Source organism: Oleidesulfovibrio vietnamensis, from assembly GCF_055388115.1.
The window spans coordinates 2259711-2490396 of the sequence record NZ_AP042419.1 but is presented as its reverse complement, the minus strand read 5'-3'; the positions used below and the strand labels follow the sequence as shown (position 1 = coordinate 2490396).

The 230686-nt window shown below is 56.7% G+C and carries 196 protein-coding genes, 3 tRNA genes and 2 riboswitches (2 of these 201 only partly in view); of the genes, 117 read left to right on the top strand and 82 right to left on the bottom strand.

Annotated elements, in window-relative coordinates:
* Both ACZ5D1_RS11135 and yjgA read left to right on the top strand, forming a co-directional pair.
* A protein-coding gene (locus ACZ5D1_RS11135) for a hypothetical protein (protein ID WP_148204121.1) crosses the window boundary here: on the top strand, positions 1-222 show its 3' portion. 195 nt of this gene lie to the left of the window's left edge; the window shows 222 of its 417 coding nt (coding positions 196-417); its start codon lies off the left edge, out of view; the stop codon is at positions 220-222.
* Between the two features lie 82 nt (positions 223-304).
* A complete protein-coding gene (gene yjgA, locus ACZ5D1_RS11130; RefSeq protein ID WP_011367369.1) occupies positions 305-808 on the top strand; it encodes a ribosome biogenesis factor YjgA in 504 nt (167 codons plus the stop codon).
* An 83-nt stretch (positions 809-891) separates the two neighbouring features.
* Here the strand turns inward: yjgA and ACZ5D1_RS11125 are convergent, their stop codons facing one another.
* Positions 892-2538: a sigma-54-dependent Fis family transcriptional regulator gene (locus ACZ5D1_RS11125; RefSeq protein ID WP_034618625.1), complete on the bottom strand. Its 1647-nt coding sequence runs from the start codon at positions 2536-2538 to the stop codon at positions 892-894.
* A gap of 348 nt (positions 2539-2886) precedes the next feature.
* Here ACZ5D1_RS11125 and ACZ5D1_RS11120 point away from each other — a divergent pair, with 348 nt between their 5' ends.
* Positions 2887-3954 carry an HDOD domain-containing protein gene (locus tag ACZ5D1_RS11120; RefSeq protein ID WP_011367371.1) on the top strand — a complete coding sequence of 356 codons (1068 nt, stop codon included), beginning with the start codon at positions 2887-2889 and terminating at the stop codon, positions 3952-3954.
* Positions 3955-4084: 130 nt separating this feature from the next.
* On the opposite strand, the gene ACZ5D1_RS11115 is transcribed toward ACZ5D1_RS11120, so the two are convergent.
* The 4 genes from ACZ5D1_RS11115 to larB are packed head-to-tail and all read right to left on the bottom strand — an operon-like array spanning position 4085 to position 8199.
* Complete coding sequence (locus tag ACZ5D1_RS11115) at positions 4085-5218, bottom strand: pyridoxal phosphate-dependent aminotransferase (protein ID WP_464554908.1); 1134 nt, start codon at positions 5216-5218, stop codon at positions 4085-4087.
* Between the two features lie 22 nt (positions 5219-5240).
* Entirely contained in the window at positions 5241-6326 is a 1086-nt protein-coding gene (locus ACZ5D1_RS11110) for a glycosyltransferase family 4 protein (protein ID WP_273191859.1), read from the bottom strand.
* Positions 6311-7408 (bottom strand): glycosyltransferase, encoded by a 1098-nt coding sequence (locus ACZ5D1_RS11105; protein ID WP_464554907.1) that lies wholly within the window; start codon positions 7406-7408, stop codon positions 6311-6313. The genes ACZ5D1_RS11110 and ACZ5D1_RS11105 overlap by 16 nt, the downstream gene beginning before the upstream one ends.
* The gene (larB, locus tag ACZ5D1_RS11100) at positions 7399-8199 is read right to left on the bottom strand and encodes a nickel pincer cofactor biosynthesis protein LarB (protein ID WP_464554905.1); all 801 of its coding nucleotides are present in this window, start codon (positions 8197-8199) and stop codon (positions 7399-7401) included. Before larB ends, ACZ5D1_RS11105 begins: the two co-directional genes overlap by 10 nt.
* A 211-nt stretch (positions 8200-8410) precedes the next feature.
* Between larB and ACZ5D1_RS11095 the strand changes: the two genes are divergently transcribed.
* The 4 genes from ACZ5D1_RS11095 to ACZ5D1_RS11080 all read left to right on the top strand — a co-directional run bounded on the left by ACZ5D1_RS11095 (position 8411) and on the right by ACZ5D1_RS11080 (position 14738).
* Positions 8411-9844, top strand: coding sequence for a sigma-54-dependent transcriptional regulator (locus ACZ5D1_RS11095; RefSeq protein ID WP_027181451.1), 1434 nt, complete (start codon positions 8411-8413; stop codon positions 9842-9844).
* A gap of 351 nt (positions 9845-10195) precedes the next feature.
* Positions 10196-12127, top strand: a complete 1932-nt coding sequence (locus ACZ5D1_RS11090; protein WP_464554904.1) for an aconitate hydratase — start codon at positions 10196-10198, stop codon at positions 12125-12127.
* A gap of 35 nt (positions 12128-12162) precedes the next feature.
* The gene (locus tag ACZ5D1_RS11085; protein WP_464554903.1) at positions 12163-14052 is read left to right on the top strand and encodes a peptidylprolyl isomerase; all 1890 of its coding nucleotides are present in this window, start codon (positions 12163-12165) and stop codon (positions 14050-14052) included.
* 179 nt (positions 14053-14231) lie between these two features.
* Complete coding sequence (locus tag ACZ5D1_RS11080) at positions 14232-14738, top strand: hypothetical protein (RefSeq protein WP_011367379.1); 507 nt, start codon at positions 14232-14234, stop codon at positions 14736-14738.
* 64 nt (positions 14739-14802) lie between these two features.
* Here ACZ5D1_RS11080 and dnaB read toward each other — a convergent pair whose 3' ends face one another.
* The 4 genes from dnaB to rpsF are packed head-to-tail and all read right to left on the bottom strand — an operon-like array spanning position 14803 to position 17328.
* Positions 14803-16284 carry a replicative DNA helicase gene (gene dnaB / locus ACZ5D1_RS11075; RefSeq protein WP_011367380.1) on the bottom strand — a complete coding sequence of 494 codons (1482 nt, stop codon included), beginning with the start codon at positions 16282-16284 and terminating at the stop codon, positions 14803-14805.
* Positions 16232-16744, bottom strand: coding sequence for a 50S ribosomal protein L9 (gene rplI, locus ACZ5D1_RS11070; protein WP_027181447.1), 513 nt, complete (start codon positions 16742-16744; stop codon positions 16232-16234). The genes dnaB and rplI overlap by 53 nt, the downstream gene beginning before the upstream one ends.
* 13 nt (positions 16745-16757) lie before the next feature.
* Positions 16758-17021, bottom strand: a complete 264-nt coding sequence (gene rpsR, locus ACZ5D1_RS11065) for a 30S ribosomal protein S18 (protein WP_011367382.1) — start codon at positions 17019-17021, stop codon at positions 16758-16760.
* 1 nt (position 17022) lies between these two features.
* Positions 17023-17328 carry a 30S ribosomal protein S6 gene (rpsF, locus tag ACZ5D1_RS11060; RefSeq protein ID WP_011367383.1) on the bottom strand — a complete coding sequence of 102 codons (306 nt, stop codon included), beginning with the start codon at positions 17326-17328 and terminating at the stop codon, positions 17023-17025.
* Positions 17329-17636: 308 nt separating this feature from the next.
* On the opposite strand from rpsF, the gene ACZ5D1_RS11055 reads away from it, so the two are divergent.
* The gene (locus ACZ5D1_RS11055; protein WP_011367384.1) at positions 17637-19970 is read left to right on the top strand and encodes an LPS-assembly protein LptD; all 2334 of its coding nucleotides are present in this window, start codon (positions 17637-17639) and stop codon (positions 19968-19970) included.
* Between the two features lie 718 nt (positions 19971-20688).
* On the opposite strand, the gene ACZ5D1_RS11050 is transcribed toward ACZ5D1_RS11055, so the two are convergent.
* Together ACZ5D1_RS11050 and ACZ5D1_RS11045 are read right to left on the bottom strand one after the other, a co-directional pair.
* Positions 20689-21975: a TolC family outer membrane protein gene (locus ACZ5D1_RS11050; RefSeq protein WP_049753789.1), complete on the bottom strand. Its 1287-nt coding sequence runs from the start codon at positions 21973-21975 to the stop codon at positions 20689-20691.
* A 195-nt stretch (positions 21976-22170) separates the two neighbouring features.
* Positions 22171-27309 (bottom strand): type I secretion C-terminal target domain-containing protein, encoded by a 5139-nt coding sequence (locus tag ACZ5D1_RS11045; protein ID WP_464554901.1) that lies wholly within the window; start codon positions 27307-27309, stop codon positions 22171-22173.
* 399 nt (positions 27310-27708) lie between these two features.
* Between ACZ5D1_RS11045 and ACZ5D1_RS11040 the strand changes: the two genes are divergently transcribed.
* The 4 genes from ACZ5D1_RS11040 (at position 27709) to ACZ5D1_RS11025 (ending at position 34615) form a co-directional block, all read left to right on the top strand.
* Positions 27709-29979 (top strand): type I secretion system permease/ATPase, encoded by a 2271-nt coding sequence (locus ACZ5D1_RS11040; protein WP_081428092.1) that lies wholly within the window; start codon positions 27709-27711, stop codon positions 29977-29979.
* Positions 29980-30011: 32 nt separating this feature from the next.
* Positions 30012-31352 carry an HlyD family type I secretion periplasmic adaptor subunit gene (locus tag ACZ5D1_RS11035; RefSeq protein WP_464554899.1) on the top strand — a complete coding sequence of 447 codons (1341 nt, stop codon included), beginning with the start codon at positions 30012-30014 and terminating at the stop codon, positions 31350-31352.
* 584 nt (positions 31353-31936) lie between these two features.
* A complete protein-coding gene (locus ACZ5D1_RS11030) occupies positions 31937-32536 on the top strand; it encodes a transglutaminase-like cysteine peptidase (RefSeq protein ID WP_464554898.1) in 600 nt (199 codons plus the stop codon).
* Positions 32537-32551: 15 nt separating this feature from the next.
* Positions 32552-34615, top strand: coding sequence for an HD-GYP domain-containing protein (locus tag ACZ5D1_RS11025; RefSeq protein WP_011367390.1), 2064 nt, complete (start codon positions 32552-32554; stop codon positions 34613-34615).
* Between the two features lie 107 nt (positions 34616-34722).
* Here ACZ5D1_RS11025 and trmFO read toward each other — a convergent pair whose 3' ends face one another.
* The 3 genes from trmFO to glgP all read right to left on the bottom strand — a co-directional run bounded on the left by trmFO (position 34723) and on the right by glgP (position 39539).
* On the bottom strand, positions 34723-36063 hold the full coding sequence (trmFO, locus tag ACZ5D1_RS11020) for a methylenetetrahydrofolate--tRNA-(uracil(54)-C(5))-methyltransferase (FADH(2)-oxidizing) TrmFO (RefSeq protein ID WP_011367391.1): 1341 nt from the start codon (positions 36061-36063) through the stop codon (positions 34723-34725).
* 85 nt (positions 36064-36148) lie between these two features.
* Positions 36149-36913: a substrate-binding periplasmic protein gene (locus ACZ5D1_RS11015; RefSeq protein ID WP_464554896.1), complete on the bottom strand. Its 765-nt coding sequence runs from the start codon at positions 36911-36913 to the stop codon at positions 36149-36151.
* Between the two features lie 61 nt (positions 36914-36974).
* Positions 36975-39539: an alpha-glucan family phosphorylase gene (gene glgP, locus ACZ5D1_RS11010; RefSeq protein ID WP_011367393.1), complete on the bottom strand. Its 2565-nt coding sequence runs from the start codon at positions 39537-39539 to the stop codon at positions 36975-36977.
* Between the two features lie 290 nt (positions 39540-39829).
* Between glgP and dut the strand changes: the two genes are divergently transcribed.
* The 8 genes from dut (at position 39830) to ACZ5D1_RS10970 (ending at position 46316) form a co-directional block, all read left to right on the top strand.
* Positions 39830-40279, top strand: coding sequence for a dUTP diphosphatase (gene dut, locus ACZ5D1_RS11005; RefSeq protein ID WP_049753943.1), 450 nt, complete (start codon positions 39830-39832; stop codon positions 40277-40279).
* A gap of 45 nt (positions 40280-40324) precedes the next feature.
* Positions 40325-41527 (top strand): aspartate aminotransferase family protein, encoded by a 1203-nt coding sequence (locus tag ACZ5D1_RS11000; protein WP_027181440.1) that lies wholly within the window; start codon positions 40325-40327, stop codon positions 41525-41527.
* A 187-nt stretch (positions 41528-41714) separates the two neighbouring features.
* Positions 41715-42011 carry a hypothetical protein gene (locus ACZ5D1_RS10995; RefSeq protein ID WP_011367396.1) on the top strand — a complete coding sequence of 99 codons (297 nt, stop codon included), beginning with the start codon at positions 41715-41717 and terminating at the stop codon, positions 42009-42011.
* Positions 42012-42366: 355 nt separating this feature from the next.
* Positions 42367-43095, top strand: a complete 729-nt coding sequence (locus ACZ5D1_RS10990; RefSeq protein WP_464554895.1) for an amino acid ABC transporter ATP-binding protein — start codon at positions 42367-42369, stop codon at positions 43093-43095.
* 65 nt (positions 43096-43160) lie between these two features.
* On the top strand, positions 43161-43976 hold the full coding sequence (locus tag ACZ5D1_RS10985; protein WP_011367398.1) for an ABC transporter substrate-binding protein: 816 nt from the start codon (positions 43161-43163) through the stop codon (positions 43974-43976).
* Between the two features lie 83 nt (positions 43977-44059).
* The gene (locus tag ACZ5D1_RS10980; RefSeq protein WP_011367399.1) at positions 44060-44761 is read left to right on the top strand and encodes an amino acid ABC transporter permease; all 702 of its coding nucleotides are present in this window, start codon (positions 44060-44062) and stop codon (positions 44759-44761) included.
* Positions 44762-44770: 9 nt separating this feature from the next.
* On the top strand, positions 44771-45463 hold the full coding sequence (locus ACZ5D1_RS10975) for an amino acid ABC transporter permease (protein WP_011367400.1): 693 nt from the start codon (positions 44771-44773) through the stop codon (positions 45461-45463).
* Position 45464: 1 nt separating this feature from the next.
* Positions 45465-46316, top strand: a complete 852-nt coding sequence (locus ACZ5D1_RS10970) for a 50S ribosomal protein L11 methyltransferase (RefSeq protein ID WP_027181439.1) — start codon at positions 45465-45467, stop codon at positions 46314-46316.
* Positions 46317-46380: 64 nt separating this feature from the next.
* Here the strand turns inward: ACZ5D1_RS10970 and ACZ5D1_RS10965 are convergent.
* Positions 46381-47618 (bottom strand): IS3-like element ISDde2 family transposase gene (locus tag ACZ5D1_RS10965; RefSeq protein WP_455697283.1). Its coding sequence is split into 2 segments (ribosomal slippage): positions 46381-47264 and positions 47264-47618, totalling 1239 coding nucleotides; the frame shifts between segments, so codons are not numbered across the junction.
* Positions 47619-47723: 105 nt separating this feature from the next.
* Positions 47724-48842: a glycosyltransferase family 9 protein gene (locus ACZ5D1_RS10960; protein ID WP_011367402.1), complete on the bottom strand. Its 1119-nt coding sequence runs from the start codon at positions 48840-48842 to the stop codon at positions 47724-47726.
* Positions 48843-48985: 143 nt separating this feature from the next.
* Here ACZ5D1_RS10960 and ACZ5D1_RS10955 point away from each other — a divergent pair, with 143 nt between their 5' ends.
* The 6 genes from ACZ5D1_RS10955 (at position 48986) to proC (ending at position 54945) form a co-directional block, all read left to right on the top strand.
* Positions 48986-49651, top strand: coding sequence for an endonuclease III domain-containing protein (locus ACZ5D1_RS10955; protein WP_011367403.1), 666 nt, complete (start codon positions 48986-48988; stop codon positions 49649-49651).
* The gene (locus ACZ5D1_RS10950) at positions 49651-50760 is read left to right on the top strand and encodes a murein hydrolase activator EnvC family protein (protein WP_011367404.1); all 1110 of its coding nucleotides are present in this window, start codon (positions 49651-49653) and stop codon (positions 50758-50760) included. The genes ACZ5D1_RS10955 and ACZ5D1_RS10950 overlap by 1 nt, the downstream gene beginning before the upstream one ends.
* Positions 50761-50789: 29 nt before the next feature.
* On the top strand, positions 50790-52079 hold the full coding sequence (locus tag ACZ5D1_RS10945; RefSeq protein ID WP_464554892.1) for a S41 family peptidase: 1290 nt from the start codon (positions 50790-50792) through the stop codon (positions 52077-52079).
* A gap of 96 nt (positions 52080-52175) precedes the next feature.
* Positions 52176-53642 carry a divergent polysaccharide deacetylase family protein gene (locus tag ACZ5D1_RS10940; protein ID WP_464554891.1) on the top strand — a complete coding sequence of 489 codons (1467 nt, stop codon included), beginning with the start codon at positions 52176-52178 and terminating at the stop codon, positions 53640-53642.
* Positions 53643-53722: 80 nt separating this feature from the next.
* A complete protein-coding gene (ndk, locus tag ACZ5D1_RS10935) occupies positions 53723-54142 on the top strand; it encodes a nucleoside-diphosphate kinase (protein ID WP_011367407.1) in 420 nt (139 codons plus the stop codon).
* Positions 54142-54945: a pyrroline-5-carboxylate reductase gene (gene proC / locus ACZ5D1_RS10930; RefSeq protein WP_027181438.1), complete on the top strand. Its 804-nt coding sequence runs from the start codon at positions 54142-54144 to the stop codon at positions 54943-54945. Before ndk ends, proC begins: the two co-directional genes overlap by 1 nt.
* A 155-nt stretch (positions 54946-55100) precedes the next feature.
* Here proC and ACZ5D1_RS10925 read toward each other — a convergent pair whose 3' ends face one another.
* A complete protein-coding gene (locus tag ACZ5D1_RS10925; RefSeq protein ID WP_464554890.1) occupies positions 55101-56042 on the bottom strand; it encodes a Smr/MutS family protein in 942 nt (313 codons plus the stop codon).
* A gap of 99 nt (positions 56043-56141) precedes the next feature.
* Between ACZ5D1_RS10925 and sppA the strand changes: the two genes are divergently transcribed.
* The gene (gene sppA, locus ACZ5D1_RS10920; RefSeq protein WP_011367410.1) at positions 56142-57104 is read left to right on the top strand and encodes a signal peptide peptidase SppA; all 963 of its coding nucleotides are present in this window, start codon (positions 56142-56144) and stop codon (positions 57102-57104) included.
* A gap of 90 nt (positions 57105-57194) precedes the next feature.
* On the opposite strand, the gene ACZ5D1_RS10915 is transcribed toward sppA, so the two are convergent.
* From ACZ5D1_RS10915 to coaE, 5 genes are all read right to left on the bottom strand, one after another.
* Positions 57195-57644 (bottom strand): TraX family protein, encoded by a 450-nt coding sequence (locus tag ACZ5D1_RS10915; RefSeq protein WP_027181435.1) that lies wholly within the window; start codon positions 57642-57644, stop codon positions 57195-57197.
* A 165-nt stretch (positions 57645-57809) separates the two neighbouring features.
* On the bottom strand, positions 57810-58970 hold the full coding sequence (locus tag ACZ5D1_RS10910; protein WP_011367412.1) for a SufB/SufD family protein: 1161 nt from the start codon (positions 58968-58970) through the stop codon (positions 57810-57812).
* Between the two features lie 3 nt (positions 58971-58973).
* Entirely contained in the window at positions 58974-59756 is a 783-nt protein-coding gene (locus tag ACZ5D1_RS10905; RefSeq protein WP_011367413.1) for an ABC transporter ATP-binding protein, read from the bottom strand.
* A 281-nt stretch (positions 59757-60037) separates the two neighbouring features.
* Complete coding sequence (locus ACZ5D1_RS10900) at positions 60038-60784, bottom strand: rhomboid family intramembrane serine protease (RefSeq protein ID WP_011367414.1); 747 nt, start codon at positions 60782-60784, stop codon at positions 60038-60040.
* Positions 60785-60844: 60 nt separating this feature from the next.
* On the bottom strand, positions 60845-62509 hold the full coding sequence (gene coaE, locus ACZ5D1_RS10895; protein ID WP_464554888.1) for a dephospho-CoA kinase: 1665 nt from the start codon (positions 62507-62509) through the stop codon (positions 60845-60847).
* A gap of 106 nt (positions 62510-62615) precedes the next feature.
* On the opposite strand from coaE, the gene upp reads away from it, so the two are divergent.
* Together upp and ACZ5D1_RS10885 are read left to right on the top strand one after the other, a co-directional pair.
* On the top strand, positions 62616-63242 hold the full coding sequence (gene upp, locus ACZ5D1_RS10890) for a uracil phosphoribosyltransferase (RefSeq protein WP_011367416.1): 627 nt from the start codon (positions 62616-62618) through the stop codon (positions 63240-63242).
* Positions 63243-63413: 171 nt separating this feature from the next.
* Positions 63414-64661, top strand: a complete 1248-nt coding sequence (locus tag ACZ5D1_RS10885) for a uracil-xanthine permease family protein (RefSeq protein ID WP_011367417.1) — start codon at positions 63414-63416, stop codon at positions 64659-64661.
* A gap of 163 nt (positions 64662-64824) precedes the next feature.
* Here ACZ5D1_RS10885 and ACZ5D1_RS10880 read toward each other — a convergent pair whose 3' ends face one another.
* The 4 genes from ACZ5D1_RS10880 to ACZ5D1_RS10865 all read right to left on the bottom strand — a co-directional run bounded on the left by ACZ5D1_RS10880 (position 64825) and on the right by ACZ5D1_RS10865 (position 67749).
* Entirely contained in the window at positions 64825-65238 is a 414-nt protein-coding gene (locus ACZ5D1_RS10880; RefSeq protein WP_011367418.1) for a hypothetical protein, read from the bottom strand.
* Positions 65239-65386: 148 nt separating this feature from the next.
* Positions 65387-66046, bottom strand: a complete 660-nt coding sequence (gene cmk / locus ACZ5D1_RS10875; RefSeq protein WP_464554886.1) for a (d)CMP kinase — start codon at positions 66044-66046, stop codon at positions 65387-65389.
* Positions 66039-67190: a histidinol-phosphate transaminase gene (gene hisC / locus ACZ5D1_RS10870; protein WP_464554885.1), complete on the bottom strand. Its 1152-nt coding sequence runs from the start codon at positions 67188-67190 to the stop codon at positions 66039-66041. The genes cmk and hisC overlap by 8 nt, the downstream gene beginning before the upstream one ends.
* Positions 67191-67299: 109 nt before the next feature.
* Positions 67300-67749, bottom strand: a complete 450-nt coding sequence (locus ACZ5D1_RS10865) for a universal stress protein (RefSeq protein ID WP_011367421.1) — start codon at positions 67747-67749, stop codon at positions 67300-67302.
* Positions 67750-68012: 263 nt separating this feature from the next.
* Here ACZ5D1_RS10865 and ACZ5D1_RS10860 point away from each other — a divergent pair, with 263 nt between their 5' ends.
* On the top strand, positions 68013-68498 hold the full coding sequence (locus ACZ5D1_RS10860; RefSeq protein ID WP_011367422.1) for a hypothetical protein: 486 nt from the start codon (positions 68013-68015) through the stop codon (positions 68496-68498).
* A gap of 205 nt (positions 68499-68703) precedes the next feature.
* On the top strand, positions 68704-69453 hold the full coding sequence (locus tag ACZ5D1_RS10855) for a class I SAM-dependent methyltransferase (protein WP_464554883.1): 750 nt from the start codon (positions 68704-68706) through the stop codon (positions 69451-69453).
* A 117-nt stretch (positions 69454-69570) separates the two neighbouring features.
* Here the strand turns inward: ACZ5D1_RS10855 and ACZ5D1_RS10850 are convergent, their stop codons facing one another.
* Positions 69571-70056, bottom strand: a complete 486-nt coding sequence (locus ACZ5D1_RS10850) for a CinA family protein (RefSeq protein WP_027181428.1) — start codon at positions 70054-70056, stop codon at positions 69571-69573.
* A 223-nt stretch (positions 70057-70279) separates the two neighbouring features.
* Between ACZ5D1_RS10850 and ACZ5D1_RS10845 the strand changes: the two genes are divergently transcribed.
* The 5 genes from ACZ5D1_RS10845 (at position 70280) to ACZ5D1_RS10825 (ending at position 75183) form a co-directional block, all read left to right on the top strand.
* Complete coding sequence (locus ACZ5D1_RS10845; protein WP_464554881.1) at positions 70280-71470, top strand: cytidine deaminase; 1191 nt, start codon at positions 70280-70282, stop codon at positions 71468-71470.
* Positions 71471-71495: 25 nt separating this feature from the next.
* Positions 71496-71843 (top strand): PilZ domain-containing protein, encoded by a 348-nt coding sequence (locus ACZ5D1_RS10840; RefSeq protein ID WP_011367426.1) that lies wholly within the window; start codon positions 71496-71498, stop codon positions 71841-71843.
* A gap of 145 nt (positions 71844-71988) precedes the next feature.
* Positions 71989-72978 carry a glucokinase gene (locus ACZ5D1_RS10835; protein ID WP_464554880.1) on the top strand — a complete coding sequence of 330 codons (990 nt, stop codon included), beginning with the start codon at positions 71989-71991 and terminating at the stop codon, positions 72976-72978.
* A 43-nt stretch (positions 72979-73021) separates the two neighbouring features.
* Entirely contained in the window at positions 73022-73723 is a 702-nt protein-coding gene (locus ACZ5D1_RS10830; RefSeq protein WP_011367428.1) for a TVP38/TMEM64 family protein, read from the top strand.
* A 2-nt stretch (positions 73724-73725) separates the two neighbouring features.
* A complete protein-coding gene (locus ACZ5D1_RS10825) occupies positions 73726-75183 on the top strand; it encodes a dihydrolipoyl dehydrogenase family protein (RefSeq protein WP_464556546.1) in 1458 nt (485 codons plus the stop codon).
* Positions 75184-75192: 9 nt separating this feature from the next.
* Here the strand turns inward: ACZ5D1_RS10825 and ACZ5D1_RS10820 are convergent, their stop codons facing one another.
* The 16 genes from ACZ5D1_RS10820 to ACZ5D1_RS10745 all read right to left on the bottom strand — a co-directional run bounded on the left by ACZ5D1_RS10820 (position 75193) and on the right by ACZ5D1_RS10745 (position 89312).
* Positions 75193-75648 (bottom strand): hypothetical protein, encoded by a 456-nt coding sequence (locus ACZ5D1_RS10820; RefSeq protein ID WP_011367430.1) that lies wholly within the window; start codon positions 75646-75648, stop codon positions 75193-75195.
* Positions 75649-75908: 260 nt separating this feature from the next.
* On the bottom strand, positions 75909-76646 hold the full coding sequence (gene hisA, locus ACZ5D1_RS10815; RefSeq protein ID WP_273191939.1) for a 1-(5-phosphoribosyl)-5-[(5-phosphoribosylamino)methylideneamino]imidazole-4-carboxamide isomerase: 738 nt from the start codon (positions 76644-76646) through the stop codon (positions 75909-75911).
* Complete coding sequence (locus tag ACZ5D1_RS10810; protein WP_464554878.1) at positions 76643-77293, bottom strand: hypothetical protein; 651 nt, start codon at positions 77291-77293, stop codon at positions 76643-76645. The genes hisA and ACZ5D1_RS10810 overlap by 4 nt, the downstream gene beginning before the upstream one ends.
* Complete coding sequence (gene hisB / locus ACZ5D1_RS10805) at positions 77293-77883, bottom strand: imidazoleglycerol-phosphate dehydratase HisB (RefSeq protein WP_011367433.1); 591 nt, start codon at positions 77881-77883, stop codon at positions 77293-77295. Before hisB ends, ACZ5D1_RS10810 begins: the two co-directional genes overlap by 1 nt.
* 30 nt (positions 77884-77913) lie before the next feature.
* Positions 77914-78669 (bottom strand): twin-arginine translocase subunit TatC, encoded by a 756-nt coding sequence (gene tatC / locus ACZ5D1_RS10800; RefSeq protein WP_034618605.1) that lies wholly within the window; start codon positions 78667-78669, stop codon positions 77914-77916.
* Positions 78670-79016: 347 nt separating this feature from the next.
* Positions 79017-79397, bottom strand: a complete 381-nt coding sequence (tatB, locus tag ACZ5D1_RS10795; protein WP_011367435.1) for a Sec-independent protein translocase protein TatB — start codon at positions 79395-79397, stop codon at positions 79017-79019.
* Positions 79398-79433: 36 nt separating this feature from the next.
* The gene (gene guaA, locus ACZ5D1_RS10790; RefSeq protein ID WP_011367436.1) at positions 79434-80984 is read right to left on the bottom strand and encodes a glutamine-hydrolyzing GMP synthase; all 1551 of its coding nucleotides are present in this window, start codon (positions 80982-80984) and stop codon (positions 79434-79436) included.
* 47 nt (positions 80985-81031) lie between these two features.
* A complete protein-coding gene (gene guaB / locus ACZ5D1_RS10785) occupies positions 81032-82489 on the bottom strand; it encodes an IMP dehydrogenase (RefSeq protein WP_027181424.1) in 1458 nt (485 codons plus the stop codon).
* A 376-nt stretch (positions 82490-82865) separates the two neighbouring features.
* Positions 82866-83483, bottom strand: coding sequence for a tetratricopeptide repeat protein (locus tag ACZ5D1_RS10780; RefSeq protein WP_027181423.1), 618 nt, complete (start codon positions 83481-83483; stop codon positions 82866-82868).
* Complete coding sequence (locus ACZ5D1_RS10775) at positions 83476-83613, bottom strand: CcmD family protein (protein WP_011367439.1); 138 nt, start codon at positions 83611-83613, stop codon at positions 83476-83478. Before ACZ5D1_RS10775 ends, ACZ5D1_RS10780 begins: the two co-directional genes overlap by 8 nt.
* A gap of 10 nt (positions 83614-83623) precedes the next feature.
* A complete protein-coding gene (gene ccsA / locus ACZ5D1_RS10770) occupies positions 83624-84316 on the bottom strand; it encodes a cytochrome c biogenesis protein CcsA (protein ID WP_011367440.1) in 693 nt (230 codons plus the stop codon).
* 54 nt (positions 84317-84370) lie between these two features.
* Complete coding sequence (locus ACZ5D1_RS10765; protein ID WP_027181422.1) at positions 84371-85048, bottom strand: heme exporter protein CcmB; 678 nt, start codon at positions 85046-85048, stop codon at positions 84371-84373.
* Positions 85042-85689 (bottom strand): ABC transporter ATP-binding protein, encoded by a 648-nt coding sequence (locus ACZ5D1_RS10760; RefSeq protein ID WP_011367442.1) that lies wholly within the window; start codon positions 85687-85689, stop codon positions 85042-85044. Before ACZ5D1_RS10760 ends, ACZ5D1_RS10765 begins: the two co-directional genes overlap by 7 nt.
* The gene (locus ACZ5D1_RS10755) at positions 85679-87604 is read right to left on the bottom strand and encodes a heme lyase CcmF/NrfE family subunit (protein ID WP_464554876.1); all 1926 of its coding nucleotides are present in this window, start codon (positions 87602-87604) and stop codon (positions 85679-85681) included. Before ACZ5D1_RS10755 ends, ACZ5D1_RS10760 begins: the two co-directional genes overlap by 11 nt.
* 127 nt (positions 87605-87731) lie before the next feature.
* The gene (locus ACZ5D1_RS10750) at positions 87732-88145 is read right to left on the bottom strand and encodes a cytochrome c maturation protein CcmE (RefSeq protein WP_011367444.1); all 414 of its coding nucleotides are present in this window, start codon (positions 88143-88145) and stop codon (positions 87732-87734) included.
* A 129-nt stretch (positions 88146-88274) separates the two neighbouring features.
* On the bottom strand, positions 88275-89312 hold the full coding sequence (locus tag ACZ5D1_RS10745; protein WP_027181420.1) for a hemolysin family protein: 1038 nt from the start codon (positions 89310-89312) through the stop codon (positions 88275-88277).
* A gap of 335 nt (positions 89313-89647) precedes the next feature.
* Here ACZ5D1_RS10745 and ACZ5D1_RS10740 point away from each other — a divergent pair, with 335 nt between their 5' ends.
* Together ACZ5D1_RS10740 and ACZ5D1_RS10735 are read left to right on the top strand one after the other, a co-directional pair.
* Positions 89648-90268 (top strand): D-glycero-alpha-D-manno-heptose-1,7-bisphosphate 7-phosphatase, encoded by a 621-nt coding sequence (locus ACZ5D1_RS10740; RefSeq protein WP_464554874.1) that lies wholly within the window; start codon positions 89648-89650, stop codon positions 90266-90268.
* Positions 90268-91302 (top strand): glycosyltransferase family 9 protein, encoded by a 1035-nt coding sequence (locus ACZ5D1_RS10735; protein ID WP_011367447.1) that lies wholly within the window; start codon positions 90268-90270, stop codon positions 91300-91302. The genes ACZ5D1_RS10740 and ACZ5D1_RS10735 overlap by 1 nt, the downstream gene beginning before the upstream one ends.
* Before the next feature lie 515 nt (positions 91303-91817).
* Here ACZ5D1_RS10735 and ACZ5D1_RS10730 read toward each other — a convergent pair.
* Positions 91818-93230: a sodium:proton antiporter gene (locus ACZ5D1_RS10730; protein ID WP_041276856.1), complete on the bottom strand. Its 1413-nt coding sequence runs from the start codon at positions 93228-93230 to the stop codon at positions 91818-91820.
* 460 nt (positions 93231-93690) lie between these two features.
* Between ACZ5D1_RS10730 and ACZ5D1_RS10725 the strand changes: the two genes are divergently transcribed.
* A complete protein-coding gene (locus ACZ5D1_RS10725) occupies positions 93691-94281 on the top strand; it encodes a TrmH family RNA methyltransferase (RefSeq protein WP_464554872.1) in 591 nt (196 codons plus the stop codon).
* 157 nt (positions 94282-94438) lie between these two features.
* On the opposite strand, the gene ACZ5D1_RS10720 is transcribed toward ACZ5D1_RS10725, so the two are convergent.
* Positions 94439-95701, bottom strand: a complete 1263-nt coding sequence (locus ACZ5D1_RS10720) for a glycosyltransferase family 2 protein (protein WP_464554871.1) — start codon at positions 95699-95701, stop codon at positions 94439-94441.
* Positions 95698-97422 (bottom strand): glycosyltransferase family 2 protein, encoded by a 1725-nt coding sequence (locus ACZ5D1_RS10715; RefSeq protein ID WP_464554869.1) that lies wholly within the window; start codon positions 97420-97422, stop codon positions 95698-95700. The genes ACZ5D1_RS10720 and ACZ5D1_RS10715 overlap by 4 nt, the downstream gene beginning before the upstream one ends.
* Before the next feature lie 163 nt (positions 97423-97585).
* On the opposite strand from ACZ5D1_RS10715, the gene ACZ5D1_RS10710 reads away from it, so the two are divergent.
* Together ACZ5D1_RS10710 and ACZ5D1_RS10705 are read left to right on the top strand one after the other, a co-directional pair.
* Positions 97586-99265: a glycosyltransferase gene (locus ACZ5D1_RS10710; RefSeq protein ID WP_464554868.1), complete on the top strand. Its 1680-nt coding sequence runs from the start codon at positions 97586-97588 to the stop codon at positions 99263-99265.
* 30 nt (positions 99266-99295) lie between these two features.
* Entirely contained in the window at positions 99296-100477 is a 1182-nt protein-coding gene (locus ACZ5D1_RS10705) for a THUMP domain-containing class I SAM-dependent RNA methyltransferase (RefSeq protein WP_464554866.1), read from the top strand.
* Between the two features lie 89 nt (positions 100478-100566).
* Here ACZ5D1_RS10705 and ACZ5D1_RS10700 read toward each other — a convergent pair whose 3' ends face one another.
* Together ACZ5D1_RS10700 and cutA are read right to left on the bottom strand one after the other, a co-directional pair.
* Complete coding sequence (locus ACZ5D1_RS10700; protein WP_464554865.1) at positions 100567-101493, bottom strand: carbohydrate kinase family protein; 927 nt, start codon at positions 101491-101493, stop codon at positions 100567-100569.
* Positions 101494-101497: 4 nt separating this feature from the next.
* Positions 101498-101818, bottom strand: a complete 321-nt coding sequence (gene cutA, locus ACZ5D1_RS10695) for a divalent-cation tolerance protein CutA (RefSeq protein ID WP_011367455.1) — start codon at positions 101816-101818, stop codon at positions 101498-101500.
* 173 nt (positions 101819-101991) lie between these two features.
* On the opposite strand from cutA, the gene nth reads away from it, so the two are divergent.
* From nth to ACZ5D1_RS10670, 5 genes are all read left to right on the top strand, one after another.
* On the top strand, positions 101992-102672 hold the full coding sequence (gene nth, locus ACZ5D1_RS10690; protein WP_011367456.1) for an endonuclease III: 681 nt from the start codon (positions 101992-101994) through the stop codon (positions 102670-102672).
* Positions 102672-103505, top strand: coding sequence for a ribonuclease H-like domain-containing protein (locus ACZ5D1_RS10685; RefSeq protein ID WP_273191977.1), 834 nt, complete (start codon positions 102672-102674; stop codon positions 103503-103505). The genes nth and ACZ5D1_RS10685 overlap by 1 nt, the downstream gene beginning before the upstream one ends.
* Positions 103506-103582: 77 nt before the next feature.
* Positions 103583-104539, top strand: coding sequence for a chemotaxis protein (locus ACZ5D1_RS10680; protein ID WP_011367458.1), 957 nt, complete (start codon positions 103583-103585; stop codon positions 104537-104539).
* A gap of 36 nt (positions 104540-104575) precedes the next feature.
* Complete coding sequence (gene catB / locus ACZ5D1_RS10675; RefSeq protein ID WP_011367459.1) at positions 104576-105232, top strand: type B chloramphenicol O-acetyltransferase; 657 nt, start codon at positions 104576-104578, stop codon at positions 105230-105232.
* A 71-nt stretch (positions 105233-105303) separates the two neighbouring features.
* On the top strand, positions 105304-105633 hold the full coding sequence (locus ACZ5D1_RS10670) for a DUF6693 family protein (RefSeq protein WP_011367460.1): 330 nt from the start codon (positions 105304-105306) through the stop codon (positions 105631-105633).
* Positions 105634-105774: 141 nt separating this feature from the next.
* Here the strand turns inward: ACZ5D1_RS10670 and metK are convergent, their stop codons facing one another.
* The 3 genes from metK to panC are packed head-to-tail and all read right to left on the bottom strand — an operon-like array spanning position 105775 to position 108515.
* Positions 105775-106950, bottom strand: coding sequence for a methionine adenosyltransferase (gene metK, locus ACZ5D1_RS10665; protein WP_011367461.1), 1176 nt, complete (start codon positions 106948-106950; stop codon positions 105775-105777).
* Positions 106937-107653: a DUF502 domain-containing protein gene (locus tag ACZ5D1_RS10660; protein WP_027181412.1), complete on the bottom strand. Its 717-nt coding sequence runs from the start codon at positions 107651-107653 to the stop codon at positions 106937-106939. The genes metK and ACZ5D1_RS10660 overlap by 14 nt, the downstream gene beginning before the upstream one ends.
* A 16-nt stretch (positions 107654-107669) precedes the next feature.
* Positions 107670-108515, bottom strand: coding sequence for a pantoate--beta-alanine ligase (gene panC / locus ACZ5D1_RS10655; RefSeq protein WP_011367463.1), 846 nt, complete (start codon positions 108513-108515; stop codon positions 107670-107672).
* A gap of 137 nt (positions 108516-108652) precedes the next feature.
* Here panC and ACZ5D1_RS10650 point away from each other — a divergent pair, with 137 nt between their 5' ends.
* A complete protein-coding gene (locus ACZ5D1_RS10650) occupies positions 108653-109264 on the top strand; it encodes a hypothetical protein (RefSeq protein ID WP_011367464.1) in 612 nt (203 codons plus the stop codon).
* On the opposite strand, the gene panB is transcribed toward ACZ5D1_RS10650, so the two are convergent.
* Positions 109245-110114 (bottom strand): 3-methyl-2-oxobutanoate hydroxymethyltransferase, encoded by an 870-nt coding sequence (gene panB, locus ACZ5D1_RS10645; protein WP_011367465.1) that lies wholly within the window; start codon positions 110112-110114, stop codon positions 109245-109247. The two genes, ACZ5D1_RS10650 and panB, sit on opposite strands and share 20 nt — an antisense overlap.
* A 217-nt stretch (positions 110115-110331) precedes the next feature.
* Between panB and ACZ5D1_RS10640 the strand changes: the two genes are divergently transcribed.
* The 10 genes from ACZ5D1_RS10640 (at position 110332) to ACZ5D1_RS10595 (ending at position 120523) form a co-directional block, all read left to right on the top strand.
* The gene (locus ACZ5D1_RS10640; RefSeq protein ID WP_011367466.1) at positions 110332-111225 is read left to right on the top strand and encodes a flagellin N-terminal helical domain-containing protein; all 894 of its coding nucleotides are present in this window, start codon (positions 110332-110334) and stop codon (positions 111223-111225) included.
* 230 nt (positions 111226-111455) lie between these two features.
* Positions 111456-112349, top strand: a complete 894-nt coding sequence (locus ACZ5D1_RS10635) for a flagellin N-terminal helical domain-containing protein (RefSeq protein ID WP_011367467.1) — start codon at positions 111456-111458, stop codon at positions 112347-112349.
* A 140-nt stretch (positions 112350-112489) separates the two neighbouring features.
* A complete protein-coding gene (locus ACZ5D1_RS10630) occupies positions 112490-113101 on the top strand; it encodes a DUF2238 domain-containing protein (protein ID WP_011367468.1) in 612 nt (203 codons plus the stop codon).
* A gap of 138 nt (positions 113102-113239) precedes the next feature.
* Positions 113240-113869, top strand: coding sequence for an HD domain-containing protein (locus ACZ5D1_RS10625; RefSeq protein WP_011367469.1), 630 nt, complete (start codon positions 113240-113242; stop codon positions 113867-113869).
* Between the two features lie 149 nt (positions 113870-114018).
* Positions 114019-114480 (top strand): xanthine phosphoribosyltransferase, encoded by a 462-nt coding sequence (gene gpt, locus ACZ5D1_RS10620; RefSeq protein WP_148204223.1) that lies wholly within the window; start codon positions 114019-114021, stop codon positions 114478-114480.
* A gap of 112 nt (positions 114481-114592) precedes the next feature.
* On the top strand, positions 114593-115741 hold the full coding sequence (locus ACZ5D1_RS10615) for a BMP family ABC transporter substrate-binding protein (protein WP_011367471.1): 1149 nt from the start codon (positions 114593-114595) through the stop codon (positions 115739-115741).
* A 27-nt stretch (positions 115742-115768) separates the two neighbouring features.
* Positions 115769-116836, top strand: a complete 1068-nt coding sequence (locus ACZ5D1_RS10610) for an ABC transporter permease (RefSeq protein WP_011367472.1) — start codon at positions 115769-115771, stop codon at positions 116834-116836.
* A gap of 2 nt (positions 116837-116838) precedes the next feature.
* Positions 116839-117759 carry an ABC transporter permease gene (locus tag ACZ5D1_RS10605; RefSeq protein ID WP_011367473.1) on the top strand — a complete coding sequence of 307 codons (921 nt, stop codon included), beginning with the start codon at positions 116839-116841 and terminating at the stop codon, positions 117757-117759.
* A gap of 9 nt (positions 117760-117768) precedes the next feature.
* Positions 117769-119310 (top strand): ABC transporter ATP-binding protein, encoded by a 1542-nt coding sequence (locus ACZ5D1_RS10600; RefSeq protein ID WP_455696102.1) that lies wholly within the window; start codon positions 117769-117771, stop codon positions 119308-119310.
* 268 nt (positions 119311-119578) lie between these two features.
* Entirely contained in the window at positions 119579-120523 is a 945-nt protein-coding gene (locus ACZ5D1_RS10595; RefSeq protein WP_464554861.1) for a cation diffusion facilitator family transporter, read from the top strand.
* Between the two features lie 207 nt (positions 120524-120730).
* Here the strand turns inward: ACZ5D1_RS10595 and ACZ5D1_RS10590 are convergent, their stop codons facing one another.
* Both ACZ5D1_RS10590 and ACZ5D1_RS10585 read right to left on the bottom strand, forming a co-directional pair.
* The gene (locus tag ACZ5D1_RS10590; RefSeq protein ID WP_011367476.1) at positions 120731-121015 is read right to left on the bottom strand and encodes an FmdB family zinc ribbon protein; all 285 of its coding nucleotides are present in this window, start codon (positions 121013-121015) and stop codon (positions 120731-120733) included.
* 151 nt (positions 121016-121166) lie between these two features.
* Positions 121167-121260, bottom strand: a tRNA-Sec gene (locus ACZ5D1_RS10585).
* A gap of 247 nt (positions 121261-121507) precedes the next feature.
* Here ACZ5D1_RS10585 and ftsH point away from each other — a divergent pair.
* From ftsH to cbiB, 13 genes are all read left to right on the top strand, one after another.
* Complete coding sequence (gene ftsH / locus ACZ5D1_RS10580) at positions 121508-123505, top strand: ATP-dependent zinc metalloprotease FtsH (RefSeq protein WP_027181410.1); 1998 nt, start codon at positions 121508-121510, stop codon at positions 123503-123505.
* 2 nt (positions 123506-123507) lie between these two features.
* Complete coding sequence (folP, locus tag ACZ5D1_RS10575; RefSeq protein ID WP_011367478.1) at positions 123508-124368, top strand: dihydropteroate synthase; 861 nt, start codon at positions 123508-123510, stop codon at positions 124366-124368.
* A 9-nt stretch (positions 124369-124377) separates the two neighbouring features.
* Entirely contained in the window at positions 124378-125127 is a 750-nt protein-coding gene (gene cdaA / locus ACZ5D1_RS10570) for a diadenylate cyclase CdaA (RefSeq protein WP_011367479.1), read from the top strand.
* Between the two features lie 3 nt (positions 125128-125130).
* On the top strand, positions 125131-126033 hold the full coding sequence (locus ACZ5D1_RS10565; RefSeq protein ID WP_464554859.1) for a CdaR family protein: 903 nt from the start codon (positions 125131-125133) through the stop codon (positions 126031-126033).
* A 78-nt stretch (positions 126034-126111) separates the two neighbouring features.
* Positions 126112-127464, top strand: a complete 1353-nt coding sequence (gene glmM, locus ACZ5D1_RS10560; protein WP_011367481.1) for a phosphoglucosamine mutase — start codon at positions 126112-126114, stop codon at positions 127462-127464.
* Between the two features lie 33 nt (positions 127465-127497).
* Positions 127498-128370 (top strand): UTP--glucose-1-phosphate uridylyltransferase GalU, encoded by an 873-nt coding sequence (gene galU, locus ACZ5D1_RS10555; RefSeq protein ID WP_464554857.1) that lies wholly within the window; start codon positions 127498-127500, stop codon positions 128368-128370.
* An 84-nt stretch (positions 128371-128454) separates the two neighbouring features.
* Positions 128455-130860, top strand: a complete 2406-nt coding sequence (priA, locus tag ACZ5D1_RS10550) for a replication restart helicase PriA (protein WP_041276858.1) — start codon at positions 128455-128457, stop codon at positions 130858-130860.
* Positions 130861-130881: 21 nt separating this feature from the next.
* Positions 130882-131196, top strand: a complete 315-nt coding sequence (locus tag ACZ5D1_RS10545) for a hypothetical protein (protein WP_011367484.1) — start codon at positions 130882-130884, stop codon at positions 131194-131196.
* Positions 131197-131338: 142 nt separating this feature from the next.
* Complete coding sequence (locus ACZ5D1_RS10540) at positions 131339-131719, top strand: response regulator (RefSeq protein ID WP_011367485.1); 381 nt, start codon at positions 131339-131341, stop codon at positions 131717-131719.
* An 8-nt stretch (positions 131720-131727) separates the two neighbouring features.
* Complete coding sequence (locus ACZ5D1_RS10535) at positions 131728-133350, top strand: response regulator (RefSeq protein ID WP_148204124.1); 1623 nt, start codon at positions 131728-131730, stop codon at positions 133348-133350.
* Positions 133351-133661: 311 nt separating this feature from the next.
* Complete coding sequence (locus ACZ5D1_RS10530) at positions 133662-134873, top strand: OmpP1/FadL family transporter (RefSeq protein WP_464554856.1); 1212 nt, start codon at positions 133662-133664, stop codon at positions 134871-134873.
* 130 nt (positions 134874-135003) lie between these two features.
* Complete coding sequence (locus tag ACZ5D1_RS10525) at positions 135004-135462, top strand: tRNA (cytidine(34)-2'-O)-methyltransferase (RefSeq protein WP_011367487.1); 459 nt, start codon at positions 135004-135006, stop codon at positions 135460-135462.
* A 98-nt stretch (positions 135463-135560) separates the two neighbouring features.
* Positions 135561-136514 (top strand): adenosylcobinamide-phosphate synthase CbiB, encoded by a 954-nt coding sequence (gene cbiB / locus ACZ5D1_RS10520; protein ID WP_464554854.1) that lies wholly within the window; start codon positions 135561-135563, stop codon positions 136512-136514.
* A gap of 63 nt (positions 136515-136577) precedes the next feature.
* On the opposite strand, the gene ACZ5D1_RS10515 is transcribed toward cbiB, so the two are convergent.
* A complete protein-coding gene (locus tag ACZ5D1_RS10515) occupies positions 136578-137753 on the bottom strand; it encodes a BaiN/RdsA family NAD(P)/FAD-dependent oxidoreductase (protein ID WP_464554853.1) in 1176 nt (391 codons plus the stop codon).
* Positions 137754-137834: 81 nt separating this feature from the next.
* Here ACZ5D1_RS10515 and ACZ5D1_RS10510 point away from each other — a divergent pair, with 81 nt between their 5' ends.
* Positions 137835-138815, top strand: a complete 981-nt coding sequence (locus tag ACZ5D1_RS10510) for a YheT family hydrolase (RefSeq protein ID WP_464554852.1) — start codon at positions 137835-137837, stop codon at positions 138813-138815.
* A 10-nt stretch (positions 138816-138825) separates the two neighbouring features.
* Here ACZ5D1_RS10510 and ACZ5D1_RS10505 read toward each other — a convergent pair whose 3' ends face one another.
* The 3 genes from ACZ5D1_RS10505 to ACZ5D1_RS10495 form a co-directional block, all read right to left on the bottom strand.
* Positions 138826-139179: a hypothetical protein gene (locus ACZ5D1_RS10505; RefSeq protein ID WP_464554850.1), complete on the bottom strand. Its 354-nt coding sequence runs from the start codon at positions 139177-139179 to the stop codon at positions 138826-138828.
* 162 nt (positions 139180-139341) lie between these two features.
* Positions 139342-141186, bottom strand: a complete 1845-nt coding sequence (gene typA / locus ACZ5D1_RS10500) for a translational GTPase TypA (RefSeq protein WP_027181403.1) — start codon at positions 141184-141186, stop codon at positions 139342-139344.
* 154 nt (positions 141187-141340) lie between these two features.
* Positions 141341-143230: a FapA family protein gene (locus tag ACZ5D1_RS10495; RefSeq protein ID WP_027181402.1), complete on the bottom strand. Its 1890-nt coding sequence runs from the start codon at positions 143228-143230 to the stop codon at positions 141341-141343.
* Between the two features lie 155 nt (positions 143231-143385).
* Between ACZ5D1_RS10495 and ACZ5D1_RS10490 the strand changes: the two genes are divergently transcribed.
* Positions 143386-143640 (top strand): DUF6899 family protein, encoded by a 255-nt coding sequence (locus ACZ5D1_RS10490; protein ID WP_011367494.1) that lies wholly within the window; start codon positions 143386-143388, stop codon positions 143638-143640.
* A gap of 11 nt (positions 143641-143651) precedes the next feature.
* Positions 143652-144092, top strand: coding sequence for a hypothetical protein (locus tag ACZ5D1_RS10485; protein WP_011367495.1), 441 nt, complete (start codon positions 143652-143654; stop codon positions 144090-144092).
* Positions 144093-144197: 105 nt separating this feature from the next.
* Here ACZ5D1_RS10485 and ACZ5D1_RS10480 read toward each other — a convergent pair whose 3' ends face one another.
* Positions 144198-145028 carry a purine-nucleoside phosphorylase gene (locus ACZ5D1_RS10480; RefSeq protein WP_027181401.1) on the bottom strand — a complete coding sequence of 277 codons (831 nt, stop codon included), beginning with the start codon at positions 145026-145028 and terminating at the stop codon, positions 144198-144200.
* A 136-nt stretch (positions 145029-145164) separates the two neighbouring features.
* On the opposite strand from ACZ5D1_RS10480, the gene ACZ5D1_RS10475 reads away from it, so the two are divergent.
* From ACZ5D1_RS10475 to ltrA, 9 genes are all read left to right on the top strand, one after another.
* Positions 145165-145920: a motility protein A gene (locus ACZ5D1_RS10475; RefSeq protein ID WP_011367497.1), complete on the top strand. Its 756-nt coding sequence runs from the start codon at positions 145165-145167 to the stop codon at positions 145918-145920.
* Positions 145910-146647, top strand: coding sequence for an OmpA/MotB family protein (locus ACZ5D1_RS10470; protein ID WP_011367498.1), 738 nt, complete (start codon positions 145910-145912; stop codon positions 146645-146647). The genes ACZ5D1_RS10475 and ACZ5D1_RS10470 overlap by 11 nt, the downstream gene beginning before the upstream one ends.
* A gap of 5 nt (positions 146648-146652) precedes the next feature.
* On the top strand, positions 146653-147048 hold the full coding sequence (locus ACZ5D1_RS10465) for a PilZ domain-containing protein (protein ID WP_273193961.1): 396 nt from the start codon (positions 146653-146655) through the stop codon (positions 147046-147048).
* Positions 147049-147065: 17 nt separating this feature from the next.
* Positions 147066-148481, top strand: coding sequence for a biotin carboxylase N-terminal domain-containing protein (locus ACZ5D1_RS10460; protein ID WP_011367500.1), 1416 nt, complete (start codon positions 147066-147068; stop codon positions 148479-148481).
* 183 nt (positions 148482-148664) lie between these two features.
* The gene (locus ACZ5D1_RS10455) at positions 148665-150929 is read left to right on the top strand and encodes an acetyl-CoA carboxylase carboxyl transferase subunit alpha/beta (protein WP_011367501.1); all 2265 of its coding nucleotides are present in this window, start codon (positions 148665-148667) and stop codon (positions 150927-150929) included.
* A gap of 50 nt (positions 150930-150979) precedes the next feature.
* Entirely contained in the window at positions 150980-151630 is a 651-nt protein-coding gene (locus tag ACZ5D1_RS10450) for a biotin/lipoyl attachment domain-containing protein (protein ID WP_011367502.1), read from the top strand.
* A 3-nt stretch (positions 151631-151633) separates the two neighbouring features.
* A complete protein-coding gene (locus ACZ5D1_RS10445) occupies positions 151634-151981 on the top strand; it encodes a hypothetical protein (RefSeq protein WP_011367503.1) in 348 nt (115 codons plus the stop codon).
* A gap of 30 nt (positions 151982-152011) precedes the next feature.
* Positions 152012-152512, top strand: a complete 501-nt coding sequence (locus tag ACZ5D1_RS10440) for a single-stranded DNA-binding protein (RefSeq protein WP_011367504.1) — start codon at positions 152012-152014, stop codon at positions 152510-152512.
* 720 nt (positions 152513-153232) lie between these two features.
* On the top strand, positions 153233-155104 hold the full coding sequence (ltrA, locus tag ACZ5D1_RS10435) for a group II intron reverse transcriptase/maturase (protein WP_464554847.1): 1872 nt from the start codon (positions 153233-153235) through the stop codon (positions 155102-155104).
* Between the two features lie 281 nt (positions 155105-155385).
* On the opposite strand, the gene ACZ5D1_RS10430 is transcribed toward ltrA, so the two are convergent.
* Positions 155386-156168, bottom strand: coding sequence for an IclR family transcriptional regulator (locus ACZ5D1_RS10430; protein ID WP_027181400.1), 783 nt, complete (start codon positions 156166-156168; stop codon positions 155386-155388).
* A gap of 182 nt (positions 156169-156350) precedes the next feature.
* Here ACZ5D1_RS10430 and alr point away from each other — a divergent pair, with 182 nt between their 5' ends.
* The 17 genes from alr (at position 156351) to ACZ5D1_RS10345 (ending at position 174660) form a co-directional block, all read left to right on the top strand.
* Positions 156351-157517: an alanine racemase gene (gene alr, locus ACZ5D1_RS10425; RefSeq protein ID WP_464554846.1), complete on the top strand. Its 1167-nt coding sequence runs from the start codon at positions 156351-156353 to the stop codon at positions 157515-157517.
* A gap of 106 nt (positions 157518-157623) precedes the next feature.
* On the top strand, positions 157624-158661 hold the full coding sequence (locus tag ACZ5D1_RS10420) for a TRAP transporter substrate-binding protein (RefSeq protein ID WP_464554845.1): 1038 nt from the start codon (positions 157624-157626) through the stop codon (positions 158659-158661).
* Positions 158662-159186, top strand: a complete 525-nt coding sequence (locus tag ACZ5D1_RS10415; protein WP_027181397.1) for a TRAP transporter small permease — start codon at positions 158662-158664, stop codon at positions 159184-159186.
* Positions 159183-160466 (top strand): TRAP transporter large permease, encoded by a 1284-nt coding sequence (locus tag ACZ5D1_RS10410; protein WP_011367509.1) that lies wholly within the window; start codon positions 159183-159185, stop codon positions 160464-160466. The genes ACZ5D1_RS10415 and ACZ5D1_RS10410 overlap by 4 nt, the downstream gene beginning before the upstream one ends.
* Before the next feature lie 55 nt (positions 160467-160521).
* The gene (locus ACZ5D1_RS10405; RefSeq protein ID WP_464554842.1) at positions 160522-161280 is read left to right on the top strand and encodes a M15 family metallopeptidase; all 759 of its coding nucleotides are present in this window, start codon (positions 160522-160524) and stop codon (positions 161278-161280) included.
* Between the two features lie 168 nt (positions 161281-161448).
* The gene (locus ACZ5D1_RS10400; RefSeq protein ID WP_464554840.1) at positions 161449-163026 is read left to right on the top strand and encodes a sigma 54-interacting transcriptional regulator; all 1578 of its coding nucleotides are present in this window, start codon (positions 161449-161451) and stop codon (positions 163024-163026) included.
* Positions 163027-163349: 323 nt separating this feature from the next.
* Complete coding sequence (gene ald, locus ACZ5D1_RS10395; RefSeq protein WP_027181395.1) at positions 163350-164462, top strand: alanine dehydrogenase; 1113 nt, start codon at positions 163350-163352, stop codon at positions 164460-164462.
* A gap of 136 nt (positions 164463-164598) precedes the next feature.
* A riboswitch (TPP riboswitch) is annotated at positions 164599-164702 on the top strand.
* 57 nt (positions 164703-164759) lie between these two features.
* Positions 164760-164866: riboswitch (TPP riboswitch) on the top strand.
* Positions 164867-165008: 142 nt separating this feature from the next.
* Positions 165009-165209, top strand: a complete 201-nt coding sequence (gene thiS, locus ACZ5D1_RS10390) for a sulfur carrier protein ThiS (protein ID WP_011367513.1) — start codon at positions 165009-165011, stop codon at positions 165207-165209.
* The gene (locus tag ACZ5D1_RS10385) at positions 165209-166003 is read left to right on the top strand and encodes a thiazole synthase (protein WP_011367514.1); all 795 of its coding nucleotides are present in this window, start codon (positions 165209-165211) and stop codon (positions 166001-166003) included. Before thiS ends, ACZ5D1_RS10385 begins: the two co-directional genes overlap by 1 nt.
* Before the next feature lie 32 nt (positions 166004-166035).
* Positions 166036-167205: a 2-iminoacetate synthase ThiH gene (gene thiH / locus ACZ5D1_RS10380; RefSeq protein ID WP_464554837.1), complete on the top strand. Its 1170-nt coding sequence runs from the start codon at positions 166036-166038 to the stop codon at positions 167203-167205.
* A complete protein-coding gene (gene thiF / locus ACZ5D1_RS10375) occupies positions 167202-167843 on the top strand; it encodes a sulfur carrier protein ThiS adenylyltransferase ThiF (RefSeq protein WP_027181393.1) in 642 nt (213 codons plus the stop codon). The genes thiH and thiF overlap by 4 nt, the downstream gene beginning before the upstream one ends.
* The gene (gene thiE / locus ACZ5D1_RS10370) at positions 167843-168487 is read left to right on the top strand and encodes a thiamine phosphate synthase (protein ID WP_011367517.1); all 645 of its coding nucleotides are present in this window, start codon (positions 167843-167845) and stop codon (positions 168485-168487) included. Before thiF ends, thiE begins: the two co-directional genes overlap by 1 nt.
* A gap of 275 nt (positions 168488-168762) precedes the next feature.
* Entirely contained in the window at positions 168763-169248 is a 486-nt protein-coding gene (locus ACZ5D1_RS10365; protein ID WP_011367518.1) for a methyltransferase family protein, read from the top strand.
* Entirely contained in the window at positions 169248-169703 is a 456-nt protein-coding gene (locus tag ACZ5D1_RS10360; protein WP_464554835.1) for a MarR family winged helix-turn-helix transcriptional regulator, read from the top strand. The genes ACZ5D1_RS10365 and ACZ5D1_RS10360 overlap by 1 nt, the downstream gene beginning before the upstream one ends.
* A gap of 111 nt (positions 169704-169814) precedes the next feature.
* The gene (locus ACZ5D1_RS10355; RefSeq protein ID WP_464554833.1) at positions 169815-170453 is read left to right on the top strand and encodes a TetR/AcrR family transcriptional regulator; all 639 of its coding nucleotides are present in this window, start codon (positions 169815-169817) and stop codon (positions 170451-170453) included.
* Positions 170450-171481, top strand: a complete 1032-nt coding sequence (locus ACZ5D1_RS10350; protein ID WP_464554831.1) for an efflux RND transporter periplasmic adaptor subunit — start codon at positions 170450-170452, stop codon at positions 171479-171481. Before ACZ5D1_RS10355 ends, ACZ5D1_RS10350 begins: the two co-directional genes overlap by 4 nt.
* A gap of 11 nt (positions 171482-171492) precedes the next feature.
* Entirely contained in the window at positions 171493-174660 is a 3168-nt protein-coding gene (locus ACZ5D1_RS10345; protein WP_455696081.1) for an efflux RND transporter permease subunit, read from the top strand.
* A 112-nt stretch (positions 174661-174772) separates the two neighbouring features.
* Here ACZ5D1_RS10345 and ACZ5D1_RS10340 read toward each other — a convergent pair whose 3' ends face one another.
* Positions 174773-177979 carry a DEAD/DEAH box helicase gene (locus ACZ5D1_RS10340; RefSeq protein WP_011367523.1) on the bottom strand — a complete coding sequence of 1069 codons (3207 nt, stop codon included), beginning with the start codon at positions 177977-177979 and terminating at the stop codon, positions 174773-174775.
* A gap of 224 nt (positions 177980-178203) precedes the next feature.
* Between ACZ5D1_RS10340 and ACZ5D1_RS10335 the strand changes: the two genes are divergently transcribed.
* Complete coding sequence (locus ACZ5D1_RS10335) at positions 178204-179916, top strand: peptide-binding protein (RefSeq protein ID WP_051363845.1); 1713 nt, start codon at positions 178204-178206, stop codon at positions 179914-179916.
* Positions 179917-182064, top strand: coding sequence for a RelA/SpoT family protein (locus tag ACZ5D1_RS10330; protein ID WP_011367526.1), 2148 nt, complete (start codon positions 179917-179919; stop codon positions 182062-182064).
* A 169-nt stretch (positions 182065-182233) separates the two neighbouring features.
* Here the strand turns inward: ACZ5D1_RS10330 and ACZ5D1_RS10325 are convergent, their stop codons facing one another.
* Complete coding sequence (locus ACZ5D1_RS10325) at positions 182234-183127, bottom strand: flagellin N-terminal helical domain-containing protein (protein ID WP_011367527.1); 894 nt, start codon at positions 183125-183127, stop codon at positions 182234-182236.
* 294 nt (positions 183128-183421) lie between these two features.
* Positions 183422-183499, bottom strand: a tRNA-Pro gene (locus tag ACZ5D1_RS10320).
* 250 nt (positions 183500-183749) lie between these two features.
* Between ACZ5D1_RS10320 and ACZ5D1_RS10315 the strand changes: the two genes are divergently transcribed.
* From ACZ5D1_RS10315 to ACZ5D1_RS10285, 7 genes are all read left to right on the top strand, one after another.
* Positions 183750-184859, top strand: a complete 1110-nt coding sequence (locus tag ACZ5D1_RS10315) for a protein-glutamate methylesterase/protein-glutamine glutaminase (protein WP_011367528.1) — start codon at positions 183750-183752, stop codon at positions 184857-184859.
* 81 nt (positions 184860-184940) lie between these two features.
* On the top strand, positions 184941-186869 hold the full coding sequence (locus tag ACZ5D1_RS10310) for a HEAT repeat domain-containing protein (protein WP_011367529.1): 1929 nt from the start codon (positions 184941-184943) through the stop codon (positions 186867-186869).
* Positions 186870-187748 carry a CheR family methyltransferase gene (locus tag ACZ5D1_RS10305; protein ID WP_011367530.1) on the top strand — a complete coding sequence of 293 codons (879 nt, stop codon included), beginning with the start codon at positions 186870-186872 and terminating at the stop codon, positions 187746-187748.
* Between the two features lie 54 nt (positions 187749-187802).
* Positions 187803-188579, top strand: coding sequence for a ParA family protein (locus ACZ5D1_RS10300; protein WP_011367531.1), 777 nt, complete (start codon positions 187803-187805; stop codon positions 188577-188579).
* Positions 188573-189292: a chemotaxis protein CheW gene (locus tag ACZ5D1_RS10295; RefSeq protein ID WP_011367532.1), complete on the top strand. Its 720-nt coding sequence runs from the start codon at positions 188573-188575 to the stop codon at positions 189290-189292. Before ACZ5D1_RS10300 ends, ACZ5D1_RS10295 begins: the two co-directional genes overlap by 7 nt.
* A gap of 11 nt (positions 189293-189303) precedes the next feature.
* Positions 189304-189675: a response regulator gene (locus ACZ5D1_RS10290; protein WP_011367533.1), complete on the top strand. Its 372-nt coding sequence runs from the start codon at positions 189304-189306 to the stop codon at positions 189673-189675.
* Between the two features lie 102 nt (positions 189676-189777).
* The gene (locus ACZ5D1_RS10285) at positions 189778-192642 is read left to right on the top strand and encodes an Hpt domain-containing protein (RefSeq protein ID WP_464554828.1); all 2865 of its coding nucleotides are present in this window, start codon (positions 189778-189780) and stop codon (positions 192640-192642) included.
* 354 nt (positions 192643-192996) lie between these two features.
* Here ACZ5D1_RS10285 and ACZ5D1_RS10280 read toward each other — a convergent pair whose 3' ends face one another.
* Complete coding sequence (locus ACZ5D1_RS10280; RefSeq protein ID WP_464554826.1) at positions 192997-193950, bottom strand: hypothetical protein; 954 nt, start codon at positions 193948-193950, stop codon at positions 192997-192999.
* A gap of 209 nt (positions 193951-194159) precedes the next feature.
* Here ACZ5D1_RS10280 and ybgF point away from each other — a divergent pair, with 209 nt between their 5' ends.
* From ybgF to ACZ5D1_RS10250, 6 genes are all read left to right on the top strand, one after another.
* Positions 194160-194957 (top strand): tol-pal system protein YbgF, encoded by a 798-nt coding sequence (gene ybgF / locus ACZ5D1_RS10275; RefSeq protein ID WP_464554825.1) that lies wholly within the window; start codon positions 194160-194162, stop codon positions 194955-194957.
* A 63-nt stretch (positions 194958-195020) separates the two neighbouring features.
* Positions 195021-196298: a DNA-processing protein DprA gene (dprA, locus tag ACZ5D1_RS10270; RefSeq protein ID WP_464554823.1), complete on the top strand. Its 1278-nt coding sequence runs from the start codon at positions 195021-195023 to the stop codon at positions 196296-196298.
* Positions 196299-196330: 32 nt separating this feature from the next.
* Positions 196331-196720 (top strand): hypothetical protein, encoded by a 390-nt coding sequence (locus ACZ5D1_RS10265; protein WP_011367538.1) that lies wholly within the window; start codon positions 196331-196333, stop codon positions 196718-196720.
* 11 nt (positions 196721-196731) lie between these two features.
* Positions 196732-197571, top strand: a complete 840-nt coding sequence (locus tag ACZ5D1_RS10260) for an HDOD domain-containing protein (protein WP_011367539.1) — start codon at positions 196732-196734, stop codon at positions 197569-197571.
* 7 nt (positions 197572-197578) lie between these two features.
* Positions 197579-198538 carry a GGDEF domain-containing response regulator gene (locus ACZ5D1_RS10255; protein WP_011367540.1) on the top strand — a complete coding sequence of 320 codons (960 nt, stop codon included), beginning with the start codon at positions 197579-197581 and terminating at the stop codon, positions 198536-198538.
* On the top strand, positions 198513-199511 hold the full coding sequence (locus ACZ5D1_RS10250) for a tyrosine recombinase XerC (RefSeq protein ID WP_464554821.1): 999 nt from the start codon (positions 198513-198515) through the stop codon (positions 199509-199511). The genes ACZ5D1_RS10255 and ACZ5D1_RS10250 overlap by 26 nt, the downstream gene beginning before the upstream one ends.
* Positions 199512-199614: 103 nt before the next feature.
* Here ACZ5D1_RS10250 and ACZ5D1_RS10245 read toward each other — a convergent pair whose 3' ends face one another.
* From ACZ5D1_RS10245 to ACZ5D1_RS10220, 6 genes are all read right to left on the bottom strand, one after another.
* Positions 199615-200736, bottom strand: a complete 1122-nt coding sequence (locus ACZ5D1_RS10245; protein ID WP_027181386.1) for an NAD(P)H-dependent flavin oxidoreductase — start codon at positions 200734-200736, stop codon at positions 199615-199617.
* Positions 200737-200831: 95 nt separating this feature from the next.
* Entirely contained in the window at positions 200832-203825 is a 2994-nt protein-coding gene (locus ACZ5D1_RS10240; RefSeq protein ID WP_464554820.1) for a PD-(D/E)XK nuclease family protein, read from the bottom strand.
* 17 nt (positions 203826-203842) lie between these two features.
* Positions 203843-207046, bottom strand: a complete 3204-nt coding sequence (locus ACZ5D1_RS10235) for a UvrD-helicase domain-containing protein (protein ID WP_464554819.1) — start codon at positions 207044-207046, stop codon at positions 203843-203845.
* Between the two features lies 1 nt (position 207047).
* The gene (locus tag ACZ5D1_RS10230) at positions 207048-208400 is read right to left on the bottom strand and encodes an ATP-dependent 6-phosphofructokinase (protein ID WP_011367545.1); all 1353 of its coding nucleotides are present in this window, start codon (positions 208398-208400) and stop codon (positions 207048-207050) included.
* 186 nt (positions 208401-208586) lie between these two features.
* Positions 208587-209582, bottom strand: coding sequence for a glycosyltransferase (locus tag ACZ5D1_RS10225; RefSeq protein WP_273193874.1), 996 nt, complete (start codon positions 209580-209582; stop codon positions 208587-208589).
* Positions 209583-209597: 15 nt separating this feature from the next.
* Positions 209598-210161, bottom strand: a complete 564-nt coding sequence (locus tag ACZ5D1_RS10220; RefSeq protein ID WP_027181382.1) for an HD domain-containing protein — start codon at positions 210159-210161, stop codon at positions 209598-209600.
* A gap of 240 nt (positions 210162-210401) precedes the next feature.
* Here ACZ5D1_RS10220 and ACZ5D1_RS10215 point away from each other — a divergent pair, with 240 nt between their 5' ends.
* A complete protein-coding gene (locus tag ACZ5D1_RS10215; protein WP_011367548.1) occupies positions 210402-211526 on the top strand; it encodes a PSP1 domain-containing protein in 1125 nt (374 codons plus the stop codon).
* A 43-nt stretch (positions 211527-211569) separates the two neighbouring features.
* A complete protein-coding gene (gene metG, locus ACZ5D1_RS10210) occupies positions 211570-213498 on the top strand; it encodes a methionine--tRNA ligase (protein ID WP_464554818.1) in 1929 nt (642 codons plus the stop codon).
* 106 nt (positions 213499-213604) lie between these two features.
* Here the strand turns inward: metG and ACZ5D1_RS10205 are convergent, their stop codons facing one another.
* The 3 genes from ACZ5D1_RS10205 to ACZ5D1_RS10195 are packed head-to-tail and all read right to left on the bottom strand — an operon-like array spanning position 213605 to position 215284.
* Positions 213605-214288, bottom strand: coding sequence for a TVP38/TMEM64 family protein (locus ACZ5D1_RS10205; protein WP_011367550.1), 684 nt, complete (start codon positions 214286-214288; stop codon positions 213605-213607).
* The gene (locus ACZ5D1_RS10200) at positions 214272-214553 is read right to left on the bottom strand and encodes a hypothetical protein (protein WP_011367551.1); all 282 of its coding nucleotides are present in this window, start codon (positions 214551-214553) and stop codon (positions 214272-214274) included. Before ACZ5D1_RS10200 ends, ACZ5D1_RS10205 begins: the two co-directional genes overlap by 17 nt.
* An 8-nt stretch (positions 214554-214561) precedes the next feature.
* Positions 214562-215284, bottom strand: coding sequence for a glycosyltransferase family 2 protein (locus ACZ5D1_RS10195; RefSeq protein ID WP_011367552.1), 723 nt, complete (start codon positions 215282-215284; stop codon positions 214562-214564).
* Between the two features lie 111 nt (positions 215285-215395).
* Here ACZ5D1_RS10195 and ACZ5D1_RS10190 point away from each other — a divergent pair.
* Positions 215396-215472 (top strand) — tRNA-Met (locus ACZ5D1_RS10190).
* A 242-nt stretch (positions 215473-215714) separates the two neighbouring features.
* On the opposite strand, the gene feoB is transcribed toward ACZ5D1_RS10190, so the two are convergent.
* The 9 genes from feoB to ACZ5D1_RS10145 all read right to left on the bottom strand — a co-directional run.
* Positions 215715-217700, bottom strand: coding sequence for a ferrous iron transport protein B (feoB, locus tag ACZ5D1_RS10185; RefSeq protein ID WP_011367553.1), 1986 nt, complete (start codon positions 217698-217700; stop codon positions 215715-215717).
* Between the two features lies 1 nt (position 217701).
* Complete coding sequence (locus tag ACZ5D1_RS10180) at positions 217702-217935, bottom strand: FeoA family protein (RefSeq protein WP_011367554.1); 234 nt, start codon at positions 217933-217935, stop codon at positions 217702-217704.
* 173 nt (positions 217936-218108) lie between these two features.
* Positions 218109-220256, bottom strand: a complete 2148-nt coding sequence (locus tag ACZ5D1_RS10175; RefSeq protein WP_464554816.1) for a TonB-dependent receptor — start codon at positions 220254-220256, stop codon at positions 218109-218111.
* Positions 220257-220437: 181 nt separating this feature from the next.
* Positions 220438-222189 (bottom strand): ABC transporter ATP-binding protein, encoded by a 1752-nt coding sequence (locus ACZ5D1_RS10170; RefSeq protein ID WP_464554814.1) that lies wholly within the window; start codon positions 222187-222189, stop codon positions 220438-220440.
* Entirely contained in the window at positions 222182-223936 is a 1755-nt protein-coding gene (locus ACZ5D1_RS10165; RefSeq protein WP_051363841.1) for an ABC transporter ATP-binding protein, read from the bottom strand. Before ACZ5D1_RS10165 ends, ACZ5D1_RS10170 begins: the two co-directional genes overlap by 8 nt.
* A gap of 2 nt (positions 223937-223938) precedes the next feature.
* Complete coding sequence (locus ACZ5D1_RS10160; protein ID WP_464554813.1) at positions 223939-225027, bottom strand: adenine nucleotide alpha hydrolase family protein; 1089 nt, start codon at positions 225025-225027, stop codon at positions 223939-223941.
* Entirely contained in the window at positions 225011-225709 is a 699-nt protein-coding gene (locus ACZ5D1_RS10155; protein WP_464554811.1) for a 4'-phosphopantetheinyl transferase family protein, read from the bottom strand. The genes ACZ5D1_RS10160 and ACZ5D1_RS10155 overlap by 17 nt, the downstream gene beginning before the upstream one ends.
* A 31-nt stretch (positions 225710-225740) precedes the next feature.
* Positions 225741-226544, bottom strand: coding sequence for a thioesterase II family protein (locus ACZ5D1_RS10150; protein ID WP_051363839.1), 804 nt, complete (start codon positions 226542-226544; stop codon positions 225741-225743).
* Positions 226534-230686, bottom strand: partial view of an amino acid adenylation domain-containing protein gene (locus tag ACZ5D1_RS10145; RefSeq protein WP_464554810.1) — the 3' portion only. 2927 nt of this gene lie beyond the right edge of the window; 4153 of the gene's 7080 nt are visible here — the last part of the coding sequence; its start codon lies off the right edge, out of view; the stop codon is at positions 226534-226536. The genes ACZ5D1_RS10150 and ACZ5D1_RS10145 overlap by 11 nt, the downstream gene beginning before the upstream one ends.

Below are 230686 nucleotides of genomic sequence, written 5' to 3'. Positions count from 1 at the left end.
GCAGAAGCGGTGGAACGTCTGGTCGAGGCCGCGGGGCATCCCGCGGTGCTGGACGATACATTCCGCGCCGTGGCGCGCGGGCTGTACCGCCATATGTATCATGCCGTGACCAGCGGGGCGCTGATTCTTGCAATCAGTATGCCTCAGGGCGGTCGCAGGGCATTTGTTGAGATTCCGGCTCACCTGTGGGGTATGAAGGCCGGAGGCCGGTATATAAACTGAACAGACAGGCTTTGGGGCCGTTTTGACATCCGATGCGAAAGGCGCGCCGGTGTCTGCCGATTTACAGGGAACAAAGGATCATATGAACCAGTGGAAGGATGAAGAACCGGTTGAAAAAAGCCGGTCGCAGCGCAAACGCGAAAGCACCGCCATGCAGCGACTGGGAGAAGACCTGACGCGTCTGCCGCATTCCGCTCTTGCCGGACTGGGGGTCTCCGCCGCCGTTATTGAGGCCGTGCGTGAATATGCCGCCATGAAAACGCATGAATCGCGTCGCAGGCAGATGCAGTACATCGGGCGGATGATGCGCGAGATGGATGATGCCGAAGCCGTGGTGCAACGCCTTGCCGCACTGAAGGAAGGGCGGCAGGTCGATGCCGAGGCCTTTCATCATCTGGAGCGGCTGCGTGAGCAGTTGCTGCTGGATGACGGCAGCGGCATGCAGGCCTTGCTTGAACAGTATCCGCAGGCGGATGTGCAGCATGTGCGGCAGCTGGTGCGCAACGCCCGTAAAGAGCGTGAAAACCAGAAGCCGCCGAAAAACTACCGGGCGCTGTTCCGGTATCTGCGTGATCTGGAAGCTTAGAAACAACAAAGCCCGTCTGTACGGGCTTTGTTGTTTCAGGGCGGGAGAATGGTGAAGCGGCAGATGCCCCGCCGCGGGGTGCGTCATACGTCCTGTCTGCCTATGCCGAACTTTTTGATACGCGACTGGAGGGTCGTGGGGCGGACCCCCAGCAGGTGGGCGGCGCCGTCCGGCCCGTGTATGCGTCCGTTACAGGCTTCCAGCGCGGCACGGATGTTTTCGCGCTGCATGTGCGCCCATTGTTCTTCACGGATCACTGTCACCCGCCGGTCAGGTGCTTCGGTCTGCCAGCCGTATTCATTGCGCGTAAGTGCGCCCGGTTGCGCCTCTTCCCGGCGCCGGGGCAGTGCTTCAGGCAGTGCCTCGGCAGATATTACGCCACCGTCGGCCATGATGACTGCCCGCTCCATGATGTTCTGCAGTTCGCGCACGTTACCGGGCCAGTGATACGCCGCCAGCCTGCGGATATGACGGTAGGGCAGGCGCGGTTCCGGTATGCCCAGCCGTCTGCTGGCTTTGGCTATAAAGTGCCTTGCCAGCAGCGGAATGTCTTCGGGGCGTTCGCGCAGCGGCGGGTTGTGGATGGGAAAAACACTGAGTCTGAAATAGAGGTCCTGCCGGAATGTTCCCTTGCGCACTTCTTCAAGCAGGTCCTTGTTGGTGGCGGCGACAATGCGTACGTCAACTTTTCTGCTCTGCTCATCACCCACACGCTCGAATGTTCCTTCCTGCAGCACCCGCAGCAGCTTGCCCTGCAGTTCAAGCGGAATTTCCCCGACTTCGTCCAGAAAAAGCGTACCGCCGTCCGCCAGCTGAAAACGCCCGGTACGGTCGCGTACCGCGCCTGTGAATGATCCTTTGACGTGCCCGAAGAATTCACTTTCGAAAAGTTCGCGGGGGATGGCGGAGCAGTTGACCCGTATGAGCGGCTTGTCCCTGCGCTGGCTGTTGGCGTGAATGGCCTGCGCCAGCAGCTCTTTGCCGGTGCCGGATTCGCCCAGCAGCAGCACCGTTGCATCTGTGGGAGCCACAACCTCTATCTGTTCCATGACTTTTTTAAGAGAAGGGCTTTCACCCACAATGTCGTCGCCCAGATTATTGGCGGTGCTCACCGCGCGGCGCAGGTACTCGTTTTCCATTTCCAGTTCGCGGCGCAGGCGCTGGATTTCTTCAAAAGCTCGGGCGTTTGCCAGTGCAGCTGCAAGAGAATCAGCAAAAATAGTATGCATTTTCCGATGCATACGCATGACATCAGACAATCTGTCCTGCATGGGCCGGTCGTAGAAAACAGCCATCACGCCCAGCATTTCGCTTTTGAAAATGAGGGGATAGGTCGCGTAGGCGTGAATTCCCTCATTTTCTGCCCATGCAGGCCTCTCCCACTGGGCGCTGTCTTCGGCAAACATGGGCTTTGCCGTGCGGGCACATTCGCCTATGACAGGTTCGGTGAGCGGCACCAGCGTGTATGTACCCTCATCGTGCCGCCATTCGCGCGGTGTGTGGCGTGTCCAGCCGGAGTGAGCCATAAGGCGCAGCATTTTGCCGCGCGGACTTTCCGGACTGTTTTCTGCAAACCACAGGGCACCGCTGATGACATGGGTTCCGCGGTATGCTCTTTCGGTAAGATCCAGTAACGCCTCGACAGAACGCTCGCGCGCCATGGCAAGCATCAGGTCGAAAAACGGCGAAATATCAAGATCGTTGATGGTGGTGGGCGAATGTGTGTTCATGATGTCTTTCAGATAATGCATGTAAACAACGAAATATCGTAACGAAATGTCGTTGTCAACGAAATATCGTTGCGACACTCAAAGCGGTGCTGCTCTGTAATGGTATGTTTTTGCTGACTTATATCATCATGTCCGGCTTGGCATGCATTGTGCTTTATAAAGGGCAAACAGAGAACGGCTATCCGCTTTTCTCGGTGTTAGAGTCCGTGTGGTCCCTCGCTTCGCGGACTTCGATTCAGTCGCTTCATTTTGGCAAGGCCCCGGTGGTTCCCCCCTCCGGGGTCTTGGCTTTTTATGCGCTGCATACTAAACATGTATGACCGATGCGTAAAGTGGGGGGGATATAGCATGACCGGTTTGAGTGATGTGCAGCGGAGGTGGCTTGACCACCGTTTCAGGGCCATGGATATGGGGCATCCGGCTGCTGCCGCGCTGCGTGCTGCCGTGGCGGGCCATCTTGAACGCGGCGCGCCTGTGGTTCACGGCGGCTGGCATGAGCCGGAACCTTCTGAAATTCACGGTGTGCCGCGTCTTTGCAATCTGGTGCCGGAACCCTGTGACTCCGGTCCTCCTCCTGACATACGGCAGGTTGTCAGTACCGCCTGCATCCCTCCTCTTCCTTCCGTTTTTCATACGCTGCAAAGCCAGCTGGAAGACCCTGCTGCCTCGCCGGACGATATCGCGTGGACCATCAGCATGGACCCGCGGCTGACAGCATCGCTGCTGCGGCTGGTGAACAGTCCGCTTTTCGGTCTGCGGGTAAAGGTGGACACCGTTTCGCGGGCGGTGGCCATACTGGGTGCCAAGCATATCTCCACGCTGGCGGCGGGCACGCTTTTGCTCGGGCTTTTTCATGAACGGCCGCCCCGTGCCATAGACATCGATGAATTCTGGCGTCACTCCGTGGCATGTGGTCTGGCTGCCAGAACGCTGGCCATCTGTGCCGGGCACACAATGCCGGAGCGCCATTTTGTGGGCGGCCTGCTGCATGACATCGGCTGGCTTGCGCTGTGCTGCGGCAGACCCGACCTCGCCTGCGCCGCCCTCAGACACTCGGGGCGCACCGGATGCGCCCTGCACGAGGCGGAGCAGCACTGCTTCGGATTTGATCATGCGGGGGTGGCGTATGCTCTGGCGCAGCAATGGGAACTGCCTGCCACCATTGCATCGGCCATGCGCTGGCATCATCAGCCGCCGGCCGATGCGAAAGGGCAGCCGGTTTTTGATGCGGCCGTGGTGCATGTGGCTGATGTCATAGTGCATGCCATGGGATACAGCGTGGCCGCAGATCAGTTTGCCCCGGCGCTGGAACCTTATTTCTGGAACGCCGCAGAGGTGCCCGTGGAGAGTCTGGATGTGGTTGTGCGCACTGTTTATGCCGAACTGGAGCTGATGGTCGACCTGTTGCAGCCGTGAAACAGCCTTCTGCGGTTGCTGCGGGGTGCGTCCATGCACGGCAGATACATAGGTTCTGCGCCGGCTGCTGCCGGTTTTCCGTGCTGCTGATTTTGACAGACGTCCGCGCGGGGACAGCGGGGCAGGCCGGTTATTCCGCGTCCAGAGTGCCCAATATCGCGGTCAGCCTGCTCCATGCTTTTTTTTCGCGTACCTGCATCCGTATGAAGCCCTGCGGCATACCGGGAATATTATCACATAGCCGGACCAGTATGCCGTGCTGCAGCAACTCCGTGTAAACGGTCGCGGCCTTTGCAGGACGCTGCAGGCGCGCGGTGACAAAGTTGGCCCCTTCCAGCACAAGGTTGTTGTCAAATATCCCTGTGTTCCGGAGTGCCCCTGCAAAAGCTGTTTTTTCGGCACGCATGGCCGGCAGGCGCAGGCGGTATTCATCCATGCGGTCAAGAAAAGCCATCCCTGCCTGCTGGGCGGCATGCCAGACAGACCACGGCGTTTTGCATCTGTTCATCCGTTCGATGGTCTGTTCATCTGCATGGCAGTACCCCAGCCTGACGCCGGTGCAGTAAAAGAACTTGGTCATGCTGCGCAGAGAGATAACTTTCGTTTCCGTGCGCGTGCATCCGGCGTAGGCAGCCATGCCGTGACGGCTGTAGGCCGGAGTGCCCCACAGAAAATCCAGATAGCTGTTGTCCACAAGTACATGGGGGCAGTCCAGCGCATACAGAATATCGTCCATCCGGCTGTAATCAGTACATGCCGGATTGCTGGGCGCACAGATGACCGCCATGTCGGGGCGGTATGCCGTCACCGCATCGTGCAGGCGGCAGATGTGGCGTTCCGGAATGTCGAAGCCGTCATACGGGTCGGTTTCGAACAGGCGGTAATCTGCACCGCAGGCCTGACAGGCCCGGACATATTCCGAAAAAACAGGAGCGATGAGCAGCACTCTGCGCGGCTTCAGACTGTGCATGGCCAGATAGATGAGTTCTGACGAGCCGTTGCCGGCAAGAATGCGTTCCGGCTGTGTCTCTTCAAAGCCGGCTATGCGGTGGCGCAGGCCGGTACATTCACTGTCGGGGTAGTGGCTGTGCGCATAGCCTGTCTGTGCAAGCACCTGACGGGTCAGGTCGTCACAGAGAGAGTTGGCGTTGCTGCTGAAATCAAGAATATCCGTCGGCGATATGCCCAGCCTGCCGGCCAGCCGCACAACATCACCGCCGTGGCTGCCCTGTGCGCATGCCACAGAAACCGGTCCGCTATTCATGCTCTGCTTTCCTCCGGCATGCTCAGTCCTGACGCAGACCGCGTCTGCGCAGCAAGCCTCTGTATATCCCTTCAATGCGTTCCACGCGGCGTTCGAGACCATAGGCCGGGGCCATGCTGCGGCTGGCTGCCGCCCAGCGCAGGCGTTGCTGCGGAGCGTTGTGCATGTCGCGCAGAGCATGGGAAAGAGCGCAATGGTCTCCGGCCGGAATCAGCATGCCGTTGTTGTCCACCAGTTCAGGCACGCCGCCCACGCGGGTGGCTATGGCCGGCAGTCCCATGCATATGGCTTCCAGCAGGGTGTTGGGCATGGATTCGGTGAGTGATGGCAGTACAAAAACATCCAGCAGCTGCAGGTAGTCAGCCACACATTCCGTTTTACCCAAAAGGGTTACATGTCGGCTGATCCCCAGTTCATCACACAGCGGCTGCCATTTTGCGGGGGTTACGCCTATGACCAGCAGACGGGCATTTTCCATCCGCGCCAGAGCAAATCCGCGCAGCAGCACTTCCGTCCCTTTGATGGGGTTGTCTCCGGCCACGGTGCCGTAAAAAACATCACCGTCTTTTTTGTGTATGCCCAGCTGCTGCAGGGTCTGCGCCGCAGACCTGCACGGGGTGCTGCGTCCGGCGGGAATGCCGTTGTACACCACATGCAGCCTGCAGGCGCCCACACCGTACCAGCGCAGCACATCGGCGCAGGCGCGCGAGTTGACAATAAAGGCCCCGATGCCCGGAGAAAGATAAGGCAGCGGATTGCCGGGACGGTAGACGACCCCGCGGTGCCCGACACAGACCACGTTGCGCCTGCGCCACAACAGTCCCCACCACGCGGCTTTTTTGACGGCCTTATTATGAAAGGCGTGAAAAATGGCCGGACGCGGCTGTCTGCCTTCAGGCAGCGCCTGCTCCACAGCGTGCCGCCAGCGGCGTTTGTCCGCAGGCAGATCTCCCCAGTCCATATGCGGGTCCAGCTCGCGCAGTCCTGCTTTTTTTTCGGTGAAAAATGTCACGTCGTGGCCGCGCTGTCTGAGCCCCTGTGCCAGATACAGGGCCTGCCGCGAGCCTCCGCTCTTGTTGGTGGAGGATGTGGCTAGGATGATACGCATGATGCAGGATTTCCGTGTATCAGGGTGTTGAAGAACTGCTCCAGCCTGGGAGCCTGTGTCTGCATTGAAAAAGTGGTCCGGCATTGTGTCCATGCGGCGGCCCCGAGAGAGTTCAGCTGCTCTGTTCCGGATTGTGTCAGGTCCGCCAGCGCCTTATGCAGCGCCGGACGGAAAGAGTCTGCGGGCAGAAGCAGCTGCCGGCCATGGTGCGGCCAGACTTCGGCTATGCCGCCCACATTGCGGGCGACGGGAACCAGTCCGCGTGCCATGGCTTCCAGCAGAGTGTTGGGCAGCCCCTCGCTGAGCGACGGCAGCACGAACACGTCGGCCAGCGAAAGCACGCTGCCGATATCCTGCGTAAAGCCGTGCCAGGTGATGTCGCCGGCCAGACCCAGCGCGGCGGCGGTGGCCTTAAGCTCTCCGGCCTTGTCGCCGGTTCCGGCCACGTGCCAGTGAAAGCGGTGCCCGTCGGCTTTAAGTGCATGCAGCACATGCAGTACGTCGGCATGCCCTTTGTCAGACTTCAGCTGGCTGGTGGTCACAAGCTGCAGCGGGGCGGCGCTGTCGCGGCGCAGTGCTGCGGGCGCAGGCGACGGAGTTTTGGCCGACAGGATGACCGTGGAGTCTTTTTTGTCAACAAAAGGCAGAGCGTCCAGCATGCCTTGGCGGATAAACTCGCACGGGCACAGATAGTGCGGTCTGACCAGCCGGTGCACGGCCCGGACTTTCCAGTGATTGCGCATGTCACGCGGCAGGCCTATGCGGTGAACCACGGGCAGCCCGCATAAGGCGGCTGCCACGCCCGCGGTGCGGATGTCGCGTCCTACATTGACCAGAACTGCCTGTGTGCCCTGACGGCGGAAAAAAGACGTAAAACGCCAGATGGACGCGGGATTGAAGTCAGGCCCGAATGAAACTTCGTGCGCGGGCAGTCCGGCATGGGCCGCACGCTGCACAAAAGGGCCCTTCCGGCCGAAAATGGTCACTTCGTGGCCCATTTGCTGCAGGGCGGCGGCAAACTCCACGGTCCATGTCTTGACGCCGCCCCAGCTTCTGGAGCTGTTGAAAAATGCTAGTCGCATGAATCTGCTGTGTCCGGTGTTGTTTTTTGCAGCATTTTTACGGCAAAGGCGGCAGCGCCATAGCCGTTGTCGATATTGGTTACAGTGATGCCCGCGGCACAGCTGTTCAGCATGGCCAGCAGGGCAGCCATGCCGCCTGCTCCCGTGCCGTAACCCACAGATGTGGGTACAGCGATGACGGGAGCGCTCAGAAATCCTGCCAGTACACTGGGCAGGGCACCTTCCATACCGGCACAGGCAATCACCGCCGCCGCCGCGTCCAGTGCGCGCATGTGCGCACTCAGCCTGTGCAGACCGGCCACGCCCACGTCGCATATCAGTCCGGCATCAATGCCGTGAAAACGCAGTGTTCCCAGTGCCTCTAAGGCTGTACGCATATCTGCCGAGCCGGCGGTCACAATCAGCACACGCCCCCGTGAAGGCCACGGCGGGGTGAGTGCCAGCTGTCTGCCCAGCGAAAAAAGACCGGCCTGCGGCCAGTATTCGCCGCCGGACCGGCTGCGGGAAAGTAAACGACCTTGCTCCGGTGTGCAACGGGTAACAAGCACCTGTCCGCTGCGGCAGGCTATGGACTCCACTGCTGCCAGCAGGCGGCTGTCGTCCTTGCCCTGAGCAAAGACAACTTCGGCCATGCCTGTGCGCAGCCCGCGGTGATGGTCGGGGTGCAGCCCGTCCAGTATGTCGGTACCCGGATCAAGCCTGAGCTGCTGCAGTGCCTGTTCGGCAGAGGTTCTGCCCGAGGCGACGGCGCGGAGCAAGGCGCGCAGAGTGTCTGTTTCCGGATCGGGCATGGCGATTCTCTCTTTGGTTGCGTGTAGTGATGTTACGGCCGGAAAAAAGGTGTACCGGATACCGCCGGCGCCGCCAAGCCTACCGCACAAGCCCGCGGTGGAAAAGGCGGTTATGCCGCCTGTACGGGTATTTTGCGTATCTGTCTGAATTGTGGCATAATGATGCATTGGGGCATTGCAACCAGTTGTTCTTACGGGTATTGAGATAAGCATGTCATCAAGGCGCATTCTGTTTCTCGCACCGGCTCAGTCCGTCACGCGTATTTTCCCTCAGCTGAAAGAAGCCGGCTATGAAGTGGGGATTGCCGAAAACCTTAAAGGTGCATCGGCGTTTATCCGCAAATCAGGGCCGTCGGTTATTTTTTCGCGTCCGCAGCTTCCGGGGTACAAGGTCGAAGACCTGCTTTCGGTCAGTGCTGACGATTCTTCATTTCCTCCCGTCATCATTTTCACCGACAAAGGCTCTGCAGAAGAAGCAGAGCGTTTTTTAGGCATGGGAGCACGCGATTACTGGCTTGAGCCGCTGCAGTTTGAAAAGGTGAAAGCGGCTGTGCCCGCGGTGCCGCGGACACCGGCATCCGCACCGGCTTCCAGCACTCTGGGCGGGCGTACGCCCCTGCCCGAAGGTGACGGCTCGCGTATTATCGGCTCGCATCCTGCCGTGGCACGGGTGCTGGCACTGGCAAAGCAGGTTGCGCCTTCCCGTGCCACGGTGCTGATCTCCGGCGAGTCAGGCACAGGCAAGGAAATGTTCGCGCGGTATCTGCACCGCAGCAGCGACAGAGCAGACAAGGCCTTTGTGGCGGTCAACTGCGCTGCTTTGCCCGAGCATTTGCTCGAAAGTGAGCTTTTCGGTCATGAAAAAGGATCGTTTACCGGAGCCATAGCCAGAAAGCTGGGAAAATTTGAACTGGCCAGCGGCGGCACGCTGTTGCTGGATGAAATTTCGGAGATGGATCTGGGCCTGCAGGCCAAGCTGCTGCGCGTACTGCAGGAAGGCGAGATAGACCGCGTGGGCGGGACCGAGACCATCAAGGTTGATGTGCGGGTGCTGGCCACCACCAACCGTTCGCTTGAAGACTGGGTCAAAGAAGGGAAGTTCCGTCAGGATTTGTACTTCCGGCTCAATGTGATTCCGCTGCGCCTGCCTGCGCTGCGCGAACGCGGCGATGATATTGTGCGGCTGGCCCGTTTTTTCATAGCCATGTATGTGCGCGACTACGGCCTGCCTCCGCTGGAGCTGGCTCCTGCCGCCGTGCAGTGGCTTGAGGAATATGACTGGCCGGGCAACGTGCGGGAGCTGCAGAACCTGATGGAGCGGGCATCGCTGCTTGCGGGCAAAGGGCCCATCACTGTTTCTCATTTTCTGCTTGATCCTGACAGCTGGCCCGTGTTTGCCGATGAAGGCTCGCATGAGCAGCAGCCGGATCAGGAGCATTGTGACGGTGCTTCGCCGGAAAGCGGCACCGATCCTTTCAGCGGCGGAGTCATTCCGCTGCATGAAATGGAGCGCATAATGATTCTCAAAGGTCTGGAGCAGACGTCCGGAAACCGGACCATGGCCGCAGACCTGCTGGGGATTTCAGTGCGTACGCTGCGTAACAAGCTTAATGAATACCGCAGCGCCGGACTGGAAATACCCTGAACGGGACCCTATGACCGGTGGCCGGCGGTTCTGGTCTGCCACGGGCCGTTTTTTTCCGTTCCGGCGAAAAGAGCATGCCGTCCTGCGGGGCGGTTTGCGCGTATATAAGCGAATACCCGCGCCGTGCTGCATGGCGGCAGGGCGAAACGGCGCAAGCCGTGTGTGAACAGAGGGGCGGCCGCCACATGCCGGAAGCCGCTTCATGGATTGCCTGCGCCTGTGCGCGGGCGGATGAAACGACCGCTGCCTGTCGTGGCTTTGTGCAAGCCGGACGGGGCGGCATGCTTCCCCCGTGCGGCGGCACGCAGAGCGCGGCAACTTTTTTTATCCGTGAGTACGAGGGAATTAGCCATGACTATGAATCTGACACAAAAGATCATTGCCGCCCATCTTGTAAGCGGCGAGATGACACAGGGCGCCGAAATAGGGCTGCGCATAGACCAGACGCTGACGCAGGATGCCACCGGCACCATGGCGTATCTGCAGTTTGAAGCCATGGGCGTGGACAGGGTGCGCACTGACCTGTCGGTCAGCTATGTGGACCACAACACGCTGCAGATGGGATTCCGCAATCCGGATGACCACCGTTTTCTGCGCACGGTGGCGCAGAAGTACGGCATTGTCTATTCACCGGCGGGCACGGGCATCTGTCATCAGCTGCATCTGGAAAATTTTGCGGTGCCCGGTTCCACGCTGGTGGGGTCGGACAGCCACACGCCCACGGCGGGCGGTATAGGTGCCCTTGCCATGGGGGCCGGTGGGCTTTCCGTTGCTCTGGCCATGGCAGGAGAGCCGTATTTCATCACCATGCCCCGCGTGGTGAAAGTGCGTCTGGAAGGCCGCCTGAAGGGGTGGGCCACGGCAAAGGATGTCATTCTGCATCTGCTGGGGCTGCTGACAGTCAAGGGCGGTGTGGGCAAGGTGTTTGAATACGCCGGTCCCGGTGTCGAAACCCTCAGCGTGCCCGAGCGTGCCACCATCACCAACATGGGGGCCGAACTGGGCGCCACCACGTCGGTGTTCCCCAGCGATGAGCGCACCCGCGATTTTCTGAAGGCCATGGGCCGTGCTGATGTATGGAAGCCGCTGGCGGCGGATGACGGGGCGCAATACGACGAAGAGGTCGTCATTGACCTTTCGGCACTGCAGCCGCTGGCTGCGCAGCCGCACATGCCCGACAGGGTGGTGCCGGTGGCCAGTCTGGACGGTCTGAAGGTTGATCAGGTGGCCATCGGGTCGTGCACCAATTCATCATACGCCGACCTTAAAGGTGCGGTAAGCCTGCTGGCAGGCAACAGGGTATGCGCCGGCACCGATACGCTGGTTTCCCCCGGTTCCAAGCAGGTGCTGAAGATGCTTGCGCGTGAAGGGCTGGTCGAGCCGCTGCTTGATTCCGGCGCACGGCTGCTGGAGTGTTCATGCGGGCCGTGTATCGGCATGGGGGGGTCCCCTGTCAGCGGGGGCGTGTCGGCCCGTACCTTCAACCGCAATTTTGAAGGCCGCAGCGGTACCAAAGACGGGCAGGTTTATCTTGTCAGTCCGCTGACCGCAGCCATGGCTGCTTTGCGCGGCTGTTTCACCGATCCCGCCACATGGGGAGAAGCTCCCGCGGTGGCCGATCTGCCCGCCGAAGTCCCTTCCATCGCTGATTTGTTTGCCTATCCGCCGCAGGACGGAGCAGGCACAGAGGTTGTCTACGGGCCCAACATCGTGGCGCTGGAGCGTTTTGAACCGCTGCCGGAGCAGCTGCAGGCCGGTGTGCTTATCCGGCTGGGTGACGATATAACCACCGACCACATTATGCCCGCCGGCGCGGAAATAACCTCGCTGCGGTCCAATGTGCCCGCCATTGCGCGGCATGTTTTCGGCCGGGTGGACGAAGATTTTGTCACGCGGGCCGATGCCGTGGAAAACGGGGTTATCGTGGCAGGTGAAAATTACGGACAGGGATCCAGTCGCGAACATGCGGCCCTTGCTCCGCGCCATCTGGGTGTGCGTGCGGTCATAGCCAAGTCGCTTGCCCGTATCCACAGAGCCAATCTTGTGAACTTCGGCATTCTGCCGCTGATTCTGGAAGATAAAGCCGACTATGCGCAGCTGGAACAGGGCTGCACCGTCACTCTGGACACCACGCTGCTGGCTCCGGGAGCCGTCGTGCAGGTAACAGTGGGCGGCGGCGCTGCAGTGGCTGTCAGGAATGATTTGACTGCTAAGGAATTGGACATTATTCGGGCAGGCGGATTGCTTAATTACGTACGTCTCTCGAAAACGGCTGCTGCTTAGCGGCGGCCCATCTGCTTTGAAAAAACGGAGTGCTCATGCTGGACTCAATAAGACAGAACGCCCAGTCGTGGGGCGTTAAAATCGCCTTCGGGCTTATCATCATTGTGTTTGTCTTCTGGGGCGTCGGCTCCATGGACAACCAGCCTTCCAATGTGGTGGCAAAGGTGGGCAAAACGTCCATCACCGTCAATGCCTTTGCCAGAGAATATGAACAGCAGGTCGAGCTTGTCCGTGCTCAGTTTCCGGACGTGACCTCGGAAGATCTGAAGCAGGCGGGGCTGAAAATGCGCGTTCTGAATCAGATGATTTCCGAAGTGCTGCTTGTGCAGCAGGCTGAAAAGCAGGGGCTGGAGGTTTCTCCCGCCGAACTGAAGCTGCGTATCGCCGGGATTCCCGTGTTCAACGATGCCGATGGCAACTTTGACGGTGAGCGTTACAAACAGGTGCTGGCTGCACAGGGTACCACACCCGGCGCGTACGAAGACAAGATCCGTCGTTCCATGCTGGCGCAGAAAATGCGTGATTTCATCACCATGCCTGCCGCCGTCACCGCAGAAGAGGCCAAAGCCATGTTCCTGTATTCTGCAGAACGCAGAAGCATGGATTATGTGCTTTTTGCCGCGGAAAATTATCTGGATCAGGTGAAGCCCGGCGAAGAGCAGATTTCCGCTTTTTACAAGCAGAATATTGAAAATTATAAAGTGCCCCCGCGCGTGACGCTGCAGTACGTGATGATCACTCCTGCGGCACTGGCCGACGACGCTTCTGTCTCTGATGACCGCATAGCTGCCTATTACGAAGACAATAAAGAATCATTCCGTCAGGAAGAACGGGTGCACGCCCGTCACATTCTGGTTCTGGCAGATGCCGGTGCGTCGGAAGAAAAGGTGGCCGCGGCTGAGAAAAAGATAAACGAATTGTATGAGCGGATCCGCAAGGGTGCTGATTTTGCCAAGGTGGCCAAAGAAGCCTCTGAAGGGCCCAGTGCTCCGCTTGGCGGCGATCTGGGCTGGTTCGGTCGCGGACAGATGGTACCTGAGTTTGAGCAGGCAGCCTTTGCCGCTGCCGCCGGTCAGGTAACCGCACCTGTGCGCACGCAGTTCGGTTTCCACATCATCAAAGTGGAAGAAAAAGAAAACGCCCGTATCCGCACGCTGGACGAAGTGCATGATGAGATTTCGCACCGTCTGGCCGAAGAGGCCGCGCTGGAAAAGGTTACTCCCACTCTGGACGCCGCACTGGAAGCACTGCTTGCCGGTGAAGACCTGCCTGCCGTGGCGGAGCGCATGCACCTTTCCCTGCGTGACAGCGGTCAGTTCACCCGCGCTCAGGCCACCGGCCTGCTTGGTGTTGAACCTGCATCTGTCGAGCTTATTTTCACCACGCCCGAAGGGTCTGTCATTGACACGCCCATGGAAGTGGAAGGTGGCTACATGCTGGCCAAGGTTGTTTCCAGCAAGGAAGAAACCTACCGCGAGCTGGACGTTGTGAAGGCGGACGTCATCGCCCGTTTGAAGCAGCAGGAAGCCATGAAGCTGGCCGCTGATGCTGCGCGCGAAGCCGTAGCAGCGCTGAAGAACGACGGTTCTCTGCCGCAGTCTGCCGCAGCCCGTGTGAAGAAAAGCGAACCTTTCGGCCGTCAGGGCTTTATTCCCGGTGTGGGACAGGCTCCTGATGTGACTTCCGCCATATTCAAGGCTGCCGATGACGCATGGATAGCTGAAGCGTTTCAGACTCCCACCGGTGCTGTTGTGGCTAAGCGCGCCGCTGTGCTTACCCCCGATGAAACTCAGTGGGCGCAGGTTAAAGACCGTTTTGTTGACGCCATGCTGCAGAGCAAGCGCGAAGAGCTGTACCGTGCCTACATGCAGGACCTGCTTACCAAAACAAAGGTTGAGCTGGTGAACAACAAGATTCTTGAGTAACCGCAGAGCATTCCCGGGCCGCCCTGAAAGGGGCGGCCTTTTTTTGTCTTTACAAAGATCTTTCCGGCCATGCCGGAGAGATTTTTTTGTGTTATGGTGTTGCTGACCGCGTCGGCCCCTTGCATGTACCGGCATGCCGGGTGCACAATGTGCAGACCATGCTTAAGGAGAATCCGGTAATGAAAAGAAACATATCTCTTCTGTTGTGCTGCGTTGCGCTGTTCGCCCTGTGCGGCTGCGTCAAATCGGGCGTGCGTACGGGACCTGCCAGCATCTATGGTGCGGAATCGTTTCGCCCTGAACAGCTGGTTGCTCAAATGGACTCATTTACAGTGTGGCTGTGCGTTGACAGGGCCAGACAGACAGCTGTTCTTTTTATGCCGCGAGATTCCGGATGGCAGCCGGAGTTCCGGCAGGGCGGCTGGCGGAAGGTTGATGATCCGGCGGTGATCTCCGATGCTGTGCTGCTTATGCGCCACTACTATGCCATAGGCAGTTTTGCCGACGGTATCGGTATTGACGAAGGCGGGCAGCGGCTGTTTGCCGGATATCTGTTTGCTCCGGTAAAGCCCGATATGTGGCGCTCGGCGCAGGATGACCGCACGCTGATCATACGCCGTCTGACATGGGATCAGGTGGTGCGTGCAGGCAAGGTGCCCGGGGTGCCGTATCCCGACAGGCTGTAGGTGCCAACCGCAGCCAGAACAAACAATGACGCCGCGCTTCTCAGGGAGCGCGGCGTCATTGTGTTTACTGGAATTCTTCTGAGGGCGGAGGCACTTCGGCCAGATCTTCAAAGGCCGTGTATGACCCTATGTAGGCAAGCTCTGCCATGCCGGTTGGTCCGTTACGCTGTTTGCCGATGATGATTTCGGCAACCCCCTTTTTGGGGTTGTCATCCCGTTTGTTATATACCTCGTCGCGATAGACAAACATGATGATGTCGGCATCCTGCTCAATAGCGCCCGATTCGCGAAGGTCGGAGAGCATGGGACGCTTGTTGGTGCGTTCTTCCACTTTACGGTTGAGCTGGGAAAGCGCAATGACGGGAATATTGAGTTCCTTGGCCAGCGCTTTGAGGTTTCGGGATATATCGGAAATTTCCAGTTCGCGTGAATCTGTTCTGCGGCTGGAACGCATAAGCTGCAGGTAGTCGACAACAACCATGCCGACGCCTTTGTCGGCATGCAGGCGGCGGGTACGGGCACGCAGATCCAGCGTGGTGATGGCCGGAGTATCGTCGATGTAGATGGGCGCGCGTGAAAGCACGTCTGCGGCAGCATACAGCTTTGCCCAGTCCTCGTCGTCCAGAAATCCTTTACGCAGCTTGCCCAGATCAACCTTGCCCCATGCGCATAACATACGCATCATGAGCGATTCCATGGACATTTCCAGCGAATAAATGGCGACGGGCGTTCCCGCATTGACGGCGGCACGCATGGCCATGTTCAGCACAAAAGCGGTCTTGCCCATGGAAGGACGCGCCGCAATGATGATAAGGTCAGAAGGCTGAAGGCCTGCCGTCATGCTGTCCAGCCGGAAGTATCCTGTGGTTACCCCGGTGACAAGCTCCTTGCGTTCCACCCGTTTTTCCAGATCTTCAAAAACCTTGCTGACCAGTTCCTTGGAGCTTTTGAAAACTTTGCCCGTGGTCCTTTCGGAAATGGAAAATATGGATGATTCGGAATGGTCGAGCAACTGCTCGATGTCCTGTGACGCATCGTAGCAGTTGCTGATTATATCGCTGCAGGCACCGATGAGAGAGCGCTGCAGCGACTTGTTGCGCACAAGCGTGGCATAGTGTTCCGCGTTGGCGGCGCTGATGACCGATTCGGCCAGCTCTGCCAGATACACGGTGCCGCCCGCCATCTCCAGTTTACCCTGATCTTTCAGAAATTCAGCTACCGTGATGAGATCAATGGGTGAGTTGCGGCGGTACAGCTCGGAAAACGATTCAAAGATGGTCTTGTGAGCGGGAAGATAAAAGTCGTCTTCATTAACGATATCAACCAGCGTGTGGAATACCTGTCCGCGTAAAAAAACCCCCCCGAGCACGGCCTGTTCAGCCTCTACACTGTGGGGGGGAACGTTACGCAGCAGGTCGTCAGAAACCTGATCCACCTGCCCGAAGGGACCGCCCCCGCCCGTGCGGGCGGGAGCGTTTCCCTGAAAGGCTGTGCTATTCTGCGGCTTCTTCCACTGCGGGTTCTTCTGCTGCGGATTCTTCTGCATCAGCTTCCTCGGTGCGGCCTTCGGCCACTACCTTGAGGGCGATTACGGCTTCTACGTCGGCATGCAGGCGCACGCGCACGTCGTATTCGCCAAGATTGCGGATAGGTGCATCCAGCAGGATGCGGCGACGGTCGATTTCAACACCGGCTTCTGCCAGAGCATCGGCAATGTGTGCAGGGGTGACAGAGCCGTACAGCTTGTCGTTTTCGCCCACGCGCACTGCGATGGATACATCGGCTGCGGCGATTTTTTCTGCCAGAGTGGTGGCAGTGGCGCGCACTGCATCCATTTCTGCCTGCAGTTTTCTGCGTTCCATTTCAAACACTTTCATGTTTGAAGCGGTGGCAGCCATGGCCATGCCCTGCGGCAGCAGGAAGTTGCGGCCGTAACCGGGGCGCACTTCGACAATGTCGCCCAGCTTGCCCAGATTTTCAACGTCTGCTCTAAGAATAACCTTCATCATGACATGCCTCCTACAGCGAGCTCTTCTTCAGCACATCACTGGAGTGCGTGGACGTGTAGAAAAGAAGAGCCATCTGACGGGCGCGCTTGATTTCAGTGGTCAGCAGGCGCTGGTGATGGGCACAGGTGCCGGTGATGCGACGTGCGATAATCTTGCCGCGTTCGGTAACGAAGTCGCGCAGGATATCGGGACGCTTGTAGTTGATGGGCAGGTCTTTATCTGCGCAGAAACGGCAGAATTTGCGCCGGGGAGTGAATCTTTTTTTGAAAGCCATGTTACGCTGCCTCCTCAGCTTCGTCCGCCAGCTTGACGGTGACAAACTTGTAAATGCCGTCGGTGATGCGGATGATGCGTTCCAGTTCGGCTACGGAAGGACCGGCAACGGCATATTCCAGACGGACATAGTAGCCGCGCATGTGCTTGCGCACAGGGTAGGCGAGGTCGCGCATGCCCCAGTGGTCAACGGCCAGAACAGAACCCTGTTCGCGCTCGATGACACCGGTGAGAACTGCGAGCAGATCCTCACGGGGCTGGCTGCCGAGCTCGGGAGAGAGCAGCAGCAACGTTTCAAACTTTCTCATGTTGAATCTCCTTATGGTCTTAAGGCCCGTCCCGCAGGGACGAGCAAGGGCGAAACAGGTCTATTAGCCGCCATCGCGGCTTGTGTCAACGGCTTTATGGCGCAGCGCCATTGTGCACGTTGCATATGGCCTGATTATTGTAGTAATATTTTCCGGCGGCTGTAACGAGCTTTTCCTGCGGGGAAAGCTGTGGTACATCCGCCTGAGCGCCGCGTGGCCGATGTACCCTTTTTTCGGGGCATCTTTTTGTAATATCAAAGAAATCAATCTGCCCGGATTGCTGCGGGACTACCACGAGAACGCTGTTGATGCGAAAAGACTGTCGAAATTTATTTTTCTGCTGCGTTGTTTTTCTGACGTGCTTTCTGCTGACCGGGCATGGCGCGGCGCTGGCCGGCACCATTTCGGTGACGGATAGCGAGCAGGAAACCGTTCACTGGAATCTGACCGCGGACAGGGTTGTCACCCATAGTGACAGCAATATGATCGAAGCGTTCGGCAATGTGGCGCTCCGCGAAGGCGACGATTTTCTGAAAGCTGATTTTATCAGATATTTCGGCGATACGGACTGGGTGCTGCTGAAGGGCAATGTAAGCGTAAAAATGGGGCGCGACGTGGTGGACGCCTCTGAAGCCGAATTTGACCTGAAAAACAGAGTAGGATGGCTGCGCGATGGCTCGGTGTTTGTTGACGGACCGCATATCTATTTTTCCGGTGAGAGAGTGCAGAAGGACTTCGGCGATTCATACCGGTTCCGCAATGCCAAGATAACCGCGTGTGACGGCGAAGTGCCCGCATGGTCCATAACCGCGCGTGAAGCCACCATCGAGCTTGAAGGGTATTCACAGCTCTGGCATACCAGCATGCAGGTGAAGGACCACAGCGTGCTGTACGCTCCGTACGCCATTCTGCCTGCCAAAAAGAAACGGCAGACAGGCTTTCTGCTGCCCGAGGTGGGGCAGAGCTCAAAGCGCGGTTTGTATTATAACCAGCCATTTTTCTGGGCCATCAGCGACACGGCAGACCTGACGTACAATGCATACTGGATGGAGTTGCGCGGGCTGATGCAGGGGCTTGAGTTTCGTCACCACACCACTGAAGACAATAAAAGCTGGCTGCGTGTCGACTACCTGAAGGATGCCCGTACAGACAGCACCGAAGAAGACGAGCCGGGCGGACTGGACGATGATGGTCTGGTGCGGAACAACGATGACAGATTCTGGGTGCGCGGTATGTTCGACGGCACGCTGCACGATACGCAGTGGAAGCTGAAAGCCACGGTGGACTATGTTTCCGACCAGAATTACCTGCGTGAATTTTCGTCCGGTATGAGCGGTTTCAACCGCAGTCAGGACGATATGGAAGATCTGTTCGGCCGCAGCCTGGCCGGAGAGGCGCAGAACAGAACCAGTGAAGTGCTTCTTTCCCGTGACTGGCAGCGGGTGGGGCTTGGCATCAGTTCCAGCTTTACCCAGAACGTCAACGTGGGGAACGGCAACCTTACCTCTTCTGCCGATAATACCGTGCAGACCCTGCCCAAGATCGACCTGTATCTTTTTAAAAGTAACCTTGTGGACGGCGCCGCCCTGCCGGTGGAGATTCAGGCCACGGCACAGGCTGCCAACTTCTGGCGGCACAACGGTACCACCGGCGCACGCTTTGAAGTGGCTCCGCAGATCAGCATTCCCCTTTCCGGCCGGTACGGCTCCGTCATTTCCACCGTGGGATTGCGCCATACGCAGTATTCCACCAGTCACAAAGAACCGGACGGTATACAGGAACAAAGTGCCACCGGTACGTCGCGTACCATTCCCAGCCTGAATATTGCGGCTTTTACCGAAATGGCGCGCACTTTCAGTCTGGCAGGGCAGGACCCTGCCGCAGGAATGAAAGCCGGAGATTCTCGCTGGACAATGCTGCGGCACAGTATTCAGCCACGTGTGAGTTACGACAATACCCCCAATGTCAATCAGGATGACAACCCGTTCTACGATGTGGACGACCGTATTCTGGCGCGTAACGAGCTGACCTATTCGGTGACCAACCTGTTCACGCGCAAGCGGCTGAGTGTGAGCGCGGGGGCTGATGAGGAAAATCCCGAACTGGTGCAGCGCTACGATTATTCCGATTTTCTGCGGTTGCGGCTGCAGCAGAGCTACGACTTTCGCGAAGCCGACCGCACCGAGCAGCTTGAAAAATACAGCCGGCGTCCTTTTTCCGATGTGGAGCTGGAAGCGCGCCTCAGCTACGACAACATAGCATCGCTCACCAGCCGCACCTATTGGTCTCCGTATATCGGCATGGTGACCCGCCATGAGCATACGCTGGATTTCACGTATTACGAGCGGGCTACGTTCCGCACCACGTTTGACTTCCGCCAGCAGGTGGACGAGTACAAGCGTAAAGAAACAGAAACGGATGACAAGCTGAGCTCCATGAATTCAGAACTGGAGCTGAAGCTGTGGGGGCCGTGGACGCTGGGACTTAACTACGAAGTGGATCTGGAAAAAGGCAAAGATATAGAGAAAGGCGTGGATCTGCTGTATTCGCATCAGTGTTTCGATCTGCAGTTCAGCTACGCCAAAGACGGCGTGGAAGACGAGTTCTCGTTGTGGCTGGCTTTGCCCGGCCTTAGCTTCTGATTATCCTGCCTGTCTGCAAACGTGTACTCGCAGCGCTGCGGAGCTTTCCTCCGCAGCGCTTTTTTTTTGCGGAATAGGCGCGTGGGGCGCAATCAATATACGGCACCGGAGGCGTGCCGCGGTATGGCGCAGGGCAGAAGCGCTGCGGGGCGCGTTTTCCGGTGCAGGTGTGTCCCTGTGGTGCTTGCAGGGCGGATATGCATTGCACGGTCACCGGCTGCGCGGGCGCGGGTGAAAGGAGTTTTTTTTATTCTCAGCGCCGCAGCCTATGCGTGTCCATAACCATAAGGCAGGGGGCCCGATATCTTTCGCATGCGGCCTTAGCTGCGTCTGGCAGCGGCTGTGCGTGCCTGTGCCGTTCCAGTGCAGGCATCCGGTCTCGTCAGCACATAAGGGCTATGGCTTTTTCCCGGTTTTGTATCGGTCTGCAGTCAGGTCAGGGAGGCTTGTTGCCGGCATGGAGCGGGCACGGCCGTACGGTGTGTGCAGGTTCTTTTGTCTGCCGGATAGCCGGCCTCAATGGCTGCGGGGAAGGCAGGATGGATATGGGTATGCCGGTGCGGAACAGGGGCGGTGAGGCTTCTGCCGCGCGGTGCGCTAAGTCTGCTGAAAGGTGTTTATTCAGGTGGCCGTCTGCATCCGGTAGTCATCTCCGGCAGTGCAGCTTTGCACATAAAAAAAGGGCCTGCAACTGCAGGCCCTTCGAAAAAGTACCGGATCAGGAGTTCTGTTCGGCGGTTTCCTGTTTGTAGATGGCCGGATCGAGACCGACTGTTTCTATCAGTTTGCCGCCAAGCGCCACCAGCCTGTATTCGGCCACGATTTCGTTTACCGTGGCTGTGACCAGCTGGATGGAAGAGCTGTAGAGCTCATTTTCGGCATCCAGCACGTCCAGCAGGCTGCGCTGTCCCACGCTGAACTGCTCGATATACATGTCGCGGGTCTGGGTGTTGTATTCAACTGCTTCGTTGAAAAGCCGCTTCTGCTCACGGGCGTTTTCCAGAGCATTCCATGTGTCGCTGGTTTCCTGCATCAGGGCTTCATTGATATTCTGCAGGTCCATCATGGAACGGCGCTTGCGGGCACCTTCTGCTTTTTCTGCGGCCAGATCGGATCCGCCGCGGAAAATATTCCATGAAACGCGCAGTTGCAGGGCGTTGTCCACTTCCCATGTGGTGCTGCTTTCCACCTGATCCTTGTAGGTGTTGGAAGCCTGAGCGGTAAAGGTGGGGTAGTATTCGGAACGTGCAAGCTGAATGCGCTGTTCATTTTCCTGAATTTCAGCCTGCTGGGCTGCCAGCTTGGGGTTGCTGGTCAGCGCGAGCTGCAGTGCGGAATCAAACGTGCCGGGCACACCGGCCGGTTTATCGGCCCAGTCCACCTCCGGAGCATCTGTACCGGCAATGCGTCTGTAGTTGGCTTCCGCCACCAGCAGTTCCTGCCGGGCATTGCTGAGCGATGCCTGTGCACGGGCAAGACGTCCTTTGGTCTGCGACACGTCAGCCAGACTTGTGGCACCCATTCTCTGACGCTCTTCCTGCGATTTCAGAATGTCTTCATGATTTTTAACATTCTGTTCGGCCAGCAGAACAAGATTGCGCTGGCGGTACAGCTCAAGGTGCGCTCTGATGGCTTCCAGCGCGAGTACTTCCGCGTTGTCTGTCAGTCTGCTGTCTGCATTTGCCAGCCGCGCTTCCTGAATGCCTATCTGGCTGTTCACCTTGCCGCCGTCCCACAGCAGCTGTGAAAGCGTGGTGGTTATGTCGCTGCGTTCTTCCCAGTGGTTCTTGCGGCCGTCAGTGCGGGTCAGCGCATCGTTCACCTGTTCCACGCCGTACCCTGCATTGAAGTCGAGCCGGGGAAACCAGCCGCCTTCGGCATCGCGCACATCATGCTTTGCGGCGCTCACGCCTTCTTTGAATGATTTGATTACAGGGTTGTTTTTCAGGGTGGCTTCCACACTTTGCTGTAAAGAAGTTCCTGCAAAGGCTTGACCGGAAAGCATAAACACTCCGGCTGCGGAAAGCAGCACCGCATTTTTGCAGGCGCTTAAGAATGGTGAACAAGTGTGTGACATGACAGAACCCTTGGTAATAATATTCCAACGTATAGGGAAAACGGATAGCGTATAACCCATTTCGTCTTATTCTCCTGCAACAGCTAGCATACACGGCGCATTTTGCCAAGCACGCAGCTGTTCTTACGCATCAATTATCTTGTGTTGATTGATCAGTGCCTGCAGTATGGCTTCCGGGCTGTCGTGCCCTGTGCTGCCGCCCAGTGAATCCAGGCTTACACCTTCCAGCACTATGCGCTGGCTGCCGTCGCCCTGTGCCGGGGTGATAGTAAGCATACTGCTGTTTTCATTGTACGGATCAGCCCCCAGACTGACAGTGGCTCCACCGTGGCCGTATCCGTCCAGCAGGTCGCTGAGGTCCAGCACATCCCCTTCATTCACGTTAAAGTCGGTGATGTGATCGATGGCCGACTGGCCGTCGTGCAGCCCCTGTGCAGTAAACACAAAGGTATCTGCTCCCTGCCCGCCGGTCAGGATATCATTGCCTGCACCGCCGTTCAGCACGTCATGTCCTTCGTTACCGAAAAGAATGTCGTTACCTGCGCCGCCCACAAGATTATCCGGCAGGGTGCCGCCGATAAGCATGTCTGCATGGTCGGAACCGTGAGCGCCGGACTGGTTGGTGGTATGCTGGACAAAAATATCATCGTTGCCGAAGTTGTTGATCCAATGGCGCGAATCTTCCCAGCTTATGGTGCCGTCGGTATGTAGCGTGGCATGCTGATTTCCGCCGTTGAGCTGCGCATCGCTGAAGTAGATGTTTTCATGCTGCAGAGGATCGCCGAGTGTCAGTTTCTCTCCAGCTTCCGTATGGGCTGACCATCTGGGGGCGTCCGCACTTCCGCTATTCTGGAAGAATACCTTCATTCCGTCGGTGATGTCAGAGTGGAATTCAAAGCCGTGCTGCCAGCTGAAGCTTGTCTCTCCGTTGGAGTCGTAAGCATCGGGGGCGATGAAGTAGCCGAACTTTTCAGCACCTGCGGGAATGTCCTGCGCGGCGATGGTGATTGTACCGGCGTCGCCGGTCTGGGCATGGGCGTCCACAATTATGCCGGAAATGGGTGTGCCGTCGGCCGTGGCAAAGTAAATGCCCAGAGAGCTTTCATAGCTGCCGGACTCAGCATTGATGTGCGTTGATACCACTAAATCACTGCCGGGAGTCAGCTCCCCGGTGAGTCCCTGCGATACCGCAGCATGAACAGTGTTGGTGGAGTCGGTGAAGCTGATGTCCACCTGCGCAGTGTCGGAGTCGTAGCCGTCATGCACGGTGAGAGAGAGCGAGCTGTCGCCGCCGTGTGTGCGGTAGTAGTGTGCGCCCGCTTCGGTAAGGTATATGTCACCCGCGTGGTGTGTTCCGTCTGCCGCATCGCTGGTGTGCACGGCAAAAAGCGGGTTGCCGGCGCCATCTTCGGGCGAGGCTATACTGTAACGCAGCGTATCGCCGTCGGCATCTGCCGCACGGGTATGCGCCACAATGCTGAACGCTGCAAGCTCTGCCTGATCAAGAGTGACGGTCTGCGGTGCATCCGTGATGACCGGCGCGGTATTGGTCAGCTGGTCTGCGGAATAGCCGCCGTCTGCAAAGGTGAATGATTCAAAGCTGGTGGCATCCAGAGAGTTGCCGTACGTGTCAGTTATCAGCAGGCTGTCGCCGTGTTTTTCAAAGGAGTAGTCGGCTCTGCTGCCTGCAAGGCTGAGCGTGTCGTATCCGGAACCGCCGTCGAGCACGGCCGCACCGGCAAACCCGTTTATGGTGACATGGTCTTTACCGGCGCCGGTGCTGACGGATACATCTGTGTGGCTGCCGCTCAGTGTGACGGTATCGCTGCCGCCGCCCGTGTTAATGTCCAGTCTGGTGCTGGTACCGCTTACCGATACGGTGTCGGCATTGGTGCCTGTGTCTATCTGCGTGTTACCGTGTGCCCCGCTGACAGTCACATGGTTGGCCCCGTCTCCTGCTGATACGTCAAGATTGCCGGTGGAGCCGCTTATGGTGATATGATCGGCACCTGAACCTGCCTGCACGGTGGTTGCCGTATGGCTGCCGGACAAGGTTATGTGGTCGGCTCCCTGACCGGTGGCAATGTGCATGTTCTGGCTGGTGCCTTGCGCAGTAACGTGGTCGGCACCTTCGCCGGTTGCAACGTCGACTTGCCCGAACCTGCCCGACAGGGTGACGGTATCGTTGCCCGTGCCGGTTTCCGCAGTGACGGATTTCGCATCAATGTTGACGGTTACGGTGTCGTCACCGGAGCCGCTGTCCACGGTGAGGAGGGTGGCCCTGTTCTGATGGCTGTGCTGGTCACCGGTGGTCAGCGTAATGGTGTCGGCACCTTCACCCGTGTTGAAGTCAAGATGGTTCCAGCGGTCGTTGCCGCCGGCGCTGCGGTCGTTGGTGGTCACGGAAGCATTGACTGTGTCGTTGCCGTCGCCGGTGGTAATGGTGCCCCGCTTGATGTTATCCAGCGTGACATGGCTGTCGTCACCGCTGCCCAGTGTTACATCGGCATGTACAAAACCGGAAAGGTGCAGTGTGGCTGCCTCCGCACTTTCGGCCTTTACGCTTTTGACACTGTTCCAGCCGGAATCAAGCGTGACATCTGTGCCCGTGTTGCCGGTTGATACTGTGACCATGCCGCGCCCGCCCAGTTCTGCCCCTGCGTTGTGGGTGCCGCTGTATGAGGCGTCCATGTTGGCTTCTGCAGAGTGCCAGTCCGGATCGGGAGTGTTCTGATTGTTCAGCGTGATGGAAAGAGGGGCTGCGACATCTTCGGGAGTGAATGTCCCGTCTTTGAATTGCAGCTGCTCCACATTGGTAACGGTGGTTATGCCGTCCCTTCCTTCCACATTGTCTTCAATGCGGTATCCGCCGTCTTGCGTGCGGGTGATGGTATACTGTCCGGAAGCTCCCCGGAAGACAGCTGTGTCATTTCCTGCGCCGCCGTCCAGCAGGTCGTTGCCGGAGCCGCCGGTGAGCGTGTCGTTACCTGCACCGCCGTGCAAAAGGTCATTGCCTGCGCCGCCGCTGAGAAAATCGTTATCAGCGCCGCCGTCAAGGGTGTCGTTGCCTTCACCGCCGAACAGTCTGTCATCACCTGCGTCGCCGTACAGGTCGTCGTTGCCCTGATTGCCGCGCAGCGTGTCGTTGCCGTCTTCACCGTACAGGGTGTCGTTGTCGGCACCGCCCCGTATCAGGTCGTCACCGGTACCGCCGTACAAGGTATCGTCGCCGGAGCCGCCGTTCAGGGTGTCATTGCCTGCGCCGCCGTTCAGATAATCAACCCCGCTGCCGCCGTGAAGCACATCGTCGCCTTCACCGCCCTGCAGCAGATCGCTGCCTGCTCCGCCATACAGTGTGTCATCTCCTGCATCGCCGTACAGGTCGTCGTCACCGCCGCCGCCGCGCAGTTCGTCGTTACCTGCACCGCCGTGCAACAGGTCATTGCCTGCGCCGCCGCTGAGAAAATCGTTATCAGCGCCGCCGTCAAGGGTGTCGTTGCCTTCACCGCCGAACAGTCTGTCATCACCGGCGTCGCCGTACAGGTCGTCGTTGCCCTGATTGCCGCGCAGCGTGTCGTTGCCGTCTTCACCGTACAGGGTGTCGTTGTCGGCACCGCCCCGTATCAGGTCGTCACCGGTACCGCCGTACAAGGTATCGTCGCCGGAGCCGCCGTTCAGGGTGTCATTGCCTGCGCCGCCGTTCAGATAATCAACCCCGCTGCCGCCGTGAAGCACATCGTCGCCTTCACCGCCCTGCAGCAGATCGCTTCCTGCTCCGCCATACAGTGTGTCATCTCCTGCATCGCCGTACAGGTCGTCGTCACCGCCGCCGCCGCGCAGTTCGTCGTTACCTGCACCGCCGTGCAAAAGGTCATTGCCTGCGCCGCCGCTGAGAAAATCGTTATCAGCGCCGCCGTCAAGGGTGTCGTTGCCTTCACCGCCGAACAGTCTGTCATCACCGGCGTCGCCGTACAGGTCGTCGTTGCCCTGATTGCCGCGCAGCGTGTCGTTGCCGTCTTCACCGTACAGGGTGTCGTTGTCGGCTCCGCCCCGTATCAGGTCGTCGCCGGTACCGCCGTACAAGGTATCGTCGCCGGAGCCGCCGTTCAGGGTGTCATTGCCTGCGCCGCCGTTCAGATAATCAACCCCGCGGCCGCCGTGAAGCACATCGTCGCCTTCACCGCCCTGCAGCAGATCGCTGCCTGCTCCGCCATACAGTGTATCATCCCCTGCATCGCCGTACAGGTCGTCGTCACCGCCGCCGCCGCGCAGTTCGTCGTTACCTGCACCGCCGTGCAAAAGGTCATTGCCTGCGCCGCCGCTGAGAAAATCGTTATCAGCGCCGCCGTCAAGGGTGTCGTTGCCTTCACCGCCGAACAGTCTGTCATCACCGGCGTCGCCCAGCAGATTGTTATTTTCATCACTGCCCGTCAGGGTGTCGTTGAATGCGCTGCCGGTCAGATTTTCGATACCGTCAAGGGTGTCGTTGCCCGTGGTTGTCCCTGTGGCGGTGCCGGCGGATAAGTCGGCCTGAACGCCGGAGTCTGCGCCGGCATAGGATGCGGTGTCGATACCGCTTCCGCCGTCCAGCATGTCGTCGCCGCTGCCGCCGATAAGCGTATCGTCACCATCGTTGCCGAAAATTGTGTCATTTCCGCCGGTTCCGGCCAGCAGATCATTTCCTCCCAGCCCGTGTATGCGGTCTGCCGACGGGGTGCCCGTAAGCGTGTCGTCGCCTTCGGTGCCGTAGATGTCGGCAGAAGCGTCTGCTGAAGTGCTCTGACGGCCACCGGCCGAGACAGCTGCAGGCGTGGCGGAGTCTGCTTGTGTTCCCGGATCATTCAAAGCCTGACTGCGTCCGCTGTCGACGGATCCCAGAGCTTCCAGTCCTTCGGCAATGGTTCCTGCATTGTCGGCGTATTCACCGGTGCCCCCGCTGGGAGAAGCCGGTCCTGCGGCTGTTTCCAGTTCAGGAGTTGCGGCAAGCGCGTTCAGAATGGATTCGCCGGGAATAATGGAACCGTCTGCCAGCTGTACGTCAGGCAACTGCCCGTCTGCAGCGGCAAAATGCTGCAGTACCAGTGTGCCTCCGTCGGGAAAACGGATGACGAGATCTGCGCCGTTGCGAACTATGGTCACATCGGCAAGTGAAAAGAGGGGAAGCAGAAGCTCGGAGCCGGAAAGGTTGACGGTAACTGATGTGGCAGCCGGAGGGGCTGAAAGCGTAAGGGCTTCAGAATGCATGCTTTGGACGTCGGCCATGGCATAGTCTCCCGTTGGTGGGCGCTGGTAGAAAAACTGAAAAAGCAATCAGGCGGGATCCCCCCCACCATGTGCGGTATACAGAAGGTACAGCCTTCTGTATTTTTTGCCTTTTGGCTATCACAGCGCACTATATAGCGCAATATATTAATGACAGGAACAAGAATCTTTTCTATTTAGCAGCGTACACTGAAGAACAGGCGCCGTATGCTGCCGGATCGGGCCCTGTAGTTGACGCACCCTCACCGGCGGGCTATTCCCGTGCAGATAACAGGTGCACCGCCTGTGTAAGTCTGCGGGGTTGCATCCGGAACGTGTTGCAGGCCCGGCTGTCTGCCGCGCCTCTGCAGTAGTATCCGCGGGCGGCCCTGACGGCGATCTTTTTTATTCGGGGGGATAATGGCTGACATAAAAGAAAGCGAGGATAAAGGCATGCGGCAGGATTCCGCAGACCACGGCGGGGCGGGGGAGCGTCCTTCTGCGCCGGAGCATTTTGCGCCTTCTCCGAAAAATGTTGACTATGAACACGCGTTGCTGCGCAGCCTGTGCACAATGTTCCGGCTGCTGGGCAAGCCTGTTTCCATAAATGTCCTTAAATCATTTCTGCCTGTGCGGCAGGGCGAACTGAAGCCTGCTGCGTGCATCCGTTCGGCCAGCCATGCGGGTATGGATGCACGCATGGTGCTGCGTAAGTCCGTTGCCGACATTTCCGTGCTGACCCTGCCGTGCATTCTGTTGCTCAAAGGCGGACATTCCTGCGTGCTTACGGCTGTGGACGATGAAGAAGCCACGGTTATCTTTCCGGAGTCCGGCGAGCGCGAACAGCAGGTTCCGCTTGAACGGCTGGAAAATGAGTTTGCCGGATACGCCATGTACTGCAAGCTGCACAAGCGGCTGGACAAGCGCGCAAGCAGTATCAAACTGTTGAAAACCAAACGCTGGTTCTGGGGTACCATCTGGAATTTCATGCCCATATACAAGCATGTTATTGTCGCCAGTCTGGTCACCAACCTGCTTGTCATCGCTTCTCCGCTTTTTTTTATGAACGTGTACGACAGGGTGGTGCCCAACAACGCGCTGGAAACGCTGTGGGTGCTGGCTGTGGGAATTATCATAGCCTATACGTTTGATTTTCTGCTGCGCAATCTGCGCAGCTATTTTGTGGATGTTGCGGGCAGAAACGCAGATATCGTTCTGGCCAGCAGGTTGCTGCAGCACCTTATGGGGATGCGGCTGGACAACAAGCCGGACTCCACAGGCGCACTGGCAAACAATCTGCGCGAGTTCGAATCACTGCGTGAATTTTTCAGCTCCACAACGTTACTGGCGCTGGTGGACCTGCCTTTTCTGTTCATTTTCATACTGATCATTTATTTCATCGGCGGACCGCTGGCGTTTATTCCTGCCATCGCGGTGCCTGTGGTCACCATTGCCGGCATTCTGCTGCAGTATCCTTTTCAGCGCGTGGTTGAAGCCGGCTATAAAGAGGCGGCCCAGAAAAACGCGCTGCTTATCGAAATCATCAACGGGCTTGAAACAGTCAAAACATCGCAGGCAGAAGGGCGCATGCAGCACCTGTGGGAAAGGGTTGTCGGCATGAGTGCCGAATCCAACCAGCAGGCCAAACGCCTTGCCAATCTTTCGGTCACGTTTTCGTTTCTTTCCGCCCAGCTGGTGAGCGTGGGCATTATCGTCTGGGGGGTCTACCTCATCGCTGACGGCAGGCTTACCATGGGGGCGCTTATCGGCTGCAACATTCTGGCAGGCAGGGCCATGGCACCATTAAGCCAGATAGCGGCCATGCTTTCGCGCCTGCAGCAGTCGCGTATGGCGCTCAAGTCGCTCGATATGCTTATGAAGGCGCCTCTGGAGCGTTCCGAAGACCAGACCTATTTTGACTATTCCGGCCTTTCTCACGACATCAGGCTTGAGCAGCTTACCTTTAAGTACCCCGGTGCAGAGCGGTATGCGCTGGAAAATGTCAATCTGCATATCCGCCCCGGAGAGCGTGTCGGTGTTATCGGCAAGATGGGATCGGGCAAAAGCACACTCGGGCGGTTGTGCGTGGGGTTGTATCAGCCGGTGGAAGGCGCGGTGAAAGTGGGCGGGGTTGATATCCGTCAGCTGGATGTGGCCGACCTGCGTGCCCGCACGGGCTATGTCTCGCAGGATAACTATCTGTTTTACGGATCGGTGAGAGACAACATAGCGCTGGGCCAGCCCGACCTTGATGACCGGATGATACTCCGTGCGGCCACGCTTGCCGGTGTGACCGAATTTGTGCGCACCCATCCCGCAGGCTTCGGCATGCCGGTGGGTGAGCGGGGCATGGCCCTTTCCGGCGGGCAGCGGCAGGCAGTGGTCATTGCCCGCGCCCTGCTGCATGATCCGGAAATTCTCATTATGGATGAACCTAGCAGCAACATGGACAATAGCGCGGAATATAATCTTAAAAAGCGTCTTGCATCCATAATAGCAGGCAAGACCCTTATACTGGTGACACACCGCATGAGTATGCTTGATCTTGTGGACAGACTTGTGGTGCTGGACCACGGCAAAGTGGTGGCCGACGGCCCCAAGGACAAGGTGCTTGAAGCGCTGGCCTCGGAACAGGTGCGCACGGCAGCCCCGGCAGGGATGGCACGCGGCGGGGCGGCGGCACGGGCATGAAGCGTACGGTCTGACTAAACGGAGCACAGCGGATGAACAGACGCGGAACTGACGGGTACCGTCTTGAAGATATCGAATATATGAGCGAGGTTGATGCCGCCCTGCGTCGCAGGGGGCACCCCTTTGCCTTTATGCTTTCAGCCCGCGTGGCCTTGTTGTTCGGCGTGCTGGTTATCTGGGCGCATTTTGCCGTGCTGGATGAAGTGACCAGAGGGCTGGGACAGGTCATCCCGTCGCAGCGCGTGCAGGAAATCCAGAACCTTGAAGGGGGCATTCTGCAGGAGATCGCCGTTTCGGAAGGGCAGATTGTGGAAAAAGGCGATATTCTTGTACGCATTGACAATGAAGCCGCGGCCAGTTTTTACCGCGACGCCTATTCAAAGTCACTGGAGCACAAAGCCGCCATAGCCAGACTGGAGGCTGAACTGGAAGGCTGGCGCGAGATTGTTTTTCCCGAAGATGTCATGCAGAGCGCCCCGCTGGTTATACAGGGGCAGGCTTCCATTGCTGCGGCAAAACGGCAGCAGCAGCAGGTGGAACTGCGCGTGCTGGAAAACCAGCGCGAACAGAAAATAAAAGAAGTGCAGGAAATGGTACAGCGCAGGCAGAATCTGGAAAGCAGCCTGCGTGTGGCCATGGAACAGCGTGACATTGCCCGTCCGCTGATGGAAAAAAAGGTATACCCGCGTGTGGATTACCTGACTCTTGAGCAGAAGGTCATTTCACTGCGCGGAGAAATAGATTCGCTGGCACTGAATATACCGCGTGCACGGTTTGCGGCTGAAGAAGCGCGGGAACGTATACGGCAGCGCGAAGCGGAATATCGCAGCGAGGCGCTGGAAGAGATGAACAGACGTCAGGTTGAACTGCGCTCGTTGCAGGAAACCCTGTCCGCAGGCGGCGACAGAGTCACCCGTACCGATGTGCGTTCTCCTGTGCGCGGTACCGTGAAAAAAATCAATATCAACACCATCGGCGGGGTGGTGAAGCCCGGTGAATCAATTATGCAGATTGTTCCGCTGGACGATACTCTGCTGATAGAAGCCCGCATCAGGCCTCAGGATATCGCTTTTCTGCATCCCGGGCAGAAAGCCACTGTAAAGATAACTGCATATGATTTTTCGGTGTACGGCGGTCTGGAAGGCAAGGTGGAGCAGATAAGCGCCGATACCATTCAGGATAATGATGGCAACAGTTTTTATCTGGTCAAGCTGCGTACCAGAGCAAGCGCCATACAGTACAGGGGCGAGCAGTTGCCCATTATTCCGGGCATGATGGCCACGGTGGATATTCTTACGGGCAAAAAGACCGTGCTCGATTACCTGCTTAAGCCCATTCTGAAGGCCAGACAGAACGCGCTCAGGGAGCGTTGATGGAAAACACGCGTGGCCGGGGCGTTACCGCCGCCTTTCTGCATACTGTCCGCCGCCTGACTGCGCGCGGACGGCAGAGTATATGCAAACGCTGCATGCTGGCGGCCGGAGTCTGGCTGTGTGTTGTCATACCGCTGACATGTCTCGGAGGCGGTGCAAGACCCGCCGCTGCTCCTGAAAAGGCGGCGTCCGGAACTGCTCAGGATGTCAGGAGCAACGCCGCGGCGCAGGCGGCTGCAGACCGTGCAGACCGCGATGCCGGCACACAGTCTGCGCCCCGTGTTCAGACATTGGCCGATGCAGCGGATACAGTGCGCAACGGTGCGGCGGCGGATCCGGCCCCCGACGGAGTTCCGGGCAGGAAAAATGCAACAGCGGCCCGGAACAGTACAGCAACCGCGCCGGACGGAGTGCCGGACCGGAGGGCAGAAAGTGAAGACCGGGCAGGGAGCAGCAATCCTCCTGTCTTCAGCATCCGTCGTTCTGTTTCTGCTGACGGCGCGACGGCGCCGCAAGCGCGTGCAGCAGCGCGGAATAATGCATCCGGTAGTATAAAGGTAATCGGCGGGGCACAGAAAGAAGGCGTGCGGTTGTTCAATACCGTGGCGTTTCGCGGTCCGCTGAAGGCCTTGCCCAAATGGGAACGTGTGCTGCGCGAAAACCGTCGTAATCCGGTGCTGCAGAAGCAGACTGTGTCCGGTCCGGATGCACCGGCAGGCGGCAGAGGAGAAGGGTGGAAGTCCGTAGCGGACAGAGCTGCCGGAGCACCGCCCATGGAAAAGCTGCGTATGGTCAATGCGTTTTTTAACCGCTGGCCCTACCGGCTGGATGTGGAAATTTACGGAGTATCTGATTTCTGGGCCACTCCTGCGGAGTTCATGCGTCACTCCGGCGACTGCGAGGACTACGCCATAAGCAAATATTTTGCGCTGCGGATGCTGGGCTTTCCGGCCGACGCGTTGCGTATTGTGGTGCTTCTTGATTCCATCCGCGGCATAGGGCATGCGGTGCTGGTGGTTTTTCTGGACGCAAAGGCTTACGTCCTTGATAATCTTTCTGATCTTGTGTTGACGCACGACCGGTATTCCCATTACCGGCCGCAATATTCGGTGAATGAAGAGTACCGCTGGGCGCACATTCCCGTGCGGCCTGCCGCAACAGGCAAAGCGGAAGGAAAACAATAGATTTTGGAGACTACCATGGCAGAAACTGCTTCCGACAGAACGCGTGAGCTGAGCCGCGGCAGCGGCAGAACCGGAGCCGGATCAAAGTTGTTGTGGTTTGGAATAGTCGCCGCCCTGTTCACAGTGGCGACCGCTGCAACGCTGGTGCTGGTCAGCATCCGCAACCTGAATGCGGACCTTGAGGAATCGGTGCGCAAACAGCAGAGCATCATGCTCAACGGGCAGGTCAACGTGGTGACCACATGGCTTGATGCCATGGTGGAACAGGGCAACAGGCTTATCAATGCCGACCTTTTCCGGCTGTATGCTTCAGAAGTGGACACGCTGGACGACGATCTTTCGGCATTGCTGAGCGGAGAAAACACTGAACTGGCCGTGCAGCTGCCCATGATGCGCAATCTGCTGCGGGAGTTTGTGCAGTATTCCGACTTTGTTTCCGGAAGAATCATGAACCGGCAGGGCAGCAGCTATATCGCCACCGATGCATCCGTCCGGCCGCTTACTCCGGTTCAGCGGCAGTATGCGGACAGAACACAGCAGACGGGCCTGCCTGTTTTTTCCAATATCCGGCTCAGCTCTGCCGGACTGGTTGTCGATCTGTTTCTGCCCATTTATCCGCCGCGTTACGAATCAAAAGAACCGACGCCTGTTGCCGTGCTTATGCTGACTAAAAATGTCTCTGCCAAACTGGGAGATATCCTGCAGGGGGGACATGGCAGAGGGCAGAGCATGAAGCTGCTGCAGCGCTCGGGTGAGCGGGCTGAGGAAGTCGCACCGTGGCTGGCGGAGGGCGTGCGCACCTCGGCCGGTCTGTCGCTGGGGGATGACGCCCTGCCTTTCGGCAGCCGTACATCGGTTTCGGGCAGCGGAGAAGTCTATTCCATGGGGCTGCGGGTGCCCGGGCTGGATTGGTGGCTGGTGCAGGAGGCCGATATTGACGTAGCCAGAGAGCCGCTGCAGCAGCGGGCGCGGGCTGTGGTCGGGTTCGGTGTGCTGAGCACGCTGGTCATTCTGTGCATGCTGGGCGGGTTCTGGTGGTGGCTGGTGGGCGTGGAAAGCCGCAAGGTTGCCCGTGAAATGAGCAAGCTGGCAGGTCAGGTGGAAGAGCAGAAACGCTTTCTGGACAGCATCAATGCCACCATTGCCGACTTTATCTGCCTGAAAGACGATAAAGGCGTTATCCGCTACGCCAACAGAGCGTTTGCCGAGGCTGTGGGGCGTTCTGAAAAAGAACTCGACGGTCTTGATTTTGCTGCTGTTTTCGGGTTTGACACGGCCCGCAGGCTTACTGCCACCGATGAGCAGGTGCTCATGTCCAACGAGCCTCAGACCATCAGCGAAACAATCTATCTGCAGTCCAGAAAGTATTATTTCCAGATTTCCAAGACGCCTTTCCGTATCGCCCGCCGTGACTGGAGCGGCCTTGTGTATGTGTTCCGCGATATTACGGAACTGGCTGAAGCGCAGGAACGTTCACGCAAGCTGGTGCAGCAGACAGTGGATGCGCTGGTGCGCACCATTGAACATTCAGACCCTTATCTGGCCGGTCATTCCCGCACCATGAGCGGGCTGTCGGCGCAGGTGGCCAAAGCCATGGGGCTTTCCGCGCTGGAAGTGGCCACAGTGCAGGCGGCTGCCAACCTGTCGCAGGTGGGCAAGGTGTTTGTGCCCAAGGAGATACTGAATAAGCCCGGCGCGCTTGACGAGCGGGAAAAAAAAGAGATGGAGCGCCATGTGGAACATGCCCGCATGGTTCTGGCGGACATCGAGTTTGACCTGCCTGTGCTGCAGGTCATCGAACAGATGAATGAAAAGCTTGACGGCAGCGGTTATCCTGCCGGAATTTCAGGTGCTGCCATCAGCAGTCCGGCGCGGATTCTGGCGGTGATAAATACCTTCTGCGCCATGGTGCGCCCCCGTGCGTATCGTCCGGCAGTACCGGTGGATGATACGCTGGACGCGCTGGAACGGATGCAGGACAAGTACGATGCCGAAGTGATCGCCCGCCTGCGTGAAGTTGTGGAATCGGCCACAGGCGAAAAACTGCTGCAGGGTCTGGAAAACGCCGGCAGGGCTTGACCCCTGCGGGACGGTGCAACTCTGCTGCGCAGGGGCGTCAGTGGATAAGAAAACCGGCGGAACGCATGACGTTCCGCCGGTTTTTTGCTGCGGAGCTAACGGTACTTTCAGCTGCGGGCTGATGCGGGAAGCAACGCGTACCACTGTGTAAAGTTTTCGCGTGCCCGTTCGGCGTACAGGGCCTTGCGGTCTTTTTTGCGTGCCCGCTGATTCAGCTCCGGAGTCAGACCGAAGTTGATGTTGGAAGGCTGAAACTTTTTTACCGGAGTGCGCAGGTGGGCCGCCAGCGCACCCAGAGCGCACTCAACAGGCGGCTGGGGGATGTTTTCTCCGTGCTTGCGGGCCGCAAGCATCATGCCCAGCCACATGCCGTTGGCGGCGGACTCCACATAGCCTTCCACTCCGGTGATTTGTCCGGCCAGAAATACGTCGGGGCGGTTTTTCAGCGACTGGTCGCCGTTGAGCACCTGCGGCGCATTGACGTAGGTGTTGCGGTGCACCGAGCCGTAGCGCACGAATTCCGCGTCTTCCAGACCCGGAATCATGCGGAAAATCCTGTCCTGTTCACCGTACTTGAGCTTTGTCTGACAGCCCACAAGGTTGAACATGGTTTTGTTCAGGTTTTCGGTACGCAGCTGCACCACGGCAAAGGGGCGTCTGCCGGTGCGCGGATCGTCCAGTCCCACGGGTTTGAACGGGCCGAACGCCAACGTCATTTCTCCCCGCTCGGCCAGCGCCTCGATGGGCATGCAGCCTTCAAAGTGCAGTTCTTTTTCAAAATCTTTGGTAGCGGCCTTTTCGCCTTCCACCAGCGCCTCGCGAAAGGCGAAATATTCTTCGCGGTTCATGGGGCAGTTCAGATAGTCGGTGTCTTCCGGGCGATAGCGTGAACCCCAGAAGGCTTTTTCCATATTTACGGAGTCTGCGCTGATGATGGGGGCTATGGCGTCGTAGAAATACAGGTGTGTCGCCCCCACTGCATCGGCAAGGCTGCGGCTCAGGCTTTCGCTGGCCACAGGACCGGCGGCGATGACCACCGCGTCGAACCCCTGCAGGGCGGGGTCGTCCAGCGAAGTGATTTCCCGACGTATCAGCGTGATGCCCGGTTCAGCCTCCATGGCTGCCGTCATGGAGGCTGCGAAAAGACCTCTGTCGACTGCCAGTGCTTTACCGGCCGGAACACGCGTGGCTTCTGCCACTTCCATCACCAGACTGCCCAGTGCGCGCATCTCCTGTTTCAAAACGCCGACGCCCGCTTCGGGCTCGTCGGAGCGCAACGAGTTGGAACATACCAGCTCGCCCAGTTCGGGCGAGGAATGGGCGGGTGAAAAGCTGTGGGGCTTCATTTCAAAAAGAGTCACGGCGATACCGGCGCGTGCCAGCTTGCGGGCGCATTCGCATCCGGCAAGGCCGCCGCCGACAATTGCCGCAGAGGTAAGAGCGGTCAAGGCGTTCTCCGATTGTTTGGTGTGTTTTTGTGCCATGCACCTATGCCATTGCGGGGCGCAAGGCAAGAGGCAGCGGCCCGTGCCGTCACATGCCCGGCATATATGCGTCGTACAGCCTGCTGTGCAGCGCTTTCAGGGTGCCGTTGTGCCGCATCTGCTCCAGCCCCCTGTTAAAAGCGCTTATATAGTCGCCTGCAGCCGGATGCTGCGGGTTGAAGCAGACATGCAGCGATTTGTTATCCAGCGGAGGCTCAAGAGGCTCTATGGTGCCGGCGGGCAGACCAAGCTCGCGGGTGAGCAGAAAGCGCAGGGTCAGAGCGTCGCCGACAATGACATCCACCCTGCCTGCAAGCAGTTTGCGCAGGTTTGATACATCATCCACCGCGGGATCTTTGAGCAGAAACTCTGCGCTGTCGAAGGCGTCTGTGTTTACATAGCCTGAGACAGTTCCTATGCGCAGTCCGCGCAGGTCGTCGAGACTGGTGTAGTGCAGGTTTCTGCCCCGCAGCTGAAAAAGAAACAGCGGGCCGGCGGGAAACGGGGCGGAAAAAAGACAGTCACGCCGGGTTTCAGAGTAATATTCCGGCGTATATCCGGCATATCCATGATGTTTCATGCTGCGGATGGCCCGTTCCCAGGGGAAAAAATGCAGGCGGGTGTCCATGCCCGATGCGGCGAAAGCCTGACGTACTACTTCGCTGGCATAGCCTTGTCTGTCCAGATAGCTGCCGGAGTACGGAGGCCATTCCAGTGTTGCCAGTTCCGCCACGGGCCGCGATGCGGCCGGTGAAGAGATCAGGCAGACGCCTGCTGCAAGCAGGCAGCAGATGAACAGCAATCGGTGCAGCATGCTCAGGGCCTTTGTGAGCTGTGGCGCACCCCGCCCCTGTGTGCGGGGTGCGCCGTTGGTGTTATGAAGCCCAGCGTATGAGCCCGAGCGAATGGGGGTCAAGCAGCAGCGGATGAGACGGCACGGCCCGCACGGTAAAGCCGAACCTGCCTGCTTCGAGCGGGGTTGCCTTTCCTCTGTACATTCTCATACCGTCCTGTGTTTCTTCGGCCGGTTCCATGGGATAGATGGTCCTGCCGGCAAAACTGCCGTCCAGCCCCACCGGCCCTGCGTATACTTCTACAAGAATGCTTTCGGGGGCTATGCCGTTCAGCGCTACGGCGGCTTCCACCGTCACTGTCTGTCCCACATGTATGGATTCGTGTTCGTAGGCACGCACGTTGTGTATGGACACCTGCCCCCAGCGGGTCATCATGTCCATGCGCCATGATGCCAGTTCGCGGGCACGGGCGAAACTGTCGCTGGTAAGCCGCAGGTAGTTTTCATATGCGGGCAGATAGGCCGTGGCCTTATAGTCTTCCACCATGCGGTGCGAGTTGAACCTGGGGCCCAGCTGCCTGATGGCATTTTTCATGCGGCCCACCCATGCGCGCGGCATGCCGCCGTGTCCGCGGTCGTAAAACTCCGGAACAATATCTTTTTCAAGAATATTGTAGAGAGTCTGTATTTCCACGAAATCCTGATATTCAAGGTCTTCGTATTCTTCACCTTTGCCTATGGCCCATCCCAGGCTGTTGTCGGGCAGGTAGGCTTCGTCCCACCATCCGTCCAGAGTGCTGAACTGCAGCACGCCGTTGAGCATGGCTTTCATGCCGCTGGTGCCGCAGGCTTCCAGCGGTCTGCGGGGATTGTTGAGCCATATGTCGCAGCCGGAAACAAGATGCGCCGCCACGTCCATGTCGTAGTCTTCCAGAAAGACCATGCTGTAGCGGCATTCTTCCGTGCGGCACAGGGATATTATTTCCTTGATTATCTGTTTGCCGGCCTGATCCTGCGGGTGGGCTTTGCCGGCAAAGATGAACTGCACGGGACGTTCCTTGTCCGTGACCAGCCTGATAAGGCGTTCTTTGTTCTGCAGCAGCAGGTTGGCCCGCTTGTATGTGGCAAAACGGCGTGAAAAGCCTATGGTCAGGGCTTCGGGATTGAGCACCTCCTGCGCCACCTGCAGGTCTGCTTTGCGGGCCCCCTGCGCTGTAAGCTGACGGATAAGTCTGCCGCGGACATAGTCCACGAGCCGTGCGCGCAGCCTTTCGTGCGTGCGCCACAGCTCCGCGTCGGATATGCTGTCCGCCTGCCCCCATACGCGCTGGCAGTCCGGATCTTCGCGCCAGTTGGGGCCCAGATATCTGTCGAACAGCGACTGTATGTCGGGGGCTACCCACGAAGGAGCGTGAACTCCGTTGGTCAGAGCGCCTATGGGAATGTCTTCCACCGGATACTGGTTCCAGACCTGTTTCCACATGTTGCGTGAGACTTTGCCGTGCAATATGGACACGCCGTTGTTGAACCGCGAAAGTCTGAGCGCAAGCACGGTCATGCAGAAAGGTTCGCCGTCGTCGTGCGGGTTTTCTCTGCCGAGGGCCAGAAAAACCTTGAAGGCAAGCCCCATATCGCGGGAATACGGTTCGAAATAGCGCTGCATGAGGTCCGGCGGAAAACGGTCGTTGCCGGCGGGCACGGGGGTGTGCGTGGTAAATACGGAACTTGAGGCCGCCAGCTCCAGCGCCGCCTCGAAAGACAGTCCGCAGTTTTTCATGAACAGGCGCACGCGTTCCAGCCCGGCAAAGGCGGAATGTCCCTCGTTCATGTGTATGACTTTGGGGTTCAGCCCCAGCGCTTCCAATGCCTTTATGCCGCCTATGCCTATTAGTATCTCCTGCCACAGACGCATTTCCAGTCCGCCGCCGTACAGGCGCGCGGTTACTTCACGGAAATCCGGCGGGTTTTCTGGAATATTGGTGTCCAGCAGGTACAGGGCCACTCTGCCCACCTGTGCTTTCCATATGCGTGCGGCAAGGGGGCGGTCGCCTATGTTCAGCCGCACCATGGCTGCGGTGCCGTCCGGTGCCGTGGCCGCTGTCAGGGGCATCTGTTCAAAATCATAGTCGGGGTAGCGCTCCTGCTGCCAGCCGTCGGGGGTCATGTACTGGCGGAAGTACCCCTGCCGGTATGCCAGCCCGATACCGATAAGCGGCAGATTCAGGTCGCTGGCAGATTTCAGATGATCGCCGGCAAGAATGCCCAGCCCGCCGGAATAAATGGGCAGACAGGTGGAAACGCCGAATTCGAGACTGAAATAGGCGACCACCGGCTGGCGTTCGTCTTCAATATGAAAGTCTTTGTCCACCGGAGCGCCCAGATAACGTTGCAGCTGTTGGTGAGCTTCTGCAAGACGTTCCTTGTAGATGGCGTCCGCGGCCAGTTCCCGCAGCGTTGCCTGAGGGACATTGTTCAGAAATTCAACGGGGTTTTTGGCGCAGCGCTGCCACAACCTGTAGTCTATCTGGGCAAAAAGCTCTTCTATGCCTGCGTTCCACGCAAACCAGAAATTGTACGCCAGATCCCACAGCGGTTCCAGCCCTTCCGGAAGCCGGGGAGTGACATTGAATACCTTTACGGGGTGCATGTGCGACCTCCTGCGTATCGCGTTCAGGTGCACGGATGTGCCTTTGGGTACCGGTTACGGTACGGTGTTTCCGGTGAAGATACCTTGTTCCGCGGGTATGCATCAACACAAATTGACGAAAAGCATCTGCAGATTTTGACTTGCCTTGCCGAGTGTCATAACACTTTCTTTTCCGTGCTGCCTTTCGGGCTGCACGGTAGTGTGCAATTACCCTTCATCAGGAGCATTCTGTGAGCAAAACAGACGATCAGGGCTGTGTCCAGCCCCGTATAGCCGTCCGCTTCAGGTATATGGGCAACGCGCAGGAATTGTATGAAAACGGTGAAGCCGGGGATGCGCCGCAGTACGCCACCCCCTGTTCCGCCGGGCTTGACCTGCGGGCCTGTATGGAAAGCGACGAGGCTGTCATTCCTGCCGGAGGGCGGCTGGCGATACCCGCGGGCATCGCCGTGGAACCCATGGTGCAGGGCGTGGCCGGATTTGTGTATTCGCGCAGCGGGCTGGGAACCAAAAAAGGGCTTACTGTCAGTCAGGGCGTGGGGGTCATCGATCCGGACTACCGCGGCGAAATCATTGTGTCATTGCTGAATACCTCGGGCGGGGAACAGCGGCTGCGACGAGGCGAGCGTATCGCGCAGCTTGTGTTTCAGCCTTTTTTTCAGGCCGAACTGCAGCAGGTTGCAGAGCTGGGCGATACGCAGCGCGGAACCGGCGGCTTCGGTCATACGGGACGTATCTGATCCCGTCTTTTTCTCAGCTTTTTTCCGGCACAGGAGTGCATTGCAATGACTACGTTCGATGAATTGAAACAGCGTGAAGAATCTCTGCTCTGCAGAACATACGGCAGATATCCGCTGGCTGTTGCGTCCGCCCGGGGCAGTGTTCTGACAGATTTTTCCGGCAGGGAATACATTGACCTGCTTTCAGGCATAGCCGTTACCAATCTGGGACATTGCCATCCCGCTCTTGCAGAGGTCATGCACGCGCAGGCCGGCAGGCTGGTGCATCTTTCCAATCTGTTTTACCAGCAGGAACAGCTGGAGCTGGCGGAAAAACTGCTCGGCACCACCCATCTGGGCAAGGCGTTTTTCTGCAATTCCGGCGCAGAAGCCAACGAAGCGGCCATAAAGCTGGCCCGCCGCTATGCGCAGCGGGTCAAGGAACGCGATGCCGGTACGGTGATAACGCTTACCGGCGCTTTTCACGGCAGAACGCTTGCCACTGTGGCAGCCACGGGGCAGGCAAAGTTTCAGGACGGCTTTGCGCCCATCCCGCAGGGGTTCCGGCAGGTGGAGTGGGGCAGTCTGGATGCGCTGGAAGCGGCCATGGACGACGACGTGGTGGCCGTGCTGGCCGAAATTGTGCAAGGCGAAGGCGGTATCCGCCCCATGACCCCGGAATATGCACAGGGTGTGCAGGATATCTGCCGCCGTCACGGGGTGCTTTTCATGGTGGACGAAGTGCAGTCGGGCATGTGCCGTACCGGAAGGTTCTGGGCTTTTCAGCATTACGGACTGACGCCCGATGTGGTTACCAGCGCCAAGGCGCTGGCCAACGGGCTGCCCATGGGAGCCATGCTGGCCACCGACGAAGCCGCTAAAGGGTTTGAACCCGGCAGCCACGCCACCACCTTTGGCGCCGGAGCTCTTGTTTCGGCTGTGGCGGCCCGTGTTGTGGATATCATGCAGCAGGAAAAGCTTGCCGAACGCGCCGAGCGGGTGGGCGGGGCTTTCATGGCTGATGTGCGCAGTCTGGCCGCCCGTCTGCCCGGTACCATACAGGAGGTACGCGGGCTGGGGCTTATGATAGGCATTGTGCTGACATTTCCCGGCAGGGAAGTGTGGGAAGAGCTGCTCCGGCGCGGTTTTGTGCTTAATCTGACGCAGGAACGGGTATTGCGCCTGTTGCCTGCGCTGACAGTGCCGGAAACGTACCTGCAGGACTTTCTGACTGCGCTGGAAGAAATACTGAGCGAGCGCACTGTATAGTTTTTCACCGGTACTTTTTGATCCGGTGATGAAATTGTCAACGGTGCAGCCTGATGCGGGCTGCACCGTTTTTTTGTGCCTTTCCGCCAGCAGGGCGGAAAAATAATGTGTGCCTGATGTGTAGTCTGCTATATTGGTATGGCGTACAGTGCGTATTGACGAAAAAGACAAAAATGACGGAGGCAGCATGAACATAACATCCGCTCAGGCAGGCTGGCCGAAAGTGTATGACAGGCAGACGGCAGGGGCTGCGGTGGTCACCAAAACCCTTGACTATATGAACGGTGTCATGCCGTCTTCCGCTCAGGCTGTGCCTGCCGACAGGCAGACATTTGGTGCGGCTGTCGTTTCCAAGACGCTGGATTATATGAACGGGCCAGTGTTCGGCAAAGGCGATCCAGTGGCGCAGTCCTACCAGTTCGGCAAGGATGTGCTGGGTCCTGCCTATTCCGGTGTCGGCAGCATAATCGATATGTACTCATGACGGTCTCCGGTTATTATGTGCTCCTGCAAAAGGGTTGCGGCAAGGTGTCGCGCCCTTTTTTTGTGGTGTCACATGTCGCATAACATGTCTGTTTTTATTTGTTTTACAATTATGTAACAAGCTGGGCTTGACAATATGTTTTTTCATTGCGTAGGAAAAAGCTGGACACGGAGAAAATGAAAAGCGTGACGCATCCGCGTGATAAAAGCATCTTTTTTGATGTCGTCGGATGACTCTGCCGTGCGGTGCTGTCCTGCTGTCCGGTGTTGAAATCCGGAAACCACCCCGTTCGGCGTTTGACAATTTTGAGCAGCTGTATGCCCTGCGGGGCTGCGGGAAGAGAGCGGCCTGACTTATGGCAATGATCGAATTCAACGATATTCATAAATGGTACGGCGATTTTCATGTCCTCAAGGGCATCAGCGAATCAGTTGAAAAAGGCGAAGTTCTTGTTATCTGCGGCCCTTCCGGCTCGGGAAAATCCACATTTATCCGCTGCCTCAACCGGCTGGAGGATATCCAGAAGGGCAGCATCATGCTTGAAGGGCGCTCCATCCATGACAAGGCGGTGGATGTGAACGAACTGCGCACGGAAGTGGGCATAGTGTTTCAGCAGTTCAACCTCTATCCGCATCTCACCGTTCTGCAGAACGTGACACTGGCCCCTCTGAAGGTGCGCAGGGTTGAGCGTATCAAGGCGGAAACTGTGGCCATGGAGTTGCTGGAGCGTGTGGGTATCCATGATCAGGCCGGTAAATACCCTGTGGAGCTTTCGGGCGGGCAGCAGCAGCGTGTGGCCATTGCCCGTGCACTTGCCATGCGGCCCAAAGTGATGCTGTTTGACGAACCCACATCGGCTCTTGATCCGGAAATGATCAATGAGGTTCTGAACTGCATGAAGGACCTTGCCCGCGAAGGCATGACCATGCTGTGCGTGACGCATGAAATGGGCTTTGCCCGTGAAGTGGCGGACAGGGTTGTTTTCATGGACGCAGGCCGCGTTCTTGAAGAAGCCTCTCCGGCGGAGTTCTTTACCAACCCCAAACATGAAAGGACGAAAGCGTTCCTTAAAGAAATATTGTAAAAATGCTGGATATGTCGGCATGCCAGAGGGCCGGCCGGAAAACGACTAACAATGGAGATTGTTACATGAAAAGACTTCTGTTGATTGCCGTTGCATTGGGCATGATCTTTTCGGCGGCTACCGCTTCTGCCGGAAAAATCGAAGAGATCAAGGATCGCGGCGTGCTGGTGGCAGGGGTGAAGGACTCGGTCGTTCCTTTCGGTTTTGTGGATGAAAACTCGAAGCAGCTTGTGGGCTTTGATGTGGATATCTGCCGTTACATTGCCGGACAGCTCGGGGTCGAGCTTGAGCTGAAGACAGTCACCTCGGCCACACGGATTCCCATGGTCACGCAGGGTTCCGTCGATATCGCGGCGGCAACCATGACACACAAGCATGAACGCGATAACGTGATCGATTTTTCCATTACGTACTTCATGGACGGGCAGAAAATACTGGTTGCCAAAGACAGCGGTATCAACTCTGTGGCCGACCTGAAAGGTAAAAAGGTCGCCACGGTGAAAGGCTCGACGTCTGAAAAGAACATCAAAGCCGCCCAGCCCGACTGCCGTGTGCTTTCTTTTGACGAATACCCGCAGGCCATGCTTGCACTCAAGCAGGGCAAGGCATCTGCCGTCACCACGGACTCCACCATTCTGCTCGGGCTTAAAAATTCCGACCCCGAACCGGAAAAATGGGTTATTGCCGGCGACTATATTTCAGCCGAACCCTACGGGCTGGGATTGCCTGAAAATGATTCTGACTTCCGCGACTTTGTAAACAAGGCGCTGAACGACATGTGGCGTTCCGGCGAATATGAAAAGGTGTACAACAAATGGTTCGGTCCCGATTCCAGATATTATCTGCCGCTTACGTGGACCATGGAACTGTGGCCCAACTAGTGCTGCGGCCGTAAGGCTGGTTTACCGCGGGGGCGCGGCGTATCCGTCGCGCCCTTTTTCCCTGTTTTCAATGGAAGAGCACCTTGAATTATACGTTTGATTGGCAAGTCGTACTGACCGGTGAATACCGTGAGTGGATTATTGACGGAGTACTGCTCACGCTGAAAATTTCAGCTGTGTCATTGTTTCTGGCTCTGGTGCTGGGTACAGTCATCGCGGTCATGCGTCTTTCACGCATCCGTCCTTTTGTGTGGTTCAGTGCCGGGTTTACAGAATTTTTCCGTAACACGCCGCTGCTGGTACAGATATTTTTCTGGTATTTCGGGTCGGACGGTTTGCTGCCCCGGCCTGTGCTCGAATGGCTTTATGCACGCGATTTCGAGTTTGCCGCGGGAGTCATAGCACTTACGGTGTATACCGCCGCGTTCATAGCAGAAGAAATCCGCTCGGGTATCAATGCCATTCCCAAAACGCAGCTGGAATCTTCCCGCGCGTGCGGACTCAGTTTTCTGCAGTCCATGCGGTATGTCATTCTGCCGCAGGCGTTCCGCATCATTGTACCGCCGCTCATATCGCAGGCGCTTAACCTCATTAAAAACTCCTCGCTGTGTATGACCATAGGCGTGGCGGAACTGACGTACATGACCCGTCAGGTGGAGTCGTATACTTTCCGCGGATTTGAGGCGTTCACAGTGGCCACGCTGGTATATCTGTGCATTTCGCTGGCTGTTTCCTTTACGGTGACCCAGTACAACAGGTACTTTTTGCGTACCGTCAGGTATTAGGGGGCAGCCATGCAGTGGAATGTTGTCTGGGACAATCTTGATTATCTGCTTATCGGTTCATACCCCGAAGGGCCTCTCGGCGGTATTGCGCTCAGTATCGTTCTGTCACTGGGCGGCATACTGGGTGCGTTCTGGCTGGGGCTTGCCCTGGGGCTGATGCGTCTTTCAAAACGCTGGCCGGTGCGGTTGCCGGCGGTGCTGTTTATTGAAATTATCCGCGGAACGCCGCTGTTGCTTCTGCTGTTCTGGTTTTATTTTCTTGCACCTGTGGTGTTGGGGCAGACGCTGCCCGAAGTGGAATGTGCATTGATAACCTTTGTGGTCTTTACCAGTGCATATATAGCGGAAATAGTGCGTGCAGGTGTGCTTGCACTGCCGCAAGGGCAGATGGAAGCGGCCCGCGGTACGGGCCTGACCAAACTGCAGGCCATGCGTTTTGTCATTCTGCCGCAGGCGCTGCGCAACATGATACCTTCATTTGTGAACCAGTTTGTCAGCCTGACCAAAGATACCTCGCTGGCATACGTGATAGGTGTGGCGGAGCTGACCCGCGCCGCGGTGCAGGTGAACAACCGCACCCTTTCCGCACCCATGGAGATATACTTTACCATCCTTGTCATGTACTTTCTTATCTGTTACGCGCTCACTTCCGCCAGCCGCCGGCTGGAAAAGCAGATGAAGCGCTATCAGGCAAGAGGATAATATGGCTGATCTGATTCGTATTGACATTGTCGTGCCCGAGGAGTTCGAGGACATCACCACCGGTGTGCTGACCCTCAGAGTGGCACAGGGGTGGGAAGAAGACTATCTGCCCACCGGAGAATCGCTGTTTCGCGTGTATACAGATAATCCCCAGTTCTGCGAAGAGCTGGTGGGTGAAGTGGAATCGAGAGTGCCCGAAGCCCGCGTGGAGCGCGAAAGCGTGCCGCAGCAGGACTGGGTGGCTGCATGGCGTGACTATTTTACGCCTGTGGAAGCCGGCAGCCGCTTTATGGTTATCGCACCGTGGATGCATGGCGAGGTTGACCTGAAGGACCGCATGCCCATAGTCATTGAACCCAAAACGGCATTCGGCACGGGGCATCATCCCACAACGGCTTTGTGCCTGGGCGCTGTTTCCGCGCTGGCCGACAAAGGCCGCATAAGCGCCGGCATGCGCTTTCTTGATCTGGGAACAGGCTCCGGCATTCTGGGGATAGGCTGTGCCATGCTGGGACTCAGTGGTGTGGGGTCTGATATTGACCTGCTTGCTGTGGAAAACACCACGGAAAATAAAGAGATAAACAACGTCTCTGATAAATTCGAGGTGCGTCTGGGCAGCGTGGAAGCGGTGCAGGGCGAACAGTATGATCTGGTGCTGGCCAATATTCTTGCGCAGCCTCTCAAGGAGCTTGCGCAGGATATCGTTGCACTGATGCGGCCGGGCGGGTGTCTTGTGCTTTCCGGTCTGCTGGAACTGCAGGCAGACGGCGTTGAAGCGGTGTACACCGCTCTGGGACTGCCGCAGGCCCGCAGGGAAGTGCAGGGCGACTGGGCCGCGCTGATCTGGGAATAGCGGCTGCAGCCTGCGGACATGCTGTGTGACCCGTCCTAAAATGAGTTGACGTTTTTTAGATTGTTCAAGTTTGGGCTGTGAGGGCAACCTCACAGCCCATTTTATGTACATACTCCGGCGTCTTCATATTCAGGCTAAGATGAGGACGCTCCGTATTATAGATTCCGATCGACTCGTCCACAACTGCCTTCAACTCATCGTAACTTTTGCATGGCACAAATAGAAACTCTTGCTTCAGGATGCCATTCACCCGTTCAGCCAAAGCGTTCTGATAGCAATCGTATCCATCAGTCATGGAACAAAGCATCCCTGCCTTACTCAACTTGTCTTGGTAGATGGTCGATGCGTACTGAAGCCCCCTGTCAGAGTGGTGGATTGCCTCTTTGGTAGTCAAACGGTTCCTGGCAGCTTTTTCCAGTGCCTTGGACACCCCTTCAGCTCCAAGATCCCGATTGAGGCTATGTCCCATGATCTTTCTACTATAAGCATCCGTCACCAAGGTGAGGTAGTAGGTCTGCTCTCTTGTCGAAAGATATGTGATGTCACTAACAAAAACCTGCTCCGGACTTGATGGTCGGATATCTTTAAACAAGTTCGGGTGCTTCTTGAGCCAATGCTTTGAATTTGTTGTTTTTGTGTAGTTTCGTTTGCGCCTTATGAGCATGTGCTCCTTTCGTAACAACGCGAACAAAGCATCGCGACCAAGCTTGATTCCCTTTGCGCTGATAGCATCGCACAGCAGCGAATACAGCTTTCTGGTTCCAAGCCGAGGCATTCTGGCTCTGACGGCAAGCACCAGCTCTTTCACAACTTGAAGCTGGATAGCTCGGAATTCAAAACGCTTTTCGGCCTGATAAACAGATTGGCGGCTCACCCCGAGCTGCCTGCAACAAGCCGCCAAGCTTACTTTGGCTTTTTGTTGAAGATTTCGTGCAGCTCGGGGGTAAACTTTTTTCTTATGGCAGTCCCGTATTCGCGGTCTGAAATGTCAATCATTTCGTTGAGAAGCATGTTCTTCAGCCTCTCGTCCCTCAGCTCCCGTTCCAATCTTCTGATTTGCTGCGCGGGAGTCTCTTTAGCTTTTGGCGATTTACTCGAATGTACCACAGGCTTGCTCCAATCAAGAGTTCCGTGCTTTCTAAGCCAGATAAGCACAGTGCTGCGCCCTTGAATACCATACATCTTCTGAGCCTGCTTGTATGTCATTTCGCCTTGTTCCACTTGAGTCACGACGGATATTTTAAAGGCCATCGTGTAGTCTCGTTGGGTGCGCTTTACATGCTGATTCTTTTCACTTTCCATGAAATAGGCTCCTTACTTGTCAACCTATTTCAGGACGGGACAGTGAAAAGATGTAAAAAAGCGGAGCAGTGCTCCGCTTTTTTTGTGCCGGACGATACGGTTTTTTCAGACTGCCGCTGTTTTCTGGCGATGCCTCAGGGCGGCGGGATGCCCTCCGGTCTTTTCCAGATGATCCAGCACGCGTTGTGTCACCACCTGCGGTGCCAGCTGCTCCAGACATGCCATGTCGTTGCGGCGGCAGGTGTCCTGATTGCAGTGCTGACAGTCCAGCCCCAGAATAATGTGGTCATGTTCGGGGGAAGGAAAGGTCCATGACGAGGTGGTGGACCCCAGTACGGTCATGCTGGGCGTATCCACGGCCACGGCGATGTGGCGCGGTGCGGAGCAGTTGCCCAGATGCATGCGTGCATGCGCCATGCACGCGGCCATCTGCCGCAGGGTGAGGATGTGCTGCGGAATGATGAAAGCCCCGTCGCACCCGGCCTGCCGGACAACCTCCATGGCTTCCTGTTCTTCACCGGGGCCGAACAGCAGCAGAAAACGTATGTCGGGGTTGCGGCGGTACAGGTCGGCAACCACACGCCCGTAGTGTCGTGCCGGATAGCGGCGGGTGGCGCGGCGGTGGGTCGGGTCCAGTGTAATCAGCTGATGACGGGGGGCCACGCCTGCCTGTTCCAGCAGGTGCGCGGCATTGTCCATTTCTTCGTCGGTCAGGTATATGCGCGGTTTTTCGCCCTGCCATGCGATTCCCAGCGGCTTGAGCACATTGGCTTTTGTCCGGGCGGAATACCCCGGCTCCAGCGGATGCCAGTGGGTGAAAAGCCAGCGGCTGTGCCATGCCGGCGGGTAGCTCAGCCTGACAGGTGCGCGGGAAAAAGCCAGAACCCAGCGGCAGCGGGGCAGCTGTTGAAAGGCAACCACAATATCGAATTTTTCGGCTGCCACCTTGCGGTAAAAGGCTATTTCACGGATGAGGTCGGGCAGTTCCTTTTTGTCGATGCTCCACACGGTGGTGACAAAAGGATTGTTTTCCAGCATGGCGGCGCAGCGTTTTTCCGTCAGTACATGTATTTCGGCATAGGGAAAACGTCTGGCAAGCAGCTCTATGGCGGGTGTGGCCAGTACCACATCACCTATCTGACGCAGCTGGCACACAAGAATTTTACGGACAGTGCTGTCATTTATGGCGATTTCTGTTATCTGCTCTTGATGATGCATATTCATTATGGCGGTTGTGCTCCGTATACGGGTAGGCAGCGGCGCAGGGGCACCGGCGCCTGCAAGGCGCGGAATGTATCTTGAAGCTGTCGCAAAGTACAGTCTGGCTCATTGCGCTTCGACCGGCAACTCTATAGGATGACAACGCTATGAACCGAGAGACACTCCTGATGCAGATGTTCGGCGCCATGCTGGCCCGTCTGGGCCCCAGCGGCTGGTGGCCTGCCGGTTCCCCTTTTGAGGTGGCGGCGGGAGCGGTGCTGACCCAGAATGCCAGCTGGACCAATGCCGGGCAGGCTCTGCAGCGGATGCGGTCTGCGGACATGCTTTCCGAATCGGGCGTGGCCGCAGCGGCACCTGACACGCTGGAAGAGCTGGTGCGGCCTGCGGGTTTTTACCGGCAGAAGGCCGCCACCCTGCGGCGGCTTGTACAGTTTTTGTACGAAGAAGCGGACGGTGACATCCGCAACCTTGCGGGAACTTCCATGGACAGTCTGCGCGCGCGGCTGCTGGACATAAAAGGCATAGGGCCTGAAACGGCAGATTCCATTCTGCTGTACGCGCTTGATATGCCCAGCTTTGTGGTGGATGCGTATACGCGGCGTATCTGCGTGCGGCACGGCCTGTTGCCCGAAGATGTGCAATATGCCGAAATGCGCGAATTTTTCATGGACGTTCTGCCTGCGGATGTATCAGTATACAATGAATATCATGCCCTGCTTGTACGTGTGGCCAAAGAATGGTGCCGCAAAACGCACCCGCGCTGCGACTCCTGCCCGTTACGGCAGTTTCTTGAATACGAGGTGGTCTGCTGATGCGTGGATTTGTGGTGCGGGCTGTTCTGGTGGCCCTGCTGTGCTGCTGCACGGCTGTTACTGCCGTTCAGGCGCAGGACCTGACGCGTTCCATCAGGGAGCAGCAGCAGAAAGCTAAAGAACGTGAAGCCAGACTGAAAAAACTGTCAAAACAGGAAGCGCGCCTGAGCAGAGACATGCAGACCACAGAAGCGCGTATCCGCAGTCTGGAAAAAAGCATTGCCGAAAGTGAGAAAAAGCTGGCAAAGGTGGAAGCCTCACTGCAGGAGACCGGAGAGCGCCTGAAGCGGCTTTCGGCTGATACACGTGCCGTGCAGGATGATCTGGGCCGTCTGCTGGCCACGCTGTGGCCTTTGGATATACAGCGGCGCAGTGCCGGTGTTATTCCGCCGGAAGGCTGGGATGCGGCAAGCCGCAGATATGTGTGGACCAGATCGCTGTACGAAAAGGTGGATGCCCGTCAGAAGGAACTGGCCCGCCGTCAGGCCGAGGTGGAAAGCGTGCTGGCCGAACGTCAGACGCTGGCTGACGAAGCACGGAGCAGGCTGGAGGCGGTGAACGCGGTCAAGAAAGACCTGCTGCAGAATAAGCTGAGCTACCGGCGCAAGCTGCAGACAGTGCAGAAAAGCAAGGCAAGCGCCGAGGCGGAACTGCACAATGTGCTTGATGTCATCCGCAGTCTGAACTTCCGGCTGGAAAAGCAGCGCGGCGGCAGAGATATAGCACTGCTGAAGGGCATTTTGCCATGGCCTGCCGACGGGGACGTGGCAGTGCGGTATAACCTGAAGGCTTCACCGCCTGTACGCGGTGTGGGACTGCGTGTGCACAAAAATGCTCCGGTAAAGGCTGTGGCCTGGGGCAAGGTGATGCATAATGATGTGCTGCGGGGGTTCGGCAGGGTTGTCATCCTGATGCACGGCACGGATTATTACAGCCTGTATGCATATCTTTCGGACAGTTTTGCAGAGGTGGGGGAGAATGTGAAACAGGGCGCGGTCATCGGTACAGCGGGATACTATCCCGATGTGAACGGAGACGGATTGTATTTCGAATTGCGTTTTCATCAAAAAGCAATTAACCCTGAAACGTGGTTAACAGCCGTAAAGTGAGTGCTTTCAGGGTGATCGGAGGTTTTATTATGCGTTTGTCCCTGTGGACAGCCACGTTTATTGTTTTTCTGACGCTGACCGTGTCCATCGGGCCGGGCAATGCCACGGACGGTCCCGGCCGGTTTGAGTCGCTCAAGCGTTTCAGTCAGGTGCTTGACCTTGTCGAACGCTTTTATGTGAGCGATGTTTCACGCGACGAACTGATGGAAGGTGCCATCAGGGGCATGTTGCAGAACCTCGATCCCCATTCTGCGTTTCTGGATGCCGCGGAATACCGTGAAATGCAGGAGAGCACTTCCGGCGAGTTTTTCGGTATCGGTATCGAGATAACCCAGCAGAACGACAGGCTTGTTGTTGTGGCACCCATTGCCGATACTCCCGCAGCCCGTGCCGGACTGCGGGCCGGTGATATCATTCTGGCCGTGGACGGCAAGCTGACGCAGGAAATGACTCTGCGCGAATCTGTCAGCAGGATTCGCGGCCCCAGAGGCAGCACCGTCAAACTGACCATTCTGCACGAAGGCGAAAATTCGCCCGAGACTGTCAGCATAGAGCGTGATTCCATTCCGCTTATCAGTGTGAAAGCTCATGAACTTGAGCCGGGCTACCTGTGGGTGCGTCTCAGCCGCTTCAGCGAGCGGACCACCAACGAACTGCATGACGCCATACGCGAAGAACGTAAGCGCGGTCCCATAAAAGGCCTTATCCTTGACCTGCGCAACAATCCGGGCGGGCTTCTTGATCAGGCCGTGCATGTGGCCGATACGTTCCTTTCCGAAGGTACCATCGTCTCCATAAAAGGCCGTATCGAATCCAACAACAGGGATTTTAAAGCCACTGCGCAGGCCACTGACGTAAAAGCTCCGCTGGTTGTGCTGGTGAACGCCGGATCCGCTTCTGCTTCTGAAATCGTTGCCGGTGCCCTGCGCGACCACAAGCGCGGGCTGCTGCTGGGCGAGAGGACGTTCGGCAAGGGCTCGGTGCAGAACGTCATTCCCCTTGCAGACGGTTCCGGTCTTAAACTGACCATTGCCCTGTACCATACGCCTGACGGCACTTCCATTCAGGCGGAAGGGGTCGAACCCGATATCAAGCTGCCTTTTGTCCAGCCTGCCAGAGAAGAAGAAAGCAAGGCAAAGCATCCTTTCGGCATCATGCGTGAAAAGGACCTTGCACGACATCTTGAAAACGGCGAGGACAAAAAGAGCCCCGAAACCGAGCGGGACAAGGAATCCGTAGCAAGCCTTGAGCGCGACAACCAGCTGCGCATGGCTTTGCAGCTGGTCAAACAGCTGCCGCGCCTGCAGGCTATCCACTAGGATTATCTGCGGCGGCAGGCCTTGATGTATACACCAGAAAAGACAAGGGCGCGGGAGACCGCGCCCTTTGACCGTTAAATAAAGGGACTTGTTTGTATGACGACGCCGTCAGGCTCCGGTGGCAATTTTATATCACGCATCAGGCGTGTTCTGGACAGATTCAGGTCTTCCACGGCACAGCGGTCCGGCGGAGCAGATTCCGCGGGCGGCCTGCTGGCCAACCGTTTTGTGCTGGCAGCGGTGGCGTTTGCCTGCGGCGTGCTGCTGACCGGCGTGCTGCTTCTTGCGTACTTCAGTCTTTCCGGTACGGCTAGCGCCCCTGCCGACGCTGAACAGGCACAGTCGGGCGAGGCTCTGCCGTCTGTCCGCGATCTGCTCGATCCTTCGAGCCTTCCCTATGAAGAATCGCTGGGCAGCTCGCTGGATCAGACCGTCAAGCAGGTGGACTATGCTTTGCTGCGCACGCTGGAACGGCTGGATCTGCCCCGCAGGGCACTGGGGCTGCAGCGGGTCGAAGTACGGTCGCACAACGGAGAGGAGTATCATTTCCAGCAGCTGGAGATAAGACTCGGCAACGGTCATGATGATTTTATTGCCGGGTTGCGTACGGCTCTGGCCACATGGGTTCCGGCCGCGACTTTGCAGCAGGCCGCCGGTGGCGCATGGCGCATTTCGCTTGACGGTGTGGTGACGCATGCACTGGCTTTTGCCGTGCTGCAGGAACAGGAGCCGCAGCTTCCGGTCGACGGACAGCACAGAGGCACATCAGAGGCCGTCACACCCTTGCCGGAGGCGCAGGATGATGCCGGCAGCCCCGATGCCGTTGTCACGGACCGGTCCGAAAGCGGAGCCGCTGCAACGCAGATTCAGGAGCGGGAAAACGACCTGCCCCGTCTTGCCATAGTCATAGATGACATAGGTGAAAGCATGCGGGCTGTGGAGCGTCTTGTGGCGCTGGAATATCCGGTGACGCTTTCCATATGGCCGCGTGCAACCTATGCCCGCCGCGCCGCGGATTACGGCTGGCAGCACGGGTGCGAGATAATGATCCACCAGCCCATGGAGCCGGTGGGCTACCCCCGTGTGAATCCGGGACCGGGAGCCTTGTTTGTCTCCATGACACCGGATCAGATACATACTGTGCTAGGCGAAAATCTGGGTATGGTGCCCCATGCCGTAGGCATAAACAACCATATGGGATCGCGCTTTACGCAGGACGATGCGGGAGTGCAGGCCGTGGTGGATGAACTGCGCGGCAGAAAGCTGTTTGTGCTGGACAGTGTGACGCATGGCGGTTCTGTGCTGTACCGTAAGGCGGCGGCAGCCGGATTGCATGCATTCCGGCGTTCGGTGTTTCTTGATGTGGTGCGTGACAAAAAAAGCATTATGCACCAGCTGGACAAAGCTGCCGGCGTGGCACTGCGTCAGGGCACGGCCATTGCCATAGGGCATCCCACGCCTGAAACGCTGGCCGCGCTGGAAGAGTGGCAGCGGGTGCGCAGCCGCAAGATTCAGATTGTCAGTGTGGCGGGGCTTGATAAAGTACGGCATCGCAGGCAATAAACACTGTCGGCGCGCGGATGCGTACCGCGTGCCTAATGCACACACATCACACAAACACACTGCATCGGAGGAACGAACACATGGCAGAAAGAACCTTTGCCATCATCAAGCCTGACGCCACAAGACGCAATCTTGAAGGCCCCATTCTGTCCGTCATTCAGCAGAACGGACTGCGCGTGGTCGCCATGAAAAAAATGCGGCTGACAAGAGAGCAGGCCGAAGGCTTTTATCATGTTCATAAAGAGCGCCCCTTTTTCGCCAGCCTGACGGATTTCATGACATCAGGCCCCATTGTGGCCATGGTGCTGGAAGGGGATAATGCCGTGGCCCGCTGGCGTGAGCTGATGGGGGCCACCAATCCTGAAAATGCGGCAGAAGGCACCATTCGCAGACAGTTTGCAGAAGGACTTGAGGCAAACTCGGTACACGGTTCCGACGCTGCCGAAACTGCTGCATTTGAAATGGGCTACTTCTTTAACGCCATGGAGATAACCGGCTGATGAAAAATACGGTTCTGGGGTGTATCGGTTGCGGCAACATGGGCGGCGCCATCATGCGCGGTCTTGCCGGGGTGGAAGGATTGCAGCTGGCCGGCTTTAACCGCAGTGCCCCGAAAGTGGAAGCCCTGCGGGATGAAATAGGCCTTGAGCCTGCTCCTGATGCCGTGGCGCTGGCGCGGCGTGCCGACATTATTCTGCTGGGCGTCAAGCCTGATCAGATTTGCGATGTTATAGGGCAGGTGCGTCCTGTTCTGGATGCCGGCAAGGTGCTGGTTTCCATTGCCGCCGGTGTTTCGCTGGAAGCCATGCGCAGCGCTGCTCAGGGGGCGGCCCCGGTGGTGCGGGTGATGCCCAATACGCCGGCCATGGTCGGCAGGGGCATTTACGGCATGTGTCTGGACGATCCCGCCTTGTCTGCAGAAGCCGCAACCGCTGTCCGGAACCTGTTTGCAGCCATCGGCAAGGTGATTGTACTGCCCGAACAGAAGTTCGAGGCATTTACCGCTGTGGCCGGATGCGGTCCCGCCTATGTCTTTCATATGATGGAAGCTGTCATCGAAGCCGCGGTAACCGTAGGGTTTACGCGGCAGCAGGCCACAGAAATGGTGACGGAGCTGTTTTCCGGCTCGTGCGCTCTGGCCGAACAGACGGGAATGCATCCTTCGCTGCTGCGCGAGATGGTCACTTCTCCGGCCGGAACAACCATAGCCGGAACCAACCACCTTGACCGCACCGCCGTGCGGGGACACATCATTGATGCCGTGCTGGCAGCCTATGAAAAAGGTCTGGCCATGCGCAGATAACCCTGCCGGCAACAGAGAATACAACGGGATGCCCGCAAAGGGCATCCCGTTTTTTTGGGATACGCAGAATAATCCGGCAGACCGGACAGACAGAATGAGGCAGGCTGCATGCAAGGCGCCTTTGCGGCGTGCAGCAGGCAGAAAAACGCAGGGTGTTACAGAAACAGGTCCGCATCGCTGGGGGTGCGGTTCCAGTGTATTTTCCCCGAGCTTTTTTTGAATTTGCGCAGCAGCACATACAGGGCACCGGCACCGCCGTCTTTGGGCTGGGCGGTGCAGAAAGCCAGTACCACCCGTTTGAACGGATCCCGTGTAAGCCATGTCTGCACTTTGTCCCGCAGAACGCCGTAACCTTCGGGGCTGTTCTTTCCGCGTCCGGGTATAAGCAGCACACAGCGCTTGCCTTTGGTATAGCTTGTCTGGATGAACTGCACCATGGCGGAATACGACTGGATGATGTTCTGGCCGTGCAGATCAAGATGACCTTCGGGACTGTAGTGTCCCGCACGCATTTTACCCATAACGACGGGATCAAGCCCCTGCACATGCGCCTGAATGAATTCGTCGGTGTATTCGATCTGGAACTGCACCTTGCCTTCCATAAATTCCTGCAGGCTTGCGCGCGGGTCGGACGACAGCGTGGTTTTGGCATTCAGGGCGGCTTCCGGGTTTACTCCGCGTCCGCGGGAAGTAAGCGGAGCAACTCCCGTCATTGCCTGTCCGAACAGGGCATCGTCGTCCGGAGTCGAAACCGGCTGAGCGGCGCGTCTGGTCACTGCCGCGCGTGATTTCTGCTGCACCTTGTCCTTGCGCTCCTGCGTGCCGGAGCGGGGCGTTCTGTTCTGCACGCGTCTGAAAGCCTCATGTTCTCCCAGCAGCATACCGCCGGATGACTGTTCTGCGGTTCTGCGGCCCTGCTGCGGAGCCTGATTTCTGTCCTTTGCGGGACGCTCAAGTCCCTGCAACGCCTGTGCGAAAAGTCCGGCGTCGTCCAGCTCTTCATCAGGAGCAGTACCTGCAGTCTGGTCTTCCCTTTCTGCTTCGGGGAATTCGTTGTTGTCAATTTCTGCAAAGGGATTGTTAAATGTGTCGGTCATGCTATTCTCCACAGCAGATATTTGACGCCGATGAACGGGGTGTCAAGGTTAAATCGGCATCACTGCAACTCTCATCTTCCGTTCTTACAGGAGTTTTATATGCGTTATATGGCTGTTTTTATGATTCTTGTGTCATTGCTTGCCACAGGATGCGCATCGGGGGTCAAGCTTTTCGGCGGCCCCGAAGCTTTAAAAGAATACCAGCTGCAGGGCAGCGGCGATGCAAAGATTGTTGTGCTGCCCGTTGCCGGTGTTATCGATAACAAACCGGAACGCGGAATTTTTGCCGACAAGCCCGGTCTGGTGCAGAGTGTCGTAGCCCGCCTGCGTATGGCGGAAATGGACCCCGCTGTCCGCGCAGTGATACTTACGGTTGACTCCCCCGGAGGCAGCGTCACCTCAAGCGATGTGCTGTATAATGAGATAATGCGCTTCAAACAGCGTACCGGCACCCGTGTGGTGGCCCTGCAAATGGATATGGCCACTTCCGGCGGGTACTATGTGTCCATTGCCGCAGACCGTATCATTGCGCATCCGTCGACCATCACCGGCAGCATCGGGACCATTTTCATGCGGCCCAACGTGACGGGGCTGATGGAAAAGATAGGCGTGCAGGCTGTGACTACAAAGTCCGGGGCGCACAAAGACATCGGTTCGCCGTTCAGGGAAAACACTCCCGAAGAGCAGGCCATTCTGCAGAATATGGTCACAACGCTCAACAGTCGCTTTATAAAGCTTGTCAGCGAACGCCGCGAACTGCAGGGCAGGGAATCCAGCTATTCCGACGCCCGCATAATGACAGCGCAGGAAGCCCTTGAACTCGGGCTTGTGGACAGCATAGGCTACTTTGACAACGCCGTTGCCGCCGCGCATGAACTGGCCGGTCTTGATGAGGCGTCTGTGGTTGTGTACCGCCGCGAACCGTTCCCCAACGATACGCCGTACAACACCATCACCGCGCAGGCAGGCAGTGCTCCGCTTGTGGAGATGCCGCTGGCCCGTCCGCTTAACGTGCCTTCCACAGGGTTTTATTATCTGTGGGCGCCGGAATACGCCCGTTAACAGATTGTACCGTTTATAAAAACAGGCCCGCAGAGCTTCTGCGGGCCTGTTTTTATTTAAGGCATATCCACCCGCTCGCGGGCGGCGGCATCAGAACAGCGCATCAAGCACAAGGTGCGTGCCGTAGCCGGTGACCGCAGCAAGGTAAAACGGCATGCTTGCCTCCCATGGGGTATGGTAAAACGCCATGGGCAGCAGAATAAGCGGAAGCGGAACAATGAGCATGGCCCACCAGCTGTGTGTCCAGCCCCGGTGTTTGCCCAGCGCGGGCAGCATGGCAAAAAGCCCCAGCAGCGCTGCCCATTCGTATTCTTTGTTCAGTATCAGAACAACGTCCACAGTGGCCATGATGGCATAAAAAAGGTTCTGTCCTTTGGATTCTGTATCGGTATCGGGAAACATGGTGGCCAGCAGTGCCACCGAAAACAACGCCGCCAGCGTGAGCGGAGAGGCCGATATGATGTCGCAATACAGCAGGCCGCCCAGTGCCCCGCCCGCTACGGCGGCACCCCCTGCCAGATGAGCTTTGTACCCCGGCATGATCAGGTCCTTGTAATGAATTGAAACGGCCGGAGGCGGGACAGAGCCGCTTCCGGTCTGCGCGACAATAGATAAATACCCGCAGGCGTGCAACCGGCGCCGCATAAGGAAAGCCCCGCGACATGCGCGGGGCCTTGCAAGCGGTGCTGCGGTAACTGCGGGCGGTTACATGGCGTCGCCGGCATCCAGCTGATCTATCTGCTGGCGGATGGCGTCTTCCAGTTCGTGCGGCAGTCCCATGATGTCCACATTAAGAAAGCCGCGGACAATGGTGGAAGTGGCTTCGTCTTCGTCCATCCCGCGGGCCATCAGGTATTCAATTTCTTCCTGCGCAATTTTGCCCACGGCCGCCTCGTGAGACAGCTCCACACCGTCGATGGTGGCATCCAGTTCGGGAATGGCATGGATGCGTCCGCCACCCAGAATAAGGCCTTTGCATTCCAGATGCCCTTTGGCAGGCACATTGTAGCCGCCGATGAATCCGCGGTTGATGACGGTTCCGCCGGTGGTCAGCGTACGGGCGATGATTTCGGCGCGTGTGTCGGGGGCGTTAAGAATGATGCGGTTGCCTGCGTCCACATAGCTGCCGGGAGGGGTTACCATGACGGAGTTGAACCGCGCCACGGAACCGGAACCGTTCAGCGTGATGCTGGGGTACATCTGCAGGTCTCTGACGGGCTTGAGCAGCACGTAGTTGGACAGAAACACGCAGTCTTCTTCCATCACGCCGCCGGAGCGCGGGCGGACGGCGGTATCGTCGCCCCAGTTATGAATCATGGTGAACGTCAGCTTGCCGCCTTTTTTCACATAAAATTCAGATATGCCCATATGGGCGGTGTCTTTGGCTCCGTGAGCGGTGGCACAGCCGGAAAGCACATGCAGTTCGGCGCCTTCTTCCACAACGACTATGTTATGCACGTTCTGGGCAAGGCCGCTGTCTTTGATAAACAGGCACGACTGCACGGGGTCCTGTACCTTAACGCCCTTGCGGGCACGGATAAAGTAGCCGCCATGCAGGTGTTCGTGTGCAGCTCTGGTAAATTCGTCCTTGTCGGGATCGACCATTTTCCACCAGTATTCGGGCAGCCCGTCGTACTTGTTGTACGCGTCCTTGATATCCATGATTTCAAGGCCTTCCTGCCGGCTCTGGCAGTGAACACCCGAGTGGTTCATGTGCATGAAGCTGCCGCCCAGCTTGTTCTGGTTCACGTCGATGCCGGCGTACAGAAGGCGCTGTTTGTCTTCGTTGGAAAGGGTGGTCAGGTCGGCAATGGAATCGGCGGTGCCGCCGTCAAAGGCGTAGCGCGAAAGATCTATTTTGCTCATGATTTACATGGTCTCCCTGATTGTGCCCTCTGTAGGGGTGAGACAGCGCAGGCATTCTTCGTAGCCGTGCTTGGAAATATGGTCCAGAATGTCACGGGGGCGGGCTTCGCAGCACAGCTGGCCGTTGTACATGACCTGTCCGCGGTCGGCGTTGACATATTCCAGAATATAGCCGGTATGCGTGATGATGAGTCCGGCGGTTTTACAGCGGGCGCGGTGTTCTTTCATGCTGCAGCTTGCGGGGGGCACACCGTCAAGCAGCTGACGGGCTGTTTTGCCTATCAGAGCCATGTTCTCAAGGTCGACACCGGATTCCGGTTCGTCAAAAAGAACAAGGTCGGGCTGCTGGGCCATAAGCTGGAGCAGCTCGGACCGTTTGATCTCGCCGCCGGAAAAACCGGCGTTGATGTCGCGCTCAAGAAAATTCTCAAAATTGACCTTGCGGGCCAGCCCGTCCACATCCACTTCACGTCCCTGTCCGCACATGCGGACCATGTGGCGGGTTTTCAGCCCGTGGATGGTGGGAGGACGCTGGAACGACATGCCGATGCCGAGGCGGGCGCGTTCGTACATGGGCATATGCGTGATGTCATGCCCTTTGAAAAGTATCTGCCCGCCGGTGACGGTATAATTGCCGAAGCCCATCAGCGTCATCAGCAGCGTGGTTTTGCCGGAGCCGTTGGGACCGAACAGAATGAAGGTTTCGCCGTCGTTGATGTGCAGGTTGATGCCTTTAAGCACTTCAACATCGCCGATCTTCACACGAAGATTTTTTATTTCAAGCATGTGTGAACCCCACTTGCGAATTTACCGCGGCGCAGAAACAGTTTCCGGCAAAGCCGTAGGCACATGATCCCGTGCGGAGATCATGTGCGTGCTGCGGAGACCGGCAGGAGCCGGTTTTCTGCCGCTCCGCTGCCACAGGCGCCGGACCGGACCGGTGCAGGGCGGAATATGGACAGCAGCGCCGTCGGCGGAACGTAGTTATGCTGCATACGGGGGGGCAAGTCAACGAAAGCGGTCGCTGACCGAGCGTGTATTTACGCGCAGTGCGGGGCAGGCAGACATCAGCCGCGGCGGGGCGGTTCTACCACCGCGGTACGCCGCGCGGGATCCGGCCGGTAGCAGAAGTAACAGCGGTCATTGCGGCGGAAGTAGGGCAGCAGCACAATACCGGCTGCAAACCCGCCCAGATGCGCCCACCATGCTATTCCGCCCCCTTGCTGAGGGGCCACTATGCTGGTGACCCCCGAAAAAAACTGCGTCAGAAACCATATGCCCAGATATATGGCGGCCGGAAGCTCGAAAAACAGCGGAAAAAACAGCACGGGGATCAGCGTGAACACCTTTGCATGGGGGTAAAGCAGCAGATAGGCCCCCATTACTCCGGCAATGGCGCCCGAAGCGCCGACCACCGGTATGGTGGAATCGGCGTTGAACAGAATATGCACGACAGTGGCTGACAGCCCGCATGCCAGATAAAAGAGCACAAACCGCACCGGTCCCATCACGTCTTCAATGTTGTCGGCAAAAATCCACAGCGTCCACATGTTTGCAATAATGTGCAGCCAGCCGCCGTGAATGAACATGTGGGTGAGAAATGCGATATACCCCCCGCGCGGATAGCCGGCAAAAAGTGCCCATTCCGGTGAGGTAAAGCGGGCGGGCACCACGCCGTACAGGTGCAGAAAGCTCACAAGCATCTGTTCCGTCATGCCCTGCTGCAGCATGAATACGGCGATGTTGAGCAGCAGTATGCTCCATACGGCCCACGGTTTGTGGACGCGCGGAATGGAATCGCGGATGGGAAACATGGCAGCTCCGTTATGCCGTGTGTGCGGGCAGCGTATGCATGTTGCGCAAAGAGTATCCTATCACTTCCGCCCGCCGGGTGGAACACTCCAGAGTGTTCTGGCGCGGGCTTCCAGTCTGTCAAGTCTGTGCATGCGCAGTACTGCCAGTTGTGCGGCAAGCGCCGCCGTCTTGCGGGGCAGTTCTGCCTCCGGACCGGAATTGTCCAGAATCATGCCGCAGGCGCGCATTTTGTCCGCTTCCGGCCATTGCCATGCATCCATGGACGCTATGGTTGCGTCGGTCCATCCGCGTTTTTCCCGCAGACGCTGCTGCCGCATGTGCATCGGGGTGAATATGCCCACCAGCACGTCGGCTTCTTTTTTCCAGCCTGTTTCAAGAAAAAGAGGTATTTCTGCCACAGCCAGCGCGGCACCGGTGTGCGCCAGCCAGAATTGTTCCAGATTATGGCGTACAGCCGGATGAACTATGTCTTCCACTTCGCGCCGTATGGCCGCATCGGTCTGCATGGCTTTTAGCAGGGCCTGTTTGTCCACGGGAGAAGATTCGTCCGGTACAAAGCGGTCTCCGAACCTGCCCCTCAGGCCGTGCCACGCGTCGCCGCCTGCGGCGTAGAGCGACGCGACACAGGCGTCGGCACTCCATACGGGTATGCCGCGGTCACGCAGCAGCCCCAGCACGGCAGACTTGCCGCAGCCGGGCATGCCGGTGATGACCACACGCTGGCAGCGAGAGCCCAGATCGCGGATAAGTGTGCCGAAGTCGGCAGGGGGCGGCAGGGTGAACTGCATGGGGGCTCCGGTGACCGGATGGTCGAAGGATATTTTCCATGCGTGCAGCATCTGGCGGGTTGCCGTCTGCGCCAGAGCCGGTGTGGTCTGAAGTTCTTCTCTGCCGGGCATACCGCCGTAAAGTGCATCGCCCCATAACGGGTGTCCTGTATGCTGCATGTGGACGCGTATCTGATGAGTCCGGCCGGTATGAATACGCACCGCCACAAGCGTCCAGCCTGTTCCGCCACCGCCATGGGGGTCGGCGAGCAGCACCCGCCATGAGGAAAGGGCTTCGCGACCGCCGCGTACGACGGCCATGCGGGTTTTATGTGTGGGATGCCGGCCTACGGGTGCGTCAATTTCACCGCTGTCGCCTTCCGGAATGCCTTTTACAAGTGCCAGATATTCTTTGTGTATCCGGCGTCCGGCAAAAGCGTCGGAAAGTGCCAGCCGTGCCTGTTCCGTCAGGGCGATCAACAGCAGGCCGCTGGTATCCTTGTCTATTCTGTGCACGATTCCCGGACGAAATCCTTCCTGTGCCTCCAGTTCGGGAAAGTGGTGCAGTAATCTGTGTACCAGTGTGCCTTCGGGGCAACTCGGGGCGGGGTGTACCGTCAATCCGGCAGGCTTGTTGATTACCAGCATGTGCGCATCGCGGTAGAGTACCTCCAGCTCGCCTTCTTCGGGCGAGACACAGGCGGCAGGGGCTTCCATGCTGAAAACAATGTGCTGTCCGCTTTTAAGTTTTGTCTTCGGGCTGGTGCAGACAGTATTGTCAATCAGAAGCTGTCCGTCGCTTATGGCGCGCTGGATTTTTCCGCGCGATATGGCGTCTCCGGCCAGCGCTGCGGCAATAAACCTGTCGGCACGTTCACCCGCGGCCTGCGGTGAGACCATGCTGTCAAGCAGGGTTTTTCCGGAAGAAGTGTTTTTATTTTCAGTGTGTTGTGTCAATTTTTCATGTTGTCCTTGACGAAAATCTTTCACCATACTACACATATCCGGATAAAGTTTAAATGCGAACATCTGAACCAACGCAATCTCTTTAAGGAGACCGAGAGTGGCTGTTTACGCGGTGGACCACCCGCTGGTCAAACATAAACTGGGCAGGCTGCGCCAGAGCGATGTGCCGGTGGCCGAGTTTCGCGCACTTTCCAACGAAGTGTGCCGGTTGCTTACATATGAAGCAACCAAGGACCTTGAAACGGAAAAGACACAGGTTGAAGGCTGGGCCGGCCCTGTGGAAGTCGAGCAGATCAAGGGTAAAAAAATTACCGTTGTTCCCATCCTGCGTGCCGGACTGGGTATGCTGGACGGGCTGCTTGATATGATTCCCGGCGCAAAGGTCAGCGTTGTGGGCATGTTCCGCAACGAAGAAACCCTTGAACCGGTGACGTACTATACCAAGCTCGCCAATAATATCGAAGAGCGTCAGGCTATCATCATCGATCCCATGCTTGCTACCGGCGGTACGCTGGTGGCAACCATCGACCTGCTGAAAAAAGCAGGCTGCAAACAGATCCGCGGGCTTTTTCTGGTGGCTGCACCGGAAGGCATCAAGCGTGTGCAGGATGCTCACCCCGACGTGGACATCTATGTGGCCGCAGTGGATGACTGCCTGAATGAGAACGGTTATATCCTGCCTGGTCTCGGAGATGCCGGTGACAAGATTTTCGGTACCAAATAGGTATCTGCGCGTCTGAACGCGACAGAGCATTTTTGCAGCGGCGGTGAAAGCCCACCCGTTGCAGAAATGCTCTTTTTTTGGGCCAAGGGCTGGAATATGAGGGTGGCGCTTTGCGAAAAAGGGCCGCCCTTGCTGTGAGTAACGGATTATCTGGGTTTACACGGAGGGAGTGTGGTGAGCGAATCGACCGAATATTCTTTCAGGCTTAAAGACAGTCTGATAGGTGCGCAGATGCTGTTTGTGGCCTTCGGCGCGCTGGTGCTTGTGCCCTTGCTTACGGGGCTTGACCCTAACGTGGCGCTGTTCACCGCCGGAGCGGGCACGCTGGTCTTTCAGCTGATTACCAAACGGCAGGTGCCTATTTTCCTTGCATCTTCGTTTGCATTCATCGCCCCCATCATTCACGGGGTAGCCACCTGGGGTATACCTGCAACCATGGGCGGACTTGTTGCGGCGGGGCTGCTGTATGTGCTGCTGGGCACGATGATTAAAATTCAGGGTACGCAGATTCTGGACAGAGTGCTGCCCACCATTGTCACCGGTCCCGTCATCATGGTTATCGGGCTGGTGCTGGCACCTGCAGCGGTGTTCATGGCGCTGGGAAAAACAGGTGACGGTTCGGCGGAGCTTTTTGCGCGCAATGATGCGCTGGTTGTTTCCATGATTTCGCTTGTTGCCACCATCGGCGCTTCCATGTTCGGCCGCGGTGTCATCCGTCTTATTCCTATCATCTGTGGTATTGCTGCCGGATACACGGCGGCGCTGGCTTACGGTATGGTGGACTTTACCCGGGTCATAGAAGCCCCGTGGCTGGCCGTGCCCAGCTTTGTGGCACCCGAGTTTAATATCGAGGCCATCATCTTCATCGTACCCGTGGCCATTGCCCCCGCCATCGAGCATGTGGGAGACGTGCTGGCCATCAGTTCGGTGACCGGTAAAAACTACATAGATAAACCCGGCGTGCACCGCACCATGATTGGTGACGGCATTGCCACCATGTTTGCCTCTCTGCTGGGCGGTCCTCCCAACACCACCTATTCCGAAGTGACCGGAGCCGTGGCGCTGACCCGCTCGTTCAACCCCGGTATCATGACATGGGCTGCCATAACCGCCATTCTGCTGGCCTTTGTGGGCAAGCTCGGCGCGCTGCTGCAGACCATACCCACGCCGGTCATGGGCGGTATCATGATTCTGCTTTTCGGCGCCATTGTTGTTGTGGGGGTCAATTCGCTGGTGCGTGCTCAGCAGGATCTCATGGAGCCGCGCAACCTTGCCATTATCTCTGTCATACTGGTTTTCGGCATTGGCGGCATGGCCTTTCATGCCGGTGAGTTTTCCATAAAAGGTATAGGACTGGCCGGTATCACCGGTGTAGTGCTTAATATGATATTGCCCAAGCCTGCCCGCAGGAAACGCTAGAAAGTAGATTAACAATAAGGCCAGCTGCAAAGCGGGCTTTGTTGTGTCCGGTAAAAATGCAGGCCGGTCCCGCTGGGGCGGGACCGGCCGTACGAGGAGCGTGCTGCCCTGTGAAGGGAGGGAGAGGGCAGTATGTCAAACGGCTGGAGTCTGGGGGACGCCGTTATGACCTGAATTTGCGTCCGGTGCGCGGGGTGCAGCGCACGGGGCACAGCGCCGGAGCGGCGGGATGCCAGCCGTATGGCTTGTGGTCCGCATTCAGCATGTTTTGTATGGCGGCCGATGCACGGGCAGCGGCCGGGCGCAATCCCTTGTGACAGGGTTTGCACATCATGATGAGAAAGGCCGCCACGCCGGATACGGCGAGCAGCAAAGGTGCAGTGCCATACAGCACGGCAGCCGTTACGCCGATGATGGCGGCGGGCATGATGAAGGAAAATATCGCAAAACCCCGCGGAACAGGCGGTGTGCTTTCTGCGGGGCAACGGCGCGCGGTTTCGTTGATCTGCCTGCAGGTATCAGTAAGCAGCTGGTCAAGGTTATCCGCTGCAAGGATGACAGGCTGTCTTGCGGCCATGGTGAGTGCCTCCGGTAGTTATACATTCTTAATTGTATGTTTATCCGGAGTGCAATATTCTGTCAACAGATAACCGGTATTAACATAGGCTGAAAGCAAAAACGCCTGCTGATGCAGGCGTTTCGGCATACAGAAAATGTGCGTCCGGTTATTTGAGTTTGCTCATTATGGCTGCAAAAACTCCCTGCACATCCAGTTCGGTTGTATCAATAATTATGGCGTCGTCTGCGGGGCGCAGCGGTGCGACCACCCGGCTGCGGTCCTGATGGTCGCGTTTGCGTATCTGGTCCGTCAGGGCCTTCAGGTCCGGTGTCTCACCGGCAGCCGTGAGCTGCTCGTACCGGCGGCGTGCCCGTTCTTCGGGCGTGGCATCCAGAAAAAATTTGTATCTGGCTGCGGGAAAGATGACGGTTCCCATGTCGCGTCCTTCCGCCACCAGAGAAACTTCACTGCCGAGTTTCTGCTGGTTTTTTTTCAGAAAGGTGCGGACCACTGGCAGCGTTGCCACGGCAGAGGCCAGCAGGGCAACTTCTTCGGTGCGGATTTCATCCCCCACGGGTGTGCCGTTGAGCGAAAGCTGCGTGGCAGCCCCGGCTCCGGATAATGAAAAGCGGAATCCGGCAAGTTTCTTTTCTATTTCGGCAGGTGGCACTGATTCCACCACATTGCCCAGTTTCCAGCCTATACTGCGGAACATGGCTCCGGTATCCATATACGCTATGCCCAGCTCTTCGGCTATATTGCGGGCCAGTGTGGTTTTACCCACTCCGGCGGGGCCGTCCAGTGTGACAATGATGTGTTCAGCCACGGAGAAGCTCCTTGAACTGAGCTATGAACAGCTCGTTTTCGTGCCTGTTGCCTATGCTGACCCGCAGACACTGCGGCAGGTTGTAGCTGCTTAGCGGACGTATGATGATACCGCGGCGCAGCAGTGCCTCGAATACCGCGCGCGCATCATGCGGGCAGTTTTCCGGCAGCGCGAACATGATGAAGTTGGCTGCGGAAGGGTACACCGTGCATCCGGCCTCGGTCAGCGCGCCGGTCAGATAGGTTCTGCCTTCGCGGGTTACACGCAGGGTCTGCGCGTGGAATGTGGTGTCCTGCAGTGCCGCTATGCCTGCGTACTCTGCCAGTATGTTGATGCTGAAAGGCAGCCGCACCCTTTTTACATAGTCAGCAAGGGCGGGATGCATAACGCCGAAACCCAGACGCAGACCGGCCAGCCCGTAACTTTTTGAAAAAGTACGCAGCACTGCCACATTGGGAAATTCTGTCAGGTGCGGCAGAACAGAGTGGGCGGCAGGGTCATCGGCAAAATCCATGTAGGCTTCGTCCACTACCAGCAGACATGATGAAGGAAGACGCCGCGCAATATCGATTATTTCTTCGACCGGGGGGCAGTAGCCGGACGGGTTGTCGGGCGTGGTGATGAATGCGACGGCCGTGTTGGCATCAGCGGCGCCGACAAAAGCGTCGTAGTCGAAACTGAAGTCGGCACGCAGCGGTACCTGCCGGAACTCTACACCGCAGAAGCGCGTCTGCAGCTCGTACATGCTGAAGCAGGGATTGAATGCGACAATGTTGTGCTTTCCGGGGCGGGCCTTGACCCGAATGATAAGGTCTATCACCTCGTCAGAGCCGTTGCCGGTGACCACGCTTTCGGCAGCAACGCCGAAAGACCGGGCAATGGCGCTGACCAGCCGGGGATTGCCGGACTGGACATACCGGAAGGCAAGGTCTGCATGGGTACGCAGTGTCTGCTGAACCAGCGGCGAGGTGCCCAGCGGATTTTCGTTGCTGGCCATTTTCACGACCTGGGAAAGTCCGTAGCGTTCCTTGATTTCATCAATGGAAAGGCCGGGCGCGTATGGTTTGAATGCCGCCACCTCTGGCCGTATGGCAGTAACGGCCTCAGGCAGCCCGGAATCTTCCCGCTTTGCGGGTTCAGTCATGGGGGTGCTCCTTTGCAGGTATGGAACTGTAGCAAAAAAAGGGACGGTTCGTGAGAACCGCCCCTCTGGATAATCCACCTTTTGCGTCAGGGCAAGGCGCCCGCTGCTGCTAGTCTTCGATTTCGGGCCGGATGGTGAGCACAGGCATGCTGGCGCTCTTTACCACCTTTTCAGCCACAGAACCGAACAGAATGCGGTCGATGCCCTTGCGTCCGTGGGTGCCCATGATGATCATGTCCACCTTTTCGGCTTCGGCCACGTCCAGTATTTCTTCTGCCGCATAACCGGTGACAACGCGTCCCGATGCATTGATATCGGCAAAGTTTTCAGACACAAAAGCTTCCATGGTTTTTTCCGCGCCGGTTACAATTTCACCGACCAGTGTTTCAATGGAAGCCGTGGGCACATGAAAGCCCACATACTGGCTGAGGGAAGGAGCGGCATAGACAACAATGACTTCTGCTCCCAGAGACTTGGCAAACAGGCGTGCATGTTCGGCCACATCCTTGCTGTGGCTGGAAAAGTCAACTGCGCAGAGTATCTTGTTGATGGCGGGCATAGGGGCCTCCTTGGTACTTGTTTAAACCGCGAGCTTTAACGCGCGGATATTATTCTTTCTTATAATATAACGGGTTCGTGGCGCGGGTGCAATAGACATGACGTAAATTCTGCCGTAACAATTTCCGCAGAAGCAGGCAATGCTGGTATTTTTTTCCCGTTGTTGTTATAAAATTATCATAATAATAAGTATTTATGTTTGTGCTGTCTGTTGGCAGACTTATTGCTACATTCCGGTCAAAACCCTAACAGCAGGGGCAGGCTATGAAAATAACAAATGAACAACTGCAGGCATTGCAGCAGCAGGAAGAAGCCAGAAAGAAGCCGCGCGGCGCGGCTGCCGGTTTTGATTCGCTGCTTGCGGGCCAGTTGCAGGGCGGGGCACAGGGCGCTGCAGCGCAATCTGTTCTGCCGCCCCCCGGAGCGGGATCGGTCAATCCGTTGCTTATGGTGCAGCAGACCGGTCAGACAGAGGGGGCTGTACCGCTTTCCGGCGTGGCGGACACGCTGGGCGGGGTGCTGGACGACTGGGAAAATTATTCCCGCATGATCGCAGGAGAAGGCGGAAACGCCGATCTGCGCTCTGCTTACAGCACACTGGAGGGTATCGGCGAAGAGGTTGCCCGCATCCGTGATGCCGTACCCGATCTGGCAGAACGTCATCCCGGTATGGGCCGTATAGTGGACGAACTGGAAGTGATGACCGTCACGGAACGCTTTAAAATCAATCGCGGAGATTATTCCGCCTGATTGAAAGCTGAGCTTCTGTGATGCCGGAATGGCCCGCGGCGTAAGGTTTGTGGCAGCTTGCCGCCGTCTGCGGGCCGGTTTCCGGTCATGCGGCATGTACACAGTTCCGGTCGCCCTGCCGCCGGACAGCTGAAGTGAAAGGGCCAAGCGCAATGAACAGCAGAAATGTAGATTGGAGTGAGAGGCGGCCGGTTATACCGAAGAAATGACCAACCCCTACCATCAGCACAGGATGAAGGTGCTGGTTTCCTTGCTGCCTGAGTTGCGGCAGGGCATGCGGATTCTTGATTTCGGGTGTGGTGAAGGCGCGTTTTTGCCGTTATTCATAGAGGCGGGCGCCGAAGTTCTGGCATGTGACAAAGAAGAAAAAATGATTGATCAGGTACGCAGACGCCTGATTGAGAGCGCCATGCCGCTGCCCGGACAGAATCTGAAGGCTGCCGGAGTTGAGTATCTGGCAGAAATTCCTTCAGATTCTCTGGACGGAGTGCTGGCGTTCAACGTCATTGCTTATTTTACGCCGGAAGAAGAGCATGAATTTTATTCGCAGCTCCGGCGGATTGTAAAGCGTGGCGGCTTTCTGGCTGTTTCCCATTCCAATATGCTGTTCGATTTTTTTTCGCTGAACAGGTACACCCTTCAGTTTTTTCAGAATCATCTGGTGCTGGGCGGGCAGTACGCTGCAGCGGTGGAAAGTCTTCTTGCCCGTACTGATCTGCCTGCTGGTGATAAAGCATTGCCTTTGCCGGTGCGGGAAAATCCGCTGACCTATGTCTTAAAGCTGAAAGGTTACGGTTTTGCTGAAACACGGCAGGAGGTTATCAACAGACATGAGGCTCCGCCGCCTGTTCTGCAGCAGCAGACCTTTCCCGACACGCTGGCCGTGCCGGAACACGAACGCTGGAAGCTGCTGTTCACATGCAGTCAGTTCGCGTCTCTTGCTTTGCGCCAATGAGCGGCGCTCAGGTGCGGCAGGCGGAGCCGCATCGCATCAGCCACGGCTGAAGAACGGTTTACGGTGTCCGGTTGTGTAAAGATACAGCCGGACATTTTTCCGTTATTTCCGGTGCGGTCATTTCAGCATTTCCATAAGCCCCAGAAGGCCTTGTTCCACTGTCTGCAGCCTTACCGCGTCGCGGTTGCCGGAAAACAGAAATACGCGGCTTGTTGTTTTTTGCTGACAGTGCCAGCCTATCCATACTGTGCCCACCGGTTTCTGCGGTGTGCCCCCGTCAGGGCCGGCAATGCCGGAAACGGCGATGCCGGCAGTACATTGCAGCAGGCGGCACGCACCCGCGGCCATGGATTCCACAACCTGTGCGCTGACGGCCCCGTGCTGCTGCAGCACTGCCGCGTCTACTCCCAGAATATGCTGTTTCACGTCGTTGGCATACGCTATGACACCGCCTCTGAACCAGCGCGAACTGCCCGCCACGGCGGTAAGGACGGCTCCTGCAAGCCCTCCGGTGCAGGATTCCGCGGTGCACAGCGTCATGCGGCGTTCCGTCAGAGTGTTGCCCAGCGATACCGCAATGTCTTTCAGATGTTCAGAAAACATACCGGCTCCTTGTAATGCCGCAGTAGCATATGGCCGGTATGCCGGCAACGGCTGCTGCAGCGGTTGCCACCGCCGGCCCGGGCGGGTAGCATACAGAGCGGTGTGCAATGTTTCAGCACTAAACTCCCTGCCGTATCTGCCGAATAGAACAGGTGAACCGGTGCACACTGCCGGTGGCCGGATTATTGTTATAGTGCTGTCTACTCAACTACGGGGTTTGTTCATGCCGAAATCTGTTATTGCCGCCATACCGCGTCCGTCGCACATGGTGCGTTTCTGTGCGCTGTTCTGCACTGTGTGGCTGTTCTGCTGGCTGTTTGCTTTTCCGTTGCAGGCGGCACCGCTTAAAGTGATATACGGTTTTGACAGAGAGTTTCCGCCGTTTTCCTTTGAAGAAGCGCAGGGCATTCCCACGGGGTTTGATGTGGACTTGCTTAAAGCTGTCCTGCGGGATAAGCCGGTGAAGCTGATCCTGCGTCCGCTTTCGTGGGATCAGGTGCTGGTGGAACTTTCCGCCGGAAATATCACGGTGACATCCGGCATGGCCAAGACAGCTCAGCGTGAGTTGTTGTACCGCTTCACAGAACGTCCCACCCTGCCTGCGCGGGTTATGCTGTTTACCAAAAATCATAACCGCGTGGGCAATGTGCGCCTGTTGCGCGGGCAGACTGTTTCTGTGGAAAAAGGGTCGTTTCAGCAGCGTGTGCTGGAAGGCTTCGGCGGGCTTAACGTCAAGCTGTTCAATACCAAGGTGGATGCCCTGCGGGCCCTGTACAGGGACGAAGTTGTGGCATACGGCGGGCCGGAGCGCACGGCGTACTATTACATAGAAAAGCTGAAGCTGGGCGGGATAACCACCGTCGGCACTCCGCTGCGTGTCACCGACGTTTTTTATGCGGTGAACCGCGAAGAGCCTGAACTGCTCAAGTTAATCAACGACGGCATGCTGGAAGTTATGCGCAACGGTGAGTATGACCGCATTTACCGTAAATGGTTTGTGCCGGAACTGTTGCCCGAAGAGCGTGCCGAACTGATAAAACAGGCCACGGCAGCGGCTATCAATGCCTATGCGCCGTATTCCAGAGTGCCGGTGGGCGCTGCGGTGCTTACCCGCTCCGGAAAAATCTTCACAGGCTGCAATGTGGAGAATCCCATGCTCAACCTTACGGGTACGGCACTGCGTACGGCCACGCTTAAAGCCGTGTCGGAGGGCGACATAGGCATCCGTGCAGTGGTGTCAGTGGGACCGGACGGACGCCTTTTATCACCTTCCGCTTCTGACAGACAGTTCCTCTACGAGTTCGGACGTGGTATACTGGCCCTGATAGAGCCTGAAAAAGGCGTCTACGAAGAGCGCATGCTCTCTGAGCTGCTGCCGGAACCGTATGTCCAGCGTCCGGAGTGGCAGGAGTAGTCTGTTTTTCCGGAGGTCGTGATTTATGGATGATCGTCGCAGAAGGTTGCGTGTGCCCGCACGGTATGCCGTGCATCTGGAATACGGCGGAAGCAGAAACAGGGCGTTGACCCTTGACCTGAGTCTGCGCGGGGCCTTGTGCATCGCGCATCCGCCGCTGCCGGTGGGCGCGGCATGCCGTTTTCTGCTTACTCTTGCAGAAGGGTATGAGCTGTCGGTAGATGCCGAGGTGGTGCGTGCTGAAAGTGATGAAACAGCTTTGCGTTTTACAGCCATGTCACCGGAAACCTATGCGCATCTGCGTAATATGGTCGAACTGCTGGCGGGCGATGCAGACGGGGTGGAAGCGGAGGAAACTGTACCGTTTCAGTAAATGCCGTATGTGCGGGGCAGATGTATTGTTACCGCATCTGCGCGCTTTGCCCGCCGCGTCAAGTAGGGTAGTATAGGCCTGCAGCCTTTGCGACGTGCTCGCGTGGGGCTGCGGGTTTATTTTTTTCGAGCAAGGAGCAGCAGGCATGGAACGCATTCTCGCAGTGGACATAGGGGGAACCAACAGCCGGTTTGCGGCCTTTGTGCTGCAGGCTGACGGTACGCTGAAATTTGAAGACAGCTTATGGCTTTCCACTCAGGGCGCGCAGTCTTTTCCGGCGTTGCTGGCAGAGCTGGAAAACCGCGGGTTTTCGCTGCTGCCGCGTGATGCGGACGTCATGGTGCTGGCTGTGGCAGGTGCTGTCGAAAAAAAAGGGCGCTATTGCAAAATATCCAATGCATCGTGGGCGGTTGATCTGGATGAAGTGGCACAGACGTTCGGTATCGCCCGCGGTCGTCTGATCAATGATTTTGAAGCGCAGGCTTACGCCTGCCTGTCCGAAGCCGTGCATGACGCTGTTACGGTGCAGCACGGTGTTGCAGAGGACGGCGCCCCCATAGCCGTGGTGGGGGGGGGAACCGGACTGGGCAAGTGTCTGCTGGTGTGTGACGGGGTGGGGCGTTATATCACCGTGCCGTCAGAGGGCGGGCATTCAGTATTTCCTTTTGTAGGCAGAGAAGAACTGGAATTTGCGGAATTTATACTGCGTGAGACAGGACGACCGCAGGTTATCGGCGATCTGGTGGTCACAGGAACAGGCCTGCGGCTGCTCCACCAGTTTCATACCGGCGAACTGCTGTCATCGCGTGAAGTAAGCCGCAAGCTGGAAGGCGACTCCGTTGTTCTTGAGTGGTTTGCCCGTTTTTACGGCAGAGCCTGCCACGATTATGTGCTGGAAACCATGGCGCTGGGGGGGCTGTATATCGCCGGCGGGCTTGCTTCGGGTAATCCGGGACTTGTCACCCACCACGCGTTTGTACAGGAGTTTGTGCAGAGCGATGTGCACGGGCATCTTTTGCGCAAAGTGCCTGTGCGTCTGAACCGCAATGAAGAATCGGGCCTGTGGGGCGCGGCCGTGTGCGGCGTGCAGATGCTGAGAACCGGCCGCCTTGTACGCTCCGCCGGCGGAGCCTGATTGTGCCTGCTGCTGTTGTCCGGCCTGCGGGCAAGGAGTTTTCATGACTATTCGTAACACGGGCAGGGTGATTCTGCCTGTGGCTTTGGCCGTTCTTCTGGCAGTATTCTGGTATTTTGATCTGGGGCGTTTTTTTACGCTTGAATATGTGAAAGCTTCTCAGGATTCGTTCACAGCTTTGTACCGGCAGCACGGGGTGCTTGTGGTGGCCGGATATATGACCCTGTACATTGCGGTGACGGCTCTGTCTCTGCCGGGGGCCACGGTTATGACTCTGGCCGGTGCGGCTTTGTTCGGGTTCTGGGTGACTCTGGCGGCTGTTTCATTTGCTTCCACCATAGGAGCCACACTGGCATGTCTGGCTTCTCGCTTTGTACTGCGGGGCTGGGTGCAGCGGCGGCTTGGCGGCAGGCTGGAAAAGATCAACGCAGGCATAAGGGAGGACGGAGCTTTTTATCTGTTTTCTCTCAGGCTTGTGCCTGTCTTTCCTTTTTTTCTTATCAATCTGGCCATGGGACTTACCCCGCTGCCCATCAGGACATTTTACTGGGTTTCGCAACTGGGCATGCTGCCCGGAACCATTGTGTATGTGAATGCAGGTAAAGAACTGGGGGCCATTGAATCGCTTTCCGGCATCCTTTCGCCTTCGCTGATACTGTCTTTTGCCCTTCTGGGGCTTTTTCCGCTGGCAGCGCGCAAGGTGCTGGAACGTGCAGCCGCATGGCGCAGCACAAAAGGAGCCTGATGATGGTAAAATATGACTATGATATCATCGTGATAGGCGGCGGTGCCGCCGGTCTGACCGTAACAGCCGGAGCCGCTCAGCTGGGCGTTAAGGTGTTACTGGTGGAAAGCGGGCATGCCCTGGGCGGCGATTGTCTTCATTACGGCTGCGTACCCAGCAAAACACTGCTGCGTACCGCCGGAGTGCGGCATCTGATGCGGCACGCGGCACGTTACGGACTGCCCGATGCGCAGCTGCCGCCGGTGGACTTTGCGCAGGTGGCGCAGCGTATCAGCGAAGTTCAGGCCGTCATCCAGCAGCATGATTCCGTGGAACGTTTCACTGCACTGGGAGCAGAGGTGCTTTTCGGTGCGGCGTCGTTTGCGGATGACCACACGGTGGAAATCCGTTCTGATGATTCTGTGGTGCGGGCCACAGGAGCAAAAATTGTCATCGCCACCGGGTCGGGAGCCTCGGTGCCCCCGCTGGAGGGGCTGAACGAAAGCGGATATCTGACCAACAGAGAGATTTTTTCTCTGCCGGTGCTGCCGGCATCGCTGATAGTGCTGGGGGGCGGGCCTGTGGCTCTTGAGATGGCGCAGGCCTTCCGGCGTCTGGGAACAGAAGTGACCGTTGTACAGCGTTCGGGGCAGTTGCTGAGCAACGAGGATGCCGATATGGCGGATATCGTCAGACTGCGGCTGGAATCTGAAGGGGTGCGTGTGCTTACCCGCACGGAGATACAGTCTGTCCGGCGCGGAGCTGACGGTGTGCAGGTGCGCCTTGTACACGAGGGATCGGAAAAACTGCTGTCTGCTGCAGAGTTGCTGGTGGCTCTGGGGCGTGCTCCTCATGTGTCGGGACTGACGCTGGAAAATGCAGGTGTGGTGTATTCGGCGCGGGGGGTCGGGGTGGATGCACGCATGCGGACCAACGTACCGCACATCTATGCCGCCGGAGACGTGACCGGCCGCTACCTTTTCACCCATGCGGCAGGGTACGAGGGGGGCATCATCATTGCCAATGCCGTATTCCGTCTGCCGAAAAAGGCTGATTATACCAACATGCCGTGGTGCACGTTTACTGATCCGGAGCTGGCATCCGTGGGGCTGAACGAACGGCGGGCGCAGGCCGCCGGAGTCGATTATACCGTCCGCACTGAGTTGTTTTCAGGAAACGACAGGGCACTGGCCGAAGGAGCACCGGAAGGGCGCATAAAAATGCTGCTTGACCCGCGGGAAAAAGTGCTGGGGGTGCAGATATGCGGTGCCGGGGCCGGTGAAATCATCAACCAGTGGGTGGCTGTGCAGGCCGGGAAGGTTTCATTGTCCAGAATTGCCGGTGCGGTGTATCCGTATCCGACGCTGGGCGAAATAAGCAAGCGGGTGGCCGGCAATGTGATGGCGGACAAATTGTTCTCCGGCAAGGTGCAGAGTGCACTGTGTTTTCTTTTTCGCCATCAGGGCAAGGCGTGCAGCTAGCTTGCTCCGCTACTGCAGTCTTTCCGGCTGCCGGATGCGCTGCATGAGCACGCTCCATGTGGCTACCAGCGTGTCGTTCTGAAACAGTGCCCCTCTGTTTTCGTAGGCTTCGCTGCTGATAAGCCTCAGGTGTTCGGTAGCGTGCTGGCGGGTTTCTGCAATGATGGACGATGATATGATGGTATCGCCTGCAAAGGCGAAGCAGCCGCTGACGTCACCCAGAGACGGGCTGGTGGAGCGCCATTGCGCGTAGGTTGCCTTGGGGGGCAGCGGCTGAAATGTGTACAGGTTTTCTATGTCCTGCGGCTGCGCGGTGAGAATGCGCATGAATGCATGGTTGGACCATTGTTCCGGCGTGTGGGTGACTATGGACCTGCCTTCCACCGGAACAGCTACACCGCTGATGTTGGAGAAGACACCGGAAAGCTGCCAGAATCCTTCTTCCATAAGAAATGTGTGCTGCATTGTGTTCTCTCCGGAGTTGCGGATGCATTATGCAAAAGGGGATGTTTCCATCCCCCTGCATGACCGGCAGGTACTGCCGGAGTATCCGTTCATGATAATTTTTCAGACTGCCGCACCGCAGACGGGTCTGTGCTGCTGCCGGCAACCGGCCTGACCAAAAACATATGATACTGTCTGCGGCTACCGGCTTCCGGTGCGTGAATACGACGGTACATGATCCGGCGCAAGCCTTGCAGCCATGCCAACGCATGGCGCATGCGTCATGCTGTCCGGCTGTCTATCCAGCGCATGGCTTCTGCCAGATCCAGCGAACCCTCGTAAATGGCCTTGCCGGTAATGGCACCCTGCAGGTTGGCACTGCGGCTTACAGGATACAGATCGTAGACATCCTGCATGGTCGCTACGCCGCCTGCCGCTATGACTGGTATTGCCGAGCGGCCGGCAAGTTCGGAAAGAGCTTCCACGTTTACACCGCTCTGCATCCCGTCGCGGTCGATGTCGGTGTAGATGAGGAACGCGGCTCCCTGTTCTGTCAGCCGGGGCAGTACGTCGTAAATGCTCAGGCCGGAATCTTCCACCCAGCCTTTGGTTTTCAGTCTGCCGCCTTCCGCGTCCAGCGAAACGCCTATACGGCCCGGAAACGCTGAACACATGGCCCCGAACAGATCGGGATCGGTCAGGGCGATGGTGCCGATTATCAGTCGTTCAACTCCGGCATCCAGATACGCCTGCGCGGTGACGGTATCGCGTATGCCGCCGCCCAGCTGGACGGGAATGGATACACTGGCGCAGATGGTTCTGATCAACTCGCGGTTGACCGGAGTGCCGGAAAACGCACCGTCCAGATCTATCACATGCAGCCAGCGTCCGCCCTGTTCTTCCCAGTGGCGTGCCATGGCCACAGGATCGCCGGAAAAAACCGTTTCCTGATCGGCCTTGCCCTGCCGCAGGCGAACCGCCTGCCCGCCCTTTATGTCCACAGCAGGAAAGATGATCACAGACCCAGCTCCTTGATTCCCTGATACAGTCCTTCGCGGGCCAGATCTTCTGCTGTGATCCACTTGCCTTTGCGTTCGACGAATTTGCTGAACTCCAGCAGATTGTCAGCAAGTGTCTGCTGGGTTTCTTCAAAATGGTAACGCGAAACAAGGGACTGCCCCTGCACGTCCATCAGAAAGAGGTCAAGGGTGACGCTTGCGGGGCTGGCTGCCGTCATGTTTTCGCCTTTGCGCTGGTGCCAGTCGATGAGATGCGGCACCAGCAGGTAGTCAACCTCCATGCAGCGGCCCACGCGCAGCCAGTGTTCAAAAGCGCTGATGCTTTTTTCGTCCTGCTGTGCGGCGGAAACTATTTCCTGACATTGCCTTCCCTGTTCACTGGAAACATACTTGCGTGCGGTGGCACCGGCAAGAATGGCGGCAAAGTCTTCATCAAGACCGCGCAGGGTCTGGTTGTCCACCTCCTGCTGATTTTCCGGAATGTAACCGGCCAGCAGCGCTGCCGTGGTGGTGGGCTGGGTAAAGCCCGCCACACCGATGTTGATATCGGGCAACGGCATGGGACCTTGGACAGGGCTGTAACAGCCGGTAAGCAGCAGCGCAGCCGCCGCCGTGACCAGCAGGATTTTTATGCAGAGTTTGCGCATCAGTCGAGACTCCCCTTGGTGCTGAGCAGTGCTTCGCGTTCACAAGCCGCGGCCCGGCGCAGAGCAAGCCCCAGACCTTTGAACGCGGATTCTAACAGATGATGACCGTTTTTGCCGTAAAGCAATGATATGTGCAGATTGATTCTGGCACCGTTGGCAAATGATTTGAAAAACTCGCGCCACAGGTCTGCCTCGTCACCGGCAATGACCGGCGGCAGCAGTTCGTCGCCGCGGTAAACCAGATAGGGGCGTCCGGAAATATCCAGATCGACTTCCGTCAGCGCTTCATCCATGGGTACCCGTGCGTTGCCTACACGCGCTATGCCTTTTCTGTCACCCAGCGCCTGTGCAAAAGCCTGCCCCAGACAGAGCCCTGCATCTTCCACCGTATGGTGGGCGTCCACATGCGTGTCGCCGTTGCAGGTCAGGGTCAGGTCAAAGCCCGCCCAGAAGCCGAGCAGGGTAAGCATATGATCGGTAAATCCGTGACCGGTTGTTACCGATACTTCGCCTTTGCCGTCCACTGTAAGCGAAAGGGAAATGGCAGTTTCTGTCGTGGTGCGCGTCACAGTCGCAGCGCGTCGGGTCATGGTGTCTCCTGAAAGCCGGAAAAAAAGCGGCTACGCTGTTTCTTCCTGCTCATCGTTTTCATCTTCATCCTGCCCGCCGGCTTTGGCGGACCGGCCGAAAATCTGTGCCACGTAGATGCTTACTTCATACAGCAACAGCAGCGGACCGGCCATAAGCAGCTGCGAGATGACATCGGGCGGGGTAAGAATGGCCGCCACAATAAAGAAGCACAGCACAGCCACTTTGCGGGCTTTGCGCATGGCTGCAGCGGTAAGAATGCCTATCCGTGCGCCGAAAAAGGCAAACAGAGGCATTTCGAAAATCAGGCCGAACGCTATAAGCAACTTGAGCGAAAAACCGAGATATTCACCAAGCTTGGGCATGGCCTGAATGGTCTCGTTGTTAAAGCTCATGAAAAAGTCGAAAGCGAACGGGAAAACAATAAAATAGCCGAAGCAGGCGCCTGACGCAAAGAACAGTGCGGAAACACCTGCCATGGGAATGATGTATTTTTTTTCCTCGTCGTACAGTCCTGGAGCGATAAAAGCCCATATCTGGTAAAATATGTACGGGCTGGTCAGGAACATACCGGCAACGATGGATATTTTAAGATAGGTGAAGAACGCTTCGGGCAGCTCGGTGAAAATCAAAGTGCTTGTTTCGGGCATTACTGCCAGCAGCGGAGCCACCAGATAGCCGAAAAGCTGTTCTGCAAAACCGTAACAGGCCAGAAAGCCTATGCCCACGGCAATACAGCAGCGCACAAGCCGGAACCGCAGCTCATCCAGATGTTCAAGCAGCGTCATGGGCCGTTCGTCTTCATCCTCTTCCTCATCTGCCGCCGCCTCGGTCACGCGGTTGACGGCAGGTACGGGAGGAACGGATTCAGAAAGAGCCGGGGCGTTTTCCGCCCCGGCTTTATTGTTATCGTCGGCGGATTCGGCAGACGGGTCATCTGCTGCGGCATCGCCGGTATCAGCATCAGTTCCGTCCCCGGGGGTGGAATCTGCTGCTGTATCCTGCTGTTCCGCTGCGGGCTGTTCGTTTGTGTCGCCCTGCCCGGCATCGGCGGTAGAAGTTCCGGTTTCTCCGTTTGCCGCAGTTTCGTGCTCTTCGGAATCTCCGGTCTGCTCGTCGCGTTTCAGCTCGTCACTCATGCCTTTACCTTCTGCTTGTCGGTTACGGCATCAGCATCGGCCTGAGCTGTTGCTGCCGTGTCCTGCTGTTCACTGTCAGGTGCCACGGCGATATCAGGCTTTGCATCGGGGTCGCGTTGTTCCGCTTTGGCCGTTTTCTTCTTTGCGGGAGTTTCATCATCGCCGTACAGGTCTTTTCTGGCTTCCTGTTTGCGCTTTTCGTGCTCTTCAAGCTCCACTTCGGTATTGATGGTCCGCTGGAAGTCTGTGGACACCCTGCGGAACTCGGCCAGACCCTTGCCCAGCGTGCGAGCCGCTTTGGGCAGGTTTTTAGGGCCGAGAACGATAAGAGCAACAACAAGGATAACAAGGAGTTCCGTAGTTCCGATGCCGAACATAGTCTGGTATCCGCCTTTTCAGCTTGTTACCCGCCCTTATTCCCACTCGATGGTGCTGGGCGGCTTCGAGGATATGTCGTAAACCACGCGGTTGACGCCTTTGACCTCGTTGATGATGCGGCTGGAGATGCGCTCCAGCACTTCGGAGGGCAGCCGCACCCAGTCTGCGGTCATGGCGTCGACACTGTCCACCACGCGCAGGGCTATGACGTGCTCGTAGGTGCGGTCATCGCCCATGACACCGACCGTCTTTAACGGCAGCAGTACGGCAAAGCCCTGCCACACTTTGCGATACCAGCCAGACGCCGTCAACTCATTCTGAACGATTTTGTCAGCTTTGCGCAGGATGTCCAGACGCTCTTCCGTTACCTCGCCGATGACGCGTATGGCAAGGCCGGGACCGGGGAAGGGATGGCGCCAGACAATGAAGTCGGGCAGGCCGAGTTCCACGGCCAGCTTGCGCACTTCGTCCTTGAAGAGTTCGCGCAGCGGCTCGATGAGCTTGAGTTTCATGGTTTCGGGCAGGCCGCCCACGTTGTGGTGGCTTTTGATGACGGCCGAAGGGCCCTTGTGCGATATGGATTCAATGACATCAGGGTACAGCGTGCCCTGCGCGAGATACTTCACGTTGGGAATCTTCTGCGACTCTTCATCGAACACGTCAATGAAGGTGTAGCCGATGATCTTACGTTTCTTTTCGGGGTCTTCGACTCCGGCAAACTGCTTCATAAAGCGTTCGCGGGCGTCTACAACCGTCAGGTTGAGGTCGAAGTGTTCGCGCAGATAGCCGGAAACTTCATCAACTTCATTCAGGCGCAGCACTCCGTTGTCCACAAAGATGCAGTGCAGGCGGTGGCCGATGGCCTTGTGCAGCAGCACGGCAACCACGGTGGAGTCTATGCCGCCCGAAAGAGCGCAGACCACCTGATCGTCGGGGCCTACCTGCTCGGAGACTTCTTTTATCACCCGCTCGCAGAAAGAGGACATGGACCAGTCAGCCTTGATTCCTGCAATTTTAAACAGGAAGTTGTGCAGCATGCGCACGCCGTCTTCGGAGTGATGGACTTCGGGGTGGAACTGCACGGCATAGATGCGGCGCTGGTCGTCGGCCATGGCGGCCACTTCCAGTGTTTCGGTGCTGCCGGTCACCGTAAATCCGGCGGGCACTTTTTTCACTCTGTCACCGTGCGACATCCATACCCGTGATGATTCATCTGTTTTCAGGCCGTCCCACAGGGGGCTTCCGGCGCAGAACTTCAGGTCGGCGGGGCCGTATTCGCGGGTTTCGGAGCAGGAAAGCTCTCCGCCCAGATTGTGCGCAAGCAGCTGCATGCCGTAGCAGATGCCCAGAACCGGCACGCCGAGTTCCAGCAGGCCTTTGTCCAGCGCAGGGGAATCTTCGCCCAGCACGCTGGCGGGTCCGCCGGAAAGCACTACAGCCGAAGGAGACATGGCGGCTACTTCTGCGGCAGTGACGATGCAGGGATGAATTTCGGAATAGACACCGGCCTCGCGGATACGGCGAGCGATCAGCTGCGTAACCTGCGAACCGTAGTCCACGATAATGACTTTGTTCTGCTTTTCCATTCTATTCCTCCGGGGCGTGCGTTACGCGCTCCGTTTGGGACGGTTGATTACTTGTCCATGTTATAGTTGGGGGCTTCTTTGGTGATGATCACGTCGTGCACGTGTGATTCACGAAGACCCGCAACGGAAATCTGCACCATCTGTGCTTTTTCATCCAGTTCTGCAATGGTGGCCGCGCCGGTGTATCCCATACCGGAACGCAGTCCGCCCACCAGCTGAAAGACCGTGTCGCCCACATGTCCGCGGTAGGGCACACGTCCCACGATGCCTTCGGGAACCAGTTTTTTGGTCTTTTCCTGGAAGTAGCGGTCGGAGCTGCCGTCCTTCATGGCGTCGATGGATCCCATGCCGCGGTAGATTTTGTAGGTGCGGCCCTGATAGAGCACGGTTTCACCCGGGCTTTCCTCGGTGCCTGCCAGCAGCGAACCCAGCATGACGGTGTTGGCACCCACGGCAAGGGCTTTGACAATGTCGCCGGAGTATTTGATGCCGCCGTCCGCAATGATATGGCGGCCGAATTCTCTGGCGGCACGCACGGCTTCCATGATGGCCGTGATCTGGGGCACGCCCACACCGGCCACGATACGCGTGGTGCAGATGGAACCGGGACCGATGCCTACTTTCACAGTGTCGGCTCCTGCCTTGAAAAGCGCCTTGGCGCCTTCGTAGGAAGCCACGTTACCTGCGATAAGCTGGCAATCGGGGAAGGTTTTTTTCACCATTTCCACGGTTTTGAGGATGTTCTGCGAATGCCCGTGGGCAGAATCAAGAACGAGGAAGTCGGCTCCGGCCCCGAGCAGGGCCTGTGCGCGGGCTTCGCATTCGCCGCCCACACCGATGGCGGCACCGACACGCAGACGGCCTTTGTCGTCTTTGCATGCCTGCGGGTATTTCTGCACCTTGTCGATGTCTTTCATGGTGATGAGACCCTTGAGTCTGTTGTTCTCATCAACCACAAGCAATTTTTCGATGCGGTGTTCATGCAGGTGATGGCGGGCTTCATCCAGGGTGGTTCCCACCGGCACGGTTACCAGTTCTTCGCTGGTCATCACTTCGTGCACTCTGGTGCCTTCAAGATCGGTGACAAAACGCACATCGCGGTTGGTCAGTATGCCCACCAGTTCGGCGTCTTTAACAACGGGCAGACCGGAAACGCGGTATTCGCGCATGATCTGCAGCGCCTGCGCCACAGTGTAGTCGGGGGCTATGGTCACCGGATCGATGATCATGCCGCTTTCCGATTTTTTGACCTTTTCGATTTCAAGCCGCTGCTCGTCGATGGTCATGTTTTTGTGGATGACGCCCACACCGCCGTTACGCGCCATGGAGATGGCCATGGCAGACTCTGTAACGGTGTCCATGGCGGCGCTGATAAGCGGGATGTTCAGCTTGATCTGCGCGGTCAGCATGGTGGAAACGTCCACCTGATCCGGCGTGATCTCGGAGTAGCCGGGGACAAGCAGCACATCGTCAAATGTCAGAGCTTTGCCAAGAATCGTGCCCATGATATTTCTCCAAACAGGTTTCCGTCAGACGGCCGGCCCTTAGGCAGGCCGCCGTCTGCGCTGAGCCGTGCTTCCGTGGAGGAAGAAACGGTCTAAAATCAATGAAAAGTTAATCGACCTTAGTAGTCCTTTTGGGCGGCTTCTGTCAACCGGAAGGCGGCTTGTGATGCGGTTCTGCAAGCATCGGGTGCCCCTGTGCACCGCGAACCAGACCAAGGGGCAACGTCCGCAGATTATGCGCCGCAAGGTTACCTGATCAAGTGTAATTGTATAGCCGACCAAGCATAAACGGGCAACAGGCGTTGCAGCCTGCTGCCCGTGGAGGGTCAGTGTGCGGCCGGCAGGCCTGTCATGAAAGGGGGCTGCCGGCTTCATGCTATTTGTCTTCGTGTTTGTTGCCGGTCAGCTCGGCTTTGGCCCGGGCTTTCAGTTCTTCGCCGGCAGTGCCGGAAGCGAGTATGGCTTCCAGATGCGGCCGGGCTTTTTCAGGTGCCCCCAGAAAATGACCGTACAGCACGGCCAGATTGTACCGCGCCATGGGGTCGTCTTCCAGCTTTATGAGCCGTTCAAAGGTTGTGGCCGCTTCGGCATGCTGGCCCAGCTGGTATTGCGAAATACCCAGCATATACAGCGGGCGGGAATCAGCGGGAGCTGCCACCACAAGCTTGTTGAGGAACGTCTGGGCACGCTGCCAGTCCCCTGTGTCCATAAAATGCTGCGCAAGCGTCTGCAGAACTTCAGGATCGTTAGGGTTTTCCTGCATCATGCGCATCAGTTCAGTCAGTTCGCCGGTTGCGGCGGCCGACATGCCCTGTTCCGGGGCTGCAGCGTTTTGTTGCGGCGCCCGGCCCTGTTTGACAAGAGAAGGATGGTTCATCCTGTAGATGAACGACGTGATGAGCATGACAGCCAGAGCGGCGCCCAGTGCTGCCAGAATATACTTGGTTATGTTGTGCCTCGGGCCGAAAGCAGGCCCCGGATTGTGATTAGTCATCGTTCATAAGCTCCATTTGGCGGATACGCTTGTCGAGCTGCTGCTGTGTGCGTGCCATGAAGAACAGATAGGCGCCCACCCCGAGCCATACAGCGGCATTGGCCATAAGCAGCCAGTTGCTAGAGTCCATGCGGGCCTCCTTACAGGTCGTCTGTGGTTGCAAGTGAATCAAGCCGGTCCGTGTCCGCCAGCTGGCGTGTTCTGATGGCAGTCAGCGCATACCACAGAAAGCCGAAACACAGCACACAGACAACCGCTGTGGTCAGCATTTCCGGCTCCAGTCCGCCACCGCGGCTGGCAAATACGGAAGGGTGTATGGACCGCCACAGTCGAGCGGAAAAGAACACCAGCGGCACATCTATGAATGCCACTATGCCCAGTACCGCACACACCACGGCGCGCCGTTCGCGGGCCAGTCCCATGGAACGCAGCATCAGGTATCCTGCATACACGAACCACATGACCAGCGTGGTGGTCAGCCGCGGGTCCCATGTCCACCAGACTCCCCACGAATGCCTGCCCCATACGGAACCCGTGACCAGAGCAAGGCCGGAAAAAAGCACGCCGATTTCGGCGGCTGCACCGGCCAGATTGTCCCAGAACCATGTTCTTTTGTTCAGATACATGGCGCTGGCTACAAACACCGCAAAAAAGCTGATCAACGCCCACCATGCCAGCGGCAGGTGGATGTAGAAAATTTTTTGAACGATGCCCATGGTCTGTTCTTCAGGGGCGTATACGAAGATGAAGTACTGGCTGACGGCCAGAGCCAGTCCTGCCATGGCCGCTGCGTAGCGGGGCAGGGGGCTGCGGGGCCGTATGGAATCGCGCATGTGGACCTCGTATCGTTTTTGTGGATGAGGGCAGACTGCGGGTCTGCCGTCGGATCAGCCTTCTCCGCTGTAAATGAAGGGGAAAAGCACCAGCCCCGCACCCAGAAAGAGCGCGTCGAACGCCGCGGCAATGCCTATCCACGACTGTGCACCTTCCGGCAGCTGGCCGGAAAACGCTGCCGCCCCGAGCCGTATTCCGGCCAGAAGCGCAGGAATAAGCAGGGGAAACAGGATAATGCTGAGCATGGATTCTCTGGCTGCCTGCCCCTGCGACAACGCCCCGAGCAAAGAGCCCAGTGCCATGATGCCGAGGTCTACCAGAAAGACTGCGAGCAGACCTGCCGGCCATAGTGCAGAGACCGACTGCCCCAGAAAAACCACCGCTGCGGGAACAAACACGAGCTGCGCGCACAGCAGCAGCAAAAGGCCGGCAAGCCCTTTGCCAAGCCAGACGGACTGCACCGGCACCGGTGCCAGCAGCAGACCGAAGCGTGCGCCGTTTACCTCTTCAAGACCGTACAGCGTGTTGAATATGAGTACCTGACAGAACGCGGAAGCCAGCCAGAATATGGCGGCGGCGCCCTGCGGTGACATTACTTCTCCTATCTGCTGCGACAGGCTGAACACGAATATGAGCAGCAGGCCGAGCAGCAGTGCCTGTGTGAGTCCCGTGCCGCGGGTGAGAACCAGTCGCAGGTCTTTGGCGGCTATGCGCATGGCTGCGTTCAGCATGCTGCCTCCGGAATGTAACCGGCGGCGGGGCCGTTGTAGAGCACGCGTCTGTCCCCTATGGCAACCACCGCATCGGCCAGAGCCAGATCTTCCGCCACGGAGTGGCTGATCCAGACCAGGCCTGCACCGCGGTTACGGGCTTCTTCTATTTCGCGCCGCAGCATGGACATGGAACGTACATCCAGTCCTGTGCCCGGCTCGTCCAGCAGAATTAGGTCGGGCTGCAACAGGAAAATCCGGGCCAGATTCAGCCGCTGAGCCATTCCGCGCGAAAAACTGCCCGCCCTTTCAAAGGCGAACCGCTTCAGTTCCACGCGGTCCAGAATGTCGAGCAGGGCCTGCTCGTCAGTCCGCCGTCCGTGCAGCCCTGCCCAGAAAGACAGGTTTTCCAGAGCGGACAAATCCGGATAAATGAACGTCTGATGGCCCAGATAGCCAATTTTATCTTCGGCCGCATGACACAGCACCTTGCCCGCACTCGGACGGGCAAGTCCGGCCATGATGCGCAGCAGAGTGGATTTACCAGCTCCGTTGGCACCGGCCAGCAGGGTGATGCTGCCGGAGGTCACGCTCAGGCTTACATCTTTTATGACCAGTCTCGTGCCGTAGAATTTGGCTATCTTTTCCAGTTTAAGCAGCATCTTCCTGCACCATGGCGGCGTTGTTCCTGCGGGAGCGCACGGCGCGCATGCCAAGGAAGGGGAACAGGCTGGCCAGCGTGCCGCCTATCCACAGCCAGTTGACCAGCGGGTTGATGCTGACACGCAGCACGGCTTTGTTGTCCTGCGAGATACCGAGCAGCGTGGCGTACGGTTCATCACCCAGCGTAGGGATGGTTGCCGCTTCGGCATACTGGTTTCTGCTGAACTTGCTGTATATGCGCCGCTGCGGGTGCAGGGTGCCTATCTTTTTACCGTTTTTGGCTACTTCCAGCTCGGCTTCGATAAAAATCATACCGGGGCCTTCGCCTTCGTACAGCGCCTTGTAGGTCATGGCGTAGTCGCCCAGAGTCACTGTTTCACCCTTGGCGATTTCTATTTCTTTTTCCACCTTGTACGGGCCGGAAAAAGCCACGCCCAGCACCATGAGCAGCAGCCCGATGTGCACACCGTAGGCCGCAACGGATGAGCGGTTGCGCCGCAGATGCGGCTGGGTGGCAAAGAGTATGCCTATGCCCGCAATGGCGCCCACGGCACTGGCGGCACCCAGCAGCGCGGCCGGAATGCGTATGCCGGTCACAAAGAAGCCTGCAAGCAGGGCCAGAAAAATGCCCCCCGCCAGCGCTGCTGCTTTTGTACTGCGCAGGCCTTCTTTCCATCCCAGCCAGGGACAGATGACCAGCAGCAGCGAAAGCATGACAAACAGCGGCAGACAGACTCTGTTATAGAAGGCGGGTTCCAGCCCCATGGGGTTGGCGCTCCAGAATTTGGAAAACACCGGCCACATGGTGCCCAGCAGTATGATGATGCTGAGCGCCATAAGCACCCACGCCACAATGACAAGAAAACCTTCGCGGCTGGCAATGCCCGAAAGAGGACGGGCGCCTTCCACCTTGTGCAGCATGGGGATGATGACGGAAATCGCTGTAAAGGCGATGATGAACACGAGCAGAGGCGCACCCACGCCGCCGTCACCGAAGGCATGCAGCGAGTCCACGACTCCGCTGCGGACAAGGTAAGTGGCGAAAAATGCCGAGATGGTCGTGAGCGCCATCAGGAATATGTTTGTTCTGTGCAGCTTGTTACGGCGTTGTTCCACAATGGATGTGTGCAGATAGCCCGAAGCCACAAGCCACGGGATGAGGGATGCGTTTTCCACAGGGTCCCATGCCCAGTAGCCGCCCCATCCCAGTTCCATATAGGACCACCAGCACCCCAGAATGATGCCTGCCGTAAGTGTGGCCCAGGCCAGCAGGGTCATATTGCGGCCGGCTTCGATCCACGAAACCTCATTACCTGAGTTTCTGTTAAGTGCCTGCGCCAGTGCCAGACAGCCCGGTACGGCAAATCCGCCGTAGCCCAGAAAGAGCAGCGGCGGGTGGAATATCATGCCCGGGTTCTGCAGCAGCGGGTTAAGCCCGTTGCCGTCGGCAGGTGCCGGATTAACGGTGATGAACGGGTTGCTCCATGTGGTCAGAAGCAGGGCGAAAAACGCCTGAATGATCATGAAAAACAGCCAGAAGTACGTTTTTGTACCGTCTGACATCACCCTGTAGCCCTGTGTGCACATAAAATACACGCCCGAAAGCGATACGCACAGCGCCCAGAACAGCAGCGAGCCTGCCTGTCCTGCCCAGAATGCCGTCAGCCGGTAAAAGACAGGAAGCAGCCTGTCGGTGTAGCTGGCGATGTATGCGTTGGAAAAATCAAATATCACGAGGCCGTAAAGCAGGATGAGCGAAGCTGCGGTCATGAGCCCCGTGACAAGTATCTGCCCTTTTTCCAGCAGGTGCAGTGCGTTTCTGCGTCCCTGCCAGGCCTGCGCCATGCTCAGGCCGCCCAGAGTGAGCGACAAAAGCAGACAGGCGGAGAGAATAAAGTACCCCGTAAGGTGCATGTGGTCTCCTTTACAGGACTATTTCATACGGCGTCAGCCGTGAGTGAGCGTAAAAAAAGAAGGCCCGCGGGAAGAACCTGCCTGTAAAAAAGGCCAGCTGGCTGCCGGCCTTGTTTCAGCCCTGTGTCTATTCCCGGTTTTCCTTCTGGTATTTCGAGGGACACTTGGTCATGAGCGTGCGTGCTGCAAACATCTGTGTCTGGGGGGCAACGCCGCCTTCTATGATTACTTCCGCACCGGGTTTGAATGTGTCAGGCACAGCGCCTTTATACTCAACCCACATGGTACGCGTTTTGTTGTCTTTGTCTTCAATCTGGAACCGGACGCCCAGTCCCTCGTCTATGCGCTGCAGGCCTTCGGCCTTGACCGTGCCGAACAGCCGCGCCGATTTCAGGTCGCCGGACGGCATGGCCAGCGCTTCTGATACATTCAGAAAATAAACGCTGTTCTGGGACAAGCCGGAAAAGAGCAGATATCCCACCCCGCCCACAAAAAGAAGCAGGGCGGCTATGTAGATGGTCTTGCTGTTTTTTTTCGGCATGGATGCTCCATGTGTTACGGTTTCCGAACGGTATGTATGGTCACCGCGGGCACGTGTGGCTCGTTGCTCGCGAATAATGATGAATTGTTGTTTTTACGAATACGGACTTTCCGGTCGGGAATCAAGGCTTCACACGCTTTTGCCGCCCGTAAGTCTGGCCCTGCGCGAGCGGGCCAGTTGCTGCAGGTCGGCAAACTGGTCCGATTCGTCCACGATTTCTTTGCCCAGAATTTCTTCCAGCACGTCTTCCAGTGCGACCACGCCGGCAACGCCGCCGTATTCGTCCAGCACCACGGCCAGATGCACCCGTCTTTCCAGCATTTGAGTGAGCAGCCTGTCAAGAGTCAGCGATTCAAGCACAAAAGTCACCGGAGTCATTATTTCGGAAAGGCGCGTCAGATGCCTGTCCGCAGCGACTTCCTGCAGAACGTGGCGGCGCATGACTATGCCCACCATGTCCTCGTTGTTGTCCTGCCACAAGGGGATACGGCTGTAGTTCCAGAATCCGGGGCGCTCGTGGGCCTCTTCCACGGTCATGTCCGCCTGAAGCGAAAAAACCACAGTGCGCGGGGTCATTATGTCTTCGACCCGCTTTTTATCCAGCGACAGGATATTCTGGATAGAAATTTCTTCATACGGTTTTAGGATACCGGACTTGCGCGACAGGCTGACCAGCGCTCTGATATCTTCTTCCGAGGCTTCGGGGCGCGTTTTTGCCGGAGTCATCAGTCTGGTTATCCAGCCGCCGATGATGATAACAGGCGAAAGCAGCCACACAAGCATGTTGAGCGGAGCGGCCACCACTGAAGTCAGCGGGCGTGCGTACGTGACGCCCAGCGTTTTTGGTATGATTTCCGAACAGATGAGAATGATGACCGTGAAGCATGCCGCAAAGGTGGCCATATGTTCTGCGCCGAACACATTGGCCGCGGCTGCACCGGCAATGGATGCGCCGGCGGTGTTGGCCACGGTGTTCAGGGTGAGCACCGCTGTAATGGGTTTATCGATGTTGGAACGCAGGGTGAACATCAGTTCGCCCGAACGGCGACCCTTTTTGCGCAGTTGCTCGATATGGCTCCATGGAACGGAATACAGCACTGCTTCTGCCACGGAACAAGAAGCCGATATGATGACGGCAAAGGAAACCGCCAGAATAAATTCAATCATGACGGATGAATGATCCTGTTATGAAAAAGGAGGGGACGTTGCACCCACGGACGGCCGGAAAGACCGGATAAGCGTATGACATATGCCGCAAGTATAGCAATGCGGGAAATGATTATCAACACTGTACCTGCGGCCGCGGCAGCCCCTGCTGCGCGGGAAGTTTATCGGGGGCTTCTGCCGCCGGTGTGCGGGGCCTGCGGCCGCCGTGCGCCTTGCAAAAACATAACTGCCGTGCCATCTAGACACGCCTGTTGCGTGGTGTGTGCGGCAGGATTATGCTGTCCGCCGCGATTCAATTTGTTTCGCCCCTGACCCAGCTGCATGAAGGAGGCTCAGTGCCCCGTATTGACTGTATTCTTCTTGACCGTGACGGTACGGTCATCGTCGACAAGCATTATCTGAGCGACCCGCAGGGCGTTGAACTGCTGCCGGGGGCCGGAGAAGCATTGGCCGGAGCCTGTGCCGAAGGCAGAAAGCTGTTCATCGTGACCAATCAGTCCGGTATCGGGCGGGGAATGTTTTCGGAAAACGACTACGAGGCGTGCAGGATGCAGCTTGACGCCATGCTGCAATCCTGCGGCGCGTCGGTCACTGCTTCGCGCCATTGTCCGCATGCTCCTGACAGTTCCTGCATATGCCGCAAGCCGGAGACAGGCCTGTGGCAGACCCTGCGCGATGCCTACGGGCTGAAGGCGGAGCGCTGCGCGATGGTGGGCGACAAGCTGGCTGATGTGGGCTTCGGGCGCAACGCCTGTCTGGCGGCTTCTGTGCTGGTACTTACCGGCAAAGGGCGGGCAGAGGCGGAAAAGGCCGGATTGAAAGCGGAAGCTGATATGGCGTTGCGTGAGGACGGCTGGGTGGAAGTGCATAAACGCTCAGGCGTGCTGCCGGATGTTGTGGCATGCGATGTGCGTGCCGCGCTCGACTGGGTAAGAACTGTGCTGGAGGAGAAATAATGCGACGCATAGCCGTCTGGAACACCGCTTTTCTCGGCGATGCCGTGCTGACGCTGCCGCTTATCAGCACGCTGAAGGCTGCCTATCCTGATGCCGCCATCGATTTCTGGGTGCGCAAGGGGTTTGAGGGGCTGTTCGCATCCCAGCCGGAGCTGGCGGGGGTGTACGGGTATGACAAGAACGGAGCACAGGGCGGTCCGGGCGGAACTTTCGCTCTGGGCAGGCATATGGCGGCACAGGGGTATTCGCTTTTTGTATCGGCCCATACCAGTGTCCGCAGCGGCCTGATGGCCCGCTGGTCAAGCGCCAAGACGCGTATCGGGTATGACAGACCTTTTCTGAACAGATATTTTTATACGCATACCGTTCCGCGCTGCTTCGACTCCATGGAAGAAATCGAACGCCTGCTGCAACTGGTAAAGCCACTTGGAATCAGCGAATTGCACACATGGCCCCGGCTGGTGCTGCCGCAGGATGCCCGCCATAAAGCCGAAGGATATTTTGCCAGCCATGTGAAAGGTCCGGTTGTGGGGCTGCATCCCGGTTCGGTATGGGGAACAAAACGATGGCCTGCCGCCTCGTATGCGCAGGTTGCTTCGCACGCAGTTGCCGCGGGGGCGCAGGTGATGATTTTTGCCGGTCCCGGAGAAGAAGCCATGGCGCAGGATGTGATCAGCCGCATTGATACCGGGGGCAGACGCCACGCTGTGCTTGATCTTTCGGGCAGTCTTTCGCTTCCCGAGCTTGCGGCCTTTCTGGGACGTCTGGACTGTTATGTGACCAATGATTCAGGCCCCATGCATCTTGCATGGGTGCAGCATACTCCGGTGACGGCCATTTTCGGCCCTACCGTCCGGCGTCTGGGTTTTTTCCCCCGCGGCAGCCGGTCCACGGTGCTGGAGGCCGATGTCTCCTGTCGTCCGTGCGGCCTGCATGGCCCGCAGGAATGCCCGCAGGGGCACCACCGCTGTATGGCTGAGGTGACTCCCGGCATGGTCTGGGCGGATGTGGAGCGCAAGCTTTTCCGCACATGATGCTTTTGGATGTGGACATGATGACGGCGACGGCGCCCTGCGGTTACGCGGGGCGTTTTTTTGTGCTTTCTGCCCGTGCTGAGCGGAACGTGATGCGCGGGTGTGTCCGTCCGCGGGTAAACCCGTCGGCTGCGGCTTAGGCGGTCTTACCAGACTGCTGTTCGCGTTTTGTTTTTACCGGCTGTGTTGCGGGGGGGGCGGCTGCCGGTCGTCAGTCTGACCTGCTGTATGTGCGTTGAACGCTATGCTTTGTTGCTTACGGATGCACAGACGGGTTTGTTCTGCTGTATGGGGGGCGTTGGGACAGAAGGCTGGCTGAGTGCGGTGCACTGAAGGGCGGCGGAGGCGGGACGCACTGCATGTGTCCGTCACATGAGGCGTAACTGGAGCCGCCGGAAAGATTCGGGGACGGAAGAGTGCAGCTTCCGTCCCCGATTGTCCGCCATGAATGGGTGCCCAGGAGGAGTCCAGCCCTAGGGCACCCACATCATGCTTCTGCTTTCTTCCAGGCCCGACTAGAAGAAAACGAACGTCACAAGGATGAAGACGGGGATAAGGATACCGCCCGACCACATCATGTAGCCGAAGAAGCTGGGCATCTTGACGCCCTGATCTTCAGCGATGGAACGTACCATGAAGTTGGGAGCGTTACCGATATAGGTGTTGGCCCCCATGAACACAGCACCGGCGGAAATGGCCAGCAGCGTGTGTGACAGGTCGTTCATCAGGTGCACGGCGTCGCCGCCTGCGGTGTTGAAGAACACAAGGTAGGTGGGCGCGTTGTCAAGGAAGCTGGACAGCAGACCCGTGAGCCAGAAGTACATCACGTTCACAGGCTGGCCGTTGTGGCTCACCATTTCAATAACACTGCGCAGTGCACCGGATTCTCCGGCCTTCAGAATGGCGATGGCCGGAATCATGGAGATGAAAATGCCGGAGAAGAGCTTGGCGACTTCGATGATGGGGAACCAGTTGAAGTCGTTCTTTCTGCGGCTTTCAGGATCGGTAAGCTTCAGAGACAGACCGGCGATGACCAGCAGCAGGACATCGCGGACAATGTTCTGAAGTTCAACCGGCACGTGGTAGAGATCAAGGCTGATGCCGGGCTTCCACAGACCGCTCAGCAGTACCGAGCAGACAACGCCCACCAGCAGGAGCAGGTTGATCTTGCCTTCCAGTCCCAGCTTTTCACCGGATGCGTCGGTGGGGGGAACCGGCTTGCCTTCCTTGGCGAACAGCATGGTGTCGACAACGAAGAAGAGTGCCAGCAGGATTGCAGCCACAAACAGCATGGGTACCAGCATATGGATGGTGGTCCAGAAGAAGGACACGCCTTTCAGGAAGCCGAGGAACAGAGGCGGGTCACCCAGCGGAGTCAGCGAACCGCCGATGTTGGCCACAAGGAAAATGAAGAATACGACGGAATGCACCTTGTATTTGCGGTGTGCGTTGGCGCGCAGCAGCGGACGGATGAGCAGCATGGCGGCACCGGTGGTACCCATCCAGCTGGCCAGTACGGTACCGATGAGCAGCAGGCCGGTGTTGACCACAGGGGTGCCCACCAGAGAACCTTTCAGGCGTACCCCGCCTGCAACTGTGAACAAAGACAGCAGCAGTATGATAAAGGGTATGTATTCAAGGAAAAGAGTATGAATAACTTCGTACAGCGCCAGTGAAAAACCGAATTTTACAGTGAAGGGAATGATGAATGCCAATGCCCAGAACGCAGCCACCTTGCCGAAGTTGTGATGCCAGAAATGGGGTGCGGTGAGGGGGAATATGGCGATGGAGAGCAGCATGCAGGCAAAGGGAATAACCCACATGACGCCCAGTTCAGCCCCGTCAAGATGAGGAGCACCATGCCCGCCTGCAGCCAGCGCCAGACAGGGCAGCAGACAAACCGCCGTGAGTGTGAACACTGCGGTCATAAGTTGAGAAAAACTCCAACGGTTCACCGTTCCTTGCCTCCTTGTTGTGTCGGAAACACGCCTGAAAAATATCGGGGTTTCAGGCCGTTATTGGGGAAAAAGGTCAATGGCAGACAGCTGCAGCCTGTGCCGTTTCCTGACAGCAGGGCGCTGTTCGCGCACAAGCCCGAAGCTGTCGCGAATGCCTTTGCCGTTCTACCGGACGAAACGGGACTTTTCAATAGAGCATGGCGGCAATATATGAAAAAAAGTCAGTGGCTTGGAACAAAGGCTCGCTTTTTTAGCAGGTTGTGCCATCTTTTGGCTGACAACCCCGCGGCAGGCATCACGTTATGCAGTGTCCGGCCTGGCGCTGCTGTGCCGCAGGCACGGGGTGACAGCAGGCCCGTTCCGCTGTATGTAACGCTGGATTTATGCACGGAACCGAAAAGTCAGAACGATATGAACGGATGAAAATGATATGACCAGAGAACGTACTTCAGAAAGGGTGGAGAAAATCAAGAGGGTGCTGTCGCTGAGGCAGAAAGACCTTACTCTTGTGCTTGCAAATATACACGATCCGCACAATGTGTCGGCCATCTACCGCAGCTGCGACGCTTTCGGCGTTTCCAGAGTCCATCTGTACTATACGGATACCCCTTTTCCCCCGCTCAGCGGACGCTCTTCGGCATCTGCCCGCAAATGGGTGGAGACTGAAAGGCACGAAGATCCGGCACAGCTGGCCGCTGCGCTCAGAAAAAAAGGATGCTGTATTCTTGCCACCAGCTGTTCGCCCTCGGCCCGGCCGCTGCGCGAATGGGACATGACCGGTCCCACGGCGATCATTATGGGCAACGAACACCGCGGGGTGGACGCCGAGCTTATGGAAATAGTGGACGGTGAAGTCTATATCCCCATGTTCGGCATGATTCAGAGCTTCAATGTTTCGGTGGCGGCGGCTGTTATTTTGTCCGAGGCTTCGCGGCAGCGTCAGCAGGCGGGTAAATACGAGACTCCCACATATACCGAAGAAGAATACGCTGCGGTGCTGGAAGAGTGGCTGGCAAAATAAGTTTTCAGCTTTCTGCTGGTTGTGCTGCGTATAGACACGGCCCGTGTGTGGGGGCGGACTCTGACGGACGCAATCAGCCGCCGCGTGACATGCAGCGTTCAGGCGATAAAAAACCGGCCGCGGGTATGACCGCGGCCGGTTTTTTTTGTGGGGGAAGCTATAACAGACCCAGTTCTTTCAGCCAGCCTTCATACAGGTGCTGCAACTCCTGTTCTCCAGCTTTTCTGGCCCAGTTTGCCAGTCCTGCCGCTTTTTTGGTCAGTGCGCCCACATCTTCAAGCAGCCCGTTGATATGGGCTGCTTTTTCCTGCGCCTGTGCTGCCAGACTTTCATTTCCGGCCATGGCTGCCGTGACGGCCAGCTGGCGGTAATGGGGAAGCATGGGAAAAAAGTACGTCTGAAGCAGGCGTACCCCGCTGGCTTCGGCGTACAGCCGGTTCTGTTCCAGAAAACCGGCCAGCAGAGCGTATCCTGTCTGCCACAGCGGTTCCTGCTGCAGCAGTTGCCAGCAGGCCGCCGCGTTGAACTCTCCGCCTGCGCCTGCTCCGGCGCCGGTCATGGATGATGTAAGCGCTGTCTCGCGCTCTTCTGCAAGCGTTATGTACGATTCCAGCCATGGCGTGATGGCAAACCGGTAGCCGTCCCGTGCCGCATGCCTGTGCATGTCCGGCCCGAAGCAGCCTTTGCAGCGCTGGTTGAGCAGGGCCGCGTTCGTATCGTCATCGTCGCCCCGGCCCGGCGTCTGGCTTTCCAGATGGTAGACCCTGCTTTCAGTGACGCAGCGCAGCTTTTTGCCCGCCTCGCGGATGCGGCAGCATAGCTCAAGGTCTTCGCTGCCGTTTTTGTAGCCTTCATAAAAACCGCCGCACTGCCGGAACAGTCCGGAAGGAACGAGCAGACAGGCACCGGTGATGGCCTGCAGCGTTCTGCGGGTGCGCAGCACGGGATGGTCTGCCGGAAAGTTGGCGTACAGATGCTGTGTGCGCAGTGCGGGGGTGAAAACGATACCCGCGTGCTGCACCCTGTCCGATTCGGGATAGAGCAGCAGCGGTCCCGCCGCGCCCAGCCTGGCGTCCTCGTCAAATGCCTTCATCAGCGGAGGCAGCCATCCTGAGGTGAGCAGCGTGTCATTGTTGAGAAACAGCAGCATTTCACCGCGGGCGCTCTTTGCACCCAGATTGCAGGCCGGTCCGAAGCCCTGATTGGTGTCCAGCCTTATGCGCCGGAACATGCGTCCGAACAGTTTCTCTCCGAGGGGAGCCAGCTGGACGGCTGTTTCGTCTCCCGAGCCGTTGTCCGCCACGATGACTTCAAAAAAGTCGCCGGGAGTGTGCTGTCGCAGGCTTTCCAGACAGGCCCGTGTCAGATGCCACTGGTTCCAGACAGGTATGATGATTGAAAGGGGTGTGGTAGTGTTCATGTTGCGGGAATATCTTTGCATAGGGTGGAGTGCTTGCGCAGCAGGTCGCTGCGTGCCGTTTCCAGCGCCTGTTCGCGTACGGCCTGTACGGAACCGGCGGGATACAGGTGTTCCAGTTTTATTTTATTGCCCATGATGTGCCCCAGCTTGGCCGGAGCACCGGCCTGCCGCATGCTGGAATGCTGCATGTGCGGAATGCGCACGCTGCCTGTGTACACCGTGGCGAAACCGGCCTGTGCACATCGGATATCGCGTTCAAGGTCGTCAAACTGTGTCGGAGAAAAGCGGATGTCGAACGGACCGCATTCTTCAACAGCACGCATGTTCAGTGCATGACAGCAGCCGGAAACGGAAAGGCACGGGCGGGTGTGCATGCCTGCCAGCACCGACCGGATTCCGGCCGCATTGCAGTATACATGCATCTGTTCTTCAATGTCGGAAAAGCTGCGGGTGCCCATATCCGGCGGGATGAGGAAAAAATCGGCGCATTGCACGGCATAGGGCGGGGTGTGGTCGAGTACCGTACATCCGGCCGTGGCCGTGCGCGGATTCTCCAGTGCCGCGCTCATGAGCGGAACAAGCCATTGCGGCGGTAGCAGAATGTCATCGTCCAGAAAAACAGCCCATTGATGCCGGCGTACCTGCGGCAGTGAGAGCAGCCAGTTGCGGGCGGCAGGGGCCCCTATGTTCACGGGCAGACGCAGGGTGTGCAGCTGCTGCGCGGGCCATTGAGCGCGCATGGTTTCCAGCATGGTCTGCATATCTTCCGCAGTCTCTGCGGCGGGGCGCCGGTCAGAGCCGTTGTCGAGCACAAATACGGGGGCGTTGCCCATGTCCGAATCACGCAGGGTTTGCAGCGTGCGCCGCAGCAGTCCGGGCTTGTTCCATGAATACAGCAGGATGGCAGGCGGATTGTCACGCACGGTCCGGTGCTGCAGTGGCGCGGGGTGCATAAGGCTGTACAGCCCCTGAGTGAGGGACGGATGCCACGGGTGCTGCCGCCAGAGCGCTTGCAGCACACTGTGCGCCGCACGGGTATCGGCACACTTCAATGCGGTTTCAACCTGCATTTCTGCTACCCACAGGCCGAAAAGCGGTCCGGCTTCTTTTTCCAGCCGGCGCAGCAGGCTGCGGACTTTGTCCGCATGTTCAGCGTTGTTCTGTTCCAGCATGCACACCCGGTATTCGGCCTGCAGGCGGGCCGCCAGTATGTCCGCTCCGGCAAAGACGGGCAGTGCCTGCGCTGCTTTCTCCCACAAGCCGTCATGCGGCTGCGCAAGGCAGAGCTCAAAGGCCTGCCCCAGCCAGAAACAGGCATGTTTTTCGTCCGCGATATGGTTGATGCACCGGAGCATTGCGCCTTGCGGATCGGCATCTGCCAGAGCGCGCCATGTCTCATATTCCGGGGGGACTGCATTGCGCTGCAGCACGGCGTGTGCCAGTGCAACCGTCCGGTCGTGGGACGGGTGTCCTGCAAAGAGCGCTGTCACATAGCCGCACAGACGGCGGTCGAGGGGATGCTTCTGCCATGACCACAAAATGTGGGCGGCAACAGCGCCGGACACCGTGACGGGCAGGGCGTCGGGCGCCGCTGCGGTCAGTGTCCGCAGCCCCTGTTCCGCATGCATCAGGCGTATGTTCAGTCCTTCGACTCCCAGCTGCCACAGCGGCATTGTTTCGCACAGCCGGAGCAACGTGTCGGTGCGGTGATCATTCATCATATTGCAGAGTATGCGCAGTACGCGCGCAGAAGCGGTGTAACACGGTGGACGGGGCTGCACCGCGCGGCTAAAATGATTGCGCAAAAGACGTGCGCACTGTATCTGATCATCTTGTAACCCTTTGTATAGTATGTCAACTCCGGTCTGGAGAAAAGGAGGCGCTGTGCTTTTTGACTGGAATGCCATGGAAGCGGCCGGCGGCACGGACATGATGAATGAGCTTGCCAAAGGCGGCACCGGCAAGATGCACCGGCTTTATCTGGCAGATATGGCCCTGCAGAAGGCCATGGAAGCGCAGAAGGCCGGCAGGGCCGGAGTGGGCGGCATGCTGCTTGAAACCGGCAGAAGCCTTATCTGTGCGGCATGGGACGCGGATCCGCTGGACGGCGGCACCGCCGCGCAGTTGCTTGCTCTTGACGACATGCAGCCTTTTTTGCCGGATTCTGTGCGCAGTGTTGCACAGCACATGCGGCAGGGGTGGAGCGTACCGCAGGATCAGCGGTATTATCAGCGTCTGCTTCAGAAGCGTGACACAGCCCTGACCATGGGGTTTCTTGAAAAGCAGACCGCACGGGAGCCGGATAACGCCTACTGGCTGCAGCAGCAGCTTGCGCTGGCCGGTTACGAAGGCGACACCGGCCGCGTGGAAGCCGTCATTGCCGGAGCAACTTCCCTGCCTTTGCCGGTGCGTACGCGGCTGCTTGCCGACATGCACCTGATGCGGGGTGATGCGGAGCAGGCTGCAGCGCTTTATGAGTCCGTCTGGCCGCATTCCGCCGGAATGACGGAACACCTGACCCGCGCCGCAGAGGCCCTGACCCGCTGCGGCCGCGAGGATACCGCACTGCGGCTGTGGCAGACGGCTTTTGCGCTGCGCGGCTGGGACAGCAATCTGCTGCTGCGCCTGTCTGACGTGGCTGACGGAACCCATACGGCATGCCGGATGCCCGAAGGCAGGGGGGCTGTGCTGCTTTATTCATACAACAAGGCTGCCTGTCTTGACATCACGCTGGGCAGCCTTGCCGCTTCGCGGCTGGATGATGCGCGCATTATCGTGCTGGACAACGGTTCTTCCGATGCAACACCCGGGGTGCTTGCCCGCTGGAAGGAACACCTTGGCGACGGATTGCTGACTGTCTCCTTGCCCTGCAATGTGGGGGCCCCTGCAGCCCGCAACTGGCTTATGCATCTTACGGAACTTGACGGCTGCCGCTGGGTGGCTTACTGCGACGACGACGTTGAACTGCCCGCCGACTGGCTGGGGCGCATGGGCGCGGCCATGCAGCGCTATCCCCATGCAGCCGCGTGGGGGTGCAGAGTGGTGGACCATGCCAACCCCGCGCTGATACAGTCGGTGGATATGCATCTCGACGCTCCGCAGCCGCAGTCGGCCGAACAGGTGGCTGCCGAAGGTGAGCGCCGCTTTGCGGTTTCCATGCTGCAGCATCAGGATATGGATTTCGGGCAGTTCACCTACATGCGGCCCTGTGCCACGGTGACCGGATGCTGCCATCTTTTTCTGCTGGATGCCCTGCGCTCCGGCGGCGGATTTGACCTGCGTTACTCCCCTTCACAGTATGACGATCTGGAGCATGACCTGCGGCAGGTATTGCAGGGCCGACTGCCGGTCTATCAGGGGCATCTTGCCGTGCGTCATATGAAACGCAGCGGCAAGGCGGCGCTGCAGCAGCCCGAAGCGCAGGGGAATGCCTCTGCCAATATGTATAAATTGCAGATGCGCTATACAAAAGATGAATTTGAAACCATGCGCCGTCACGACTATGCCGCACTGAAGCAGGACCTGCTGCGCAAGGCCGCAGCGCTTGCCGCGAGCGTGGCGTGACGGAGCAATACGTAAGGAATTTTGCAGCTGATGGCTGATTTTTCACATAAAAGCACTGTGCTTGTAACGTGTCCGCTGGCGGCTTCGGCCTTGCTGGCGACGGAACTGAAGGCGCTGGGTTTTACGCCCCGCAATGAACTGCCCGCCGGTGTGGAGGTGCAGGCCGACCTGAATGACTGCATGCGGATGAACCTGCACCTGCGCACGGCCAACAGGGTGCTGTATCAGGTAGCCGCGTTTCGTGCCCGTGATGCCGATGCGCTGTACAGGGCGGCTTCGCGCATTCACTGGGAACTGTTTATCGCCCCTGAAGGGTATGTGAGCATAGCGTCTTCCGTTGACAACCCCACCATACGTGACAGCCGTTTTGCCAATCAGCGGCTGAAGGATGCGGTGGTGGACAGGATACGGAGCCGTACGGGCAGACGCCCCGATTCGGGACCGCTGCAGACGGGGGTAGTGCTGTTTCTGCACTGGCATGATGACTGGTGCCGGCTGTATGTCGATACCTCCGGCGAGCCGCTTTCACGCAGGGGATACAGAAAAAATCCGTGGAAGGCCCCCATGCAGGAAACTCTGGCGGCCGCTGTTCTGATGGCTGCCGGCTGGCCGGGCGGTGGGCATCTGATCAACCCCATGTGCGGTTCGGGTACTCTGGCTGTGGAAGCCGTGCTCATGGCCATGAACTCCGCACCGGGGCTGCTGCGTGATTCTTTCTGCTTCATGCATCTGCCCGGTTATAAACCGGAGATATGGGACGCCCTGCTTGACAGGGCGGAAGCGCAGGAAACAGGAGAGATATCGGGGCGGGTCATTGCAACCGACATTGTGCCCGAGGCGGTAAAGGCTTCGCAGGAAAACGCGGTACGGGCCGGTGTTGCCGGTTTTATCGAGTTCGGCGTCTGTGATTTTACGCAGACCGACATTCCTCAGCCGTCTGAAGGGCGCGATGTGATCATCATGAATCCGGAGTACGGCGCCCGTCTCGGAGATGCTGCTCAGCTGGAGGGTGTCTACCGGGCTGTGGGTGATTTTTTCAAACAGCGCTGCGGCGGATACACGGGGTATGTTTTTACCGGCAACATGAAACTGGCCGGTAACGTGGGACTGCGCACTTCGCGCCGCATTCCTTTTCACAGTGCCAAAATAGAATGCCGCCTGCTGGAATACGAGTTGTATTCCGGCAGCAGAAAGCATGCGGACCATCAGTGACGCCGCAGGGGTACTGCCGCGCAACCGCCATAAAAAAAGAGGCTGCCACGTCATACGCGGCAGCCTCTTTTTTTATGCAAGACGGTCTGTTACGCCCCGAATGCCGCCTGATGGCGGGCCTTGAACTCTTCAGGGGTGAAGGAGTGCTCCTGTGTGCCGTAATGCTCTACGCAGAAGCTGGCACAAGTGGCGCCTATTTTTGCGGCTCCGGCCACATCCAGCCCGTCGGTTAGACCCTTGAGCAGACCGGCGCGGAATGCGTCGCCTGCGCCTGTGGGGTCAAGCACCTGCCGCGGTCTGGCAATGCCCACCATGACAGGTTCGCCGTTGTCTATGCGCGAACCGTTCTCACCGAGGGTGGTGATGATGTAATCGGTCATGGTCAGCAGTTCGGCTTTGGTGCGGCCGGTGGCTTTCATTATCATTTCCAGTTCGTAGTCGTTGCTTACCAGCATGTGTGCACCGTTGATGCATTCCAGCATGCTGTCACCGGTAAGCGCAGTGATCTGCTGGCCGGGGTCGAAAATATAGCGCATGCCCATGCTGCGGAATTTACGCGGCAGTTCCACCATATCCTGCAGGTTTCCGGGAGAGACGATGGCAAGATCGTTTTCGGGGATGACGCCGTTAAACTGGTACCCGCAAGGGTGGCTCATGGCTGCGGGGTTGAATCCGGTGATCTGGTTGTCGCTCTGGTCGGTGGTAATGTAGGCTCCGGCGGTGAACTGGTCGTCCATTTTCCGGATGCCGTCCTGTGGCAGTCCCAGACCGGTCAGCACTTCTTCGTAGCGGTCAAAGTCTTTGCCCACAGTGGCAAGTATGGTCGGCTTTTCGCCCAGCAGAGCCAGTGAGTATGCAATGTTGCCCGCCGTGCCGCCGCGTTTTTCTTCCAGCCTGTCGATAAGAAAGCAGACGTTGAGAATATGGATTTTATCCGGCAGAATATGATCGCTGAATTTGCCGGGGAAGTTCATTATCCGATCGTATGCGAGCGATCCGGAAATAAAAATGGACATGTGCTCAACGCTCCTTTCGTACTTCGTTGTCTATCCAGTTGAGAAAAGGGGGAAGCCCTTCTGAAACGGCAAGTGCGACAGCACACGGCACATCGTAGCCGTGCAGTTCCGCTACGGCGGCAAGAGCATCTTCGACTCTGTCGTCCGATGTCTTGGCGATGAAAGCGACTTCGCTTTCATTCTGCACTTGGCCGTCCCACCGGAAAATGGACTCGATCCGTCCGAGAATGTTGACACAGGCTGCAAGTCTGCGTTCTACAAGAATCCGGCCTATGCGCCGTGCTTCCTGTTCATCGGGGGCGGTCATGTACAGTATTTTTGCCATGGTGTCCTCCGGAGTTACGGTGTGGTGCGTCGCGCGACAGCTTATGTACAGCAAAGCTGCGGTAACGGCAATAATTTCGGGGTGCAAAGCCCTGTGCCGCGGATTCTTTTCGGGGATATTGTATGCCCGTATGCTTTGCACAGTATGATTTTCATCCTCAGGTGGTCATGTAAATGAAAAAGAAAGAACGTGCGGCGGCTTTTCTGGCGCTGCTGAAAAAAAGGTATCCGGCTCCTGCCACGCATCTTGATGCGCGTACCCCGTGGGAACTGCTGGTGGCTACTGTGCTTGCCGCGCAATGCACGGACGAAAGGGTGAATAAAGTCACCCCCGGGCTTTTCCGGCGTTGGCCGGGCCCTGCCGAGCTTGCGCAGGCCTTGCAGGGAGAGGTGGAAGAAGTTGTGCATTCCACCGGTTTTTACCGCAACAAGGCAAAAAATCTCATAGCCGCGGCAGATATGGTAACCCGCCTGCACGGCGGGCAGGTTCCGCGTACCATGGATGAGCTGACGGCCCTGCCCGGGCTGGCCCGCAAAACGGCTAACATCGTGCTTTGGGGCGGATACGGCATTAACGAGGGGCTGGCGGTGGACACGCATGTGAAGCGTATAGCCTTCCGCATGGGGTTCACCGCATCGGATAATCCGGTTGTGGTTGAAAAAGACCTGATGCCCCTTTTTCCCCGTGCGGAGTGGGGCGACGTGAACCACCGCATGGTGTGGTTCGGGCGGCATGTGTGCGATGCCCGCAAACCGTTGTGCCATGAGTGTGAAATGTTTGATTTCTGCCCGCGCAAAGGGGTGCAGGGAAAAAAAACGGCAGCGCGTGCGTCTGCCCGCAAGGCCGGTGTCTGATGCTTAAAAATACGTTCTGTCATCTGCCGGGAGTCGGTGCAGGCACTGAACGCAGCCTGTGGGACAAGGGTGTGCTGACCTGGGAAGATGCGCTGGATGCGCCGCAGAAGCTGCTGGGAAAAAACGGCGACCGGCTGCGCCGCGGTGCCGAAGAATCGCTTGCCCGGCTGGAATCCGCCGACGCTGCGTGGTTCGGGGGCAGTCTGCCCGCCAATATGCAGTGGCGCCTTTTTGATCCGTTCCGCTGCAATGCCGCCTACGTGGACATTGAAACAACGGGATTGTCGTGGCCGTCGGCACATGTGACCACCATCGCCCTGTACGACGGGCGGCAGGTGCGTACATATGTGCACGGGCGCAATCTGCATGATTTTGCAGAAGACATGGCTGCCTATGACCTTTTGATAACGTTCAACGGTAAATGCTTTGATGTGCCTTTTCTGGAGCGGGCGCTTGATATGCGCATGACAGCGGGGCACGTGGATCTGCGTTATGTATTCAGAGCGCTCGGACTGGGGGGCGGCCTGAAGCATATCGAGCACTGCCTTGGATTTGACAGAGGCGAACTGGAGGGCGTGGACGGGTATATGGCCGTGCTGTTGTGGAATCTTTTCCGCAGAACAGGCGACGAGCGTGTTCTTGAAACCCTGCTGGCCTACAATGCCGAAGATGTGCTGACGCTGGAGCCTCTTATGTATCATGCCTACAACAGGCACCTTGCAGGCACGCCTTTCAGTCAGGCGGCAGCTTTGTCCGTGCCGCCGGTGGCGCCCAATCCTTTCCGTGCCTCCCCGCGCGCCCTGCGCGAAGCCCGGTCCGGCGCAATGTTTTGATAGTGTGAAAGGAATAACGCGGCGGGGCTTGTAACTCCCTTCTTCCCCGTGCATAGTATGAAGATAGGGGGTGACTTATGTCACAGAGCAACATCCTTTTGGAATCGGGCACAAACGAGTTAGAAATAATTGAGTTTATCATAGAAGAGCACGATGCGGAGGGCACTCTGTATAAAGGCCACTATGCCATGAACGTGGCAAAGGTGCTTGAAATTATACGGCGTCCTGATGTGGTGGGTCTGCCGGGTACGCATCATCCTGCGGCTTTGGGTACTTTTTCGCTGCGGGGCAGGGTGCTGCCGCTCATCGACCTTGCCCGGTGGCTGGAAAAGGGCAGTCTGGATTCCCCCGGAGCCAAAGTCATTGTTTCGGAATTCAGCGGCACCATTACGGCTTTTCTGGTGTCTTCGGTTACCAGCATTCACCGTCTCAGCTGGAGTCAGATCGAAGCTCCGGATGCGTATCTGCACCGGTTCAGCAATGAATCCATAACAGGCGTTGTGCGTTTTGAAGATCGCATCGTCTTTCTGCTGGACATGGAGCGCATTGTTGCTTCAATGAATCCGCATCTTGATTTGAAAGCCCACGCAGAACGCATCGAAGAGAGTGTTTCCGGTGATAATCTGAAAACGCTCATTGCGGACGATTCTTCTTCGATCCGCAACATGATAGGTGCGACGCTGAAAAAAGCCGGTTTTGACGTGACGGCCACCAGCAGCGGGCTGGAAGCGTGGAAGCAGCTGGAAGCCTGGAAAAAGGAATCGCAGGAACAGGGACGCCCGCTGAGCGATTTTGTGGTGCTTGTGGTATCCGACATTGAAATGCCGGAAATGGACGGCCACAACCTGACAAGGCGCATCAAGGATGACCCTGTGCTCAAACAGTTGCCGGTAATGCTGTTTTCTTCGCTGATAACTGAAGCGCTGAGGCACAAAGGTGAGGCCGTGGGCGCTGACGATCAGGTATCAAAACCCGACCTGCCGTCGCTTACTTCGCGTGCGCGTGCGCTGATCACTTCTTATTTCGGTATCTAGCTTTTGCCCGCAGTATGGTATAACGCTGTGGACATTATGACTAAAGACAGCATCTTCACCAGTCCGTTCAAGGGCATTCCCCTGCATGAGCAGGTAAGCAATCCGAACATAACAGTCGGCCGTTACAGTTATTATTCAGGGTATTACCACAACCACCCGTTTGAAGACTGTGTCCGCTATCTTATGCCGCAACCGGATACCGTAGACAGGCTGATCATAGGCAGCTTCTGCTCCATCGGAACGGGCGCCAGCTTTGTCATGGCGGGCAATCAGGGGCACCGTACCGACTGGATAAGCACTTTTCCCTTCTACTACGCAGGCAATGCCGAATTTTCCGGTGCCCGTGACGGCTACAGGCCGGCCGGAGATACGGTGGTGGGCAGCGATGTGTGGATAGGAGCCGAAGCCATGATCATGCCGGGAGTGTGTATCGGGCACGGGGCTGTCATTGCTTCGCGTGCTGTGGTCACTTCTGATGTGCCTCCGTACGCCGTGGTGGCCGGCATGCCCGCCAGGCAGCTGCGTGTCCGGTTTGATGAGAAAAGTGTGGCCATGCTGCTTGAAATGGCGTGGTGGGAGTGGCCGCAGGATATGCTGAGTGCTGCCATGCCGCTGCTGACCTCACAAAATGTGGGTGAACTCTACCGTTTCTGGAAAAGTTATGGTAACAGGACGGCAAACGTCACGGCATGACGCCGGGGCGCATGCGGCTGTGCGTCCTGTGGATGTGTGCCGATCACCTGCCTGAAACGTAAGGAGTTCTGATGTTCAACGGGCGTTTTGACTGCGACCTGAGCATGGCCGAATGCATCGGACATGCTGTGCTGTGGATCATTATTTCCGTGCTTACTCTGGGGATAGGAGCATTTATCTACCCCTATGCACTGGCGCGGTTTGTTGTCAGCCGGACATATGTTGTTTCCGGCGGGCGCAGAGTCGGCAGGCTGCAGTGCGACCTTGATCTCGGCAGTCAGCTTGGTCATCTTATTTTATGGATCATACTGGCTGTCATCACGTTTGGTCTTGCATATGTGGTGTATCTGTACCGTGTGGGCAAACTGGTGGCCGACCGTACTCTTATTATTCCGCTGTAACCGCATATTGCCGGAAAGGCTCTTTTCAGGCGCATCCGCCATGTGGCGGATGCGCCTTTTGTTTGTGGTGTCCGGATACGGGCCTAAAAAAAAGCCGGAGCAAGAAGCTCCGGCCGGAATAAGCTGACGGGCGGGATAGGGCTAGCGGCGGGCCGCTGCACGCAGATCGTCCACAGCGTCGGTGCGTTCCCACGAAAATTCGGGAATCTCGCGACCGAAGTGTCCGTAGCAGGCTGATTTTTTATAGATCGGCCGGCGCAGGTCAAGGCGTTTGGAGATATGGTACGGGCGCAGGTCGAACACATCGCGCACGGCCTGAGTGAGCACCTCGTCGGAAATGTCGCTGCTGCCCAGAGAGGTGCACAGTACGGAAACAGGATCGGCCACGCCGATGCAGTACGCAATCTGTACTTCGCATTTGGGAGCAAGTCCGGCTGCCACAACGTTTTTGGCAATGTAGCGGCCCATGTATGCGCCGGAGCGGTCCACTTTGGAGGGGTCTTTGCCGGAGAATGCGCCGCCGCCGTGGCTGCCCATGCCGCCGTAAGTGTCCTGAATGATTTTACGGCCGGTAAGACCGCAGTCACCCATGGGGCCGCCGATAACAAAACGGCCGGTGGTGTTGATGAAAATTTCGCAGTCTTTTTCGTTGAAGAAGCCGGAAGGTTCCAGAACGGGACGTATGACGTGGGTTCTGATGGCGTCTATGATGTCTGTCTGGCTGGCCTGTTCCGCATGCTGTGTGGAAACAACCACATTGTTGATGCGTACCGGGCGGCCGTCAACGTATTCAAAGGACACCTGTGTTTTGCCGTCGGGGCGCAGAAAATCCACGGTGCCGTCTTTGCGCACAGCGGTAAGCTTTTGCGAAAGCTGGTGTGCCCAGAATATGGGGGCGGGCATCAGCGTGGGGGTTTCGTCGCAGGCAAAGCCGAACATCATGCCCTGGTCACCGGCTCCCTGATTTTCGGGGTCCTGGCGGTCAACGCCCTGAGCAATGTCAGGAGACTGTTTGTCTATGGAAGACAGCACGGCGCATGTCTGCCAGTCAAATCCCATGGAGGAGTTATTGTATCCGATTTCTTTGATGGTATCCCGCACCACCTGCGGCAGGTCGGCATAGCCTCTGGTGGTTATTTCGCCGGCGATGATGGCCATGCCGGTGGTGACCATGGTCTCACAGGCCACGCGCGAATCAGGATCCTGTTCGAGCAGCACATCAAGCACGGCGTCGGAAATCTGGTCAGCGACTTTGTCGGGATGGCCTTCGGTAACCGATTCGGAAGTGAAGTGGTATTTACCCTTATAAGGGATCATGCGTTTCCTCCTGGGATGTGTTCTTCGCCTTGATGGCTGTTTTCTTTTTTCTGTTTTTCGACTTTTCGTGCTCTGCACTCAGAATTCCGCCGGAAATAAGCAGTTTGAATGCATCTTCCACATTCATTTCCAACGGAATGACATCCGCTTCGGGCACCATGAGGTAAAAGCCCGAAGTGGGGTTCGGGGTGGTGGGCACAAACACGTTCAGCACTTTGCTGGCTGTTTTGCTTTGAATTTCACCCACGGCAACGCCTGTGACAAATGCCATGGTATACAGCCCCTTGCGTGGATATTCTATCAGCACCACCCGCTGAAAATCGCGCGAAGAGGTGAATATGGTTTCCACCAGCTGCTTGATACCGGAGTACAGCGAACTGACCAGCGGTATGCGTGCCAGAATGGCGTCGCCCAGATCTACAAGGCGGCGCCCCAGAAAATTGCGCACAAGCAGCCCTGTGACCAGCAGCACCACGATCAGCAGCAGAAACCCCAGCCCCGGCACGGCAAAAGGCAGAAAAGCCTCCGGACGGTACTGCGGCGGCAGGAGCAGCAGCAGTTTGTCCACCCAGCGCACTGCCACCCGCAGTGTGAGAAAAGTCGCCACCAGCGGGGTAAGCACCAGTATGCCGGCAAACAGGTTTGCCTTGATGAACCGGCGCAGCGACGCCATAAAGCCGCCTGAAGAATCCTGAGCGGTCATTATCCGTGCCTGCCGTTCATATCAGAGCCAGATTGTCAATCAGGCGTGCTCTGCCCAGACGTACGGCGGCTGCGCATGTGGCCATGCCCCCCACTCGTTCCAGCGGCTGCAGCGTGTCGGGGTGAACGATTTCCAGATAATCTTCCCTGCCTTCCGGCAGGTGCTGCTTCCAGTATTCTTTAACCGCAGCCCGCAGAACGGCCGTGTCGCGCTCTCCGCCGGCCACCATGTCGCGTGCACGGATCAGCCCCTGATACAGGGCAGGTGCCTGTCTGCGCTCTTCCGGAGTCAGATACACATTGCGTGAACTCATGGCCAGACCGTCGGTTTCGCGTACAATGGGGCAACCGTCTATGGTTACGGGCAGATGCATGTCTTTTGCCATGCGTCTGAGCACTGCCAGCTGCTGCCAGTCTTTTTCGCCGAAAACGGCAAGGCGGGGCAGGGTGAGCAGCATCAGCTTCATGACCACGGTGCACACCCCGCGGAAATGACCGGGACGGTCGGCGCCGCACAGGCCGGAAGACAGTCCGGGAATTTCCACCCATGTGTCGAATCCCTGCGGGTACATGGCTTCCGGCTGCGGGGTGAACAGCACATCGGCACCGGCCCGCTGGGCAACCTCGGCATCGCCGGAAAGGTCGCGGGGGTAGGCTGCCAGATCTTCTCCGGGAGCAAACTGCGCGGGGTTGACAAAAAGGCTCACCACAACCTTGTCCGCACGTTCGCGGGCATAGGCCATAAGGCTTTCGTGCCCTGCATGGTAGTAACCCATGGTCGGAACCAGCGCGGTTTTGACACCGCCGCAGCGCCAGTCAAGGCAAAGCCGCTGAAGCTCTTCGGGAGATGTGATTATCTGCATATCAATGTATCCGCATATAGTTGTTGTTCTGGTTGTAAACTTAGTGGCCCTTGTTGTAAAGCAAAATCCGGAACATACTGTGCCGCGCAGGGCGTCGCAGCGATGTCAGGCGGACAGAGTATAACAAGGCGGGCGTCATGGGAACGGCTTTCCATCAGGGAGCACTGGATAATTTCTGCGCGCTGTATGCGGTGGTCAATGCTTTTTGCCGCACGCACGCGCTTACCGCGTTTCAGGCCAGACGCATGTTTCATGACACGCTCCTCAGGCTTGCACAGGACGACGAGGTTTTTACCGCGGCGGTTACCGCTGCCACTGACTACACCGGCATAGTGCATGATATGCTGGAATGGTACGGGGCCGGTCTTTTCCCGCTGCATGTGCAGAGCGCTTTTGCCGATGAGCCGGCCGGAGAAAGCGATTTCTGGAGCATGGCTGCAGACTGGCTTGCCGCGGGTGCCAGAAGAACGATGCTGCTGCGGTTCATGCGCTATGTGCCCGGACAGGATGCCCCTGTGGTACGCCACTGGACAGCCGCCGACCGTCTGCTGGGCGATTCGCTTTTTCTGCTTGATTCCAGCAGAGACTCCGGTGCGCTGCACGTGCTTTTGCGGCATCAGGTAACCTGCTTTCGTGAACGTGTGAACGAGGAACGCTTTGTGCGGATTATTCCCTCGTCCTGCCTGCTGCTGCAGGGACTGGATGCTCCGCCGCCTCGGGGGATGAGCATCAGTCGTCCGCGCCGCTGACATTTTCTTCCCAGCGGCGCTGTTCGTCTTCCGGCATGCCGAAGGAGTGCTGCGCCGCGGGAAATTCTCCCTGACGCACTTCATCACCATACTGCTGCACGGCTTTTACGGCATGCCCGCGCAGCTCTGCATAGCGTTTCACAAACTTCGGGGTGAAGCGGTCGAACAGGCCCAGCATATCGTGCACCACCAGCACCTGCCCGTCGCACTGCGCTCCGGCCCCTATGCCGATGGTGGGAATGCCTGACGTGCGGGTAATGTGCGCGGCCACAGGGGCGGGTATGGCTTCCAGTACCAGTGCAAAACAGCCCGCATCTTCCAGTATGCGCGCATCTTCCGCCAGACTGCGGGCGGCGGCAGCCGAACGCCCCTGCACTTTAAAGCCGCCCAGCGCCGCTACACGCTGCGGAGTAAGCCCGATGTGCCCCATGACGGGAATCCCCGCCTTCACAAGAGCCTCCACCTGCGGAGCGACTTCTTTGCCCCCTTCCAGCTTTACAGCGCGCACACCGCCTTCGCGGAACAGTCGCGCCGCGCTGTGCATGGCCTGATCCGGCCCCTGTTCATAGGTCATAAAGGGCAGGTCGCCCACCACCAGCGCGCGTGAGGCGCCCCGCGTGACGGCCCGGCAGTGGTGGATCATCTCGTCCAGCGTCACGGACAGCGTGTCCTCATGCCCCAGCACCACCATGGCCAGCGAATCGCCTACCAGCAGCATGTCCATGCCGCCTTCATCGGCAATGGATGCCGTGGGGTAGTCGTATGCCGTCAGCATGGCCAGACGTCTTGTGTTTTTTGCCGCCCGTATGTCCGCCGCGGTTATGGCGCGGGTTTCGGCATGTGTGCTCATTACGGTTCCTCCGTGTTTTGTCTGTACCATAAGGCAAAGCGTGTCTGTCGCCAATCCCTTTCGGTGCTGCACTTGCGGGCATCTGGCACGATTTATGCTTGTTTTTTGGCCGGAACGGGCGACCGGCGTGTTTTTCCTGTCTTGCTGCGTAAGCTGCGGGAAAAACGTGTCAAGTTGCTGACAGTTGCGGCATGTGAGCAGACGAGGAGGAATATATATGTCGATGGTCATCAACCATAACCTTATGGCGCAGAATGCTTCGCGCAATCTGAGTACGGCGTATGGCAATCTGTCAACATCCGTCCGGCGGCTTTCTTCGGGGCTGCGTGTGGGGACAGCAGCCGACGACGCGGCAGGTATGGCCATCAGAGAACTCATGCGTGCCAACATAGCGTCCATGCATCAGGGGGTACGAAACGCCAACGATGCCATTTCGCTGCTGCAGACGGCAGACGGCGCGCTTTCAGTCATTGACGAAAAGCTCATCCGCATGAAGGAACTGGCCGAACAGGCCGCAACCGGCACGTACACCTCGGATCAGCGTCTGCTCATTGATTCCGAATATCAGGCCATGGCTTCGGAAATCACCCGTATTGCCAATTCGACTGATTTCAACGGTATCCAGCTGCTCAACGGCAATCTTTCCAGCTCCACTCATGATGGCAGCGGGGTCGTTTCGCGCGGGAAAATGAAGATACATTTCGGCACGGCAAATGATTCTGCCGAAGACTACTATTACATACAGATAGGCACCGCCACGGCTTCGGCACTTGGGGTGGGCAATCAGGCCGATGCCACCTTCGGCGGGTTTGCCATTTCCACCCAGTCAGCAGCCCAGCAGGCCCTTGTTGCCATCGACAAGGCTATTGTATCCAAAGACAATATCAGGGCGGCCCTCGGGGTGCTGCAGAACCGTCTGGAAAACACCATCACCAACCTGCAGATTCAGGCCGAAAACCTGCAGGCCGCTGAATCCCGTATTTCAGATGTCGATGTTTCCAATGAAATGACCGAGTTTGTCCGCCAGCAGATTCTTACCCAGTCTGCGGTGGCCATGTTGTCGCAGGCCAATTCGCTGCCGCGTATGGCCATGCAGCTGCTCGGCGGCTGATGCAGAGACCGTTGGGGTATGTGCCGGAGCAGTTTGCTGCTCCGGCTTTTTTTTATGTAATACAGCATGTTATGTTTTTCTGCTGTGTGCAGTCCGAAAAAAATGGACTGGAGGGCTAATGAAAGCCGGTTCGCGGTCGAATAGATAGTCAGGAAGATCACTTTGCGGCCGCAGGGAAGCGGCCGGAGCAGAGTGTTTCTAAAAAGCACTAATATTCATGGAGGAATATTATGTCTCTGGTTATCAATCACAACTTGATGGCGACGAATGCTGCCCGTAACCTGAGCCAGTCTTATGGCAACCTGAGCACGTCCGTACGCCGTTTGTCTTCGGGCCTTCGCGTGGGTACCGCTGCGGATGACGCAGCCGGTCTTGCCATCCGCGAAATCATGCGCGCCGACATCGCCGCGCTGAATCAGGGGGTACGTAACGCCAACGACGCTATTTCGCTTATCCAGACTGCAGACGGTGCGCTTTCCGTTATCGACGAAAAGCTCATCCGCATGAAGGAACTGGCGGAACAGGCCGCAACCGGTACCTACACTTCCGACCAGCGTCTGATCATCGACTCCGAATATCAGGCCATGGCTTCGGAAATCACCCGTATCGCCAACGCTACCGACTTTAACGGCATCGCGCTGCTGAACGGCAACCTTTCCAGTGCATCGCATGACGGCAGCGGCCTTGTGTCCACCGGCAAGCTGAAGGTGCACTTCGGTACCAAGAACGACTCCGCGGAAGACTACTACTACATCCAGATCGGTACTTCCACGGCATCGGCTCTGGGGCTGGGCAACCAGTCCACCGTGGGCGGAGCAGGGTACACCATTTCCACCCAGTCCGCCGCACAGAACGCGCTGGTCGGCATTGAAAATGCCATCGTCTCCAAGGACAAGATCCGCGCAAACCTCGGTGCTCTCCAGAACCGTCTGGAAAACACCATCACCAACCTGCAGATTCAGTCTGAAAACCTGCAGGCTGCCGAATCCCGTATTTCCGACGTGGACGTTTCGCAGGAAATGACCGAGTTCACGCGGCAGCAGATCCTCACCCAGTCGGCAGTGGCCATGCTTTCGCAGGCTAACTCGCTGCCCAGAATGGCCATGCAGCTGCTTGGCGGTTAATAGTCGCCAGACCGGGGAATCGGAGAAAACGGGCCGGAAAGCCGAAAGGCTTTCCGGCCTTTTGCATGCGCAACGGTTTGCACACTCCGCCTGTTTGCGGCATTGTGCTGCAAGCCGTTTTTTCGCTCAGGAGGAGCCTTATGCGCATCAATGTTACCCGCGAGAATTTTCCGGTGGTGCTTGCTGCCGTGTTTACTGTTTTTTTTGCACTGCTGGGCATTGCGCCCGCTTCCCGCGCGGTGTGGATTGCAGAGGTCATTCCGCTTGTCAGCGTGTTTGTGCTGCTGGTGGTCACATACAGATTTTTCCGTTTTTCCAATATTGCTTACGGGCTTATGGCTGTGTGGCTTTTCTGGCATACGGTGGGGGCGCATTTCACCTTCAGCGAGGTGCCTTTCGGTGCGGTAACGGAACTGCTGGGAGGCGGACGCAATCACTTTGACCGCATCGGGCATTTCAGTGTCGGCTTTTATGCCTATGCCATGTGCGAGCTTTTTATGCGCCGCAGACTGGCCGGTCCGGTGGTGTCCACCTTGTTTGCCCTCTTTTTCATCATGTCCGTGGCGGCCGGATACGAAATTATCGAATGGTGGTATGCCGCGGCGGAAGGTGGTGATGCCGGGGTTGCTTTTCTGGGCAGTCAGGGCGACGTGTGGGACGCGCAGAAAGACATGCTGGCCGACACGCTGGGGGCTGTTTTTTCGTTGCTGCTGTTCTGGACCATGGGCAGACGCTGGGGCAGCCGGCCCTGACGGCAGCGCCGCAGGCTGTCCGTTGCCGTTGCCGTGTATGCGCCGCGGCGGTGCGGCGGGGGTGTACTTGAGTGCGGAAATGCCGTATGGAGTCGTTCCGCGCCTGACGGTGCGAGAAATGTCCGGAGGCGTTCTTTTATGACGCACTGCAACCCGCAGCACAATCTGCAGGGGCGTGACAGGCTCACACGTCTTGCCGATTTTCTTTTTGAAGCGGGAATGCTCCGCAAAACTCCCCGCAGCGGGTACCAGTTTCTGGGTACCGGCAGCGAGAACGTGGCGGAACATTCTTTCCGTACCGCGGTCATCGGTTATGTGCTGGCCTGCGAGGCCGGAGCCGATCCTGCGCGGACCGCGCTCATGTGCCTTTTTCATGATTTTCATGAAAGCCGTATCGGTGACTTCAACTATGTGAACCGCATATATAATACCTGCAACCAGCGCATCGCGCTGGAACATGCGCTGGAAGGCACCGGTCTGGAAGACCGTGTGCTGCCGCTTTTTGACGAGCTGGAAGAAGCCGGCTCCGTGGAGGCGCGTCTGGCGCAGGATGCCGACCAGATAGACCTGATTCTGAACCTGAAGCAGGAGCTTGATCTGGGCAACAGATATGCGGGCAAATGGATGGAAGGCGCCCTGAAGCGCCTGCGAACCGAAGCGGGCGCCGCACTGGCGCAGACCGTGGCGCATACAGATCATACCGACTGGTGGTTTCTGGGACCCGACAAATCATGGTGGGAACGCAAAAACGGAAACCACAAAAAATAATACCCGTGGTTACCGCCCGCCGCATCATGCGGCGGGTGTTTCGCTTTGTTCCGCTGAGCGCCGGATGTGCAACCCCGCACGGCGCTGCACGTTACTACAAGCCTGTGTGACAGGAGGAATACGTGGCAGATCCTGATCGTTACAATAAAATGTTTCCCGTTTCGTGGGAGCAGCTGCACCGCGATACCAGAGCGCTCTCATGGAGACTCATGGAACGGGGGCCTTTCAAGGGTATAGTGGCCATCACCCGCGGCGGTCTGGTTCCCGCTGCCATTCTGGCGCGTGAACTTGAAGTGCGTCTGGTGGATACCATCTGTATAGCCAGTTACGACTGGAAGTCGCAGGGGGGCATTTCTGTCCTGAAAGGGGTGGAAGGTGACGGCGAGGGCTGGCTGATAGTGGATGACCTGGTGGATACCGGAACCACGGCGCGCGCAGTGCGCGAAATGCTGCCCAAGGCTCACTTTGCCACCGTGTATGCAAAACCTTCCGGCCGTCCGGTGGTTGATACCTATATTACCGAAGTCAGTCAGGATACATGGATTTTGTTCCCCTGGGACTCCGAGATTCAATATGTTCAGCCTCTTGTCAACCGCAGACAAGAAGGGTAGATAGTTTTTTTCCGGTGCGAACCGGAGTGTTTACTGGCTTGGGCGGCGTTCACGGGGAACGCTGCCCGCTATGTATATTGGGATGGTCTGCATCATCGAGGGAGAACGTTAGATGCGCAAGCTTATGCTGCTGCTTGCCGCAGCCCTGCTGGTATTCGGCGGGCTGACCGGCTGCGAAAAGGAAAAACCGGCGGAAAAAACCGCCACGGCCGAATCTGCGGCCAAGCAGGATTCCGCGCCTGCCGCAACGGAAGAAGCACCTGCTGAAAAAGAATTTAAAATCGGCTTTGTCTATGTGAGCCCTGTGGGTGACGCCGGCTGGTCGTATGCACACGATCAGGCCCGTATGGAACTGGAAAAACGCCCCGGCGTGACCACTTCTTTTGTGGAGTCCGTTCCGGAAGGTGCTGATGCGGAACGTGTTATTCTGAACATGGCCCGCAAAGGCTATGACATGATTTTCACCACCAGCTACGGCTACATGGACCCCACCCTGAAAGTGGCCGGACAGTACCCTGACATCACCTTCATGCACTGTGCCGGCTACAAGACTGCCCCCAACATGAGCGCCTATTTCGGCCGCGTGTATCAGGCCCGTTACCTTACGGGCATGGTGGCAGGCCGCATGACCAAATCCAACGTGCTCGGCTATGTGGCGGCTTTCCCCATTCCCGAAGTTATCCGCGGCATCAACGCTTTTGCTCTCGGCGTGCGTTCGGTGAACCCCGACGCACAGGTGCGCGTGGTCTGGACCAAGACCTGGTATGATCCCGCCACAGAAAAAGAAGCCGCCAAGTCGCTGCTGGATGTGGGCGCGGATGTCATTGCGCAGCATCAGGATTCTCCCGGCCCGCAGGAAGCAGCGCAGGAGCGCGGTGTGTACTCGGTGGGCTACAACTCCGACATGAGCACCTTTGCACCCAAGGCACACCTCACTTCCGCTGTCTGGAACTGGCAGATCTTCTATGATCATGTGGTGGACAGCGTGCGTGACGGCAGCTGGCAGTCCGGTCAGTACTGGTGGGGACTTGAACACGGCATTGTCGATATAGCTCCCTTCGGCGACATGGTTCCGCAGGACGTGCGTGACGAAGTGCTGGCCAAAAAGGCTGACATAGCTTCCGGCAAGGTTGCCGTGTTTACCGGTCCTGTTAAAGACCAGAGCGGCAAGATACGCATTGCCGAAGGTGAAAAGGCCGGTGATGCCGCGCTGCTCGGCATGGACTGGTTTGTCGAAGGCGTGGTAGGCACCACCGAATAGACCCTGCATCGCTGGAGACATTGCCCGATGATGGGTTACAGAGTCGTTAAACGACAGGAGCCCCTTAACTGGGGCTCCTTTTTCATTTTTCTGGTTGCCCTTGTTCTTTCTCTGTCACTGAGCGGCGCCATGCTGGCCGTACAGGGAAAACCTTTTCTCAAGGGACTGTATCTGTTGTGGGACGGCGGGTTCGGCCAGCTGTATGCGCTGGAAGATACGCTGCTCAAAACCATACCCATTTTTCTGTGCGCCTTGGGCGTTGCCGTCTGCTTTCGTATGCAGATATGGAACATCGGCGCCGAGGGCCAGTTCGCGCTGGGAGCAGTGGGGGCTACATGGGCCGTGCTGACTTTTCCTGCTGCTCCGGCGTGGGTGCTTATTCCGCTCATGCTGGTGTGCGGTGCCGTGGCCGGAGGCCTGTGGGCGCTTGTGCCGGCACTGCTGCGGTTGCGGCTGGGTATGAATGAAATCATCACAACATTGATGTTTAACTATATCGGCATTCTGCTGCTGCAATACATGGTTTACGGGCCGTGGAAAGACCCGGCCAGTTTCGGATTTCCCATGACCCCCATGTTTCCCGTGGCCGCGGTTTTTGCCCCTGTTGTCGGCAGAATACACTGGGGCATAGTGTTATGCGCCGTGGTGGCCGTGGCGCTGTGGTTTTTTCTGTATCGTACGCGGCTTGGGTTTGAGCTGCTGGCGGGCGGAGAAAACCCCAGAGCGGCGCGCTACGCACGTATGCCGTACAACTTTCTGGTTGTTTTTGTGCTGGTGTTATGCGGTGCTCTTGCCGGCTGGGCAGGCGTTCTGGAAACATCCACCACACTTGGCAGGCTGCAGTCCAACGTCATGGCCGGTTATGGATTTACGGCCATTGTTGTGGCGTGGCTTGCCCGGTTACGCATTCCGACCATCGCGGTGTTTTCCTTTCTGCTTGCAGGGTTGCGGGTAGGGGTGGAAAACCTGCAGCTGGAACTGCAGGTGCCCGCCGCATTCGGCGGCATTATCGAAGGGCTTATTCTGCTGACAGTGCTGGCCGGGCAGTTTTTTGTCTGGTTTACGCTGCAGCCCCGCAGCAAAGGGGAGGACTAGCCATGTATGCGGAACTTGTCATCCCCGTTCTGGCCGCCACCATTCAGGCTGGCACGCCTATACTGTTTGCCACGCTGGGCGAAATGTTCACCGAAAGGGCGGGCGTGCTCAATCTGGGCGTGGAAGGAATGATGATTCTGGGGGCTTTTTTCGGTTTTCTGTTCACGCACTGGACAGGCAATCCCTGGATAGGTGTGCTTATGGCCGGTACAGCGGCCGGAATGCTGGGGCTGTTGCACGGCCTTGTCTGTCAGGTCTTTCTGGGCAGTCAGGTTGTTTCCGGACTGGCTTTGACCATTCTGGGGGTAGGGCTGGCAGATTATCTGGGAACGCCTTATGTCGGCGTGATCACAGAAGGCTTCACGCCGTTTGCCGTACCCGTGCTTTCATCCATACCGCTGGCGGGCGATATCTTTTTCCGCCACGACGCCCTTGTGTACCTTTCTTATGTCATGCCGCTGCTGTTCTGGTTTTTCATCTGTCGCACCCGTGCAGGCATGGCGCTGCGCAGTGCCGGTGAAAATCCAGCGGCCTCTGCCGCTGTGGGGCTTAACCCTGTGCGCCTGCGCTGGATGGCCATTTTTGCGGGAGGCTTTCTTGTGGGGGTGGGAGGCGCCTATCTTTCGCTGGCGTACACCCATCTGTGGACAAACAACATGACGGCCGGTCGCGGATGGATTGCCGTGGCACTGGTCATTTTCGCCTTCTGGCGACCCGGAAGGGCTGTGCTGGGTGCCTATCTCTTCGGCGGGGTCATGGTTTTCCAACTGCGCCTGCAGGCCATGGGGGCCACGCTGCCTTCCTCGCTGCTGCTCATGCTGCCGTACGCGCTTACGGTTGTCGTGCTGCTGGTATCTTCGCTCAGGGGGGGCGGCGGAAATGCGCCTGCCGCTCTCGGCGTCAACATCGAGCCGGACGAATAGGGGGACGCCGTGACAGAACAGAAACCGCTCAACAAACGCACTGCGCGGGACAGATATACCCACCTTCCGCCTGTGGTCAGGCTGGAGGGAATAAGTAAATCCTTCGGCAGAGTACGCGCCAACCACGATATCACGCTGGATATCCGGCCGGGCATGATCAAGGCCCTGCTGGGCGAAAACGGCGCCGGAAAGTCCACGCTCATGTCCATTCTGTCCGGACGCTTTCCGCAGGATTCCGGAACGATATATATAGACGGCGCACCGGTACGCTTCACCTCGCCGGCGGATGCCCTTACCGCCGGAATAGGTATGGTATACCAGCATTTCATGCTGGTGGAGTCCATGACCGTGGCGGAAAACGTCATGCTGGGACAGCGTGGTGGTTTTCTGCTTTCGCCGCGCAGGATGGAAGAGACTGTTGCCCGTCTGGCAGAGAAATACGGACTGGAAATATCGCCTTCGGCTCCGGTTTCGGGGCTTTCCATGGGTGAAAAGCAGCGTGTGGAGATACTCAAGCTGCTGTACCGCGACAGCCGTGTGCTTATTTTTGACGAACCCACAGCGGTGCTTACCCCGTCGGAGACCGAACAGCTTTTCGAGGCGTTGTGGCGTATGGCGGATCAGGGCAAATCCATTGTGTTCATCAGCCACAAACTGCAGGAAGTGCTGAGTGTGGCCGACGAGATAGCCATTCTGCGCCGCGGTGAGATAGTGGACGAGTTCCACGAATCAGACGTTCCTAACCAGAAGGTGCTGGCCAACCGTATGGTCGGTCGTGATGTTGTGCTAAGTGTCGATGCACCGCCGGTGGCTGTGTGTGAAAAGGTCCTTGAGATAGAAGGCCTTGGCGGAGACGGACTGGATGACATCCGGCTGGCGCTGTGCAGAGGCGAAATTGTTGCTGTGGCAGGCGTTGCCGGTAACGGACAGAAGGAGCTGGTAGAGGTTGTCTGCGGACTGCGGCGTCCCGCCGCCGGTCGTGTGGAGATTCTCGGCCGCCCGTGGAACGCATTTTATCCGCATCCGCCCAGAAGGGGCAGATCGCTGGCCTATATTCCCGAAGACCGGCAGGGGCTTGCCACCTGCAAATACCTTGACCTTGTGGACAACTTTCTGCTTACCACCCGTCATGCCTTCAGCAGACGCGGTCTGCTGGACAGGGCTCAGGCTGAAGAAGTGACGCGCCGTATCGTGCAGGAATACAATGTCCAGCCGGGGCATGTTGATGCTCCTGCACGCGCGCTTTCCGGCGGCAACCTGCAGAAGCTGGTCATAGGACGCGAATTTTTTCGCGAACCGGCTATCATTGTGGCAGAAAACCCTACTCAGGGGCTGGATATTTCTGCCACGGAAGAAGTCTGGAACCGGCTGCTTGAGGCGCGTTCCGGTGCGGGCATTCTGCTTATCACAAGCGAACTCAACGAAGCTCTGCAACTGGCTGACAGAATAGCAGTCATGTACCGCGGCAGGTTTGTTGACGTGTTTCCCCGTACGGATGAAAAAAAAGTCGAAGCCATCGGTCTGATGATGGCCGGTGTGCAGCCGGAATAGCTCCGCCTGCCGATATCAGCTTTACAGGCCGTCTCCGGACGGCCTTTTTGCTGTCCGGCGGGCTTTTTGGTGTATGCTTGCCGCAGGGCTGTCATACGCCGCAGTATGTCGCATGCCTCCTGCTGCATTGCGGTAACCTGTGCGTACACTGGCGGATGCGGATAAGGTTGCGGCAGTAGCGGCCACGCTGTGCACGAAGAGGATAGTCATTCTCACACATGGACTCTTCAAACGGCATTTTTTATTGTGCAGTCAGAGGAGTGTGACCATGAATAAACATGCAGGCGGAAGCCAGCTGGAGACCATAGCCATGGTAAGCCGCGTGACGTGGATAGGGCTGTGGCTCAATCTTGCGCTTGCCGCGTTCAAGATAATGGCGGGTACGGCCGGACACAGCAGGGCTGTGGTGGCAGACGGCATCCACTCGCTTTCCGATCTGGTGACTGATATCGTGGTGCTGGTCGGGGTGCGTTTCTGGAGCGCCCCTGCCGATGAAGAACACCCGCATGGACACCAGCGTATGGAGACCATGGTCACGGTGGTCATCGGCCTGCTGCTGGCGGGAGCCGCTGTGGGGATAGCGTGGGACGCCATTGCAGCCATGGGCCGCGAGAGCGTCCATCGCCGCGGTGCGGTTGCTTTCGGGGCTGCGGTACTCTCAATTGTGGTAAAAGAAGGACTGTACCGCTGGACATTGCGTGCGGCCAGAAAGGCCAGATCTTCGGCGCTGGAAGCCAATGCATGGCATCACCGCACTGATGCGCTGAGCTCCATACCTGCTGCTGCGGCCGTGGGGCTGGCATGGTTTGTACCCGCATGGGGGGTGGCCGATCTGGCCGGTGCACTGGTTGTAGCGGTTTTCATTCTGTACGCCGCGTGGAATATCTGCCGTCCCGCACTGGAAGCCCTGATGGACAAAGGTGCTGATGAAACGACCCGCGCTGAACTGGAACAGGTGGTCTGTTCCGTGTCCGGAGTGAAGGATGTGCATTCACTGCGGACACGTTTCATGGGCAACAGCCTGCAGGTGGACATGCATATCAAGGTTGACGGCAGAATAACGGTTGACGAGGGGCATGCCGTGGCTCTGGCTGTGGAGGATGCGCTGTACGCGCTGGGGCCGCATATTCATGATGTGCTGGTGCATGTGGACCCGTGGCTGCCGGAACAGGCACCGCGGGCCGGTGCGGACGGTGAAAAGCATCAGGTGTAAAAGCAGGAGCGCTGCAGAATGTCAGCCGGACTGTCTTGCGGTTTGTCAGCCTCCGGCTGGAGCACTGCGGCGGCGATATCCGGCCGGTTGGCTGCGGCGTGCGGGCGTTGCAGTACCGGCCTGAAAGATGTGTCCGGTGCCTTGCGCACACAAAAGCCGGTCTGTGGTGAGACCGGCTTTTGTGTGCGGGCGCAATCCCGTATGAATTCAATTGCCGCCGCAACTGCCGTTGCTGCATCCGCCGCATCCGCCCGATGGTTTGGACGGGCGGGGAACATGCGGCACATACTGCATTTTGGGGGCGCCTCCGCCTTTTGCCAGAGCGCCCGGCAGTCTGTTGGGGCCTGTTCCGGGAATCTGACAGGGCATGGACATCACTTTCTGCACATTGGCGGCTCCGCAGGCAGGACAGGTGATTTCGCTGAAGCTGTCCCGTACAAGTTCTTCAAAACGGTTGCCGCATTCGGTACATTCAAATTCAAAAAGAGGCATCGCTGACTTCCTGTTGTCGTTGCCGGTGTTTGTGAATGACTGCACGCCCGCAGGCGCGGTTTCTGCGCAGCATATAATCACTGCACGGGCGCAGGCAACCCCTGAACGGCTGCAGGTATGCAAAAAGAAAATGATGGGGATAAGAAAAAAATGGCGGAAGCGTATAGGAGTCGAACCTACCGACGACCTCTCAGCCGTCCACCGGTTTTGAAGACCGGGCGCCACACCGGTGACGATACGCTTCCGTTGAAATCTGCGCTATATGCAGAACTGCTTGCAGGTTTCGGGATGTATCAGTTTTTTCCATAGGGCACAAGGCTTGTTATGCTGTTGACGTCTCCGCCCGTTTATGCGTTTTTAGAGTGCAGGTCGTGCAACTTTCGGAAAAGCCCGAAAAAGCGTGTTGCAGACATTGCCAAACCGTGCGCACGACCTTAAACTTCTTAGCTCGAAAGCAATATCCGTCCATGCACGGAATGGAGGTTACTAGCGTTGAATCAGTTCTCGCGCAATTTGGTTTTATGGGCCGTCATCTCACTGCTGATGGTGGTTCTTTTCAACCTGTTCAGCCAGCCCCCCGGGCCGCAGGCCCAGATGTCCTACACTGAGTTTCTTAACAAAGTCACTCAGGGGGAAGTCGTTCAGGTAACTATTCAGGGCGAAAAGCTGAAAGGACAGACCGCCGAAGGGCAGTCGTTCCAGACCATAGCACCCAATGACCCCGACCTGGTCAACCGCCTGCTGGAAAAGGGTGTGCAGGTAAAGGCAGAGCCCAAGGAAGAAGCTCCGTGGTACATGACGCTGCTGGTGTCGTGGTTCCCCATGCTGCTGCTTATCGGTGTATGGATATTCTTCATGCGCCAGATGCAGGGTGGCGGCGGAAAAGCCATGTCTTTCGGCCGTTCGCGGGCCCGTATGATCTCGCACGAATCGGCAAAGGTCACCTTTGACGATGTGGCGGGTGTGGACGAAGCCAAAGAAGAGCTTACTGAAGTTGTTGACTTTCTGAGTAATCCTAAAAAATTCACCCGTCTTGGCGGGCGTATCCCCAAGGGGGTGCTGCTTGTGGGGCCTCCCGGCACCGGTAAAACGCTGCTGGCCCGTGCCGTGGCGGGTGAGGCCGGCGTGCCCTTCTTTTCCATTTCCGGTTCGGACTTTGTGGAAATGTTTGTCGGGGTCGGTGCCTCGCGCGTGCGCGACCTGTTTGTACAGGGCAAGAAAAACGCTCCCTGCCTTATCTTCATCGATGAGATTGATGCGGTGGGGCGTCAGCGCGGTGCCGGTCTTGGCGGCGGGCACGACGAGCGTGAACAGACTCTGAACCAGCTGCTTGTCGAAATGGACGGCTTTGAATCCAACGAAGGCGTTATTCTGATAGCCGCCACCAACAGACCTGACGTGCTGGACCCGGCTTTGCTGCGGCCCGGACGTTTTGACAGGCAGGTGGTGGTGCCGACGCCCGACCTGCGCGGACGTAAGCGCATTCTGGAAGTACACAGCAAGCGTACTCCGCTGGCGCGTGACGTGGATATGGAAATGCTGGCCAAAGGTACTCCGGGCTTTTCCGGTGCCGATCTTGAAAACCTTGTCAACGAAGCGGCTCTGCAAGCTGCCAAGATGAACAAGGATCAGGTGAACATGCTTGATTTCGAGACGGCCAAAGACAAGCTGCTGATGGGCAAGGAACGCCGCAGTCTGGTGATGAGCGACAAGGAAAAGCGTGTCACAGCCTACCACGAAGGCGGTCATGCCCTTACTGCGCGTCTGCTGCCCGGCACAGACCCCGTGCACAAGGTTTCCATCATTCCCCGTGGCAGGGCGCTGGGCGTAACCATGCAGCTGCCCGACGAAGACCGCCACGGCTATTCGCGCACATATCTGCTGAATAATCTTGTGGTGCTGCTCGGCGGGCGTCTGGCCGAAGAAGTCGTCTTCGGAGAGATTACCACAGGAGCCGGTAACGACATCGAACGCGCCACCAAAATGGCCCGCAAGATGGTGTGTGAATGGGGCATGAGCGACGCCATCGGCCCCATGAACATCGGCGAGCAGGGTGAAGAAGTCTTCATCGGCCGCGAATGGGCTCATTCGCGCAACTACAGCGAAGAGACCGCCCGCATGGTGGATGCCGAAGTAAAACGCATCATTGACGAAGCCCGTGAAAAGGCCCGCACGCTGCTGCAGGAGAATCTGGATACACTGCACCGTATCGCAGAGGCTCTGCTGGAGCGCGAGACCATTAATGCGGATGATCTTGAGCGTCTTATCGAAGGACGGCCCCTGCTGCCTGTTCCTGAAATCACGGCCACACATCCTGAAGGCGACGCAGAAAATGCCGGGCCGGAGGATTCCGTGGCCGCCGCACCGGCTGAGCATGCCGGAGACGAATTCCTGCTGGAATCGGACGAGGCTGCACGCCCCGCCGCAAAGGACGGGGAGGATGCTCCGGACGGGCAGGAGGAAGATACCGCTGACCGGAGGGAGAAGTAGCAATGCTTCCCCCCATCCATTGGGAAATAGCGGGGGGCAGAGCCATCGGGCCTGCCCCCTTTTTCATTTTCGGTATTGTGAATGTCACCCCTGATTCTTTTTATGACGGCGGCAGACATGACGGACCGGACAGTGCTGTGTCTCATGCCCTGCAACTGGCGGAACAGGGCGCACATGTGCTGGATATCGGCGGTGAATCATCGCGCCCTTATGCCGACCCTGTATCGCAGGAAGATGAAATCCGGCGGGTGCTGCCCGTGGTGAAGGCCCTGAGGGACCGCACCGGCGGCAACGGTCTGCCTTGGGCGCTTTCTGTCGATACCTACAAAAGCGGCACGGCCGCAGCCGTGCTGGAGGCCGGTGCCGGTATTATCAACGATATTTCCGCCTGCTCTTTTGACCCCGCTCTGAAAGACGTCATCGCGCAGTACAAACCGGGCTATGTGCTGATGCACAGCCCCGGCCGCCCGGAAACCATGCAGGACAAACCGGCATATGGAAATGTGGTCGAGGAAATTCTGGACTTTTTCGAGAAAAAGCTGAAAGAATTGGTCGTGGCCGGTGTACCGGAGCAACGCATCATTCTTGATCCCGGTATCGGTTTCGGCAAGCTGCTGGAGCACAATCTGGACATTCTGCGCCACATCGACAGATTTATGTCGCTGGGGCGGCCGGTCATGGGAGCATTGTCCAACAAATCCATGTTCGGGCAGTTGCTGGGACTGGCTGCCGATGAAAGACAGAATGCCACGCAGGCAGCAACGGCGCTGCTGGCGGCGCGGGGTGTGCGTTTTCACAGGGTGCATGAGGTGCGGCTTGCGGCACAGACCCTTAACCTGGCTGCGGAACTGTACAACGCATAGAGGCGCTGCATGACTTTCTGGGCGGATCTGAGCATCACATGGCGGGATGTGCTCGACATCTCTCTGGTGTCTTTGCTGCTGTACCGTGTCATTGTGATGATACGGGGCACACGGGCGGTGACGGCCGTATACGGACTTATCATCCTGCTGCTGGCGTATTTTCTGTCGCAGGAACTCAGTCTGTACACGCTTAACTGGCTGCTCGAAAACTTCCTCGGTTCGCTGTTTCTTGTCATTATCATTCTGTTTCAGCGCGATATCCGCAATGCCCTCTCCGCCATGGGCGCGCGGAGTTTTTTCCGGCGCAAGGTTGTGGCCGACGAAGCGTTCAGCGAACTTGTGGGGACGGCTCTTTACCTTGCACAGCGGCGCATAGGGGCACTTATCGTGCTGGAAAAGAACGTACCGCTGGGCGACATGGTGGGCGGCGGTGTGCGTCTGGATGCCCGCCTGACCAAGGAATTGCTGGTCACCATTTTTTACCCCAACACGCCGCTGCATGACGGTGCTGTGATTGTGCGCAATAACGAGATTGTGGCTGCGGGCTGTATTCTGCCGCTTTCACAGGGCGTGCAGGAACGCAGAGACTACGGCACGCGGCACCGTGCCGCCATGGGCATAACGGAAGAAACAGATTCCGTGGCGGTTGTGGTTTCTGAAGAGCGGGGAGCAGTATCGGTGAGTGTGGGGGGCAGGCTGACGGGCGAACTGGACGCCGTAAGGTTGAAGCGCGTTCTCCGTAACGCTCTGGAGAAGTAGACTATGCAGCGACACTGGCAATTTGTGCTGCTTTCGGTGTTCATCGCCACCACGCTCTGGTTTATGGTGACCGGCCGTGAACGGGTGGAAACCTGGGTGGACATGCGTATCGAAATGACCGGCATGCCGCCGGACATGATTGTTCTGGACGGCCTGCCCAGCAAGATAAGCGCACGCATACGCGGCCCCAAAGGGCTTATCCGCGGGCTGAACGGCCGCGAATTTTCGTATCCTCTGGATTTAAGCCAGTTGAAGCAGGGCGAGAATGTGATTTCCGTTCTGCCCGACAATATTCCGCTTAAAGGTGCATTTCAGGTGGTGGAAATCAACCCCCCGCGGTTGCAGCTGCAGGCGGATTCGCTGATTACCAGAACACTGCCGGTGGAAGTGCTTCCGCAGGGTGCTCTGGCGCCCGATGTTGAAATAGGCGCACTGCTTCCGCAGCCGGAAGCCGTAAAAGTGCGCGGGGCACAGTCTCTGGTTTCCGCCATCGAGTCGGTCAATGCCACTGTACGGCTTTCAAACGGAACCATGCCCAAGGTTGCCGATTTTCCGGCGGTGTACACCGTACCCGAAGGCGTGGAAGTTACACCGCCGCAGGGCCGCGTGCGTGTGACCACAAGGCTGGTGACCACCGAAGTGGTTCTTAAGCGCAAGGTGTCGCTGGAACTGCCTGAAGGGATTGCGGGAAAGCTGCATAGCCGGTATGTAACCCTGACTGTGCAGGTGCCGCGCTCCAAGGCGGGAAACAAGGAATACCTTAACGCCGCGCGCGTGGTGCTGGCTGTGCCCGACAATATCGCTCCGGGCAGGCATGCGCTTAAATACAGACTGGAACTGCCGGAAAATGCCTTGCTGGTCGGGGCGAAACCGGCTGCACTTGATATCAGCATAAGCGGCAGGTAGCGCTCTTCAGCGCGGCTTGTCTGCTTTTTCATGCGTGTCCGCATGTTGCGGAGCACCCACAATGAGGAGTCGTACAGTATGACGACACGTCTTTTCGGAACTGACGGCCTGCGCGGGCAGGTAAATATATATCCCATGGTGCCGGATATGGCTCTTCGTCTGGGGCTGGCGGCCGGTACTTTTTTTCGCAACGGCAATAAGCGGCATCGGGTTGTTATTGGCAAAGACACGCGTCTTTCCGGCTATGTGTTTGAAATGGCGCTCACATCAGGTCTGTGCGCTGCCGGTATGGACGTTTTTCTGGTGGGCCCCCTGCCTACGCCCGCCGTGGCGTTTCTTACCCGCAACATGCGGGCTGACCTCGGCGTTGTTATCTCGGCATCGCACAATCCCTTCCATGACAACGGCATAAAATTTTTTGATAAAGACGGATTCAAGCTGCCGGATTCGCAGGAAGATGCCATAACTGAAATGGTTCTGAACCAGAACCACCGCTGGGACTACCCGGAGCCGGAACGTGTGGGCAGAGCCCATAAGATTCAGGACGCACCCGGCCGGTACATAGTGTACCTGAAGAACAGCTTTCCCAGCACATTGACTCTGGACGGCATGAAGGTGGTGCTTGACTGTGCCAACGGCGCCAACTACCGCGTGGCTCCTCTGGCTCTGGAAGAGCTGGGTGCCGAAGTCATCAGAATAGGCACCAGTCCTGACGGGCTGAACATCAACCACAAATGCGGCTCGCTGTACCCCGAACTTGCCGCGCAGCGCGTGCGTGAAACGGGTGCGGATATCGGCCTTGCCCTTGATGGTGACGCGGACAGGCTGATTGTGGTGGATGAAAAAGGCACCGTGCTGGACGGTGACCAGATTATGGCCATATGTGCCATGGATATGATGGAAAAAGGCCGCCTGCCGGAAAACAGACTGGTGGCCACCGTCATGAGCAATATGGCGCTTGAGGTGTTTATGAAAGAGCGCGGCGGTTCGTTGCTGCGCACTCCCGTGGGCGACCGGCATGTGGTGGAAGCCATGCGCCGGACAGGTGCCGCCATGGGCGGTGAACAGTCCGGACACCTTGTTTTTATGGAATACGGAACCACCGGCGACGGCCTTTTGGCCGCCTTGCAGCTGCTCAGAATCATGCGCGAAAAGAACAGGCCGCTTTCAGAGCTTGCGGGGCTGCTTACACCGTTTCCGCAACAGCTCATCAACGTCCACGTCCAGCGCAAGATTCCCTTTGAACAGTGCCCCGAAATCGGCAGGGCCGTTGAGCAGGCCGAAAAAGAACTTGCCGGCCGCGGCCGGGTGTTGCTGCGCTATTCGGGTACCGAATCTGTGGCGCGGGTGATGGTGGAAGGTGAAGATGATGCTCTGGTGGGCAGACTGGCCGCCGGTCTGGCGGAAACCCTTCAGCAGCATCTGCGCTGACCGGTTGAAGGATGCAAGTCTAAGGAGACTGTCATGCTGATACGCAAAGTAGTCATTCCCGTTGCCGGCTGGGGCACGCGTTCGCTGCCTGCCACTAAAAACATTCCCAAGGAAATGCTGCCCGTCTATAACAAGCCCGTGGTGCAGTATGTGGTGGAAGAGGCCATGCGCTCCGGCCTGACAGATGTTGTTTTTGTGACCAACCGTGACAAAACCATCATCGAAGATCACTTTGACTATAACCTGCAGCTTGAAAGTGTACTGGAGCGCGCCGGCAAGACGGAAATGCTGCGGCAGGTGCGTGAAGTTGCCGAAATGGTGAACATCCATTCCGTGCGTCAGAAGCGCCAGCTCGGGCTGGGGCATGCGGTGCTGTGCGCCCGCGAAGTGGTGCATAACGAGCCTTTTGCCGTGATGGTGGGAGACGACCTGCAGTTCGGCATGGAGCCGGGAATCCAGCAGCTTATCAATGTGGCGGTGGCCGAAAGGCTGCCCGTGGTGGGGGTTATGGAAGTTCCGGCTGACAAAGTGAGCCGGTACGGCATTATTTCCGGCGAGGAAATCTCCCCCGGTATTTTCAGAGTGCACGATCTTGTGGAAAAGCCCGCCGTCAGCGAAGCTCCGTCGCGTCTTGCCATTGTGGGACGTTACATTCTGACTCCTGATATTTTCAAGGTGCTGAAGAATCTGTCTCCGGGGCATGGCGGCGAGATACAGCTCACCGACGGGCTTAAGGTGCTGGCACAGGGGCGCGGTCTGCTGGCTGTTAAACTGCGCGGTATGCGGTTTGACGCAGGCGACTGGGCTGAATATCTGACTGCCAACATATATTTTGCGTTGCAGGAGGAAGACCTGCGCGATGAACTGGTGGAGCGGCTGCGTCCTTTGCTTCCCTTCAAATGTTGACGCAGGGGCGGCTTTTTTATGATTCTGTGCGGGCGGCGGTGTCGCCCGCTTTTTTTCGTCACTTCCGGCAACCGGCAACTCGTTATGAATGAAAATCTGCGTATAGTTTCAGTGTCGCTTATGGCTCCGCCGTATACCACGCTGCATTACAGGCTGCCGGAGTGGCTGCCCGAAGAAATGTGGTGCGCGGGGTTGCGGGTGGCTGTGCCGCTGGGGGCGCGCGGTACCCTGCGTGCGGGGGTTATCGCTGCATGCGGTTGCGCTCCGGACACCGTGCCGCAGGGCGTTGAGCTGAAGGCGGTACTCTGGCCGCTGGAGTTTGTTCCTCTGCTGGGCGAAGAGTATCTGGAAATGGTCCGCCAGCTTGCCGTGCGCCAGATGGTGCCCCCCGGACAGATTCTGGGCATGCTGCTGCCTGCAGGGCTGCGCAGCGCCGGTGTGCGTCTGCGCGTGCGTGCCGGAGGCAGACCCCGTACGCTGCGGCTGCGCGATATTGCAAAAATGGCTGACTCCGAGCGCCATGTGCTGGCCTCGCACTGGAGTGCGGGCAGGGTGGAAGTGCTGGAACCGGAAACTGACGAGGCGGAGAATGACATATGCCATGTGACTGCAGATCCGCCGTGGCCGGTACGTCCGGCGGCCAGACGTCAGACGGAAGTGCTCGAATATCTGTGGGAGAACGGACCTGTTTCGCGGCGACGCATGCTGCATGATTTGGGTACAGGTGCACAGACGCCTCTGCTGACGCTGGCGGAACGGGGTCTTGTGCATGTGGGGCCGCTTGATGCAGAGCAGGCGGAAGTTTGCGGATGCGGTATTGACAGCGCGTGTCACACTGAGGCGTTTGAGAATCAGCTTTTTGAGCTGACTGATGCGCAGCAGGCGGCGTTGCGGGCCTGCACTGACGCTGTGGAGTCAGACAGCGCGGAAACCCGTCTGCTCTTCGGCATCACCGGCAGCGGCAAAACCGCCGTGTATCTGGAACTGGCCCGGGCCTGTCTGGAAAAAGGGCTGTCCGTCATGCTGCTTGCGCCTGAAGTGGCGCTGGCCTGTAAATTGTACCGCGATGTGCAGCTGCGCTTTCCCGGTCTGCCTGCTGTGCTGTATCACGGGTACCAGTCCGCACATGAACGGGAGCAGCAGTTTCTCAACCTAGCGGCACAGGCGCGCGAAGGCCGTCCGGTGCTCATAGCGGGAACGCGTTCCGCTTTGTTTCTGCCGGTGGCGTCGCTCGGGGCCGTGGTGCTTGATGAAGAACATGATGCCTCGTTCAAACAGGATGAACGGCTGTCGTATCAGGCCAAGGAAGTGGCATGGTTTCGTGTGGCCCAGTCAAAAGGGGCGCTGGTGCTGGGGTCTGCGACTCCGGACGTGAAGACCTTTCACGCCGTGCGCGAAGGACACATGCCCGGCATTGTCCTCAGCGAGCGGGTGGGCGGTGGTACGCTGCCGGCCGTGGAACTTGTTAACATCAAAGATAACGCGGTTAAAGAGACCATTCTGGCACCGCAGACGCTGACACGCATCAAAGAGACTGTGACCCGGGGAGAGCAGGCGGTCATACTGCTCAACAGGCGGGGCTATGCTCCGTTGATGTATTGTCTGGACTGCGGCAGCGTGGCCCGCTGTCCGGAGTGCGAGATAGGACTGACCTATCATAAGGGACGCGAACGGCTGGTTTGCCACTACTGCGGACATTCTGTCCCGTTTCCTTCGCCATGCGCCAAGTGCAGAGGCGTTCACTATCTGCCCATGGGGGAAGGTACCGAAAAACTGGAAGAAACTCTCTCCACCATGCTTCCCCACGGGAAAAAGGTACTGCGGCTGGACAGAGACAGCACCCGCAGGCCCGGCCGGATGGAGCAGATTCTGGCGGCATTTGCCAGAGAAGAGTCCAGCATTCTGGTGGGTACCCAGATGCTTTCCAAAGGGCATCACTTTCCCTCCGTCACGCTGGCGGTGGTGGCTGACGGCGATATCGGGCTTAATATGCCGGACTACAGAGCCACTGAAAGAACGTTTCAGCTGCTGGTACAGGCTGCCGGCAGAGCAGGCAGAGGAGAACGTCCCGGCAGTGTCATCATACAGACCCGCGACCCTGCACACTACTGCTGGGATTATATACGTAACTGCGATTATGAAGGTTTTTTTGAAAAAGAACTTGAAGCAAGACGCAAACGCAGATATCCGCCTTTTGTCAAACTGGCGCTTATCCGTCTGAGCTATCCCATGGACTGGCCGCAGGGGCAGGACCGTGTGAATGCGCTGGCTTCCGCAGTGCGGGCTTCCGGCCGCGAGCTGGGAGTCTCTGTTCTGGGGCCTGCTCCGGCGCCGCTGCCTGTGCTGCGGGGGCGCAGAAGGTTTCAGTGTCTGCTGAAGGCCTCCGACTGGAAGACCATCCGCATGCTCTTTCATGCCGCCCGTCAGGGGGTGCCTGCCTCGTCCCGGCTGCGCCTGAGTCTCGACCTTGATCCCGTGAATATGCTGTAATCGTATAAAAGGAGTTCCGCTGTGATCTGTAGCGTAAAAATATGTTCCGGCTGCCCGTTTTATCAGCGTGGTGAGATTTCTTACTGTCGTGCCGACGCCCTGCAGCCGCGTGCCGTTGACGGGCAGCCCGAAAGCAGACCCGAGTGGTGTCCGCTTGATGCCGGTCCGGTGGCTGTGGACGACAGGGAATGTGCGCAGTGTCCTTTTCATCAGCAACAGGATAAAAGACGCTGCGCCGTGGCTACTCCGCGTCTGCGTCCCATGGCCGACGACGAGGTCCGTCCCTCGTGGTGTGTGCTGCGCAGAGAGCGGTTTATAATCCGTCTCGGCCGTTAGCGGCCTTCCAACCGTTGCATACCTGCCTGTAGTTGGCTACTATCAGATATCGTAAATGGGGTATTTCGCGGGACGCACTTAACCAAACCGCCGGCACTGGCGGCTATGCCTGTGTCTGTGCGGCCGAATTACCGGAGCCTTCATGTCTTACGAGTCTGTCACCGTTCTTGTCGTTGATGACGAAGAGATGGTGCGTGAAAATCTGGAGGCCTACCTTGAGGACGAAGGCTTTAAGGTGGCTACTGCCGGAAGCGGCGAAGAAGCTCTGGAACTGCTGGCTTCTGTCTCTCCGCATGTGGGCATCATAGACATGCGGCTGCCGGGCATGAGCGGCAACGACTTCATTATCAAAGCCCATGCCGTCAATCCTGCGTTACGGTACCTCATCCATACCGGTTCTACCAACTACAAGCTGCCGGTAGAGGTGATGAATGTCGGTGTAACCCATGAAGATATCTATATAAAGCCTTTGCAGAATATGGATATGCTGGTACGGGGCATTGATCGCCTGCTGGCAAAATGAGACACAGGATGGCTGAGTGTGCTCTTCCCCGCGTGCTGGCTATAGATGACGAGTCTTCCGTCCGGCAGAGTCTGGCGATTTTTTTTGAAGACTGCGGTTACGAGGTGCTGGAGGCGTCTGACGGCTATGAAGGCATTGAAACCGCTCTGCGTGAACGGCCCGATGTCATTCTGGTAGATTTGCGCATGCCCGGCATTGACGGCATAGAGGTGCTGCGCAGGCTTTCTTCCGAACTTCCCGATACTCCCGCCATTGCCGTTTCCGGCGTGGGCGTGCTTGAACAGGCTCTTGAAGCCATGCGCAGCGGCGCGTGGGATTTCATTTCCAAGCCTGTCGAAGATTTTGAAGTGCTCAGAAAGGCCGTGGAATCCGCCCGCGAACGGGCGGACCGCAAACGCCGCAAGCGGGGCTACCACCAGCATCTTGAACGGGAGGTGGCGGCAAGAACCCGGGAACTGGCCATGGCCAAGGAAGAGGCGGAACTGGCCAGCAGGGCCAAGTCGCAGTTTCTCGCCAACATGAGCCACGAACTGCGTACACCGCTTAACGGGATAATCGGGCTTACCGATCTGCTGCTGTGCGCCCCCGCCGGCGGCGACCACCGTGAATATCTTGAAATGGTAAAGCAGGCGGGTCAGGAACTGCTGACCATTGTCAATAATCTTCTGGATATGTCCAGCATTGAGGCCTGCCGTCTGGTGCTGCGCGAAACGCCTTTCTCGCTGCGCGAAAGCGTGGGCGAGGTCAAGCGCATTCTCGAAATTCAGGCCAGATGGAAAAACCTCGATTTTGCAGTGTTTTTTGATGACGGGATTCCCGATCTGTTTGTGGGTGATGCAGGCAGGCTGAAGCAGATACTGAGCAATCTGCTGGTCAACGCCATAAAGTATACCGATAAAGGGGGCGTATCGCTGCGCGTCTCTTCTGCACCGTGCACTGCCGGTGATACAGTCAGGTTATGCTTTTATGTGCAGGATACCGGAGTGGGGATTGATCCGGAAAAGCGCGAGACCATATTTGAGCCGTTTGTTCTCGGCGAAAGTTTTATGACCAAAAAGAGCGGCGGAGCAGGGCTGGGGCTGGCTATTTCGCGCGAACTGGCCCGTAAAATGGGGGGGGATGTGCACGCGTCACGCTGCGCCGAAGGCGGCAGCCTGTTTGAGTGCATCGTCGAGCTGCGTAAATGTGAAGAAGAAGCGCCTGTGGCAGCCGAAAAAACATGTCCGCTTGCGAGAACGTCCAAGCCGTTGCGTATTCTGCTGGCGGAGGACGATATAATAAACCGTAAACTTGCCGTGTTCTTTTTTGAAAAAATGGGTCATGCCGTAAGGGCTGTGGGCACCGGTATAGAAGTGCTGCAGGCGCTTGCGCAGGAACCTTTTGATCTGATTCTCATGGATATCCAGATGCCGGATATGGACGGTGTGGAGGCTACCCGCGCCATCCGCAGCGCGCAGGGCGGCAGAATCAGATCTGATATCCCCATCATTGCCATGACGGCCCATGCCATGAAGGGCGACAAAGAGCGTTTTCTTACTGCCGGTATGGACGGATATGTTTCAAAGCCGGTGGACTTTCCTGCGCTGATGCAGCGCATTGAAGCTCTTTCGCAGCAGCAATCAAAGCTGTAGTGCAATTTTTTGAACCTTTCCTCAGGCCGCCATATCATACGTATTTTGTTTGAATATCTTACATTTGTTTTACCTTCAGGTGTCTTTTCTGCGCCGGGCCATGCCGCGCAGAGGTTGCCTTTTGCGGTTTTCTTACGTAAATCCCCACGGATGTATTGAGGAACGGGCGCACGGTTGCGTTGTGCTTTTGTACAACGCGCGAGGGATAATACCGTTGCGCTTTTTGCTGCCGCGCGAGGGGAATCGCGGGGAGAGTGCTTTTGTGCGCTTTTTTCGTGCATTCCAGCGGCGTTACTCTGTAAGGGGGAAAAATGAAGCGACATTTTCTCACTGCTGCTCTCGGCCTGTGTCTGCTGCTGGCCGGAGCGCAATCGGTCATGGCTGCCGGTTTTGCTCTGTACGAATGGAGTGCTCGCGGTAACGCTCTGGGCGGCACCCTTGTGGGACGTGCCGACGATGCTTCTGCCGTTGCTTTCAACCCGGCCGGTATCACACAGATTGACGGCACCCAGATTCAGGTCGGCTTCAGCGCCATCAGCCCTATGGCCGATCTGGTCTACAACGGGCAGAGCACCAAAGGCGCCGACAACACATGGCTGCCTCCGCATGCCTACATTGCTCATAAACTCAATGACGACTGGGCCATAGGTCTTGGCGTGTACAGCCGTTTCGGGCTGGGCACGGAATATGAAAAAGCCAGATGGCCCGGTGCCGCCAATATTTATTACGCTGCCATAGAAACTGTCTCATTTGCTCCGGTGCTTTCGTATCGTCTTACAGACACCATCTCCATCGGCGGCGGCATTGAATTTGTCCATGTGGGGCTGGATATGCGCAAGCATGTCGGCAGCCCTGCCGGTCCCGACGGCAGGCTGGATGCCTCCGGTGACGGTGTGGGCTTCAACTTTGGTGTGCACTGGAAGCCTAACGACCAGTGGCGTGTGGGCCTCAGCTACAAAAGCCAGGTGGAAATCGGTGCTTCCGGCACCCAGAAGTTCAACCCTGCCATACCGGGCGTGCTGCCTGCCAAGACCGGCGTCAGCGGCACTGTTGTACTGCCTGACATGATAGCGGCCGGTGTTACCTATTACCCCATGCCCAACCTCAGCATTGAAGTTGGCGCTATGCTGACCCGCTGGAGCACCTACAACGAGTTCGCGCTGGAATTCGATGATCCTGTGGCCTTTTCCACTGAAAAGGTTGATGAAAAAAACTGGGACGACGTGATGCGTTACAGTGTGGGTGTTGAATACGGCATTACCGACTGGCTTGACCTGCGCGCGGGCTATGTCTTTGACGAATCCCCGCTTGATCCCAAATACGCGGACTACATTGTTCCCGGTAACGACCGTCATCTGTTCAATCTGGGTGCGGGCTTCAAGTGGAACAGCTGGACTGCGGACGTTTCGTACACGTATCTGTGGATGAAAGGCCGTTCCTATGCCGACAGCGTTGCCGACGGCGTGGTGCAGAACAGCTATTCCAAGGACAGCTATGCCCATATTTACGGCCTGACCATCTGATATACATTCTAGCTCCGGTGTGCGCGGGCTGTAGCCGCCGGTGCGTACCCTTGCAGCACCTGCGGTACCGGCTTGATTCTCCTGCCGGTTCAGGTATGACCTGAACCGGCTTTTTTTATGAGGAGCGTATATGCATATAGTTCTTTTTCAGCCGGAAATTCCGCCCAATACGGGAAACGTCGCGCGGCTGTGCGCGGCCACGCGGACCAGTCTGCATCTTATCGAACCGCTGGGGTTCAGTGTGGATGACAAACATGTACGTCGGGCCGGTCTGGATTACTGGCCGCATGTGGACCTGACCGTGTGGCCGGGCTGGTATGCCTTTATGCGCGAGGTGGGCAGCAGAGTCCGTCTTGTGATGACCAGTGCACGCGGCGGCACAGCTGTGCAGGATTTCCGGTTCAACAAAAATGATGCGCTGGTGTTCGGGCCGGAAAGCAGAGGGCTGCCTGCCCATATGCTGGACGGAAGCGGACATGTTGTGCGTATTCCCATATGGGGTGAAGTACGCAGCCTTAATATGTCGACAGCGGCGGGTATCGTATTGTATCAGGCACTTGCGGCTTCCGGTGAACTGGCTGGCAGATAACGGAAGCTTGCGGAGCGGCATGGGACATGCCGCTTTGATGTGGTTATGCACACATGCTGTGCCTGATGTGATGCGGGAAAAGAAGAGAGGCTGGTGTTATGGACTGGTGGTTGATGTTGGTTCCTTTTGTGGCGGTACTGCTGGATATGCTGGCGGGCGACCCCGCCTGTCTGCCGCATCCGGTACGGGCGGTGGGCAGACTGGCCGACATGGTGGAACGGCGCGTGCGCGGGTACGGCAGTTCGGTGCGTATGGGCGCGCTAGCGGCCGGACTGGTGGTGCTGCCTGTGGCTGTGGTTGTCTGGGGGCTGTGCGCACTGCCTGTGGCCGGAGCATTGGCCACGTTGTATTTTGCCTATGCCGGACTTGCACTGGGCAGCCTGCTGAAAGAAGGTGAGGCCGCTCTTGCTGCAGTGCAGCGCGGCACACTGGAAGAGGCCCGGCATGCCGTGGGCATGCTGGTAAGCCGCGATACTTCTGCCATGAACCGTGATGAACTGTACCGTTCTCTTGCCGAGTCGGTAAGCGAGAACAGCAATGATGGTTTTGTGGCACCTTTCTTTTATCTGGTTCTGGGGGGCCCTGTGGTGCTGTGGGTGTACAAGGCTGTCAGCACGCTGGATTCCATGTGGGGCTACAGGACAGGGCGCTGGGCCAGTTTCGGCTGTGCAGCGGCACGCCTTGATGATGTTCTGGCGTATGTTCCGGCGCGTATCACCGCGTTTTTCATGCTGGCGGCAGCCCGGCTGATGCTGGTTCCCACCGCGTTTGACCTGCGCGGAACATGGCGCAGGGCTGCATCTGATGCCGGACTTATGGACAGCCCCAATGCCGGCTGGCCCATGTCCATGGCCGCGTGGCTTCTTTCCCGCCGTATGGGCGGACCTGCTGTCTATGACGGGGTGACGGTGAACAAGCCGCTGCTCGGGCCTGTCACCGGCGTGTGGCGGGCTGAGGACATCCGCATGCTGCTGCGGCTTGTCCGCCTTTCCTGTGTGCTGGGGGCGTGGGTTCTCTGGTTGCTTGCGCTGTGGCTGCATGCCGCGTTGTAGTTCTGGATTGCCGCCGAGGTGTCCGGCAGAAAACATCCCGCCGGCAGGCCGTGTTCATTCGCGTCAGGATATCTGCTCTTTCAGCGCTGTTCCTGCTGCATGGCCGGACGCCCAGGCCCATTGCAGATTGTAGCCGCCCAGATGGCCAGTAACATCCAGTATCTCGCCTGTGAAGTACAGGCCGGAGACCAGCGTGCTTTCCATCGTCTTTGAAGATACATGGGCCGTATCCACACCGCCGCAGGCGGCTTCTGCCTTGCGCATGCCCTCGGTGCGTTCGGGGACGACTGTATGCCGGTGGACGCGCGTGGCGATGTCTTCAATGACAGGCGCACTGAGTTCAGCAATGTTTCTGTGGCGCAACGGCTCGTCCAGCAGACTTGTGACCAGCCTTTCCGGCAGCAGCCTGCACAGCAGGTTGCCTGTTTTGCCTTTGCCGCCTCTACGCAGCAGCGCCGCCGTGTCTTCGTGCGGCAGAAAATTGATGCAGACCGGCTGGCGTGGCTTCCAGTAGGAAGATGCCTGCAGGGTTACAGGTCCGCTGATTCCTTTGTGCGTAAAAAGGAGCGGTTCTGTGAATGTTTTTCCGCCGCATGTGACGGCGGCGGGCAGCGATATGCCGCTGAGGCCATGCAGCGGCCAGTGTGCGGGCATGACAAGAGGAACCAGCGCGGGACGCACGGGAACAATGCGGTGTCCGAAGCGTGCCGCAATTCTGTGGCCTGTGTCGTCTGCCCCTGTCTGCGGCCATGCCGGGCTGCCCGTGGCCAGCACAAGCGCTTTTGACCGGTACAGGCCGCGGCTGGTCACAACATGGAAATATCCGTCTTTCCGGCCGGCTTCTGTCACTTTTGTGCCGGTATGCAGGTTGCAGCCTGATTCTTTGCAGCGCTGCATAAGCATGGCTGTGACATCGGCGGCACTCCGCAGGCAGAAAAGCCGTCCTTCTTCCCGTTCTTCGTAGGGTATGCCCCATTCCGCAAACGCCGATATGGTGTCCCATTGCGACCAGCGGGCCAGTGCTGATTTGCAGAAGTGCTTGTTTTCGCAGATGTAGTTTGCAGGTGTGACTTCCATATTGGTGAAGTTGCACTTGCCGCCGCCCGAAACGAGAATTTTACGGGCGGGCTTTTCTTCGCCTTCAATAAGCGTTACGGAATGTCCGCCGGAGGCGGCCCGGGCTGCACAGGTCAGACCTGAGGCTCCGGCTCCTATAATAAGTATATCTGTTGTTATCATAACTGGCTGGTCCGTGGCGTTGCAGGAACGCTGCACTATCGTGTTCCGCGCTTTTTGTCACGCGCCGCCCTGCGAGAAAAAATGCCTGTTTTACCCGTTTCTTCATACAAGGGCAGCGGCCCGCTGGCAAACGGCCATGTTCAGACCATGTTTCCGGTACTGTTCCGTCCTATGCCGGTGGTGGAGTATCATCGTCAAAGGCTGGAAACGCCGGACGGTGATTTTCTGGATGTGGATTTTTCTTCTGCCGCAGCAGCTGCGCAGTCTGAAAGCATTGCCGTGATCTCTCACGGACTGGAAGGTCATTCCCGCCGGCGCTATGTGCAGGGGATGGCACGGGTGCTAAATGCCCGGGGCTGGGATGCCGCAGCGTGGAATTTCCGCGGGTGCAGCGGCCAGCCCAACAGGTTGCCCCGCATGTACCATAGCGGTGATACGCAGGATCTGCATACCGTAGTGACAGCATGCGCACAAAAAGGCTACCGCCGTATTCTGCTTGCCGGAGTGAGTATGGGCGGTAATCAGATTCTGAAATATCTTGGTGAAGATCCGGACCGTGTCGACAGCAGGATATGCGGGGCTGTTGTTTTTTCTGTACCGTGCGATCTGGTAGGGGCGGCTCAGGTGCTGGGCAGACCGCAGAACAGCGTATACATGCGGTACTTTCTGCGCACGCTGCGGCAAAAAATCAAAGCCAAGCACGCCATGTATCCGGATACGATTCAGATGGACGGGCTGGATTCCATACGTACCTTTGCGGAATTTGACGACCGGTATACCGCGCCGCTGCACGGTTTTTCCGGTGCCCTTGACTACTGGACAAAAAGTTCGTGCAGGCAGTTTCTTTCATCTGTCAGGGTGCCCGCGCTGCTTGTCAACGCGCTGAACGACCCTTTTCTTTCCGCTTCCTGCTATCCGTACCGCGAAGCCCGGCAAAGCGGCAGCCTGTTTTTTGAAACTACTGTGACCGGGGGTCATGTGGGGTTTGTCCAGTTTAACCGGCAGAACATCTACTGGTCCGAAGAGCGTCTGCTGTCCTTTATGGATGAACAGGGGCTGTAATGCCTGTGTGTCAGTTCAGTACCGGACATTCGGCATCTGCCCCGGCCAGCAGGGCATCCTCGTCCAGCCTGCGCGATTTTCCCACAAGGGTGGTGCAGCGTGTGGCCGATTCTGCCAGCGTGTTCATTATATCCTGATACCGCGCATGGTCCGGCCCGGTGAGGTGCTGCGCAAATCCGTACCTGCCCAGCATGTTAAGCAGCTGCAGAGAAGCTGCGCCCATGCGCTGACATTCTTCAATCATCGCCTGCCGCAGCGGCATGTGCAGCAGATCTTCGGTGCGTCTGTCGCCAAGCGCCTGACGCACGCGGGCAAGCAGTTCGGCCTGTTCGGCAGCGGAGAGCGGCGGGGTTTTTCCGGACATGGTTTATCCTTTGGCTGTTTTTTTATGCTGCAGCCAAAGCAAAATACAGGCCGGAAGCTTTAAGGCGTTGTTTTTATAAGAATATGTTGCCAGCGCTGACGGCCAGAGCCAAAAAAACGGCGCGGCAGGATATGCATCCGCCGCGCCGTGTTCTTTGGCCGGTTATTTTTTCAGCAACGAGGCTTTTTTCTTGGCCCCCTGAGCGGCGTGCCGCTTTTGTGCCGAGAGTTCCGCCTTGCGGATTCTGATGGATACGGGGGTGACTTCGACCAGTTCGTCATCACGCACAAAGTGCAGTGCCTGTTCCAGCGTCATGGGTTTGACGGGAGTAAGCACCACGTTTTCATCTTTGCCGGAAGCACGCATGTTGGTCAGTTTCTTTTCTTTGGTGGGGTTCACATCGATGTCGTTATCGCGGTTGTGTTCACCCACAACCATGCCTTCATAGCACGGTTCGCCCGCACCCACAAAAAGACGGCCGCGCGGTTCCAGGTTGTACAGACCGTAGGCAACAGTGGTGCCCGCACGGTCGGCCACAATGGAACCGGTATAGCGGGTGGGAAAATCGCCGCGGTGCGGTTCGTATCCGTCAAGATACGAGTTCATGATGCCGGTACCCTTGGTGTCCGTGAGAAATTCATCACGGTAGCCGATGAGCCCGCGCGAAGGAATGCTGAATTCCATACGCACACGGCCGGTGCCGTTGTTGATCAGGTTGACCATGCGGCCTTTACGGGTGGAAAGTTTTTCAGTGACAACTCCCATAAAGGGTTCGTCGCAGTCCACCCACAGGCGTTCGATGGGTTCCACCAGTGTGTTGCCGTCTTTTTTGAAGATAACTTCCGGACGGCCCACATTGAGTTCAAATCCTTCACGGCGCATGGTTTCGATGAGTATGGCCATCTGGAATTCGCCGCGGCCTTTCACAAGGTAGCTGTCCTTGTCGTCGGTTTCTTCCACGCGGATGGCCACGTTGCGCAGCATTTCCTTGAAGAGCCGCTCGCCGATTTTACGGGACTGGACAATTTTTCCTTCGCGGCCGGCAAGGGGCGAGCTGTTGATGGAAAAACGCATGGCCACCGTCGGCTCGTCCACGTGAATACGCTTGAGCTTGCGGGGGGCGGCTTTGGTGCAGATGGTGTCGCCTATGGTCACGTCTTCAATGCCGGCCAGCACCAGAATGTCGCCGGCTTCGGCAGACTGCACTTCGCTGAGCGAAAGCCCGTCGTACACCTGCAGCTTGGTGGCACGCAGGGTCTGGTTTTCCTTTTCACCCACGCAGAGCATTTCTTCTTTGGCCTGAGCCGTTCCGTGTATGATGCGGCCCACAGCCAGTCTGCCCAGATAGTCGGAGTAGGCAAGGTCGGAAACAAGCATCTGGAAGGGTTCTTCGGGATTGTGCGCCGGGCCGGGAATGACCTCGAGGATGGTTTCAAAAAGCGGGGCGAGATCCTGCCGCGGATCCTGCGGGTCGCGCATGGCCACGCCGTCCCGGCCGATGGCGTACAGCACCGGAAATTCTATCTGCTCTTCGCTGGCGTCAAGATCGATGAACAGGTCGTACACTTCGTTGAGCACTTCTTCCACGCGGGCGTCTTTACGGTCGATCTTGTTAATGACCACGATGACCTTGAGTCCCGCCTCCAGCGTTTTTTTGAGCACAAAGCGGGTCTGGGGCAGGGGGCCTTCAGAAGCATCGACCAGCAGGATGGCACCTGTGGCCATGGAAAGAGACCTCTCCACCTCGCCGCCGAAGTCGGCGTGACCGGGGGTGTCGATTATGTTGATCTTTGTGCCCTTCCAGTTCACGGCGCAGTTTTTGGCTGCAATGGTAATGCCGCGTTCACGTTCAAGATCCATGCTGTCCATTATGCGATCCTGAACTTCCTGATCGGAGCGGAACAGTCCGGCCTGACGGAACATGGCGTCGACCATGGTTGTTTTACCGTGGTCAACGTGGGCAATGATAGCTACGTTACGCAGCTTTTCGTTTACGATTGTGGTCACTGTTATATCCTTGGCAGGTAAGCAAAAAAAGAAACGCCTTTCGATGGCTGGCGCATATCGTTTCCGGATTGCGGCAGAATCGGAGAGGCGGAAAATTGGTGAACAGGGTTGAATAGCCTTGTTTTTGCCCAAAGGCAAGTGTTATATTCGCAGTCTACAGCGACGCTATGACTATTTCTCCGGCCTGCGGGTCAAAGTATATCTGACTGTAGGGTACAGGGTCGGTGATGCACAGGGTCAGCCCGCCGGCTTTGATGCTGGTGCCGGGGTAAAGCGTCTTCAGCACCTTGAGCCTGGGTTTGGGGGCGTTGAGCAGCCGTTCCTTTTCCTGTTTTTCCTCTTCATCCAGTGCCCGCAGCTCTTCCTGCGCGGCAATGCGCGTCTTGATGACAGATGCCACGGCGGGGCGTTTTTCCGGCGGGGTCTGTTCGAGCAGGGTACGCAGATCCCGTTGACCGAGGCCCGCGTCAATGCGCTCTATAAGGCTGTTCAGTTCTTTGCGCCGGGCGCTGCGGGTATTGTCTTTGGGTTGGGGTTCCGTGCCCAGAATAATGGTGGTGAGCACACCCAGATCAGACCCGACTTCATTTGCCAGAATGTTTTTTACCGCGTGCACTTCACCGCCGACTATTTTGCCGCGCCCTTTGACAGCTTCAACGCTGCCTGCGGCAAAGACGGTGCAGTTCGACAGTTCGTGCGCTATTATAATGTCCGCCCCTGATTCCAGCCGGGCACCTTTGGCAAAGGTCGCCGATATGGTGCCGCCCGCTTTGATGAACCCTGTACGGTCCATCAGAATGCCCGCGCCTATTTCCACATCGCCGCCGCATTCTATTTCCGCGTTTTCCACTATGTCGTCCACGCGCACATGGCGCGGTGCGCTTACGCGGAATCCGGCCAGCACGGCACCGCGGATATGGGCGGAACCTTTTTCCAGACTGATATTACCCACGCTCATATTCAGATCGCCGCGGGTCTGAAACACTTCGCTTACGGACAGGCTGTTGTTTTTGTATATGACCATGCCTTCGATGGCGGCGGCAAACTCGCTGCCTTCCAGCGCGTCCACATGTTCGCCCGTCTGCAGCAGAAAAACAGCGCCGTCGTGTGCGGGAATAAGCTTGCCGAAAACATCTTTGCCGGGGCGTCCTCTGGTGGGGGCGTGCAGTTTGCCCAGCTTTGTGCCGCTGGTTACGGCTTTGATCATTCCGCGTGCACGGAAGTCTATGCTTCCGTCAGCCGCTTCTATGCCGATGCTGGACCGTTCGTCCTTGATGTAAAGCTCAAACCAGCCGTCTTTACCGCTTTGGGGCTGCACGCCGCGGCTTAGCGGCACGTTCGGAATTTCTGCGTTGCTTTTTTGTGCGTTTTTAAGTGCGGCCTGCAGCACGGCCGTTTCAAGCGGCTGGGTGATGTCTTCCGCCTTCAGCGCGCTTTCCATCTGCAGGGGGGTGACTTCCCGCCCTTTGAAATCCCTGGCGAACACACTGCCCATGGCTACCATGGCGTCGGGGGTCACGGCTATGAGCGGCCGCATGTGTATGCGGTTTCTGGTGATGCCGATAATGCCGTAGCGCGAAGCGCGCACCTGCAGTGTCGTCGTGTCCAGATGACAGCCGCAATCTTCGGCAAAACTAATTTCCTGCCCTTTCTCGGGGCCTTCAGATTTGACTACGGTGCCGTTGACCCCTTTGCCCGGGACTGCGCTGCGTGCGGGCGTGATGGTGCCTATGACGTCGCCGGGAAAGACAGGCATGCGGAAATCGCCCGCAGGCTGCAGTGCTGCGTCTTTGGCGGGTTCCGGCAGGGTGCCTCTGGCTACTGTTATGCCGCGCGGGTCTTCCCCTTTTTTAAGCACCGTGTTTATCTTGGTCAGCACGCCCACGAGCGGGGGCGTGATGACGCCCGCCTGCCGTAGTGCGTCATTGAGGCCCGAAGAAGAAATCAGCGCACCGCCTTCCTGCGCCGCAGACCAGTCGGAAATGACGGCCGAAAGACCGTCTTCGGATATGGCTATGGATATGCTTGCGTTTCGCATGCTCATGGTGTGATATGTCCGGTGTCTTGCGGCAGGTAGCGATAAAAGTTACTTGTGTGAATTATAAGGCGATTCCAGATACACTATGTATAGACGAAGGCCGCACGCAACGCAAATCCGCGGATGCGGAGGCGGGCTGCGGCTGTGTATAAGGAGACTCCATGCCGTATATACCTGAGAACCGTAGAGAATTCTTTGATAATCTTTTGCGGCAATGTGCGGGGCATGTGCAGAACGAAGGCGAGCTGAACTATTGTTTTTATAAGCTGGCAACGCTGCTTATTGAAAAGACAGGTGAAAGCTACGCGAACCTGAGCATGTGTTCCAGTGCCATGGAGCACGCAAAGCTTGAGTGGTACAGGAAACGGCTGGCGCCGTATGAAGACCGTAAAATAGCCGAACATGGCGATATCTGACAGGGGGATGTATGAAGGATTCCGGTGGTAAACGCGAAGATGGCTGTGCTGAAGAGCAGGGCTGCACCACAACGGCGCAGGGGCCCGGAAGTGCGGCAGGAAGGTGGTCTTTTGTCTTGTCCGTTCTGGCGGTCGTCGTGTCTTCGGTGTTTGCGTTCGGCTTGTCCGGCAATATTTCCGGAGTGAACAGCCACCTGTCGGCAGAGGCGGAAACGGTTCAGGCTCTGGAAAAGAAGATAGCGGGCCTTGAGCAGCTTGTCAGAAAAGATGATGCGGCAAAGCTGGTGCGCGACGAGTTGAATAACGCCGTGCTGGCAGATGTGCTGCACAGGCTTGAAGGGCTTGTGCAGCGCGTTGATGATCCGGCGCTTGTGCAGAAAATCAATGACGCAGCGGCCCTCCTGCGCGAGGTGCAGGGCGCCGCCGCGCCGGACGGTTCTCTGGACGGCTAGCGAGCGGGCTGTTGTCTGCCCGCATTTTTGCTGACAAAAAATGCTCCGGCACCGGTGCACATGCACCGGTGCCGGAGCTTCGGTTTTTCATAAAACGCGTGTCTGTCAGACAGGCAGGTCGGCGGTAACCGCGGCAATGAGCTTTGCCAGCCTGTTTCCGGCAAGACTGGCCACGCGGATGACTTCCTCCAAAGGAGCCTCCTGCATGCAGTCCGGCAGGTTTTTGTTGGTCAGGCATGAAACGCCCAGCACTTTCAGACCCATGTGGCGGGCGGCGATAACTTCGAGCACTGTGGACATGCCCACGGCATCCGCTCCTGCCGCTTTGTACATGCGGGTCTCCGCGGGGGTTTCCATCTGCGGGCCGCGCACTCCGGCGTAGACGCCGCGTTCCAGACGGATGCCCAGCTCCGAAGCCTTTTGCATGGCTGCACAGATAAGTTGTGCGTCGTAGGGGGCACTCATGTCAGGAAAGCGCGGTCCCCACAGGTCATTGTTCGGGCCGGTCAGCGGGCTTTGTCCCGTAAAATTTATGTGGTCGGTTATGGCCATGAGATCACCCGCGGACCATGCGGGATTCAGAGCGCCTGCCGCGTTGGTGATTATCAGGGTGTCAGCTCCGCACGCGGCCATGGTGCGCACACCGGTGCATACGTCACCTGCTGAATAGCCTTCATACAGGTGGCAGCGGCCCTGCTGGAGCAGCACGGGGGTGCTGCCGATGCTGCCGGCTATGAATCTGCCCTGATGCGAAGCGACTGTGGAACGCGGAAAATCGGGAATCTCACCGTAATCAATCACGGTATGAATGCTGACGGCATCAACCAGTCCGCCAAGGCCGGTGCCCAGAACGATTCCAACTTTGGGGTCGGGGTGCCCTGATAACTTTTTTTTCAGAAATTCCGAAGCGTTCTGTACTTTTTTCGGGTTTTGCATAACTCTCCAGAATATTGTATTGATTGAGTGTAGAAAAGGGACGCGATCATACTTCTGCGATCGGTTCATGGATGGCCTGTGCCTTCATGGCCGGTCTTCCTGCCTTTTTACCAGTTGCGGAGCTTAGACCGAACATATGGATATAGCAACTCTTTTCGGGATTATTGCCGGGTTCGGCCTTGTGGTCGGCGCTATCTTTATGGGGGGCAATTTTGCCGACTTTGTCAACCTGCCGGGGCTGATGATCGTTTTCGGCGGCACGGGAGCCGCCATTCTGGTCACTTTTCCTTTTGAAGAAGTGGTGCAGGCCGTGAAAGGGGGGCTGCAGGTTTTCGGCGCCAGAAACGTGAAAAACCGTGATGTGGTCAATACCATGGTACGTGTGGCTGAAATTAGCCGCCGTGAGGGGCTGACCGCTCTGGAACACATAAAAACCGAAAACAGCCTGCTGAAAAAAGCCTGCCAGCTGATAGCCGACAATGCCGACCATGCGCTTATACGCGATACTGTGATGATTGAAATCGCCACCATGCGCAGACGGCACAACGTGTCCATAGCCGTGTTCAACCGGCTGGGGGCGTTTGCACCGGCGTTCGGTATGATAGGCACGCTTATCGGTCTGGTGCAGATGCTTACCCGTCTCAACGACCCTGCCGCCATCGGTCCGGCCATGGCTGTGGCCATTTTGACCACGTTTTACGGGGCGTTGATGGCCAATCTGCTTTTTTTACCCATCGCCGGCAAACTGAAAGCCCGCACCCTGCAGGAAGAAGTGCACCTTTTTATCATTTTCGAAGGGGCAAAATCCATACTGGAGAATAACAACCCGCGTCTGGTGCATGAAAAGCTTTCGTCATTCCTTTCACCTCAGGAGCGCCGGAGTGTCCGATAAGGATCTGCCTTTTTCCCTGATAGAGCAGGAAGAAGAGGACCGCACCGACGAGTGGATTGTCACATTTGCCGATCTCGCCACGCTGCTGCTTGTTTTTTTCATTCTGCTTTTTTCCATGTCAGTCATCGACGAACAGCGGTTCACCGACTCGTTCACTTCCGTACGGACGGTTTTCGGCGGCAAGGAAAGCACGCTGTTCACGTCATCTGTGCGTTCGGACGATGCGGCCCTGCTTGAGAGCGTGCGTTTGCAGAAGCAGCTCATCGAGGCTCAGCGGAAGGTGTATTCAGATGTGCGGACCTTTTTGAACCGCAAAGGGGTGGAAGGCGTGATCGGGGCGGTTTTTGACGAAGGCGTGATCACCATCAAAGTGCCGGCTGGAGTGCTTTTTGAAAAGAACTCCGTGGATATTTCCGCAGACGGGCTTTCCATGCTTGAAGGGTTGAATGACTTTTTCCTGAAAAAAAAGGATCAGTCCATCAATATACGGGGGTATACCGACGACAGTGTGCCGGCTGCCGGCAGCCGCTTCAGGGATAACTGGGAAATCTCCGCCCTGCGGGCGGTGAATGTGCTTCGTTTTTTCCTCAAGTCTGGTATAGAGCCCGGACGGCTGACAGCGACCGGACTCGGTGATCTTGATCCGCTTTTTCCCAACACCAGCGAAGAAAACCGCGCAAAGAACAGAAGGGTTGAATTTGTTCTGGAGCGCCGTGTGGGTAAGTAACTGTCATGAATGAAGAATTTGATATTGTTTTTACCGGGGCCGGCGGACAGCGCCGGGCTTTTCGCACGCGTATCAGGGGGCTTGAAGCCTTTCTTGAAGAACGCGGTACGTTCCTGCCCGTCAGGGACATCAGTGCCACTGGTTGCTCCGTGGACGGAGACGAGCAGGGCTTTGGCATAGGCGACGACTTCCGCATTGACCTTTTTGTCAATAAAAAGCTGTTCATAGCCGGACTCCTGCTGAGAGTTGTGCGGCTGTTACCTGACGGCGGCCTTGGCTGCAGCTTTGAAGAGCTTGACCGGCGACAGGAAGCGCGGCTGGACAAGCTTATTCTGGAAGTGCAGAAACGGCAGATCGCCATGAAAAGGGCGACTGTGTGTGATGAAGAACTGGAAAAATAAACAGTCGAGGGACATTGGTGCAGAATACCGAACATAAGGTGCTGGTGGCGAATCGAGGGGAAATCGCCATCCGTATCGTTCAGGCCTGCCGCAAGCTGGGTCTGGATTTTGTATGTGTATACACGGCGGAAGACGCTGAGTCGGGGCATGTACGCATCGCCCGTCAGCTTGGCGGCGAAAAAAGCCTGTTCCGTGTATCGTCATATCATGATGCGAACGAACTGTTGTCCGTAGCAGACGAGGCCGGCGCCACCGCCGTGCATCCCGGCTACGGCTTTTTTGCCGAAGACTACAGGTTCGCGCGGCGGGTATCGCAGCGCGGGCGCAAGCTGATATTCATAGGTCCGTCATGGCGGGTTATCCGCGAGCTGGGTGACAAGATAAATACCAAACGTCTTGCGCGCAGTCTCGGCGTGCCCACTGTGCCCGGTTCAGACAAACCCATCTACGACGAGATGGAAGCCGAAAAAGTGGCCCAGTCGCTTTTCGAGTTTCAGGAAGAGCAGGGCGTCGAGCGCCCTCTGGTTCTGGTCAAGGCCTCCGCCGGAGGCGGCGGAATGGGTATAGAGGAAGTGCACAGCCTTGATCTGTTCCGCTCCGTGTATCGCCGTATCCGCAATTACGCCCTGCGTCAGTTCAATGACGAGGGTGTTCTTATCGAGCAGCGTGTCAACGACTTCAACCATCTGGAAGTTCAGATCGTTTCTGACAGAAGCGGCAAAAATCCCGTGCATTTCGGCACGAGAAACTGCTCCATACAGTCCACCGGTCTGCAAAAGCGCGTGGAAATTGCTCCGGGGTTCGACTCTTCGTCGTATTCCTATGCGTTTGACGCAGACAAACTGCTGGAAGACATCACCAACCACTCTCTGGCTATGGCCCGCAAGGTCGGCTACGACAATGTGGGCACATGGGAGTGGATTGTCTCGCGCGACGGGCGTCCCTTTCTGATGGAGGTGAATACCCGCATTCAGGTGGAAAACGGCGTTTCTGCCGCCATAGCGCGCATTCACGGTAAAGGCGGTGTCGACATAATCGCCGAGCAGATCCGTGTGGGGCTGGGCGAGCCGCTGGGTTACACGCAGGAAGATATCACATTCGAAGGTGTGGGCATTGAATACCGCATCATCGCGGAAGATCCTGACAACCGTTTCACCCCCTGGGTGGGACGTATAGAAGGCTTCCGCTGGGATGAACGTGACTGGCTTTCCATGCATACGCATGTGCCCACTGACAGTCCGTATGACATTCCCACTGAGTTCGACCCCAACCTTGCCCTTGCCATTGTGTGGGGCAAAGACCTTGCACAGGTCCGGGAGCGGGGGCTGGAACTGCTGGACACCATCACGCTGGAGGGCGTTAATCAGGCCGGTCCCATGCGCACCAACATTGCTTTTCTGCGCAGAAAGACGGCTGATGTTCTCCGTTTCTGATGTGTCGGGTGCGGCCGTTTTTGTCCGTTATTCTGCGGTACAGAGGCGGCTGTTCTTTTCCGGCAGGTATTCCGGTGTGTAGCCGCCGCGCGGTTGCCCGCGCTGTGCGGACTCTGCACGGCATGCCGTATGCGGCTGCCGTAGCCCAACAAGGCAATATCCCCGCAAGCGGGGAGGAGCGATATGGATTTTGATAAGAAACTGCATCAGCTTAACGACCGTCTCAACTACATCCGGGACGTGTTTACCGGCAAGCAGGAAGAAAATATCCGCCTGCTTGAGAGCAAGCTGAATGAATTGATGCTGAGGGAAAAGCACCTTTCCGCTTCGGAACAGCAGGCTGCCGCAGCCACGGTTGACGATCTGTTCGACTTTGTGGAGCGCAAGCTTGAAGAAGATCTTACCCCCATGGACAGGGTGCGTATCGTACGTCATTCGCAGCGGGTCTGCCTGCGCGACGTGCTTGAAAACGTGTACGACAACTACACCGAGATAGGCGGCAAGGACGAGAACAGTATCGATCCGAGCATGCTTATTGCGCGTGCCTACATCACAAGGCGCAGCGGTAAAAAGGTGTACCACCAGCCGGTGATGGTCATAGGGCAGGAAAAAGGGCATGGAGAGGAATTCCGCAACGGCGGTTCTGTAAAGCCCTGGGGCAATGCCAAGGCCCTGCACTATATGAAAGTTGCCGAAACAGAAAATATTCCCATCCATACATATGTGTTCACACCCGGATCATATCCGGTGGAGGATGCTCCCGGAGCTGCCCAGCAGATAGCCCGCAACCTGTACGAAATGGCAGGGCTGCGCGTGCCTGTTGTGGCCGTGTTTTCCGAAGGTGGCTCCGGCGGTGCCGAAGCCATCGGGCTGGCCGATACCCGGCTCATGCTCTCCCACGGGTACTATTCTGTTATTTCTCCCGAAGGGGCGGCCGCCATCGAAGGCAGGCTCAAAGAAGGCCAGCGTGCCACGCCGGAACTGATTGAAAAATGCGCGCGCCAGCTGCGTATCACCGCTGCGGATAACCGCCGCATGGGGTACATTGATCACGTTATAGACGAGCCGCCGCTGGGAGCCAGACCGTACCATTACGATTTTTTCCGTTCTTTGCGGCAGGAAGTTATCCGTGCGACGGATGAGGTTGTGCTGGGGGTCAAGGGATTTGCTCCTTTCCGCGCCATGGCTTTGCGCAGGCGGCACGGCAAAAAGGGTGTGACGCCTGACTTTGACAATATCTATGTCCGCTGGAATCTTTCTTCCAACGCCCGTGACAGACTGGTGATGAAACGCCACCGCAAGTTCCGCCGCCTGTCACGTCAGGCGTGTCTGGACAGACGCGCCGTGCACCGCAGAATATGGGAATGGGGATATGATCTCGGCTGGGATGTTTATTCTTATTTCAAGTACGACCTGTGGCGTAAGCATCAGCAGCGCATTGTTTATGCGGTGGAAGAGGTGGACGCTGAAGCGCGTGTGCTGATGAACCGCCTGCTGAGCCCGTGGCGTAAGCTGAGCGGGTCACTGCCTGGTTCCGGCAAGCCTGCCGAGGACAAAGAAAAAGAGCTGACCATGCTTTCGCAGTGGGATCAGGAAGACCAGCGCAACGGCGAATGGCGCTATGTAAGCCCGCGTGCCAAGGAAGACCGCACCATTACCTGCCCCAATGCGGATTCTCATGGCTGCCTTGACCTGTGGGCCCCTGATCTTTTTGGCGAATTTGCCGGTGTGTGCAACTATTGCGGTCATCATTTTCCGATGGAAAGCAAGTGGTTCGTGCATAATATCTTTGATAACGGCTCTGTTTTCGAGTTCAACTCCGAGCTGGAAGCCGCCAACCCGCTGGGTTTTGAAGGGCTGGACGTGAAGCTGGATCAGGCCAAGCAGAAAACCGGCCAGAAGTCCGGCTGCGTCACGTTCGAAGCGCGGCTCGATAATATCAAGATAGTGGTGGCCATGCTTACCGCACCGTTCCGCGGTGGGTCGGTGGGTGCCGCCGAAGGCGAAAAGTTTATCCGCGCCGCTGAGCGGGCCAAGAAAAAGCGTTTTCCGTTTCTTGCCTATGTGCACGGCACTGCCGGTATCCGCATTCAGGAAGGCACCAACGGAGTCATTCAGATGCCCCGCTGCACCATGGCCGTGCGCCGGTACATCGAAGAAGGCGGGCTGTACCTTGTGGTTTATGACACCAATTCCTACGCCGGCCCTCTGGCAAGCTTTCTCGGCTGTTCGCCGTATCAGTTTGCCATCCGTTCTGCCAACATAGGCTTTGCGGGCAGAGGGGTTATCAAGGAAACGACCGGTATGGATATTCCTCCTGACTACCACAATGCCTTCAAGGCACTGAGCAGAGGACATATTCAGGGCATATGGGACCGCAGAGAAGCGCGGCAGAATCTGCGCCAGGCACTGCTGACCATGGGCGGACGCAATCTTTATTACCGCTAGCCGTCAACCGGCCGCGGGGCCGAACGAAGCAAGGAAACGGGTGAAAAACCGTGCTTGATATATCACAACTGCTTGAAGAGATTAAGGCGTCTCCTTATCAGGAGGAGACAATAGTGGCCCCCCACACGGGGGTGGTGACCTTTGCTCCCATCAAGGAAGGCAAGCGTGTGCGCGGGCCTTCCGGTGTGTGGAAAGAAGTGAAGGGCACACTGCTTGCCACCATTGAACGGGAAAGGAACCCCAAACCCATTCATGCCACGGAAAAAGGCAAGGTGAAGGATATATTCCGCCAGTACGAAGGAACCTTTGTCGAAGCCGGAACACCGCTTGTGAGCATCCGGCACTATCTGTCAAAGGAGGAAGTGCTGGGGATCATTCTGCGTAAGGCGCTGCATCTGTTCAAGGCGCCGGAGCGGGCCAAATACTACTTCACGCCGGATGTGGACAAAAAAGTCAAGGTGTCCGGTTCCAGATCTGTCACTGTGCAGAACGGCATGGAACTTTTCATCATGTCGCGTATGAAGCGCGAAACGCCGCTGCATTACGAAGGCCCCGAAGGTCTGATTTACGCGGTGTACTTTCAGCATAACGAAAACGTGGACGCCGGCCAGCCGCTGATAGGCATCTGCCCGCCGGATCAGCTGGAAACCATAGAAGAGGTGGTCATGCGCGTGCAGACGGAGTGGGTGGAAAAGGAGTGACCGATGGGTAAAGTGCTTCAGGTACGGGTTATGGCCTATACGTTTGACCCCGATGATGTCAGGCGTACCTGGCCGCTGCTTTACACGCAGGTATGGGGTGAACGCTCCCCCCGGCCCGACGAAATGCGCGGTGTGGCGGAGCTGGTTCAGGCTCTGGATGACGGTCTGCGCTTTGAGCCATGGGACGGGCGTGTAAAAAAGGTGCTCGAACCGGGAGTACGCAGCCTTTCGGCTCTTATGCAGCAGCTTGAAACCGCTCTGGGGGACTGGGATCCCCGGCAGGCGAACTCGCTGAGCGAGAGAATAGAGGAAGGACTTTCCGAGCTTGAAAAAGAGCTGGCGAAAGCGTAGGAAGAGCCGAGATACAAAAGGAGACGTCTCATGTCGCTTAATAAAGTTATGCTCATAGGCAGGCTGGGTGCCGACCCCGAGCTTAAATATTCCCAATCAGGAACCCCTGTTGCGCGTATGCGCATTGCCACCAGCGAAACCTATACGGACCGCGAAGGCAACCGGCAGGAAAGCACGGAGTGGCATACCGTGGTTGTGTTCCAGCGTCAGGCCGAAAACTGCGCCAACTACCTTTCCAAAGGCAGCATGGTGTATGTGGAAGGCAGCCTGCAGACAAGACAGTGGCAGGATCAGCAGGGACAGAACAGATACACCACCGAGATTAAGGGCCAGCGCGTCCAGTTTCTTGACAGAAAAGGCGATGGTCCCGGTGCGCCTGCACAGGGCGGCGGTGAGCGCCGTTCTTTCCAGCAGCCGCAGCAGTCACAGCAGCGTGGCGGCCGTCAGGCTCCTCCTGCCGATGACGGATTCGATGATCTCGGTCCGGCATTTCCTTCGGAAGTCAGCGGAATGGACGACGTGCCTTTCTGAGCGACTTGTTGTTGATTAAAAAGATCAACTATGTCAGCCTGTTACGTATGCTTCAGGCTGACATAAACTGATAATCTGAAAAGTAGAATGATGGGGTAACGCCCTGAAATGCTTTCCCTAATACTCCGACAGGCATGTTGATGGGCTATCATCATATTGTCTGAAGCTCGGTGAAGTCGGTTGAGAGGATGCCCTAAGGTATGAAAATACTAGGAAATGCGAGCCAGAGGTGGCCGAGCATCTGATAGATCGGGGGTCTATAAAGTAGTCATGGTGAGAATGTCTTTAAGTAGACTGACGAAATCCCGAATGTACGAGTCCAAAGCACGATTGTGTAGAAATGCACATGTCACATAAAGTGGCGCAAGTGTGGTCCGGTAAAAATAGAATGTATGAAAGACCATGTGTTGTTAAAGGCAACTCCAAGCTTGCAGGCTTATAGGGATCACCTAAAACTATATGAAGATAAGATTATCGGAACAAGGTAAGGTCAGGACGCAGAGCGATAGCACGCTATGAAGCGGTACACTATATAAACACCCTTCGGGGCGATAAAAGTGTTTTATCTGACTGAAAGTGGAGGCATAAGCTGTGAAGCTGTTGTAATGACAGTGGAGCTATAGCCTCTAGTCGGTTTCTGTTTCACGTAATGAAACTCATGTCAGTTCAAAGGTTCCGGTACGACTAAGAGAGGTGAAATCCATATGGAGGACACCGACTTTGAGTGCAAAAAGGAAGCTTCTAAAACGTCAGAATCTTCGGAACAATGAATACTATGACTTCCAGAAAGTTGTTGATGGTCTTTACGAAGATAGCTGTAGGAACAGGAAATTCTATCATCTTGTTGAAATAATACAACGATGCGAAAATATTCTGTTAGCATACAGGAACATCAAGAATAACGATGGAAGTCATACTCCTGGTGTTGATGGACGCACGATCAAGTATCTTGCTAGATTAACGACAGAAGAAATAATATCTTTGGTCCAAAGAAAACTGGCGAACTACTATCCCCAACGAGTTAGAAGAGTTATAATCCCTAAGCCTAATGGTAAAACCAGACCGCTTGGGATTCCAACCATCGTAGACAGGCTGGTGCAGCAATGCATCTTGCAAGTCCTTGATCCAATCTGCGAGGCGAAGTTTCATAAGCATAGTTATGGATTTAGATCCTTGAGATCGACAAAACATGCTATTGCCAGAGCCTATCATCTCGCTCAGAAAAACAATCTACACTACGTAGTTGATGTTGATATCAAGGGATTCTTTGACAATATCGACCATGGGAAGCTTCTCAAACAGTTATGGACGCTTGGTATTCATGACAAATCTCTAATAAAGATTATATCACGGATGCTTAAAGCAGAAATAGATGGTGAAGGAGTGCCAACATGTGGAACACCACAAGGCGGTATTTTATCACCACTTCTTGCCAATGTAGTTCTTAACGAACTAGATTGGTGGATTAGTGATCAATGGGAGACTAAACGGACAAAACATACGTATGCTGTTAGGAAAAATAGCAACTATGCAATGTACCAGTCACTCAAGAACTTCTCTAATCTAAAAGAAATCTACATAGTTCGCTATGCAGATGATTTCAAGATTTTCTGTCGCAACCATAATCAAGCTGAGAAGATTTTCCACGGAGTTAAGGATTGGCTGAAAGAAAGATTGGGTCTTGAAATAAGCCAAGAAAAATCACAAATAACCAATCTTCGGAAAAGTTATTCAGATTTCCTTGGTGTTAAAATGATGCTTACTCGGAAAGGAAAGAAGTATACGGCTGATAATAGGGTGAGAAGTGATTATGTCATCAAGTCAAGAGTTGCTGATAAAGCAGTGAAGGCAATAATGGCAAAAGTCAGACATCACTCAAAAGAAATACAATGCCAAAAAAGAATGTCTGGAGCCGCTCTTACGAGCAGATTCAATGCATATCTTCTTGGGGTACACAATTATTACAATTGTGCGACCAATTGCATTCTGGATTTCGAAAGGATAGCCTATCGAAGTCGAGCCGTGTTGAAAAACAGGTTGAATCCTAGAAGAAGGAAGGATGGAGATAAACTTCCGTCATACATAGCGACCCTTTATGGAAAGTCAAAGCAAATCCGATTTGTTCATGACATTCCGCTGATACCAATTGCATATATCCAACACAAAGTTTGTAAAAACTACAATGGCTTAAGCCAATATGTGGAAGCAGACAGGATGGTGGTTCATGCAAAGCAAAGGGCTGTTCCGATCATAAAATTGCAATACTTACTTTCGCACCCTGTGCGAGAAATGAGTGTGCAGTATAATGACAACAGAATAGCACGTTTTGTGGCACAGTATGGGCGTTGTGCGGTCACGGGAGACGTACTAGATATGGATGATGTTCATTGTCACCACAAGCTGCCAAAGGCATTCTTTGGTGGTGATGAATATGAAAACCTTGTGATTGTCAGCAAAGACATCCATGTGTTGATTCATGCTACAGTGCGAGAAACCATTGATTTCTATCTTCAGAAGACCAAAATTGACAAAGCTGGTCTCAAGAAATTGAACCAGTTTCGTAAGATAATGGACTTGGATTTAATCAGGTAAGAAGACAAGCCTTTTTGACACATGACATGTGTGATTTGACAAACCAAACCGATGGAACGCCGTGTGCGGTGAAAGTCGCTTGCACGGTGTGAATGGGGGGAAAATCTGGAGATAACTTCAAAGGATTACCTATCCATATAGGCACATCGTGTTTATTCGTGATGTTAAAGCCCCGCAGGCTTGCCTGCGGGGCTTTTGTATTCTGTATGATTCTCCGGTGCGCAGCGGGACCGGGTGCACCGCACTATTTATGCAGCTTTCCACCGGCACGCGGCGTGCCATCAGAACTGGCGGCCGATGTCTGATGCGGCTTTGAGTACCACCGGTGCCAGCTCGGCGGCAATGCGGCTGTCGTCCCATTCGTTGTTGTCTGCAGAAATATAGACAGCGGCCAGCAGTGTACCGCCGGACGATAGTACGGGTGCTGAAACGGAAACTTCACCTATGAGCTGCTCCTGACGCGAAACCGCATACCCCAGTTCTGCCGCCTGCCGTACGGCCCGCATGTTTGCCTCGCTGTCAGTGATGGTGAACGGCGTCAGCTGCGTTCTGACGCTCTGTTCTATCAGGCTGCGGGCGCTGTTTTGCGGCAGACACGAAAGCAGAGCCCTGCCGCCGCAGAATGCGGGCACCCGTCTGCCCGCCAGCGTGCTTTCAAGCAATATGAACCGCTGGGGCAGGCGTATAAGATACATAACATCTTGCTCGTACAGAATACCCAGATAACTGGCGCATCCTGTTCTTTTACGCATTTCCAGCAGCACCGGTGTGGCAATTTCCACAAGTCGTTTGTCCTTCAAATAATGATAGCTGAGCGACATTACCTTTGGACTTAAAGAATAACGCTTGGTATCTGTGTCTTTTTCCAGATAGCCAAGGGCCTCCCATGTAAAGAGAAAGCGCTGAACAGCGCTTTTGTTCAGCCCTGTCTTGCGGCTCAGGTCCGACAGACTCAGATTGCGGGCAGTGGAATCGAAGGCCTCCAGAACCATCAGAGCCCGTTGAAGTGAATGTACAAAAAGCGGGTCAGGGCGTCTGTCAGTAACGGCCGGTTCTTCTGCCATGAAGGCCTCCCTGCTGTGCTGCTTTGTGTTTGTCGTGTGCTGCGTGGAAGTATGATGTTGTTTGGTTGCACAACTGTCGTTATTGATGTTGTTGTTGACAGTGCAACTGCAATATGTACAATTGTATTATGATAAAAAGTATTGCATTGCAATACTGTTTTGCAGAATCAGGAGCTGTCGCTGTGGGATATGAAGCATTTCCCGAGCCGTTGTGGGCGGAGATAGATCTCTGCGCCCTGCGGCACAATTTTTCCGCTGTACGGTCGCACGTCGGAAAGGGTGTACGCATTATGGCAGTGGTCAAGGCCGACGCTTACGGTCACGGGGCTGTGGCCGTGGCACACGAACTGCTGCGTCAGGGGGCTGATGCCTTCGGAGTGGCCAGACTGGATGAGGCAGTGGAACTGCGCGAGAACGGTATCACCCGGCCTGTGCTCATTTTCGGGCCCACCCCGCCGCAGAAGGCTCCGCTGCTTGCCCGCTACGGCATCATACAGACCGTGCATTCCGATACCTATGCAGAGGCGCTGCAGGCGGCGTTGCTGGCCCAGCAGCCCCGCAGGCGGGTGCAGGTGCACATAAAGGTGGACACCGGCATGGGGCGTCTTGGGTATATCGCCACGGGAAACGGCGGTGATGTTCCGTTGGGGCAGGTGTTTGCCGGTTTTTCTTCCCGCACCATGCTGGATGTGTGCGGTGTGTTCACCCACTTTGCCGCCAGCGATGCCGCCGACCCTGTCACGGCGCGCAGGCAGTTGGTCGTGTTTGAACAGGCACTGTCAGAGCTGCCTGTCGGTGTGCGCGACAGGCTGTGTGTGCATGCGGCCAACAGTGCGGCAACCATGGTCATGCCCGATGCCCGTTTTGACATGGTGCGCCCGGGCATCATCCTGTACGGGCTCCGCCCCTCGGCAGAGATGGACACCGCCGGTTTCGACCTGCGTCCGGTGATGAGCCTCAAAGGACGTATAGCCAGCGTCAAGCGTGTTCCTGCCGGATTTACGGTAAGCTACGGGCATACCCACGTGACGGCCGCCGGAACTGTCATTGCGGCTGTGCCTGCAGGGTACGCGGACGGGTACAGCCGCCTGCTTTCGTCCTGCGGCACCATGCTGGTTCACGGCCGCCCGGCCGCGGTAACCGGCAGGGTGTGTATGGACCAGACCATGATTGACGTGGGGCACATTGACGGAGTGCAGGAGGGGGACGAGGTTGTCCTGCTGGGCAGGCAGGGCGCCGAAAGCGTGACGGCAGACGATCACGCCCGTCTGACTTCCACTATTAATTATGAGGTTGTCTCCCGCATACTTGCCCGTGTGCCGCGGGTTTATGTGGAAAACGCAGAGTAATGACCCGCTTGCGCCGGGCGGCGCCGCGGGATTGGTGCTTCCCCTGTCCGTACGGCAGTGCGCCGCAGGCGGGGCGGTTCAACCTTATTCCTATCGGAGGATGTCTATGAAACCATCGGGACATTTTTTCAGAGGCATGAAGCGCTTTATGGCCGCCGCACTGGTCGTGCTGGCTGTTCCGGCGCTGGCTGTGGCCGCCATGACGGTCAAGATGAGTTACAACGGGCCGCCCAGTCTGGAAGACAACGCCGTGCATGCTTTTGCCACCACTTTCAAGGAACTGGTTGAAAAAGAGTCCGGAGGCGGCATTGTCATCGACCTGTATCCCAACAGTCAGCTGGGTAATGAGCAGCAGCGCATGGAACAGGTGATGACCGGTCCCATGATCAATGTGGCTTCTTTCGGCGGTATGGAGACCGTGTTTCCTGAAATGTTCGCCACCAACGTACCCTTCATGTTTGAAAGCTACGCTGCGGCACATGAATTTTTCGACAACAGCTCTTTTATGGATAAAGCCGGAAAAGAGCTGCGTTCGCGCACCGGCATCGAGCTGCTGGCCGTGGTGGAAGAGGGGGGCTTCATTGCCTTTACTTCCAAAAAGCCCGTCAGGTCTCCGGCTGATTTCAAGGGTATGAAATTCCGCGCCATGGATGCCAGCCAGGTAGCCATGTACGAAGCCTTCGGAGCTTCCGGAACTCCTATTCCGTGGACCGAGGTGTATCTTGCGCTTAAAACTGGCGTGGCAGACGGCCAGATGAACCCCCCCACCTATATCATCATCGGCAGCCTGTACGAGGTGCAGGACCATCTCACCCTTGCCAACGTCCAGTATTCCGATCAGTTCCTGTTGATCAACGGTGAACTGCTTGACTCTCTTCCCGACAGCCAGCGTCAGGTAATCCGTAAGGCGGCGCACGAGGCAAACGTCAAGACCCGCCAGTTTGTGGAGTCTCAGGTGGACGAGCGTGTGAAGTTTCTGGCCGGCAAGGGCATGACCGTTTACACCCCCACCGCGGAAGAGCTGGCGCAGTTCAAGGAACTTGGCAGTCCTTCCTACATCAAGTGGCTCAGCGGACAGATTGACACGGCATGGATAGACCATGCCATGGAAGACGCCCGCAAGGCCAATGAGGCAGTGAAATAGATGGGCCGTGTGGCGGACGTCTGTTATAAGGCTTCCGACCTGCTGGAGCGCCTCTGCCTTATGGGGGCGGGGGCTCTCCTCGTGGTCAACCTGCTGTCGGTTATGCTTGGTGTGTTTTCCCGTTTTTACCGTGCGCCCGTGTGGACAACTGATCTGGCAAAGGTCACGCTTGTCTGGATGGTCATGCTGGCTGCTGCTCCTGCTTTGAAGCGCGGCGAGCACATGGCCATTCACATTCTGGTCGACAGGCTGTCTCCCGGCGCCAGAAGGGCGGCTGTGATATTCCGTACACTGGTGTTTGCGGGCATCCTTGTGCTTATGATCTGGCTGGGCGGTGCATATGCTTACAAAATGCGTCTGTTCACCATTATGACGCTGGGAGTGAAAAAAACGATACCGTTGCTGGCGGTACCCGTAGGCATGGCGCTGATGCTTGCAGAATACGCATTGCAGCAGTTCATCGCGCTTGATGCGCTGGCCGCCCGCCCCGTGCGCGGTGCATCAGAGGGGGAAGACGCGTCATGAGCATTCTTTTGCTGCTTGTCTTTTTTGCCATGCTGGCATCGGGGCTGCCGCTGTTTGTGGCCATGCTGTGTACAGCGCTGGCCGGGTTTGCCTACATCGGCGAGTCCGGTCAGCTGAGGCTGATGGTGCAGCAGTTTTATGGCGGCATGGAACCTTTTTCCCTGCTGGCCATACCGTACTTTATTCTGGTGGGCGAACTGATGGGCTGCGCCGGACTGACCAGCAGACTGTTGCGTTTTGCCGAGGCTCTTGTGGGACACCTCAAGGGCGGACTGGGCTATGTGACAGTGGTGGCCAGCATCATTTTTGCCGGTGTCAACGGCTCTGCCGCGGCGGATGCGTCCGCAGTAGGCTCCATCATGATTCCCGCCATGAAAAAAGGCGGATACCCCGACTCGTATGCCGCGGGCCTTACTGCCGGCAGTTCGCTTATCGGTCCCATCATTCCGCCGAGCATTTTTATGATTTTGTTCGGCGCCATGACAAAGACGAATGTGGGCGGGCTGTTTATGGCGGGTGTGGTGCCGGGGTTGCTGCTTGGTGTCGCTTTTATGGTCATGCACCGCATCAGTGCCGCGCGGCTCAACCTGCCTACGGTCAATACGGCCTTTTCCATGCCTGATCTCTGGAGGGCCACCGGCGGAGCCATGGCTGCGCTCATTGCTCCGGGTATCATTATCGGCGGTATCCTGTTCGGGTTCATGACCCCCACCGAGTCCGGTGCCATAGCCAGTCTGTATGTGGTCATCGTGGGTTTTGTCTGGACACGGCAGCTGACGGTGAAGGGCGTGCTGCTGGCGTTGTCGAACACGGTCCGGCTTACCAGTGTCATTTTTGTGGTTATCGGGGCGGCGACTATTGTCGGCTGGATTCTGTCTGCCGAAAAAGTACCGCAGTCCATGGCTCCGGTGATCATGAGTTATGCCTCGAGTCCTGAACAGGTTCTGCTGCTGATAAGCCTGATTGTGTTTGTGGTGGGCATGTTCATGGAAGAAATTGCGGCTCTGGTGCTGCTTACTCCGGTGTTCGCGCCGCTGGCTGTGGCGGCGGGAATTGATCCGTATCATTTCGGCATCGTGATGACACTGAACATCACCATTGCGCTTATCACTCCGCCCATGGGAGCCTGCGTGTACATCGTATCCTCCGTGGGCAATGTGTCGCTGGAAAAAATGTTCAGGCACATCTGGCCGTTTGTTCTGGTGGCGCTGGCCTGTCAGCTGCTGCTGATTTTTGTTCCCGGGATATCTGTCTGGCTGCCGCATATGCTGGGCTATTAACATTGCTGACCGGCGCGGGCTGATGCCGCGCCGGTCGTTTTTTGCGGAGAACATAATGTATAATCACTACAGCGCCCCCATTCCCGCTGTACGTTCCCACAGCTGGGAAGAAGTCTACTCCGTGTCCATTGCCGAAAATAATGAACCGCTGGTTCCGCTGTCACTGGTTCCGGAGAAGATATTGGTGCGTTCGGCCTATTTTGCCGCCGGTATAGGCGGAGCCTTGCCGGAATGTTATGCCCGCCGGAGTGTGTTTGAAAAATTATTGCTGGCGGCCGAAATGTTGCCGCCTGATCTGCGTATGGTGGTGCTGGACGGATGGCGCAGCCCGCAGGTCCAGACGGTGCTGTTCCAGCGCTGCCGCAGTGCTTTGGCCAGAGCCAACCCGCAGGCGGATGAAGATGAGCTGCACGCGCTGACCCAGCAGTATGTGGCACGCCCCGGCTTTGACGCTTCCGCGCCGTCGCCGCATGTGACAGGAGGGGCGGTTGACCTTACTCTGGCAACCCGTTCCGGCAGGCAGCTGTTTTTCGGTTCGCCCTTTGATTATCCCAGAGACATCTCATACACGCGGCATCTGGAAGAACGTCTTGAGCAGGGCATCGCATTGCAGCCTGAGGAAAAAGAGGCCTTGAGCAACCGCCGGCTGCTGTACGGCGTGATGGTCCGGGCCGGATTTGTCAATTATTCCTGTGAATGGTGGCACTTCGAGTACGGCACCCAGCGCTGGGCATTGAAAAAAGGTGAAGATTTTGCCGTGTACGGACCTTCGCGGGTATGTCTGAATCCTTTTGAATCGTTTGAAAAAAAATGAACAGGTCGTCCGGAAACCGTATATCCGGCGTGCAAAGCCTGCGGAGCGGAACAGCTTTGCAGGCTTGTTTGTCCGGTAAAACGGTGTTTTACTGGCTTTGCTTTGCAGCGGGCACTTCCTGAGCCGCCTGGTGGCGGCTGATAATTCTGTATCCGTAAACGGCATGGTATGAAGCTCAAGCTTGAACTTATTTTCAAAGACCGCGTGGGTGTTGTTTCCGACCTTTCTTCATTGCTGGCCGGCCATGCATTTTCCATTTCTTCCATGGAGGTGGAACGTAAGACTGACAAAGCCTTTGTATATATCGAGGCGGAAAAGTGGGACGAGGCCGTGGAGCGGGCGGCGCTTTTTAAAGTGCTCAGCAGAATTCCCGACCTGCTGGAATTCCGCATTATGGAAACATTGCCCGGTGAAGAACGTGAAAAGCGTTTCAAGGTCGTGCTGGACAATATCAGTGACGGAGTGCTGTCCATCGATGCTCGGGGCAGGGTGACAGCCATCAATGCCGTTCTGCGTCAGGTTTACGGCTGCGGCCCAGATGCGGCGGGCAAGCCGCTTGCTTCTCTGGGACTGCCGGATAACGGGCTTCTGGAGTGCCTTGAGGGTAAGGAGCTGCTTAATGCCAAGCGTGAGATAGCCACCTCTGACGGGCGGGTACAGTACTTTGTGACCCGCCGTCCCATACGCGACTCCAATGACCGCATTGTCGGGGCTGTGGAACTGGCCCGCGATATGCGTGAAATCCGACAGCTGGCCCGTTCCATAACCGATCCGGAACAGATCGGATTTGGCGATATTGTCGGCAGGGATGCTGCCATCGCTTTTGCCATCAGCTTTGCAGAGCAGGTTGCGGCAACAGACTCCATCATTTCCATCCGCGGAGAAAGCGGAACGGGCAAAGAGCTTTTTGCCCGTGCCATTCATACAGCCAGCAGGCGCAGCGGACCTTTTGTTCCTGTAAACTGTGCTGCACTGCCCGAGCAACTGCTGGAAAGCGAGCTTTTCGGCTATGAGCGCGGGGCGTTCACAGGCGGCAGGCGCGAGGGCAAACAGGGGCTGTTTGAAGTGGCCCGGGGCGGAACTCTTTTTCTGGACGAGATAGGCGATATGCCGCTTGCATCGCAGGTGAAAATCCTGCGCGTCATACAGGAAAGCAGAATGCGCCGGCTGGGAGGTTCGCAGGAAGTGGCGGTGGACACGCGCATTATAACCGCCACCAACAGAACTCTTGAGCGGCTGGTGGAAGAAGGACGCTTCCGGCAGGATTTGTATTACCGCATCAATGTGCTGCCTATCCACATACCCCCGCTAAAAGAGCGGCTGGACGATATCCCGCTGCTGGTGGAGCATTTTTTGCTGAATCTCGCGGCGCGGCTGGACAAGCCGGCGCGTTCGCTTACCCCCGATGCGCTGGACAAGCTGCGCGCGCATCATTGGCCGGGTAATGTCCGGGAGTTGAAAAACGTTGTGGAGCGTGCGGCCATATTGTGTCAGGGGCAGATAGTGCGCCAGTCACATATACTTTTCAGCCATGAAATCGAAGCCGGCATGTCGCGGCAGGCGTTACGGCAGGGGGCGCGTGTTGCCAGTACAGGACTGCGCGATGCTGTGGCCGACTTTGAACGCGGTGTCATACGCGATGCCCTGACAAGAACGCCGAGTATCCGCAAGGCGGCGCAGGCTCTCGGGGTTTCTCACTCCTCACTGTTGGCAAAAATGCGCAAACTGGGTGTCGGTTCGGTTTGATTTATGTCCAAATGGTTTGATTTTTGACCATCATGCACATGGTTATTTAAAACAGATAGATAGTGCGTATTCTTTGTTTCGCTGGTTTGTTTTTTTACCATTTCTAGCTGTTCAATCACTCATTTCTGCAATAGCAGTACAGTCTTTTTTGATATTTTCATCAAAATAATGTTCTGTTTTTAAACATCTTTTTTCCGGCCTCACTTTTACTTTTCTTCCGTTGTTTTTTAGCTCCGCATTCTGGCAAGGTGTTTGCTTTCTTATGAAAAGGGCGCAGGCATGGTGTCTGCTGCTTTGCATATTTCAGCGTGGAGGAAAGCAATATGATCGTAGGCATTCTCAAAGAAATAAAGTCCGAAGAGAACCGGGTGTCCATGACGCCTGCCGGTGCGGAAGTGATGGTGCATCATGGACATACCGTGCTGGTGGAGAAAAATGCGGGGACGGGCAGCGGATTTCTGGACGAGGCCTACACCAGAGCCGGAGCGGAAATTGTAGAGACTCCTGCAGAGATTTATGCCCGCGCTGATATGGTTATGCACGTCAAAGAACCTCTGCCTTCTGAATACGGCCTTATCCGTGAAGGACAGATTGTGTTCACCTATCTGCACCTTGCCGCAGATGAAAAGCTTACCAAGGCTCTGGTGGACAGCAAGGCGGTATGCATCGCGTATGAAACCATTCAGAAGCCGGACGGAAGCCTGCCGCTGCTTACTCCCATGAGCGAAGTGGCCGGGCGGATGGCCATTCAGCAGGGTGCCAAATATCTGGAGATGACACAGGGCGGGCACGGCGTGCTGCTGGGCGGCGTTCCCGGGGTTGATCCGGGTACAGTTGTAGTCATAGGCGGCGGAGTGGTGGGTACCAATGCCGCCAAGATGGCATGCGGTCTGGGCGCAAAGGTGTACATTCTTGATATGAATCTTGACCGGCTGCGTCACCTCAGCGATATCATGCCGGCCAACTGCTTTCCTCTGATGTCTTCTCCCGCCACGCTGCGCAAGCTGGTACGCGAGGCTGACGTGGTGGTGGGTGCCGTACTGGTTGCCGGCGCCAAGGCTCCGCGTCTTGTAACACGTGAGATGATAAAAACCATGAAGCGCGGATCCGTACTGGTGGATGTGGCCATTGATCAGGGCGGATGTTTTGAAACTTCTCATCCCACAACACACAAGGATCCCACGTTTGTGGTGGACGATGTGGTGCATTACTGCGTGGCCAACATGCCCGGCGCCGTGGCAAAAACCTCCACACTGGCTCTGACCAATGCCACGTTGCCCTATGCCGTGACTCTGGCGGATAAAGGGTGGAAAAAAGCCATGCAGGACAGCCGTGAAATTGCGCTGGGTGCCAACGTGATCGATGGCGAAATCACATATAAAGGTGTGGCTGAAGCATTTGATATGCCCTACGCCGGAGTGGAAAAGTTTCTGTAGAAACAGGCAGATGATCCTGACAGCGTGTCGGGTGCCTGCTGCCGTGAGCAAAAGTCGCACCGGCCGGAAGACTCCGGCCGGTGCTTTTTTTACAAATAAGTGCTTTACAGCATGTGGCCGGTCGGCTACTGTGCGGTCAAACAGCTAGGGGTGCCCGTACGGGCTGAGATTGAAACAGGAGTTTCTGACCCTTGGAACCTGATGCGGGTAACCGCCGTAGGGAAGCTGGCAGACATATCATACATATGCAGCCGGCCTGAGCCGGCTTTTTTTGTATGTATGACCAGGGCGCGTATGCGCCAGTGCTGGGGGGGCCTTGTCAGGCTGAGATTGAAGCGCAAAGCTTCTGACCCCTTGAACCTGATGCAGTTAACACTGCCGAAGGGAAGCCATGATATTTTCATTGCGGAAATGCTGCGGCTTGTCTTTCGGGCAGGCCGCTTTTTTTATGTCCGATGTATGAAAGACAGCAGCGCGCCGCCCGCCGGAAGATTCCGGCGTTGCCGGACGCTGCGGCCTGTCGGGTGCAGAACAAAAGGCGGAACAATGAACATCAGGGTGAATGGTAAAGAGGAAGAGATACCTTCCGGACTCACCGTCAGCGAACTGCTGAAGGGTAAAGGTCTGAATGCAGCTGCGGTGGTTGTGGAATGCAACCGCGCCATCATACCGCCGGACGCATTTGCGGCAACGGTGTTGCACGAAGGGGATGAACTGGAAATCCTGCACTTTGTAGGAGGGGGCTAATGGAACACACAACAACACACAACAACGATCCACTGGTACTTGGCGGACGCGCTCTGGAAAGTCGTCTTTTCATAGGCACCGGCAAGTACGGCTCCGACAGTCTCATACCCCGGGTGGCAGAAGCCAGCGGCGCACAGGTGATTACGGTGGCATTGCGGCGTGTGGACATGCAGGCTGCCGCAGGCAACGTCATGCAGCACATTCCGCAGCATATGCAGCTTTTACCCAACACATCCGGGGCGCGCACGGCTGAAGAAGCCGTGCGCATCGCCCGGCTGGCCCGCGCCGCAGGGTGCGGCGACTGGATTAAAATCGAGGTGATTTCGGACAGCAGGTATCTGCTGCCGGACGGGTATGAAACTGCAAAAGCCACTGAGATACTGGCACGGGACGGTTTTGTGGTTTTGCCGTACATGAATCCCGACCTGTATGTGGCGCGCGACCTTGTCAGTGCGGGAGCCGCTGCGGTCATGCCTCTGGGGGCCCCCATAGGAACCAACAGAGGGCTGCGCACGCAGGAGATGATAGGTATTCTTATTGAAGAGATTGAACTGCCCGTCATTGTCGATGCCGGAATAGGGCGTCCTTCGCAGGCCTGCGAGGCAATGGAAATGGGCGCTGCAGCCTGTCTTGTCAATACGGCCATAGCTTCTGCGGGCGATCCTGTTCTTATGGCATCGGCATTCGGCGCTGCAGTGCGGGCCGGGCGCAGAGCCTGGCTGGCCGGAACAGGCGCCGTGCTGGAAGGGCAGGCGCAGGCTTCTTCGCCTTTGCTGGGCTTTCTGGATTCATGATGTGCAGCCATGAGAAAATGACGGGGAGCGTGATGAGTGAAATCAGCGCTGACATGAGTGTGAGAACCGCACAGGCGGGAGGTTTTTACGAAGTTGTCCGCCAGTTGCAGGATGTGGATGTGCAGGCCGCCTGCATGGCGGCTGACGGATACAGAGTGCGGCAGGCTCTGGCAAAGGATACCCTTTCTCCGGAAGACTTTCTGGCTTTGCTTTCACCCGCAGCCCGTCCGTACATGGAATCAATGGCGCATAAGGCCCGTGATGTCACGGTGCGCCAGTTCGGCCGCACCATCCAGCTGTTTACTCCGCTGTACCTTTCAAACTGGTGTACAAACAGGTGCGTGTATTGCAGCTTCAATGCCTGCAGTGGCATAGACCGCATGCAGCTGGATGCTGCGGGCGTGCTGCGCGAAGGGCAGGCCATAGCCGCCACAGGACTGCGCCATCTGCTGCTGCTGACCGGCGAGGCTCCGGCAAAGGCTTCCGTTGACTACATCCGCGACTGTGTGCGCGTGTTGCGTCCTCTGTTTCCGTCACTGAGTATTGAAGTGTACGCCCTGACCGAGCCTGAGTACCGCACACTTGCCGTTGCCGGTGTGGACGGCATGACACTTTTTCAGGAAACATATAACGAGGCTTTGTACCCGTCATTGCATCCTGCCGGTCCCAAAAGCAATTATCATTTCAGGCTGGGGGCGCCGGAAAGAGCATGCCGTGCCGGAATGCGCAATGTGAATATAGGTGCGTTGCTCGGACTGGATCAGTGGCAGCGTGATGCTTTTATGACGGGTATGCATGCCCTTTGGCTGCAGCACAGGTATCCGGGAGTGGATATTGCTGTTTCGCTGCCGCGTATGCGTCCTTATGCCGGCAGTTTTCAGCCGGTGTGTGACGTGGATGATCGTGCGCTGGTGCAGATACTGCTGGCCATGCGGCTTTTTCTGCCGCGGTGCGGCATTACCATTTCCACGCGCGAACGGCCTGCATTCCGCGATAATCTGATACCGCTGGGAGTGACCCGCATGAGTGCCGGTGTATCCACCGCTGTGGGCGGACATGCTGAAAGCGAACATTCCTCTGTAGGGCAGTTTGAAATTTCTGACCCGCGCAGTGTGGACGAGGTGGTTGAAGCCGTAAGCCGGGCCGGTTATCAGGCCGTGTTTAAAGACTGGCATCCGCTGGAAGACAGCTGCGCGGTATGACGGGTATGTTGCGCAGGGGGTTGGGCAGTCACCTGAAGGAGCATCAGCTTGAGCTTCTGGCAGGTGCTGTGGTGGGGATTGCCGGTGCCGGAGGACTGGGTTCCAACTGTGCGGCCATGCTGGTGCGCAGCGGCATCCGTAATCTGGTGCTGGCCGATCATGACCATGTGGAACCTTCCAATCTGAACAGACAGTGGTTCACGCCGCAGCAGGTCGGGAAGCCCAAGGTGCGCGCGCTGGCCGACAACCTGTATGCCCTGGAACCGGAACTGGTTCTGAGCGTGCATCAGGTGCGTATTGACCGCACATTGCTGCATGATTTGTTCGGCAGTTGCTCCGTAGTGGTGGAGGCTGTGGATGATGCCGCAACCAAGAGCATGATTGTTTCCTACTGCATGGAGCACGGGATTTTTTTTGTAAGCGCTTCGGGCATGGGCGGCTGGGGCGGCCCCGGTATGCAGGTGCGCGGAGTGCGGAATGCCGGCGTGGTGGTGGGAGACATGCAGACTGCCGTGGTCCCGGGGGTACCCCCTATGGCGCCGCGGGTACAGATGGCTGCCGCCATGCAGGCGGACGCAGTTCTTTGCCGGATTCTGGGCCCCTGCGTGACGGCAGATTGTATCAGGGAGCAGGAGTGATGAAGAATAATATGGCTGACTGGGATATCTATTGTCTGACCGATGCCGGACTTTCACGCGGGCGTGATACCGTGGAGGTTGTCCGTGCCATGCTGCAGGGCGGCGCCAGAGTGATTCAATATCGTGAAAAAGACAAAAAAGCCGGTGAAATGCTGCGTGAATGCATGGAAATTCGCAAGCTGACCAGAGATGCCGGTTGCTGCTTTATTGTCAACGATCATATTGATGTGGCCATGCTGTGCGATGCGGACGGCGTACATGTGGGGCAGGAAGACATTCCCGTACCGGAAGTGCGTCGTCTTGTGGGCGACGGAAAAATCATCGGGCTTTCCACCCATTCGCCGGAGCAGTGCTGTGACGCTGTTGCACAGGGCGCTGATTATATAGGGGTGGGGCCTGTTTTTTTCACCCGTACCAAAAAAGATGTCTGTGCGCCTGTGGGGTTTGAATACCTTGATTATGTGGCTGCAAACCACACTGTGCCCTTTGTGGCCATAGGCGGCATCAAGGAACATAATATCGAGGAAGTGGCGGCTCACGGGGCGCGCTGCTGCGCGCTCGTTTCTGCCATTACGGGAGCAGATGACATAGCAGCCACCGTCGCCGGTCTGCGCGGCAGGTTGAGGAGTGCCTCCGGTCGCTGATTACTGTGGTCCTTGTGTCGGCCGTGCATGCTGCGCTGCGAGGGGCCTTTCCGGTGCTCTGGTATCTGTAGCGGGTGCAGTGCCGGCCATATTTTTTTTTCCCCTTGTTGCCGGAATATGCAGGCTGGCCGTTTGTGCTTGTATTTCCGCTGTGTTTGAGTCTGCTGAGCCGCCTTCGGGCGGCTTTTTTTATGAGCGGGCGTTGCCTGATCGATATATTGACAATTTAGTTGTCAATATGACATTTTTATTGTCAATATGACAGGGAGGTGCTTATGCCCGCAAAATCAACCGCTGCGCTGCAGCCGCCGCAAGTATGGATTCTTCCGCCGTTGTTTTTTTATGCCTGCCTTGTGGCTGGAGGCGTGCTTGAGTTTGTCTTTCCTACTTCACTGCCGTTAAGCGGCCGTTTTCTGCATGTGCCGGCGGGGCTTTTTCTGGTGCTGGCAGGAGGCGCGTTCATGATGTGGGGGCATAACCTGTTTACAAGCCGAAAGGTGCAGGTACGCACCGACAGCCCTTCGCATATGCTGGTGGCTGAAGGGGCTTACCGTTACAGCCGTAACCCCATGTATACCGGCGGGGTGGCCATTATGGCCGGTATAGGCGTGATGATGGCAAGCCTGTGGCTGCTGGGTGCTGCGTTTATGCTGTTACTGTATCTGCATCTGCATGTTGTCCCGCGGGAAGAAGCCTACCTCCGTGCCGCGTTTGGAAACAGATATGAAGAGTTTTGTCTCAGTGTCAGAAGGTGGCTGTAATGAAGCCGCATACATGCGCCTGCGGCGCGGAGTTGCACGATCTTTTCCGGCAGGTTGTCAGACTGAATGCGGCGCTGGGTATTATTATGGACAGTGTGCACGAGCAAAGCGGCATGACTACCCCGCAGAAGCGTGTGGCAACGCAGATTGCCGAATCCGGACCGCTTACAGTTCCTGATATCGCCTTTGCTCTGGGTGTTTCCCGGCAGTTCATTCAGACAGTATGCAACGACTTGCACCTTACCGGACTGCTGGAATTCAGAGATAATCCCAAGCATAAACGGTCCAGACTGGCGGTGCTTACTGCTGCCGGACAGCAGGCGTACAATGCGGCAGTCTGCAAAGAAAACGAAATGATCCAGACGATTTTCAGCGGTACAGACGGCACTGATGTGCGCAGGGCCACGGCACTGCTGGACGCTTTGCGCCGCCGCATTGAAGAAACCGCGTTCTGACTGCAACCCGCAGGGCGCCGGAACAATCCGCTCTGCCGTAGTGCTGGCATCGCATTATAAAAAAAGTGAACACTGTTTACTTTTTTTATAATGCGATGTAGCCCATGCCGGATGCAGCAGGCACATACCCCCACGCATAGCGCAAAGAGCATCAAGCATGATGTAAAGCGCAGGATTATTCTTGATGCCGCCCGCCGGATGTTCGCACACGACGGTGCGGGCAGTGTTTCCATGCGTAATTTGGCACGTGAGGTCGGATGCAGTGCCGCGGTGCTGTACCGGTATTTCGGAAGCAGGGAATCCATTCTGTGGGAACTGAGGTGTGAAGGTATCGTGTTGTTGAACGATGCCCTCATGGGGGCGGCAGATGCCGCCGACCCTTTGCTCAGGCTGCAGCAGCTTGGCAGGGCGTATGTGTCTTTCGGGCTTGATAATCTGGAATATTATGAGCTTATGTTTCGTACGCCGTTTTACGAATTCGATGCCGGCTCGCTGCCGGACGGTCTGCCCGATGATGCTCTTGTGCTGCTGCACTCGACGGCAGCGGAATGTCTGGAACTGGGGTATTTTGCCGGAAGCGATGTGACAACCGTGGTCAGCAGCATGTGGTCTCTGGTGCACGGGCTGGTAAGTCTGATACTGAATGGCAGGGCTCCGCTGATGATGGGGGCGCTGGATACACATGCGATGATTGACAGGGTACCGGATTTTATTGCCGGGCTGGCACGGGCTGCCAGAGGAGGAATATGATTGAGGGAAAAGGCGCTCCGGCGCTGAAGATAATTCTGTTGCTTGCCGCATTTCTGGGAGTGTGGCAGGCGTGTTGTCTGCCGTCCGCCGCACAGAGTGCGGCGGCTGTTTTTGTGGTGGAACCGGCGCACAGAGTGGTCACCCTGACCGGTTTTACGCGGCCGCGTACCCGCCTTGCGCTGGTGAGCGAAGTTCCGGCGCGCTGCACGCAGGTGTACGCCGACGTGGGTGACCCCATAGGTGAAAAAGGTGTTTTTGCGACCTTGGACACCACATTTATCAGGCTGGAACTGCAGGCCAACAGGGCCGATCAGCAGCGCCTGAAAAGTGATGTGGCGTATTTTGACAAGGAAACTTCAAGGTACCGGAATCTTGTGGGCGGCAAACACGCGGCGCAGTCGCAGCTGGACGGTATTGTGCGCGATCTGGTGACCGCCAGACAGCAGCTGGAACGGTTGCGCATTGATGAAATGACACTGGCAGAACGCCTGCGGCGGCATACCATCAGTGCACCTTCGGGCTGGCGCGTCATCGAACGCAGTGTGGAGCCGGGAGAGTGGGTGACGCAGGGGCAGAAGCTGGCCGTAATCGGCGACTTTGATACCCTGCTTGTGCCGCTGGCGCTCAGCGTGCGCGAGTTTGAAGCCCTGAAGGCAATGGAGCGCATAGAACTGACTCTGCCCGACAGCGGTACGCGTATTTCTGCCGTTGTGGAGCGAGTTTCGCCCGACTTTGACCCCGCCACACGCAAGATCAACGTCGACCTGCAGGTAACCGGCGAAACCGGCGTCCTGCGCGGCGGCATCCGGACAGAGCTTGCCCTGCGTATGCCGGATGAAGGGGGCGCCGTGGCGGTGCCTCAGTCTGCTCTGACAAGGGCGTACGAGGACTGGTTTCTGGTGCGCCCCGACGGAGAGCGTGTCCGCGTGCTGGTACTGGGCCCCGGTGAACAGGCAGGTACCATGCGTGTGCGTTCCGCGCAGGTGCATGCCGGTGATGTCTTTCTTGTCACCCCCGAGGCAGGGTAGCGGAGCCGTATATGAAATCTGTAGTACGCTTTACCCTGCGCCAGACGGTGCTGCTTAACCTGCTGTTTGTATTGCTGATGGTGGTGGGCGTGTTTGCCACGTTTTCGCTGCCTGTCGAACGGTATCCCAACGTGGATATGGGCAAGGTTGTCGTGGTGGGCTTTTTGCCCGGTGCTTCGCCGCAGGAGGTTGAAGCGCTGGTGACGACAAAGATAGAAGATGCGCTTGACGGTCTGGAGAATGTGGAATTTGTCAGGGCCACATCTTACCGCCAGCGGTCCGATGTCATTGTGAAGTTTCTGGACGATACGGACTACGACGCACAGTATGACGAACTGCGCTTCCGGGTGCTGTCCGTCCAGAATGATCTGCCCGACGCGATGGACCCGCCGCAGTTCATCAAGATAGATATGGACACATGGATGCCGGTGATGTCCGTGAACCTGGTGGGCGACCGCTCCAACAGGGCCCTGACGCTGATGGCGGAAGAACTGAAGATTTATCTTGAGCGGCTGCCCGGCGTAAAGGAAGTGACCATAGAGGGCGAATACACCCGTGAATACCATGTGGAGCTGGACCCGCACCGCATGAGCCGTTACGGGGTGACATTCGACGAGGTTGCCGCGGCGCTTGCGGCAGGCAATGTTTCTGTGCCGGCGGGCGATTTTTCCAGCCATGGCAAGGAATACGCCCTGCTGGTGGATGAACGGTTCCGTTCGCGCGACGATATTGCCGGAACAATCATCCGGCGGGATGGTGACGGTTCGTTTGTCCGCGTGGGTGACGTGATGAGCGGTGCTTTTGTCTCGTACCGCGAGCCGGAGGTAATTGCCTCAGTCAACGGGCGCGACAGCGTGGCTGTTAATGTAATCAAACTGGATAACGGCAATGCGCTGGACATCGGAAAGGCTGTGGAAGCCGTGCTGGCGGAATATGCTCCGGTGCTGGAACGAGAAGGTGTCGAAGCGGTTATAACCCGTGATCAGCGCAGTCATATTGATCAGGCCATGAGCACGCTGGGTTCCAACCTGCTGCTTGGTATTGTGCTGGTATGCGCCGTCATATGGCTGTTCATGGGATTCAGAAACGCCATGGTCACTTCAGTGGGCATTCCCTTTGCGTTTCTTGTCACCATGGTGCTGATGAAGCTTACCGGCAATTCGCTGAACGAAATAACACTCTTCTCCTTTGTGCTGGTGGCGGGCATCATCGTGGATGACGCCGTGGTGGTGGTGGAAAACATCTACCGCCACGTGCAGGCCGGAAGCCCGCTGCGCGAGGCCGTGGTCAACGGAACGGCCGAAGTCGCCCTGCCCATTGTCTCGGCCACAGCCACAACGGTGGCCGCCTTTTTGCCCATGCTTATCATGACCGGCTCCACAGGGCAGTTTTTTGCGCTTATTCCCAAGGCCATCAGCTTTGCGCTGGTTGCTTCACTGGTGGAGTGTCTGTTCATTCTGCCGCTGCATTTTCTGGATTGGCCGGGCAGAGGCCGGCTGGCATCCGGCGATGCTGACCATACCCGTGAAAAGCCTTTCATGATTGCTCTGCGCAATCTGGCAGAGCGGCTTCTGCGGTTCAGCATGCGTTTCCGCTGGCTTACTCTGGGGGCGGTGCTTGCCGCTTTTTCCGTGGCTGTATTCATTTTCGGCGTTTCCATGAGCGGAGTCATGCCGCTCATGCGCATTAAGTTCTTTCCTGATAACTACACCACCTTTTACATTTCCGTGGAAGCACCGGAAGCCACTCCTATCAGTGAAACATCCCGTGTCATACGCGGGTTTGCTCAGTTCATGGACAGCCTCGGCGCGGGCATGACGCGTTCTGCCTCGGGCGTGGCAGGTTATTATCTGGACGATGACTATCAGACAGTCCACGGGTCGAATCTGGGTATGGTGACGGTGGAACTGCCCGTGACCGGTCAGCAGCACTTTGCCGATTATCCCCGTAACGATCCGCAGGCACACCTTGATGATGTCCGGAGCCGCATTGCACAGCACACGCCGGCAGGCTGGCGCGTGCGTGTGCGCGCCGAAAAGGACGGTCCCCCCGTGGGCAAAGACGTCAACGTGCGCGTGCTGGGCAGCGACCCCGCATCGGTTTCTGGTCTTGCGGCGGCCATGCAGACCTTTCTGGAACAGCGTGCCGACATAGCTCCGCACCTTATGGATCTGGGCGATGACACCGGTCAGCCAAGCTATGTCTTCCGGTTCCGCCCGCGCGAAGAGCGTACGGCAGAATACGGGCTGGACACCCGTACAGTGGCCGGACTGGCCGGTTCTGTTCTTGACGGGCGTTTTGTCGGGGAATTCCGTCTGGCTGATGAAGATGTGGACCTGCGGCTGAAAATAGACAACGTGTTTCTGGAAAGGCCTGAGGACGCGCTGGATGTACCGGTGCTGGAACACAGCAGCGGGCCGGTGCGGCTGGGAGATTTGTGCACTGTCTCTTCATACAGAGAGGTAGGCCAGCTGAACCGTTATCAGCGGCAGCGTGCGGTTACCCTGACAGCCAACATCAGGCCTGATGCAGCCATATCGCCCCAGTTTGTCATTCATGCCGTGCAGGAACACTACAGAAAAATAGAAAATGATTTCCCCGGAGCCACTCTTGACTTCAGCGGTGAATTTGCCAGTACGCAACGCTCTTTTCAGTCTCTGATGATGGCGTTTGTGCTGGCGGTGCTGATCATTTATGTGATTCTGGCCACACAGTTTCAGTCATACGTTCAGCCGCTCATTATCCTTTCGGCTGTTGTTTTTGCTTTGACCGGTGTTGTTTTCGGTACGTTTTTCACCCGTACACTGTTTACGGTAAACAGCTTTGTGGCCACTGTGGGGGTTACCGGCGTGGTGGTCAACGATTCACTGGTGCTGGTGGATTTCATGAACAAACTCTACCGTGACGGACTGGACAGAACTGCCGCAGCCATAGAGGGCATGCGCATCCGCTTGCGGCCCATACTGCTGACCACCCTTACAACCATGCTGGGGCTGCTGCCCATGGCGGTAGGTATCCCCAGCTATTCACTGGTTTGGGGGTCCATGGCTTCCACGTTTGTAACCGGCCTGTGCACGGCTACCTTTCTTACCCTTTTTGTCGTACCGGTGCAGTGGCATCTGCTTATGGGGTATCAGGAATGGCGAAGCAGGCGCTTCGGACGGGCAATGCACGAGTAGCGGTGTATCTTGCGCGGCCGCATAGATGTACTGCCGTAGCATGTGGTATAAATAACAAAGCCCCGCTGCAGAGGAATCCTCCGCAGCGGGGCTGATGTTTGCAAAAAGGGCATCAGACGTCGAAAAGCATTTCGAGATCATCGCGGGTAAGCGATTTCCAGCTGTCCTGCCCGGGGATGATGGCGTCGGCCACGCCGCGTTTCATATCCTGCAGCTTGAGGATTTTTTCTTCCACGGTGTTCTGGCAGATCATTTTGTATGCGAACACCTGATTCTTCTGGCCGATACGGTGTGCACGGTCCGTTGCCTGATTTTCCACCGCCGGGTTCCACCACGGGTCGTAATGGATGACATAGTCGGCGCTGGTCAGGTTCAGCCCGGTGCCGCCTGCCTTCAGTGAAATGAGGAAGATGGGAATATCGGGCGAATCGTTGAACCGGTCAACCTGATCGAACCTGTCTTTGCTGGTGCCGTCCAGATAGCAGAACGGCATGTCGTTTATCTGCAGCCAAGAACGGATGATATGCAGCATCTGAACAAACTGCGAGAAAACCAGCACCTTGTGACCTTCTTCGACAATATCGGTGATCATGTCTTTGAAGGCATCGAACTTGCCGGAAGGCAGGTTGGTGGTCAGGCCCGGCATGTCCAGTTTGAGCAGACGCGGGTGGCAGCATATCTGACGCAGCTTGAGCAGGGCGTCCAGTATGGACATCTGGCTTTTGGCAATGCCTTTTTCGTCCACGTCGGCCATGACCTGATCTTTGAGTTTTTTGGCCAGTGCGCCGTAAAGTTCCTGCTGTTCTTCTGCAAGGGCGCAGTAGTAAACGTTTTCCACCTTGGGCGGCAGGTCCTTGGCCACTTCCGACTTTGTCCGTCGCAGAATGAACGGTTTAACCCGCGTACGCAGATATTCCAGAGTTTCGGGATCACCGTCCTTGATGGGCTTTATGATACCGCGCTGGAAGCTGTGCTGCGAACCAAGGAAGCCCGGCATAAGGAATTCAAAGAGCGACCAGAGTTCGAACAGGTTGTTTTCAATGGGCGTACCCGAGAGACATATGCGCAGTCCGGCGTTGATTTTGCGCACGGAACGTGCCGTGATGGTGTTCGGGTTTTTAATGTTCTGCGCTTCGTCCAGAATCAGCGAATTGAATTCGTGTTCCTGCAGTTCCTCCAGGTCGCGGCGGAGCAGGGCATAGGTTGTGATGACCAGATCTGATTCCGAGATATGGCTGAACATGTTTTCGCGGCGGGTGCCGTAGATGATAAGCCTGCGCAGCCCCGGAACGAATTTTTCCGCTTCGCGGTCCCAGTTGGGCAGCACCGATGTGGGCACCACGATCAGGTTGGGACCCGTGCGGCCTGTTTCAACCATATACTGGATGAAAGAAAGGGTCTGGATGGTTTTGCCAAGGCCCATCTCGTCTGCAAGTATACCGCCGAAACCGTACTCCCGCAGAAAGTTGAGATAGCTCAGTCCCTGCTGCTGATATCCGCGCAGAGTTGCATTCAGTCCCTGCGGCGGCTCAATGAGAGTGATTTCTTTAAAGGTATGAATTTTTTCACGCAGTGCGTTCCAGAAAGAATCGGTCTGTACTTCGGGCAGATCTTCAAGAAGATTGTCCAGAAGCGGGGCTTCGTACTGTTCAAAACGCTTTTTAGGAGCCTTTTCAGGGTCCAGTCCCATGGCCCGCAGCTTGTGCCCCAGAGTCTTCAGCCATGACTCGGGCAGGCTGGTGTAAGAGCCGTCTTTCAGCTGCACATAGCGCTTGCCCTGTGTCCATGCCTTCCAGATTTTTTCAATGGGTACACTCTGGCCGTCATATTCCACATTAAGATCCAGCGAGAACCATTTTTCTTCCTCGTTGGATTCCACCTTGGCAGAGATGACCGGCTGTGAAAGGCGCACTTTATAACGCGAAAGCGCTTTTTCGCCGTACACGCGGTATTCCGCAATGAGCTTGGGGTAGGCATCCAGCAGGAAATTGATGGCTTCTTCAGGCTCGAGAAACCAGACACGGTTGTTACGCGGCTGGAAGTTCATTTCGATGAGCTTCTGAGTGAGCGCTGCTTCTTCCTCCTGCTGACGGCGCAGCAGGAACGTATGTCCTTCAAAAGGATAACTGCCTGTCTGGAATTCGGGATTGGGACCGGGCAGCAGGAATTCGCCGTGTATTGTTTCGTAGATGTTCTGGATCTGCAGTGTAAGCAGACTTCCTTCCTCGTCCAGATACAGTTTGGGATTGTAGCTGGCGGGGACGAAAATCGGCTCCATATGCTCAAGAAACTCTTCCTGCCCATACAGGTCGGAAGCCGGCAGCTGTGTCCATACCCTGTCCAGAAATTCGGAAATGTCTTCCTGCGGGATAGCCGGCGGATGCTGCACCATTTCCTGAACCAGTCCGGAACTGAGGCTGGTGTGCACGGGGTAGAAACCGCGGCGCCAGCATACCCAGAGCGGCAGCTGTCCGTGAAAGGTCACTTCCGAGTCCAGAATGGACTGCGGCGGCTTGCCCTCGCGGTGCAGCAGGACGTCAAAGCCGAGGCCGTCTTCCGCAAGGCGGGGCTGCAGCTTGAGTCTCATGGTCGAGCTGTCTATGTGGCAGGGCTTTTCCGTTTCCTGCCAGAAAAGGTAATATTCGTTGCGTATGGTCCACAGAAACCATGTAAGCAGTCCGTCGGGTATTTCTATTCTGTGCCCGTGATAGTCAAGGTACTGACCTATCTGATGGGCCACTGCCGGCAGATCGGGCGACAGCTCGCACCAGTCCGGATTGCGGATGATCTGTTCCAGAGTGATTTCGTTGTGAACGGTGGAAAGACCGGATTTGTTCTGCCGGGCACGGAACAGCGAAACCTGCAGTCTGCCCGGTTCGGGATGAAAGCGGAATATCAGATAGTGTTTGCCCGCTTCCGGCTCCAGCTCGGTGGAGAAAAAATTGCGGAAGCTCTGGCGCCACTCGGTTTTCGGGGCAACCGGTTCCGCATCGTCCGATGTTTCAAGCGAAGCCAGCAGCTTGAGAGCCGCAGCCCCCACATGTCTGCACACGCCGGAAAAAGAATCCGGACAGTTGCACATGTAGTTTACGGTTTCTTCACCGATGCTCAAAGAAAGTTTGGGCGAATAGTTCTGAAAGTCATCGCCTTGGATATGTGCCTCAACATCCCAGTAGCCCTCACCTTTTTTCAGGCTAAGTTTAAGGACTCCCCCGCTGTTGAGGATATTATGCGAACCGTCGATGATGTATTCCGGAATCGTGTCCGTCACGAATTCCTGCAACATCGTCTTTACGGTCGTCTCCTCTTTTCTATCCATGGTGTGATCTAGCTCCTTTGCGGCCTTTTTATGTCTGCTGCAGCAGCTCCCGCCTCGAGTGTGCATTGCATGCGGTGCAAGGCCGTTTCTAGTACTAGGTGAAAACCTTACTGTTTTCAACGCAACGGAACTTTGGTAGATGTTTATCATAGGTCGTGCGACCTGTGCCCCATCGACCGAGAATACCGTATCCGCCGGAATTGGCAATAGCCTGCGAGGTTTTCATGAATCGTGTTTATGTTGTTTTTGTCAGCATGCTGTTTTTGCTGACTGTCACGGCATGTGACAACAGTGCCGGTGACAAGCCTTCCGGCGGAACCGCCGGAAACGCCACTGTGGTTTCTGCCGTCACAGGTTCCCCCTCCGGAACGCAGAATGACGGCGAACCAGCCTACGGTGGCCGTATAATCATAGGGTCCATAGGCGAACCCACCAACCTTATCAGCGCGCTTGCGTCAGACAGTGTCTCGCGCGAGATAACCAGCTGGCTTTACATAGGCCTGCTGCAATACGACAAAAATCTGGAGATTGTTCCGTGGGCTGCCGAATCCTATGACGTGGAAGAAGGCGGAACGCTGTTGCGTTTTCGACTCCGTAAAGGAATAAAATGGCAGGACGGTACGGAACTGACAGCAGACGATGTCGAATTTACCTACAGGCTGATGATTGACCCCAAAACCCCCACGGCGTACGCCAGTGATTTTCTGGCGGTAAAGGAATTCCGTAAAGTAGACCGGTACACCGTAGAGGTGCGCTACGAAAAACCTTTTGCGCGTTCCCTCATCACGTGGATGAGTGACATACTGCCCAGGCACCGGCTGGAGGGGCAGGATCTGCTGACGACGCCGTTATTGCGAAAGCCCGTGGGGGCTGGGCCCTACAGGCTGAAAGAATGGGTGCCCGGAAGCAGGGTGGTGCTGGAAGCCAGCGACACCTACTTTGAAGGGCGCCCGTATATTGATGAGGTGGTTTACCGCAACATTCCTGATTTGGCTACCATGTTCCTTGAATTAAAAGCGGGCAGGCTCGATATGATGTCGCTTACCCCGCAGCAGTATAAATTTCAGACAACCGGCGGTGACTGGGACACACAGTGGCATAAATTCCGCTACCTGTCTTTCGGCTATGCTTTTCTGGGGTATAATATGGAGCGCAGCCCCTTTGACGAAGCACCTGTGCGCCGTGCGCTTTCCTGCGCCATAGACAGGAATGCGCTTATCGCGGGTGTGCTGCTGGGGGAAGGTCGTGCCACCGTAGGGCCTTACAAACCGGGAACATGGGTATATAATGACAAGCTTGCGGATTACCCCTATAGTCCGCAGGAAGCCCGCAGACTCCTTTCGCAGGCAGGTTTTGCCGACGCCGACGGGGACGGCATACTGGAGCGCGGGGGCAAGCCTTTTTCATTTACCATACTGACCAATCAGGGAAATGATCAGCGCGTGAAGGCGGCTACGATCATCCAGAGCCAGCTTAAGCAGGTTGGCGTGGATGTACGCATCCGCACTGTGGAATGGGCGGCTTTTATCAAGGAATTTGTGGAAAAAGGGCGTTTTGATGCCATCCTGCTCGGCTGGAATATTCTGGAAGACCCGGATATATTCATGGTGTGGCATTCCTCGCAGGCGGTTGCCGGCGGGTTGAACCTGACAAAATACCGTAACGACAGGGTGGATACGCTGCTTGAGCAGGCTCGCTCAAAGCTTGACCGCGACAGCAGAAAGCCGTTGTATGATGAAGTGCAGCGCATCCTGCACGAAGAACAGCCCTATTCCTTTTTGTATGTACCTTATGCTCTGCCCATTGTGCACAGCCGGTTCAAAGGGGTTGAACCCGCGCCCAAGGGCATAATGCATAATTTCATCCGCTGGTGGGTTCCTGCCGGGCTGCAGCGTTATTCCTCATCCGGACCAGAAGACGGGACAAAGAAGAAATAAATGATCCGCATTCAGGACATACTCGATACCATTGCCGAATACAGGCAGGACGCCGACATTGCGCTTATCCAGAAAGCGTATGTCTTTTCTGCCGCCGCGCACGCCGGACAGACGCGTCTTTCCGGTGAACCGTACCTGATGCATCCGCTTGCCGTGGCGCACAGTCTGGCAAAGATGCGTCTTGACGAGGCTTCCATCGCTGCCGGTCTTTTGCACGATACGGTGGAGGATACGAGCACCGGCATTGAAGAGATCGATTCGCTTTTCGGCGAAGAAGTGGCTGATATCGTGGACGGTGTCACTAAAATCAGCCAGATGACGTTTGAAAGCAAGGAAGAGGCGCAGGCCGAAAACATCCGCAAGATGGTTCTGGCTATGGCGGAAGATATCCGCGTGCTCATCGTCAAACTGGCGGACCGGCTGCATAACATGAGCACTCTGGACTTTCAGAAACCGCACAAGCAGAAGCTCATCGCGCAGGAAACCATGGACATTTATGCCCCGCTGGCAAACAGGCTGGGGCTGCACCGCATTAAACTGCAGCTGGAAGACCTTTCGCTGCGGTATCTGCGTCCTGATGTGTGGAGTCAGCTGTCTGACTGGCTGGAAAAAAAGCGGGTTGCAGACAGCGACTACATTGACAATGTCATCAGTCTGCTGCGCGGTATGCTGGATGAAAACGATATTCCCGGCAAGGTTAAAGGGCGTATCAAACATATCAACAGCATCTACCGCAAGATGGTGCATCAGAACCTTGCTCTGGACGAGGTGCCCGATGTCATCGCGTTCCGCGTTATCGTGGATGACGTAAAAAACTGCTACGCCATGCTGGGGCTTGTACACGCCGCATGGAAGCCCATTCACGGACGGTTCAAAGATTACATTTCCATGCCCAAAGCCAACATGTATCAGAGCCTGCACACCACTGTTGTGGGCCCCGGGGGCGAGCGCATAGAAATACAGATACGTACCGAGGAAATGGACAGAATGGCGGAGCACGGGGTTGCTTCGCACTGGCTGTACAAAGAGGGGCAGCGCGTAAAATCCAAGGACGTCAGGCAGTTTGCCTGGCTGCGTGAAATGCTGGACTGGCAGAAGATGGAAAGCGACTCGCGCGAATTCATGCGGTCGCTGAAATTCGATCTTTTCAAGGAAGAAGTTTATGTCTTCACCCCGCGCGGCGAGGTGAAGGAACTGCCCGAAGGCGCAAGCCCCATCGACTTTGCCTATCTGATACATACCAAGGTGGGAGACCACTGTTCCGGCGCCAAGGTCAACGGCAAGCTGGTTCCGCTTTCGACCAAGCTGCATAATGGCGACACCGTTGAGATAATAACCGATGCCAACCGCCATCCCAGCCGCGACTGGCTCCGGTTTGTCAAAACAGCCAAGGCACGTACCCGTATCAACAACTATATCCGTACGGAAGAACGCAGCCGCAGCATTGCACTGGGCCGGGAAATGCTGGAAAAGCAGGGCCGGCGCATGGGGCTGAATGTGCCCAAGCTGCTTAAGGAAGGCGGTCTGATGCCTGTGGCGGAAGAATTTTCTTACCGCGAGGTAGAAGAGCTGCTTTCTGCCGTGGGGTATGCCCGCCTTACTCCGCGCAAGGTGCTGCGCAAGCTGCTGCCCAAAGAAGAGGAACCCGCACGTCAGCCGGAGGTAAAAGCTCCGGAACCACAGAAGTCGCGTCGTGAGTCTGACAGTGTGAGCATCAAGGGCGTTGACGATGTGCTGGTGCGTTTCGGCAAATGCTGCAATCCGGTGCCCGGTGATGCCATTGTGGGGTATATCAGCCGCGGGCGTGGGGTGACCGTGCATACGTCGGACTGTGTCAACGTGCAGGCCATGGAACCGGAACGCCTTATCAGTGTGTTCTGGGACGGCACCGAAGGCAAACCCTATCCGGCACGCATCCACATGCTTTGCCATAATGAAATAGGCGGTTTTGCCAAGATTACCACACTGCTGGCGGAAGAGCAGGTGAATATCGATGCATGCCACATGCGGTCCAATGTTGACGGACGTTCGGAGCTGGATGTGACCGTGGAGGTACGCGATGTGGCTCATCTGTACCGTACCATCGACAGGCTGCGTCATCTTGATGCCGTCATCGAAGTGACAAGGCACTCCTCGCACAGCGAATAGTTTTATCCGGATGCCATTTAAAAGGGCCGCCCTTTGCGGGGCGGCCCTTTTTTCTGGCGCTTTGAGTGAGGAGGATGGTCTTTCCCTGAAGTAATGACTTCGTGCCGCTTCCGGCAATGCGGAAGCCTGTGATTGTTTTGCTGCTACGGCCTCTCCCGATGTGTCGTAATCAGGCCCCGAGAAGATTCAGGGCCAGTCTGGGGAGCGTGTTGGCCTGTGACAGCATGGCGACCGCGGACTGTGACAGAATTTGCTGGCGTGTGAATTCTGTCATCTCCAGAGAGACGTCCACGTCGGAAATACGTGATTCCGCCGCCTGCAGGTTTTCGGACTGGATCTGCAAGTTGGTTATGGTGTTTTCCAGCCGGTTCTGGATGGCTCCGAGGTTTGCCCGGATTTTATCCTTTGACACGATGGCGTCCTCAAGGGCTGCCAGTGCAGCCTGTGCCGCGGACTGGGTGGAAATGCTGGCCGCTTTGGCAGAGGTGCCCGCCTGCGTGCCTACGCCCAGTGCAGATGCCGTGGAGGCGCCGATCTGGATGTAGTAATAGTCTTCCGCCGAGTCGTTGGCTGTGCCGAAGTGCACCTTGAGTTTACCGGTTGCCACAAGGCCGCTTCCATCATGGGTGGCGCCGGAAAGGTGCCCGTTGAGCAGATGGATGCCGTTGAAGTCTGTGGAGTTGGCTATTCGGGTGATTTCCGAGGCCATGGCCTGATATTCGGAGTCGATTATCAGACGCTGGGCCGAGGTGTATGTACCCGTTGCGGCCTGTTCGGCCAGCTCCTTCATACGGATGAGTTTTTCGTCGATGACCTGCAGAGCGCCGTCGGCCGTCTGGATAAGCGAAATTGCATCGTTGGCGTTGCGGATGCCCTGATTAAGGGCGGCAATGTCCGAACGCATGATTTCGCGGATTGCCAGACCGGCGGCGTCGTCGGCTGCTGTTCCCACTCGCAGCCCCGATGAAAGACGGCGGATGGAGGTGGCAAGCTTGCTGTACGAGTTGCCGAGGTTGTTCGCCGCATTAAGGGCCATCAAGTTGTGGTTGATAATAAGAGACATGACCATTCCTCCTTGAATGAGTCACGGCTTCCTTGCCTCAGTAGGGGAGCGGTCAGCGGAAGTCACGCTCTTCTGACCAAAAGGTTCTCCCCTCCCCACTCGCTTTTCCTATCGGCGGCGTGCGGCGTTACTTTAGGCTTCGAATGAATAAAAAATATTTTTTACTGTAATACTCTGTTATGTCAAAGTGTTTGCGGGCATGTCAGGGGCAGGGGGCTCTGCATGTGGTGCGGATCGGGGAACGGGGGCAATAAAAAAAGGACTTGCAATCGAAATTGCAAGTCCTTGGTGTTCTGGTCGGGATGAAAGGATTCGAACCTTCGGCCTCAGCGTCCCGAACGCTGCGCTCTAGCCAAACTGAGCCACATCCCGTGAGGAGGCAGTATTTATCGGAGTCAAAAGATAAATGCAAGCACTTTTTTAGTTTTAGTTGCAAAAAAAGGGTGTTTCCTTATGCTTGCTAAAAGACTAAACTTGTCAGGTGATGGCTGTTTTGTATATGCGGATGCGTCTGATGTGTCCGCCGGCTGTCATCCGGCACTAAGGCTGTCCGGACATTATGTTATGAATCTGAATCAATTGGTATGCAGGACAGCGTTGTCATGAATTGCAGGAGTTCCTGGTGATAAAAGTCGTCGTTGTTGATGATTCCGCCTTTATGCGCAAGGCTCTCAGCAGCATGCTGGAGAAAGACCCCGGTATTTCCGTGGTTGCCACGGCACGCAACGGTGAAGAAGGGCTGGAGCAGATACGTAAACATGACCCTGATGTGGTCACGCTTGATATTGAAATGCCCCGCATGGACGGGTTGACGGCACTGCGCCATATAATGATGGAAATGCCCCGCCCGGTGCTCATGGTCAGCTCGCTGACCGTGGAAGGGGCGGAAGCGACCCTGAAGGCGATGGAGCTGGGCGCTGTTGATTTTATTCCCAAACAGCTTTCCACTGTGTCGCTCGATATCGTTAAAATTGAAAAAGACCTGCAGGAAAAGGTAAAGGCCATTTCCCGTCGCAGGGTTCCGGGCCGGTCTTTCCGTCCTGCCCCCGCGGTCCGTCCTGCTGCCCCTGCCGCTCTGCGTGCCACGCCGCGGCCTTCCGCTGCTCCCTCATCCGCTGCTTCTTCAACGGGAACGCTGCAGGTTGCCGGTGGCAAGCCGGTGCGCGATGTGGTGGCCATCGGGGTGTCCACAGGGGGACCTCCGGCTGTGCAGAAAGTGCTTTCACGTCTGCCGCAGGATTTTCCCGTGGGTATTGTCATTGCTCAGCACATGCCCGCTGCGTTTACCGGGCCGTTTGCCAAAAGGCTTGACGGGGTGTGCGCCATTGCCGTCAAAGAAGCCGAAGACGGCGAGATGCTGATGCCGGGCAAGGCCTACATTGCGCCCGGCGGCAAACATGTGCGGGTCAGAAACACCCGCGGCCGCCTGACTCTGGAAGTGTCTGCCGAACCGGCAGAGGCGCTTTACAAGCCTTCCGCCAATGAGCTTATGGAATCTGCCGGTCTTGCTCTCGGGCGACGTTCGCTCGGTGTCATTCTTACCGGTATGGGCAGTGACGGGCTGGAGGGCATCAAGGTGCTCAAGCAGAAAGGTGGGCATGCTCTGGCGCAGAGTGACTCCACCTGCGTTGTGTACGGTATGCCCAAAGCGATTGTCGACGCCGGTCTGGCTGACAGTGTCGTCGATATTGACGATATGGCGCAGGCCATTATGAATGCTGTTTATAAGTGATATCAGCGTAAGGTCTCTGTTATGCTGGTGACAGTAGATAGTGCCGCTTTGCTGAAATCATAACGAGTAAGGATATAAACCATGGCTGAGCATCGTCAGATTCTTGAGCAGCTGAGCAGTGATAATACGGAACTGGTGCGCGAAGCAGCCTTTGCTGCCGGAGATATGGGGTTGAAAGATGCCGTGCCGTTGCTGGCAGGGCATCTGCAAAGCGCCAATCTGGGAGTTCAGGAAGCTGCAGAGCAGGCGATAAGAAAGATAGGCGGTACGGCCGCTGTGCGTGCGGTTATTCCGTTGCTGCGTTCCGACGATGCCCCTGCCCGTAACATTTCGATGGACATCCTGCGCGAAATCGGCGCCGACGATTTCGATTCGCTTACCCGGCTTCTGCATGATGAAGATCCGGATATGCGTATTTTTGCTTCGGATATTCTTGGATCATGCGCACGGGTTGAGGCTGTGCGTCCTCTGTGCGAAGCCCTGCTGCGCGACCCCGAAGTCAACGTGCGCTATCAGGCCGCCGTCAGTCTGGGCAATCTGGCCTTTTCCGAGGCTGCGGAATGCCTGAACAGTGCCTTGCATGATGAGGAGTGGGTTCAGTTTTCCGTAATTGAGGCGCTTACAAAAATCAGGGCGGAATCTTCTGTCAATGCTCTGGTGCGCGCTCTCGATTATTCGTCAGATCTGGTGGCATCCATGATTGTGGATGCGCTGGGCGAGATGGGCAACATAAAGGCTGTCAGCCTGTTGCTTAAACGGCTCGAATCTTCCCCTGCGCCGCTGCGAAATAAAATAGTCAAGGCTGTTGTGCAGCTGCTTGGCGGAAAGCTGCTTAAACTGCTTTCCGACAAGGAGCATGAGCGGTTCCGCGAGTATCTGCTTGTGGCCATTCAGGATGAAGAAGAAGACATTCAGGATGCTGCAGTGGTCGGGCTGGGCTTTATGGGCGGCGAGCAGGCCACAAAAGCCGTCATGGATGTGGCAGCCCGTCTGGACGCGGACAGAGACCACGAACGTCTGGTGCGTGCCGTGGAGTGCCTTGCTGCTGTGGGGCCGAATCACGCTCTGGAAAACGAACTGCATTCCGATGATGAATACCGTGTGCGCATAGCTGTGGAAGCCATAGCGGGCATGCAGGATGCCTCTTCCGTCATACCGGTGCTTAAAGAAATATTCTGGGACAAGCCGCGCGATGTGCAGCGTGCGCTTATGACCGTTCTTGCTTCGGTGTGCGGTGCCGAAGATTCAGCTTTTTTCCTGGAAATTCTTGAAAAGCATAACGACGGCAATGTGCTGAAAAGCGCTTTGGCGTTTGTGGGGGACAAAGGCGATGTGGCCGCTGTGGGCGGCACGCTGTTTGCCCTGCTGGAACATCCGTACGATGACGTGAAAGAGGCGGCGCTGGATGCCTGCATAGCGCTCGGCGGCGATGATATGATGCGGCGCTTCCGCATTTTGTTTGAAAGTGAAGATGCGCTGAACAGGATGATGGCTACCTATGCGCTGGGCAGGCTGGGTGTTGATGATAACATCGACCTGCTGGAAGGCGCGCTGGAAGACGCCGTTCCGGACATAAGAAAGGTGGCGCTGGAAGCTGTGGCTGACGTGTGCAGTGATATTTCTTCACGGCTTGATATGGTGCTGCCGCGCCTGCATGATGAAAACAGCGAAGTGCGGCTTGCACTTGTTGAACTGCTGGGCAAATGCCGTTGTGCCGACGTTACCGCACCGTTACTGCAGGCGCTGGGCGATCAGGACGACTGGGTGCGGATGCGGGCGGCTGAAGCTCTGGGCGGGTTGCGGACTGCAGAGGCTCTGCCTGCACTGGTGAACATGCTGCAAGATGAGAGCCCCCTTGTTGTCATCAAAGCCATTGAAGCGCTGGGCAACACCGGTGGCAAGACTGCTTTCCGGGCTCTCATGTCCATGATGGATTCGGACAGCATCGAGATTCAGGAAGCGGCAGAGCAGGCTATCGGCCGTATTCAGGAACAAGGAGAGGACGCATAGATGTCGTCACTGTTTTCCAAGTCGATCACGCTACGTAAAGAGCAGAAGATCACCGATGAAGAATTTTCGCAGTTGCGGGATTTCATCTATGATCAGTGCGGCATCTATATTGCGGATAACAGGAAGTATCTGATTGAAAACCGGCTTGCCAACAGGCTCAAAGAGCTGAATCTGAAGACCTATGGCGAGTATTTTTATTATCTGCGGTACGATGCCGGCAGAAAGCAGGAACTTTCACGACTTTTTGAAGTGGTTACCACCAACGAAACAAGCTTTTTCCGTAATCCGCCGCAGCTCAAGGTTTTTGAGGAAAAAGTTCTTTCCGCCGTACTGGCCGATCTGCGTGCGTCCCGCTCGAAGCGGCTGCGCATATGGTCTGCCGGCTGTTCCACAGGGGAAGAGCCTTACACGCTGGCCATTATTCTGCATGAAATCCTGCGGTCTGAAATCGCATCGTGGGATATTAAAATAACCGCCAATGATCTTTCCGAAGCCGTGCTGCATGCCGCAAGAAGAGGCATTTACACCGAGTATGCATTGCGCACCACGCCGCCGGAAATCATTTCGAAATACTTCATCAAGGAAGGCAGCAATTTTAAGATCAAGCCGGAACTGAAGAAGCTTGTCAATTTCGGGCAGATAAACCTGAGCGACAGGATGCAGCTTAAGCGTGTGGAGCGCTCGCAGATTGTTTTTTGCCGAAACGTGATCATCTATTTTGATGACGAGATGAAAAAACAGGTGATCAGTTCGTTTTATGATAACCTGACACCGGGCGGATATCTGCTTATCGGGCACTCTGAATCGCTGCATAATATCACCAGAGCCTTCAAACCGGAGCATCATCAGGGTGCCATCGTATACAGAAAGCTTGAATAACGCGTGCGTGCGGGCCGAACCAGTCAGAATAGTACGAAAGCAGGGAGACATATAGTGGGCGCACGGGTGCTGGCAGTTGCAAACCAGAAAGGCGGAGTGGGCAAGACCACGACTACGCTTACCTTGGCCGCTGCACTGGCAGACAGGGGAAACAGAGTTCTGATAATGGATCTTGACCCGCATGCCTGTGCTTCCGTGCACTTGCGGTATTACCCTGAAGAACTGGTGGGCACGGCATATGATCTGTTTTCAGGCGACGGACAGGATACCGCAGCGCTGTGGAAACAGATCAGGCACCGGCATGAAATGCAGCCCTTTGATGTGGTTCCTGCCCACATCCGGCTTTCAGAGCTTGAAGTTGATCTGCGGAGCAGAAAAGGGAAAGGAACCATTCTGCAGCAGGCATTGAAGGCGGTGGAGGACGATTATGATTATATCGTGCTGGACTGTCCGCCGCATGTGGGCATTTTGCTGGTCAACGCCATTGTGGCAGCTGATCTGCTGATAATTCCCATACAGACAGATTTTCTGGCACTGCACGGGCTTAAGCTGCTGTTTGACACCGTACGGGTGCTCAACAAGGCCATGCCGGAACCCGTGCGGTACAAAGCGCTGGCCACCATGTACGACAAGCGGGCGGGGGCCTGTAACAGAGTGCTTGATCTTATCGGCCGTAAAATGGGCGACAATATGTTCAGGTCGGTCATAGGCATTGATACCAAGTTCAGGGAAGCCAGCGCACAGGGCAAGGTGATTTACGATATCGACCGTAACAGCAGAGGGGCGAAGGCATACGAAGCCCTGGCAGAAGAGATTGCGACACTATGGTGAAAACACCCGAAGAATACTTTCAGGAGCAGGACTTCGGCACGGACAGTAAGGTGGAAGACCGCCGTTTTACCGATGCCGAGCGTGCATTCATGCAGAAATATCTGGGCATGGATGAACAGGATGTGCTGCAACGGATGGGCAGAGAGCAGGAACCTGATGCCGTGATGACGCTTGCCCCGCCGCAGAGCGCGCCGGCGGCGGAACCTGCGACGCAGGGCCACGATGCACAGCCGGCTTCCGGTCTGCTGCATGAAGAGCTGGAAGACCAGCTGAAGACGTTGGAAGAAGTCCAGATGGTCAGTTTTTATCTGGGCGAACAGGAATTTACGGTGCCCATTATGGCTGTGCAGGAAGTGATCCGCTTTATGCAGCCCACAAAACTGCCCGCGGCTCCGCGTTTTATCGCCGGTATGGTGAACCTGCGCGGCAGGGTGACTCCGCTGGTATATCTGCGTGATCTTTTGGGTATTGTCGCCAGAGAAGGAGACGACGGCCGTTTCATTGTCATTTGCAAGCGCAAGGGATTGCAGGTGGGGCTTATTATAGACAGAGTGCACACCATGTACCGTGTACCGCAACGCACCATTGACTGGAACATTGAATCCCGGCTGGGAACCTCTGTCGATTTTGTTTCGGGACTGATGAATTCGAACGAGCGTCTGGTAAGCATCATCTCTGTCGACCGCATTGTCGCGCGGGTTCTGCAAAGTTAAAGGAGTGCGTCATGAGTAAACATATATTGATAGTCGATGACTCCAAAACAGTACGCAACCTTGTTGCTTTCATTATGAAGAAAGAAGGCTTCAGGGTGACCATGGCGGAAGACGGGCTGGACGGACTGGAAAAACTCTATTCTGCCGAAGAAACTGTGGATCTTATCATTTCAGACGTTAATATGCCGCGTATGGATGGTTTTACCTTCATCAAGACTGTGCGTGAGCAGGACACATACCGCGATCTGCCCATTGTGGTGCTTTCTACGGAAGGGCAGGAGAAAGATATTCAGATGGGTATGAGTCTGGGGGCCAATCTGTATATGGTTAAACCTGCCCAGCCTGACAAGATGGTTAAAAACATCAAAATGCTGCTGGGCTAAAGCTTTTATGGTAAAGTGCCGATCAGCTGTTGCAGAGTAGTTTCAACAATTGGTGCGGATTATTTATATGCCTTTCACGGCGACTAGAACAGAGGTTATGACATGAGTCAGGATTTCATGGATCCGGAAATATTCGCCGACTTTATTCTGGAAGCGAAAGAGCATCTGGAGACTATCGAGCCGAATCTGCTTGAGCTTGAGAATTCTCCCGATAACCTTTCGTTGCTTAATGAAATTTTCCGGCCCATGCACTCTCTCAAGGGGGCGTCCGGATTTCTGGGGCTGAACAGAATAAACTCCCTTGCGCATAAGGCCGAAAATATTCTTGATGAGCTGCGCAAAGGAGAGATGTCTGTCTCTTCGGAAATCATGGATGTGATTCTGTCTGCGACAGATGCTTTGCGCCAGATGATTGATAATCTGGATGTTACCGGGCAGGAAGGCGATGTTGAGATAGCGTCTATTGTTGAAATCATTGACGCCATTATGGCAGGAGGCGGCATAGCCGCGCCTGCGCCGTCTGCTTCTGAGGAAGAACAGCCCCGCGAGCAGCAGGAAGACTCGTCGTCTGACGATGACAGTGCAGATTCTTCTGCTGCACAGAATGCGGCAGAGCGTGTCTTTGTGAATCTGGAACCCTATGCCCTGACAGCCTTCGGTGAAGGGCATCTGCGTGATTTTGTCGAAGAAGCCAGAGATATATCTGAAAACCTGAATGCGGGGTTGCTGGAGCTGGAAACCAACCCTCATGCGGAAGGTGATCTGGTTAACGACCTGTTCAGATATTTTCATAATCTCAAGGGTAACAGCGGAATTATCGGTTTTGCCGAGCTGAACAGCCTGACGCACGAAGCGGAAACCCTGCTCAATAAAGTGCGTAAAGGCGAGATGCCGTCTTCGCATGCGCTGGTTGATCTGCTGCTTGTGGTCGTGGATTATATTGACGCCATGGTGGAACGCATTGATGCGACCACGGGGGTAGCCACGCCCGTGCGCATCGACGACCTGCTGGAAAGGCTGCAGAAGGCGGTTACCGAAGGCATTATCGATGCCCCTGCCCGACCTGCCGGTCAGCAGACGGCCGCACAGCCGGAAGCCCCTCAGGAGTCCGCTCCCGCACAGCAGGAGCCTTCCTCCGCTGTGGCACCCGGTGTTGATCCTGACGATCTGAATGTTTTCCGTGATACGGTTTCACAGCAGTTTGAAAGTATCCGCATCGCGCTGGCTGAACTGAGCAAAGACAGCAGCCAGAAAGATTTTGTGGATGCCTTGTTCCGCTCGCTGGTCACCGTGCAGAATTCCTGCGGATACATGGGGCTGGAAGAGACAAAGGTGTACGCCGAGCGCACGGCTAAGCTGGTTGATCAGGCCCGCTCCAGTGATCTTGATTTTTCTCTTATGACAGACCTGCTTGAGCAGGAATGTGCCATTCTGAAAGATATGGTTGACGCCCAGCTGACGCAGCTCAGTTCTCCTGCTGCCTCGACAGGCGCTGACGATGCGGCAGAACCGGCGGGCGACAGTCCGGCCGCCAGACAGGCCGGAAAAACAGAACCCCCCGCGGCACCCGTGCAGAAAGAAAAGGCAGCACCTGCAGCTGCTCCCGCAGCAAAACCGGCTCCTGCGCCCCGGCCTTCTGCCAAGCCGGCACCCAAGCCTGCTGCTCCAAAGCCTGCCGCTCCGGCCAAGCCGGCTGCCGCACCGCAGGCAGGCGGGGCGGCCCAGCCTCCGGCCGGCAATGACCAGCAGGCAGTACACAAAGGGAAGTCCTCTTCCACCATACGCGTTGACCACGAAAAGCTTGATCACCTGATGAATCTCATCGGTGAGTTGATAATCAACCGTAACAGATACACTATGCTGGCCCGCAGACTTGAAGGCGAGACAGATGTGAACGTGGCGGACGTGGCGCAGAATCTGACTGAAACCACCTATGCCATGGCGCGCATTTCCGATGACCTGCAGGACACCATCATGAAAGTGCGCATGGTGCCTGTTTCTTCTGTGTTCTCACGTTTTCCCAGACTGGTACGCGATCTTTCGCGCAAAAGCGGGAAAGAAGTGGAACTCATCATGGAAGGCGAGGAAACAGAGCTGGATAAAAGCGTGGTTGAGGTCATCGGTGACCCGCTGGTTCACCTTATCCGTAATGCCATGGACCACGGCGTTGAACCCGAAGAAGACCGTATAGCCAAAGGCAAGCGTCCTAAAGGGCGGGTATGGCTGCGGGCATACCACAAAGGCAACTCGGTCGCCATTGAGATTGAAGATGACGGTAAAGGCATTGACCCTGAAAGAATGCGCGAAGTCGCAGTGAATAAAGGCATCATCAGTCCGGAGGAAGCCAAGTCTCTGGATGACCGTGAAGCCATGGAGCTGATTTTTGCCCCGGGATTTTCATCTGCAGAGACCATTACGGATATTTCCGGTCGTGGTGTGGGCATGGACGTGGTGCGCACCAACATTAAAAATCTCAAGGGCAGTGTCAGTATCCAGTCCGAGATAGGCAAGGGAACGCGGTTCATTCTTTCCCTGCCGCTCACGCTGGCAATTATCGATGCACTTATGGTCAATGTTTCAGGTGAGACATACGCCATACCGCTTGATGCGGTGTCCGAGACCACCAAGATAGAGGCCGAGCGTCTGACTGATGTGAACAACCGCAAGGCGGTGACCCTGCGCGGCGAAGTGCTCGGCATAGTCACCCTGTCCGAGTTGCTCGGGCTGGAAGGTACCACGGAAGATGACGAAGTGCTTTCTGTGGTTGTCATCCATGATAATGACCGCCGTCTGGGGCTTGTGGTGGACAGGCTGCTGGAACGTCAGGAAATAGTCATCAAGCCGCTGGGTGAATATCTGGGGGATTTGAGGGGGATTTCCGGCGCCACCATTATGGGGGACGGCAGCGTTGTGCTGATCCTTGATCCGCACGAAATATATCTGATGGCCACATCCAAGGCTGTATAACCGAAATGGATAAACAAGCCGCTCTCCTGCCGGGAGGGCGGCTTTATTTTTGTCGGCAGCCCGTTTTGCCGGAAGTTGTTCTGATAGGTTTTTTGCATTCCGGCTACCGTGACGGGGCAGAAGAGCGCGGCGGGGTACGCGGGCAGGGAAAAAGCCGGTTATACGCAGCGGCGCACCTGTAGTGTGCCGTCTGAAAAGAGCCTGCTGCAGGCCTGTTCCGGCACGGGAGATATGGCCAGCGGGACGTTGCAGCAATGGTCTGCAGCTGAGCAGCGGCCTGCACGGGGATGTTCAGCAACACAAAAGCCGGTGAGCAAACGCTGCACCGGCTTTTGTGTTGTTTCAATGTCCGGACTAGATAAGCGCGTAAACGCGCAATGCGGCGAACATCTGGACGGCATAACCTGCCACCAGCAGCACAGGCGCTGTTATCATGGCCGGTTTATGACGCAGCGGGGCGGCGCTGACCGCAACAATCATCCACCCCGCGCAGGCCAGCAGGGGTATTGCTATGCCTGCCGCCCACAGCAGCACAAAAGGATTTTCCAGTGCAAAAGGGGAAAGCACCGGCTGCGACATCCACAGCAGGAGCGCTGCAGGTATGGTCTGCAGCAGGGAGGGAATCAGCGCACAGCGGGCACAGTAGGCTGTGCTGAAATTGTAGTAATCGCGCCCGTAGTTGTCTGCCTCGCGCCGCAGCAGCAGATAGCAAAGTCCCAGCGCGCCCGCTGCCCCGATACCGGCAAGAAGGGCCTGAGCAAGCAGGGGCCAGAAAACAGATTGTGCAGGAATGGAGTAGACAGCGAGAAACGTGTCCAGCGCGGGAGCGCTGGAAGGAATACTGAGCCCTGCGGCCAGTACTGTGCGCTTGAGCCCCAGCGAAAGGAAGACCGCCGTGAACATGGACAGACCGGCAAACAGCCCGAAAAGCCTGTGGAGGGCTTTGTTCTTTTTAAGGGAATTCCATGTGAGGGAATAGATGACCTGCAGCGCGAACGCCAGAGTGAGGGTGCCCAGAGCCGCCATGAGCGGCAGGCGTAGCGGACCTTCGAATAAAGCCGGTTCTTCCAGCGCGGTGTGCAGGATGCCTGCGGCCATGGTGGTGAAGCACAAAACCCCCAGCGTAGTGGCCATGGTGGCAAGCTGGCGGGCAAATTTATCGTAAAAAACTTTTTTTTGCGCAGAAGCCAGTATCTGACTGAAAAGGGTGAGTGCGGGTGAGCATATGGTGGCCATCAGACATACGCAGAAGGCGGCTCCGGCAATCACAAACACCGGCTGAAGCGGGTCGGTTATAAGCGGGGTCATTATGAAACAGGCTCCTTGGTGGCGTTCACCGTGTTGGCGCGCCGCAGGGTGCGGCATGGGTCTTTTGCCTTAAAAAGCCGTTTCATGCAAGTTTCGGGGGTATGAGAAGCGTTCGTCCTGCAAGGGTTGTCTTGATTAATAGCCGCATGTCGCCTATTTAAAGCAGATGCATTGCAAGTACAGATTCACGGGTATCCGGAGGCGCTAGAATGAACGTTCGGCAGAGTATGGCATTGGCATTATGTGTGGTGGCAGCGACGGTACTGGCTGGCTGTGCTCCGCGCGGCGGAGATAGCGTTGCCGCCAGCAGTGAATGGCGGCTGCAGAATCTGGAAGCGAATCAGCTTGAAATGCAGGAAAAAGACCGCGCTGCCGGTGCCGAAATGCGCAGCAGGCTTCAGGCGCTGGAAAACAGACTGGAACGTCTGGAAAAGAAGCTGGAAGATACCGGCAGCATGAATGCCGCTGCACAGGCGGATGCTGAAGCCCGTAAAGCCGCGGAGAATGCGAAGCAGTACGCCTCAACGGCACCTGCACCTGCACCGGCGCCTGCTCCTGTTGCAGCGCCGCAGCAGAGTCCGGTACAGGCCGCAGGGCATGCAGCCTCTGCAAAGAAGGCCCCTGCTTCACAGCCGGCTGATGAGACGGCTCGCTATCAGGCCGGTGTAAAAGCGGTGATGAATGAAGATGTGAAGACCGGCCGCAGCATTCTGGAAGCTTTTCTGGCTGATTTTCCCAAAAGCGGCCTTGCCCCCAACGCGTCCTACTGGCTTGGTGAAACCTATTACCACGAAAAGCGTTACGCCGAAGCCATTCTTACCTTTAAAGAGGTGGTACGCAATTATCCCAAGCACGAGAAAGCCGCCGCAGCCATGTTGAAAACAGGCTATGCGTACGAAATGCTGGGCGATAAAAGCAATGCCCGTTTTTATCTGCAGACCCTTGTGGATGAATATTCCGCTTCAGAACCTGCTGCCCTTGCGCGCAAGCGTTTGAAATCGCTGTAACAACAGGGGTTGCTTTCCGTGTCTTCTTCCTGCCGCAGAGGCTCTTCATGTGCGGGTGCACAGATGGAAACGATATCTGAACACCCCGACGCATACACGCTGAAGCGGATGGACGAAGCCGGACGTCGTAACTTCTGGGCTTCTCTGGCGTTGCGGTATTCCTGCGGGATTGGTCCCCGTACATGGAAGCGCCTGCTTACGTGGTACGGATCGCCCTATGCTGCCGTGATGGATGTTGCGGACTGGGCTGCTGCCGGTGTGTCTGCCACCCGGGCCGATTCATGCCGCCGCGGGCTTTGGAGAGAGCAGGCCCGTGCTGAATGGGATGCGGCAGGCAAGGCAGGCTACAAAATTCTGCTGTGGAACGATCCCCGCTATCCTGAACGGTTGAAAGAGATTCCCGACCCGCCGCTGTTTCTTTATTATCTGGGAGATGCCTCGCTGCTGTCGGCGCCCATGGTGGGTGTGGTGGGTGCGCGGCGTTGTTCACGCTACGGGCTGGATGTGGCATCTTGCATCAGCCGCGAGCTGTCACGCAGAGGAATCACCATTGCGTCGGGGCTTGCAAGGGGGATAGACCGGCAGGCACATATTGCCGCTCTGGAGGGTATAGGCAGTTCTGTGGCGGTGCTGGGCAACGGGCCGGACCAGATTTATCCGCCGGAAAACAGGGATGTGCTTTTTTCTCTTGCGGGCCGGGGGCTGGTAGTGACGGAGTTTGCTCCGGGAGTACCCCCTGAAAGCAAAAATTTTCCCGTGCGTAACAGAATAATCAGCGGTTTGTCGCTGGGCATTCTGGTTGTTGAGGCGGCCGCCCGCAGCGGCAGCCTGATAACCGCACGTCTGGCTCTGGAGCAGGGAAGAGAGGTTTTCGCCGTTCCGGGAAGGATTACCGCCCAGACTTCTTCCGGCTGCCACGAGCTGATAAAGCAGGGGGCCCGTACCGTGTGCGGTGCGGAGGACATCCTGCTGGAACTGGCCCCGCTGCTTAGGGCTGCGGCGGAAAACCCGTCGTCACCCGCCGTGCAGGAACCGATGCATCCGCATACGGCACACTCCGTGCCGCAGTCTGCCGGTGCATGTTGCCACTCCGATGTGCCGTCTGTAGTTGCGGCCGCACCGGCAGATGGCGGCGCTGCAGGTACGGAACCTGCAGCTTCTCCGGCAGATGCTGACGGGCAGAAGGTTCTTGCAGTACTTGCACGTCGGGGCGGGCTTCATATAGATGTGCTGTGCAGGGAACTGGACTGGGATGCGGGAAGAGTAAGTGCCGCCCTGCTGCTTCTGGAAATAGCCGGCAGCGTGCGGCAGGCTCCCGGCATGCTTTACTGCCCGGCGTAATGATGCTGTTCTGACAGGACGGATGACAATATATGCAGAAAATACCGCTTAAACTTGCCGCTGCCGGTATGAAGCTGGCTAAAAGTGTGGAACGTGCCGACGGCATTGTTCTGGTGGGTGAAGGCACGGAACTGAGTGACCCGCTTATTACGCGAATCGGACAGGCCGGGGTTTCATCCATAGTGGTTCAGGGCAGCCCCGTGGATATGGACGGGCTGGAAGGCGGTGCCGACTATGGCAGAATCCGCGGGCGTCTGGAGCATCTTTTCCGTAAGCACCGCGACGACAGATTCATGGCGGCTCTGCACGGCACCTTTGACAGATATTTTCGCGCCAAAGCCGCCGAAGCCGCTGCCGAGGCCGCAGCTTTGCGCTCTCTGGAAGAAAATGATGCCGATGACTCTGTGCAGGCGGATGCCTGAAAGGTGGAACAGTGACTCAGGATCTCGCAACGCAATATAAAGGTCAGATTCTGGCTGTAAAAAATCTGCCCACGCTGCCCACGGCACTGGAAGAAGTCTCCCGCCTTGTGGAAGACCCGAATTCATCCACCGAGCAGATAGCCAGAGTCATAGCGTATGATCAGGTGCTTTCGGCAAAAGTGCTCAAGATGGTCAATTCACCCATCTACGGTTTTCCGGGGCGCATATCGTCTGTGCAGCATGCCCTTGTGCTGCTGGGGTTCAATGTCATCCGCGGGCTTATCATTTCCACCTCGGTTTTTGATGATATGAATAAAACCATGGTGGGGTTGTGGGATCACAGCGTGGGGTGTGCCCTTGCCTGCGGCGAGGTGGCCCGTGTGCTCGGTTTTAAAGATCCGGAAGAGTATGCTGTGGCCGGTCTGCTGCATGATCTGGGCAAGGTTGTGACTGCCGTGCAGCTGCCGCAGGCCAAAAAAGCGCTGGATGTGCTGGTCCGCACAGAAGATATCACCTATCTGGAGGCGGAAAAGAGGGTGCTGGGCTTCGGCCACGACAGGGTCAACCTGTGGCTGGGCAGACACTGGAATCTGCCCCCCAACATCTGTGAGGCCATAGCCTATCATCACAAACCGCTGTCGGCCCAGAACTATACCCAGTTTGCCTGCGTGGTGCATGTGGGGAATTTTCTGACCAGAGTGTTCGAATACGGCAACGGCGGCGATGACAATGTTCCGTATATGCTGCCGCATGCCATGAAGCTGCTTAAGCTGAACCAGCGGATGCTGGAACAGGTGCTGGACGCATTGTGCGCCAAGTTTATTGAAGTGGCTGATCTTAAACTGGGATAGGCAAGACATGCCGCAGTTAGGAGACGGACAGATGGCCCGCTGCATGCGTGCCTTTCTGCTTACGTGCGATCCGGCCCTGCCCGGCACCGTGTCGGCGTTATGGCCTTCCGAAGTCATACGCTGGACTGTTTTTGAGCGGGGGGCCGCTGCTCTTGAATCGCTTTTTTCCGAGCCGCCTGATCTGGTGCTGGTGGATATGCAGCTTGCCGACATGCAGGGAACTGACCTTGTCCGCATGATGAAAAGCGAGAATGTATACCGCCATATACCGGTAGTGCTTTTTGTTCCGTCTGCCGTTCTGGAGCAAGGCATGGACTGGTCGCTGGTGGAGGCCGATGATTTTCTTGTACGCCCGTGCGGTCCTGCCGAGCTGCAGGCACGGGTGGAACTGACCATAAGCCGGGCTTCGCGGTCGCTGGACGCCAACCCGCTTACAAGACTGCCGGGCAACACCTCCATCATTCACTTTATTCAGGAACAGCTCGATAAAAAAGCGGACTATGCCTTCGGGTATGCCGATCTGGATCATTTCAAGTCGTTCAATGACAAATACGGTTTTTCGCGCGGTGATGAAGCCCTGATGATGACTGCGCGGATTATTGTCAACATTATAAAGGCATATGCGGGTACGGTATCCTTTGTTGGGCATGTGGGCGGGGATGATTTTGTCTTCGGCCTGCCGGAGGATTGTATCGAAAGTGCCTGCCAGCGGATTGTGTCGAGTTTCGATTCCATCGTACCGCATTTTTATGATGCGGAAGACAGAGCACGCTCAGGTATAGTTTCCACGGACAGGCAGGGAAACGTGTGTTCGTTTCCGTTGATGGCCATCTCCATTGCTGTTGTGATGAACACGGGCGGAAGGCTGCAGCATTATGGCGAGGTGTCTGCCATTGCCTCTGCTCTGAAGAAGAAAGCAAAGGAAGATCCACGGAGTAATTATGTCATGGACAGGCGGCGCGCCTGATTTCAACCTGCCACCTCTGCCGGATACGGCCGAAATGTATATGGGGTATCTTGCGCTGGAAAAGGGCTATTCTTCAGCTACAGTGCGCGGGTATGCGTGTGATCTTGCGCAGTTTGAAGATTTTTTGCAGCGGCGGGACATGTCTCTGGATACGCCTGCGGACATAGTGCCCCGTACTATCCATGATTTTCTGGCTGACCTGCACAGGCAGCATGTGGGCAAGTCTTCCATGGGGCGCAAACTTTCCGCCCTGCGTGGTTTTTTCAGATATCTGGCCCGCAAGGGCTTTATACGTTCTGTTCCTACGGAAGGTATAACAAACCCCCGGCAGGCGCAGCGCAGCCCCAGAGCGTTGAACGTGGATCAGGCGTATGCTGTGCTGGACACCAGAACTCAGGCAGCTTCACGTGCGCAGGTGCACGTGCGGCAGGCACATAAAAGAGAGCAGCTGGCACGCGATCTGGCTCTGGCGGAGCTGCTTTACGGTTCAGGCCTGCGCATATCAGAGGCTCTTGCCCTTGACCTGTGCCATACAGACCCTTCAAGCGGGCTTATAAAGGTGACGGGTAAAGGCAGCAAGGAGCGGATTGTACCTCTTTCCGATACCAGCCGGCAGGCATTGCAGCTGTGGCTTGATGTACGCGAAACGCTGGATGTTTCCGGCGGAGCGGAACAGGCTGTTTTTCTGGGCGCGCGCGGCGGACGCCTGAACAGGCGGCAGGCGCTGCGCATCATTGAAGACCTGTGCCGCGCGGCCGGTCTGCCGCAGGCCGTATCGCCCCATGCTCTGCGGCATTCTTTTGCCACCCACCTGCTGGAGGCGGGTGCCGACATGCGCAGTGTGCAGGAGCTGCTGGGCCATGAACGCCTTACCACTACACAGCGTTATACGCACCTGACGTTGCGTAAAATTGTAGAGGTATACGACAGGGCGCACCCCGGAAGCAAAGCGGGTAAAGGCGGCTCCAAATAACAACGCATTGTGATGCAGCGAGTCTGCTGCTGTTTTGCCGGGGAATTTTACGCTGCGGGCCGGCGGCTGCAAAAAAAGCGCCCCCTTTCGGGAGCGCTTTGAATCAGCTTGTCCGGGGAAGGGGGTGCGACAGCCGTGAGGCCTCGAACTCTTCTTTGAGCGAGTCCACAAGCTCTTTTACCGACTGTATCTTGTCCACACGGTGAACATTGGTGCCCGAAAAAGCGAACCCTTTGTTGAGGTTGCCTTTTTTGGCATTTAACAGTGCGGCAGCTATGCAGTATGGGCTTTTTTCCACTTTGCAGGAATGTATGCAGTGGAAGGCGCATTTGACGGGCTGGCGTCTGCCTTCATCCACATCTTTTACAAACTGGCTGCGTATGGCTCTGCCGGGCATGCCCACAGGGCTTTTTATCACAACCACATCTTCCTGTTTTGCATCGACATACGCCTGCTTAAAGCGGTCGTCGGCGTCGCATTCATGCGTGGCCACAAAACGGGTGCCCATCTGTACACCGGCTGCGCCCATATCGATGTAGCTGCGGATGTCGTCGCCGCTGTACACACCGCCTGCGGCAATCACCGGAATACGTCTGTTACGCTGTGCTTCAAAGGGCTTTACAGCTTCAATGACCTGCGGAATGACTTTTTCAAGCGCAAACTCGGGGTCATCAAGCTCTTCGGGCTTAAAACCCAGATGTCCGCCTGCTTTGGGACCTTCCACCACAAAGGCATCGGGCAGGTAGTCAAAGCGGTTCAGCCATTTTTTGCAGATGATTGAAGCCGCGCGTGCAGAGGATACAATGGGCACCAGTTTGGTGCGCACTTCTTCCTTGCCCTGTTCACTGGCTTCTTTAAGGTATCTGGGCAGATCAAGCGGCAGTCCGGCACCGGAGAAAATCACATCGATTTTTTCGTCGATGGATGTTTTTACCAGATCGGCAAAATTGGTCAGCGCAACCATAATGTTAACGCCGAGGATGCCTCTGGTCATCTCTTTGGCTTTGCGTATTTCTTTGCGCAAGGCGCGGATGTTCGCCTCAAGCGGATTTTTAGCCACGTCCGGTTCGTTCATGCCAATCATGGCACCGGCAATTACGCCTATGCCGCCCTCGTTGGCTACGGCGCTTGCCAGACCGGAAAGCGAGATTCCTACACCCATCCCTCCCTGGATAATAGGAACTCTGGCGACGATGTCGCCGATTTTAAGGTTTGGAAAAACCATGATTCAGTCCTCCGTGGGGCAGAACAGCCCCTTATGATGATGCTGCCGGTCCGTCGGGAACGACAGCGGAAGGGCAGGGCGTCCGGTGGACGCACCTATCCCGTTGGTCCCTCAAGGCGAAATGTACACAGATTGGCGTAAAAGCACCAGTCACAATGTTTTCCGCGTCGCGGGCGAAAACAGGAGGATGTGGTCATGTGTTGCAGAAGAAAGCCGATTATGGCGGGAATCTGGTGGGCCGCTGCATGTTGCACTTCGTCTCGCCCGGCGGCGGTAAAGAGCATTTCTTCCTTGCCGCTGTCACGCAGGGCTATCCAGCCGGCATTGCCGGCAGGCCTGCCGCAGGCGGTTGCATACAGATAAAGATAGAAAGGCAGCTGGATACTGCGCAGAGTATCGGAAAGAAGGGGCAGGGGGTCGTCTTCGGCTGCCGGATGCCAGCGTGCGATTTTTTCCCACAGGTCTTCACTTTTCCAGACATCCTGTGCGGGTTTGCGTGCTGTGCCTGTCTTGTAATCCAGCACTATGTCGCAGCCGTCGCGTTCGTCCACCCTGTCCAGCCTTCCGGCAATCCAGTACGTGCTGCCTCCGGCTTCGACTTTTGCCTCCAGTGCTTCTTCCAGCTTCAGAATGCGTGTTGTTTCCGGCTGGTTATTCAAGAAACGGGTCAGGCGTTCCGGACCGGCAACACTGAGCATGCAGTAGGAGTCATAAGGCAAAGTGTCCTGCAGGCCGCTTGAATGCAGCCGCTGATGAAACAGGCCGGTAAGGGCTTTGGCATCCAGTTGTCCGCGTGTGATTTCTTGTCCTGCATACGGGGTGAAAAACTCCTGCAGCACCGCGTGCATCAGGTCTCCCACGCCCAGATGGTCATCGCCTTCGTTAACCTGCTCAGCAGGAGTGATGCGGCACAGGCGCTCATAAAAAAAGCTCACGGGACAACGTAGGTAGCTGTCAAGCATGGTTGCTGAAACGGGACGGGCGAGGAGTTCGCGTATTCTGTCGTCTATGGCGGCCGAGCGCGGTATAACGGCATCATGCAGACTGATGGCCGGAATGGAGTAGGAAACGGCATGCAGAGGCGGTGTACCTGCCTGCAGCAGGCGGCCTGTGCGCTGTTCGTCCTGCCATATGAGCTCTTCAAGAAAGCGGCTGCGCTGTTTTTTTTCGTCGAACAACCCTGATTGTGTTGTGCCAGCCTGATACAACAGGGTTACTTCGCGGGCGCCTTTGATCAGGCGGAAAAAGTTATAGGCCGAAATCCGTTCTCTGTGGCGGATGTCGGGCAGCCCCAGCAGTCCCCGCAGATTTTCGGGCAGCAGCGGATCGTTGGCAGGCACTCCGGGCAGGTTGTTTTCGGTGGCGTCCAGCACATAGACGCGCCGGAAGCGCAACAGGCGGGCCTCCAGCATGCCCATAACCTGAAGTCCGGTGAGCGGTTCCGCCTCGAAAGGCACCCGTTCCGCGTTCATCACTTCGCGCAGTATGGTGTACAGCAGGCCGGAATCAAGTTCTGCATCGCGGACGGTACTTTCTCTCAGGGCCGGAATGACCCTGTGCATCAGGCGGTACATGCATTCGGCATCGACGGGAAAGCGTTTCCACATATCGGCGCCTTGTTCCAGCAGCAGCGTGCACATATCTGCCAGCACGCCGGCAAGCTGCTGCGGAGTGGATACGCGTTCCCAGCGTGTGAGTGTAAGGTCGAAGATACGCGAGACCAGCGCGGCAAGAGCTTCGTCATCCACGGCGGCCGTACCGGCACCGGTTGCGTCTGCCTCCGCAAGGTATTCTATCTGCAGGTTCCGCGGGTCGGTATGGCGCGCCCCCTGACGTACGGAGCGCTCCATATGACGGAAAACCTGCTGCAGGGGCCGCGCGTTGTGCAGCGACAGCATCTTGAGATACGGGTGCCGGATGAGGTCTATTATTCTGCGCCATGGGTAGCCGGAGGGAGTACGCCCCTCCTGCAGATCCATTATGGTATCCAGCAGCTGGGCCAGCGGAGACTTGCCCAGAGGATAGCCCATGGAGATGTTGACGTCTTTGCGCGGCAGATGATGCAGCAGCGGCATAAGCATGCCGGAGTCGGGCAACACGACGGCGGACTGCTCCAGCGAGTCGGTCTGCGTCAGTTTTTTCTGCAGGGCGTCAAGCTGTGAATGCAGGTCAAAGCCTTCATGGTATTCAATGGTTGCGTGCCGGTCTTCAGGCTCTTCCAGCAGAACTGTTCCGGCCTGCCATTGTTCCAGCAGCGATTCATGCTCTTTGCAAGACCAGTGAACGGGTTTTTTTGCGGCAAGGGCAGGGTCTGTATGCAGCACCATATGCGCCCCGCAGGCAGAACGCAGCGTGGTGAATACCTTTTTTTCCACACCGGTCAGTCCGTAAAATCCTGCTATAAATATTATTTTTCCGGAGAACATGGCGGGAAGGCTGTCAGCAGCATGTGCGGCCCTGAATGCATCGTATCCCGGTGTTGTCCAGTTTTCTGCATCAAGACGGCCGGTATACAGCCGGTGTATGCTGCCCAGCTGTTCCAGCAGGCGGGCAGCAAAGTCCACCACATCGCCTTCCATGTAGTGATAGTCGTCAGGCTCCAGACCCTGATTGTAAAAGTCTTCCAGCAGTGCCGCCAGACGCATGCCCCAGGGGAAGAAGCGCCTTGCGTCGGTCAGGGGCAGAGCGCTCAGCGGCCCGCGCGGGGTAAATGTTGCACTGGCAGGCATTTCCCCGGCAGAGGGGGGCTGTTCACCTATTCCCAGTTCCCGCACACATTCAAGCAGCAGCCCCACTCGGTCGAGCAGCTCAATGGTACGGGGCTGTGCCGTGCTGCCGGCCGTGCTGACGGCGGACAGAAACTCGCTGACGGGGAGTATCTGGGGAATAAGGCAGGGCCTCGGGATGTCAGGTGATGTACGGAACAGATCAAGCAGATATCTGCGGGGTCTGCTGTGCGGGAACACAATGACCGCACGTCCGGTTTCACCATCGGTATGTTCCGTCACATAGCGCAGCAGTGCCTGAAGAAAGTCGTTCTGCCACGGTATAATGGCCACAGGGGGAATTGTCCGGTCAGAAAAAGTCATGGGGGTTGCTTCCGTGGTTATACCGTGACTGTTTGCTGCAGATCCAGATAGATGATGACGCCTGCCGCAGGCACGGGGGAAATCTGCCGCAGCAGGTTGAGATAGCGCGATACCTGCTGCCTGTGGGCGGCAGATTGTGCTCCGGTTTTGTATTCCACAACGGTACGGGTGTGCCCGTCATCCACCAGCAGGTCCACACGGTGCAAAGCACCGTCGGCGTCCATGACGCTTTGTTCCGGTTGTCCGTGCGCAAGCCAGCGGGGCATGTCAGGCAGAGAGGCAGCCCAGCGCAGCATGCCATGCAGTTCCTGCGCGGTGCTTTCTTTGTCCGGTACAGGAAAAGGGCATTTTTCCAGCGCATGGCTGACAGCTCTGCGGATATCGCTTTCCGTGTCACCTGTCAGCTTGAGTGACTCCATGCAGCTGTGCGCCAGTTCTCCCCGTCTGCGTTCGTCAAAAACCACATCTTCAAGCGGATTGCGGAAAATCTTGAGCGTGGGCAACCAGTCCATGGGCATCCAGCTCTGCAGCGCCGCTGCCGGTTCCGCAGGGGCGGAACATGGGGCGGAGCCAGCGCATGGCTGCTGCACGGCATCGGCGGTTGTGCCGGCGGGGCTGCTGCCTGCAGCCTGTGCGTGCGGTGTTTCGCCCCATTGCACCGTTTCGCCCCGTGCGGGGTAATCTTCTCCCAGCATGACACGCAGAGCGGATAGCATAGGTGCTTTATTTTCGTTGCGGGAGGTGCAGCCGAGAAAGGCATGCAGTTCATCCACGGGACGGGTCCACGCCACATACAGCAGATTAAGTTGCTCACATGCGTCACGTGCCCGTGCGGCGTACCACTGCGCACCCAGTTCGGCACAGGCTGCAACCATGACGTCTTGCCCGTCCACAGTGGTGCGCACCGGCGTGTTGTCGTTTTGCAGCGTGTGATGATGAAATGGGATGATGACCACCGGAAATTCAAGGCCTTTGGATTTATGCATGGTCATGATGCGCACCGCATCAAGATTATCGGGCATGGGCACTTTTTCTTCCGTGCCGTGTTGCTGCCAGTATTCCAGAAATGTGGACAACGAGCGCAGTCCTCTGGCATCCGCAGCGTGGACTATTTCCAGAAACCTGCGGATGAACACGGTATCCGCAGGGTGGCGGCGGCAGACCATGAACCGGTTGAAAAGTTCCTGCACCGTATCATACGCGCTCATCAGGCCTGCCTGAGTATAAAACGGGGCAAACCATGTTTTCCATATGTCGGGGTAAGTTTCCCGCAGCCATGTGATGAGCGGCCTGTCACCGCGCGTTGCAAGCTGCCCGTCAAGGCTGGCACGAGCGAGTCCGCCTGCGCCGCCGAACAGTTCGCATCCGCAGAGCACTTCGCACAGCGCCAGTTCATCCAGCGGGTAGTCGAGAAAACGCAAAAATGCCACGGTCTGCGTGATCAGCGGGTGGTCGGCAAGCCGCAGACTGTTTTCGGTGATGATGGGAATATCCCATTCCACAAGCCATTCGGCCACCCGTCCGGCTTCAGGGTTTGAGCGGACCAGTACGGCAATGTCGCGCCACTGGCGGCGTCCGGAAAGTTCTTCAGTGATAAGTCTGTGCAGTTCATCCTTCACACTTTCATACAGATCTTCCGAAGAATCGGCGTACAGGTCGTACAGCCGTACCAGACCGCCCGAGCCTTGTCTGTGTTCCGGCACCTGCTGGGCGGTGCCGGTAAAGGAGCGCAGAATGCGTGACGCTGCTTCTTGGATAACTTCTTCGGGAGCGTCGTCATCGCAGATGGCGCGTGCGGCAGCCAGTGCTGATTGGCCGGAACCGAGGGGCTCGAACAGCCGGTTGTTGGTGGTCACCACAATTTCGCTGCTTCGCCAGTTGAACGGCAGGAGCAGCTGGCGCGGAGAGGGGCATATGGCCCGCAGTTCCGGTTCTTCCAGAGCGCCGTCAAACAGGTCGGAATCGCCGCCGCGCCAGCTGTAAATGGCCTGCTTTACGTCGCCCACGTAAGTGACGCTGCCCCCCTTGGCCAGACATTCAGTGGCCAGCGGCATGATGGCCTGCCACTGATCCCGGCTGGTATCCTGAAATTCGTCCACCAGCAGATGCGTAAGGCGGGTGCCCATGCGGCAGAACGCTTCGGACGCGCCGGCCTCGCCGGACAGCACGGTGCGGGCATAAGCGGGCCAGAGCGCGTTGGGTACCAGCCCTTCCTGCTTGAGCATGCTCTGGGCCTGTTCTGTAAGCAGGTTGATAAGGGTGATGAACGGCGCCTGCTGCAGGGCGCGGCGCATCAGTTTGCCTTCCCGGCTCAGCCAGCCGTACGCTCTGGTCAGTTCATCATGGGCACGGCGCATGTCTGCAGATGCGGTTCCCTTTGATTTTTTGTTCAGGCAGTCGTCAATATCCGGCTTGGTTCCCATTTTTGATTCGGGAACGACGGAAAGACTGCCGAGAGGCGGCAGTTTTTTGAGAAAATTGACATAGTGCGCACTGGCTGCCAGTTTTTCGCGTTCAATGCCCTGCAGAAGAAAACCTGCGGATGCCTGCAGTGCATGCATATGTTCCGCCATGCGGGCCTTCAGCTCTGCGGCGTCGACGCAAGGCATTTCTTCCTCGGGATGGCGCAGGCGGTACCGCATAAGGTGAAGCAGCCTTTCGCGCAGGGAGTTGCCCGCCATAAAGCCCTGCATGTCGGCGTGATACAGCAGCGACTCCGAAGCATCCACCAGCTGTTGCCGGAGCAGAGGAGAGCCGCTGCGGGCCTGTTCGAGCATGCGTTCGTACAGCGGGGTGAAAATTTCCTCTTCGTCAAAGACCGGCTCGAAGTCCGGCGGCAGGCCGAGCTCTAGAGCACACAGCCGTACAAGCATATGCAGCAGGCTGTCTATGGTGCGCACATTGAGCGAAGAATACCGCCGCAGCATGGTGTTCACCCAGCGGTGCGCTCCGGACGCCGGCCAGTCAGCCGCGGGGCCGCTGGCGCCCATGCCCAGAGCCCGTTCCTTTAGGGTACGGATAATGCGTTCCTGCATTTCCGTGGCGGCCTTGTTGGTGAAGGTGACGGCCAGTATTTCAGGCCAGCAGTAAGCCGCGCCCGCAGGGGCTAATGCACAGGCGGCGGAAGACTCTTCGGACGCGGCGCGCAGCCGGTCAAGAAATTCACCGGTAAGCCGGTACGTTTTGCCGGAACCGGCAGACGCCTTTATCTGTTGCAGCATGTTACGCTCTGGGGCAGCTTCTGGCTTCGGGCGGAACCATACCGGCCAGATGGCTCTGACCTGTTGATTCGAGCACCGCACGCCAGAAGTCGGAGATGATATTGAGTTTGCGTCGCTTGCTGGTCACAAGGTCCAGCGGAAGATGAATATACCTGTCCATCAGTTTGGCCACGACCATGCCGGTTTTGCCGGCCATGCCGGCGTGTACGGCGTTTTGGCCCAGAAAACCGCAGTATACCCTGTCGTTGGCATTGGCGGGGACTGATCTGATGATATAACTGGGGTCTATGTATTTAAGCGTGTGCGGTATGCCCAGTTTGTCAAAGTGTGATTTGATTTCCGTGCGCAGCAGAGTTGCAATGTCGCCCAGAATAGGGTTGCCGCTGGCGTCGGTGTCATGCGAACCCGAAAGCAGATGCTGGCCGGCACCTTCTGCCACCACGATGACGGCATGGCTGCGTTCGCGCAGCCGCTGGGCCAGTGCATTGAGCAGACCGTCTTCACCGTGCAGGGTGAAAGGAGTCTCCGGTACCAGAACAAAATTCACTTCTTTGAGCGACAATGTCGCCTGCGCGGCAATGAAGCCCGATTCGCGCCCCATGAGTTTGACCAGTCCTATGCCGTTCATGGCGCCCACAGCTTCGGTGTGTGCGCACTGAATAGCCTCGGTGGCTTTGTCCACAGCGGTTTCAAACCCGAATGACTGGCTGATGAAATTGATATCATTGTCGATGGTTTTGGGAATGCCTATCACGCTGATTTTCAGCCTGCGCTGATTGATCTCGCCGGTTATGGATCTGACGGCCTTCATGGTGCCGTCGCCCCCAATCATAAAAAGAATATTGACGTTCATCCGCTCCAGAGCGTCCACTATTTCTTCCGGCGACTGCGGCCCGCGCGAAGAACCCAGAATGGTGCCGCCGAACTGGTGTATGTCGCCCACAAGGGCGGGCGTCAGTTCCACCACGTCATGGCCGTAGCGGGGAATGAACCCTTCAAGCCCGTACTTGATGCCCAGCACTGCGGGAACGCGGTAGTTGTGGTACGCTTCCATCACTATGGCGCGGATGACATCATTGATGCCGGGGCACAGCCCGCCGCAGGTGACAATGGCGCATTTGGTTTTGGAAGTGTCAAAGTAGACATGACGGCGGGGGCCGGCAGGCTCGAATGTGAGCGGAACTACTTCATCGCCCAGTTCTTCAACCTGATCGTGATCAAGAAACAGACTGAGTCCCTGCTCTTCGTTGGCAAAGCGGCAGTATGACAGAGGCGACGGAATTTTGGCCGGTCCCAGATTGGGGATGGTGGTGTCCAGAACTATGGAACCGCTTTCAAAACGGGTGGCAGTCATGCTTCCTCCTGAATACAGGTTGGCTGATGAACAAAGGCAAAAGTATCACATGGTTGTTTGCTTTTCCAGATGCCTCACATGACGATAGCGGGATTTGCCCCTTTCTGCCTGTATTTTTTGTTACGGACAGGCGCATAAAAAAGGCCGGAAGCGTTCCGGCCTTTTTGTAAAACGGGAGAGAACCGGCTATTCCCACGGAGTGGCAGGATACTGTGTTCCCAGCTGGGTGTCTATCATGGCCAGTGCGGTTTCTTTAATAACCACTGCATTATGGCGGCTTTTTGTGCAGTCTCCCACCACAGGCAGAATGTTGACACAGAAACGCAGAGAGTGGGCTGCAAGATCAAGCAACGTATTGGCTGCAGAGGTGAGAATGCAGTAGTTTTTCCATACGTACATCATTTCGCTGCGTACGCGGTGGCGCACGACTTCCGTGCCGTACAGATCAAAATCGTGCACTTCCTGTTTCATGGCAAAACCGTCCAGCAGGCGGACTCTGGCCTGAGGCACATATGCTGTTTTTCTTGCGGGATTAAGCGCTTTGTGCACGCGGCGGCAGAAATCAGTATCTGCAAATCCTCCGAAAAAGCGTTCGTCCAGCGGGCCGAGACACCGGAAGGCTTCCATGCGTACGCAGGCAAAGCTGAAAGGCACGCTTTGAACTTCTGCGGGCTGCTCCATGCGTCTGCCGCCATAGGCAGCATGATTAAGGCATGTGGCGGGAGCCATGGCGGCAAGGCCGAAAGCTTCGGTGAATTTTGTCAGAAAACCGGGCAAACGGCGGGCACCGCGGACGGTGAGTTCTTTTTTGTCCACCACTTTGCCGCCGGCAATGGCACAGTCGGTGTGTGTTTCCATGTGGTCAAGCATGCGGCGCAGAGAGCCGGGCAGTACTTCCGTACGCGGATCAAGAAAAAATACCAGATCACCGGTGGCTTGCCGCAGAGCTTTGTTGGCTGCTGCTGCAAATCCTGTGTCCGTGGTGTTTTCAATAACAGTGACGGCGCTGCCGGCATTGCGGGCGCTGCGGGCGGTGCCGTCGGCAGAGGCGTTATCCACAACAAAAATCTCGGCTTCCGCGCCCAGAGCAGACACGTCGGCCAGTGCGCCGAAAACAGATTCGAGGCAGCTTCCGATGTACTTGTTGACGTTTCGGGTTACGATAACGAATGATAGTTTCATGGCGAATCCTTTGGGCTAGCCCGCTTTGGCAAGGCCGACTTCGGCTGCGATGGGGCTGATTGCGTCAATGGCGATCTGCAGAAAATCACCAAGCTCCAGGCCAATCTGCTCACATTCCCGTATTCTGTCTCTGTTGACACTGGCGGCAAACGCCTTGTCCTTCATTTTCTTTTTAAGGCTCTTGGGTGTCATGCCCTGCATACCCTGAGGGCGTACCAGCGCGTTTGTGGCCACCAGGCCGGTCACGCTTTCGCTGCAGCGCAGGGCCCAGTCCAGTGCGGACTGCGGCGCATGGCCGGTACATTCTGAATTGTGGGCGCGTATGGCGGCCAGAGCAGATTCGGGCAGTTTTTCTGCCAGCAGATCCATAGCCACCAGGCCATGGCGTTGGGGGGTGTCTTTGGTCAGAGGAAAATCGATGTCATGCAGCAGTCCGACCAGGCCCCACAGGTCTGCGTCTTCGCCTTTACGCTGTGCGACATTGCGCATGACAGCTTCGGACTGGAGGGCGTGGTGCACAAGGTGCGGCTCGGGACCCGGACCGCGAAGCAACTCCAGCGCTTCGGTTCTGGTCAGCATGAACGTTCTCCTTTCAGAGCGGTCTTCGTCCGGAAACATGCCGGACTTATTTTTATTCCGGAGCTAGTTAAATAATGCACAATCGTCCTGCTGACAACCACAGAATGGCTTTATTGACAGCTTGCTCATAAAAGCGGAAAAGAGGAGGTTATTTCGTACAGTAAATAAAAAGGCGTGTGAAAACGCCTGTCATGCGCACCGCAGGCGGCGGGCACGCCCGCTGCAAAGGATATTTTTTCAATGAGCAGTATTGTTGGCGTTAAGTTCCGTGAATACGGACAGATATATTATTTTGACCGCGCCGGTCTTGAGCTGCAGCCCGGAGACAATGTTGTTGTCAGCACCGAGCAGGGCGAAGGACTGGGCGAGGTGGTAACGCTGCGCGATGACCTGCCCGAAGATGCCGAAACCACCGAATTGAAGCCGGTGGAAAGGTTGGCAGGTTCAGAAGATCTGAGCGCGGCGGAAGAAAATGCCGGACTGGAGCGTGAAGCCGCGGCATATTGCAACGAATGCATACGCAGCCTCGGGCTGGATATGAAGCTTGTGGATGTGGAGGTTTTTTTCGACCGCAGCAAGATAGTTTTTTATTTTACAGCTCCCACACGCATAGACTTTCGTGAACTGGTCAAGGAACTGGTTAAAAACTATCGCACCCGTATCGAGCTGCGGCAGATAGGCGTTCGCCATGAAACCCAGATGATCGGCGCGGTGGGCAACTGCGGTATGGTCTGCTGCTGCCGTCGCTTTCTGCGCAAGTTTGCACCTGTCACCATCAAGATGGCGAAAGAACAGAATCTTTTTCTTAATCCTGCCAAAATTTCGGGCATTTGCGGACGCCTGTTGTGCTGCCTGAGCTATGAGCAGGAAAACTATGAAGATTTTCACCGCCGTTGCCCCAAGCTTGGTAAAAAATACCAGACTGATGAAGGCGGAGCAAAAGTGTTGCGGGCCAACATGTTCCGCAACAGTGTAACTGTGCTGCGTGAGGGGGGCGAAGAAGCAGAAATTTCGCTTGATGACTGGCGTGAGATCAATCCGCACAGGCCGGATGCTCCCCAGCCGCAGAAGCAGCCGCAGCCCGAAAAGGCGGCACGTCCCGCACCGGAAGAAGCTGCCCCGGCGGGTGAGCCTGCTGCGCCTGTTCAGACGGCTGAAGCTCCTCAGGCTGCCGTTGCCCCGCAGCCTGCTGACGCAGCGCCTGCGGCACCTTCCGAGCCTGCCGCTGATGACAAGACGGCCAAGCAGGCCGAACGCCGTAAAAGTCAGGTAAAGAGCGCCGACGGTACATCACGCCGGACCACCCGCGGCAAGCGTAAACGCAAACGCCGTACCAGAACCGACGAATACGATCAGAACGACTAACCCCGAACGATCATATCGCCGTTGCAAAGACGAGGAGTAGACGTTGCAACCTTTTTACATCACGACCCCCATTTACTACGTTAACGCCAAGCCCCATCTGGGACATGCATATACGACCATCGTGGCTGATGCGCTGCGCCGTTTTCATACGCTGCTGGGCAAGAAAACCTTTTTTCTGACCGGTACCGACGAACACGGGGATAAAATAGTGCAGGCTGCAGAAAAAAACGGCTGCACCCCGCAGGAATATGTGGACTCCATAAGTGCCACTTTCCGTGACCTGTGGCCCTCCATGGGCATTACTTATGACCGTTTTGTCCGCACCACCGATGAATCGCATAAAAAATGCGTACAGGCCGTCCTGCAGAAGGTGTACGACAGCGGAGATATTTATTTCGGCGAATATGGCGGGCACTACTGTTACGGGTGTGAACGTTTTTATACCGAAAAAGAGCTGGAGAACGGACTTTGTCCGCAGCATCAGGTCAAGCCGGAATACATTGCCGAAAAGAACTACTTTTTCAGAATGTCCAAATATCAGGACTGGCTGAGGCAGTATATTCTGGACAATCCCGATTTTATCCGCCCCGAGCGGTATCGTAACGAAGTGCTTTCGCTGCTGGACAGCGGCGCGCTTGAAGACCTGTGCATTTCCCGTCCCAAAAGCCGCCTTTCATGGGGGGTGGAACTGCCGTTTGACACGGATTACGTGTGTTACGTGTGGTTTGACGCGCTGCTGAACTATGTGTCGGCGCTTAACTGGCCCGACGGAGAAGAGTTTACGACGTTCTGGCCCGGAGTGCAGCATCTGGTGGCCAAGGACATTCTGAAGCCCCATGCCGTGTTCTGGCCCACCATGCTTAAAGCGGCCGGGTTTGAACCGTACAACAACCTGAATGTGCACGGTTACTGGCTGGTGCGCGACACCAAAATGTCCAAGTCGCTCGGTAATGTCATAGAGCCTCTTGAAATGGCCGGCCGGTACGGGCTGAGTGCTTTCCGGTATTTTCTGCTGCGCGAGATGCATTTCGGCAGTGACGCCAGTTTTTCCGAAGAGGCACTGGTAGCCCGTCTTAATGCTGATCTGGCCAATGATCTCGGCAACCTGTTCAGCCGTGTGCTTTCCATGACAGGTAAGTACTTTGACGGTGTGGTACCTTCTCCTGCCGCATATACTGCGGATGATGAAGATATCATCAATCTGGCCAAGGATGCCTGCCGCAACTATGTCCGCCTGTTTGAACGCGTGCGTTTTTCCAATGCGCTGGAATCATTGTGGGAGCTTGTGCGCGCGCTGAACAAGTATGTGGACAGCAGCGCCCCGTGGACGCTTTATAAAACCGGTGACACGGCCCGGCTGGGCACTGTGCTGTACGTGCTGCTGGAATGCATGCGGAAAGTCGCTGTCAATCTGTGGCCTGTCATGCCCGAAGCGTCCGAAGCAATGCTGGGTCAGCTGCATGTATGCTTTGACTCTGCCGGTACCAGGCTGCAGGATGAAGCCGAAGCCTGGGGCACATTGCAGGCGGGTGGCAAGGTCGAAGTTTCTTCCGGTCTTTTCCCGCGGGTGGAGGTGGCAAAGGAAAAAGACCGCCCTGCCGAGCAGTCGGTTCCGAAAGCACAGCCAGTGGCAGTGCCTGCTGTCGAGTATGCCGAGTTCGAAGACTTTCAGAAGGTCGAGCTGCGCGTGGGCACCGTGCTGACAGTTGAAAATCATCCCAAGGCGGATAAGTTGTACCGCATCGAGGTCGATCTGGGCGAAGAGCAGCCCAGACAGATCATCGCCGGTTTGAAAGAATTCTTTGCTCCCGATGCGCTGATGGGACGTCAGGTGGTCGTTGTGGCCAACCTGAAGCCGCGCAAACTGCGCGGGTTGGAGTCGCAGGGGATGATTCTGGCGTTGCGTACGGAAGACGGCATGGAGTTGCTTACGGCATCCAATCCTGTTCCTGCCGGTACGCGGGCTTCTTGACGGTTCAGACCTGCAGAGGATAAAAATACAAACGCCGCCTGAGAGATGCTCGGGCGGCGTTTTTTTGTCGGCAAAGCCGGAAAGTATGCAAGTTGGTGCAGGCGGGCTATTCAGATCCGTTTTCAGGGTCGTCCAGTGTTTTTTCTACCCTGTAACGCCGGTACAGCATCCAGCCCAGCAGGGTGGAAACGGCAAACAGCAGGCCGCTGATGGTGGTCCGCCATACAGGGTCCACCCGCACCCCGCTGCCCAGCAGGGCAAAAATGAGGGTTTGCGGTATGTAGCCGATGAACGAACCGCCGATAAATGTTGCGGCGGGGATGTTGCTTACTCCGGCGGCAAGATTGGTCAGCAGGTTGTTGCCCACGGGCAGGCAGCGGATGACCAGTGTCATGCTGAAGGGGTTGCGTTCTATGAAGTTGTTCAGTCTTTCTATACGTCTGCCGTGTTTTTTCAGCACATAGCCCCGTCCTGCCACTCTGGCCCAGCCGAAAACAAAGGCACAGCCCAGCGTGGTGCCAAGCACGCCCCATACGGTGCCCATCAGCGCACCGAAGGCGTACCCCGCCAGAAAGCTGACAAACTGCCGCGGAGCGCCTACGGCAGTCAGCCCGCCGCTGACAAGCAGAAACAGGACATATCCCCACACGCCGCGTCCGCGGATATGGGTATCGACCCATGCCGTATCGAACATGGTATCGAGACCTGCGGCATGAACCGCGTAAATGACAGCGGCCAGTGCGGCAAAAATCATGAAGGTTTTGGCGACTGCTTTATTTTTTTTGTTCATTTCTGCTCTGGTGCTGCGCCAGTTTTATGTAGCACATCATGGCCGCGGCCTGTCCCCAGAATAAAAGCTGATCCTGTTCCAGTGCGGCAAAGACACAGCAGGCCGCTGCTCCTGCAACGGCACATGCAAAGCGGGCTTTCAGCCGTGCCGATGTGCTGGAATACCTTCCCGTAAAGGAAATACGTACAAGAAACCACAGAAACGGAATCTGGGCGGCAAGTCCGCTCCAGAAAAGAATCCAGTGCCGCAGATCCGGGGTTTCCATGGGGCGGATCAGTTTTTTTCTTTGATGGCGTAACAGATGTAGCGCTTTTTCATCCAGCGGATGGCCAGCAGGTCAAAAAACGTCGTTTTTGCCCTGTCCCATATGCCATATTTGGATGTGCCGTGCAGTCTGGGACGGTGGTTGACCCTGACTTCGGAAACAGTGGCGCCTTGGCACTTCATCAATGTGGGCAGAAAGCGGTGCATGCCCGTAAACATCGGGATGCGCTTGGCCATGCTGCTGCGCATGACTTTGAGTGAGCAGCCCGTATCGCGCACGGTTTCCTCGCTCAGCCAGTTGCGTATACGGTTGCCTATTTTCGAAGCGATTTTTTTGGCAACGGTATCTTTGCGGTTGGCACGCCATCCTATGACCATGTCAAAGCCTCGGGCGTATTCCGCAAGCATGGAAGGAATATCAGCGGGGTCATTCTGCAGGTCTGCATCCATGGTGACAATAACATCGCCGCGGGCAGCTTCAAAGCCCGCACTGAATGCGGCAGATTGTCCGCAATTGTTTCGCAGCGCAACGAAGCGCACATGGGAGCTTTTTGCCGCAAGCTCCTTTATGACATCAAGGCTGCGGTCCTTGCTGCCGTCATCAACAAAGACAACCTCCCACTCTTTGCCTGTGACAGCCGCAGCGCGGCTTATTTCGTCGTACAGGACAGGGAGGTTTTCTTCTTCGTTAAAAACGGGAACGACAACGGAGAAAAAAGTAATGTCAGACATAGCTCGGCTTTCATATGCAATTCGGCATTGGATGTAAATCACTTGTTGACACTTGTCGCGGCAAGGGCTAGATACTCCCTCTCGGTCAGGGAAACATCTCTGGCTGCATGTCGCGGGGTGGAGCAGCACGGTAGCTCGTCGGGCTCATAACCCGAAGGTCGTAGGTTCAAATCCTGCCCCCGCTACCATGAACGCAGAACGGCAACCGATCAGAAGATTGGTTGCCGTTTTTTGTTGTTTTCCATCCTGCCGGAGAGTCTGTTTTGCGTCAGCCCATCATCTAGCATCAGGTTGGGATGTTTGCAGGCGGATGCCATACGGTGTGCCGTTTACGGAGCATCTTTTATGCGCTGTCCGCCCCGGGGGCCTGATTATGCATCTTCCCGCAGGCGGCGTTTGGTTTTGCCCGCGGGAAGATGTGTATCGGACGTCAGTATGTTGCTGCCACCATGCTGCCTATCTGGAAAACTGCAGTGGCCACGATGAAAGGAAGAAGAATGGTATAGCTGATGACTACCGCAAGCGTGCGGTAAGAGCCTGTCTCGTTGTACATCATGCCCAGAGTGGCAATGCACGGAATGAACAGACTTTGCGCGCACATGAAGGCAATGGCTGAAAGTGGGCTGACTGTGGCCTTGAGCGTTGCGGGCAGCGCCCCGATGGGGGTGTTGTAGATAACGCCCATGGTGGCCAGCACCGCCTCTTTGCTGATGCACGAAGCCAGAAGCGAGGTTATCAGCCGCCAGTCTGCTCCCATGGGGGCCCCCAGCGGGGTAAGGTATTTGCCCAGCTGGCCCATCAGGCTTGTTTCTATGCTGCCGCCGGGGTAATATGAAACAAACCAGACTATTACACTGAAACTGACAATCAATGTGGACGCTTTTTTCAGAAAAGCCAGTGTGTTTCTGAATACCTGACGCGAAATGGTGCGGATGTTGGGCCGGTGATAGTGGGGCAGTTCCATCAGCAGACCGCTGATGCTGCTCTGACGGGGAATGAAGCGTCCGAAAACAAGGCTGCAGCCCCCCAGAATAAGCATGTTGAGGCTTATCAGCGAAAATACCACGGCAAGAGCCTGAAGAGGCGGAAAGAGCCAGCTTGCCAGAGAAACCAGCACTATCAGTTTGGCCGCGCAGGGCACCAGCGGTACCAGCAGAACAGCGAGTTTGCGCATGCGCTGGTCGTCTATGGTCCTGCAGCCCATGATTCCGGTAATGTTGCACGGCATGGAAAAAAGCAGAGGAATGAATACCTTGCCGTTCAGCCCTATGCGGGTCATGGCCCTGTCCATGATGAACGCCGCCCTTGCCATGTAGCCGATGTCTTCAAGCACGGCAAAAACCGCGTAGAAAACCATGATGAACGGCAGCATGCTGAGCACCGCGCCCACCCCGCGCCATGTGCCGGTGAACAGTGCCTTTGTGACAATCATATCCTGCGGAATGCCTGCACTGGCAATTGCTTCCAGTGCCTGTGATGTCTGCCCGATCTTGAGGGCCAGCGGGAACCCCAGCCCGAATCCCACGATGATGGAGAGCAGCAGTATGCCTGCCATGGCGAGCGCACCTGCAAAAGGATGCAGGAGCCACCTGTCATATGAAACGGTTTTTGACGATGCGGGTGCGGTGCTGCCTGTCCCCAGAGCTTCTTCCAGCCAGCCGTAGCGTGCCTGCTGCACATAAGGCTGCACAAGCAGGTCATTTTGTACCCACGCCGCATCTTCGCCCACTGTGCTGCGCAGGATGTCCCTTTCTTCTTCCCCGCCTTCCATAGCTTTCCATACAAGTATTTCGGACCGCATCCGGGTAAATCCCGAAACATCGCAGACCTGCTGTACCAGAGCGGTGAAGCTGCGTTTGAGTCCTTCAGGAAGTCCGGAAGCAAGCTCCGGCACGATATGCTTGGGAACAGGAGGAACCTTGAGGGCCTGTGCGATGGCCTGCTTGAGCTGGCCGAGTTCCTGCTTGCGTGAGGCGGAGAGCAGCAGAACCGGTACACCGGTTTTTTGTGAGATATTTTCAACATCGAGATGCTGCGAATTGCCTCTGGCTATATCCGCCATGTTCATCACCAGAACCATGGGCTTTTGCAGCATGATGACGTCCAGCGCGTAATGCAATGTTCTTTGCGGGCTTACCGCACTGGCCACAACTACAGTGACATCCGGTGAATAGTTTTTGATGAAATCAGCGGCGATACGTTCTTCCTGCGAAAGAGCATCCAGCGAGTATGTTCCGGGCAGATCGATCACTGCGTAGCCGCCATCCTGTCTGCTTGCCTGGCCGGTTCTTTTTTCGACCGTTTTTCCGGCCCAGTTTCCCACTTCCTGATACATTCCTGTCAGGGCGTTGAAAATGGTCGATTTTCCCGTATTGGGCTGACCTGCAAGGGCAACTACGTGAGTACCGGCTGACATGTCACAACACCGCCTGAGCAGGTTCAAGACGGATGCGGGATGCGATATCATACGACAGCGCCAGATATGTTCCCTTGCATTCGACCAGCAGAGGGCCTTTTTTACGTGCTTTCAGCATGCGCACCGTGGTGCCGGAGCACAGTCCCATTGAGGCGAGGCGTTTCAGTAATTCCTGATTTCCGCTAACGGCGGTCACAACGGCTTTTTGCAGTTCCTGCAGATGGGTCAGGCACATATAAACTCCTTGAGGGGTGATATAGTATTCCAGTTACGCCAACGGTGCGGAACGGAATATCGTGATCGGGCATAATTCTGACGCAAACGTACCGGCAGAAGAAACGGGAGGCTCTCAGGCAGAGCCTCCCGCTGTTCGGGGACTGTCTGTGACAGTCGGGGCAGTAAGGGGAGCTAGAAACGGTAGACGAGGTTGACGCCGAAGGTCAGCGGATCTCCCGACTGGGCATAGACGGCGCCCATGCCGGTCAGATAGCCGATTTTGCGGTATTCCTGATCTGTGAGGTTTTTGCCGTACAGGTATACGTCAAAGTCTTCGGATTCGACCCCGATTCTGGCATTGAGCAGCTGATACGGGTCTTCGCTTACCGCGTTGTCGCTGCCCCAGTACTGTTTGCCCACGCCGATGACTTCACCCCGCGTGAAAAGCGTAAGCGTATCGGTAAGCGGGTAGCGGTACTGGGCAGAGAGCGAGTAGGTATGGTTGGGCACATACGGGGGAGTCTTGCCGGAATAATCCACGTTTTTAACAGGATCTGTGTACTTGTCGTATTCCATTTCGGTATAGCCGTATGAAGCGTTGATATCCATGCCTGTGAAGGGGCGCACACCCACTTCCAGTTCGGCTCCGCGGGAATGCGCTTCACCTGCGTTGTCGACAAGCATGGTCATTTTGCCGGGAATCCCCACCGAAACCTGCATGTCTTCAATTTCGATATAGTAGGCAGACAGGTTGGCGTACAGTCTGCTGTCCAGCCAGGTGGATTTGACGCCGACTTCATAGTTTATGGAAGTTTCAGGATCAAAGCTGACGGATTCCGGATTGTTAGGGTCGTACATGAAGTTGAACCCGCCGGAACGGTAACCCCACGCCAGCGATGCATAGGCCATCAGGTTATCGGTAAAGTGGTATGCCGCCGAAAATTTGGGCAGCCACTGCTGCGAAATGATGCTGTCGCTGCCTTTCAGGTTTTCCACCGTGGTGCCTGTGTCGGCGCGTTCGGTATAGTCGTGAAAATCACCGTCACGTTTTTCCCATTCCCACCTTATGCCTGCCGTCAGGTCCAGCTTGTCAAAAACGGTGACCGTGGCCTGACCGAACGGAGCAAAACCATAACCTTCAAGATCGGCTTTGTTGTGGTTTGCATTGCCGGGAAAGCCGAACATGGGCGGCATATCTTTGCCGTCGGTGGTGGAGGAGATATCTTCCTGCTGGCTGCCCCATGCGTACACGCCGGTTGTCCAGCGGAAGATATCTTTGTCGGTTCCGGCCGAGTACCGCAATTCCTGTGAATACTGGTAGCTTTCACTGTCGTTGGTAAACGTGTTCATGTCTGCGGTGGAAAAGTCGAAGTCGGAGTCGGACCAGAGGTTCAGCTTCTGGAAAGCGGAAATGCTGGTGAATACTCCGTCATCAAGTTTCCATTCAAGCGAAAGCGAACTGCCCAGCACCTGCCTGTGTGTATCCGACACATGGTCGAAGTTGGCGGTGTGAGGGTTGTCTTTTACATCGTCCAGAAGCTGCAGGGCAGAGGTGCCGTGTCTGTCGCCTTCGGCATACAGTTTGAGGTTGGCTTCAAAGTTGCTGTCTGCAGGGGCAAGGCGCAGATGTACCCGGCCGTCTACCGATTCCATGTTGTCGACATCGTTGTCGAGAAAGTCGTTTTTGGTGAATCCGTCGCGGACTTTGTACGAGCCCGCCAGCCCGAGGTACAGACTGTCTTTGATTACCGGCCCGCTGACAGCACCCTGATACTGTTGCAGATTGTAGTTGCCGAAGTCGGTGCGTATCTGCCCGCGCAGTTCGTTGTCCGGCTTGCGGGTTGTAATATTGATAACACCGCCAAGACTGTTTCTGCCGTACAGGGTACCCTGAGGCCCGCGCAGCACCTCTATGCTTTCAATATCGTACAGGGCCATGTCCAGCGATTCGCTGCGGAACTGCGTGACGCCGTCGATGTTGAAGTTTACAGCCGGAGCGTTATGTGTGGAGCCGAGTCCGCGCATGAATATGCGCTGTTCGAATGCGGCGCCGAAGTCAATGAAGTGGATGTTGGGCATGTAGGAAACCGCCTCTTCAACGGAGGTCAGCCCGGCATCTTCTATGGCTGTTTCAGAAAGAACAGAAAGGCTGGCTGGCACATCCTGAGAGTTCTGTTCGCGTTTTTCCACTGTGACAGTGACAGTATCAAGCTGATAGTGAGTTTCTTTATCAGTCTGAGGTGAGTTTTTTCCATCTTCTGCCAAAGCGGCCCACGGGGTCGCAAGCAGCAGAAAGCCTAAGGCAACGAAGCCTCCCCATTGCTTTGCATAATAAAGCATACGTCCGTTCTCCTCTGAACATGTTCCGGCAGGTAACCGGCAAGTAGCTGGAAGTAGTGTAGTGTGCTTGCAGCGTACAGGCGTTTGAAGTTATTCAGTATGTCAGTAAGTTGCGGGGTGCTGTCGCGATCGGTTCTTTTTTTGCGGCAAAAAGATAGCCGTGCTGTCCCCGTGTCGTGCATCAGGCAGCCGAGGCTTCGCAGTCGTTGCTGCGCCGCAGTTTCCATTGACTTATGGCGTGCTGCAGATTCCAGAAATGTGCGAAGCGTCCGTTCAGCTTCAGCAGTTCGGAAAATGTTCCCTGTTCGGCAATCTGGCCCTGCTCGATGAAAAGAATCTGGTCCGCGTTGCGCACGGTTGAAAGCCGGTGGGCAATAATGAATACGGTTTTTCCCTTGCCCACTGCTGAAAATGCCTGCTGCACCAGTCGTTCGTTTTCAGTGTCCAGCGCTGCTGTCGCTTCATCCAGAATCAGAATGGGGGCGTCCCTGAGGATTGCGCGGGCGATGGAAAGCCTTTTGCGTTCTCCGCCCGAGAGCAGGGCGCCGTTTTCTCCTATGCAGGTGTGTATCCCCCGGGGCAGCCTGTCTATGAAGTCTTTGCAGCGTGCCGCTTCTACAGCCTGCATTATTTCACTTTCCGTGGCTGTTTCTCTGGCCATTTTCAGGTTTTCCAGAACAGTGTCGTTGAACAGGTAGGCGTCCTGCATGACCAGCGAAACATTCTGCAATATGGTGTCCGGCGAAAGAGTCTGCGTATCGGTACCGCCTATGGTTATTGTACCCGACTGCCTGTCCCAGAAGCGGATCAGCAGGTTGGCTATGGTTGTCTTGCCGGCTCCGGACGGTCCGACCAATGCGGTTACCGTGCCTTGTCCTGCGGTAAAGCTCAGGTCACGCAGTATCTGCTTGCTGCCGTGAGCAAAGCTGACGTTCCGGAATGCAATGCTTTCAAAGTCCTGCGGAAAACTGGTTATGGAGCCTGTCTGTTCCGGGCTGCTCAGAAGTGCGTCGATATTGTCGGCGGAGTGCTTCAGATAACTTAGTGTGGAGATGTATGGCCCTACTGAATTGATAGGGATGTAAAACCGTAAGGCCACAAGCATGAAGAGCAGAAACTGAAAAAGAGGGAGCGAACCTTCAATGAAGTGAGTTCCTCCCACGTAAAGAATGCAGACTATGCCCAGTGACGCTGTGAACGCGTAGAGCTCTGTTACAGGCCAGATAAACGATTCAAAGCGGATGCTGTTGCTTGTCAGGTGCTGCAGTGTGTTTGTAAGACGGCTGAAAGCGCGCCCGGTGATGTTCAGTGTTTTAAATGTCTGAATGCCGTGAATATACTCTATGATGCGTGCCGTGCTATCCTTTCTTGCTGTAAGCATTCTGCCGCCAAGAATGTCCATTTTTTTATGGGACAGATAAAGGAATATCAATGCCGGCGGAAGAGTTGACAGAAGTAAAAGCACCATGAATGGGTTGATGAACAGCATTATGACTGCAATCATGGCAGGAACGGCTATGCACGAGAGGATTTTGTTGTAAATATGTGAAGCGGTCAGCTCCACATTGGTGACGTCAAGCAGCAGTGTTTCCACATTATGGCCGGAGTCCCTGCTGAAAATTGTTCCCAGTGGCAGCTTGCGTAAGTGTTCTCCCAGCGCAATGCGTATTCTGCTTCCCAGTTCAAAGGCGTACTCACAAACAAGCTTGTGTGACCGTATGGAGCAGAATGCCTGTACCGTAAAGCAGGCAAGCAGCATGACAATGGCAATGGTGACGTTGAAGGAAGGCGCTGACGGTGAAAGCAGGGTTATGAGTACGGCATAGATAACCCCCAGCGGTGCACCGTTAAGAAAAGCTTCACCCACGGCATACAAAGTGCTCCGGATAAATTTTGCATTGGATATGTTAAGACGTGCTGTGATGTTATGCATGCTGTTCCTCCGGCATGTTGAACCCCCATTGGTCGCTTGCCTGCTGCGCAGCCCAGAGGCGGGAATATACTCCGCCGTTAGCAACCAGCGAATCGTGTTTGCCGGTTTCCGCTACGCTGCCGTTATCAAAAACAATGATTTTGTCTGCTTCAGTGATGGTGCTTAACCGGTGTGCAATGACAATTACGGTTTTGCGGGCCAGAAGAGTGCTTAACGCCTGCTGGATGGCAACTTCATTTTCCGGGTCTGTGTACGCTGTGGCTTCATCCAGAATTACAATGGGAGCATCTTTGAGGAACGCACGGGCGATGGCTATTCTTTGTCTTTCTCCGCCGCTCAACGGTACACCGCCGTCACCTAGAGGTGTTGCATAGCCCTGCGGCAACGATGCAATAAACTCATGTGCTTTCGCCATGGTCGCAGCGTGTATTACTTCAGCGTCTGATGCATCAGGGCGCGCGGCGCGGATATTGGCCATGGCTGAGTCGCTCAGTAGGAACGTATCCTGAAATACAAAAGCGATGTGTTCGAACAGCTGCTCCTGATTCAGGTCGCGCAAGTCATCCCCCCCCAGCGAAATGGAACCGCTCCATACGTCCTGCATGCGGGCAATAAGCTGCGCTGCCGTTGTTTTGCCTGCTCCTGACGGGCCGACCAGCGCTGTGAGTCTGCCGTAGGGGATGGTAAATGAAATATTCTGGAAAAAAGGCGCATCAGGTGTGTAGCCGAAGGTGACGTTGCTGAACTGTATGTCACCGCTGCGCGGGCTCAGGTTGGTACGCGAAGGAGGAAGAGGCGGTGTTGATAACACTTCATCAATTTTGCCGACGCCTTCTTCTATCTGCCGCAATTTGCTGGCAAAGCGGCTTAACCTGTCCAGAGGCAGCGCATAGCCGGAAACAAGTAGCAAAAAGAGGAACAGTGACTCAAAAGTCAGTCCATGGCCGGAGTAGAGCCATATTCCCGGAGGCAGAACAAAAACAATACCGCTTATGAGCGATGTGCCGAACAGTGCATAAAACGTGCTGGCGTTCTTGTTCCATGTGATCATAACATCGCGTACAGCGTGTACGCTGTCTGTAAAGCGTGTAAATGTGCGTGCAGTGCGGTTGAAAGATTTGATAAGAGTTATACCGCGTGTGTACTCCATGATGCTGTCTGTCATTGCTCCCATGGCTGCATGATAGGTGTGCATGTGTTTTGCGGCTTCTTTGGCAAGTATCCGCTGGCATAAGACTGCCAGCAGCAGCGGGCACAGTGCAAAAAGGGCCAGCCGCCAGTCGACGGCAAAAAATACGGCAAGGGTAAAAAGCGGGGCTGCAATGGATGCAAACAGGTCCGGCAGGTGATGGCACAGAAGATTTTCTATTCTTTCGACATCTTCAGTCATTATTTTGTGCAGGTTACCTGTGGACTGCCGGGTGAAATACATGCCGGGAAGTTTGCCGATATGGTCCGCAAGCCTGATGCGTATGTTATACAGTGTCCTGTATCCGGCCTTGTGCGCCGACACTGCACTTGCCCATCTCGATAACGTCCGCAGTATTATTGCACAAAGCACAATGCCGCTATGGACAGCGACGGCATGTTCCGTAAGTGTTCCTTCTGTGGTATGAATGACAAGGCTGTAGACTGCAAAGTATGGAATGAGCTCGAACAGGACATCCAGAATTGCAAAAAATGCGGCGAATCCTAGCAGAAAATGATTGCCGCGTGTCATGACAATTACTTTCTTGTACATTTGCATGATTACCCCTTGTTACCTGCTGCACCGGCAGGCGAAATTGCCGCAAGGCTCTGCAGCGGTTCTGCGATTCCGAGCTGTGAAAGCAGTTCGGTGTAAAATGATTCATCCTCTTCAAGCGAGGCATAGTATTTTTCCAGTGCTTCTTTTGTCAGGGCGCCAGTGCGCACCTGGTTCGAAAATTCAAGGTCCATGTAACTTGAGACGTTGTTGATTTTTGCAAGAACAGCCATCAGCTTAAGCAGCTTGCATCCCGACGCGATGTATGTGCCTTTTGAAAAGCTCTCTATGGGGCGCCAGCCCAGCTCTCGCCTGACTGTGTCCATCATCTTCAGCGGCTCGTATTCCAGATAAAGAAAAGGATAAATCAGCTGGCATCGGGGGTGCTCCAGTTTGAAAACAGGTATCAGTTCATGCAGCTTGTTTTGCGCTGCATGGGCTTCGGCTTTTTTAAACTGGAATTCTATTTTTCTGGCTATCGCCTGCTGTTGCCGGATGCGGAACGTCTGGGTTTCAACTTCAATGGATCTGCCCATTCCGAAAAGCTGATCGGGGTTATAGCCGACAATAACTGCCGGAATACCGAGTTGCTCTGCCATGACAATGCCATGGTCCAGAAGGTACTTGCCGCAATACAGGCATAACTGCCCGAAGTCTTTTTCCTTCAGCGGTTGTTCACTCATGATGAACCGGTAGAATGTTCTGGTAAGGCTGGGTGGAATACGGAACTGCATATGGGCAATGTCGAGTGTCTTGCAAAGCTCAGATGCTCTTTCAAACGTCTCTTCATATTCAAAATTGTTGTCTATAGTCAGGGCAAGCATCGTCAGGCCGTATTTTTCTTTTAAAAGCCATGCAAGGTAAGCACTGTCTTTTCCTCCGCTCATCATCAGGATGGCATCGTATTTGCTTTTTTGTGCTTTTATTTGTTCAATTTTATTTCTGAACACACCTTCAAGTCTTGCATAGTCCTTTTTTTCTTCGGTCATATTTGCACAAAAACTGCACAGACCATCATCGTTAATTAAAAAATTGCGCGCAGTATCTTCCTGAAGAAGGCACTTGCTGCATCTTTTTTCAGTGTATTGGAACATTATGTGGCTCCTTTGACGTGTTACGTACTGCGACAGCCCATGAAGCAGTATTGTGTATATGTCCGTGAAGCAGTGTAAACGGCAATGGCAGCCCGTTGTCTGCGTGGGCAATGGCAGAATGCCCGCCTGTAAGAGTGATGGTTATGCCGTTAAGCGGAATGAGCAGGCCTGAGCCTATGCATTTGAAAACCGCTTCTTTGAGTGTCCATAATCTGTAAAATGCTTTTTTATTGTTTGCTGGATTTGTCTTTTTCCATATGGCTATCTCTGTTGGAGAAAAGTAGTTCTCTATTATTGTGTGATATGAAATTGAGTGACTGTGAATTTCAATATCAACTCCTATCTGTGATTCTGCACTGATGCCCAGCATGCAAAAGGGGCCGGAATGGGACATGTTGAATTGCAGAGAGGTTGCAGGATGTGCCAAAAACGGCTTGCCGAAGCGTGAAAAGCCGAAGCCAAGCCGTTCGGGGGCGCAGCGTGTTTTCCGGCCCAGAATCAGGCGTTTGACGCCATGCGCAAAAAGGTATTGTTCCTTGAGCTGTGTGGTGGCCAGCGCGGCCATTCTGTTTTTTTCATGCTCGGAAAGTGTCTTGTAATAAGAGTCTTCCGGCCACCGGCTATGCCGTGCATCGCTGAAGAATACCTGTATATCCGGCGATAAAGACCGCGCCACAGCCACCGTATTGCACCTGCATTGCATGCTGTGACCGCTACAGGTGTGCATGGATTGTCGTGCTCCGGCTGGTTGCAGGGGCGTGTTGCGTCAGCCTGTTTCCAATTTCGCTCAACAGGGCGTCGGCATGTGTGTGCAGAAAAAAGTGACCACCGTTGAATGTCTTCAGGTGCAGGTCATTTCCATGTCTGCTCCATGCAAGCATGCCGGCGGCACATGTTTCCGCGTCGTCCGCTCCCGAAAATGCTGTTATGGGACATGCAAAAGGCTCTGTTTCCCCGGGCTTATACGTTTCCTTAAGGCGGTAATCAGCCCGTAAAAGAGGCAGGAATATATTCATCAGTTCTTCATTTGCCAGCACTTCTTCAGGTGTTCCTTTCAGTTGTCTGATTACATCGACAAAATGATCATCAGGAAGTGTGTGCGCCGGTGGCCGCTCCGGAAAGCCCACGGCATCGCAGGCAGCCATGAACATGTGCACCGGCGTCAGTCCCGTACGATTGCGGATCTGGAGTGCTGTTTCAAAAACAATGCGGGTGCCCATGCTGTGGCCGTAAAAAGCAAACGGTTTTTCTTCGAAGCAGGGCAGCAGAGCATCAAGCATCTCTCTGACAAGCTGTACAAGGTTTGTGTGCGGCGGCTCCTGCATGCGACGCTCTCTGCCCGGCAGCTGAACGCGGCAAACCTGTATCTGTGACGGCAATCCGACTTGCCAGTGCCTGAAGACAGAAGCTCCTCCGCCGGCATACGGAAAACAAAAAAGTCTCACACCGGCTTTGTTTTCGTCTTCTGCCTTAAGGTCCGGAAGCCATCTGGAAACGCTGTTTTTATCAGCCTGCATACAACTGTTGCTCCATAATGCTTTTTATTGTGTCGGCGATGAATGCACTTCCTGATTGTCCGATGATGTCGAAATGGTCTTCGCTGCGCGGAATGACAGTGACGGAATCCGGTCCTTCACTCCATTTGGTCCAGAAGTCTCTGATGTTTTCAAACTCCGCTCCCGAATAACTTTCGGGCAGTTGCGCCTCGATTACCGTGATGCCTTTTAACGGCGGAACATACCGGATATCTGCGGTCCCCATCTGCAGATTCATGATGTTGTTCACCCACAGTGAAAACTGTTCCATTGTGGCGTTGTCAAAACTGTCTGCATTGCCATTGAGACTGCTGAACAGTTTTGCTGCGGCTTCCTGTTGCGAAAGACCTGCCAGGGAATGATATACACTGCCGGCGGGGTGGTTCTTTTCCAGTGTATTGTTTTGTATCTGTTCCAGAACATCCAGCGTGATAAAATTCAGTCCGAGTGTTTCCGGCGGAATTTTGAAGTAGGATGCCGCCCAGTAGAGCAGGGCAACAGGGTCTCTGGTCAGCAGCGGTTTGGCGGGCAGCGGATCAATGACCACCGGCTGGAAAGTTGCAATGCCATGGTATTGCAGGCGGCGGGATATGAGGGGGGCGAGAAATCCGCCGATGCAGTATCCTGCAACCAGGCAGGGGCCTTTTTCGCCTGATGCGGCAATGGCGTCAGCATAGTAGTTTGCAAGTGTATCAGGCTTGCGGGCGCTGACCCCTGCCGGAAGGTGCTGCGGCAGGATAATGCCGGTTACTTTGCAGCGCCTGCTCAGCTGCATATGCAGTTCACGCAACCGCATATGCGTGCCCGACCCTTCATGCACCAGATATACGGAAGGGCCGTTCTGTTGTCCTGCCGGTGCTGTCAGGCATGTTTCCGCTCTGCTGCCTGTGCCGGTATTGCCATGTGCGGCGATTTTTTCTGCCACGGCCTTTATGGTTGAATCCTGAAAAAATTCCGGAACAGAGACAGATATGCCGGTTTTCTTTTTCAGACTGTTGATAAGCCTGATGGCCAGCAGCGAGTCTCCGCCCATGTCAAAGAAGTCAGCTTCCGGACCGGCAGGCTGTACGGCAAGCACTTCTGTCATGGCTTGCGCCACCAGCTGCTCCGCGGCAGAAAAGGTGGCAGTCCGCTCCGGTACTGCATAGTGTTCTTGCGGCACGTGCAGTGCACTGCGGTCTACTTTTCCGTTGGCGTTCAGAGGAAAAGCAGTCACATGCACAAATATTTTGGGCACCATATAGTGTGGAAGTGTTTCCGAGATAAAAAGTGCCAGCTCTTCCGGCGAGGTGTCTTTCTTACCTGTCCAGTGCGCACACAAGACTTTTTTTCCGGAATTGTCAGTAATTGCGGAAACGATACTCTGCGAAACCGCAGGATGACTGTTGAGCTGAGCTTCAATTTCTCCCGGTTCAATGCGGTAGCCTGATATTTTTAACTGAAAATCCTCGCGTCCCAGAATTTCAATGCTGCCGTCGGGCAGGTAACGGCCCAGATCGCCTGTCCGGTAAAGGTGTCTGCCGTCAGCGGGGTGGGTTATAAAACTGCGCTCTGTTTTTTCCGGTGCGTTCCAGTAGCCCTCTGCCAGTCCTGTTCCGCCCAGATATATGCCGCCGGTGACATTGTCCGGACGTTCGCGCAGCAGATGATCAAGAACCTGAACCGTCTGGTTATCCATTGCACGCCCGTACGGAACGCTGTTCCAGTGCGGGGGGATCTGTTCGACTGCATGTATCACAGACCAGATGGAGGCTTCGGTAGCGCCGCCGAGACTGAACAGCGCAGCGAGGGGAAGGCGTGATTTGATTTCTTTTGCAAGCTGTATCGGAATCCAGTCTCCGCTCAGCATGATGCAGCGCAGCGTCTGCAGGCGTCCTTCAAGGCCGTTTGGCAGGTATTCCAGCAGCATCTGCATTAATGTGGGCACAGAGTTCCACAGGGTGATGCGTTCCTGTTCAATCATATCGATCCATGAAGCGGGATTTTTCATGTCCCGGATGTCCGGCAGTACAAGGCTGCCTCCGCATCCCAGAACACCGAAAATGTCATAGACCGAAAGGTCAAAGTTCAGATTGGCTAGTCCCGCAACATTGTCTTTAGCCGTCACCGCGAGGCGCCTGTTTATATCCCGAACGGTGTTGACGGCGCCTTTGTGGCTTGTCATCACCCCTTTGGGAGTACCCGTGGAGCCTGATGTGTAAATTATGTAGGCAAGATCATCCGGAGTGCTGCGTGAAGCTGACACCTCAGGCTGGTCTGCCACAGGTTCAAGGTGCTCCATGACCAGAATGGTCCGGCCGGCGCTTTTTTCGATCCGGGCGCTGTTTGCTGCATCAGTGACAACGACGCCGGTTTTCAGCTCGCTGATCAGGTGTCGTATTCTGCCGTTGGGGTATTCGACATCCAGCGGGACGTATGCGCCGCCTGCCTGCAGTATGCCCAGTACGGCAGCGATCTGCTGCCAGCTTTTGGGCAGCAGGACAGGCACCGGAGTGCCGGAACGTATACCTGCATCCGCAAGCTGATTGCGGAGCGCTGCGGCCTGACGCCATAGCTGTGCATAGCTGATGTGTCTGTTCTGGCAGATGATGGCTGTTTTACGGGGGGCAGCTGCCGCCTGTACTTCAAGGGCGGTGTGCAGCAGGTCGTGGCAGCAGGGGTGAACGGGATAGTTCCGCCTGTTGCGCACGGCAAGCTGCGCCCCGGGTGTCAGCTGCGGTACAGGCGCATCCCACGCGCTCTTGCAGGATTCCGAGGCAAGAGTATCGATAATGGAGCAATATGCTGTGAACATGTCGTCCACCATGCCGTCCGGAAACAGGTCATCAACAACATCCCAGTAAACAAGCAGGTTGCCTTCTTCCTCGTATACCTGATTGTCCAGCCACACCTGCGGGGTCTGGGTGCTCTGGAAATGCAGGGTGTCGAGCACGGCTTTTTCCTGTGTGCTCTGGCTGGTTATGTTTGCAGTAAATACCACGGGCATGGCAGCCCCCAGCCGCAGGCTGCCTTTGCGTGCAAGCTCGCGCAGCAGGCGCACTCCGCTGAAATCCCTGTGTTCAAGGTCCTTCCACAGCTGTTTTTGCAGGCTTTCAGCCCGTTCCGCAAAGCCGGACTGCCGGGTGATGTCTATTTCCAAAAGAGTGGTGGAGGTGAAGTCTCCGATGATTTCATTGATCTGTTTGTGGAACTGCTTGCGGTTGAAGAGGGTGACGTTCAGCGTGAAGCGGGCGGAGGCACTCCATTGCGCCAGCACCTCGGCATAGCCTGCCAGCAGCACACTTGAAGGCGTGATCCCTTTAGCGGCTGCAGCTCCCTTGATGGCGCTCCAGCGTTCTTTGCCGAGTCTGTACTGTCTGCGGAAAAAGCGGGGGCGCTCTATATCGCTGATCTGTCGGGCAAGCGGCAGGTCCGGTGCCGGCGGCAGAGTGTCCAGCCGCTGCATCCAGTAATCCTGCGCCTGCTGCCACCGGGTGCTTTTTCTGTATGCCATTTCCGCCATGACATAGTCGCGGAATGAAAGCTCGAGCGGAGGCAGGGCAGTGTCAGGAGCGTCGTACAGGTGCTGCAGCTCGCGTATCAGCAGCATGCCGCTGAAAACGTCCACGATGAGCAGATCGAGGATCATATGTATGCGGTAACGGCCCTGCCCTGTATGGGAAATTTCAACATGAAAGAGCGGCCATGACTCCGGATCAAGCGTTATGGACGAGAGAGACTCACGCATTGCAAGCAGCTGTTTCTGCTGTTCGGCAGCTGGCAGGTCTGCCAGCTCTTTTACAGGAATGGTCAGGCGGGGAACTTCCGCCAGTATTTTCTGGGTCCCGTCCGGCATGAATACCGCGCGCAGCATGTCGTGCCTTGCAATCAGCCTGTTCCAGGCTTCTTCATAACGCACAGGGTCAAGATCCGCGGCGTTAAATTCGGCATAACTCTGGCAGGCAATGCCACCCAGTTCAAAAGCGCCGGTCCTGCCTATCCAGTAGGCATGCTGAATGTCTGTAAGGGGAAACGGTTCATGCCGCAGGTGCGGCTGCGGTGTGATGGCGCAGGTGTTGCCGGTGGTCTGTGTTTCTGCTCTGGTATTTTTTTGTCCTTCTGCATTGTCTTCCACACCGGCTAGA

Bases quoted from the DNA above. Each gene is read 5' to 3' on its own strand.
- ACZ5D1_RS10385 (WP_011367514.1), top strand. From the start codon at position 165,209: ATGGAACACACAACAACACACAACAACGATCCACTGGTACTTGGCGGA.
- rplI (WP_027181447.1), bottom strand. From the start codon at position 16,744: ATGAAGGTTATTCTTAGAGCAGACGTTGAAAATCTGGGCAAGCTGGGC.
- ACZ5D1_RS10850 (WP_027181428.1), bottom strand. From the start codon at position 70,056: ATGTTTTCTGAACATCTGAAAGACATTGCGGTATCGCTGGGCAACACT.
- tatC (WP_034618605.1), bottom strand. From the start codon at position 78,669: ATGACGCTGCTTGAACATCTGGATGAGCTGCGGTTCCGGCTTGTGCGC.
- ACZ5D1_RS10430 (WP_027181400.1), bottom strand. From the start codon at position 156,168: ATGGCAGAAGAACCGGCCGTTACTGACAGACGCCCTGACCCGCTTTTT.
- ACZ5D1_RS10925 (WP_464554890.1), bottom strand. From the start codon at position 56,042: ATGACCGACACATTTAACAATCCCTTTGCAGAAATTGACAACAACGAA.
- ACZ5D1_RS10515 (WP_464554853.1), bottom strand. From the start codon at position 137,753: ATGATAACAACAGATATACTTATTATAGGAGCCGGAGCCTCAGGTCTG.
- folP (WP_011367478.1), top strand. From the start codon at position 123,508: ATGCTTCCCCCCATCCATTGGGAAATAGCGGGGGGCAGAGCCATCGGG.
- ACZ5D1_RS10280 (WP_464554826.1), bottom strand. From the start codon at position 193,950: ATGACCCCGCTTATAACCGACCCGCTTCAGCCGGTGTTTGTGATTGCC.
- ACZ5D1_RS10440 (WP_011367504.1), top strand. From the start codon at position 152,012: ATGTCGCTTAATAAAGTTATGCTCATAGGCAGGCTGGGTGCCGACCCC.
- ACZ5D1_RS11125 (WP_034618625.1), bottom strand. From the start codon at position 2,538: ATGAACACACATTCGCCCACCACCATCAACGATCTTGATATTTCGCCG.
- ACZ5D1_RS10235 (WP_464554819.1), bottom strand. From the start codon at position 207,046: ATGCTGCAACAGATAAAGGCGTCTGCCGGTTCCGGCAAAACGTACCGG.
- hisB (WP_011367433.1), bottom strand. From the start codon at position 77,883: ATGACCCGACGCGCTGCGACTGTGACGCGCACCACGACAGAAACTGCC.
- ACZ5D1_RS10910 (WP_011367412.1), bottom strand. From the start codon at position 58,970: ATGAGCAAAATAGATCTTTCGCGCTACGCCTTTGACGGCGGCACCGCC.
- ACZ5D1_RS10975 (WP_011367400.1), top strand. From the start codon at position 44,771: ATGCAGTGGAATGTTGTCTGGGACAATCTTGATTATCTGCTTATCGGT.
- rpsR (WP_011367382.1), bottom strand. From the start codon at position 17,021: ATGGCTTTCAAAAAAAGATTCACTCCCCGGCGCAAATTCTGCCGTTTC.
- ACZ5D1_RS10705 (WP_464554866.1), top strand. From the start codon at position 99,296: ATGGCTGATTTTTCACATAAAAGCACTGTGCTTGTAACGTGTCCGCTG.
- ACZ5D1_RS10840 (WP_011367426.1), top strand. From the start codon at position 71,496: ATGGATGATCGTCGCAGAAGGTTGCGTGTGCCCGCACGGTATGCCGTG.
- ACZ5D1_RS10730 (WP_041276856.1), bottom strand. From the start codon at position 93,230: ATGACCGCAGTGTTCACACTCACGGCGGTTTGTCTGCTGCCCTGTCTG.
- ACZ5D1_RS10285 (WP_464554828.1), top strand. From the start codon at position 189,778: ATGAGTCAGGATTTCATGGATCCGGAAATATTCGCCGACTTTATTCTG.
- tatB (WP_011367435.1), bottom strand. From the start codon at position 79,397: ATGTTCGGCATCGGAACTACGGAACTCCTTGTTATCCTTGTTGTTGCT.
- nth (WP_011367456.1), top strand. From the start codon at position 101,992: ATGAAAAAGAAAGAACGTGCGGCGGCTTTTCTGGCGCTGCTGAAAAAA.
- ACZ5D1_RS11025 (WP_011367390.1), top strand. From the start codon at position 32,552: ATGGCAGAAACTGCTTCCGACAGAACGCGTGAGCTGAGCCGCGGCAGC.
- ACZ5D1_RS10765 (WP_027181422.1), bottom strand. From the start codon at position 85,048: ATGCTGAACGCAGCCATGCGCATAGCCGCCAAAGACCTGCGACTGGTT.
- ACZ5D1_RS10745 (WP_027181420.1), bottom strand. From the start codon at position 89,312: ATGATTGAATTTATTCTGGCGGTTTCCTTTGCCGTCATCATATCGGCT.
- ACZ5D1_RS10455 (WP_011367501.1), top strand. From the start codon at position 148,665: ATGGATTTTGATAAGAAACTGCATCAGCTTAACGACCGTCTCAACTAC.
- gpt (WP_148204223.1), top strand. From the start codon at position 114,019: ATGTTTCCCGTTTCGTGGGAGCAGCTGCACCGCGATACCAGAGCGCTC.
- ACZ5D1_RS10415 (WP_027181397.1), top strand. From the start codon at position 158,662: ATGGGCCGTGTGGCGGACGTCTGTTATAAGGCTTCCGACCTGCTGGAG.
- ACZ5D1_RS10350 (WP_464554831.1), top strand. From the start codon at position 170,450: ATGATTGAGGGAAAAGGCGCTCCGGCGCTGAAGATAATTCTGTTGCTT.
- ACZ5D1_RS10480 (WP_027181401.1), bottom strand. From the start codon at position 145,028: ATGCAAAACCCGAAAAAAGTACAGAACGCTTCGGAATTTCTGAAAAAA.
- ACZ5D1_RS10490 (WP_011367494.1), top strand. From the start codon at position 143,386: ATGCCGTATATACCTGAGAACCGTAGAGAATTCTTTGATAATCTTTTG.
- ACZ5D1_RS10880 (WP_011367418.1), bottom strand. From the start codon at position 65,238: ATGGCCGCAAGACAGCCTGTCATCCTTGCAGCGGATAACCTTGACCAG.
- ACZ5D1_RS10335 (WP_051363845.1), top strand. From the start codon at position 178,204: ATGAATCGTGTTTATGTTGTTTTTGTCAGCATGCTGTTTTTGCTGACT.
- ACZ5D1_RS11115 (WP_464554908.1), bottom strand. From the start codon at position 5,218: ATGAATAGCGGACCGGTTTCTGTGGCATGCGCACAGGGCAGCCACGGC.
- proC (WP_027181438.1), top strand. From the start codon at position 54,142: ATGAAAAATACGGTTCTGGGGTGTATCGGTTGCGGCAACATGGGCGGC.
- ACZ5D1_RS10290 (WP_011367533.1), top strand. From the start codon at position 189,304: ATGAGTAAACATATATTGATAGTCGATGACTCCAAAACAGTACGCAAC.
- ACZ5D1_RS10485 (WP_011367495.1), top strand. From the start codon at position 143,652: ATGAAGGATTCCGGTGGTAAACGCGAAGATGGCTGTGCTGAAGAGCAG.
- ACZ5D1_RS10700 (WP_464554865.1), bottom strand. From the start codon at position 101,493: ATGTCCATTTTTATTTCCGGATCGCTCGCATACGATCGGATAATGAAC.
- glgP (WP_011367393.1), bottom strand. From the start codon at position 39,539: ATGCACCCCGTAAAGGTATTCAATGTCACTCCCCGGCTTCCGGAAGGG.
- thiS (WP_011367513.1), top strand. From the start codon at position 165,009: ATGAACATCAGGGTGAATGGTAAAGAGGAAGAGATACCTTCCGGACTC.
- ACZ5D1_RS10215 (WP_011367548.1), top strand. From the start codon at position 210,402: ATGAGCAGTATTGTTGGCGTTAAGTTCCGTGAATACGGACAGATATAT.
- ACZ5D1_RS10365 (WP_011367518.1), top strand. From the start codon at position 168,763: ATGCCCGCAAAATCAACCGCTGCGCTGCAGCCGCCGCAAGTATGGATT.
- ACZ5D1_RS10670 (WP_011367460.1), top strand. From the start codon at position 105,304: ATGTTCAACGGGCGTTTTGACTGCGACCTGAGCATGGCCGAATGCATC.
- ACZ5D1_RS11000 (WP_027181440.1), top strand. From the start codon at position 40,325: ATGACTACGTTCGATGAATTGAAACAGCGTGAAGAATCTCTGCTCTGC.
- ACZ5D1_RS10650 (WP_011367464.1), top strand. From the start codon at position 108,653: ATGGGAACGGCTTTCCATCAGGGAGCACTGGATAATTTCTGCGCGCTG.
- ACZ5D1_RS10170 (WP_464554814.1), bottom strand. From the start codon at position 222,189: ATGCATAACATCACAGCACGTCTTAACATATCCAATGCAAAATTTATC.
- ACZ5D1_RS10305 (WP_011367530.1), top strand. From the start codon at position 186,870: ATGTCGTCACTGTTTTCCAAGTCGATCACGCTACGTAAAGAGCAGAAG.
- ACZ5D1_RS10915 (WP_027181435.1), bottom strand. From the start codon at position 57,644: ATGCCGGGGTACAAAGCTCATCTGGCAGGGGGTGCCGCCGTAGCGGGC.
- ACZ5D1_RS10905 (WP_011367413.1), bottom strand. From the start codon at position 59,756: ATGCTTGAAATAAAAAATCTTCGTGTGAAGATCGGCGATGTTGAAGTG.
- ACZ5D1_RS11035 (WP_464554899.1), top strand. From the start codon at position 30,012: ATGAACAGACGCGGAACTGACGGGTACCGTCTTGAAGATATCGAATAT.
- ACZ5D1_RS10330 (WP_011367526.1), top strand. From the start codon at position 179,917: ATGATCCGCATTCAGGACATACTCGATACCATTGCCGAATACAGGCAG.
- ACZ5D1_RS10530 (WP_464554856.1), top strand. From the start codon at position 133,662: ATGAAGCGACATTTTCTCACTGCTGCTCTCGGCCTGTGTCTGCTGCTG.
- ACZ5D1_RS10995 (WP_011367396.1), top strand. From the start codon at position 41,715: ATGAACATAACATCCGCTCAGGCAGGCTGGCCGAAAGTGTATGACAGG.
- ACZ5D1_RS11045 (WP_464554901.1), bottom strand. From the start codon at position 27,309: ATGGCCGACGTCCAAAGCATGCATTCTGAAGCCCTTACGCTTTCAGCC.
- ACZ5D1_RS10960 (WP_011367402.1), bottom strand. From the start codon at position 48,842: ATGAATATGCATCATCAAGAGCAGATAACAGAAATCGCCATAAATGAC.
- ACZ5D1_RS10150 (WP_051363839.1), bottom strand. From the start codon at position 226,544: ATGCAGGCTGATAAAAACAGCGTTTCCAGATGGCTTCCGGACCTTAAG.
- ACZ5D1_RS10640 (WP_011367466.1), top strand. From the start codon at position 110,332: ATGTCGATGGTCATCAACCATAACCTTATGGCGCAGAATGCTTCGCGC.
- ACZ5D1_RS10205 (WP_011367550.1), bottom strand. From the start codon at position 214,288: ATGAACAAAAAAAATAAAGCAGTCGCCAAAACCTTCATGATTTTTGCC.
- ACZ5D1_RS10950 (WP_011367404.1), top strand. From the start codon at position 49,651: ATGCGTGGATTTGTGGTGCGGGCTGTTCTGGTGGCCCTGCTGTGCTGC.
- ACZ5D1_RS10780 (WP_027181423.1), bottom strand. From the start codon at position 83,483: ATGACTAATCACAATCCGGGGCCTGCTTTCGGCCCGAGGCACAACATA.
- ACZ5D1_RS10345 (WP_455696081.1), top strand. From the start codon at position 171,493: ATGAAATCTGTAGTACGCTTTACCCTGCGCCAGACGGTGCTGCTTAAC.
- ACZ5D1_RS11015 (WP_464554896.1), bottom strand. From the start codon at position 36,913: ATGCTGCACCGATTGCTGTTCATCTGCTGCCTGCTTGCAGCAGGCGTC.
- ACZ5D1_RS10595 (WP_464554861.1), top strand. From the start codon at position 119,579: ATGAATAAACATGCAGGCGGAAGCCAGCTGGAGACCATAGCCATGGTA.
- ACZ5D1_RS10250 (WP_464554821.1), top strand. From the start codon at position 198,513: ATGTCATGGACAGGCGGCGCGCCTGATTTCAACCTGCCACCTCTGCCG.
- ACZ5D1_RS11055 (WP_011367384.1), top strand. From the start codon at position 17,637: ATGCGAAAAGACTGTCGAAATTTATTTTTCTGCTGCGTTGTTTTTCTG.
- thiH (WP_464554837.1), top strand. From the start codon at position 166,036: ATGAGTGAAATCAGCGCTGACATGAGTGTGAGAACCGCACAGGCGGGA.
- ACZ5D1_RS10755 (WP_464554876.1), bottom strand. From the start codon at position 87,604: ATGCACCTTACGGGGTACTTTATTCTCTCCGCCTGTCTGCTTTTGTCG.
- ACZ5D1_RS10825 (WP_464556546.1), top strand. From the start codon at position 73,726: ATGGTAAAATATGACTATGATATCATCGTGATAGGCGGCGGTGCCGCC.
- dut (WP_049753943.1), top strand. From the start codon at position 39,830: ATGGGCAACGCGCAGGAATTGTATGAAAACGGTGAAGCCGGGGATGCG.
- ACZ5D1_RS10225 (WP_273193874.1), bottom strand. From the start codon at position 209,582: ATGAAACTATCATTCGTTATCGTAACCCGAAACGTCAACAAGTACATC.
- ACZ5D1_RS10510 (WP_464554852.1), top strand. From the start codon at position 137,835: ATGCCTGTTTTACCCGTTTCTTCATACAAGGGCAGCGGCCCGCTGGCA.
- ACZ5D1_RS11090 (WP_464554904.1), top strand. From the start codon at position 10,196: ATGACTATGAATCTGACACAAAAGATCATTGCCGCCCATCTTGTAAGC.
- ACZ5D1_RS10990 (WP_464554895.1), top strand. From the start codon at position 42,367: ATGGCAATGATCGAATTCAACGATATTCATAAATGGTACGGCGATTTT.
- cbiB (WP_464554854.1), top strand. From the start codon at position 135,561: ATGGACTGGTGGTTGATGTTGGTTCCTTTTGTGGCGGTACTGCTGGAT.
- ACZ5D1_RS10410 (WP_011367509.1), top strand. From the start codon at position 159,183: ATGAGCATTCTTTTGCTGCTTGTCTTTTTTGCCATGCTGGCATCGGGG.
- ACZ5D1_RS10685 (WP_273191977.1), top strand. From the start codon at position 102,672: ATGCTTAAAAATACGTTCTGTCATCTGCCGGGAGTCGGTGCAGGCACT.
- ACZ5D1_RS10900 (WP_011367414.1), bottom strand. From the start codon at position 60,784: ATGTTTCCCATCCGCGATTCCATTCCGCGCGTCCACAAACCGTGGGCC.
- ACZ5D1_RS10325 (WP_011367527.1), bottom strand. From the start codon at position 183,127: ATGTCTCTTATTATCAACCACAACTTGATGGCCCTTAATGCGGCGAAC.
- ACZ5D1_RS10605 (WP_011367473.1), top strand. From the start codon at position 116,839: ATGTATGCGGAACTTGTCATCCCCGTTCTGGCCGCCACCATTCAGGCT.
- ACZ5D1_RS10160 (WP_464554813.1), bottom strand. From the start codon at position 225,027: ATGTTCCAATACACTGAAAAAAGATGCAGCAAGTGCCTTCTTCAGGAA.
- ACZ5D1_RS10845 (WP_464554881.1), top strand. From the start codon at position 70,280: ATGCCGAAATCTGTTATTGCCGCCATACCGCGTCCGTCGCACATGGTG.
- ACZ5D1_RS10360 (WP_464554835.1), top strand. From the start codon at position 169,248: ATGAAGCCGCATACATGCGCCTGCGGCGCGGAGTTGCACGATCTTTTC.
- ACZ5D1_RS10200 (WP_011367551.1), bottom strand. From the start codon at position 214,553: ATGGAAACCCCGGATCTGCGGCACTGGATTCTTTTCTGGAGCGGACTT.
- ccsA (WP_011367440.1), bottom strand. From the start codon at position 84,316: ATGCGCGATTCCATACGGCCCCGCAGCCCCCTGCCCCGCTACGCAGCG.
- panC (WP_011367463.1), bottom strand. From the start codon at position 108,515: ATGCAGATAATCACATCTCCCGAAGAGCTTCAGCGGCTTTGCCTTGAC.
- ACZ5D1_RS10865 (WP_011367421.1), bottom strand. From the start codon at position 67,749: ATGCCCGCCATCAACAAGATACTCTGCGCAGTTGACTTTTCCAGCCAC.
- ybgF (WP_464554825.1), top strand. From the start codon at position 194,160: ATGAACGTTCGGCAGAGTATGGCATTGGCATTATGTGTGGTGGCAGCG.
- ACZ5D1_RS10835 (WP_464554880.1), top strand. From the start codon at position 71,989: ATGGAACGCATTCTCGCAGTGGACATAGGGGGAACCAACAGCCGGTTT.
- ACZ5D1_RS10750 (WP_011367444.1), bottom strand. From the start codon at position 88,145: ATGCCGAAAAAAAACAGCAAGACCATCTACATAGCCGCCCTGCTTCTT.
- ACZ5D1_RS10240 (WP_464554820.1), bottom strand. From the start codon at position 203,825: ATGACTTTTTCTGACCGGACAATTCCCCCTGTGGCCATTATACCGTGG.
- ACZ5D1_RS10180 (WP_011367554.1), bottom strand. From the start codon at position 217,935: ATGTGCCTGACCCATCTGCAGGAACTGCAAAAAGCCGTTGTGACCGCC.
- cutA (WP_011367455.1), bottom strand. From the start codon at position 101,818: ATGGCAAAAATACTGTACATGACCGCCCCCGATGAACAGGAAGCACGG.
- ACZ5D1_RS10970 (WP_027181439.1), top strand. From the start codon at position 45,465: ATGGCTGATCTGATTCGTATTGACATTGTCGTGCCCGAGGAGTTCGAG.
- dnaB (WP_011367380.1), bottom strand. From the start codon at position 16,284: ATGCAGAAGAATCCGCAGCAGAAGAACCCGCAGTGGAAGAAGCCGCAG.
- ACZ5D1_RS10525 (WP_011367487.1), top strand. From the start codon at position 135,004: ATGCATATAGTTCTTTTTCAGCCGGAAATTCCGCCCAATACGGGAAAC.
- ACZ5D1_RS10720 (WP_464554871.1), bottom strand. From the start codon at position 95,701: ATGAACACTACCACACCCCTTTCAATCATCATACCTGTCTGGAACCAG.
- ACZ5D1_RS10820 (WP_011367430.1), bottom strand. From the start codon at position 75,648: ATGCAGCACACATTTCTTATGGAAGAAGGATTCTGGCAGCTTTCCGGT.
- ACZ5D1_RS11110 (WP_273191859.1), bottom strand. From the start codon at position 6,326: ATGCGTATCATCCTAGCCACATCCTCCACCAACAAGAGCGGAGGCTCG.
- ACZ5D1_RS10615 (WP_011367471.1), top strand. From the start codon at position 114,593: ATGCGCAAGCTTATGCTGCTGCTTGCCGCAGCCCTGCTGGTATTCGGC.
- larB (WP_464554905.1), bottom strand. From the start codon at position 8,199: ATGCCCGATCCGGAAACAGACACTCTGCGCGCCTTGCTCCGCGCCGTC.
- thiE (WP_011367517.1), top strand. From the start codon at position 167,843: ATGAAGAATAATATGGCTGACTGGGATATCTATTGTCTGACCGATGCC.
- ACZ5D1_RS10175 (WP_464554816.1), bottom strand. From the start codon at position 220,256: ATGCTTTATTATGCAAAGCAATGGGGAGGCTTCGTTGCCTTAGGCTTT.
- yjgA (WP_011367369.1), top strand. From the start codon at position 305: ATGAACCAGTGGAAGGATGAAGAACCGGTTGAAAAAAGCCGGTCGCAG.
- ACZ5D1_RS10860 (WP_011367422.1), top strand. From the start codon at position 68,013: ATGAAAATAACAAATGAACAACTGCAGGCATTGCAGCAGCAGGAAGAA.
- ndk (WP_011367407.1), top strand. From the start codon at position 53,723: ATGGCAGAAAGAACCTTTGCCATCATCAAGCCTGACGCCACAAGACGC.
- ACZ5D1_RS10810 (WP_464554878.1), bottom strand. From the start codon at position 77,293: ATGCGCAAACTCTGCATAAAAATCCTGCTGGTCACGGCGGCGGCTGCG.
- ACZ5D1_RS11050 (WP_049753789.1), bottom strand. From the start codon at position 21,975: ATGCTTTCCGGTCAAGCCTTTGCAGGAACTTCTTTACAGCAAAGTGTG.
- ACZ5D1_RS10855 (WP_464554883.1), top strand. From the start codon at position 68,704: ATGACCAACCCCTACCATCAGCACAGGATGAAGGTGCTGGTTTCCTTG.
- ACZ5D1_RS10165 (WP_051363841.1), bottom strand. From the start codon at position 223,936: ATGCAAATGTACAAGAAAGTAATTGTCATGACACGCGGCAATCATTTT.
- ACZ5D1_RS10830 (WP_011367428.1), top strand. From the start codon at position 73,022: ATGACTATTCGTAACACGGGCAGGGTGATTCTGCCTGTGGCTTTGGCC.
- ACZ5D1_RS10660 (WP_027181412.1), bottom strand. From the start codon at position 107,653: ATGACCGCTCAGGATTCTTCAGGCGGCTTTATGGCGTCGCTGCGCCGG.
- priA (WP_041276858.1), top strand. From the start codon at position 128,455: ATGAATGAAAATCTGCGTATAGTTTCAGTGTCGCTTATGGCTCCGCCG.
- ACZ5D1_RS10265 (WP_011367538.1), top strand. From the start codon at position 196,331: ATGCAGAAAATACCGCTTAAACTTGCCGCTGCCGGTATGAAGCTGGCT.
- ACZ5D1_RS10610 (WP_011367472.1), top strand. From the start codon at position 115,769: ATGATGGGTTACAGAGTCGTTAAACGACAGGAGCCCCTTAACTGGGGC.
- ACZ5D1_RS10465 (WP_273193961.1), top strand. From the start codon at position 146,653: ATGAATGAAGAATTTGATATTGTTTTTACCGGGGCCGGCGGACAGCGC.
- ACZ5D1_RS10625 (WP_011367469.1), top strand. From the start codon at position 113,240: ATGACGCACTGCAACCCGCAGCACAATCTGCAGGGGCGTGACAGGCTC.
- ACZ5D1_RS10760 (WP_011367442.1), bottom strand. From the start codon at position 85,689: ATGCTGCTTAAACTGGAAAAGATAGCCAAATTCTACGGCACGAGACTG.
- ACZ5D1_RS10775 (WP_011367439.1), bottom strand. From the start codon at position 83,613: ATGGACTCTAGCAACTGGCTGCTTATGGCCAATGCCGCTGTATGGCTC.
- ACZ5D1_RS11095 (WP_027181451.1), top strand. From the start codon at position 8,411: ATGTCATCAAGGCGCATTCTGTTTCTCGCACCGGCTCAGTCCGTCACG.
- ACZ5D1_RS10400 (WP_464554840.1), top strand. From the start codon at position 161,449: ATGAAGCTCAAGCTTGAACTTATTTTCAAAGACCGCGTGGGTGTTGTT.
- ACZ5D1_RS10295 (WP_011367532.1), top strand. From the start codon at position 188,573: ATGGTGAAAACACCCGAAGAATACTTTCAGGAGCAGGACTTCGGCACG.
- glmM (WP_011367481.1), top strand. From the start codon at position 126,112: ATGACGACACGTCTTTTCGGAACTGACGGCCTGCGCGGGCAGGTAAAT.
- ACZ5D1_RS11120 (WP_011367371.1), top strand. From the start codon at position 2,887: ATGACCGGTTTGAGTGATGTGCAGCGGAGGTGGCTTGACCACCGTTTC.
- guaB (WP_027181424.1), bottom strand. From the start codon at position 82,489: ATGGGCACGATTCTTGGCAAAGCTCTGACATTTGACGATGTGCTGCTT.
- ACZ5D1_RS10535 (WP_148204124.1), top strand. From the start codon at position 131,728: ATGGCTGAGTGTGCTCTTCCCCGCGTGCTGGCTATAGATGACGAGTCT.
- dprA (WP_464554823.1), top strand. From the start codon at position 195,021: ATGGAAACGATATCTGAACACCCCGACGCATACACGCTGAAGCGGATG.
- ald (WP_027181395.1), top strand. From the start codon at position 163,350: ATGATCGTAGGCATTCTCAAAGAAATAAAGTCCGAAGAGAACCGGGTG.
- hisC (WP_464554885.1), bottom strand. From the start codon at position 67,190: ATGACTGAACCCGCAAAGCGGGAAGATTCCGGGCTGCCTGAGGCCGTT.
- ACZ5D1_RS11105 (WP_464554907.1), bottom strand. From the start codon at position 7,408: ATGCGACTAGCATTTTTCAACAGCTCCAGAAGCTGGGGCGGCGTCAAG.
- thiF (WP_027181393.1), top strand. From the start codon at position 167,202: ATGACGGGTATGTTGCGCAGGGGGTTGGGCAGTCACCTGAAGGAGCAT.
- ACZ5D1_RS10245 (WP_027181386.1), bottom strand. From the start codon at position 200,736: ATGGTTTTTCCAAACCTTAAAATCGGCGACATCGTCGCCAGAGTTCCT.
- ACZ5D1_RS10590 (WP_011367476.1), bottom strand. From the start codon at position 121,015: ATGCCTCTTTTTGAATTTGAATGTACCGAATGCGGCAACCGTTTTGAA.
- rpsF (WP_011367383.1), bottom strand. From the start codon at position 17,328: ATGAGAAAGTTTGAAACGTTGCTGCTGCTCTCTCCCGAGCTCGGCAGC.
- galU (WP_464554857.1), top strand. From the start codon at position 127,498: ATGCTGATACGCAAAGTAGTCATTCCCGTTGCCGGCTGGGGCACGCGT.
- ACZ5D1_RS10540 (WP_011367485.1), top strand. From the start codon at position 131,339: ATGTCTTACGAGTCTGTCACCGTTCTTGTCGTTGATGACGAAGAGATG.
- ACZ5D1_RS10985 (WP_011367398.1), top strand. From the start codon at position 43,161: ATGAAAAGACTTCTGTTGATTGCCGTTGCATTGGGCATGATCTTTTCG.
- ACZ5D1_RS10940 (WP_464554891.1), top strand. From the start codon at position 52,176: ATGACGACGCCGTCAGGCTCCGGTGGCAATTTTATATCACGCATCAGG.
- ACZ5D1_RS10495 (WP_027181402.1), bottom strand. From the start codon at position 143,230: ATGAGCATGCGAAACGCAAGCATATCCATAGCCATATCCGAAGACGGT.
- ACZ5D1_RS11085 (WP_464554903.1), top strand. From the start codon at position 12,163: ATGCTGGACTCAATAAGACAGAACGCCCAGTCGTGGGGCGTTAAAATC.
- ACZ5D1_RS10220 (WP_027181382.1), bottom strand. From the start codon at position 210,161: ATGCTGACCAGAACCGAAGCGCTGGAGTTGCTTCGCGGTCCGGGTCCC.
- ACZ5D1_RS10630 (WP_011367468.1), top strand. From the start codon at position 112,490: ATGCGCATCAATGTTACCCGCGAGAATTTTCCGGTGGTGCTTGCTGCC.
- ACZ5D1_RS10955 (WP_011367403.1), top strand. From the start codon at position 48,986: ATGAACCGAGAGACACTCCTGATGCAGATGTTCGGCGCCATGCTGGCC.
- ACZ5D1_RS10445 (WP_011367503.1), top strand. From the start codon at position 151,634: ATGGGTAAAGTGCTTCAGGTACGGGTTATGGCCTATACGTTTGACCCC.
- ACZ5D1_RS10565 (WP_464554859.1), top strand. From the start codon at position 125,131: ATGCAGCGACACTGGCAATTTGTGCTGCTTTCGGTGTTCATCGCCACC.
- ACZ5D1_RS10255 (WP_011367540.1), top strand. From the start codon at position 197,579: ATGCCGCAGTTAGGAGACGGACAGATGGCCCGCTGCATGCGTGCCTTT.
- ACZ5D1_RS10405 (WP_464554842.1), top strand. From the start codon at position 160,522: ATGTATAATCACTACAGCGCCCCCATTCCCGCTGTACGTTCCCACAGC.
- ACZ5D1_RS10420 (WP_464554845.1), top strand. From the start codon at position 157,624: ATGAAACCATCGGGACATTTTTTCAGAGGCATGAAGCGCTTTATGGCC.
- ACZ5D1_RS10230 (WP_011367545.1), bottom strand. From the start codon at position 208,400: ATGACTGCCACCCGTTTTGAAAGCGGTTCCATAGTTCTGGACACCACC.
- ACZ5D1_RS10635 (WP_011367467.1), top strand. From the start codon at position 111,456: ATGTCTCTGGTTATCAATCACAACTTGATGGCGACGAATGCTGCCCGT.
- cdaA (WP_011367479.1), top strand. From the start codon at position 124,378: ATGACTTTCTGGGCGGATCTGAGCATCACATGGCGGGATGTGCTCGAC.
- ACZ5D1_RS10945 (WP_464554892.1), top strand. From the start codon at position 50,790: ATGCGTTTGTCCCTGTGGACAGCCACGTTTATTGTTTTTCTGACGCTG.
- panB (WP_011367465.1), bottom strand. From the start codon at position 110,114: ATGAGCACACATGCCGAAACCCGCGCCATAACCGCGGCGGACATACGG.
- catB (WP_011367459.1), top strand. From the start codon at position 104,576: ATGACTAAAGACAGCATCTTCACCAGTCCGTTCAAGGGCATTCCCCTG.
- ACZ5D1_RS10340 (WP_011367523.1), bottom strand. From the start codon at position 177,979: ATGGATAGAAAAGAGGAGACGACCGTAAAGACGATGTTGCAGGAATTC.
- ACZ5D1_RS11040 (WP_081428092.1), top strand. From the start codon at position 27,709: ATGGCTGACATAAAAGAAAGCGAGGATAAAGGCATGCGGCAGGATTCC.
- ACZ5D1_RS10310 (WP_011367529.1), top strand. From the start codon at position 184,941: ATGGCTGAGCATCGTCAGATTCTTGAGCAGCTGAGCAGTGATAATACG.
- feoB (WP_011367553.1), bottom strand. From the start codon at position 217,700: ATGTCAGCCGGTACTCACGTAGTTGCCCTTGCAGGTCAGCCCAATACG.
- ACZ5D1_RS10475 (WP_011367497.1), top strand. From the start codon at position 145,165: ATGGATATAGCAACTCTTTTCGGGATTATTGCCGGGTTCGGCCTTGTG.
- ACZ5D1_RS10680 (WP_011367458.1), top strand. From the start codon at position 103,583: ATGTCACAGAGCAACATCCTTTTGGAATCGGGCACAAACGAGTTAGAA.
- ACZ5D1_RS11080 (WP_011367379.1), top strand. From the start codon at position 14,232: ATGAAAAGAAACATATCTCTTCTGTTGTGCTGCGTTGCGCTGTTCGCC.
- ACZ5D1_RS10735 (WP_011367447.1), top strand. From the start codon at position 90,268: ATGCGACGCATAGCCGTCTGGAACACCGCTTTTCTCGGCGATGCCGTG.
- guaA (WP_011367436.1), bottom strand. From the start codon at position 80,984: ATGGAAAAGCAGAACAAAGTCATTATCGTGGACTACGGTTCGCAGGTT.
- metK (WP_011367461.1), bottom strand. From the start codon at position 106,950: ATGATCCCTTATAAGGGTAAATACCACTTCACTTCCGAATCGGTTACC.
- ACZ5D1_RS10715 (WP_464554869.1), bottom strand. From the start codon at position 97,422: ATGATGAATGATCACCGCACCGACACGTTGCTCCGGCTGTGCGAAACA.
- ACZ5D1_RS10725 (WP_464554872.1), top strand. From the start codon at position 93,691: ATGACCAGAGAACGTACTTCAGAAAGGGTGGAGAAAATCAAGAGGGTG.
- sppA (WP_011367410.1), top strand. From the start codon at position 56,142: ATGCGTTATATGGCTGTTTTTATGATTCTTGTGTCATTGCTTGCCACA.
- ACZ5D1_RS10505 (WP_464554850.1), bottom strand. From the start codon at position 139,179: ATGTCCGGAAAAACCCCGCCGCTCTCCGCTGCCGAACAGGCCGAACTG.
- ACZ5D1_RS10355 (WP_464554833.1), top strand. From the start codon at position 169,815: ATGCAGCAGGCACATACCCCCACGCATAGCGCAAAGAGCATCAAGCAT.
- ACZ5D1_RS10195 (WP_011367552.1), bottom strand. From the start codon at position 215,284: ATGTCTGACATTACTTTTTTCTCCGTTGTCGTTCCCGTTTTTAACGAA.